At 44.9% G+C, this 230,686-nt stretch carries 213 protein-coding genes, 12 tRNA genes, 4 pseudogenes and 1 other annotated feature (1 of these 230 cut by a window edge); of the genes and pseudogenes, 127 read left to right on the plus strand and 102 right to left on the minus strand.

The window, feature by feature from the left end:
* Window positions 1-89 (minus strand): annotated as a pseudogene (locus tag FTT73_RS00005) (transposase); the annotation flags it as partial.
* Window positions 90-123: 34 nt separating this feature from the next.
* Between FTT73_RS00005 and FTT73_RS00010 the strand changes: the two are divergent.
* From FTT73_RS00010 to FTT73_RS00020, 3 genes and pseudogenes are all read left to right on the plus strand, one after another.
* Window positions 124-636: pseudogene (locus tag FTT73_RS00010) on the plus strand (pirin family protein); the annotation flags it as partial.
* 414 nt (window positions 637-1,050) lie between these two features.
* Window positions 1,051-2,358 (plus strand): FAD-dependent oxidoreductase, encoded by a 1,308-nt coding sequence (locus FTT73_RS00015; RefSeq protein ID WP_100329486.1) that lies wholly within the window; start codon window positions 1,051-1,053, stop codon window positions 2,356-2,358.
* A gap of 3 nt (window positions 2,359-2,361) precedes the next feature.
* Window positions 2,362-3,210, plus strand: coding sequence for a cyclopropane-fatty-acyl-phospholipid synthase family protein (locus FTT73_RS00020; RefSeq protein ID WP_005173172.1), 849 nt, complete (start codon window positions 2,362-2,364; stop codon window positions 3,208-3,210).
* Window positions 3,211-3,286: 76 nt separating this feature from the next.
* Here the strand turns inward: FTT73_RS00020 and FTT73_RS00025 are convergent.
* The 3 genes from FTT73_RS00025 to FTT73_RS00035 all read right to left on the minus strand — a co-directional run bounded on the left by FTT73_RS00025 (window position 3,287) and on the right by FTT73_RS00035 (window position 4,250).
* Window positions 3,287-3,362 (minus strand) — tRNA-Thr (locus FTT73_RS00025).
* Window positions 3,363-3,565: 203 nt separating this feature from the next.
* The gene (locus tag FTT73_RS00030; protein ID WP_005095157.1) at window positions 3,566-3,793 is read right to left on the minus strand and encodes a hypothetical protein; all 228 of its coding nucleotides are present in this window, start codon (window positions 3,791-3,793) and stop codon (window positions 3,566-3,568) included.
* A 366-nt stretch (window positions 3,794-4,159) separates the two neighbouring features.
* Window positions 4,160-4,250, minus strand: a tRNA-Ser gene (locus FTT73_RS00035).
* Between the two features lie 121 nt (window positions 4,251-4,371).
* Between FTT73_RS00035 and FTT73_RS00040 the strand changes: the two genes are divergently transcribed.
* Window positions 4,372-6,252, plus strand: a complete 1,881-nt coding sequence (locus FTT73_RS00040) for a potassium transporter Kup (protein ID WP_180041128.1) — start codon at window positions 4,372-4,374, stop codon at window positions 6,250-6,252.
* A gap of 79 nt (window positions 6,253-6,331) precedes the next feature.
* Here the strand turns inward: FTT73_RS00040 and FTT73_RS00045 are convergent, their stop codons facing one another.
* Window positions 6,332-6,907: a hypothetical protein gene (locus tag FTT73_RS00045; protein WP_100329483.1), complete on the minus strand. Its 576-nt coding sequence runs from the start codon at window positions 6,905-6,907 to the stop codon at window positions 6,332-6,334.
* A gap of 265 nt (window positions 6,908-7,172) precedes the next feature.
* On the opposite strand from FTT73_RS00045, the gene FTT73_RS00050 reads away from it, so the two are divergent.
* Window positions 7,173-8,255: a DNA/RNA non-specific endonuclease gene (locus tag FTT73_RS00050; protein ID WP_100534509.1), complete on the plus strand. Its 1,083-nt coding sequence runs from the start codon at window positions 7,173-7,175 to the stop codon at window positions 8,253-8,255.
* Between the two features lie 77 nt (window positions 8,256-8,332).
* Window positions 8,333-8,578, plus strand: coding sequence for a hypothetical protein (locus tag FTT73_RS00055; RefSeq protein WP_005095167.1), 246 nt, complete (start codon window positions 8,333-8,335; stop codon window positions 8,576-8,578).
* A 101-nt stretch (window positions 8,579-8,679) separates the two neighbouring features.
* Here FTT73_RS00055 and FTT73_RS00060 read toward each other — a convergent pair whose 3' ends face one another.
* Window positions 8,680-9,699 carry an AraC family transcriptional regulator gene (locus tag FTT73_RS00060; protein ID WP_180190832.1) on the minus strand — a complete coding sequence of 340 codons (1,020 nt, stop codon included), beginning with the start codon at window positions 9,697-9,699 and terminating at the stop codon, window positions 8,680-8,682.
* A 110-nt stretch (window positions 9,700-9,809) separates the two neighbouring features.
* Between FTT73_RS00060 and FTT73_RS00065 the strand changes: the two genes are divergently transcribed.
* Window positions 9,810-10,454 carry a hypothetical protein gene (locus tag FTT73_RS00065; RefSeq protein ID WP_074383899.1) on the plus strand — a complete coding sequence of 215 codons (645 nt, stop codon included), beginning with the start codon at window positions 9,810-9,812 and terminating at the stop codon, window positions 10,452-10,454.
* 597 nt (window positions 10,455-11,051) lie between these two features.
* On the opposite strand, the gene hisF is transcribed toward FTT73_RS00065, so the two are convergent.
* Window positions 11,052-11,810 carry an imidazole glycerol phosphate synthase subunit HisF gene (gene hisF / locus FTT73_RS00070; protein WP_005095173.1) on the minus strand — a complete coding sequence of 253 codons (759 nt, stop codon included), beginning with the start codon at window positions 11,808-11,810 and terminating at the stop codon, window positions 11,052-11,054.
* Window positions 11,811-11,923: 113 nt separating this feature from the next.
* Between hisF and FTT73_RS00075 the strand changes: the two genes are divergently transcribed.
* The 3 genes from FTT73_RS00075 to FTT73_RS00085 are packed head-to-tail and all read left to right on the plus strand — an operon-like array spanning window position 11,924 to window position 13,950.
* Window positions 11,924-12,871, plus strand: coding sequence for a homoserine kinase (locus FTT73_RS00075; protein ID WP_180076130.1), 948 nt, complete (start codon window positions 11,924-11,926; stop codon window positions 12,869-12,871).
* Window positions 12,872-12,907: 36 nt separating this feature from the next.
* Window positions 12,908-13,534 carry a DUF1294 domain-containing protein gene (locus FTT73_RS00080; protein WP_005095177.1) on the plus strand — a complete coding sequence of 209 codons (627 nt, stop codon included), beginning with the start codon at window positions 12,908-12,910 and terminating at the stop codon, window positions 13,532-13,534.
* A 20-nt stretch (window positions 13,535-13,554) separates the two neighbouring features.
* Window positions 13,555-13,950: a hypothetical protein gene (locus FTT73_RS00085; protein WP_180190833.1), complete on the plus strand. Its 396-nt coding sequence runs from the start codon at window positions 13,555-13,557 to the stop codon at window positions 13,948-13,950.
* A 355-nt stretch (window positions 13,951-14,305) separates the two neighbouring features.
* Here FTT73_RS00085 and FTT73_RS00090 read toward each other — a convergent pair whose 3' ends face one another.
* Window positions 14,306-14,665, minus strand: a complete 360-nt coding sequence (locus tag FTT73_RS00090; protein WP_005095181.1) for a helix-turn-helix domain-containing protein — start codon at window positions 14,663-14,665, stop codon at window positions 14,306-14,308.
* Window positions 14,666-14,761: 96 nt separating this feature from the next.
* Here FTT73_RS00090 and FTT73_RS00095 point away from each other — a divergent pair, with 96 nt between their 5' ends.
* Both FTT73_RS00095 and FTT73_RS00100 read left to right on the plus strand, forming a co-directional pair.
* Window positions 14,762-16,093, plus strand: coding sequence for an APC family permease (locus FTT73_RS00095; RefSeq protein WP_180190834.1), 1,332 nt, complete (start codon window positions 14,762-14,764; stop codon window positions 16,091-16,093).
* 40 nt (window positions 16,094-16,133) lie between these two features.
* On the plus strand, window positions 16,134-17,540 hold the full coding sequence (locus FTT73_RS00100; protein ID WP_180190835.1) for an FAD-binding oxidoreductase: 1,407 nt from the start codon (window positions 16,134-16,136) through the stop codon (window positions 17,538-17,540).
* A 68-nt stretch (window positions 17,541-17,608) separates the two neighbouring features.
* Here FTT73_RS00100 and FTT73_RS00105 read toward each other — a convergent pair whose 3' ends face one another.
* The 7 genes from FTT73_RS00105 to hisB form a co-directional block, all read right to left on the minus strand.
* Window positions 17,609-18,526, minus strand: coding sequence for a DMT family transporter (locus tag FTT73_RS00105; protein ID WP_180190836.1), 918 nt, complete (start codon window positions 18,524-18,526; stop codon window positions 17,609-17,611).
* A gap of 65 nt (window positions 18,527-18,591) precedes the next feature.
* On the minus strand, window positions 18,592-19,326 hold the full coding sequence (gene hisA, locus FTT73_RS00110; protein WP_005095189.1) for a 1-(5-phosphoribosyl)-5-[(5-phosphoribosylamino)methylideneamino]imidazole-4-carboxamide isomerase: 735 nt from the start codon (window positions 19,324-19,326) through the stop codon (window positions 18,592-18,594).
* 145 nt (window positions 19,327-19,471) lie between these two features.
* On the minus strand, window positions 19,472-19,636 hold the full coding sequence (locus tag FTT73_RS00115; RefSeq protein ID WP_171063336.1) for a hypothetical protein: 165 nt from the start codon (window positions 19,634-19,636) through the stop codon (window positions 19,472-19,474).
* Window positions 19,637-19,644: 8 nt separating this feature from the next.
* On the minus strand, window positions 19,645-20,304 hold the full coding sequence (locus tag FTT73_RS00120; RefSeq protein WP_005095191.1) for a 3'-5' exonuclease: 660 nt from the start codon (window positions 20,302-20,304) through the stop codon (window positions 19,645-19,647).
* Between the two features lie 103 nt (window positions 20,305-20,407).
* Window positions 20,408-20,941 (minus strand): DUF805 domain-containing protein, encoded by a 534-nt coding sequence (locus tag FTT73_RS00125; RefSeq protein ID WP_005173134.1) that lies wholly within the window; start codon window positions 20,939-20,941, stop codon window positions 20,408-20,410.
* Between the two features lie 160 nt (window positions 20,942-21,101).
* Entirely contained in the window at window positions 21,102-21,719 is a 618-nt protein-coding gene (gene hisH, locus FTT73_RS00130; RefSeq protein ID WP_005095195.1) for an imidazole glycerol phosphate synthase subunit HisH, read from the minus strand.
* Window positions 21,719-22,312, minus strand: a complete 594-nt coding sequence (gene hisB / locus FTT73_RS00135; RefSeq protein WP_005095198.1) for an imidazoleglycerol-phosphate dehydratase HisB — start codon at window positions 22,310-22,312, stop codon at window positions 21,719-21,721. Before hisB ends, hisH begins: the two co-directional genes overlap by 1 nt.
* Before the next feature lie 96 nt (window positions 22,313-22,408).
* Here hisB and FTT73_RS00140 point away from each other — a divergent pair, with 96 nt between their 5' ends.
* The 7 genes from FTT73_RS00140 (at window position 22,409) to tehB (ending at window position 26,425) form a co-directional block, all read left to right on the plus strand.
* A complete protein-coding gene (locus tag FTT73_RS00140) occupies window positions 22,409-22,786 on the plus strand; it encodes a GNAT family N-acetyltransferase (protein ID WP_005095200.1) in 378 nt (125 codons plus the stop codon).
* Window positions 22,787-22,987: 201 nt separating this feature from the next.
* Window positions 22,988-23,063 (plus strand) — tRNA-Phe (locus tag FTT73_RS00145).
* 136 nt (window positions 23,064-23,199) lie between these two features.
* Window positions 23,200-23,275, plus strand: a tRNA-Phe gene (locus FTT73_RS00150).
* A 235-nt stretch (window positions 23,276-23,510) separates the two neighbouring features.
* Entirely contained in the window at window positions 23,511-24,014 is a 504-nt protein-coding gene (locus FTT73_RS00155; protein ID WP_005095202.1) for a hypothetical protein, read from the plus strand.
* A gap of 198 nt (window positions 24,015-24,212) precedes the next feature.
* Window positions 24,213-24,962, plus strand: coding sequence for a hypothetical protein (locus tag FTT73_RS00160; RefSeq protein WP_180190837.1), 750 nt, complete (start codon window positions 24,213-24,215; stop codon window positions 24,960-24,962).
* Window positions 24,963-25,072: 110 nt separating this feature from the next.
* On the plus strand, window positions 25,073-25,345 hold the full coding sequence (locus FTT73_RS00165) for a hypothetical protein (protein ID WP_005095207.1): 273 nt from the start codon (window positions 25,073-25,075) through the stop codon (window positions 25,343-25,345).
* Between the two features lie 213 nt (window positions 25,346-25,558).
* Window positions 25,559-26,425, plus strand: a complete 867-nt coding sequence (tehB, locus tag FTT73_RS00170) for an SAM-dependent methyltransferase TehB (protein ID WP_180190838.1) — start codon at window positions 25,559-25,561, stop codon at window positions 26,423-26,425.
* 94 nt (window positions 26,426-26,519) lie between these two features.
* Here tehB and FTT73_RS00175 read toward each other — a convergent pair whose 3' ends face one another.
* Entirely contained in the window at window positions 26,520-26,900 is a 381-nt protein-coding gene (locus FTT73_RS00175) for a hypothetical protein (RefSeq protein WP_180190839.1), read from the minus strand.
* Window positions 26,901-27,077: 177 nt separating this feature from the next.
* Here FTT73_RS00175 and FTT73_RS00180 point away from each other — a divergent pair, with 177 nt between their 5' ends.
* Together FTT73_RS00180 and FTT73_RS00185 are read left to right on the plus strand one after the other, a co-directional pair.
* Complete coding sequence (locus FTT73_RS00180) at window positions 27,078-27,542, plus strand: hypothetical protein (protein WP_180038649.1); 465 nt, start codon at window positions 27,078-27,080, stop codon at window positions 27,540-27,542.
* Window positions 27,533-27,841 (plus strand): hypothetical protein, encoded by a 309-nt coding sequence (locus FTT73_RS00185; protein WP_180038648.1) that lies wholly within the window; start codon window positions 27,533-27,535, stop codon window positions 27,839-27,841. Before FTT73_RS00180 ends, FTT73_RS00185 begins: the two co-directional genes overlap by 10 nt.
* A 41-nt stretch (window positions 27,842-27,882) precedes the next feature.
* Here FTT73_RS00185 and FTT73_RS00190 read toward each other — a convergent pair whose 3' ends face one another.
* From FTT73_RS00190 to fadB, 3 genes are all read right to left on the minus strand, one after another.
* Entirely contained in the window at window positions 27,883-28,764 is an 882-nt protein-coding gene (locus FTT73_RS00190) for a viperin family antiviral radical SAM protein (protein ID WP_180190840.1), read from the minus strand.
* Window positions 28,765-28,900: 136 nt separating this feature from the next.
* Window positions 28,901-30,073 carry an acetyl-CoA C-acyltransferase FadA gene (gene fadA / locus FTT73_RS00195; RefSeq protein WP_005095215.1) on the minus strand — a complete coding sequence of 391 codons (1,173 nt, stop codon included), beginning with the start codon at window positions 30,071-30,073 and terminating at the stop codon, window positions 28,901-28,903.
* 12 nt (window positions 30,074-30,085) lie between these two features.
* Window positions 30,086-32,236 (minus strand): fatty acid oxidation complex subunit alpha FadB, encoded by a 2,151-nt coding sequence (gene fadB / locus FTT73_RS00200; protein ID WP_180190841.1) that lies wholly within the window; start codon window positions 32,234-32,236, stop codon window positions 30,086-30,088.
* Window positions 32,237-32,819: 583 nt separating this feature from the next.
* Here fadB and FTT73_RS00205 point away from each other — a divergent pair.
* On the plus strand, window positions 32,820-33,248 hold the full coding sequence (locus FTT73_RS00205; protein WP_180190842.1) for a PH domain-containing protein: 429 nt from the start codon (window positions 32,820-32,822) through the stop codon (window positions 33,246-33,248).
* Between the two features lies 1 nt (window position 33,249).
* On the opposite strand, the gene FTT73_RS00210 is transcribed toward FTT73_RS00205, so the two are convergent.
* The gene (locus tag FTT73_RS00210; protein WP_180190843.1) at window positions 33,250-34,311 is read right to left on the minus strand and encodes an AAA family ATPase; all 1,062 of its coding nucleotides are present in this window, start codon (window positions 34,309-34,311) and stop codon (window positions 33,250-33,252) included.
* Window positions 34,312-34,535: 224 nt separating this feature from the next.
* Between FTT73_RS00210 and uvrC the strand changes: the two genes are divergently transcribed.
* From uvrC to pgsA, 3 genes are all read left to right on the plus strand, one after another.
* The gene (gene uvrC, locus FTT73_RS00215; protein WP_005173083.1) at window positions 34,536-36,335 is read left to right on the plus strand and encodes an excinuclease ABC subunit UvrC; all 1,800 of its coding nucleotides are present in this window, start codon (window positions 34,536-34,538) and stop codon (window positions 36,333-36,335) included.
* A 115-nt stretch (window positions 36,336-36,450) separates the two neighbouring features.
* Entirely contained in the window at window positions 36,451-37,245 is a 795-nt protein-coding gene (locus FTT73_RS00220; protein WP_005095227.1) for a thioesterase family protein, read from the plus strand.
* A 107-nt stretch (window positions 37,246-37,352) separates the two neighbouring features.
* The gene (gene pgsA / locus FTT73_RS00225; protein ID WP_005095228.1) at window positions 37,353-37,940 is read left to right on the plus strand and encodes a CDP-diacylglycerol--glycerol-3-phosphate 3-phosphatidyltransferase; all 588 of its coding nucleotides are present in this window, start codon (window positions 37,353-37,355) and stop codon (window positions 37,938-37,940) included.
* A gap of 783 nt (window positions 37,941-38,723) precedes the next feature.
* On the opposite strand, the gene FTT73_RS00230 is transcribed toward pgsA, so the two are convergent.
* Complete coding sequence (locus FTT73_RS00230; protein ID WP_005095230.1) at window positions 38,724-38,993, minus strand: oxidative damage protection protein; 270 nt, start codon at window positions 38,991-38,993, stop codon at window positions 38,724-38,726.
* A gap of 29 nt (window positions 38,994-39,022) precedes the next feature.
* The gene (gene argH / locus FTT73_RS00235; protein ID WP_171294103.1) at window positions 39,023-40,453 is read right to left on the minus strand and encodes an argininosuccinate lyase; all 1,431 of its coding nucleotides are present in this window, start codon (window positions 40,451-40,453) and stop codon (window positions 39,023-39,025) included.
* On the opposite strand from argH, the gene FTT73_RS00240 reads away from it, so the two are divergent.
* The 26 genes from FTT73_RS00240 to rplL all read left to right on the plus strand — a co-directional run bounded on the left by FTT73_RS00240 (window position 40,444) and on the right by rplL (window position 59,818).
* On the plus strand, window positions 40,444-41,598 hold the full coding sequence (locus FTT73_RS00240; protein ID WP_159138353.1) for a sensor histidine kinase: 1,155 nt from the start codon (window positions 40,444-40,446) through the stop codon (window positions 41,596-41,598). The two genes, argH and FTT73_RS00240, sit on opposite strands and share 10 nt — an antisense overlap.
* A 69-nt stretch (window positions 41,599-41,667) precedes the next feature.
* Window positions 41,668-42,408 carry a LytTR family DNA-binding domain-containing protein gene (locus FTT73_RS00245; RefSeq protein WP_005095238.1) on the plus strand — a complete coding sequence of 247 codons (741 nt, stop codon included), beginning with the start codon at window positions 41,668-41,670 and terminating at the stop codon, window positions 42,406-42,408.
* Between the two features lie 107 nt (window positions 42,409-42,515).
* Window positions 42,516-43,439 carry a hydroxymethylbilane synthase gene (gene hemC, locus FTT73_RS00250; protein WP_180190844.1) on the plus strand — a complete coding sequence of 308 codons (924 nt, stop codon included), beginning with the start codon at window positions 42,516-42,518 and terminating at the stop codon, window positions 43,437-43,439.
* Entirely contained in the window at window positions 43,439-44,218 is a 780-nt protein-coding gene (locus FTT73_RS00255) for a uroporphyrinogen-III synthase (RefSeq protein WP_180050161.1), read from the plus strand. Before hemC ends, FTT73_RS00255 begins: the two co-directional genes overlap by 1 nt.
* The gene (locus FTT73_RS00260; protein ID WP_100329461.1) at window positions 44,215-45,051 is read left to right on the plus strand and encodes a hypothetical protein; all 837 of its coding nucleotides are present in this window, start codon (window positions 44,215-44,217) and stop codon (window positions 45,049-45,051) included. Before FTT73_RS00255 ends, FTT73_RS00260 begins: the two co-directional genes overlap by 4 nt.
* Before the next feature lie 6 nt (window positions 45,052-45,057).
* Window positions 45,058-46,251 (plus strand): heme biosynthesis protein HemY, encoded by a 1,194-nt coding sequence (locus FTT73_RS00265; RefSeq protein WP_180074967.1) that lies wholly within the window; start codon window positions 45,058-45,060, stop codon window positions 46,249-46,251.
* Window positions 46,252-46,259: 8 nt separating this feature from the next.
* A complete protein-coding gene (locus FTT73_RS00270; RefSeq protein ID WP_180190845.1) occupies window positions 46,260-46,688 on the plus strand; it encodes a thioesterase family protein in 429 nt (142 codons plus the stop codon).
* A gap of 142 nt (window positions 46,689-46,830) precedes the next feature.
* Entirely contained in the window at window positions 46,831-47,157 is a 327-nt protein-coding gene (locus FTT73_RS00275) for an H-NS family nucleoid-associated regulatory protein (protein ID WP_167381258.1), read from the plus strand.
* A gap of 181 nt (window positions 47,158-47,338) precedes the next feature.
* Window positions 47,339-48,082 (plus strand): type II secretion system protein N, encoded by a 744-nt coding sequence (gene gspN / locus FTT73_RS00280; RefSeq protein WP_180001408.1) that lies wholly within the window; start codon window positions 47,339-47,341, stop codon window positions 48,080-48,082.
* Window positions 48,082-48,945 carry a type II secretion system protein N gene (locus FTT73_RS00285; protein ID WP_180190846.1) on the plus strand — a complete coding sequence of 288 codons (864 nt, stop codon included), beginning with the start codon at window positions 48,082-48,084 and terminating at the stop codon, window positions 48,943-48,945. Before gspN ends, FTT73_RS00285 begins: the two co-directional genes overlap by 1 nt.
* Window positions 48,946-48,983: 38 nt before the next feature.
* Window positions 48,984-51,236, plus strand: a complete 2,253-nt coding sequence (gene gspD / locus FTT73_RS00290) for a type II secretion system secretin GspD (protein WP_180071880.1) — start codon at window positions 48,984-48,986, stop codon at window positions 51,234-51,236.
* Window positions 51,237-51,298: 62 nt separating this feature from the next.
* On the plus strand, window positions 51,299-51,958 hold the full coding sequence (locus FTT73_RS00295) for an FHA domain-containing protein (protein ID WP_005095259.1): 660 nt from the start codon (window positions 51,299-51,301) through the stop codon (window positions 51,956-51,958).
* Window positions 51,959-52,036: 78 nt separating this feature from the next.
* Window positions 52,037-52,705 carry a phosphoglycolate phosphatase gene (gene gph, locus FTT73_RS00300; RefSeq protein ID WP_005095262.1) on the plus strand — a complete coding sequence of 223 codons (669 nt, stop codon included), beginning with the start codon at window positions 52,037-52,039 and terminating at the stop codon, window positions 52,703-52,705.
* 108 nt (window positions 52,706-52,813) lie between these two features.
* Complete coding sequence (gene trpE / locus FTT73_RS00305) at window positions 52,814-54,307, plus strand: anthranilate synthase component I (RefSeq protein ID WP_180190847.1); 1,494 nt, start codon at window positions 52,814-52,816, stop codon at window positions 54,305-54,307.
* A 98-nt stretch (window positions 54,308-54,405) separates the two neighbouring features.
* A tRNA-Thr gene (locus FTT73_RS00310) sits at window positions 54,406-54,481 on the plus strand.
* A 54-nt stretch (window positions 54,482-54,535) separates the two neighbouring features.
* Window positions 54,536-54,619 (plus strand) — tRNA-Tyr (locus tag FTT73_RS00315).
* Window positions 54,620-54,657: 38 nt separating this feature from the next.
* A tRNA-Gly gene (locus FTT73_RS00320) sits at window positions 54,658-54,733 on the plus strand.
* Between the two features lie 17 nt (window positions 54,734-54,750).
* Window positions 54,751-54,825: transfer RNA gene (locus tag FTT73_RS00325), tRNA-Thr, on the plus strand.
* Window positions 54,826-54,975: 150 nt separating this feature from the next.
* A complete protein-coding gene (gene tuf, locus FTT73_RS00330; protein ID WP_005095265.1) occupies window positions 54,976-56,166 on the plus strand; it encodes an elongation factor Tu in 1,191 nt (396 codons plus the stop codon).
* Window positions 56,167-56,218: 52 nt separating this feature from the next.
* Window positions 56,219-56,294: transfer RNA gene (locus FTT73_RS00335), tRNA-Trp, on the plus strand.
* Between the two features lie 74 nt (window positions 56,295-56,368).
* On the plus strand, window positions 56,369-56,809 hold the full coding sequence (gene secE / locus FTT73_RS00340; protein WP_005095267.1) for a preprotein translocase subunit SecE: 441 nt from the start codon (window positions 56,369-56,371) through the stop codon (window positions 56,807-56,809).
* 7 nt (window positions 56,810-56,816) lie between these two features.
* Window positions 56,817-57,350: a transcription termination/antitermination protein NusG gene (gene nusG / locus FTT73_RS00345; RefSeq protein ID WP_004278615.1), complete on the plus strand. Its 534-nt coding sequence runs from the start codon at window positions 56,817-56,819 to the stop codon at window positions 57,348-57,350.
* Between the two features lie 119 nt (window positions 57,351-57,469).
* Window positions 57,470-57,898 (plus strand): 50S ribosomal protein L11, encoded by a 429-nt coding sequence (gene rplK / locus FTT73_RS00350; RefSeq protein ID WP_004278614.1) that lies wholly within the window; start codon window positions 57,470-57,472, stop codon window positions 57,896-57,898.
* 3 nt (window positions 57,899-57,901) lie between these two features.
* A complete protein-coding gene (gene rplA, locus FTT73_RS00355) occupies window positions 57,902-58,597 on the plus strand; it encodes a 50S ribosomal protein L1 (protein ID WP_005095271.1) in 696 nt (231 codons plus the stop codon).
* Window positions 58,598-58,897: 300 nt separating this feature from the next.
* Window positions 58,898-59,404: a 50S ribosomal protein L10 gene (gene rplJ / locus FTT73_RS00360; protein WP_005095272.1), complete on the plus strand. Its 507-nt coding sequence runs from the start codon at window positions 58,898-58,900 to the stop codon at window positions 59,402-59,404.
* 48 nt (window positions 59,405-59,452) lie between these two features.
* The gene (rplL, locus tag FTT73_RS00365; protein ID WP_005095274.1) at window positions 59,453-59,818 is read left to right on the plus strand and encodes a 50S ribosomal protein L7/L12; all 366 of its coding nucleotides are present in this window, start codon (window positions 59,453-59,455) and stop codon (window positions 59,816-59,818) included.
* Between the two features lie 63 nt (window positions 59,819-59,881).
* Here rplL and FTT73_RS00370 read toward each other — a convergent pair whose 3' ends face one another.
* On the minus strand, window positions 59,882-60,133 hold the full coding sequence (locus FTT73_RS00370; protein WP_034608820.1) for a hypothetical protein: 252 nt from the start codon (window positions 60,131-60,133) through the stop codon (window positions 59,882-59,884).
* Between FTT73_RS00370 and rpoB the strand changes: the two genes are divergently transcribed.
* The 3 genes from rpoB (at window position 60,127) to FTT73_RS00385 (ending at window position 69,161) form a co-directional block, all read left to right on the plus strand.
* The gene (gene rpoB / locus FTT73_RS00375; protein WP_005095277.1) at window positions 60,127-64,215 is read left to right on the plus strand and encodes a DNA-directed RNA polymerase subunit beta; all 4,089 of its coding nucleotides are present in this window, start codon (window positions 60,127-60,129) and stop codon (window positions 64,213-64,215) included. The genes FTT73_RS00370 and rpoB overlap by 7 nt on opposite strands.
* Before the next feature lie 177 nt (window positions 64,216-64,392).
* Complete coding sequence (rpoC, locus tag FTT73_RS00380; protein ID WP_005173031.1) at window positions 64,393-68,583, plus strand: DNA-directed RNA polymerase subunit beta'; 4,191 nt, start codon at window positions 64,393-64,395, stop codon at window positions 68,581-68,583.
* A 212-nt stretch (window positions 68,584-68,795) separates the two neighbouring features.
* Entirely contained in the window at window positions 68,796-69,161 is a 366-nt protein-coding gene (locus FTT73_RS00385; RefSeq protein ID WP_005095281.1) for a hypothetical protein, read from the plus strand.
* Window positions 69,162-69,218: 57 nt separating this feature from the next.
* On the opposite strand, the gene FTT73_RS00390 is transcribed toward FTT73_RS00385, so the two are convergent.
* Window positions 69,219-69,713: a DUF4442 domain-containing protein gene (locus FTT73_RS00390; RefSeq protein WP_212749479.1), complete on the minus strand. Its 495-nt coding sequence runs from the start codon at window positions 69,711-69,713 to the stop codon at window positions 69,219-69,221.
* A 117-nt stretch (window positions 69,714-69,830) separates the two neighbouring features.
* Here FTT73_RS00390 and FTT73_RS00395 point away from each other — a divergent pair, with 117 nt between their 5' ends.
* From FTT73_RS00395 to htpG, 5 genes are all read left to right on the plus strand, one after another.
* A complete protein-coding gene (locus FTT73_RS00395; RefSeq protein ID WP_100355509.1) occupies window positions 69,831-70,706 on the plus strand; it encodes an alpha/beta fold hydrolase in 876 nt (291 codons plus the stop codon).
* 100 nt (window positions 70,707-70,806) lie between these two features.
* A complete protein-coding gene (locus tag FTT73_RS00400) occupies window positions 70,807-72,171 on the plus strand; it encodes a Na+/H+ antiporter family protein (protein WP_005173021.1) in 1,365 nt (454 codons plus the stop codon).
* 331 nt (window positions 72,172-72,502) lie between these two features.
* Window positions 72,503-73,108: an OmpW family protein gene (locus tag FTT73_RS00405; protein ID WP_180190848.1), complete on the plus strand. Its 606-nt coding sequence runs from the start codon at window positions 72,503-72,505 to the stop codon at window positions 73,106-73,108.
* Between the two features lie 182 nt (window positions 73,109-73,290).
* Window positions 73,291-73,635 (plus strand): lysozyme inhibitor LprI family protein, encoded by a 345-nt coding sequence (locus FTT73_RS00410; protein ID WP_005095291.1) that lies wholly within the window; start codon window positions 73,291-73,293, stop codon window positions 73,633-73,635.
* Between the two features lie 158 nt (window positions 73,636-73,793).
* Window positions 73,794-75,713 carry a molecular chaperone HtpG gene (htpG, locus tag FTT73_RS00415; protein ID WP_180190849.1) on the plus strand — a complete coding sequence of 640 codons (1,920 nt, stop codon included), beginning with the start codon at window positions 73,794-73,796 and terminating at the stop codon, window positions 75,711-75,713.
* Between the two features lie 428 nt (window positions 75,714-76,141).
* On the opposite strand, the gene FTT73_RS00420 is transcribed toward htpG, so the two are convergent.
* From FTT73_RS00420 to FTT73_RS00435, 4 genes and pseudogenes are all read right to left on the minus strand, one after another.
* On the minus strand, window positions 76,142-77,263 hold the full coding sequence (locus FTT73_RS00420) for a hypothetical protein (RefSeq protein WP_005095296.1): 1,122 nt from the start codon (window positions 77,261-77,263) through the stop codon (window positions 76,142-76,144).
* Between the two features lie 92 nt (window positions 77,264-77,355).
* Window positions 77,356-78,750 (minus strand): annotated as a pseudogene (locus FTT73_RS00425) (hypothetical protein).
* Between the two features lie 9 nt (window positions 78,751-78,759).
* The gene (locus FTT73_RS00430; protein ID WP_005095300.1) at window positions 78,760-78,939 is read right to left on the minus strand and encodes a hypothetical protein; all 180 of its coding nucleotides are present in this window, start codon (window positions 78,937-78,939) and stop codon (window positions 78,760-78,762) included.
* 266 nt (window positions 78,940-79,205) lie between these two features.
* Window positions 79,206-79,373, minus strand: coding sequence for a hypothetical protein (locus tag FTT73_RS00435; protein WP_171063334.1), 168 nt, complete (start codon window positions 79,371-79,373; stop codon window positions 79,206-79,208).
* 400 nt (window positions 79,374-79,773) lie between these two features.
* Here FTT73_RS00435 and FTT73_RS00440 point away from each other — a divergent pair, with 400 nt between their 5' ends.
* Window positions 79,774-79,974: a dodecin family protein gene (locus FTT73_RS00440; RefSeq protein WP_005095303.1), complete on the plus strand. Its 201-nt coding sequence runs from the start codon at window positions 79,774-79,776 to the stop codon at window positions 79,972-79,974.
* Between the two features lie 109 nt (window positions 79,975-80,083).
* Here the strand turns inward: FTT73_RS00440 and FTT73_RS00445 are convergent, their stop codons facing one another.
* From FTT73_RS00445 to ompR, 4 genes are all read right to left on the minus strand, one after another.
* Window positions 80,084-80,734 carry a DsbA family oxidoreductase gene (locus FTT73_RS00445; protein ID WP_159138679.1) on the minus strand — a complete coding sequence of 217 codons (651 nt, stop codon included), beginning with the start codon at window positions 80,732-80,734 and terminating at the stop codon, window positions 80,084-80,086.
* A 229-nt stretch (window positions 80,735-80,963) separates the two neighbouring features.
* Window positions 80,964-82,481, minus strand: a complete 1,518-nt coding sequence (locus tag FTT73_RS00450) for an acetyl-CoA hydrolase/transferase family protein (RefSeq protein ID WP_005095307.1) — start codon at window positions 82,479-82,481, stop codon at window positions 80,964-80,966.
* Window positions 82,482-82,686: 205 nt separating this feature from the next.
* Window positions 82,687-84,147, minus strand: coding sequence for an ATP-binding protein (locus tag FTT73_RS00455; protein WP_180190850.1), 1,461 nt, complete (start codon window positions 84,145-84,147; stop codon window positions 82,687-82,689).
* 259 nt (window positions 84,148-84,406) lie between these two features.
* Window positions 84,407-85,171, minus strand: coding sequence for a two-component system response regulator OmpR (gene ompR / locus FTT73_RS00460; protein WP_004278590.1), 765 nt, complete (start codon window positions 85,169-85,171; stop codon window positions 84,407-84,409).
* Between the two features lie 336 nt (window positions 85,172-85,507).
* Between ompR and FTT73_RS00465 the strand changes: the two genes are divergently transcribed.
* The gene (locus FTT73_RS00465) at window positions 85,508-87,862 is read left to right on the plus strand and encodes a Tex family protein (RefSeq protein WP_180190851.1); all 2,355 of its coding nucleotides are present in this window, start codon (window positions 85,508-85,510) and stop codon (window positions 87,860-87,862) included.
* Between the two features lie 54 nt (window positions 87,863-87,916).
* On the opposite strand, the gene FTT73_RS00470 is transcribed toward FTT73_RS00465, so the two are convergent.
* The 7 genes from FTT73_RS00470 to FTT73_RS00500 all read right to left on the minus strand — a co-directional run bounded on the left by FTT73_RS00470 (window position 87,917) and on the right by FTT73_RS00500 (window position 94,077).
* On the minus strand, window positions 87,917-88,234 hold the full coding sequence (locus FTT73_RS00470; protein ID WP_180190852.1) for a hypothetical protein: 318 nt from the start codon (window positions 88,232-88,234) through the stop codon (window positions 87,917-87,919).
* Window positions 88,235-88,294: 60 nt separating this feature from the next.
* A complete protein-coding gene (locus tag FTT73_RS00475; protein WP_180082911.1) occupies window positions 88,295-89,374 on the minus strand; it encodes a patatin-like phospholipase family protein in 1,080 nt (359 codons plus the stop codon).
* A 90-nt stretch (window positions 89,375-89,464) separates the two neighbouring features.
* The gene (locus FTT73_RS00480; RefSeq protein ID WP_100355500.1) at window positions 89,465-89,887 is read right to left on the minus strand and encodes a hypothetical protein; all 423 of its coding nucleotides are present in this window, start codon (window positions 89,885-89,887) and stop codon (window positions 89,465-89,467) included.
* Window positions 89,888-89,959: 72 nt separating this feature from the next.
* Window positions 89,960-91,579 (minus strand): AarF/ABC1/UbiB kinase family protein, encoded by a 1,620-nt coding sequence (locus FTT73_RS00485; RefSeq protein WP_005095319.1) that lies wholly within the window; start codon window positions 91,577-91,579, stop codon window positions 89,960-89,962.
* A gap of 12 nt (window positions 91,580-91,591) precedes the next feature.
* Complete coding sequence (locus FTT73_RS00490; protein ID WP_005095321.1) at window positions 91,592-92,269, minus strand: SCP2 domain-containing protein; 678 nt, start codon at window positions 92,267-92,269, stop codon at window positions 91,592-91,594.
* A gap of 12 nt (window positions 92,270-92,281) precedes the next feature.
* Window positions 92,282-93,226: a bifunctional demethylmenaquinone methyltransferase/2-methoxy-6-polyprenyl-1,4-benzoquinol methylase UbiE gene (gene ubiE, locus FTT73_RS00495; protein ID WP_005095322.1), complete on the minus strand. Its 945-nt coding sequence runs from the start codon at window positions 93,224-93,226 to the stop codon at window positions 92,282-92,284.
* Window positions 93,227-93,372: 146 nt separating this feature from the next.
* Window positions 93,373-94,077: a hypothetical protein gene (locus FTT73_RS00500; RefSeq protein WP_100329316.1), complete on the minus strand. Its 705-nt coding sequence runs from the start codon at window positions 94,075-94,077 to the stop codon at window positions 93,373-93,375.
* 205 nt (window positions 94,078-94,282) lie between these two features.
* Here FTT73_RS00500 and FTT73_RS00505 point away from each other — a divergent pair, with 205 nt between their 5' ends.
* Window positions 94,283-95,701 (plus strand): phosphate--AMP phosphotransferase, encoded by a 1,419-nt coding sequence (locus FTT73_RS00505; RefSeq protein WP_180190907.1) that lies wholly within the window; start codon window positions 94,283-94,285, stop codon window positions 95,699-95,701.
* 53 nt (window positions 95,702-95,754) lie between these two features.
* Here the strand turns inward: FTT73_RS00505 and FTT73_RS00510 are convergent, their stop codons facing one another.
* Entirely contained in the window at window positions 95,755-96,255 is a 501-nt protein-coding gene (locus FTT73_RS00510) for a hypothetical protein (protein WP_005095328.1), read from the minus strand.
* A gap of 179 nt (window positions 96,256-96,434) precedes the next feature.
* On the opposite strand from FTT73_RS00510, the gene FTT73_RS00515 reads away from it, so the two are divergent.
* The 5 genes from FTT73_RS00515 (at window position 96,435) to pnp (ending at window position 109,633) form a co-directional block, all read left to right on the plus strand.
* Window positions 96,435-100,139 (plus strand): exodeoxyribonuclease V subunit gamma, encoded by a 3,705-nt coding sequence (locus FTT73_RS00515; RefSeq protein WP_180190853.1) that lies wholly within the window; start codon window positions 96,435-96,437, stop codon window positions 100,137-100,139.
* A gap of 4 nt (window positions 100,140-100,143) precedes the next feature.
* Window positions 100,144-104,265 (plus strand): UvrD-helicase domain-containing protein, encoded by a 4,122-nt coding sequence (locus FTT73_RS00520; RefSeq protein ID WP_180190854.1) that lies wholly within the window; start codon window positions 100,144-100,146, stop codon window positions 104,263-104,265.
* Between the two features lie 71 nt (window positions 104,266-104,336).
* The gene (recD, locus tag FTT73_RS00525; protein ID WP_100329313.1) at window positions 104,337-106,118 is read left to right on the plus strand and encodes an exodeoxyribonuclease V subunit alpha; all 1,782 of its coding nucleotides are present in this window, start codon (window positions 104,337-104,339) and stop codon (window positions 106,116-106,118) included.
* Window positions 106,119-107,016: 898 nt separating this feature from the next.
* Window positions 107,017-107,286 (plus strand): 30S ribosomal protein S15, encoded by a 270-nt coding sequence (rpsO, locus tag FTT73_RS00530; protein WP_004637724.1) that lies wholly within the window; start codon window positions 107,017-107,019, stop codon window positions 107,284-107,286.
* 259 nt (window positions 107,287-107,545) lie between these two features.
* Complete coding sequence (pnp, locus tag FTT73_RS00535) at window positions 107,546-109,633, plus strand: polyribonucleotide nucleotidyltransferase (RefSeq protein ID WP_171063368.1); 2,088 nt, start codon at window positions 107,546-107,548, stop codon at window positions 109,631-109,633.
* 211 nt (window positions 109,634-109,844) lie between these two features.
* On the opposite strand, the gene FTT73_RS00540 is transcribed toward pnp, so the two are convergent.
* The 6 genes from FTT73_RS00540 to FTT73_RS00565 all read right to left on the minus strand — a co-directional run bounded on the left by FTT73_RS00540 (window position 109,845) and on the right by FTT73_RS00565 (window position 116,852).
* Window positions 109,845-110,108, minus strand: a complete 264-nt coding sequence (locus tag FTT73_RS00540) for a YdcH family protein (RefSeq protein WP_005095339.1) — start codon at window positions 110,106-110,108, stop codon at window positions 109,845-109,847.
* Window positions 110,109-110,196: 88 nt separating this feature from the next.
* Window positions 110,197-110,529, minus strand: coding sequence for a chaperone modulator CbpM (locus tag FTT73_RS00545; protein WP_074383946.1), 333 nt, complete (start codon window positions 110,527-110,529; stop codon window positions 110,197-110,199).
* Between the two features lie 459 nt (window positions 110,530-110,988).
* The gene (locus FTT73_RS00550; protein WP_005095344.1) at window positions 110,989-111,450 is read right to left on the minus strand and encodes a DUF2147 domain-containing protein; all 462 of its coding nucleotides are present in this window, start codon (window positions 111,448-111,450) and stop codon (window positions 110,989-110,991) included.
* A gap of 323 nt (window positions 111,451-111,773) precedes the next feature.
* Window positions 111,774-112,649 carry an Hsp33 family molecular chaperone HslO gene (locus FTT73_RS00555; RefSeq protein ID WP_005095347.1) on the minus strand — a complete coding sequence of 292 codons (876 nt, stop codon included), beginning with the start codon at window positions 112,647-112,649 and terminating at the stop codon, window positions 111,774-111,776.
* Window positions 112,650-112,699: 50 nt separating this feature from the next.
* Window positions 112,700-114,553 (minus strand): cation:proton antiporter, encoded by a 1,854-nt coding sequence (locus FTT73_RS00560; RefSeq protein ID WP_180190855.1) that lies wholly within the window; start codon window positions 114,551-114,553, stop codon window positions 112,700-112,702.
* A 76-nt stretch (window positions 114,554-114,629) separates the two neighbouring features.
* A complete protein-coding gene (locus FTT73_RS00565) occupies window positions 114,630-116,852 on the minus strand; it encodes a primosomal protein N' (RefSeq protein WP_074383948.1) in 2,223 nt (740 codons plus the stop codon).
* 150 nt (window positions 116,853-117,002) lie between these two features.
* On the opposite strand from FTT73_RS00565, the gene gspF reads away from it, so the two are divergent.
* The 3 genes from gspF (at window position 117,003) to FTT73_RS00580 (ending at window position 119,342) form a co-directional block, all read left to right on the plus strand.
* Window positions 117,003-118,208, plus strand: coding sequence for a type II secretion system inner membrane protein GspF (gspF, locus tag FTT73_RS00570; RefSeq protein WP_005172955.1), 1,206 nt, complete (start codon window positions 117,003-117,005; stop codon window positions 118,206-118,208).
* A gap of 79 nt (window positions 118,209-118,287) precedes the next feature.
* A complete protein-coding gene (gene gspG / locus FTT73_RS00575; RefSeq protein WP_180190856.1) occupies window positions 118,288-118,722 on the plus strand; it encodes a type II secretion system major pseudopilin GspG in 435 nt (144 codons plus the stop codon).
* A 284-nt stretch (window positions 118,723-119,006) separates the two neighbouring features.
* Complete coding sequence (locus FTT73_RS00580) at window positions 119,007-119,342, plus strand: hypothetical protein (RefSeq protein WP_005095358.1); 336 nt, start codon at window positions 119,007-119,009, stop codon at window positions 119,340-119,342.
* 153 nt (window positions 119,343-119,495) lie between these two features.
* Here FTT73_RS00580 and lnt read toward each other — a convergent pair whose 3' ends face one another.
* Both lnt and FTT73_RS00590 read right to left on the minus strand, forming a co-directional pair.
* Window positions 119,496-121,055: an apolipoprotein N-acyltransferase gene (gene lnt, locus FTT73_RS00585; protein ID WP_180190857.1), complete on the minus strand. Its 1,560-nt coding sequence runs from the start codon at window positions 121,053-121,055 to the stop codon at window positions 119,496-119,498.
* Complete coding sequence (locus FTT73_RS00590; RefSeq protein WP_005095361.1) at window positions 121,052-121,891, minus strand: HlyC/CorC family transporter; 840 nt, start codon at window positions 121,889-121,891, stop codon at window positions 121,052-121,054. Before FTT73_RS00590 ends, lnt begins: the two co-directional genes overlap by 4 nt.
* A 202-nt stretch (window positions 121,892-122,093) precedes the next feature.
* Between FTT73_RS00590 and tusA the strand changes: the two genes are divergently transcribed.
* Window positions 122,094-122,354, plus strand: coding sequence for a sulfurtransferase TusA (gene tusA / locus FTT73_RS00595; protein WP_005095362.1), 261 nt, complete (start codon window positions 122,094-122,096; stop codon window positions 122,352-122,354).
* A gap of 246 nt (window positions 122,355-122,600) precedes the next feature.
* On the opposite strand, the gene FTT73_RS00600 is transcribed toward tusA, so the two are convergent.
* A complete protein-coding gene (locus tag FTT73_RS00600) occupies window positions 122,601-124,313 on the minus strand; it encodes an electron transfer flavoprotein-ubiquinone oxidoreductase (RefSeq protein WP_005095364.1) in 1,713 nt (570 codons plus the stop codon).
* Between the two features lie 186 nt (window positions 124,314-124,499).
* Between FTT73_RS00600 and FTT73_RS00605 the strand changes: the two genes are divergently transcribed.
* The 5 genes from FTT73_RS00605 to FTT73_RS00625 all read left to right on the plus strand — a co-directional run bounded on the left by FTT73_RS00605 (window position 124,500) and on the right by FTT73_RS00625 (window position 128,925).
* Window positions 124,500-125,111 carry a DUF1285 domain-containing protein gene (locus tag FTT73_RS00605; RefSeq protein ID WP_005095365.1) on the plus strand — a complete coding sequence of 204 codons (612 nt, stop codon included), beginning with the start codon at window positions 124,500-124,502 and terminating at the stop codon, window positions 125,109-125,111.
* A gap of 48 nt (window positions 125,112-125,159) precedes the next feature.
* Window positions 125,160-126,032: a glutamate racemase gene (murI, locus tag FTT73_RS00610; RefSeq protein ID WP_159516188.1), complete on the plus strand. Its 873-nt coding sequence runs from the start codon at window positions 125,160-125,162 to the stop codon at window positions 126,030-126,032.
* Between the two features lie 118 nt (window positions 126,033-126,150).
* Window positions 126,151-127,179 (plus strand): DUF4062 domain-containing protein, encoded by a 1,029-nt coding sequence (locus FTT73_RS00615; protein ID WP_005095369.1) that lies wholly within the window; start codon window positions 126,151-126,153, stop codon window positions 127,177-127,179.
* Between the two features lie 65 nt (window positions 127,180-127,244).
* A complete protein-coding gene (gene hemH, locus FTT73_RS00620) occupies window positions 127,245-128,258 on the plus strand; it encodes a ferrochelatase (RefSeq protein ID WP_180185885.1) in 1,014 nt (337 codons plus the stop codon).
* Between the two features lie 22 nt (window positions 128,259-128,280).
* Entirely contained in the window at window positions 128,281-128,925 is a 645-nt protein-coding gene (locus FTT73_RS00625; protein WP_005172933.1) for an MBL fold metallo-hydrolase, read from the plus strand.
* A 38-nt stretch (window positions 128,926-128,963) separates the two neighbouring features.
* Here the strand turns inward: FTT73_RS00625 and FTT73_RS00630 are convergent, their stop codons facing one another.
* Both FTT73_RS00630 and FTT73_RS00635 read right to left on the minus strand, forming a co-directional pair.
* Window positions 128,964-129,146 (minus strand): hypothetical protein, encoded by a 183-nt coding sequence (locus tag FTT73_RS00630; protein ID WP_005095373.1) that lies wholly within the window; start codon window positions 129,144-129,146, stop codon window positions 128,964-128,966.
* A 174-nt stretch (window positions 129,147-129,320) separates the two neighbouring features.
* Window positions 129,321-129,494: a DNA gyrase inhibitor YacG gene (locus FTT73_RS00635; protein WP_005095374.1), complete on the minus strand. Its 174-nt coding sequence runs from the start codon at window positions 129,492-129,494 to the stop codon at window positions 129,321-129,323.
* An 85-nt stretch (window positions 129,495-129,579) separates the two neighbouring features.
* On the opposite strand from FTT73_RS00635, the gene FTT73_RS00640 reads away from it, so the two are divergent.
* Complete coding sequence (locus tag FTT73_RS00640; RefSeq protein WP_171255765.1) at window positions 129,580-130,224, plus strand: SAM-dependent methyltransferase; 645 nt, start codon at window positions 129,580-129,582, stop codon at window positions 130,222-130,224.
* A gap of 4 nt (window positions 130,225-130,228) precedes the next feature.
* Window positions 130,229-131,428 carry a TIGR03862 family flavoprotein gene (locus FTT73_RS00645; protein WP_005095377.1) on the plus strand — a complete coding sequence of 400 codons (1,200 nt, stop codon included), beginning with the start codon at window positions 130,229-130,231 and terminating at the stop codon, window positions 131,426-131,428.
* A 157-nt stretch (window positions 131,429-131,585) separates the two neighbouring features.
* On the opposite strand, the gene FTT73_RS00650 is transcribed toward FTT73_RS00645, so the two are convergent.
* Both FTT73_RS00650 and FTT73_RS00655 read right to left on the minus strand, forming a co-directional pair.
* A complete protein-coding gene (locus tag FTT73_RS00650) occupies window positions 131,586-132,167 on the minus strand; it encodes a hypothetical protein (protein ID WP_005095379.1) in 582 nt (193 codons plus the stop codon).
* Between the two features lie 15 nt (window positions 132,168-132,182).
* A complete protein-coding gene (locus FTT73_RS00655) occupies window positions 132,183-132,959 on the minus strand; it encodes a class I SAM-dependent methyltransferase (protein ID WP_100355485.1) in 777 nt (258 codons plus the stop codon).
* Between the two features lie 113 nt (window positions 132,960-133,072).
* Here FTT73_RS00655 and FTT73_RS00660 point away from each other — a divergent pair, with 113 nt between their 5' ends.
* The 3 genes from FTT73_RS00660 (at window position 133,073) to FTT73_RS00670 (ending at window position 135,711) form a co-directional block, all read left to right on the plus strand.
* Window positions 133,073-134,344: a hypothetical protein gene (locus tag FTT73_RS00660; protein ID WP_180085897.1), complete on the plus strand. Its 1,272-nt coding sequence runs from the start codon at window positions 133,073-133,075 to the stop codon at window positions 134,342-134,344.
* A gap of 126 nt (window positions 134,345-134,470) precedes the next feature.
* Complete coding sequence (locus tag FTT73_RS00665; RefSeq protein WP_005172920.1) at window positions 134,471-134,668, plus strand: hypothetical protein; 198 nt, start codon at window positions 134,471-134,473, stop codon at window positions 134,666-134,668.
* 89 nt (window positions 134,669-134,757) lie between these two features.
* Window positions 134,758-135,711, plus strand: coding sequence for a 2-hydroxyacid dehydrogenase (locus FTT73_RS00670; RefSeq protein WP_180190858.1), 954 nt, complete (start codon window positions 134,758-134,760; stop codon window positions 135,709-135,711).
* Window positions 135,712-135,780: 69 nt separating this feature from the next.
* Here FTT73_RS00670 and FTT73_RS00675 read toward each other — a convergent pair whose 3' ends face one another.
* The 3 genes from FTT73_RS00675 to FTT73_RS00685 all read right to left on the minus strand — a co-directional run bounded on the left by FTT73_RS00675 (window position 135,781) and on the right by FTT73_RS00685 (window position 137,782).
* Window positions 135,781-136,275 (minus strand): hypothetical protein, encoded by a 495-nt coding sequence (locus tag FTT73_RS00675; protein ID WP_159516195.1) that lies wholly within the window; start codon window positions 136,273-136,275, stop codon window positions 135,781-135,783.
* 226 nt (window positions 136,276-136,501) lie between these two features.
* Window positions 136,502-136,891: a hypothetical protein gene (locus tag FTT73_RS00680; RefSeq protein ID WP_005095392.1), complete on the minus strand. Its 390-nt coding sequence runs from the start codon at window positions 136,889-136,891 to the stop codon at window positions 136,502-136,504.
* 66 nt (window positions 136,892-136,957) lie between these two features.
* Window positions 136,958-137,782 carry an ATP-dependent endonuclease gene (locus FTT73_RS00685; RefSeq protein ID WP_180190859.1) on the minus strand — a complete coding sequence of 275 codons (825 nt, stop codon included), beginning with the start codon at window positions 137,780-137,782 and terminating at the stop codon, window positions 136,958-136,960.
* 82 nt (window positions 137,783-137,864) lie between these two features.
* On the opposite strand from FTT73_RS00685, the gene FTT73_RS00690 reads away from it, so the two are divergent.
* Window positions 137,865-139,084, plus strand: a protein-coding gene (locus tag FTT73_RS00690; protein WP_180190860.1) for an IS3 family transposase whose coding sequence is annotated in 2 segments (ribosomal slippage) — window positions 137,865-138,141 and window positions 138,141-139,084 — 1,221 coding nt in all. Because the reading frame shifts where the segments join, the coding sequence is not laid out codon by codon here.
* Window positions 138,140-138,256: a sequence feature (AL1L pseudoknot), on the plus strand. (Overlaps the previous gene by 117 nt.)
* A 1-nt stretch (window position 139,085) precedes the next feature.
* Here FTT73_RS00690 and FTT73_RS00695 read toward each other — a convergent pair.
* The 4 genes from FTT73_RS00695 to glyQ form a co-directional block, all read right to left on the minus strand.
* Window positions 139,086-139,589 carry an AAA family ATPase gene (locus FTT73_RS00695; RefSeq protein WP_373686425.1) on the minus strand — a complete coding sequence of 168 codons (504 nt, stop codon included), beginning with the start codon at window positions 139,587-139,589 and terminating at the stop codon, window positions 139,086-139,088.
* A 159-nt stretch (window positions 139,590-139,748) separates the two neighbouring features.
* The gene (locus FTT73_RS00700; RefSeq protein WP_180190861.1) at window positions 139,749-140,045 is read right to left on the minus strand and encodes an AAA family ATPase; all 297 of its coding nucleotides are present in this window, start codon (window positions 140,043-140,045) and stop codon (window positions 139,749-139,751) included.
* A 93-nt stretch (window positions 140,046-140,138) separates the two neighbouring features.
* A complete protein-coding gene (gene glyS / locus FTT73_RS00705) occupies window positions 140,139-142,208 on the minus strand; it encodes a glycine--tRNA ligase subunit beta (RefSeq protein ID WP_180190862.1) in 2,070 nt (689 codons plus the stop codon).
* The gene (gene glyQ / locus FTT73_RS00710) at window positions 142,208-143,191 is read right to left on the minus strand and encodes a glycine--tRNA ligase subunit alpha (protein ID WP_005095400.1); all 984 of its coding nucleotides are present in this window, start codon (window positions 143,189-143,191) and stop codon (window positions 142,208-142,210) included. The genes glyS and glyQ overlap by 1 nt, the downstream gene beginning before the upstream one ends.
* Before the next feature lie 313 nt (window positions 143,192-143,504).
* On the opposite strand from glyQ, the gene FTT73_RS00715 reads away from it, so the two are divergent.
* Complete coding sequence (locus FTT73_RS00715; RefSeq protein ID WP_005172908.1) at window positions 143,505-144,347, plus strand: transglutaminase family protein; 843 nt, start codon at window positions 143,505-143,507, stop codon at window positions 144,345-144,347.
* A 232-nt stretch (window positions 144,348-144,579) separates the two neighbouring features.
* On the plus strand, window positions 144,580-145,698 hold the full coding sequence (locus tag FTT73_RS00720) for an HPP family protein (protein WP_005095404.1): 1,119 nt from the start codon (window positions 144,580-144,582) through the stop codon (window positions 145,696-145,698).
* Between the two features lie 122 nt (window positions 145,699-145,820).
* Here FTT73_RS00720 and FTT73_RS00725 read toward each other — a convergent pair whose 3' ends face one another.
* From FTT73_RS00725 to FTT73_RS00735, 3 genes are all read right to left on the minus strand, one after another.
* Complete coding sequence (locus FTT73_RS00725; RefSeq protein WP_005172903.1) at window positions 145,821-147,233, minus strand: DASS family sodium-coupled anion symporter; 1,413 nt, start codon at window positions 147,231-147,233, stop codon at window positions 145,821-145,823.
* A gap of 84 nt (window positions 147,234-147,317) precedes the next feature.
* Window positions 147,318-148,103, minus strand: coding sequence for a sulfite exporter TauE/SafE family protein (locus FTT73_RS00730; RefSeq protein WP_180190863.1), 786 nt, complete (start codon window positions 148,101-148,103; stop codon window positions 147,318-147,320).
* 216 nt (window positions 148,104-148,319) lie between these two features.
* On the minus strand, window positions 148,320-148,595 hold the full coding sequence (locus FTT73_RS00735; RefSeq protein ID WP_005095409.1) for a PspC domain-containing protein: 276 nt from the start codon (window positions 148,593-148,595) through the stop codon (window positions 148,320-148,322).
* Between the two features lie 243 nt (window positions 148,596-148,838).
* Between FTT73_RS00735 and FTT73_RS00740 the strand changes: the two genes are divergently transcribed.
* Entirely contained in the window at window positions 148,839-149,531 is a 693-nt protein-coding gene (locus FTT73_RS00740) for a hypothetical protein (protein ID WP_005172899.1), read from the plus strand.
* A gap of 191 nt (window positions 149,532-149,722) precedes the next feature.
* Here FTT73_RS00740 and FTT73_RS00745 read toward each other — a convergent pair.
* The 5 genes from FTT73_RS00745 to FTT73_RS00765 all read right to left on the minus strand — a co-directional run bounded on the left by FTT73_RS00745 (window position 149,723) and on the right by FTT73_RS00765 (window position 155,710).
* A tRNA-Lys gene (locus FTT73_RS00745) sits at window positions 149,723-149,798 on the minus strand.
* A 58-nt stretch (window positions 149,799-149,856) separates the two neighbouring features.
* Window positions 149,857-149,932 (minus strand) — tRNA-Lys (locus tag FTT73_RS00750).
* A gap of 20 nt (window positions 149,933-149,952) precedes the next feature.
* Window positions 149,953-150,028, minus strand: a tRNA-Lys gene (locus tag FTT73_RS00755).
* Window positions 150,029-150,224: 196 nt separating this feature from the next.
* A complete protein-coding gene (locus FTT73_RS00760) occupies window positions 150,225-152,066 on the minus strand; it encodes a long-chain-acyl-CoA synthetase (protein ID WP_100357567.1) in 1,842 nt (613 codons plus the stop codon).
* A gap of 173 nt (window positions 152,067-152,239) precedes the next feature.
* The gene (locus FTT73_RS00765) at window positions 152,240-155,710 is read right to left on the minus strand and encodes an Rne/Rng family ribonuclease (protein WP_180190864.1); all 3,471 of its coding nucleotides are present in this window, start codon (window positions 155,708-155,710) and stop codon (window positions 152,240-152,242) included.
* 766 nt (window positions 155,711-156,476) lie between these two features.
* On the opposite strand from FTT73_RS00765, the gene FTT73_RS00770 reads away from it, so the two are divergent.
* From FTT73_RS00770 to FTT73_RS00800, 7 genes are all read left to right on the plus strand, one after another.
* A complete protein-coding gene (locus tag FTT73_RS00770) occupies window positions 156,477-157,433 on the plus strand; it encodes an RluA family pseudouridine synthase (protein ID WP_005095416.1) in 957 nt (318 codons plus the stop codon).
* 167 nt (window positions 157,434-157,600) lie between these two features.
* Complete coding sequence (locus FTT73_RS00775) at window positions 157,601-158,269, plus strand: HAD-IA family hydrolase (RefSeq protein WP_180190865.1); 669 nt, start codon at window positions 157,601-157,603, stop codon at window positions 158,267-158,269.
* Window positions 158,270-158,675: 406 nt separating this feature from the next.
* Entirely contained in the window at window positions 158,676-159,473 is a 798-nt protein-coding gene (locus tag FTT73_RS00780) for a 2-keto-4-pentenoate hydratase (RefSeq protein ID WP_005095421.1), read from the plus strand.
* Between the two features lie 24 nt (window positions 159,474-159,497).
* Window positions 159,498-160,391, plus strand: a complete 894-nt coding sequence (locus FTT73_RS00785; RefSeq protein WP_004278526.1) for an acetaldehyde dehydrogenase (acetylating) — start codon at window positions 159,498-159,500, stop codon at window positions 160,389-160,391.
* An 11-nt stretch (window positions 160,392-160,402) separates the two neighbouring features.
* Window positions 160,403-161,422 (plus strand): 4-hydroxy-2-oxovalerate aldolase, encoded by a 1,020-nt coding sequence (gene dmpG, locus FTT73_RS00790; protein ID WP_004278525.1) that lies wholly within the window; start codon window positions 160,403-160,405, stop codon window positions 161,420-161,422.
* Window positions 161,423-161,851: 429 nt separating this feature from the next.
* Window positions 161,852-163,168, plus strand: a complete 1,317-nt coding sequence (locus FTT73_RS00795; RefSeq protein ID WP_180190909.1) for an OprD family outer membrane porin — start codon at window positions 161,852-161,854, stop codon at window positions 163,166-163,168.
* Between the two features lie 282 nt (window positions 163,169-163,450).
* Window positions 163,451-164,311, plus strand: a complete 861-nt coding sequence (locus FTT73_RS00800) for an alpha/beta fold hydrolase (protein ID WP_180190866.1) — start codon at window positions 163,451-163,453, stop codon at window positions 164,309-164,311.
* Between the two features lie 379 nt (window positions 164,312-164,690).
* On the opposite strand, the gene hcaR is transcribed toward FTT73_RS00800, so the two are convergent.
* Window positions 164,691-165,599 carry a DNA-binding transcriptional regulator HcaR gene (hcaR, locus tag FTT73_RS00805; protein ID WP_180190867.1) on the minus strand — a complete coding sequence of 303 codons (909 nt, stop codon included), beginning with the start codon at window positions 165,597-165,599 and terminating at the stop codon, window positions 164,691-164,693.
* 280 nt (window positions 165,600-165,879) lie between these two features.
* Here hcaR and hcaE point away from each other — a divergent pair, with 280 nt between their 5' ends.
* From hcaE to FTT73_RS00845, 8 genes are all read left to right on the plus strand, one after another.
* Window positions 165,880-167,247: a 3-phenylpropionate/cinnamic acid dioxygenase subunit alpha gene (gene hcaE, locus FTT73_RS00810; RefSeq protein WP_005095430.1), complete on the plus strand. Its 1,368-nt coding sequence runs from the start codon at window positions 165,880-165,882 to the stop codon at window positions 167,245-167,247.
* The gene (gene hcaF, locus FTT73_RS00815) at window positions 167,244-167,762 is read left to right on the plus strand and encodes a 3-phenylpropionate/cinnamic acid dioxygenase subunit beta (protein WP_005095432.1); all 519 of its coding nucleotides are present in this window, start codon (window positions 167,244-167,246) and stop codon (window positions 167,760-167,762) included. The genes hcaE and hcaF overlap by 4 nt, the downstream gene beginning before the upstream one ends.
* Window positions 167,762-168,088, plus strand: a complete 327-nt coding sequence (gene hcaC / locus FTT73_RS00820) for a 3-phenylpropionate/cinnamic acid dioxygenase ferredoxin subunit (RefSeq protein ID WP_005095433.1) — start codon at window positions 167,762-167,764, stop codon at window positions 168,086-168,088. The genes hcaF and hcaC overlap by 1 nt, the downstream gene beginning before the upstream one ends.
* 2 nt (window positions 168,089-168,090) lie before the next feature.
* Window positions 168,091-168,906 (plus strand): 3-phenylpropionate-dihydrodiol/cinnamic acid-dihydrodiol dehydrogenase, encoded by an 816-nt coding sequence (gene hcaB, locus FTT73_RS00825; protein WP_005095434.1) that lies wholly within the window; start codon window positions 168,091-168,093, stop codon window positions 168,904-168,906.
* A 113-nt stretch (window positions 168,907-169,019) separates the two neighbouring features.
* Window positions 169,020-169,985, plus strand: a complete 966-nt coding sequence (locus FTT73_RS00830) for a 3-carboxyethylcatechol 2,3-dioxygenase (RefSeq protein ID WP_100357564.1) — start codon at window positions 169,020-169,022, stop codon at window positions 169,983-169,985.
* 5 nt (window positions 169,986-169,990) lie between these two features.
* Complete coding sequence (gene hcaD / locus FTT73_RS00835) at window positions 169,991-171,217, plus strand: 3-phenylpropionate/cinnamic acid dioxygenase ferredoxin--NAD(+) reductase subunit (protein ID WP_180190868.1); 1,227 nt, start codon at window positions 169,991-169,993, stop codon at window positions 171,215-171,217.
* Window positions 171,218-171,514: 297 nt separating this feature from the next.
* Entirely contained in the window at window positions 171,515-172,423 is a 909-nt protein-coding gene (locus FTT73_RS00840; protein ID WP_100329289.1) for a DMT family transporter, read from the plus strand.
* A 501-nt stretch (window positions 172,424-172,924) separates the two neighbouring features.
* Window positions 172,925-173,980, plus strand: coding sequence for an MBL fold metallo-hydrolase (locus FTT73_RS00845; RefSeq protein WP_074383975.1), 1,056 nt, complete (start codon window positions 172,925-172,927; stop codon window positions 173,978-173,980).
* Window positions 173,981-174,034: 54 nt separating this feature from the next.
* Here the strand turns inward: FTT73_RS00845 and FTT73_RS16490 are convergent.
* The 3 genes and pseudogenes from FTT73_RS16490 to FTT73_RS00860 all read right to left on the minus strand — a co-directional run.
* Window positions 174,035-174,235: pseudogene (locus FTT73_RS16490) on the minus strand (DoxX-like family protein); the annotation flags it as partial.
* A complete protein-coding gene (locus FTT73_RS00855; protein WP_180071900.1) occupies window positions 174,225-174,668 on the minus strand; it encodes a thiol-disulfide oxidoreductase DCC family protein in 444 nt (147 codons plus the stop codon). The gene FTT73_RS00855 and the pseudogene FTT73_RS16490, both read right to left, overlap by 11 nt.
* A 96-nt stretch (window positions 174,669-174,764) precedes the next feature.
* Entirely contained in the window at window positions 174,765-176,285 is a 1,521-nt protein-coding gene (locus tag FTT73_RS00860; protein WP_180096729.1) for a catalase, read from the minus strand.
* Between the two features lie 642 nt (window positions 176,286-176,927).
* Here FTT73_RS00860 and FTT73_RS00865 point away from each other — a divergent pair.
* Window positions 176,928-177,107 (plus strand): hypothetical protein, encoded by a 180-nt coding sequence (locus FTT73_RS00865; protein WP_005095450.1) that lies wholly within the window; start codon window positions 176,928-176,930, stop codon window positions 177,105-177,107.
* On the opposite strand, the gene FTT73_RS00870 is transcribed toward FTT73_RS00865, so the two are convergent.
* From FTT73_RS00870 to FTT73_RS00880, 3 genes are all read right to left on the minus strand, one after another.
* Complete coding sequence (locus FTT73_RS00870) at window positions 177,104-177,592, minus strand: hypothetical protein (protein WP_180190869.1); 489 nt, start codon at window positions 177,590-177,592, stop codon at window positions 177,104-177,106. The two genes, FTT73_RS00865 and FTT73_RS00870, sit on opposite strands and share 4 nt — an antisense overlap.
* A 41-nt stretch (window positions 177,593-177,633) precedes the next feature.
* The gene (gene ptsP / locus FTT73_RS00875) at window positions 177,634-179,931 is read right to left on the minus strand and encodes a phosphoenolpyruvate--protein phosphotransferase (RefSeq protein WP_180190870.1); all 2,298 of its coding nucleotides are present in this window, start codon (window positions 179,929-179,931) and stop codon (window positions 177,634-177,636) included.
* 88 nt (window positions 179,932-180,019) lie between these two features.
* Window positions 180,020-180,502, minus strand: a complete 483-nt coding sequence (locus FTT73_RS00880) for an RNA pyrophosphohydrolase (protein ID WP_005095455.1) — start codon at window positions 180,500-180,502, stop codon at window positions 180,020-180,022.
* A gap of 182 nt (window positions 180,503-180,684) precedes the next feature.
* On the opposite strand from FTT73_RS00880, the gene FTT73_RS00885 reads away from it, so the two are divergent.
* Both FTT73_RS00885 and FTT73_RS00890 read left to right on the plus strand, forming a co-directional pair.
* Window positions 180,685-181,335 carry an HAD family phosphatase gene (locus FTT73_RS00885; RefSeq protein WP_005095456.1) on the plus strand — a complete coding sequence of 217 codons (651 nt, stop codon included), beginning with the start codon at window positions 180,685-180,687 and terminating at the stop codon, window positions 181,333-181,335.
* Window positions 181,336-181,504: 169 nt separating this feature from the next.
* Entirely contained in the window at window positions 181,505-181,753 is a 249-nt protein-coding gene (locus FTT73_RS00890) for a DUF2789 family protein (RefSeq protein WP_005095458.1), read from the plus strand.
* Between the two features lie 43 nt (window positions 181,754-181,796).
* Here FTT73_RS00890 and ovoA read toward each other — a convergent pair whose 3' ends face one another.
* The 3 genes from ovoA to FTT73_RS00905 form a co-directional block, all read right to left on the minus strand.
* Window positions 181,797-183,971 (minus strand): 5-histidylcysteine sulfoxide synthase, encoded by a 2,175-nt coding sequence (gene ovoA, locus FTT73_RS00895; protein WP_180071902.1) that lies wholly within the window; start codon window positions 183,969-183,971, stop codon window positions 181,797-181,799.
* A 149-nt stretch (window positions 183,972-184,120) separates the two neighbouring features.
* Complete coding sequence (locus FTT73_RS00900; protein ID WP_005095462.1) at window positions 184,121-184,996, minus strand: LysR family transcriptional regulator; 876 nt, start codon at window positions 184,994-184,996, stop codon at window positions 184,121-184,123.
* A gap of 195 nt (window positions 184,997-185,191) precedes the next feature.
* Window positions 185,192-185,428 (minus strand): DUF2061 domain-containing protein, encoded by a 237-nt coding sequence (locus FTT73_RS00905; RefSeq protein ID WP_005172852.1) that lies wholly within the window; start codon window positions 185,426-185,428, stop codon window positions 185,192-185,194.
* Between the two features lie 261 nt (window positions 185,429-185,689).
* Between FTT73_RS00905 and leuC the strand changes: the two genes are divergently transcribed.
* The 4 genes from leuC to leuB all read left to right on the plus strand — a co-directional run bounded on the left by leuC (window position 185,690) and on the right by leuB (window position 189,652).
* Complete coding sequence (gene leuC, locus FTT73_RS00910) at window positions 185,690-187,123, plus strand: 3-isopropylmalate dehydratase large subunit (protein WP_005095467.1); 1,434 nt, start codon at window positions 185,690-185,692, stop codon at window positions 187,121-187,123.
* A gap of 105 nt (window positions 187,124-187,228) precedes the next feature.
* Window positions 187,229-187,879, plus strand: coding sequence for a 3-isopropylmalate dehydratase small subunit (leuD, locus tag FTT73_RS00915; protein ID WP_100329281.1), 651 nt, complete (start codon window positions 187,229-187,231; stop codon window positions 187,877-187,879).
* 87 nt (window positions 187,880-187,966) lie between these two features.
* The gene (locus FTT73_RS00920; RefSeq protein ID WP_005095471.1) at window positions 187,967-188,530 is read left to right on the plus strand and encodes a hypothetical protein; all 564 of its coding nucleotides are present in this window, start codon (window positions 187,967-187,969) and stop codon (window positions 188,528-188,530) included.
* Window positions 188,531-188,572: 42 nt separating this feature from the next.
* A complete protein-coding gene (gene leuB / locus FTT73_RS00925) occupies window positions 188,573-189,652 on the plus strand; it encodes a 3-isopropylmalate dehydrogenase (protein ID WP_100329280.1) in 1,080 nt (359 codons plus the stop codon).
* Between the two features lie 83 nt (window positions 189,653-189,735).
* On the opposite strand, the gene FTT73_RS00930 is transcribed toward leuB, so the two are convergent.
* From FTT73_RS00930 to infA, 3 genes are all read right to left on the minus strand, one after another.
* The gene (locus tag FTT73_RS00930) at window positions 189,736-190,140 is read right to left on the minus strand and encodes a hypothetical protein (RefSeq protein WP_100329334.1); all 405 of its coding nucleotides are present in this window, start codon (window positions 190,138-190,140) and stop codon (window positions 189,736-189,738) included.
* Window positions 190,141-190,286: 146 nt separating this feature from the next.
* Window positions 190,287-190,667 (minus strand): hypothetical protein, encoded by a 381-nt coding sequence (locus FTT73_RS00935; protein ID WP_180190871.1) that lies wholly within the window; start codon window positions 190,665-190,667, stop codon window positions 190,287-190,289.
* 133 nt (window positions 190,668-190,800) lie between these two features.
* Window positions 190,801-191,022, minus strand: a complete 222-nt coding sequence (gene infA / locus FTT73_RS00940; protein ID WP_001284370.1) for a translation initiation factor IF-1 — start codon at window positions 191,020-191,022, stop codon at window positions 190,801-190,803.
* A gap of 231 nt (window positions 191,023-191,253) precedes the next feature.
* On the opposite strand from infA, the gene FTT73_RS00945 reads away from it, so the two are divergent.
* Complete coding sequence (locus FTT73_RS00945; protein ID WP_180185873.1) at window positions 191,254-192,261, plus strand: AraC family transcriptional regulator; 1,008 nt, start codon at window positions 191,254-191,256, stop codon at window positions 192,259-192,261.
* Window positions 192,262-192,351: 90 nt separating this feature from the next.
* Here FTT73_RS00945 and truA read toward each other — a convergent pair whose 3' ends face one another.
* From truA to asd, 5 genes are all read right to left on the minus strand, one after another.
* Complete coding sequence (gene truA, locus FTT73_RS00950) at window positions 192,352-193,149, minus strand: tRNA pseudouridine(38-40) synthase TruA (RefSeq protein WP_005095479.1); 798 nt, start codon at window positions 193,147-193,149, stop codon at window positions 192,352-192,354.
* Window positions 193,150-193,164: 15 nt separating this feature from the next.
* A complete protein-coding gene (locus FTT73_RS00955) occupies window positions 193,165-194,133 on the minus strand; it encodes an asparaginase (RefSeq protein WP_180190872.1) in 969 nt (322 codons plus the stop codon).
* Window positions 194,134-194,180: 47 nt separating this feature from the next.
* Window positions 194,181-195,491 carry a fimbrial protein FimV gene (locus FTT73_RS00960; protein ID WP_180190873.1) on the minus strand — a complete coding sequence of 437 codons (1,311 nt, stop codon included), beginning with the start codon at window positions 195,489-195,491 and terminating at the stop codon, window positions 194,181-194,183.
* Window positions 195,492-195,558: 67 nt separating this feature from the next.
* Window positions 195,559-197,166 carry a hypothetical protein gene (locus FTT73_RS00965; protein ID WP_180190874.1) on the minus strand — a complete coding sequence of 536 codons (1,608 nt, stop codon included), beginning with the start codon at window positions 197,164-197,166 and terminating at the stop codon, window positions 195,559-195,561.
* A gap of 123 nt (window positions 197,167-197,289) precedes the next feature.
* The gene (gene asd / locus FTT73_RS00970) at window positions 197,290-198,408 is read right to left on the minus strand and encodes an aspartate-semialdehyde dehydrogenase (RefSeq protein ID WP_100329275.1); all 1,119 of its coding nucleotides are present in this window, start codon (window positions 198,406-198,408) and stop codon (window positions 197,290-197,292) included.
* Window positions 198,409-198,596: 188 nt separating this feature from the next.
* On the opposite strand from asd, the gene FTT73_RS00975 reads away from it, so the two are divergent.
* The gene (locus tag FTT73_RS00975) at window positions 198,597-199,727 is read left to right on the plus strand and encodes an endonuclease/exonuclease/phosphatase family protein (RefSeq protein WP_005095492.1); all 1,131 of its coding nucleotides are present in this window, start codon (window positions 198,597-198,599) and stop codon (window positions 199,725-199,727) included.
* 376 nt (window positions 199,728-200,103) lie between these two features.
* On the plus strand, window positions 200,104-200,424 hold the full coding sequence (locus tag FTT73_RS00980; protein ID WP_225553195.1) for a GNAT family N-acetyltransferase: 321 nt from the start codon (window positions 200,104-200,106) through the stop codon (window positions 200,422-200,424).
* Between the two features lie 55 nt (window positions 200,425-200,479).
* On the opposite strand, the gene FTT73_RS00985 is transcribed toward FTT73_RS00980, so the two are convergent.
* Together FTT73_RS00985 and FTT73_RS00990 are read right to left on the minus strand one after the other, a co-directional pair.
* Entirely contained in the window at window positions 200,480-201,415 is a 936-nt protein-coding gene (locus FTT73_RS00985; RefSeq protein ID WP_005095497.1) for a hypothetical protein, read from the minus strand.
* 109 nt (window positions 201,416-201,524) lie between these two features.
* Complete coding sequence (locus FTT73_RS00990; RefSeq protein ID WP_005095500.1) at window positions 201,525-203,423, minus strand: ATP-binding cassette domain-containing protein; 1,899 nt, start codon at window positions 203,421-203,423, stop codon at window positions 201,525-201,527.
* A gap of 33 nt (window positions 203,424-203,456) precedes the next feature.
* On the opposite strand from FTT73_RS00990, the gene FTT73_RS00995 reads away from it, so the two are divergent.
* From FTT73_RS00995 to FTT73_RS01040, 10 genes are all read left to right on the plus strand, one after another.
* The gene (locus FTT73_RS00995; protein ID WP_005095502.1) at window positions 203,457-203,702 is read left to right on the plus strand and encodes a SlyX family protein; all 246 of its coding nucleotides are present in this window, start codon (window positions 203,457-203,459) and stop codon (window positions 203,700-203,702) included.
* 273 nt (window positions 203,703-203,975) lie between these two features.
* A complete protein-coding gene (locus tag FTT73_RS01000; RefSeq protein WP_005172818.1) occupies window positions 203,976-204,974 on the plus strand; it encodes a hypothetical protein in 999 nt (332 codons plus the stop codon).
* A gap of 70 nt (window positions 204,975-205,044) precedes the next feature.
* Window positions 205,045-205,494 carry an ammonium transporter gene (locus tag FTT73_RS01005; protein ID WP_005095506.1) on the plus strand — a complete coding sequence of 150 codons (450 nt, stop codon included), beginning with the start codon at window positions 205,045-205,047 and terminating at the stop codon, window positions 205,492-205,494.
* 30 nt (window positions 205,495-205,524) lie between these two features.
* Window positions 205,525-208,167 (plus strand): type I DNA topoisomerase, encoded by a 2,643-nt coding sequence (gene topA / locus FTT73_RS01010; protein ID WP_180049845.1) that lies wholly within the window; start codon window positions 205,525-205,527, stop codon window positions 208,165-208,167.
* 96 nt (window positions 208,168-208,263) lie between these two features.
* Window positions 208,264-209,019 carry a hypothetical protein gene (locus FTT73_RS01015; RefSeq protein WP_005172813.1) on the plus strand — a complete coding sequence of 252 codons (756 nt, stop codon included), beginning with the start codon at window positions 208,264-208,266 and terminating at the stop codon, window positions 209,017-209,019.
* A 64-nt stretch (window positions 209,020-209,083) separates the two neighbouring features.
* Window positions 209,084-210,229 carry a glycerate kinase gene (locus FTT73_RS01020; RefSeq protein ID WP_180190875.1) on the plus strand — a complete coding sequence of 382 codons (1,146 nt, stop codon included), beginning with the start codon at window positions 209,084-209,086 and terminating at the stop codon, window positions 210,227-210,229.
* A gap of 276 nt (window positions 210,230-210,505) precedes the next feature.
* The gene (locus FTT73_RS01025; protein ID WP_180190876.1) at window positions 210,506-212,494 is read left to right on the plus strand and encodes an ATP-dependent helicase; all 1,989 of its coding nucleotides are present in this window, start codon (window positions 210,506-210,508) and stop codon (window positions 212,492-212,494) included.
* 83 nt (window positions 212,495-212,577) lie between these two features.
* Entirely contained in the window at window positions 212,578-212,829 is a 252-nt protein-coding gene (locus FTT73_RS01030; protein ID WP_005095517.1) for an RNA-binding protein, read from the plus strand.
* Between the two features lie 204 nt (window positions 212,830-213,033).
* Window positions 213,034-213,537, plus strand: coding sequence for a DUF6586 family protein (locus tag FTT73_RS01035; protein ID WP_005172799.1), 504 nt, complete (start codon window positions 213,034-213,036; stop codon window positions 213,535-213,537).
* Window positions 213,538-213,642: 105 nt separating this feature from the next.
* Window positions 213,643-213,921, plus strand: a complete 279-nt coding sequence (locus tag FTT73_RS01040) for a hypothetical protein (protein ID WP_004278462.1) — start codon at window positions 213,643-213,645, stop codon at window positions 213,919-213,921.
* Between the two features lie 222 nt (window positions 213,922-214,143).
* Here the strand turns inward: FTT73_RS01040 and FTT73_RS01045 are convergent, their stop codons facing one another.
* The 4 genes from FTT73_RS01045 to FTT73_RS01060 form a co-directional block, all read right to left on the minus strand.
* Complete coding sequence (locus FTT73_RS01045; RefSeq protein ID WP_005172795.1) at window positions 214,144-215,859, minus strand: cation:proton antiporter; 1,716 nt, start codon at window positions 215,857-215,859, stop codon at window positions 214,144-214,146.
* 135 nt (window positions 215,860-215,994) lie between these two features.
* Window positions 215,995-216,150: a 50S ribosomal protein L33 gene (gene rpmG / locus FTT73_RS01050; protein WP_001205031.1), complete on the minus strand. Its 156-nt coding sequence runs from the start codon at window positions 216,148-216,150 to the stop codon at window positions 215,995-215,997.
* Window positions 216,151-216,162: 12 nt separating this feature from the next.
* Window positions 216,163-216,399, minus strand: coding sequence for a 50S ribosomal protein L28 (gene rpmB, locus FTT73_RS01055; RefSeq protein WP_000048256.1), 237 nt, complete (start codon window positions 216,397-216,399; stop codon window positions 216,163-216,165).
* A gap of 165 nt (window positions 216,400-216,564) precedes the next feature.
* Window positions 216,565-218,013, minus strand: coding sequence for a coniferyl aldehyde dehydrogenase (locus FTT73_RS01060; protein ID WP_005172791.1), 1,449 nt, complete (start codon window positions 218,011-218,013; stop codon window positions 216,565-216,567).
* Window positions 218,014-218,128: 115 nt separating this feature from the next.
* On the opposite strand from FTT73_RS01060, the gene FTT73_RS01065 reads away from it, so the two are divergent.
* From FTT73_RS01065 to FTT73_RS01085, 5 genes are all read left to right on the plus strand, one after another.
* Complete coding sequence (locus tag FTT73_RS01065) at window positions 218,129-218,860, plus strand: TetR/AcrR family transcriptional regulator (protein ID WP_034608773.1); 732 nt, start codon at window positions 218,129-218,131, stop codon at window positions 218,858-218,860.
* A 47-nt stretch (window positions 218,861-218,907) separates the two neighbouring features.
* Window positions 218,908-219,774, plus strand: coding sequence for a formyltetrahydrofolate deformylase (purU, locus tag FTT73_RS01070; RefSeq protein WP_005095527.1), 867 nt, complete (start codon window positions 218,908-218,910; stop codon window positions 219,772-219,774).
* A gap of 192 nt (window positions 219,775-219,966) precedes the next feature.
* Window positions 219,967-220,737, plus strand: a complete 771-nt coding sequence (locus tag FTT73_RS01075) for an energy transducer TonB (RefSeq protein WP_180190877.1) — start codon at window positions 219,967-219,969, stop codon at window positions 220,735-220,737.
* Window positions 220,738-220,762: 25 nt separating this feature from the next.
* Window positions 220,763-221,386, plus strand: a complete 624-nt coding sequence (locus FTT73_RS01080; protein WP_180190878.1) for a MotA/TolQ/ExbB proton channel family protein — start codon at window positions 220,763-220,765, stop codon at window positions 221,384-221,386.
* Window positions 221,386-221,790, plus strand: a complete 405-nt coding sequence (locus tag FTT73_RS01085; protein ID WP_005172785.1) for a biopolymer transporter ExbD — start codon at window positions 221,386-221,388, stop codon at window positions 221,788-221,790. Before FTT73_RS01080 ends, FTT73_RS01085 begins: the two co-directional genes overlap by 1 nt.
* Before the next feature lie 64 nt (window positions 221,791-221,854).
* Here the strand turns inward: FTT73_RS01085 and msrA are convergent, their stop codons facing one another.
* The 6 genes from msrA to FTT73_RS01115 form a co-directional block, all read right to left on the minus strand.
* Window positions 221,855-222,379: a peptide-methionine (S)-S-oxide reductase MsrA gene (gene msrA, locus FTT73_RS01090; RefSeq protein ID WP_005095533.1), complete on the minus strand. Its 525-nt coding sequence runs from the start codon at window positions 222,377-222,379 to the stop codon at window positions 221,855-221,857.
* Window positions 222,380-222,482: 103 nt separating this feature from the next.
* Complete coding sequence (locus FTT73_RS01095) at window positions 222,483-222,944, minus strand: META domain-containing protein (RefSeq protein WP_100534637.1); 462 nt, start codon at window positions 222,942-222,944, stop codon at window positions 222,483-222,485.
* Window positions 222,945-223,046: 102 nt separating this feature from the next.
* Complete coding sequence (locus FTT73_RS01100) at window positions 223,047-224,096, minus strand: DUF4105 domain-containing protein (RefSeq protein ID WP_180190879.1); 1,050 nt, start codon at window positions 224,094-224,096, stop codon at window positions 223,047-223,049.
* 23 nt (window positions 224,097-224,119) lie between these two features.
* Complete coding sequence (locus FTT73_RS01105) at window positions 224,120-224,632, minus strand: dihydrofolate reductase (protein WP_005172777.1); 513 nt, start codon at window positions 224,630-224,632, stop codon at window positions 224,120-224,122.
* Between the two features lie 97 nt (window positions 224,633-224,729).
* The gene (gene thyA, locus FTT73_RS01110; protein ID WP_180101285.1) at window positions 224,730-225,572 is read right to left on the minus strand and encodes a thymidylate synthase; all 843 of its coding nucleotides are present in this window, start codon (window positions 225,570-225,572) and stop codon (window positions 224,730-224,732) included.
* 181 nt (window positions 225,573-225,753) lie between these two features.
* The gene (locus FTT73_RS01115; protein ID WP_180049860.1) at window positions 225,754-226,245 is read right to left on the minus strand and encodes a lipocalin family protein; all 492 of its coding nucleotides are present in this window, start codon (window positions 226,243-226,245) and stop codon (window positions 225,754-225,756) included.
* A 401-nt stretch (window positions 226,246-226,646) separates the two neighbouring features.
* On the opposite strand from FTT73_RS01115, the gene FTT73_RS01120 reads away from it, so the two are divergent.
* A complete protein-coding gene (locus FTT73_RS01120; protein WP_005103142.1) occupies window positions 226,647-227,162 on the plus strand; it encodes a hypothetical protein in 516 nt (171 codons plus the stop codon).
* Window positions 227,163-227,180: 18 nt separating this feature from the next.
* Here the strand turns inward: FTT73_RS01120 and FTT73_RS01125 are convergent, their stop codons facing one another.
* From FTT73_RS01125 to lgt, 3 genes are all read right to left on the minus strand, one after another.
* Window positions 227,181-227,567 carry a hypothetical protein gene (locus FTT73_RS01125; protein ID WP_180190880.1) on the minus strand — a complete coding sequence of 129 codons (387 nt, stop codon included), beginning with the start codon at window positions 227,565-227,567 and terminating at the stop codon, window positions 227,181-227,183.
* The gene (locus FTT73_RS01130) at window positions 227,560-227,952 is read right to left on the minus strand and encodes a hypothetical protein (protein WP_004729514.1); all 393 of its coding nucleotides are present in this window, start codon (window positions 227,950-227,952) and stop codon (window positions 227,560-227,562) included. The genes FTT73_RS01125 and FTT73_RS01130 overlap by 8 nt, the downstream gene beginning before the upstream one ends.
* A gap of 92 nt (window positions 227,953-228,044) precedes the next feature.
* On the minus strand, window positions 228,045-228,854 hold the full coding sequence (gene lgt / locus FTT73_RS01135; RefSeq protein WP_180190881.1) for a prolipoprotein diacylglyceryl transferase: 810 nt from the start codon (window positions 228,852-228,854) through the stop codon (window positions 228,045-228,047).
* Window positions 228,855-228,947: 93 nt separating this feature from the next.
* Here lgt and FTT73_RS01140 point away from each other — a divergent pair, with 93 nt between their 5' ends.
* A complete protein-coding gene (locus FTT73_RS01140; RefSeq protein WP_180190882.1) occupies window positions 228,948-229,730 on the plus strand; it encodes an NRDE family protein in 783 nt (260 codons plus the stop codon).
* Between the two features lie 75 nt (window positions 229,731-229,805).
* Here FTT73_RS01140 and FTT73_RS01145 read toward each other — a convergent pair whose 3' ends face one another.
* A protein-coding gene (locus tag FTT73_RS01145; RefSeq protein WP_180190883.1) for a PhoX family phosphatase crosses the window boundary here: on the minus strand, window positions 229,806-230,686 show its 3' end. It continues 1,450 nt past the right edge of the window; 881 of the gene's 2,331 nt are visible here — the last part of the coding sequence; its start codon lies off the right edge, out of view; the stop codon is at window positions 229,806-229,808.

Raw genomic sequence — 230,686 nt, forward strand, 5'->3', positions numbered from 1 at the left:
ATTTCGAAGTGCTGAGCAACCGCTCGGATAGATTGACCTTCTTCAAGCTTGGCTAATATTTTCTTTCTAAAATGTATTGGATAACTCATATCAGTATTGTATTGGTTTTTTGGCGTGTGGACTATACAGCTCTGGGTCAATCTGCCGGCCAAAGACAAGATGACCACACCACGTTATCAGGCGATCACTGCGGCAGCTATTCCGCGGATTGAAATGGATGAAGAGGCGGGGCATATTCGGGTGATTGCAGGTGAGTTTGCTGGTCATCAAGGTCCTGCTCATACTTTTAGTCCGATCAATGTCTGGGATGGTGAACTGAAAGCGGAATATGAAACCACATTACATATCCCTGCCGGGCATAATGCACTGTTAGTCGTGCTGAAGGGTGAGCTGGTGGTCAATGCGAGCCAGAAAGTCCTGGACAGCTCAATTATAATGTTTGCCCGTGATGGAGATCCGGCGATTCAGTTGCAAGCCTATCAGGATACCCAGTTTGTGTTACTGACAGGCGAGCCACTCAATGAGCCCATTCAAGGTTATGGCCCGTTTGTAATGAACAGCAAGGAAGAAATTATGCAGGCATTTCAAGAGTTTAATCAGGGTAAATTTGGTGAAATTGCGGTGCAGGCTGAATAGTACACCGAGCGGTTAAACAAAGAAGCCTCTGCTTTCGCAGAGGCTTTTATTTTATAAGGCGCTGTAGTTTCTTGTCGTTTTAAATAATTTACGCATAAACTCATCTTGGTGGAATCTGATGGGTTTATGGTTTTATTATGCTGTGAATCATAGGTTTTTCAAGGGCGTTTGTCAACCAAAGGTTATAAAAATGGTTAATTAAGATGTTTGTTTTTAAAGTGGTTTTTCTGGTTATATGGAAAAAATATGAATAAAATCCTGAGTTTGGTGAATTTTGTAACCTGTTCAAAAAAATAGTGAAAAGCAGATTTTATCCCGTCCAATTGCCTTTACGAAAAACATATATTCTGGAAGATTTTAATAACCTGTTTGATTGGCGCATGGTACATAATTTCTGTAGTTTTTCAATGACGGATGATCAGTTTGGATATCGCAGTAATTGGTAGTGGCATGGCCGGACTGGCAACAGCCAGAATTCTCCAGGATGCAGGACATCACATCACGATTTTTGAAGCACTTCCAGGTCGTGGCATGGACAGTCATAGCCTTGAATTTGAAGGGGGGCTGATTGATGCACCTTTACGTGTGATGAATCCTTATCTGTGGAAAAACACCCTGAGTCTGGCCACGCATCTGGGCATTAAAACTTATCCGGTGCGTACCTATATGGCCTGCAGCTGGTTATTTGAAGATAAAACTGAAACCTGGCTGACCACATCGCGTAGCCGTATCGGCAATATTCCAATTATCAATAACCGTAAAGGCTTGCAGCAGTACGGCTGGCGTCTGGTCAAGGGCCTGTTGCAGCTCAAAGTGGCATTAACCAAATTTTTTAAGTCGAAAAATCAGGACATCAGCCTGGCAGAATTTATCAATCGCAATGAGATTGAAGAAGTGTTCTGGCATGGCGCCGTAATGCCGGTACTGTATACCATTTGTACCTGCAATCCGAAAACCATTGGTGAATGGCCGGCGAAACCTTTATTGATTTTCCTGCGTCAATTGACTGATGGCGATGCCTTACTACGCCTGCAAGGCGGAACACCGGCGCTGGTCGACAAACTGGTTGAAGGTATTCATATTGAAGATGGTTCAGCGATTACACTGGTTCAAGAGCAGGGCGATCAGGTCAAAGTTGAAAATGCGGCCGGTTATTCAAAACTGTTTGACCGGGTCATTGTCGCGACGCCAACCACTAAAATTGAGCAATTCCTGGATCCAACCCAGTTTGCCAGCGAAATTGAATTATTGAAAAAATTCAAATTTGAACAGGGTGAACTGGTGATTCATACCGACTCCAGCGTGATGCCGCCAAAACGTAAAGACTGGGCCGTGCTGAGCTATATGATGGATCGTAAGTTTACCCGTCAGCAATTTACAGTGTGGCTCAACTCGATTGAACCTTCTCTGGTCGGCAAGTCGGCAGTGTTTCAGACCTGGCGTCCGGTGACCGAGATTGACCCGAAAAAGGTGATTACCTCGGTCATGCTGACGCGTGCGGTGGTCGATGCCAATACCGTGGCGCTGAACAAGGAATTACAGCAGCGTCATCTGGAAGCCAATCGCAAAGTCTTTTTCTGCGGTTCATGGTCATGTGACGGTTTGCCCATTCTAGAATCGGCTGTGACCTCAGCGATGAAGATTGCGGAAATTTTCGGTGCGCCTTTACCGTTTCAGGGTTTAAAACCTGTGGTCGAGGTTGCTCCGCAACTGGGTTATTAATTGATGCAATGGCTTCAGGCACTGCGTCAGCGCTTTCCTCAGCATAAATATGCAATTCATGCAGCGGCGCTGGGGGATCAGGCGCAATTGCCTTGGAGTAATTTGGGCTATTGGCAGGCAGGACAGCAGGATTATGTTGCTGCCTGTCGCACGCTGGCCGATCAGCTCGCGCAGTGTGTCAATTTGAATTCAAAAGATAAATTACTGGATCTGGGCTGTGGTCAGGGTGCAAGTTTATTGCACTGGCAACAGCACTACCGAGTGCAATATCTAGCCGGTGTCGAATTACAAGCGGCTTGCGTGGCCACTATTCAGCAACATCTGCCAGAACTGAATGCCATCTATCAGGCCTCGTTTCTGCGTTTAAACGAATTACAATTTTCCCAGCGTTTTAATGTGGTGCTGTGTCTGGATGCAGCTTATCACAGTCCGGTTCCGTTACTTTTGCAACAAATCAGCAGTGTTTTAAAGCCAAATGCACGAATTGGTTTTCATCATCTGGTGTTATCGGAACGTTGGCAAAATTTGAATTCATTTCAAAAGCGTAAATATCAGCTGTTACTGAAATCTGCCGATATAAATTTAAAAGAATTAATGTCTGTTGGTGCACTGTATGCGTGTCTAGATCGTTTTGAATTTAAAAATATTCAGATTCAGGATCTATCCGAGCCGGTATTTTCTGGCTTTGCGGATTATGTACAAAAAACTTTGAATTCAAAACAAGCCGGTCATCATATTCAAGGCTCAGGCTTGGATCATTTTAAAATTCAAATGACAGCAAAGCTATGTCAAAAATTATATCAGGAAGGGATCGTGAGATATGTGCAGGTAACGGCACAATCGAAGGACTAGAAACAGTCAAGAATACTTAGCTTAAAACATAAGGCTCAGAAACATCAAAGCCTCACTAAAAAGCGAGGCTAGGATATGGTGCCGGCACACGGATTCGAACTGTGGACCTACTGATTACAAGTCAGTTGCTCTACCAACTGAGCTATGCCGGCATGGTGGAGTGCATTTTACAGAAATTCATTCGCTACGCAAGCCAAAAAATAACCGTTCAAGCTATTTTGGTACGATTTACCGTTTTTCCGGTTCATTCTATCTAAACTGTCTTTTATCGAAAGATCAAGAAAACGCCCATATAGGCAGATATGGGCGAGGGTGAATGTACAGGGTTTAGTATGGGTCAATCGCTTAAAAGGGATTATCGCTTTTTTAGGATCTGGTCTAATTCTTGTGCACATTCCTCTAAAGTAAAGGCCATATCAAACTGCATTTGAGGTTTGAGTTCTTGAGCGAGGCTTCTCCACTGTTCGATGAGTCTCAGAGCTTTTTGAATTTTATGTTTATTGATGTCTTTGGCAATGGTTGGGGTATAACCGCCACGTTTTGCATTTTTGATCTGTTTTGCATAGTTTGCGCTGTTATTCATGTTCGCTCTCCGAATAGCAGTGTATCTATTTAGCTTTAAGTTTAAATGGCTCGATCAATCCTGTATTTCTTTCTATTTTATGGTTTTTATTCTCCTCTCAGCACCTCTGTAGGCACCATAACATAGCTTTGATGACAATAGAATTAAGCTATTTTTATGCCAGTTTTTAAATTGAACCTAGAAAAGCACGGAAGCTTAAGAAAAATTTAAATATGGTGGAATAATCGTCTTAGAACAGCCATATTCCTTAGGTCATAGTAACTTTAATCATGGTGGTGATGGATTGTTTAATGATTCTAAGCAGATGCGAATTTGAATTTCAGGCAATAAAAAAACCCGAATCATGTGATTCGGGTTTTTAAATTCTGGCGGTGAGAGAGGGATTCGAACCCTCGAAACGCTATAAACGTTTACACACTTTCCAGGCGTGCTCCTTCAGCCACTCGGACACCTCACCATAGGCCGAGGATAATAGCGAAAAAAACCAGCTGTGCCAAGCTGAAACAATTGATTTGCAGAAAAACTTTTAATGTGGTGCTATGATTCGCAAAAATGCTTGTTAAAAACGAAGACAATATATGCAAAGCACTGCACAAAAAGCAGCTCTCCCGGTGATTACACTGGCTGCGCTTGGGGTCGTTTTCGGAGATATTGGCACCAGTCCACTCTATGCACTGCGCCAATGCTTCCTCACCGCACATCTCGCCATTAGCGAGGCCTCTGTACTCGGTATCCTGTCGCTGATTTTCTGGTGCATGATGCTCACCATCAGCTTTAAATATGTCACGGTCATCATGCGTGCCGATAACAACGGCGAAGGCGGAATCATGTCATTATTGGCATTAAATCTGCGTACCACACGAATTGCTGATCAAAAGAAAATTTTCCTGATTGCCTTGGGTTTTATTGGTGCATCGCTATTCTTTGGTGACGGTATTATTACTCCGGCAATTTCTGTGCTGTCTGCCATTGAAGGCTTGAGTATTGCGACACCTATTTTCAATCAATGGCTGGTACCGCTATCGATTGGAATTCTGGCGGGGCTGTTTATGGTGCAGCGCCACGGTACAGCCACCATGGGGAAATTTTTCGGGCCTTTAACCATGCTCTGGTTCCTGTCCATTGGCGGTTTTGGTTTGTGGAGCATTATCCAGACCCCGTCTGTCCTCTGGATGGTGAATCCGTACTGGGCATATCACTTTGTGGTTGATCAGCCCTACGTGGCTTTCCTGACCATGGGCGCGGTGATTCTGACCATGACCGGGGGGGAAGCAATTTATGCCGATATGGGGCATTTCGGTCGTCTGCCAATTCGTCTGGCTTGGTTTATTATTGTCTTGCCCTGTTTATTGCTGAATTATGCCGGACAGGGCGCATTGTTGTTGCGCAGTCCAGAAGCGCTGGCCAATCCTTTCTATATGCTGCTGCCAGAATGGGCTTTATTCCCGATGATTGGACTGGCCACGGCTGCAGCGGTCATTGCCTCGCAGGCGGTGATTACCGGGGTATTTTCGATGGTCAATCAGGCCATTCAACTGCGTTATTTGCCGCGTCTATCGGTCAAGCATACCTCGGCAGTCGAACGTGGCCAGATTTATCTGCCCTTTATTAACTGGCTGCTGTTTATTTCGGTCTTGATCCTGATTTTACTGTTTGAAAATAGTGCCAATCTGGCCAGTGCTTATGGTGTTGCAGTGACCATGACCATGCTCTGCGGTACTATTCTGATCTCGATTCTGGCTTATGGTTTATGGCGTTGGCCGGTCTGGAAAGTGGCATTGTTTGCTGTGCCATTTTTGGCTCTGGATTTGGTCTTTGTAGCCTCAACTTCTTTAAAAATCACCTCGGGTGGCTGGGTGCCGATTCTGATTGGTGCCGTGCTGTTTACCATTTTGATGACCTGGAAAGATGGACGCGCTTTGGTTTTGAAGCGTCTGGAACAGGATGCCTTGCCGATTGATCTGTTTATTAAAAGTATCTCAATGGGGGAAGGTACCAAATATGTGCCAGGTGAGGCCATTTTCCTGACGGGTACACCAAATATTGTCCCGCATGCCATGCTGCATAATATCAAGCACAACAAAGTCTTGCATGAACGTAATATTATGCTCACGGTCATTACTCGTGATGTTCCCTTTGTAGCTAAGCAAGATCGGGTTGAACTGGAACAATTGAGTGAGCATTTTTATCGGGTATTTATCTATTATGGTTTTAAGGATCAGCCCAATATTCCGCTAGCTTTACAACAGGCTTATCGAAAATGGGATTTTGAATATGATCTGATGCAGATCAGTTTCTTTATTTCACGTGAACGGATTATGCATACTGTGGGTGAGGGTATGGCACCGTGGCGGGAAAAGCTGTTTATTTCCATGCAGCGCAATACCAGTCCGGTCAGTGATTTCTATCAGATTCCACCCAACCGTGTGGTCGAGCTGGGCACCCAGATTCAGATGTAAATAAAATTAAAAAGCATAAAAAACCAGAGGCACACTCTGGTTTTTTTATGGGAGACACACTAAATAAGTGAGCTTTGGATTATTGCTCAAGTTCTACGGCAGCCGGCACTTCAGGTGCAGCATTCAAAGACTGTTCCATCAGCACTGGTTCTGCATCGGCTTGAGCTGCAATTTCAGTTTGTGCATTCATATTGGCTTCAACTACAGCGGCTTGCTGTTGCTCTTCAAGCACAGGCTGTTGTTCTGGCGCAGCCATAGATGTGGTTGCTTCGACTTCGGTACTGTTGGCCGGTTCAGCCAGATTGGCCGGCATGTCTGATTGATTCATACCCGGTTCTGCCACAGGAGGTTGTGGCGAAACCATGTCTGAATTACCTGGTGCCTGCATCATCGCTGGATCATTTGGCATCGCTGGCTGCGTATTTGGCATTGGTTGCTGTGGCGCAGCTGTACGCGGATCGACAAGGCGGATTTGACCAGAGTTGACTAGAGTTTCTAGAGAGCCTTCCTGACCATTTACCGTGGTACTAATTTTAGCTTTAGACAAGCTTTCAAGTGTTTCACCCGGTTGAACCGGTGGCTCGGCAAATGCGCCTGCGCTGATTACACTTGTGAATAATCCTAAACCTAATATTTTAGAGAGTTTGGAATTCATGATTGACACCACTGCTAATAATTGTACGAATTGGGATAGGCGCTTAGCTTTACATACTCATCCGGCAGCTCCAATCAAAGCTACTCAAAGACTGCGAAACCTCATTTAAAATGAAATAAAAAATAGACAGTTTGTTACAGCTTTCGTGGCTTTTAAGCCATTATTGTTTATTTGTTAAGCGAATGGCAGGGTCAAGATATACTTCATATACACAGCTTGTTAAGCTCGGGAAAAATCGGTATTGATCTAAAAAGTACGTGTAATAATGGCCAAGAAGCAGCGTAAATCCAAGAACTCTCTTTTTCAGTTTTTAAGTAAAAATAGTACTAAAGTCATTCTGGGTGTGGTGGCTTCGAGTAGTTTTGCCATCGCCTTTGGTCAGGAAAAAATCAGTCAATGGGTGTCTCTGCCATCTTCATCCGATTCCGCCTGTCTGACACAGTTTTATCGTGATGTTCCGCCGTATCTGATGAAAGACAGCCTGAAAAAAGACAGTTATTCACTGTGCTTTAATGGCTTTAACGTCGGTTATTCCGGTGTTTCGAAAACCCCACTTTGGGTGGCTGAAGCACTCACACCGGCACGCTTAAGCCAGAAAATTCCGCGTCAAGATAATTTTCATGAAGAGACCCAGGTTAAACCTGCGCATCGGGCGACGTTGGCGGATTATCGTGGTTCCGGTTATGATCGCGGGCATATGGCGCCAAATGCGGATATGCCCAATAAGGCTGCACAGTCAGACAGTTTCTCACTGGCCAATATGGTGCCGCAAGCACCGAAAAACAATCAGCAGGTCTGGCGTGAACTGGAAGAAGCGACCCGTGCCATTGTAACCAAACAGAAGCAGGATGTTTATGTAGTTACCGGGCCGGTATTTGCGGCGAAAAAACTAAAAACCATTGGTAATGGCGTGATTGTACCGACGGCGGTGTATAAGGCAGTTTACCTGCCGAAAACCGGTGCGATTGGTGCTTATTATGCGCCGAATGATAATTCGCTCAAAGTGCGTATTGTTAGTGTCTGTTATCTGGAAGAACAGCTCGGAATTAACCTGTTTCCACAATTGACCGAAGAGCAGAAGCGCAATACCTATCGTTTGCCATTGACGGCCAGGGCGGTCAAAGCCAATCAGAAAATCGAATATTCTAACTGGGATGCAGAAAGCCAGTGTGCGGAAGATGTCTCTAAAGAAAACTTGCAGGCACTGCAACGTGAGTTTAAATCTTCAGGTTCAAATACCTCGACGTCCTCAGCGACTGGTGGTGCAATCGATAACGACACCCAAAATACGATTGTAAAACAGCTGATAGATGCGCTATTGCAATATATTTTGCAGTTATTGAAATAAACTTGCTGAAAAAAGTGGGATTCGAGTAGCATCGATCTCACCCATTATTGAAAATAACAAAGACAGGTGGAGAGGATATGTTTAAAGCATTTGAAAATGGCAGTGAATCCCATGCCATTCATGATCTGACCTTGGAAAATGATCTGGATTGTGTCAGCCTGTATGGAAACTTGCAGATCACCAAGGATCAGGAAGGTCTTAAGGCTGCCAAGGTTTTGCAGGCTTTTGTAAATGATGTGGTGCAGCAACTGGAAAATACTGTAGATCTGCCAGAAAAGCTGCAGCGGGATGATCTGGACGAAATTGAAAATCCATTTTTATAAGATTTTTTCATTTGTTTGAGAATGTTCCATCTGGAACCAGACACAAAGCCCAATATTCCTATTGGGCTTTTTACTGTTTTTAGTCTCAGCATTGCAGCGTCTCAAGCTGTCTGAGCCAAAGATTCTAAGCGCCATTGTTGTGGCGTCAGCTGGGTCCATTGCTTAAAGGCCCGCTGAAATGCACTCTGCTCGGAGTAACCAAGCAGCATGGAAATTTCCTGTAAGCTTAAATGCGGATCTTTTAAATATTGCATTGCCATCATAGAGCGGATTTCCTGCATGCATTGCTGATAGGTTTTACCCTGCTTTTGCAAATGTCGTTGTAACTGACGGACAGAGAATTTTATTTGCTGGGCAATATGTTCAATCTGGAACTGGTTTTTTTGCAGGCCCACCAGAATCGCCTGCTGTAACTGCTGGTCAACTTGGGTGGAATTGGGGAATTTTTCCAGTAAAGCTTCAGCTTGTTGTTTCAGAAGCTTTTGTAGGGTCTGATCACCCTGTTTTAAAGGCGTAGACAGCTCGCTGACCGGCATCAGGACTTGAGTCTTGGCTTGACCGAAACGAACCTTGCAGCGGAAATACTGTTCATACAATGCTATATTTTTGGGTGTTGGATGCTGAAAATGCACTTCATGCAGATGCAGATGCAGATGATTATTATCCAGAATATTCGATTTAATAAATTCGATCATGAGTGCAATCGCGATTTCATCGGTCAGTTGCGTACTCATCTTAAAAGGAACCTCACCCCAGGCAATCGAAAGATGATCTCCTTGCCCCTGGATTTGTAGCGGGCTACCATCATAGATCAGGCGATGGTAGTCATGATAGCGCATGAAGGCTTCACCCAGCGTGTCACTGGAAAGTGCCAGATAACCGATAATCCCGAGATGTTTAGTCTCGACCAGTTGCGCAATTTCCAGGCCCAAAGCCGGGCGCTGCAGCTGTTGATCAAGTGTCGTCAGCAGATCACGCCACAGAGTAAAATCAAAGCGTTCCAGATTTTGAATGGCCAATAATTTCTCAGGGACTTCGAGCTGTTTCAGCTGATAATAGTCCAAAAGTAAATGTCCTAAACCACCGTATATCGAGCCTACGTAGTTTTTTAGAACCAGCATTTTTTAATTCTTTTATTTTGTCGTATTTTGTCAATCATATTGAATATTTTGGTCAATATCTAGTCTTTTACTTAGCCTATATTGAAAAATAGACCAAGAGGTAAAAGATCATGTGGAAAGGTTTTCTGGCAGGACTCGTCGTTGCCAATGGATTTGAATGGTTTGCGCATAAATATGTGTTACATGGAATTCACCGCCAAGGACAGAGCCGCTATAGTCCGGTTCCAGAAAGCATGTGTTCGCATTGGGAACATCACCGCATTGTGCGTAAAACGGAATTTTCCGATTTCGGTTATGTAGAAGGACTGAACAACTGGCGTACCCGCAATGAAATTGCTTCTCTTGCCGTGGTTGCTACAGTCTTTGGATTGACGTTTTATCCTTTTTCCAAAGGGATGACGCTGGCCGTATTATATAGTGCAGGCAATTATTATTATCGGCATCGTCGTGCCCATCTGGAGCCAGAATGGGCCAAAAAAAAGCTGCCTTGGCATTATGATCATCACATGAATAGTAATCAGGATGCCAACTGGTGTGTGACCAAACCCTGGTTCGACTATCTGCTGGGTACCCGGGTGATTTCCTCCGCAGATTTACAGGAGCAGAACCCTTTAGGTATGGTATTGCCTGCACCGATCTCGAAAAAACTGAACTATTGGGCAGACCGTTATTTTCCAGCCAAGTGGGCAGAAACTCCGGCTAAAATTGCTAAAAATCCTGCGACCAATCACTTAAATAGGCCATTAAATCGCTAAAACCCGGTTCTTGTCGTGATTTGTCAATAAAATGCAGATTTATTGTCAATATTGTCCTTTTTATTTGGCCTATATTCACGGTTGTTGGTGAGTGAAGCCACATACTGATATGTTTTAGGTGTAATGAGTTATTTTGAATACCAAGCGCTGTAGTCTAATCTTGGTTTTTACAGGGAGTCGCGAGACTCCTTTTTTTTATTTAATTTTTACTTTTGAATATCGGTCAAAATAGAGCGATCTTGTTCATCCTCATACTGGGGTGAATATTGAAAGAAAATAACGTCCTTTATATTTAAGCTGCTCAGCACTGGAAAGCTTCGTGCTGTCCGGCGGCTATTGATCAATAACAATCCCTAAACATCATTTTGAACATACAAGTCCTTTTCTATTAACTCTTTTTTGTCGTGTTTGCTGTTCTACTTTAATCCACAGAACGATGGATATACTTTTTCAAAGCAGTCATCATTAGAGCAAACCCGGATGTACCACAGATGATGAGAATATTTTCCAAATGATTTATTGCCTAGGCTTATCCTGTAGAAATAAAAAAGAGCATCGTTGTGATGCTCTTTTTTTAAATAGGAATTCGTTTTTGAATTAAAGGCGCATTTCAATGCCTTGCGCTGCCATATAGGCTTTGGCTTCAGGAATGGTATGTTGACCAAAATGGAAAATTGACGCTGCCAGTACCGCATCAGCACCGCCATGAATAATCCCGTCTGCCAGATGTTGTAAATTTCCTACACCGCCAGAGGCAATAGTCGGTACAGTGACGCGGTCATTGATAGCACGCATCAGGGCGATGTCATAACCGGCTTTGGTGCCGTCGGCATCCATTGAGGTAATCAGGAGTTCACCTGCGCCGTAATTGGCCATTTGTTCTGCCCATTCCAAGGCATCAATGCCGGTCGGTTTGCGGCCGCCGTGGGTGAAAATTTCCCATTTATCTTCGCCGGTTTTTTTGGCATCAATGGCGACCACGATACATTGTGCGCCAAAACGTTGTGATGCTTCTTGGACAAATTCCGGATTAAATACTGCTGCCGAGTTGATGCTGACTTTATCTGCACCAGCATTGAGTAGCAAACGGATATCTTCGACTTTACGCACACCGCCACCGACCGTCAGGGGGACGAAAACCGATTCAGCCATACGTTCTACAGTACGGTAAGTGGTGTCGCGTCCATGATGTGTAGCGGTAATATCAAGGAAAGTAATTTCATCGGCACCTTGTTCGTTATAACGACGTGCGACCTCAACTGGGTCACCTGCATCACGAATATCAAGGAATTGAACACCCTTGACCACACGACCATTATCAACGTCGAGGCAAGGAATAATACGTTTAGCTAGCATAAATTTTTCCAATTATTACAGCCGATTATGAAACTCACCCACGCAAGCGCTACACCTTGGCAGATGGAAACGGTATTCTAGCAAAATTATGTAAGTTTTTTCGCAGGTTTTCTATGTCGGTTTATACCACTTTGACTTTAAAGGAAGTTCAGGATTTTGCAGCGCCCTACGGTTTAAAGGCGGTTGATCTGATTCCGATTCAAGGCGGTATTCAAAATACCAACTATTTTTTGGTCTGCGAAGACGCACACTATGTGCTAACGGTGTTTGAGGATATGGATGAACAGGCGGCAGGGGAACTTGTGCCTGTATTACAACATTTGGGCAAAGCAGGCTTGGCCGTTCCGGTGCCTTTATCGCATTCAGGCAAGGCTATTCACAGTATTAAAGATAAACCGGCACAGATTGCACCGCGCCTGTTGGGTGAGCATCCCATGCCATCGACCGTGGCACAAGTTGAAGCGATTGCTATCGCTCAGGCAAAAATGCATGTGGCATTGCAGGACTTCAAATTAGAACGTAATTTCGTGCGTGATCATGCGTATTGGCTGGCAGTGTCCCAAGAAATCAAACCAAGTTTAAGTCCGGCCGATAAAGTGTTGCTCGGCAAGCTTTTAGGCCTGTATGACGCTTTAACAGCAGTCTATCCAGATCGTCCACGTGGCTTTATTCATTCCGATCTGTTCCGGGACAATACCTTATTTGAGGGTGATCAACTCAACGGTATTCTGGATTTTTATGAACTAAACAAAGATGAATTTTTATTTGATATCGCGATTACTTTAAATGACTTTTGCACCAACTATCCGGATGTCACTTTAAACGAAGAAAAAGCCATTGTCTTTTTAAATGCCTATGAAAGCGTCCGCCCCTTAACAGCAGATGAAAAATCATGTTTAGAGTTGTACTTGGCCATGGCCGCAGGTCGCTTCTGGATGATGCGGTTACAGGTGGCACAGCGTAACGCGGCCTTGGGTCGTACTGGCGAAGATATTTTGCAAAAAAATCCAGTCGAGATGCGTAATATGTTGATTGAGCGATTAAAATTCGTTACAGCTTAAATATTTAAAATTTATAAAGACAAAAGGACAGGGGATATGCGCGATCAGGGGCGTTTAGTGGAGTGGTTTGATGACAAGGGTTATGGCTTTATTCAGCCCAATGATTCGGCCAAAGATCGCGTATTTCTGCATATCAAGGACTTTGCCAAGCAAGGTCCGCGTCCGATTGTCGGCTGTGCCTTAGAGTACACGGTCATTTTAGATGAGCGCGGACGATACAAAGCACAGCAGGTCATGTATCTGAAAGCATCGCAAACCAAAACGTCTCAGGCTAAATTCAAACCCTCCAAGCAACAGCAGTCACAGAAATTACAACCGATGCAGATTGCCTGTGTGGTTTATATTCTGTTGCTGACCGCATTGACTTTGGGCGGTCTGCTCAGCGGACTGGTCTTGTTGCTGATCAGTTTGATGAATGCATTGAGTTACTGGTTGTATGCGCAGGACAAGGAAGCGGCGCAATCGGGTAAGCAACGTATTCCGGAAAATACCCTGCATCTGGTGGCTTTTTTAGGTGGTTGGCCAGCAGCCTGGTTAGCCCAGCAAAAACTGCGACATAAAACACAAAAACAACCGTTCCGACAGATATATTTTTGTACTATAGCCTTTAACATCATTTTGATTATATGGCTAATTTCCCCATTTAACAGTTTAAATATTTAGGGGAAAGATCAGGAGGGGACGTGAACTATTCCATTGATAAAGACCCAAATCGCACACTGACTTTTGCACTGTACATTCTATATATTTTGGCCATTTTTAGTGCTGGCCTTTTGGCTGTCGTGGCGTTGATCATTAACTATGTCAAACGTCGCGATGTGCGTGGTTCAATTTTTGAAAGCCACTTCACCTGGCAGATCCGCAGTTTCTGGTGGTATCTGGTCTGGAATATCATTGCCTTTATTCCATTTTTGTTTCTGTTCTTTACTGGCGAAGATCCGAACCTGTTTGCAGGCGTGGCATTTGGTGCATCCGCTTTCTGTTTGTTGGTGGTCTTTCTGGCCTGGATCTGGATTGTGTATCGGGCGATTCGTGGCATCATGCGCTTGAATGACAATCGACCGATGTATAAATCCTAAATTTTATTGTAGAAAAAGCAGCCAAAGTGCTGCTTTTTTATGCCTCATGCAATAGAACGGATTCCATCTGTCTGCATAGGCTGAAAAAATTACCAACTCGCACCACTTTTATTCAAGCTTGCTCCATTTTAGGGAGCAATTCTTATCATCATTGAACATAATGACGAACATTGCTAAATATTTTTAATTTTATAAATTTACATTTTTAATATTTAGACTTTACTTTTTTGTTTTATAAATTTACTTTTTTAATAAATATAGTTTACGTTTTTAATAAAATAAACTTACATTAATGTACATTTATTTTTTTAAATTTAATGGGTCGAATTATTTTATTGTCGGGCTCATTTTTAATTTAAGAATAAAAGCGACCACGACGGCGACGCATGCCTAAAACATGAATAGCACGCACCAGAACCGCATAAGAAACTGCATAACCAAAGCGCTGTTCAAATATTGGAACCAAATCACTAATATTTTGAAATTTTAAAGATCTTACAAACACTTGAAATTCATTCCAATCTTTAATATGGCCCGGTGCGCCGCGGTTTTTTACAGGTTTCTGGACCAAGTCGCCAGTTTCTTCTTCAAGGCGGATCCATGCATCCAGAGTCACCCGAGAGATGCCAAATTCTTTACAGACAGCCACCTTGTAATCGGTCTTTTTATACATCTGAATGGCTGCAATTCGAGTTTCTAAATTGTACTTTGGCATTTTCCATCCTCACTCAATTTATTTATATTTTTATTATATGGCATAGTCATTGCAATTGAACAAATAACGAAAATAAATAATGTTCAGGTGACATCAATGGAAAAAGCACAAGTTGCTTTCAAAAAAATGTCTTTGTGGCAGGTCGTGATCATTGGTGTGGCATATATGACCCCGATGGTTGTTTTTGATACCTTTGGGATTGTTTCCGGCATCACTGCGGGACGTGTTCCACTCGCGTATATCCTTGCCTTAGGTGCCATGCTGTTAACGGCATTCAGCTATGCGCGCTTTAGTCGCCAGACAGAAAAACCGGGCTCGGCGTATACTTATACGGCGGAATCTTGCGGGCCGAAAGCCGGTTTCTTTGTTGGCTGGTGTGCCTTAATGGATTATATATTGCTGCCGCTCGTGAATGCTTTACTGGCCGGGATCTATTTGGAAGCCCTGATTCCAGGCGTGCCATATTGGGTGTGGGTCTGTATCTTTACCGGTTTGGTGACCCTGATTAACTGTTTCCGCATTAATATCTTGGCGAACTTAAGCCTGATTTTTGTGGTGGCTCCCTTGATTTTAATGCTGCTGTTTATCTATCTGGTGATCAAGGGTATAGGTACGGAGCAAGGTTATCATTATGTCCTGACCATGACGCCATTATTGAACGGTGATAGCAGTATATTGCCGTTAATTGCCGGGGCATCAATTTTATGTTTCTCGTTTCTGGGCTTTGATGCCGTGACGACGATGTCACACGAAACTAAAGACCCGAAAAAAAATATTCCACGTGCTGTAATGCTGACCACGTTGACAGGCGGGGTGATTTTCTTCTCGGCATCGTGGTTTATCCAGTTGTATTTCCCCAGCAATGTCCGCTTTAACAACCCCGATGAAGCATTGCCTGAAATTGTGATGTATGTCGGTGGGGCACTATTTCAGGCGGTGTTCCTCTGCGCGCAAATCATGAATACCTTTGCTTCAGGTTTGGCGACTCATGCCAGTGCCTCGCGTTTAATCCATATCATGGGACGTGACGGAATTTTCCATAAAGGCACATTCGGTCAAGTGCATAACAAGTTGGGTACACCACTTTATGCCGTGCTGTTCATTGGCTTAACTTCACTCCTCGCCATCAGCCTTGATCTTGCGACAGTGGTGAGTATGGTGAGTTTTGGTGCCCTGATTGCCTTTACTGCAGTGAATTTCTCGGTATTTGTAAAATTCTTTGTTCAGGACAAACAGCGTCAAGGCTTAAAAAATGTCTTCCTTAACTTGGTTTTGCCCCTGCTTTCGGTGGGCGTGATGTTGGGTTTATGGATCAACCTGGAAATGTCAGCTTTGATCTGTGGCTGTATTTGGCTCGCAGTAGGCGTGCTGCTCTATATGTATAAGCGTCTGCGTAAACAGAATATTGTGATTAGTAGTGCTTACTAAAATCGAATCAATTGTATTGAAGTAATAGTGAGAAGATGAAATGAATAAACCAAAATTTATTGAAGATGTCGAATTTAAAGCCAGTATTAATACACAGAGTGGCAAAGAGTGGAACTGGATTAATCCCAAACATGGCAATTTTGAACATCCTGCCAATTACTATGAAAGCTCACTCGAAACTGGGCATGCGTTTCCAGGTTTAAATGCCGATCTTGAATGTGATGTGGTGGTGATTGGTGGTGGGCTACTTGGAGCATCGACAGCACTCCATCTGTCTGAACATGGCATAGATACCATTTTGGTAGAAAAAAATCGCATTGGTGGCGCTGCTTCAGGACGTAATGGTGGACAGCTCACACCGGGGCTAGCGCGTTGGGAAGCGTCAGAAATGATTGAGCATTTCAGCTATGCAGATGCAAAAAAACTCTGGCACTTTAGCTCTACTGAAGCGATGTCTTTAATCGATGACATTGCAGCAAAATACCAACTTGAGCTACAGCGTAAACGTGGACATATTACCGCAGCAGTGCATGAAGGGCACTTGGTTGGTTTAACTCGAGGGGCAGATGCACGTAAATTTTTAGGTGAAGACCACACCAAAATTGTCGGTGAGCATGAGCTGAAACAGCATATTGCTTCAGAGAATTATTGTGGTGGTCTAATTGACTCGCTGGGGGGACATATCCATCCACTCGCACTGAACCGTGGACTGGTTTATGGCTTCTGCCAAAACGGTGGACAGGTGTTTGAACAAACTGAAGTGGTGTCAGTAGAAGAGCGTGAAGATGGGATTTATGTCACGACCATAAGTGGCGTAATAAAAGCGCGTAAGAGTGTGGTCATGGGCGTACATCATGCTTCGTTTAAACTGCTGCAAAAGAACAATCGAACCACAATTCCATTTTATACTTACGTATGTACCACAGCGCCTTTAGAAGTAAATTTAAAAGAGCTATTGCCAACCGATGCGCCTGTCTACGACACCCAGTTCCAGATTGATTATTACCGGGGTGTGTCTCAAAACCGAATTTTATTTGGTGGTGAAGGGACAGGTTCGTGTTGGAGTCCTGAAAAAACCCATCAGTATTTGTTAGGTCGAATTCAGCATGTATTCCCACAATTAAAACAGGTTGAGCTGGATTTTGTCTGGAGTGGAACCACGGATCTGACCATGAATGGTGCAGCCGACAGCCGTAAATTTGGCCATAAATTCCCGATTTATGCCGTGCAAGGCTGGAGTGGGCATGGTGTGGCGCAAACGGTGCGTATCGGTAAAGCAATTGCAGATGATTTCTGTGGCAAGGCAGATGATTTCAATATGCTGACCACTATTCAGCATCAGGATATGTTGTTTGGTCGCACACTTGCCCCTGTGGTGATTCCAATTGCCAAAACTGCCTATGGACTGGGAGCATTGGTGAATCCGGGCAAGATGGTATCTTTCTAAAATTAAATACAAATATAAAAAATTCCCCTTTCTTAAAAGGGGAATTTAGGGGGATTAAAAAGAGGAAATTAAGTGATTTGTTCTTTTACTTTCCGCTTTAAAAACTTCGGTTTCCATTCACTGGCAATTACGCCCAGTACCACCATCAATCCGCCCAACAGTGCCAGTGCAGGTAGGCGTTCTCCTGCAAGTCGGCCAAAAAGCGCTGCCCATACCGGTTCACCGGCATAGATAATTACTGCCTGTGATGCATCTACCCTACGTTGTGCCCAGTTCATGACCAGTTGAATCATCGCACTGGCAATGCCTAAACCGACTAAAATGCCTGCCAGATGCCAGTGAAATTCAGGTAGCTGAGATTCACCTAAAACAGGTGCAATCATAAAGCAGAACAAGGACGCAAAAATCAGTTGCAGTACTGTGACCCGGCGTATATTCACCTGCTCAGCAAAATAACTGATCAAAATAATCTCCAGGGCAATGGCAATGGAGCCAAGTAAAGTCAAAGTTTGTCCAAAACTGAGCTGAATTGCTGCAAAGCCATTACCAGTCAAAAACAGCAGCCCGATAAAGGCAAACAATGCCCCGATCCAGGTCATCACCTGAGGTTTTTGACCAAACAGCAGCCAGAGCAGGATCGGAACCAGTGGAACATACAAGGCGGTTAAAAAAGCCGACTCACTGCTGCTGATGGTCTGCAAGCCCACAGTTTGGGTGCCGTAGCCGATGGCGATCATGACGCCAATCACCACACCAGCAAACACCTCTTTCAGGTTCATGCCTTTTAGCGACTTCAGTGAAATCAGGGTGATGGCAAGCGCTGCCGCAGCGAAACGCAGGCCGACAAACATAATCGGACTACTAAAATTTAGCCCGTATTGCACAGTAATAAAACTGCCGCCCCAGATAATGGTGATCAGGATCAGGGCGAGTTGCGGCGCTTTTACCATCCAGCCGGAGTGATTTTTGGAAATAAGTGTAGACATGCCAGGAGATCAGAAAATTAAAAAATAAAAAAGAGGTCCGAAGACCTCTTTTACAGCAGGCTTAATTATAGCGCCTGTTGCTCATCTAGCAATAACTGTGCTTCACGCAAGCTTAATGTACCTTCGTAAATCGCACGGCCGGTAATTGCGCCCAAAATACCCGGTTGGTCTTTCAGATTACGCACATCATCCAGATTGGTTACACCACCAGAGGCAATCACAGGCAAACCTGAGTATTGCGCCAGATTCACGGTTTGCTCAATATTCACACCCTGCATCATGCCATCACGCGCGATATCCGTATAGACAATGCTCGACACGCCAGCATCAGCAAAACGTTTCGCCAGGTCAGTAGCCTTGACATCAGTCACATTGGCCCAGCCATCTGTTGCCACCATGCCATTCATGGCATCAATACCCACAATAATGTGGCCAGCAAATTTTTGACATGCTTCTTCAACAAATTCAGGATCCTGAACTGCTTTGGTGCCAATAATCACAAAAGAAACACCGGCTTGCAGATAATGCTCGATGGTTTCCAGAGAACGGATACCGCCACCAATCTGGATCGGCAAATCAGGCTGAGATCGGACAATGGCTTCAACCACTGGCTTATGGATTGGTGTACCTGCGAAAGCACCGTTTAAATCTACTAAATGCAAGCGGCGAGCGCCTTCATTTACCCAATGCTGTGCTGTTGCGACCGGATCGTCTGAAAATACGGTATCGTCTTCCATACGACCTTGCTTTAAACGGACACATTTGCCATCTTTCAGGTCAATTGCAGGGATGATCAGCATGCTTTCGCTCCTTGCTTAATCTTTAGAATGAATTTGAGTGTATTCATCTTAGCAAATAAAGTCGAAATTTCTAACTCTTAAACGGTATGAATAAAGAAAACCTGTGCGTAGACAGGTAGCAGTGAGGTCATTTATTTTAATGGCATTAATGATTCATCTCTTGAATGGAGATCAGGTTTTCCATAACGGGTCGTGTACTGAGCTGGTCGATGATCGAAGCGGTAAGATCTGTTAAAGTCACAACCACCTCATCGATCGTGCTCATCACGGCTTTCATGCGTACATCAAGTTGCCAGAACCAATACGCCACTTAAACGCTTAAGCCGTCGATGAAGGACGGATTCTCAATTTCAATGAAGTATTGGGAATCTCTCTGGGTAATAAATCCCGACGTAGTAATTCTTCAAATACCAGCACGGGCGCGTAGGCATCTGCGGCTGCATAATCAATCTGTGCCGGGCTGAGCTTCTTGCTGGCCCAGTTCGAAGTACTAATCCGTTTCGATTTGGGGAAATTCAGTTGAAACAACAACGCCATGGCATTTTTTAATCCGACCGGATTATTTAAACCAAAAGCTTTAAAACATTTGGATAGTTCAATCACACTATTCAGTTCAATGCCTTTTTTACGGAACAGGTGCGCATCATTTTTCAGGCCAAAACCGACCTTGATCTGATCACGACTGGCAAAGATCGGTTTAAGAAAATCCCAGATCGCCGGACTCATTTGAAATAAATAGGCTTTGTCTAAAGTCGCCAGCTGAATCAAATGTGGCCCAGTGGAGACTTCACCGACTTTAAAGGTGGGCTTGGATTCAGAATCGAAACCCAGGACTGCATGGCTTTTTAGTTCCTGTTCAAGAGCATGACATTGTTCCAGGCTATTAATCACCTGAATCTGTTGCATCGGAAGATTTTGAAATACAGGAAAGGTCTGAATTTGTTCCTTGCTTGGTAAAGTGTCCAGCAGCTGTTGCATAGGCTTCAATCATGAAATGAATGCGTTCAGCTTAATCACTTTTCCAGCTCTAGGCAAAAATAAAGCCCATAAAGAATAGGCTTTATGCAAAATTTAACCAGGCTTAATCAGTGTGATAGCTACTCTGTTCCATCTGCGCCTGTTGAGCACGCGTCACATAGTCTTGATAAGCAGGGATTGCAATCGCGGCTAAAATACCGATTGGAAAAATAAGTACATAAATCAATCCCAACACCTTTTCCCAAGCTTTGGTGGTACGTCGCGGGCCGTATTGATTGCTTCTGTCATCACCTTTGGCAAAAATCAGATAAAGGATAAAAATCAGATTGAGTAGCGGAACCAAGATCAGCAGCGATAACCATCCAGTATGATTGCGGTCATGTAGACGGCGAATAGTAAAAACAAAACTAAAATAAAGCATGACCAAGTAAGCGAGTCCGATGAGAACAGTTGCAACCATGGATGAGCCTGCCAAGGCAGAGCTATCCATAAATAGGCCAGGTGAAAAAGCTGCAATGATCCCAATGATGATCAGGAGCGAAAAGGTCATTAGCATGTTCCAGCCGAGATAAGACAAGCGGCCAAAACGACCATTTGGGCTTAAAGCTGATTCATTGCTTGGATAGTGTGGATTCATTATTGTATTTCCCCTGAGTTTAATTATTTTTAAATATAATGAGTTACTTCAACATCATAACAATTTTAGTGACTAAAAAATAGTCAGAATCACTAGCAGTGAACTAATCTAAATGAATAAAAAAGCTCGCAATCTGCGAGCTTTTTAGGCGAAAGGAAAATCAGATTTTCCAGTCCACAAAGTTTTTCAATAACTGCAAACCGGCGGTATGGCTCTTTTCCGGATGGAACTGGGTCGCGAACAGGTTTTCTTTATGAATTGCAGTACAGAACTCAATGCCATAGGTACAAGTAGCTGCCACCAAGTCTGAATCTTGTGGTTCTACATAGTAACTATGCACAAAGTAAAAACGCGCGTCCTGTTCAATATTGTTCCACATCGGATGGTCTGGATTGGCCTGATGTACCTGATTCCAGCCCATATGTGGCACTTTTAGACCGGCCATTTCCGGGAAATGCTTGACCGCACCTTTGAAAATATCCAGTGCATTTGTGCCACCATTCTCTTCAGAATGCTGCATCAAGGCCTGCATCCCGACACAGATTGCCAGTACCGGTTTGTTGAAGACTGCGTTACGCACCACTTCATCGATACCTGCTTCATGCATGCCTTGCATACAGTCACGCATGGCGCCCACACCCGGAAAGACAATTTTGTCTGCTTGCGCAATCAGTTTAGGATCATTGGTCACATCAACCGTGGCGCCGACATGTTCGAGTGCTTTTGCTGCAGAGTGCAAATTTCCCATGCCATAATCAAGAAGGGCAATACGGGTCATTACAGCGTTCCTTTGGTTGAAGCGACCGTGTTCGCAGCACGCGGATCCACTTCACAGGCCATACGCAGCGCACGCGCAAAAGCTTTAAATACGCTTTCGATCTGGTGATGGCTGTTTTTGCCTTTCAGGTTGTCGATATGCACGGTCATCAATGAATGATTGACAAAGCCCTGGAAGAATTCAGAGAATAAATCCACATCAAAACGGCCGATCATGGCACGGGTAAATGGAATATCCATAAACAGGCCTGGACGACCAGACAGATCCACCACAACACGGCTTAAAGATTCATCGAGTGGTGCATAAAAGTGACCGTAGCGTTTCAGGCCTTTTTTATCGCCCAGCGCTTGTGCAAAAGCCTGACCCAAGGTAATACCACAGTCTTCTACGGTATGATGGTCATCAATTTCCAGATCGCCTTCACAATGAATATCAATATCAAACAAACCATGACGCTTGATTTGATCAATCATATGGTCTAAAAATGGAATACCCGTGTTTAAGGTGCCTTGACCAGTACCGTCGAGATTCAAACGAACTCGAATTTTGGTTTCGTTGGTATTTCTTACCACTTCACTGATACGATCTGTCATAGACACGTTCCTCAAATACGTCAAAATGATTGATGTAGAAAATATTTTCGCCGTGACGACGTCACCGCATATTAGATTGCTCAGGAGGGTTTATCAATGCCTATTACCGTACATGCCTATACTTCTTTAGAAAATGATGAAGTGCGCAGCCAGCTTGAGCGACTGTATGACACTAGCCCTGAATTTAGCGATGGGGCAGATGCCATGGAACAACTAGAGCAAAACCTTACACAGTATACCTCAGTTTATAGTGCAGAATTTAATACCAAGATTATCGGGGCAATCTGGTGCACCGGACAGGGAGAAAGCCGGATTCTGGAAAATATCGTGGTGCATCCGGCCAACCGCGGGCGTGGCGTTGCAGAAAGGCTGGTCAGTGAAGTCTGCCGCATGGAAGAAGAAAAAGGGGTCAAGAATTTTGTGCCGGGGTGTGGTGCCATCCATCGTTGTCTGGCCAATCTGGAAAAAATCTAAAAATAGATCAAGCAGTCGCAGCCTTCGGGCTGCTTTTTTGTAAATAAGACCGCAGATTTGTTTTATTGGTGAAGTCTTTGGTAAAAACTGTTTAATTTATGACTCAAATTGATGCGAGTTGATGGAAAAGTAAACATTTGATGAAAATTATTCTCTGCGCTCTTGACGATTTAAAGCTGAAACTGTTTAATACGCGACATCGGCGTGATAGCTCAGTAGGTAGAGCAACGGATTGAAAATCCGTGTGTCCCCAGTTCGATCCTGGGTCTCGCCACCATATTTTAAAACATTTTAAAGTTTTCAATCCCTGATCCCATCAGGGATTTTTTTTAGACCAAAATTCAGTCATTCAATTATTTTTTTTATAATTTTGATTGACTAATGCAGCCAGATACGGCTTAATACACCGCATCGGCGTGATAGCTCAGTAGGTAGAGCAACGGATTGAAAATCCGTGTGTCCCCAGTTCGATCCTGGGTCTCGCCACCATATTCAAAAAATCCTCAAACCATGTTTGGGGATTTTTTTTGCCTGTAATGTTTGCCTACAACAAAATCAGATCAGAATTAAATCTATATTTTCTTATTATTCCTGCCGTATTTTTTTCTATTTTTTTATCCTGTTTATTCATGATTGACCGTTTATCAAACTTAACAATAGGCGCTTGTATTACTTGTAAGCTTTCAATCTGAAGCTTTCCTATTGTCCAAATGAGGGCTAAATCATGAATCTCCTAAAGCCGAGCATACTGGGCCTGATCACGGCCTGTGCTGCCTTTACACTGCCGATATTCAGCCATGCTGCACCTGCCACTGTGTCTGATCCGGTGGTATTGCCGACACTCACTGTCATGGCCGAACCGGAACTGCGCGCCGTGACTGAAAAAATGATGCCTTATCAGGAACAGAACAGCCAACTTAAGGCCCTGCAAATGCGTCTGATGAAAATCGAACGTGATATTCAGGCCTATAGCGTAGATGGCGACATTGCTGCGAATATTGATGTAATGCGGTCGCCGGTCGCCCCCGATCTGGATAGTCTGCCTGTGGTATTTCGTGAATATGTACTGGCAATAGCACAGGGCTTACAGTCTTCAGACCCAAGAAATGGTGTGTATGTCTTGCTGCAACCCTTTGGTATTAACAGGGATGCCACCAACGTGCAAATCGTACGTGAACAATTTGACCCAAATCGACTCAGCCTGAGCTTGCCATTTGATTCCAGATAATCGTTGTTGACAGCCTGAAGGCTTGGGTCTGCAGGATCAGCCAGCAGAAGATTTCGGATTAAATTACTTTCCGGGCACGATGATTCTTGCCTGAGCATGCCATATGAGCGGTCAAACCAAATCTCTTGAATTGTGTCTAAAAAATAAGCATAGTGTGTATTATCAATAAGATCTGACCGACAGAGCTGGAGCGTGTACATGCCGCGTGTTTTTATGATATTAGCCGCTGTTACGCTGGCAATTTTTATTGGACTGTTTTATCAAAATTCTGTCCAGCAAAAACATCAGGCCGAGTTGCTCGAGTATGAAACCGTGCTGGAAGAAAAAACCCAGAGCATTGTAAGGCAAGCACAGGACTGGTCTAAACCGATTCAGCTTGAGCTTGAGGATGATCGTCTGGATGGGGACTATGCCATCATGGCCGAATTTATGCTGGGTCAACTACGGGACAGTGCCGAGGAGCGCAATCAGTATCTACGCGACCTGAAAGCGGCCAACTGGCAGAATTTTCTGGATATTGACCGTCTGGCCAAGGATCAGGCACAAGACTATAAAGAAACCGAAGCCATGCTCAAGCAAGTGCATCAAATTGTGAACAGCTATCAGCAGCAAATTCAGCAGCGTGATGCCGAGCTGATTAATAAGGCACAGCAACTGGATATTAAAAACCGTTATCGCCAGCAGCTGACCGCGAACCTGCAAGCTGATCAACAGCAAAGTAATGCCCATGCGATCTTTGTGATTGAGAAACAAAGTCTGGCCAAGGCAGATGCCTTATTTGCCGTATTGAAAAAGCATAAATGGCAAAAGAAAAATAAAACTTTTATGTTTTATGAAGATAAAGCCGTGAAAGAGTTTAATGCGCTGTATAAAGAAATATTAAACCTGAATAAACAGATGCAACAGATTGCGACAGCAAACCAGAAAGCGGTTGAAAACAAGTTATAACCCTGTAGGCGATCACAGGATTGCCACATGACTGTCATCTGCTGTTCAAACTTAGTGCTTAAATTGAATGTGTCGCACAGATCACGACATAACATTTAAGCAGGTGAGTCATGCAAACAATTCAGGTTTTTGCTGATATTCAGCAGGTGTACGGTGAGTTTGTCGCAAATAAAATATGTCCAAAACTACAAAGTCTGAATAATGAGGGCAGGAGCCGATTTTTCTTGAATCAATATTTCAAGCTGATAGAGGACTGGCACTATACCGAACAGATTGTCATCCAGTTTAATCAGCAATATTTCAGTCTGGATCTGGAAGGCGCGCCGGATTTTATGGATCAGGAAAATTATATGCGCTGGCTACAATCAGAACTACTGCATTAATCCAGTCACCCTATTCATTCTCTGGCTAAACCCAAGCTGTCGATCGAGGCAGCTTTTTTATTTTCCAGATTTGGTCTGCATCTTGCTGCTGTATTGGCACAGCGTAAATAAGCGCTGATTCCAATTCCGGCCTGAACCAGCTATGCTGAAATGAATAAAACCGTCGCTATAAGCATGACAGGCGGCGCATGCATGAGATGGAGGGCGATATTGATGCAAGAACTGATTTGTTATAAGGAACTTCCGGTCTGGACAGAAAAGAGTATTCCTCAGGGCTTCAAGAATCAGCACAATACCAAAGCAGGGACTTGGGCCAAACTGACGTTACTTAAAGGTGAGTTGCATTTTGCCATGCTGGAAGCATCCGGTGCGGTGCAATCTGAACATGTGTTTACACCAGCGCAGCAACCGCCATTTATTGAACCTGAGGCTTGGCACAAGATTGTTTCTGCCAGCGAGGATGTCGAATGCCAGCTGCGTTTTTATTGCCAGCCTGAAGATTACTTCATCAAAAAATATCAGTTGAATCCTACCCATTCTGAAGTACTGGCTGCCATGCCCTATTTAAAGGGTGGCCGTGCGCTGGATGTCGGTTGCGGTACAGGACGTAATGCGCTGTATTTAAGTCAGAATGGTTTTAATGTCGATGCTTGGGATGTCAATGAAAACAGTTTGCAGACCTTAAGACAGATTGTGCAGACGGAGCACATTGACCACTTGCAGATCCAGCGCCGCGATCTCAACACAGATACCAGTATTACAGGCCAGTATGACTTCATTTGCTGCACCGTGGTGATGATGTTCCTTGAGGCGAAAACCATTGCACCCTTGATTGCGCAGATGCAGCAGGCCACCGTGCCGGGTGGTTATAATCTGATTGTCTGTGCGATGGATACGCCAGAGATTCCGGTACAGCCCGATTTTCCATTTAGCTTTAAGCCGGGCGAGTTACGGGCTTATTATGAGGACTGGAAGATTGTGAAATACAATGAAAATATTGGTGAGCTGCATCGGGTGGATGCGCAGGGCCAGCGGATTAAGCAGCACTTTGCCACCATGCTGGCGCAGAAGGTTGAATAAAAGATTAAGGATTTTTTAAATTCTTGAGCTTAAATAAGACTAACTAAAACAAAAAAGATGTCAGGATGACATCTTTTTTTATGCTTAAAAAATCTTAAGCTGCTTTTTTAAACCAAGAGAACCAGCCTTTTTTCTCAGCTTTTACTTCTGCTTTTTCAGCAGCCGCGTCTTTGGTTTCTACTGCTTCAGTTTGCGCAGCTTCAACGTGTTGTTCTGCTGTAGCTTGAGCCATTTCTACTTGAGTCGTCGCTTCTGTTTTTACTGCTTCAGCTTTAGTTTCAGCCGCTTGTTGATTTGCAACAACAGTCGCTTGAGTCGCTTCAACTTTCGCTTGTACAGGTGCAGCAGTTTCTTTAGCAACAGTTTGGGTTGTTTTGGTTACAATAGTTGCTGGCGCAACTTGAGCTTCAGTTGCCATTGCAGATGCAGAAGTCGCTACGATTGCAGTCGCGATCATTGTTTTAAGCATGTTCATATAAACCCTTTTAAGGAAATAGGAAAAAAGAGGCTTGATCATACATTTATAAAATTTAAGTGCTTCATAAATAGGATTTTATTGGTTGATTTTTCAACTAAAATTACAAAGGGATAACATTTTGATTCTTAAATAACTATAATTATAAAAAAAACATAGAATTACTAGAGGGTTGGTTTGAGCGAGTTAGAAACAAATGGCTATTTGATATGTAGCAAATGTAATTCAACAAATAGGGTCGTTGAAATAGGCCGTCAAGGTGTTTATAAATGCGGTACTTGTAGAAATGATTTATTGGTTATTAATAGAGAAAAAAAGGGCTCTAAAGTAATTCCCCTTTTAGTTGCTTCGATTTTTATTGGAGTGTTAGGAGGATTTGGTATTGATCAAATACAGGAAAAACTTAAACCATCTGAAATTACCTACTCTGAGTTGAGTACAAGTTGGGAAGATTGGCAAATTGAAGCTTTTGACAGAAATTGTAAAGCCAATTACTCACAATTAGAGAAAAACTGGTCTTCTGAAAAGATTGCTAAAATATGTACATGCCTTGTGACATATATTGTTGAAAGGACGGATTATCCTAAATGGGGAAGGTTACGTGACGCTATTGTGAATGAGAGCAATAAAGAATGTCGTTAAAACAAAATCAACAGAATGAACATATATTAAGATTTTTAGATTTATTAGACATGTGCTATGAGGGAAAATTAAAGATGTTTAGCGATGAATTTTCTAATGGGGATAATTCTTTTTATGAAAAATTAAAAAAAGAAGTACAACGTGCAAAAGCTGGTGCAATTTCATTAAATAAAGAGGATGTCTTTAAAAAATATAACTTTTTTTTAGAGTATAAGCTTTGGGAAAAGAATAATACTAATAGGGAAATGAAAATTTTTGATTTAAAGGTAACTAAATTTATTAGAAATAGACATGAGTAAGTAAGAGATTTAAAAAAATCTCTTACTTTTATTACTTGGCTTTATTGAGAAATAGAAGAAATTAAATTGGATCTCTTAGCAAATTTATGAATATTGAATTTAATTTGCTTTATTGCAGCCTCTCCTCCTATTTGTAAAATATTGTGGCTGTAATCGTAACCATGAGATAGTTCATTATTTTGAAAAAAGCGACCTAGAGGGTCAATCATTAAGTAAGATTGAGTCATTTCATCATTATTTTCTGAAAAAATAATTTTTTTAAACTTGCTGTGTCTATTTATAAACTCATAGAAGTCTTCATTGTTGATGGAGTTTTCTTTGGTTAATATTGGGAGCATTTTAAAAATTTTCCATTTAGTTGGGGAGGCGTTTTTGATAAATAAATTAAAGTCTTCTAACTTATTTAATTCATTAATAACAGTGTTTATTTTAATTTCTATATTTGGGTTTATTACTCTTATTAGTTGGATGTTCTTTAGAAGTTCATTGATATTCATTGGAGTGTTTTTTACAACTCTTCCTATTTCTTTGTTGGTATTTGAATTGAGTGAGTCAATGCTAAATCCAATAGATGAAAATTCATTTCCAATCATTTCTATTAATTCACCATCTAATAAACTACCATTGGTAATAGCTGATAATTCAAAATGATATTTTTTTGCTTCTTTAATTATTTCTAGAATTTTTTTCTTATAAAGAAAAGTTTCTCCACCAACTAAGTTAAGGCGTATTCCAGTAAAGTTAGTTCCTTTATTTTGATTTACAATCATTGGTAGTAGCGATATTTCTTTAACTAATTGTATGATTTTTTCATTATTATGAATAATTTCTTTATTCTCATTTTTTTGCCATTTTGCAAAACAATAAAAACATTTGTAGTTACATGCTTCAGTAATGTGCCAATTAACAACTAAATTTGTCATTTTTCTCTCAGAGTTAAGTGTAGTCAGGTGATTCCTTTAATTAATACTAGTATTTAGTCGGCGCATTTTCGGGGACAAACAAGGGACAAAAAACCCCGCACTAAGCGGGGTTTATTTTTATTTCAGTATTTAAGAATTAAACACGTTCGATAATGGTCGCAATACCTTGACCCAAACCAATACACATGGTCGCAAGACCAATTTGCGTATCTTGCTGTTCCATCACGTTAAGCAGAGACGTGGTAATACGCGCACCAGAACAACCGAGTGGGTGACCCAACGCAATCGCACCACCGTTATGGTTCACGATGTCTTGCTTGTCATAAATGCCTAAGCCCTTAAGAACAGACAGACCTTGTGCAGCAAAGGCTTCGTTCAATTCAAAAGTTTGAATATCAGAAATCGCAAGGCCAGCACGTTTCAAGGCTTTTTGCGTTGCCGGAACCGGGCCGTAACCCATGATCGCAGCATCACAACCTGCAACTGCCATAGAGCGGATCACGGCACGTGGCTTAAGACCTAAGGCTTGTGCACGCTCATAAGACATGAGCAACATTGCAGAAGCACCATCAGACAAGGCTGAAGAGGTTGCCGCAGTCACTGTACCGCCTTTCGGATCGAACACTGGACGTAAAGCACGGAATGATTCGATGTTGGCATCCGGACGGATCACTTCATCGATATCACATAGAACTTTATAACCATCAGCGTTGTGACCTTCAATGCCCACAATCTCGTTCTGGAACAGACCATTTTCAGTCGCAGCCCAGGCACGACGATGTGATTCCACACCAAAGGCATCCTGTTCCTCACGGCTAATGCCATTCATGCGACCCAGCATTTCCGCAGTCAAGCCCATCATGTTGGACGCTTTGGCATAATGCTTAGACGCTTCCGGGTTCAGGTCGATACCGTGCATCATGCCAACGTGACCCATGTGCTCGACACCACCAATGATGAAGATATCACCCTGATTGGTGGCAATTTGCGCAGCCGCAGTATGAATCGCCTGCATAGACGAACCACACAAACGGTTCACGGTTTGACCAGCCACAGTTTTCGGCAAGTCTGCCAGTAATGCGATATTACGGGCAATGTTCATCCCTTGTTCCAGAGTCTGGTTGACACAGCCCCAGATCACGTCTTCAACTTCATTCGGGTCGAATTCGTTACGTACCATCAGGGCACGGACAAGTTCAGCAGACAGGCTGTCCGCACGTACATTGCGGAACATACCGTTTTTGGTTTTACCCATTGCTGAACGTACGCCATCGACGATGACAACGTCACGTGGATTTAAAGTAGCCATTCACGTTGCTCCTTAACCGTAGAATTTTTTGTTGTTAGCAGCCATTTCACGCAACATTTCTGGCGCTTCATAAGCTTTACCAAGGTGCGCATACTTATTGCAAAGCGCAACATACTCAGCTACACCGGTTTGATCGATGTAACGGCATGGACCACCACGGAATGGAGGGAAACCGACACCCATGATCATTGCCATATCTGCTTCAGAAGCAGTCGCGACAATGTTGTCTTCCAGGCAACGAACCGTTTCGTTACAGAAAGCCAGCATCATACGGTCAATGATTTCCTGAGCGTCAAATTCACGTTTTTCCACAGTTGCAACAGAGGCCACAAGCTCATATGCAGTTGGATCAACCACTTTGGCTTTTTTGCCTTTACGGTCAAGTTCATACTTGTAGAAACCCACGTCGTTCTTTTGACCCAGACGTTTGTTCTCATACATGGTTTGAATCGAACCTTTGAAGTCCGGTTTCATACGATCCGGGAAGCCTTCAGCCATCACTTCTGCACCATGCACGCCAGTATCAATACCGACAACGTCCATCAGGTAAGCAGGGCCCATCGGCCAGCCGAATTTTTCCATCACTTTATCGATTTGCTGGAAATCAGCACCATCTTTAAGCAATAGGTCAAATGCACCGAAGTAAGGGAACAATACGCGGTTGACCAGGAAGCCCGGGCAGTCATTCACCACGATTGGTGTTTTACCCATTTTCTGAGCAAGTACCACAGTCGTTGCAATGGCTTCGTCAGAGGTCTTCGCGCCACGGATCACTTCAACCAAAGGCATCATATGTACCGGGTTAAAGAAGTGCATCCCCACGAAGTTCTCAGGACGTTGCAGGGTTTCAGCCAGACGCGTGATCGAAATCGTAGACGTATTTGAAGCAATGATGGTGTTCTCACGTACTGATTTTTCAGTATCAGCAAGTACAGCAGCTTTGATTTTAGGGTTTTCAGTTACCGCTTCAATCACGATATCCACTTCTTTAAACTCTTCCAGGCTTAAAGTCGGACGGATACGTGCAAGCGTTTCACCCATTTTCGCTGGTGTCATTTTTTTGCGTTCAACCTGTTTGGTCAACAGTTTGTTCGCTTCAGACATACCCAATGCAAGCTGTGGATTACCAATATCTTTCATGATGATTGGTGTGCCTTTGCTCGCCGCCTGATAAGCAATACCACCACCCATGATCCCAGCGCCAAGTACCGCCGCCTGGTTCACCGGATGCGCACCTTTTTCGTAGCGCTTCGAGGTTTTTTTCACGATCTGGTCGTTCAGGAACAAACCGATCAATGCACCTGCTTGTGGCGTAACTGCAGCTTTGGCAAAGCCTTCAGCTTCAACTTTTAACGCGTCATCACGATGCAAGCTTGCACCGGCCTGTAATGAATCAAGCAGTAATTTTGGCGCCGGATATTGAGCCGGATTGGCCTTGGCCAGAACCATGCCTTTCGATGAATTAAACGCCATCATCTGTTCGATCGGGCTGAGTTTAACCGGATCCAGTTTTTCCTGACGCTTGGTTCTCCAGTCTAAACGGCCATGAATCGCCTGTTTGACCAGATCAAGTGCAGCATCTTTAAGTTTGTCAGCAGCAACCACCGCATCTACAGCACCGTCTTTTAGTGCAGCAGCAGGCTTTTTCGGGTTGGCCATGGCCATCCATTCTACAGCATTGTCGATACCGATCAGACGGCTTAAACGCACTGTACCACCGAAGCCCGGGAAAATGCCCAGCTTGATTTCAGGCAGACCGACTTGCGCCTGTTCTGACATGACACGGTAGTCACACACCAGACACATTTCAAAACCACCACCCAGTGCCATACCATTAATGGCCGCCACTTTAGGAATGTCGAGATCTTCGAAGCTGTTGAAAATTTCATGTACCGGCATCGCCCAGTCAACAATCGCTTGTTCACCCTGAGCAAAGTTATCGCCGAATTCTGTGATATCGGCACCGACAATAAATGTAGATTTGCCTGAAGTGACAATAAGACCTTGAATATCGGCATGGGAGACGGCTTCAATAGCAGCCTTGAAATCTTCAATCGTTGCACGGTTGAATTTGTTAACGGACTCACCTTGTAAGTCAAAGCGGAATTCTGCAATCCCGTCCTCTAGCATTTGGACGGTAATGGCATTGCCAGCGTGGATCATGCCCTGATCTCCTTTATTTTGGAGGACTTCTAAGTTGATGTTGTGAAGCAAATGCGCATATCCCGCGCACTTTTAGACTTCGCTAATCTTACGATAACTATATCCAAAAAGAACATAACAAGTTGTATCAAGCCGTGACGCAAGGGTCATCAATTTTTGCCGAATCGATTCCATCTGCGCTGTATTTTTGTTGCCGTTTTTGACCACAGCCTGAACTAAAGATTCTGTTTCAATTCATTATTTTTTATCGATTAGCCTGATTGATATGGAGCAGGGTGGACAATATTCAAGGGCAGGCTTTGCTGCTATTTGGTCAATTCAGTCAATTATCGGCCTGTGGAACAAGGGAAATCAGGGCTGAATCTCACTCAGTACAGGGCGTGCAGGCATGTATAGATATTTTCGGATCAGCCGCAATAAAACTGTAGTTGATTGTTTTAGTCGAGGGTTTTCTGAGGATTTCAGCCCCAACATGCCTATGTTGATGCTAGGCCTGAAATAAGCGTGCTTCTGTTGGATATGACCTCTGTCATCTGGCACAGAATTGTTTATGATGATCAGGCACATAGATATGGGGATCTCGATGCAGGTATTTCGTTCCAAAAAAGACTGGTGGCTGGTCGCTTTTCTGATCTGTATGAGTGGCCTGTTACTGCAACTGCTGCTGACCATGCAGGCCAAAGGCACCCTGCAGCAATATCCACTGCACACCGCTATCTACATTCTGACCATTATTATTCTGTGGTGGCCGCTGTGGAGTACGCGCTATATGGTGGAAAATGGAGTGCTGAGCATTAAAAGCCTGTGGTTGAGCTGGCAGATTCCGTTGAGCGCCATCCAGTCCATTCAGCCGACAGATCATTCCATTATTGCACCGGCCTTGTCCTTAAAGCGTCTGCGGATTGACTATAGGGAAGACGGCGTGCAGAAATTTGTATTGGTTTCACCTAAAGATCCGACCACTTTTAGACAAGCGATTCAAGCAAATAAACCGGATATTGAGTCTGCATGATTTAAGCTTTTGCTTGCTCAGGCAGAACCACAAATTGTCCATCGACACAGTCCAGATGCAGACTGAACTGCTCGGGCTGGCTTAAAAAATACAGCGCCAGAACCGGTTCCAGTTCGGTACGCAGCTTGCGGCCCAAATGCCGGGCGCCGTAACGAATATCATGCCCTTGATAAAAATAGGCTTTGGCTGCATCCGATAAATGTACTTGTCGGTTTTGATGTTGCAGGCGTTTATTGAGTTTTTCCAGTTCAATTTCGACCAGACGCGGCAGGGCATCATGCTGTACCGCCTGATAATGCAGGCTGCGGTCAATCCGGTTCAGAAACTCAGGATCGAATTTACGCTGCATGACTTTTTCAATAATGCGCTGGGTGGGTACACGTTTCAGGCACAGCGCCTGCATTTGCTGTGGCAGGTAGCTGAGTTTCTCCAGATATTGCTGTGCGGCCTGTGCGCCGACATTACTGGTCATAAAGATCATGCAGTTACGAAAATCAATAGTTTTGGTTCCGGCTGTCAGGGTCAATCTTCCAGTATCCAGCACGTTCATCAAGCCGCGAATCACCTCGTTACTGGCTTTTTCCAGCTCATCAAACAGCATGATGCCGGGCCGGGTATGACTGCCGGCAATCGCCGTTTCATCAAACAGGCTATGCCCTTCTTTAGAACCGACATAACCCGGCGGTGCACCGGTGAGTGCTGCGGCATAATGTTCCTGTGCCAGGGTATTCATGTCAATCCGGCAGAAAGCATCCGGACGACCATAAATCGCTTCGGCAATCAGACGCACGGTTTCAGTTTTACCCACGCCGGTTGGGCCGAGCATCAAGGTGACCGAGAGTGGACGCTCCGGACTGGAGAAATCGGCCTTGACCACATGCAGCATTTTTTCAATTTCATTCAGTGCGGCATCCTGTCCAATCATCCGTTCACGCAGCAATTGCATCACGTGATTCGGCTCGAAATGAAAACGCGGTTTGCCAATCCGGCGATCACGCTCAGAGGGGTGATGGGTGGAGCTGGATGGTTGAACAATATGGATGCCCGATTGCTGCATGGTCATGCGAATCATCTCAAAACTAGACCCTTCGAGCATAGCAAAGTTAAAGGTTGAAATTTAGAGCTTTTAGCAATCAGATCATGCGGAGAAAGCTATAGATTGCAAAGATGGCTGAGCTATAGTTTTAAATTGGGTGTCAAGTTGAGGGGAATTTTGTGTTTTCGCTTGAAAATAACCGAATAATCATCACATATATCTGCAGATTGCATGTAAAAAATAGGCTTTAGGTGAACGAAAACGCACGTCCTCATATCGAGAAAATTTTGGCCAATATGACCAGCCTGCCCGGGGTCTACCGGATGTATGGCAAAGACGGCGAACTGTTGTATGTGGGGAAAGCCAAAAATCTAAAAAACCGGGTCTCCAGCTATTTTGTCAAAACGCTGGATCATCCCAAAACCCAGGCCTTGGTGGCGCGGATTTATGATATTCAGACCTTGGTGGTGCGCTCTGAAACCGAAGCCTTGTTGCTGGAACAGAACCTGATCAAGCTGCATCATCCGCCGTATAACATCATGCTGCGCGATGATAAATCTTATGTCTATATCTTTGTTTCCGCAGATAAACCTTATCCACGACTGGCCAGTGGGCGCGGCAAGGGCAAGCATCAGGTCGGCAAGTTTTTTGGGCCTTATCCGAGTGCCTATACCGCCCGGGATACCTTGGTGGTGCTGCAAAAACTGTTTAATGTGCGTTCCTGTGAAAACAGCTTTTTTGCCAACCGAACCCGTCCCTGTCTGCAATACCAGATCAAGCGCTGTTCTGCGCCCTGTGTCGGATTTATCTCTCCGGAAGACTACAAAGCAGATGTGGATAACTCGATTCGCTTTTTGCAGGGCGATACCAAGGAGCTGAATCAGGAACTGATCGCAAAAATGGAAGCGGCAGCCGAAGCTCTGGAATTTGAAAAAGCCGTGTTCTATCGCGATCGGATGGCACTGTTAAGAGATGTGCAGTCACAGCAGGCGATTTATAAGCTCAAAGGCGAAGCCGATATTTTGTCGATTGCTTATCAGGCCGGGGTGACCTGTGTGCAGATCATGCATGTGCGCAACGGTAAAATGCTCGGCGGAAAAAGCTATTTCCCGGATATGCTCAGTGATGATCTAGGGCAGATGCTTGCCGATTTTATTGCCAATTTCTATTTTCAGGTGGCGGATGAAATTCCGGCCGAGCTGATTGTCAATGTCGAAGTGGCCGATCGCAAGGAACTGGAAGCTGCCTTGTCGCAGCATTTTGACAAGAAAATCCAGATCAAGTCCAAGGTACGAGAAACCCGCGCGGAATGGCTGGAACTGGCACAAATGAATGTACAGCATGCGATTCAGGGCAAGCTGGCCAATCATTTTGAGCTGAATGACCGTTTCCATCAGCTGGAACAGGTGGTCGGCCGCCCGGTGGACCGGATCGAATGTTTTGATATTTCGCATACCATGGGTGAAGACACTATCGCGTCTTGTGTGGTATTTGATAGTGGTGGGGTACGTAAACGTGATTATCGTCAGTTTTCCATCCATGACATTCAGGCGGGCGATGACTATGCCGCCATGCGTCAGGCTTTGACCCGTCGTTATAAAAAAGCCATGCTGCCAGATTTACTCCTGATTGATGGCGGCAAGGGGCAACTGCATATGGCGATGGAAGTGATGCAGGAACTGGGGCTGGAGGCCTTTATGGTCGGTGTGTCCAAAGGCGAGGGGCGTAAACCCGGTCTGGAAACCCTGCACTTTACCGATGGTCGCAAGATTCAGTTGCCAGAAGATCATAAGGCACTCCATTTGATTCAGCAGGTGCGGGATGAAGCGCATCGCTTTGCGATTACCAAGCACCGCGCCAAACGCGATAAAAAACGCGGTTCATCGGTACTAGAAGTCATTCCGGGCCTTGGGCCAAAACGCCGTCGTGACCTGTTGACCCATTTTGGCGGGATTCAGGGCGTACTGAAAGCCTCAGAAAGAGATCTGCAACTGGTGCCGGGATTGGGTTCAGTCATGGCACGGATGATCTATAAAGTGCTGCATGAATAATTATCAAGCCCAATGCAAGGGCAAAAGAGCACATTGACGCACGGGTCATTGATCATTCACAGCAGAGCAAGCTTGACTCAATATACTGAGGATCAAGACTCACTGAGGGATCAACATGTCTTTGCAGGCGCTTTATGCACAAATTTCCGAACAGGAATGGGTGGAATTTCCATCAGGATGGTTACAGGGGCGCACCCTGTATGGTGGTCTGGCTGCAGCAATGATGATGCAAAAAGCGGTTATTCAGATCAATGATCCGGCCAAACATCTGCTCAGTTGCAGCGTCACCTTTGTTGGGCCGATCCAACAGGCGAAAGTGCGACTAAGTGCTGAAATTTTGCGGGAAGGTAAGTCGGTCACCACCATCGAAGTGCGTCTATGGCAAGACGAGGTAGTACAAAGTATTCTGATTGCCAGTTTTGGTATCTCGCGTGACTCGGAAATTCAGGTGCAGCAAGAAGAACAGGCACCTGACTATGCTGCACCAGAGCAGCTGTTGCAGATTCCTGCTGGTTATGGCCTGCCAGAATGTTATGACCATTTTGAAATCGCCTGGGCGGACGTCAATCTGCCTTGTAGTGCCAGCTCACGTCCGGACTTTGGCGGCTGGTGCCGTTTTCATCCTGAAAAGCATAGCAATCGTGAATTCCTGATCGCTGACCTGATGGCAATTTTCGACATCTGGCCACCTGGTGTACTGCCGATGTTTAAAAGTATGGCACCCGCGAGTAGTCTGACCTGGAGCGTGACCTATGTGCATCCGCTTCAGCATCAACTGCATGATTGGTTTAAATATAAAGTATTTACGGATCATGCTGCGGATGGTTATGCAACCGAGCATGCCTATCTATGGGATGCAGAAAATCGCCTGATTGCGATGGCAAGACAAACAGTGACGGTGTTTGCCTAGTGACACTGACAGCCAATTCGTATAAAGTGAAGCCTATTAATGATGGATCAAACCTCTAAAAAAGTGTGCATTTTCATCGTACATGAGGGGAACAATTGGCGGTGTCTATGACTACAGGTCGTATCCTGAATATTCCAAATATCTTGACCTTGGCGCGTATCGCTCTTATTCCGGTATTTTTATTGGTGGCTTACTGGCCGCCTGCAATGGGCTTTGAAGCCAACCATTCCGACATGACACGGCATATTATTTTGACCACGATTTTTGTAGTGGCTGCAGTGACGGACTGGTTTGATGGCTATCTGGCTCGAACTTTAAACCAGACCTCTGCTTTTGGCCGTTTTCTCGATCCGGTCGCAGATAAATTGATGGTCGCAGCTGCGCTGATTGTATTGGTGCAATGGCAACCTTCAATGTCGATGGCTTTTGCTGCGATTGTGATTATTTCACGTGAAATTACTGTTTCAGCATTACGTGAATGGATGGCAGAACTGGGTGCACGAACCAATGTTGCAGTATCAACCGTGGGTAAGTACAAAACGGCTTTTCAGATGATTGCGATTACCGTGTTTTTGCTGAACTGGCCACCACTGGAAATGCTGGCCTATGCCTTGTTGTACACAGCAGTCATCCTGACTTTATGGTCGATGTTTATTTATCTGAAAGCGGCTTGGCCCTATTTGAAACAGCCTTAAGCAAAATTAAAAAAATAAGCTCCTTGAAAGGGGCTTTTTTTATACTCCGAAATTATCAAAATTTGATAAATCACAGGCAAAAAAATACCCAGCCTTTGGGGGAAGAACTGGGATGAAATCGGGGTATTTGTTGCTTATTGTTATAGTTATTCAAAGATATCTCATCTTCTTAGAGCTCATTATAGAGAGACCATTTTACAAAATCATATGACTTCTTGTAGCAGATTGTTGTGTTTTGTGATCGGTCTGTATGTAGGATTTACAATCTATAATTTTGATACAAATATGAATGTTTTTCAGCAGGATAGTGGCTGACTATTGGCGGGGGATAGGCTAGGTAAAAATGCTTTTTAATCCTTCAGCTTTTGTCTAAAAAGTACAGAATACCGGCCGCCGCCCAATCAAAACCCTGAATTCAAGACATCAATAACTTAGCTTGCTGCTGTTGCTCTGTTCTTGAAATTCGAAAGCGCTATTGGAAAGAAAGATTTATAATTTCAGAAATGAAAAAGAGCCTCAAAAAAGAGACTCTTTTAGATTAAAGCCTACGCGCAGTATAGCTGCTTGTCTTGCGTTCGGGTGGAGCAGTATTAGAGATACTAAAAAGGAGCCTTTTCAGACCCCTTTATCACATTCGAAACTACGCGCTTCGCTTGTCTTGAGTAATGTTTAGAGCAGCGTATAAAAAAAGAATCTCCAATAATGGAGATTCTTTTAGATTAAAGCCTACGTGCAGCATAGCTGCTTGTCTTGCGTTCGGGTGGAGCAGCGCTCCACTAATCCTCACTCAGGCTTTAGCCCTTCAGCTTTTTCCAAAGTTTCGTCATTGCTAAAGAACTTTTCACGTTGTTCTTCTAGAAACTTTTTCGCGTCCGGTTCAAATACGTTTAAACGCTTTTCATTAATCAGCGTAGTCTGGTGTTTGAGCCATTCCTGCCAAGCCTGTTTAGACACATGGTCAAACAGTTCCTGACCCTTGGGACCTGGGAAGGGTGCAAAGTCCAGGCCTTCCATTTCTTGTTGATACTTACGGCAAAATACTTGTCGAGACATATCAATACTCCGAATTTAAGCTAAAAAAGTTAAGCGTAAAGATTTTCTAAGCGAGTATAAGCACGGGCAATAGCAGCTTCGACTTGCGCAGGTGCAGTTCCACCAATATGGTTACGTGCATTCACAGATGCTTCAAGTGTTAACGCTTTTTCAAATACATCGGCCTGAATCAGGTCAGAGAACTGTTGAAGTTGCTCAAGTGTCAGCTCAGACAAATCTTTCGACTCTGCAACACCCAGTGCTACAGCTTTGCCGACAATTTCGTGCGCATCACGGAATGCCACGCCATTTTTCACCAGGTAATCTGCCAGATCAGTCGCAGTAGAGAAACCACGTAGCGCTGCTTCGCGCATTTCAGCAATGTTTGGAACCAGTGCAGGAATCATGTCGGCAAATGCCATCAATGAACCACGTACCGTATCGATCGCATCAAACAAGGGTTCTTTGTCTTCCTGATTGTCTTTGTTGTACGCCAGCGGCTGGCCTTTCATCAGGGTCAGCAGGCTCATCAGGTCGCCATAGACACGGCCGGTTTTACCACGTACCAGTTCAGGCACATCCGGGTTTTTCTTCTGTGGCATGATTGAAGAGCCTGTACAGAAACGATCTGGAATATTCACGAATTTGAACTGCGCTGAAGTCCATAGAATCAGTTCTTCAGACATACGAGACAAGTGCATCATAATTAACGATGCAGCGGCATTAAATTCAATTGCAAAGTCACGATCCGATACTGCGTCTAAAGAGTTTTCAGCAACGGCTTCAAAACCTAACAGCTCAGCGGTGTAAGCACGCTCAATCGGGTAGGTGGTTCCTGCAAGTGCAGCAGAACCCAGTGGCATACGGTTGACACGTTTACGGCAATCAATCAGACGCTCAGAGTCGCGTACCAGCATTTCAAACCAGGCCATTAAGTGATGACCAAAAGTCACCGGCTGAGCGGTTTGTAAATGGGTGAAGCCCGGCATGATGGTATCGGTATTTTTAGCCGCCAAGCTTAAAATACCTTTTTGTAATTTTTCGAGTAATTTTAAAATCGCATCAATTTCATCACGTACATAAAGACGAATGTCAGTTGCGACCTGATCATTACGGCTACGGCCAGTGTGTAATTTTTTGCCTGTGATGCCAATACGCTGAGTCAGGCGCGACTCAATGTTCATGTGCACATCTTCTAGGTCAATGCGCCATTCGAACTTACCTGCTTCAATATCGGCTTGAATGGCAGTCAGACCTTCGATGATGTCATCGCGTTCCTGTGCCGTCAGTACGCCTACTTTGGCCAGCATGGTTGCATGGGCAATCGAGCCTGCAATATCCTGTTTATAAAAACGTTGGTCAAATTGAACAGATGCTGTAAATTCAGCAACAAAAGCATCAGTCGCTTCAGAGAAACGACCACCCCACATACCCGAAGTCTGGGCTTGTGATGGATTAGAGGAATTAGAAGATGTGGTCATGTCGGCTCAATCAGATTAAAAGCAGTAGAACGAAAAAGAGTATAACAAATTCAAAGCCTATTGCCGAAGTCACATCTGCTCAATCTTTCGCATCGATAAACAGGCAAACACAAAGTTCCTATTTTTTTAGCCAGATTGGCAATCTTCGCTATTTGCTGGAACTGTTTGTCGGCGGCAATATTCTGGCCATGATTCTAGCGCTCGCAGAAGCACAGTCGTGGCAAGCTTTAAATGCGATGCATCTGCTGCAATATATGCTGTATATCAACTGGGTACTGTTATGTTTTGCAGCACTGGTGGAATTATTCCATCAGGCCTTTCAGCATATGGGGATTAAGCTGGCGCTCATTTCCGGTTTTTTGCTACTACAAGCCATTGTGGTGCTGACCACCATCAGTCTGAATGTTGTGATACATTTTGGAATGAATTTTAATTTTCAGGGCTTAAACCTGGCAATTGCCCTGGATCAGGTCGGGTTGCATCTCAGTTTGGGTGTTTTGCTCGGTATGTTTTGTTTTCGCTATCTGTATTTGCGTGAACAATGGGAACAGCAGCAGCATAGTGAACTGAATGCCCGGATTCAGGCCATGCAAGCGCGGATTCAACCGCATTTTCTGTTCAATAGTATGAACAGTGTGATTAGCCTGATCAGCATCGATCCGGATAAAGCCGAACAGATGCTGCTGAATCTGTCCCGCTTATTTCGTGCCAGTTTTCAGGAATTGAAACTGGTCAGTCTGCAAGAGGAAATTGATCTGTGCCAGCGCTATCTGGAGATTGAGCAGATCCGTTTGGGTGAACGCCTGCAAATCGAATGGAAGTTAGAAAACAAAGACTTATACTCACAAGTACAAATCCCATTATTAACTTTACAACCCTTGTTAGAAAATAGTATTTTCCATGGAGTTGAAAAAATTCTCACAAAGAGTACGATAAGCATATTGGTTGAAATATTGCAAAATCAAATTAATATCATCATTACTAACCCTTATACGCAGGATAATAAAACTTTAAAAAAGGGGCATGGTATTGCAATAGAAAATGTCAGACAGCGTCTGCAAGCTTATTACGGACCCAGTATGACCTTTCAAACCTTTGCCGGCGAAGGGATGTTTACGACGGTAGTGCGATATCAATATAAATAAAAATAAATCAAAGAAATCGCAGTTAGCTTTATCATGTATTTGATCATGTTAACTGGGTAAGGAGGAGCAATGGACATCCTGATTTGTGATGATGAGCCTTTGGCTGTCGAGCGATTATCACGTTTGGTCTCTCAGCTGGGGCATGATGTGGTGGCGACTGCAAGTCATGGTCGTCAAGCGATTGATCTGGCTCACCAATACGAACCCGATGTCATACTATTAGATATTCAAATGCCTGAAATGAATGGCCTTGCTTGTGCGCAGTATTTGCGTCAGCTGGACCCGATGCCGGCAATTATCTTTTGTACGGCCTATGACCAACATGCGCTGGATGCATTTAAATCAAATGCCGAAGGCTACTTGCTTAAACCCGTGATGCAACAGGAATTGGCACAGGTTTTGGAGCACTTAACTAAACTTACCCAAGCTCAGATGAGCCAACTAAAACAAAAAGAAAATATGGACGAAATCAATATCAGCCGCCAGCAGATTGCGGCAAAGACCTATCGTGGTGTCGAATTGGTGCCAGTTGAAAATATCTATTATTTTCTGGCGGATCAGAAATATGTCACTGTACGTCATAAAAACGGCAGTGTACTGATTGATGAAACCTTAAAGGAGCTAGAGCAGGAGTTTGGGAACCAGTTTATCCGGATTCACCGTAATGCCTTGATCTCGGTGAATTATCTGGATGGTCTGGAAGTGGTCAGTTCAGGTCAGTATCAGGTGCGTTGTCGTGAGCTGGACGACCGTTTAGCGGTCAGTCGGCGACATTTGCCATTTTTAAGGGATCGGATTCAAAAGCTATAGCAGGAATCAATGAGAGCATTCAGTTGAAACTTGTATAAATTCACTTGCATTTTAAAGTGAGCAGGTTAAGTTTAGACTATTGTTCTCATTTACTGTTATTGAAATTTATGAAGACCCTAAAAATTGCAACTCGACAAAGTCCACTTGCGCTTTGGCAAGCGGAACATATCCGTGCGCGCCTACAAGATTTGCACGCTGGTTTGCAGGTCGAGTTAGTCACTTTTGTTACACAGGGCGATAAAATCCTAGATACGCCGCTGGCCAAAATTGGTGGTAAAGGTCTATTTGTAAAAGAATTAGAAGCTGCTTTACTCGATGGCCGTGCCGATCTGGCCGTACATTCCATGAAGGATGTACCGATGGCATTGCCGGAAGGGCTGAGCCTTGCGGTGATCTGTGAGCGTGAAGATCCACTGGATGCCTTTGTCTCGAATACCTATGCCAGCTTTGATGAATTGCCACAGGGTGCCAAAGTGGGCACTTCCAGTTTGCGCCGTAAAACCCAGATTTTAAAACAGCGCCCTGATCTCGAAATCATTGATTTGCGCGGGAATGTCGGTACACGTTTGTCCAAGCTGGATGCCAGTCAGTATGATGCGATTATTCTGGCCAGTGCCGGTTTGAAACGTTTAGGTCTGGCAGAACGTATTCGTCATACTCTGACTCCTGAAATCAGTCTACCGGCCGTAGGTCAAGGTGCACTGGGGCTGGAATGCCGTACCCATGATCAGGCGGTACTGGACTTGATTCAGCCATTATTACATGCAGAAACGGATGCCTGCGTGCGTGCTGAGCGTGCCTTTAATGCCTATCTGGAAGGCGGATGTCAGGTGCCGATTGCCGGCTATGCCACGCTCCAGAATGATGTGATTTCAATCGAAGGTCGCGTTGGCAGTGTTGATGGAACGGTTTTGCTGCGTGCACAGCACACTGGAAAAATTGCAGAAGCTGAACAGTTAGGGGTGGAATTGGCCAAAAATTTACTCGATCAAGGTGCAGGCGAGTTGCTGAAAGCACTTTATTCAAACTGATGTTACTGATTAATACCCGTCCGAGTGAGCGTGCTGCGGGTTTGACTCAGCAGTTACAGGCAGCGCAGATTTCTGTACTAGAATTGCCTTTGCTGGAATTGCATGCACAGCCTTATTCCGACGAGCTGTTACGCTTGTATCGCCAGCTGGATCAGGCCAAAATCATTGTGGTGGTCAGTCCGACTGCCGCCCAGATTGGCATGCAATATTTGCAGCAGGCGGAAATTATCTTATCGCGCTTGGCAGATGTGCAATGGGTGGCGGTGGGTAAAGCCACTGAGCAGGCGCTGGCTGGTTATGGTATTCAAAGTCATGTGCCTGAACTTGAAACTTCGGAAGGCATGTTGCAATTACCCGTGTTAAGGCAACTGCCTGCTGGCTCAGCTGTGGCCTTCTGGCGCGGAGAAGGCGGCCGTCAATTTATGATGGATCATCTGCGCGCAAATAATATCAAAATTTTGAATTTTATTTTATATCGGCGGCAATGCCCCGCAAGCACAGCAATGATTTTGGCAGAAAACCTGGCATTGCTTGAGACGCAGCAGCGCTTTGCCGTGCTAATCAGCAGTGAAGCAAGCTGGTTAAACTGGCTGACATTAATGCAGGATAATTCGGATTTAATGCATCAGGCCCGTTATTTGGTTTTGGGGCCGCGTTTGGCCACTCTTCTTGGGGAATATCAACAACAGCATCAGGCAGGGTTTGAATTTGTGCAAATTGATGATTTAGAGGCGAATACGATCTTGCAAAAAATGAGACTGATACTAGGGAACGCATGAAGAAACTATTTATTGTATTTTTCATTTTGAGTGTGGTGTGGCTCATCAAACTCAGCTATGACCTTTATGTTCTCAATGCAGCGCAGACTGGACTTCATCAAGGTGTTAAACAGTTGCAGCAGCAAAATGCCAATCTCAATGATCAGTTTGTGGCATTAAAACGCCAGTTTACCGCCCAGCAGCAAAATGCAGGCACTCCCTCAGCTCAGGCAGCAGCTGCAGTGCTAACTGCTGACATGCAGAATGATATTGCTCTCGTACAACAGCAGCTGGATCTGATTGAATTTGCACTGCAACAGCAACAATATGCCACCGCCATTGAAAAACTAAACCACCTGCAGAATGAGTTGGATGAGTATGTTTTGGCGCCTGCCTTGGTCAGTAGTCTGCAGCAAGTAATTGCGAAAGATCAGGACATGCTGAAAAAATTCGTCAATAGTCGCTTGGTGCAGCAAAATAAATTAAAAGAAGTATTGATGCAGATGGATGCTGAAATTGAAAAAGAAATTCAGGCTCCGCATCTTCAAAGTTTGGAAACTCAACGCTCTTTCTGGCAGCGCTGGATTCAGATCGAAGCTGCAGAGCAGCCGAGTACCGTATTAATGCAACGGCATCTGGTATTGAAAGAAGCTCAGTTGCGCTTGCTCATTGCACAAAATACGTTGCAGCAAGATCAATCTGTCGCCTTTCAGCAAGCGTTGAATGCGGTGATTGATGTCTTGGAACAATTGCCGGATGCACGTAGTCAGCACTGGATTCAGCAGTTGCATCAAATCAAGGCCACACCGGTCACTCCGACGCCTTTATTAAATACACGCACCTTAGTTGGCTAATTGCTTATGAAACAGATTTTGCTGGCCTATTTATTTATCTGCCTACTGGGTATAGCGGGGCTGAGCATCCTGAGTTATGGGCATGGGGCCGGCTATGTCTATTTATATTGGCGTGAGTGGCAGTTACAAACCACATTGTGGTTTTTGGCAGCCTCACTGGTCACGTTCAGTTTTCTGATCCATTGCCTCTGGTACGCGATCAAACAGTATCGCAGCCGTGAACAGCGTAAAAATGAAACCGTATTTAGTTTTGCCCATTTACATCCTTATGAACAACTGGCTGTGATCTGGTTATTAAATGCGGCTCAGGATCAACGGGATTTTATTCAGCAGTCTTTTAGCAAGTCGGGCTTACTCAAACATATTATTGATGCACGATTATCTTGGGGGCAACAGCAATATACAGATGCCTTGACTGCTTTAAATCAGTCTAACCCGATGGCATTTGAGTTGGCAGAATTGCAGCGAATTGAAATTTATTTATCGCAACAGCACGGTGAGCAAGCACTGACCCATTTAGAATTTTTAAATCAGCATGAATTATCACCATGGTTAATACAGGTGAAACCAGCCTATGAGCAGCGACTCACCACATTATGGGGCGTATTTGCCATACAGTTTCCCTGGTTATATTTACGCTCGACTAAATATGGACATTTAGAACAAGAAGTAAAAAAAATATGGCTTGAACAATTATTATTGGCCTATGATCAAGCCACACAAGATGATTTAATTTATTTACAACAGCGTTATTTAGATTTAAAAAAGCAAGTATTTGATCGTGACTATACAGTCAAGTTATTATGGTTGAAATTATTATTCAGAATACCAGAAATGAGTGCCGAACATGAAACAATGGCAATTCATTTATTAGAGCAACAATTTAATCAGGACGTATTTTATTTGTGGTTTCAACAGCAATTGTTACGGCAGAACCCGGATTATGATCATATTGCACAGCAGATTTCGCATTGGGAAACCAAGTATCCGGCATTACCGATTTTGAGTTTTGCAAAATGGCATGTGTTACAGGCCACCGGTTATACAGAGGAAGCCCAGCATTTGCTTGACTTATATCCTGATGATATTCGTATGAGTTATTTGAGAATTAAAGCGGCCTTACAAGACCGTGAAGACTTGCTCCAGCAGTTAAATGCAGTATTTGAATCCAATGTAAACTTTATCGAAATTAAAATTTGAGAATCATCATGTCAGAATTACAAAAATATCCAGTGGTTTATGCACAGAGCGTGGCATGGGGAGACATGGATGCATTGGGCCATGTGAATAATGCCATGTATTATCGTTACATAGAAAATGCACGTCTGGCTTATCTGAATGCATTGGATTTACTGAATGAATCGGTCTCTACGGTGGTCTCTTCAAATCAGTGCCGTTATTTAAAACCGGTGGTTTTTCCAGATCATTTAAAAATTGCAGCACGTATTGAAGAGATTCGAAATAGTGCATTCCGCATGCATTATTTATTATGGAGTGAAAAACAGAAAAGTATAGTAGCAACTTCTGAAGCGGTTATTATTTGTATTGATCAAAAAACCCTGCAGAAAACTCAAATTCCAGAACATACCCGAAAGAAAATCGAAGCACTTGAATTAACAGCCGGACATGAAATCTAAAAAATGAATTGATTATTTAATTTTGTCATTATTTCTAAACTTTATTGTTATTGATTTAAATATTTATATTGAATGTTTTATTTAATATAAATATGATGGGGTATTATTTAACAAAATAAATAATATTATTTAATCGGAGAGCATTATGCCAGATATTACTCATTTATCAGTAGAAGAGTTAAAGCGTTTACAAGCCGAAGCAGAATCACTGATTGCTTCAAAAAAAGACCAAGAGATCGAAGATGCTTATCAGCAAATCTTGGCCGTTGCTGACAAAGTAGGTATGACGGTTGAACAGTTACTTGAATTTGGCGCGTCTAAACGCAAGAAATCATCACGTAAATCAGTGGAGCCACGTTATCGTAGCAAAAGCAACCCAGATGATACCTGGACGGGTCGTGGCAAGCAGCCGCGCTGGTTGGTGGCAGAGCTGGACAAAGGTGCCAAGCTTGAAGATTTCTTGATCTAAGCCTCGATTTGATCTCGTCATTAGGCTGTCATACAGACAGTCTAAGATTGCTGAACCAAGCATGATTGCTTGGTTTTTTTATATCTATGAATTGGCGTTGGGAAAAAAGTGTGCATAATGTGTCTGTATAAGGAAAACATTATAAATGGGGATTTAGACTTGAGATATTGGTCGTGGTGGGATGAGCAATAAACCTAAAACTTTAAAATGGTTCATCCTTGCTCTTGTGGCGTTTTTTATCTTTGTGATCCTGCAAGTGCCAGCTGCCTGGTTGATTTCAAAATTTTATAAAAATAATCAGGCCTTGCACAATGTAAACGGGAATATCTGGCAGGGCAGTGCTGACTGGAAAAAAGGTAATTTGCGGGGCAGCCTGAACTGGAAAGTACGGCCATTGGACTTGCTGTTGCTGCGAGTTGGGGCAGATGTTGAATTGCATAGCGGCAATACTCAGCTTTCAGGGATCATGGGCTATGGGCTGAATAAAGCCTTGATCGTCAAAAATCTTGAGGGTCAGCTCGCGCCGGAAACCTTAAAAAAAGTGGCAGACTGGCAATGGCCAGCGACTGCTATTCAGTTTAAAGAGCTGGATTTTAAATATAAACAGGAACAAGGCTTCAGTCAGGTGACTGGGCAAATGCAATGGGCGGGTGGTGAGCTGATTTATAGCTTTGCCCAGCGTCAGGAACGTATGAATGTACCGGCCATGACCGGACAACTGGCAGATGAGAGCGGACAGCTCTTACTCGACGTTCGGGATAACCGAGAGCAACGTATGCTGAATATCAAGCTTGATCCCAGTCTGATGCTCGATATCCAGCTTACCCAGCGCTTTTTAATGAATGCACCCTCCTATGAAGGTAAAGCTGGCCTGGATACTTATGTGATTAGTACCCGCCAACCCCTAATGGGAGGCTTGAACTAATGGCCATTTCTCTTGGCGATCTAAAAAATATCGATCTGAAACAGGCCAATCGTGTTGCGCCTGTCGTGTTGCTGTTGTTGATTCTATATTTATGCTGGAAACTGGCGGCCATGTTCTGGTTGCTGATTGCGCCACCTCAAGCTATGCAGCTGGATCGGGTAGAACTGGGTTCACAACAGGCGCAAATCCCCAATATCAGTGCATTTTCGCTGTTTCAGGAAAGTGGACAAACAGCAGCAGGAGCAGAAGCTGCCAATATTCTTTTGCAAGGCGTGGTGGTTGCCAGTCCAAGCTCTAACTCTTCTGCGGTGCTGAAAGTCAATGATCAGGTGGATCGTTATCGCGTTGGAGAAATGCTGGGCAACAGTGGTTTTGAGCTGGCTGAGGTCTATTGGGATAGGGTCATTCTGCGCAGAGCAACCGGTGCCACTCAGGAAGTGTTATTCAAGGGTCTGGAAAATGGCTTGAATCAGCCGATCGTGCCGGCAACCCCAGCATCTAATACGATGTCTGCTCCATCTTCGATTATGAATAGCGCAGCTGAAGCACAAAATCTGCCTTCAGCGCAAAATGAAATCGGTCGGGCAATCCAGCAGATGCAGGAAAACAAGGATCAGTATTTACAGAATATGGGGGTCAGTGCGTCGGATGGAGGCTTTGAAATCACTTCCCGGACACCAGCTGCACTGCGTAATCGACTCGGTTTAAGACCGGGAGACCGGATTTTATCTTTAAACGGTCAGACGCTATCGCAGGGGCAAACCGAGGCGCAATTACTGGAACAGGCTCGACGTGAAGGTCAGGTCAAACTCGAAATAAAACGTGGTGATCAGACGATGACCATACAACAAGATTTGAAGTGATGTGTCATCACGCATAGGGTTAGGAAACACAAAAGTTTATGGCTTTATTTAATAATAATCGATCAGCATGGGCATGCTGTGTGGCCGCCCCGCTCGTAGCAATGATCAGTACGGCGGGTTATGCGCAAACCTGGAAAATCAACCTGCGGGATGCTGACCTCACCGCATTCATTAATGAAGTGGCTGACATTACCGGCAAGAACTTCGCAGTCGATCCGCGGGTGCGTGGTAATGTTACCGTTATTTCCAATAAAGCACTGAATAAAAATGAAGTCTATGACCTGTTTTTAGGTGTGCTCAATGTCAATGGTGTGGTGGCGATTCCTTCAGGCAATACCATCAAGCTGGTACCGGACAGCAATGTCAAAAGCTCGGGCATTCCCTATGATGCCAGAAGCCGTGCCAGTGGTGACCAGATCGTGACTCGGGTATTGTGGCTGGAAAATACCAATCCGAATGATCTGATTCCAGCACTGCGCCCTTTGATGCCGCAATTTGCCCATCTGGCAGCAGTGCCGGGCACCAATGCGCTGATCGTGTCGGATCGGGCCAATAATATTTATCAGCTGGAAACCATCATTCGTAATCTGGATGGCACCGGTCAAAATGATATGGAAGCGGTCAGTCTGCAATCGAGTCAGGCCGAGGAAATGATCGAGCTGATCGAGTCCATGACAGCCACGGGTGCAGCCAAAGATGTGCGTGGTTCGCGGGTACGTGTCATCGCAGATACCCGCACCAACCGGATTATCATTAAAGGTGATCCGACAACGCGTAAGCGGCTGCGTCAAATGATTGAAACTTTGGATGTGCCGGCGGCAGACCGTCTGGGCGGCTTGAAAGTCTTTCGTTTGAAATATGCCAGTGCCAAGAATCTGGCAGAGATCTTGCAGGGACTGGTGACAGGGCAGGCGGTGAACAGTAGTTCAAATTCCACTGGTACGTCTTCGGGTTCATCTTCCCTGAGTTCGAATAACAGTTTAAGCAATAACAACAGTAGCAACACCAGCGGAAATAATACTTCCTCCGCTATTCAGTTGAATACCGGCATGAACGCCGAGCAGGGTGGAATTAGCAGCTTTAGCGCAAACGGGGTGAGTATTATTGCCGATGCCACGCAAAACTCTTTGGTGGTTAAGGCCGATCCACAATTGATGCGGGAAATCGAATCAGCAATTAATCAGCTGGATATTCGCCGTCAACAGGTACTGATTGAAGCTGCCATTATCGAAGTAGAAGGTACAGATGCCGATCAGCTTGGGGTGCAATGGGCCTTGGGAGATATCAGTAGCGGTATCGGGCTGATTAACTTTGATAATTTTGGTACCAGCCTAAAAAATGTGGCAGCCGGTTATCTCACCGGCGGTGGTGCAGGTGCTGCAAGTACCGTGGGAGCTGGGACTTCGTTGGTGCTTGGTGATTATCGTGAAGGCAGTGATGGTTCACGCCGTCTGTATGGTGCGCTGATTCAGGCCTTAAAAGAAAGCACCAAGTCCAATCTGTTGTCTACGCCATCCATTGTGACCATGGACAACGAAGAAGCCTATATTGTGGTCGGTGAAAACGTACCCTTTGTGACAGGTTCGGTTTCAACTGGCGCTGCTGGGGTGGCCAATCCCTATACCACGATTGAACGTAAAGATGTCGGGGTCACTTTAAAAGTGGTGCCGCATATTGGTGAAGATGGTACGGTGCGTCTGGAAGTGGAGCAGGAAGTATCGGCTGTTAATCGGGATCGTGGACAAGCGCAGGATCTGGTAACCAGCAAGCGTGCGATTAAAACTTCGATTCTGGCCGAAAATGGGCAAACCATTGTGCTGGGTGGTCTGATTTCGGATAACACCAGTTATGGCCGTCAGGCAGTTCCGGGTCTGGGCGCAATCCCTGGTCTTGGGCGTTTATTCCGTTCTGAAGGTAAATCTAATCAGAAACGTAATCTGCTGATCTTCATCCATCCAACGATTGTGGGTGATAAAAATGAGGTCAGTAAACTGACCCAGCAACGTTATAGCCAACTGTATAGTCTGCAACTGGCCCTGGATGCTGATGGTAATTTTGCCAAGCTGCCGGAACAGGTCGGTGATGTCTATCAACAGCGTATTCCGGTTTCGAAAACACCTTTACAAAATTCGTCTTATCAAACTGTGCCGACGGCTCCAGTGCCGACTCAGCCAGCTGCTGTGGTAGTCACGCCTGTCGCGATTGAGCCTGTGTTGCAGTCACAACCCGGACAACACGTCGAAAAGCGTAAAAATACCGTGACCACCACAACACTTAGACCGAAAAGCTAAGTGATGTAGCATGAACAAACAGCATGTTATGATAATGTCAAAGAGAAAAGAGAAGTAAATTCATGACTTGGAAAATACACGCGATTACAGGTGACTTGACAGGGCAAGAGATTAGCATTGACCGTGATATGCTGGTGGGACGTCATCAGGCCGCAGACATTGTGTTGCAGGCCGCAGAGATCTCGCGCAAACATGCTGCTTTCTTGCTCAAAGATGATGCGCTCTGGGTACAGGACTTAGGATCATCGAATGGCACTTTCGTCAATGATGTGCAGATTGCACAGGAAACGTTATTAAAACAGGATGATATCGTTCAGTTTGCCAGCCTGAAATTTTCCGTGTTGGCGCCTGTGGCTGCGGTAGAAGTTCCAGCAGAAATAGAAGCCACGGCAGAAAAAGTCGTGGCACAGGTTGAAGTGACTGAACCAACGCCAGCACAACAAATGAATGAGCAGGGTATACCGGAACTGACACAGCGAGATGCCTCAGTCCAGCTGACCCGAGATGGCATGCCAACCCATGTCGGGATTCCAAAACCAGCGCCGATTCCTGAAGGCGTCGATCTTGCTGCAGTGAAACCAGAACCTACGCCAATGCCGGTTGAGCAGCCTGTGTCACGGGTAGAGCAGGAAAAAGAAACCCAGAAAAATGTGTCTGTTGGTTTGATTTCAGTGATTGTATTGATTATTTTGGCAATTATGGCTTGGGTAATGTTTAAATAAGCCGATGATTGGTTACAATCAAGGCATGCACAGCGCATGCCTTTTTTGTGGCTGCGAATAATATAAAAGAGGGTCGGGATGTCTATTGCACAATTAGAACAGCGTGAACTGATCTTGTTTGATCTGGATGGTACTTTGGTTGATTCGGCGCATGACCTGTATCGTGCCATGAATATGAGCCTGAATGTGTTGCAATTGCCTTTGGTCACGGAAGAGCAGGTTCGTACCTGGGTGGGCAAGGGCACCTCGATATTTTGTGAAAGTGTATTGCTACATCTGGTTGGTGAAGTCACACCCGCACAGCATCAGGAGCTGCTGAATACTTTTCTGGATATTTATAATGTCGATCCTTGTGTCGACACCGTTCCATTTCCCGGGATTCTGAAATTTCTCGACTGGGCCAAAGCGCAGGGCAAAACCCTGATCTGCGTCACCAATAAGCCGGAGCTTCCTGCTTGTGCTATTTTAGAGACATTGGATATGGCACATTATTTTGCCGAGACCATTGGTGGCGACCGTTTTAGCGAGCGTAAACCGCATCCGCGTCAATTATTGCACTGTGTCGAACAGTATGGTGTAAGTAAAGAACAGGTATTATTGATCGGGGATTCTTCCAATGATGTGGAGGCTGCACGTCGCGCCGGGATTGATTGTATTGTGGTGAGCTACGGCTATAATCACGGTGAAAATATAGCAGACTGTCATCCTCAAGAAATTGTAGATGATCTACGTGAATTGCTTGCTTAATTAGGGTGTTAGGAAAATAAAATGAATAGTGATCAGGTTTTTCGATGGCGTCGCTCAGTTCAAGTCTATTTATACACTGAGTAAACCCAATTTAAAGAGAAAAACCGCATGACCACACAAGCACAATTCCAGCAACTTGCTGCACAAGGCTATAACCTGATTCCAGTGTACCGTCAGCGTCTGGCTGATACGGATACCCCACTTTCTATTTTCGCGCGTCTTAAGCAGCATCAGCAGGCTTATCTGTTTGAATCTGTCGAAGGTGGAGAAAACTGGGCACGCTATTCGATTATTGGGCTGGGCGAATCTACGGTATTTTCCTGTAATGCCGGTGAACTGACGGTACAGCATGCGGACGGCTCGATTGAAAAGCAGCACTGTGCAGATCCTTTTCACTATATTCGTGACTTTCAGGCTCAGTTTAAAGTGCCGACCCAACAGGACTTACCTGCATTGCCAAGCTTCACTGGCGGTCTGGTGGGCTACTTTGGTTATGATGCCGTGCGTTATATTGAACCCAAACTCAAAAATGTGCCTGAAGCAGATCCGGTTGGCTTGCCTGATATCTGGATGATGTTGTCTAAAACTGTCATTGTCTTTGACAATTTAAAAGATACCTTATTTCTGATTGTGCATGTCGATGCAGCTGACCCGATTGCTTATGAAAAAGCACATGAACAATTAAATGAATTAGAAAATATTCTGGCAACACCGATTAGCCTGAAAGCTGAAAAACATAGTCCACCACATTTTGAATCTCTAACCGGACATGACAACTTTATTGCCTCGGTTGAAAAGGTCAAAGAATATATTCGTGCCGGCGATGTGATGCAGGTGGTGCCAGGGCATCGCATGGTGTCAGATTTCGATGGTGATCCTTTGCAGGTCTATCGTGCGCTACGTCATCTGAATCCTTCGCCGTATCTGTTTCTGGTACAAGGGCAAACCTTGGAAAACAATACACCGTTCCATATTGTCGGTTCTTCACCAGAAATTTTATCGCGTTTGGAAAATGGCATTGCCACAGTGCGTCCTTTAGCAGGCACACGACCACGTGGCAAAACCAAGGAAGAAGATCTGGCCCTTGAGCAAGACTTGCTCTCTGATGAAAAAGAAATTGCCGAACATGTCATGCTGATTGACTTGGGGCGCAATGACGTCGGACGCATTGCAAAAATTGGTAAAGTTCAAGTGACTGATCAAATGGTGATCGAACGTTATTCGCATGTCATGCATATTGTCTCGAATGTACAGGGTGAAGTGCGTGACGATGTCGATGCCTTGGATGTTTTCAAGGCAACTTTCCCTGCCGGTACGCTTTCAGGTGCACCAAAAATTCGTGCCATGGAAATTATTGACGAAGTTGAGCCGGTAAAACGCGGAATTTTTGGTGGCGCTGTCGGTTATTTAGGCTGGCATGGTGAAATGGACATGTCGATTGCGATTCGTACCTGTGTGATCCGTGAAAATAAGGTCTATGTTCAGGCCGGAGCAGGGCTGGTTGCCGACTCAAATCCCGAATCTGAATGGAATGAAACCCAAATAAAAGCTCGCGCAGTGATCAAAGCGGTTGAATTATCATCAAATGGTTTGATTTTATGAGTTTTTGGGGTTTTTTTTGAAAAAAACACTTGCATGGTTTGTGAGTTTTGCTAAACTGCACACCGTTCCGATACGAAACGTACGAAACACTAAGAAACGCCGGCATAGCTCAGTTGGTAGAGCAACTGACTTGTAATCAGTAGGTCCACAGTTCGAATCCGTGTGCCGGCACCATCTTAGAGGGTTTCAAGGGTTGAGTAAAGAACAGCACTGATGTAAGTGTAAAATGGTGAGGTTCCCGAGCGGTCAAAGGGGGCGGACTGTAACTCCGCTACGAAAGTTTCGAAGGTTCGAATCCTTCCCTCACCACCAATTTTAATACTTCAATAAGTGGTTTGTACCAACATCGTGCGGGAGTAGCTCAGTTGGTAGAGCGGTAGCCTTCCAAGCTGCATGTCGCGAGTTCGACCCTCGTCTCCCGCTCCATTGAAGTGCTAATATTTGCTCTTATAGCTCAGTGGTAGAGCACTCCCTTGGTAAGGGAGAGGTCTCGAGTTCAAATCTCGATAAGAGCTCCAGATTACAGTTTAGCAATTTTTATTGCACAATATTCCAGAAGCAGGCTATTTAGTCTGCTTTTCAAGTATTTGGTATTTGGTTTTTTAAAACGACATGTCGGAACTGGGTTTTACTCAGAATTGTGTTCGACGTAAACGAGGAGTATTAACATGGCTAAGGCTAAGTTTGAACGTAATAAGCCACACGTTAACGTGGGCACAATTGGTCACGTCGACCATGGTAAAACAACTTTAACAGCTGCGATTGCAACTGTATGTGCGAAAAAATTCGGTGGCGAAGCGCGTGATTACGCTGCAATCGACTCTGCACCAGAAGAAAAAGCACGTGGTATTACAATTAATACTTCACACGTAGAATACGATTCTCCAACTCGTCACTACGCTCACGTAGACTGCCCGGGCCACGCCGATTATGTTAAAAACATGATTACTGGTGCTGCTCAGATGGACGGCGCGATCCTTGTATGTGCTGCGACTGATGGTCCTATGCCACAGACTCGTGAACACATCCTGCTTTCTCGTCAGGTAGGTGTACCTTACATCGTTGTATTCTTGAACAAATGCGACCTTGTAGACGACGAAGAGCTTCTTGAGCTGGTTGAAATGGAAGTTCGTGAACTTCTTTCTACTTATGACTTCCCGGGCGATGACACTCCAGTGATCCGCGGTTCTGCACTTGCTGCACTTAACGGTGAAGCTGGTCAGTATGGCGAAGACGCTGTTGTTGCACTGGTTGAAGCACTTGACTCTTACATTCCAGAGCCAGAACGTGCTATCGACCTTCCATTCCTTATGCCAATTGAAGACGTATTCTCGATCTCTGGTCGTGGTACAGTAGTAACTGGCCGTGTAGAGACTGGTATCGTTAAAGTAGGCGAATCAGTTGAAATCGTTGGTATCCGTGATACTCAAGTAACTACAGTTACTGGCGTTGAAATGTTCCGTAAATTGCTTGACGAAGGTCGTGCAGGCGAGAACTGTGGTGTTCTTCTACGTGGTACTAAGCGTGAAGACGTACAACGTGGTCAAGTATTGACTAAACCAGGTGCGATCAAGCCACACACTAAATTCGATGCGGAAGTATACGTACTTTCTAAAGAAGAAGGTGGTCGTCACACTCCATTCCTTAACGGTTACCGTCCACAGTTCTACTTCCGTACTACGGACGTAACTGGTGCGATCGCGCTTAAAGAAGGCGTTGAAATGGTTATGCCTGGTGACAACGTTGAGATGTCAGTAGAGCTAATCCACCCAATCGCAATGGACCCAGGTCTACGTTTTGCGATCCGTGAAGGCGGTCGTACAGTGGGTGCTGGTGTAGTTGCTAAAGTAACTGCATAATCATAGAATAAGATAAACGGGTTGGGGTTTCGGCTCCAACTTGTTATTTTGCAGGTCAGTAGTTCAATTGGTAGAGCGTCGGTCTCCAAAACCGAATGTTGGGGGTTCGAGTCCCTCCTGACCTGCCAAGTTTTGAAAAAGACGCTTGATGTCGGCAAAATTGGTCATATAATAAGTCGCGAAACCTACGACGAGTACAAAAATGTCGAATGAAAAATCACGCGACGCATTAGGCGAAGCGGCAATTCCTCAAAGAAATAATCCTGCAGTAGATGTAAGTTCTGGTTCTCCATTAGACATGGTTCTATGGGTTATCGCCTTGATTTTATTGGTTGGTGCAATGATGGTAAACCAATATTTACCAGCATACTGGGCCCCTGCGAATGATATTTGGGTGCGTGTTGGGGTGATTTTGGCTTGTATCGTTGCAGCATTCGGTTTATTATACGCCACCCATCAAGGCAAAGGCTTTATTCGTCTGCTGAAAGATGCACGAATCGAGCTCCGTCGAGTGACCTGGCCTACCAAGCAAGAGACTGTGTCCACATCTTGGCAAGTTCTTGTTGTAGTCGTAATTACCTCCATTGTTTTATGGTGTTTCGATTATATTTTAGGCTGGTTAATCAAGTTTATTATCGGGTAAGAGAGCTATGAAACGTTGGTACATTATTCATGCCTATTCAGGTTATGAAAAACAAGTAATGCGTTCGCTTAATGATCGAATCCAGCGTAGCGCTGTTGCCGATAGCTTTGGTGAAGTCCTGGTTCCTACCGAAGAAGTGGTAGAAATGAAGGATGGCAAGAAACGTAAATCAGAGCGCAAGTTCTTTCCTGGCTATGTTCTAGTCGAAATGGAAATGAACGATGATACTTGGCACATTGTTAAAGAATGTCCGAAAGTTTTAGGCTTTATTGGTGGTACGGCGGAAAAACCGGCGCCAATTACGCAAAAAGAAGCCGATGCGATTCTTGCGCGTGTACGCAATACTGGTGAAGCACCTCGTCCTAAGACGATGTTTGAACCAGGCGAAGAATTACTCGTAGTTGACGGTCCATTCACAGACTTTAAAGGTGTGGTGGAAGAAGTTCAGTACGAAAAGTCACGTTTAACGCTGACCATTAATGTATTTAACCGTCCAACTCAAGTTGAACTGGAATTTCGTCAAGTCGAAAAATCAGTTTAATTGGTTTGGGTTGAAAACGCCTGATTTGCGTGCAAATCAGGCATTGTTGTTGTAACGGTATCGTTACTTGAAATCATTGGGGAGCCTTCACCGGCGTTTGCACCCAGAGGTAATTTGAAATGGCTAAGAAGATTGACGGCTATATCAAGCTGCAAGTTCCAGCTGGTAAAGCGAATCCATCTCCACCGATTGGTCCTGCACTAGGTCAACGTGGTGTGAACATCATGGCATTCTGTAAAGAATTCAATGCTGCGACACAAAAAGTTGAAGCTGGTCTACCAATTCCAGTCGTGATCACTGTGTACAACGACAAGTCGTTCACATTCATCATGAAAACTCCACCTGCTGCTGTTCTTCTTAAGAAAGCTGCTGGTATCCAGAAGGGTTCAGCTGTACCTAACAAAACTAAAGTTGGTAAGTTGACTCGTGCTCAAATCGAAGAAATCGCGACTACTAAAGAACCAGATTTGACTGGTGCTGATTTAGACGCACGTGTACGTACCATTGCTGGTTCTGCGCGTTCTATGGGCTTGGAAGTGGAGCTTTAAGACATGGCTAAATTAACTAAACGTCAAAAAGCGATCGTAGCTGCTGTAGAAGCGCACAAAGTTTACACACTAGAAGAAGCTGTTGCAGTTTTGGAGAGCCTTCCAGCTCCTAAATTCAAAGAATCTTTGGATATCGCGGTAAACCTAGGTGTTGATCCTCGTAAATCTGACCAAGTTGTTCGTGGCGCGACTACACTTCCTGCAGGTACGGGTAAAACTGTACGTGTAGCTGTATTCGCTCAAGGCGCTGCTGCTGAAGCTGCTAAAGCTGAAGGCGCAGACGTTGTTGGTTTCGATGATCTTGCTGAAAGCATCCAAGCGGGTAACCTTGACTTTGACGTTGTAATTGCTGCTCCAGATGCAATGCGCGTTGTAGGTAAACTTGGTACGATCCTTGGTCCACGTGGCTTAATGCCAAACCCTAAAGTGGGTACGGTAACTCCTGACGTAGCAACTGCAGTTAAAAATGCAAAAGCTGGTCAAGCACGTTACCGCGTAGACAAAGCGGGTATTATCCACGCTGCGATCGGTCAAGTAGGTTTCACTGCTGAAGCTGTTCGTTCAAACGTTGAAGCACTTGTTGCTGACTTGAAACGTTTGAAACCTGCGACTTCTAAAGGCGTATACATTCAAAAGATCACTTTGAGCTCAACTATGGGTCCTGGTTTGATCGTTGATGTAGCAAACGTTTCTAAATAAGTCTCGACTTATACAGAATTTTAAAGCCCTGAGTAAGTTTTAAAGCACTGCTTTAAAACTTACGCAAGAAACGCTCCGTCGTATTTTGCAAACTTAGGCAAACTTTGAATTGATAAATGAAAATTTATCAGCGTCAAAGACCGCGGGCGAGGGGAGTTTTATGCTTCGCTCTTAATCGTCCAGCCTGCGTAGACGCGGTGGTGTGATTTGTTCATCCTCCGCGTGTTAGTCCAGTGATGGATTAACGAATTGGGAGTGTACTTCGCGTAAGTACATAAATCACCGTTAGGAGGTTTTACAATGGCTCTTCTTATCGAAGGCAAAAAACAGATCGTAGCTGAAGTAACTGAAGTTGCTTCTACTGCATTTGCCGCTGTTGTTGCTGACTATCAAGGTTTAACTGTTGAGCAATTAACTGCTCTTCGCGTTGAAGCTCGTAAACTAGGTGTTCACACACGTATCGTGCGTAACACTTTGGCTAAACGCGCTCTTCAAGATACTCAATTTAATATCTTGAACGACAACCTTGTTGGCCCAACAATCTTAGCTTTCTCGACTTCTGAAGACGACATGGGTGCTGCTGCACGTTTGTTCGAAGAATTCGCTAAAACTAATAAAGCATTTGAACTTAAAGCTGCTGCATTTGATGGCAAACTTTATCAAGGCGAAGAAGTTAGCGTTATCGCGAATCTTCCGAACCAAGAAAAAGCGCTTACTATGCTTGCAAACGTTCTTCAAGCTCCTATTTCGAAATTGGGCCGCTTACTTACAGCGCTTCAAGAGAAAAACGAGTCAGAAGCTGCTTAAGCTCAAACTTACACACACATCATTCAATACCCATTTGGAGTTAATCTCATGGCTTTAACAAACGAAGAAATCCTAAACGCAGTTGCTGAAAAAACTGTTCTTGAACTTGTTGAACTTATTTCTGCTTTCGAAGAGAAATTCAACGTTTCTGCTGCTGCTGTAGCTGTTGCTGCTGGTCCTGCTGCTGCTGCTGCTGAAGAGCAATCTGAATTCAATGTTGAATTGACTTCTTTTGGCGCAAACAAAGTTGCTGTAATTAAAGCAGTTCGTGAAGCAACTGGCCTTGGCTTGAAAGAAGCTAAAGACATGGTTGAAAGCGCTCCTACAGTTCTTAAAGAAGGCGTTTCTAAAGAAGAAGGCGAAGAACTTAAGAAGAAACTTGAAGAAGCTGGTGCTACAGTTACTCTTAAGTAATAGCTTAAGGGAGCCGGTTTTTTTATAATCAGCTCCAAAAATTGGCTGATGGCTCTTGGGTCATCAGCCTTTTTGCGTTACAATAATCGGCTCGATTTTTGTTTGCATGATATAAAAATCATACAAATTAAAAATAAACATAATGAACAAACGTTTACCAATATTTTTCAGTAAAAAAATATTGATAAGCGTTTTAATACCACTAAAAATTGCAGCATTTGTAAAGAGTGGTGGCCATATCGGCCAGCGTAATTCCTTCTGAGCCCGTTCTGCAGGCGGGCTTGGTTTACACTTTCCGAGGACTCCAGATGGCATACTCATATACCGAAAAGAAACGGATCCGTAAGAATTTTGGTAAATTGCCTAGCGTTATGGATGCTCCGTACCTGCTCGCGATTCAAGTCGACTCGTACAGAACGTTCTTACAAGATGGCAAATCACCAAAAAACCGCGAAGATATCGGTCTCCAAGCCGCATTTCGTTCAGTTTTTCCTATAGAAAGTTATTCTGGCAATGCTGCTTTAGAATTTGTTGAGTATAGTCTTGGTAAGCCTGAGTTTGATGTACGCGAATGTATTCTTCGTGGCTCAACTTATGCAGCACCAATGCGTGTAAAAATTCGTTTGATCCTGAAAGATCGTGAAACGAAGTCAATTAAAGACGTACGTGAACAAGAAGTCTATATGGGCGAAATGCCATTGATGACGGATAACGGTACCTTTGTAATTAATGGTACCGAGCGTGTAATCGTATCTCAATTACACCGTTCACCAGGCGTATTCTTTGACCACGATAAAGGTAAGACTCACTCAAGTGGTAAAGTCCTTTATTCAGCGCGTATCATTCCTTACCGTGGTTCATGGTTAGATTTTGAATTCGATGCCAAAGACCTGGTCTATGTACGTATTGACCGTCGTCGTAAATTACTTGCGACTGTGGTGCTGCGTGCGCTGGGTTATAGCAACGAAAACATTCTCAACATGTTCTACGAGAAAGTCCCTGTGTATCTTGACATGGGTAGCTATCAAATTGACTTGGTGCCGGAACGTCTGCGCGGCGAAATGGCACAATTTGACATCTTGGATAAAGATGGCAAGGCAATCGTTGAACAAGGTAAACGTATTAACGCGCGTCATGTACGTCAAATGGAAGCTTCAGGTCTTGAAAAACTTGCAGTGCCTGATGAGTATTTGTATGAGCGTATCACGGCTGAAGACATCGCATTAAAAGATGGCGACGTGATTGCTGCAAATACCGTATTGAGCCATGAAGTCATGGTGAAAATTGCAGAAGGCGGCGTGAAGCAGTTTAATGTTCTGTTCACCAATGATATCGACCGTGGTTCATTCGTTGCAGATTCTCTACGTGCAGATACTACGACCACTCGTGAAGAAGCATTGGTCGAAATCTACAAAGTCATGCGTCCGGGCGAGCCACCAACCAAAGAAGCAGCTGAGAACCTGTTCAATAACCTGTTCTTCTCTTCTGAGCGTTATGACTTGTCTCCAGTCGGTCGTATGAAGTTCAACCGTCGTTTGGGTCGTCCTTACGAAGTGGGTACAGACCAGAAGTCGCGTGAAGTTGAAGGTATTCTCTCGAACGAAGATATCACTGATGTATTGAAAACATTAGTTGAAATCCGTAACGGTAAAGGTGAAGTCGACGATATCGATCACTTGGGTAACCGTCGTGTTCGTTCTGTGGGCGAAATGACAGAAAACCAATTCCGTGTCGGTCTGGTTCGTGTAGAACGTGCTGTTAAAGAACGTTTATCTCAAGCTGAAACAGACAACCTGTCTCCGCAAGATCTAATCAATGCGAAGCCTGTTGCTGCTGCAATCAAAGAATTCTTTGGTTCAAGCCAGTTGTCTCAGTTCATGGATCAAAACAACCCGTTGTCTGAAATCACGCACAAGCGTCGTGTATCAGCACTTGGTCCCGGTGGTTTGACGCGTGAACGTGCGGGCTTTGAAGTACGTGACGTACATCAAACGCATTACGGTCGTGTATGTCCAATTGAAACGCCGGAAGGTCCAAACATTGGTTTGATCAACTCGCTTTCTGTATATGCTAAAGCGAACAACTTCGGTTTCTTGGAAACGCCTTACCGTAAAGTAGTTGATGGCCGTGTAACCATGGACATTGAATACCTGTCTGCGATTGAAGAAGTGGGTACTGTGATTGCACAGGCCGATTCTGCAGTAGATGCTGATGGTAATTTATTAGAAGAAGTTGTATCTGTACGTCACCAAGGTGACTTTGTACGCATGCCGCCGGAAAAAGTAACGCATATGGATGTATCTGCTCAGCAGGTTGTATCTGTGGCTGCGTCACTGATTCCGTTCCTTGAACACGATGATGCTAACCGTGCATTGATGGGTTCAAACATGCAACGTCAGGCTGTTCCTACGTTAATCGCTGACAAACCACTCGTAGGTACGGGTATGGAAGCGAACGTAGCACATGACTCTGGTGTGTGTGTGATCGCTCAGCGTGGTGGTCGTATCGAGTTTGTTGATGCATCTCGTGTAGTCATTCGTGTGAACGAAGAAGAGATGATCGCAGGTGAGGCAGGTGTAGATATCTATAACCTGATCAAATACACCCGTTCAAACCAAAACACCTGTATCAACCAGAAAGTTCTGGTGAACCTGGGTGATAAAGTGGGTCGTGGTGACGTATTAGCTGATGGTCCATCGACTGATGGCGGTGAGCTAGCGCTTGGTCAAAACATGCGCGTCGCATTCATGACCTGGAACGGTTACAACTACGAAGACTCGATCTTACTTTCAGAGCGTGTACTTCAAGAAGACCGTTTAACCTCGATTCATATCCAGGAATTGTCATGTGTCGCACGTGATACTAAGCTTGGTGCTGAAGAAATCACGGCCGATATCCCGAATGTGGGTGAAGCAGCGCTTTCTAAACTTGATGAATCAGGTATTGTTTACATCGGTGCTGAAGTAACAGCAGGTGATATTCTTGTTGGTAAAGTGACGCCTAAAGGTGAAACGCAGCTAACGCCGGAAGAAAAATTGCTTCGTGCAATCTTCGGTGAAAAAGCAGCTGACGTTAAAGATTCATCTTTACGCGTTCCATCTGGTACCAAAGGTACTGTGATTGATGTTCAAGTGTTTACACGTGATGGTCTTGAAAAAGACGAACGTGCTCAAGCAATTGAAAAAGCTCAGCTTGATGCTTACCGTAAAGACTTGAAAGAAGAGTTCAAGATCTTTGAAGAAGCAGCACGTGAACGTGTAATTCGTTTGTTGAACGGTCAAGAGTCGAATGGTGGCGGTACCACTAAACGTGGCGACAAACTGTCTGAAGACGTGTTGTCTGGTTTAGAGCTTGTTGATCTTCTTGAAATTCAACCGGTTGATGAAGCAATCGCTGAACGTCTAACGCAAATTCAAGTGTTCTTGAAAGAGAAGAGCTTCGAAATTGACGAGAAATTTGCTGAGAAAAAACGCAAACTTTCTACAGGCGATGAGCTGACCACTGGCGTATTGAAAGTAGTTAAAGTTTATCTTGCGGTAAAACGTCGCATCCAGCCGGGTGATAAGATGGCCGGTCGTCACGGTAACAAGGGTGTTGTATCAAACATCTTGCCGGTAGAAGACATGCCACACGATGCCAATGGTGTACCTGTTGATATCGTACTGAACCCGCTGGGCGTACCATCGCGTATGAACGTGGGTCAGATTCTTGAAACTCACTTAGGTATGGCTGCCAAAGGTCTTGGCGATCAAATCGACAAGATGATGAAAGAACAGCGTACTGTACTTGAGCTTCGTGATTTCCTGGACAAGATTTATAACAAAGTTGGTGGCGAGCAAGAAGATCTTGACAGCTTGACTGATGAAGAAATCTTGAAACTTTCTGGTAACTTGCGTGCTGGTGTGCCTTTGGCAACACCTGTATTCGATGGTGCTGAAGAAGGTCAGATCAAAGAATTGTTACAACTTGCAGGTCTATCAAGTACTGGTCAGACAGTATTATATGATGGTCGTACTGGTGAGCGTTTCGACCGTCCAGTAACTGTAGGTTATATGTACATGCTGAAACTGAACCACTTGGTTGATGACAAGATGCATGCGCGTTCAACTGGTTCTTATTCTCTAGTCACGCAACAGCCGCTGGGTGGTAAAGCACAATTCGGTGGTCAGCGTTTCGGTGAGATGGAAGTCTGGGCACTAGAAGCTTACGGTGCAGCATATACGCTACAAGAAATGCTGACTGTGAAATCGGATGACGTTGAAGGCCGTACCCGTATCTACAAGAATATTGTAGATGGTAACCATTATATGGACCCGGGTATGCCTGAATCGTTCAACGTATTGACCAAAGAGATCCGTTCTTTAGGTATCAACATTGAACTGAAAAATGGTGACTAATTAGTTCCATTGAATCTCCCTTGCGAAGCAGTGCTTCTCACCTCTTTAAAAAAGAGGGGGAAGTCCCTCTTTATAAAGGGGGATTTAGGGGGATTCTTGGGATTCCCAATTCAGTTAAAAACAATATTTGTGACCCAGTCGAGAAGTGAAAATCTCCTCGACACACGGAGAAAAAAATTGAAAGACTTGCTCGATATCATGCGCAAAAAGACGGATTCAGACGGTCATGCTCCTGTAGAGTTTGACCGCATCCGTATTGGTCTTGCGTCACCAGAAATGATTAAGTCATGGTCTCACGGTGAAGTTAAAAAGCCAGAAACCATTAACTATCGTACGTTCAAACCTGAACGTGATGGTTTATTCTGTGCCAAAATCTTTGGTCCAGTAAAAGATTACGAATGCTTGTGTGGTAAATACAAGCGTATGAAATACAAAGGCGTCATTTGTGAAAAATGTGGCGTTGAAGTAACAACTGCGAAAGTTCGTCGTGAACGTATGGGTCACATCGAGCTAGCTTCTCCAGTTGCACACATCTGGTTCTTGAAATCATTGCCGAGCCGTATCGGTCTATTATTAGACATGACGCTACGTGATATCGAACGCGTATTGTATTTCGAATCTTATGTGGTTACCGATCCTGGTATGACACCATTTGAGAAATACCAGCTTCTGAACGATGAAGAATACTTCAATGCGTTGGAAGAACACGGTGATGAATTCACAGCGAAAATGGGTGCTGAAGCGGTTCAAGACTTGTTGAAAGACATCGATCTTGAAGCTGAAATTGCGCGTCTTCGTGAAGAAATTCCTGTGACAACTTCAGAAACCAAGCTGAAAAAAGCCTCTAAGCGTTTGAAGTTGATGGAAGCATTCAACGATTCGAACAACAAGCCAGAATGGATGGTGTTGACTGTACTTCCAGTTCTGCCACCAGACCTTCGTCCGTTGGTACCACTTGAAGGTGGTCGTTTCGCGACTTCTGACTTGAACGATCTTTACCGTCGTGTGATTAACCGTAACAACCGTTTGAAGCGTCTTCTTGACCTTGCAGCGCCAGACATCATCGTACGTAACGAAAAACGTATGTTGCAAGAGTCTGTCGATGCATTGTTAGACAACGGTCGTCGTGGTCGTGCAATTACCGGTTCAAACAAGCGTCCGCTTAAATCTTTGGCAGATATGATCAAAGGTAAGCAAGGTCGTTTCCGTCAGAACTTATTGGGTAAACGTGTCGATTACTCAGGTCGTTCGGTCATTACCGTTGGTCCAAACCTGCGTTTGCACCAATGTGGTCTTCCGAAGAAAATGGCACTTGAACTGTTCAAGCCATTCATTTTCGCGAAACTACAAGCATCTGGTCAAGCAACCACCATTAAAGCTGCGAAGAAAATGGTTGAGCGCGAGACGCCAGAAGTTTGGGACGTTCTTGCTCACGTGATCCGTCAACATCCAGTGATGTTGAACCGTGCGCCAACACTTCACCGTCTAGGTCTTCAAGCATTTGAACCGATCCTGATTGAAGGTAAGGCGATCCGTCTACACCCGCTCGTGTGTGCTGCGTTTAACGCCGACTTCGATGGTGACCAAATGGCGGTACACGTACCATTAACACTTGAAGCGCAGTTAGAAGCGCGTGCGTTAATGATGTCGACCAACAACATCTTGTCTCCAGCGAACGGTGAGCCAATCATCGTGCCGTCTCAGGACGTTGTCTTGGGCTTGTATTACATCACGCGTGATGCAATCAATGCCAAAGGTGAGGGCATGGTGTTCGCGGATACTCACGAAGTAAACCGTGCACTGGCAACAGGTCAGGTTGATCTACACGCTCGCGTTAAAGCACGTGTACACCAGACTGTCATCGATGAAGATGGCAACCGTGAACATCAAACCATTATTGTAGATACCACACCTGGTCGCTGCCTACTTTGGGAAGTTGTGCCTGAAGGTATGGATTTCCAGCAAATTAACGTTGAGATGACCAAGAAAAACATTTCTAAGTTAATTAACTCTTGCTACCGTAAATTGGGTCTGAAAGATACTGTTATCTTCGCTGACCAATTGATGTACCTAGGCTTCCGTCAGGCGACGCGTTCAGGTGTATCTGTCGGTATGGAAGACATGGTTATTCCACCGCAAAAACAAGTCATTATTGGTAAAGCGGAAGCTGAAGTTCGTGAAATCGAACAACAGTTCGAACAAGGTTTCGTAACTGCCGGCGAACGTTATAACAAAGTGGTCGATATTTGGGCGCGTACCAATGACCAGGTTGCTAAAGCGATGATGGACAACTTGTCTTTCACGACTGTTAAAAACAAACAGGGTGAAGACGAGAAGCAAAAATCATTCAACTCGATCTACATGATGTCTGACTCGGGTGCCCGTGGTTCGGCAGCTCAGATTCGTCAGTTGGCGGGTATGCGTGGTTTGATGGCGAAGCCGGATGGCTCGATCATTGAAACGCCTATTAAAGCGAACTTCCGTGAAGGTTTGACTGTACTACAGTACTTCATCTCGACACACGGTGCGCGTAAAGGTTTGGCCGATACAGCACTGAAAACTGCGAACTCTGGTTACTTGACGCGTCGTCTGGTAGACGTTGCGCAAGACTTGGTGATTACCGAGCCAGATTGTGGCACCTTCGACGGTCTAGTAATGACACCATTCATTCAAGGTGGCGATGTCATCGAGAACTTGGGTGCACGAGTATTGGGTCGTGTAGTTGCTGAAGATGTGAAACGTGTCGGTACAGACGAAGTTCTGCTTCCACGTAATACTTTAATTGACGAGAAACTGGCAACGTTTATCGAAAGCCAAGGTGTCGACGAAATTAAAGTACGTTCGGTTGTAAACTGTGCGTCTACTTTCGGTGTATGTGCGAAATGTTACGGCCGTGACTTGGCGCGTGGTCATCAGGTGAACCCGGGTGAGTCTGTTGGTGTCATGGCAGCTCAATCGATTGGTGAACCAGGTACACAGTTAACTATGCGTACCTTCCACGTGGGTGGTGCTGCAAGCCGAACGTCTGCTGCAAACAGCGTACAAGTTCGTAACCAGGGTACAGTGCGTTTCCACAACGTGAAAACAGTACAACATGCCAAAGGTCACTTGGTATCGACTTCACGTTCAGGTGAGATCGGTATTGCGGATGATTTAGGTCGTGAGCGCGAGCGCTATAAACTGCCTTACGGTGCATCTATCTTGCTAAAAGATGGCGAAGCTGTAGAAGCAGGCGGTATCGTGGCGACTTGGGATCCGCATACACATCCATTGGTAACAGAAGTTGCAGGTAAAGTGCGTTTCAGCCAGATCGCTGATGGCGTGACCGTGACTTCGAAAACTGATGATGCAACAGGTATGTCAACCATCGAAATCTTGCCAGTGACTTCACGTCCTGCGTCAGGTAAAGATTTGCGTCCTGCTGTAGTGTTAGACACAGTTGAAGGCACTGAACAGTTCTACTTCTTGCCACAAAACACCATTCTTTCTGTCCGTGATGGCGAAACGATTGGTGTCGGTGACGTTATTGGTCGTGTACCACAAGAATCTTCACGTACCCGTGATATTACCGGTGGTCTACCGCGTGTAGCTGACTTGTTCGAAGCACGTAAGCCGAAAGAGCATGCAATCCTTGCAGAAGTATCGGGTGTTGTGAGCTTCGGTAAAGAAACCAAAGGTAAGAACCGTCTGGTGATTACACCGGATGATGGCTCTGAGATTTACGAAGAGCTGATTCCGAAATGGCGTACCATTAACGTGTTCGAAGGCGAACATGTGAACCGTGGTGAAACCATTTCTGACGGCCCACAGAACCCGCATGACATTTTACGTCTGAAAGGTGAAGTGGCGCTGACCAACTACATCGTGAACGAAGTTCAGGACGTATACCGTCTGCAAGGTGTAAAAATCAACGACAAGCACATTGAAGTCATCGTACGTCAAATGCTGCGTAAAGTGGATATCACTGATGGTGGCGATACCAGCTTCATCAAAGGCGAACAAGTGGATTACATCCGTGTTGTACAAGAAAACCAAGCAGTTCTTGCACAAAACAAGTTCCCTGCGAAGTTTGAACGTCTGTTGATGGGTATTACCAAAGCGTCGCTTTCGACTGACTCGTTCATCTCTGCTGCATCGTTCCAGGAAACCACACGTGTGTTAACTGAAGCGGCTGTAACAGGTAAAGAAGATGACTTACGCGGTCTGAAAGAAAACGTGGTTGTAGGTCGTCTGATCCCAGCGGGTACAGGTTTGGCTTACCATCTCGAGCGTCGTCGTCAAGAAGCAGAAGCTGCAGAATTTGAACTGCACAATGACTTCTCTGATGTTGATCAAGCTTTAAGTCAGGCATTTAACGAAGAATTCTAATTCAAGTTAAAGCTAAAAAAGAGACGCCTTCGGGCGTCTTTTTTTGTCTTAAATACATAAAAATTAAAAGCTAATTAAAGGCTAAACAGTGGAATAATCCATTGATACTTACAAAACTCAGCAGGAATACCGAGAGAAGTAACACGCTCCATGTTTTAGTTTTATAAAATGAAGATAAGCTAAATTAAAGTATGAAAAGGAAGGCCAAAGTCATGAAAAAATTAATGGGTGTGATGGCAGTTGCAACTCTCTCCACCTTTATGCTGGCAGGTTGTGAAAGTATGTCTGCCAATGAGCAGCGTATCGGTGCTGCCGCCTTAGGTGGTGCAGTCGGTGGTGGTGTAGGTAATAGTGTCGGGGGTGGTCTTGGTTCTGCAGTCGGTGGTGGTGCAGGCGCAGCCGTGGGAAGTAAGTCCCAAGGTGGCTCAAACCGTAATGCGACCTATAGTGGTGTCGGCGGTGCTGTAGGCTCAGCTGTAGGTAAAAGCATATTCGGTGGGAATGCTGGTGCTGCGATTGGTGGTGCAATCGGTGGTGGCGCAGGTGCTGCGATCGAACAGGATAACCGCCGTCGTTAAGTCTGCACTGACTTTAAATCGATTCAGATCTAAAAGCGCCCATGTGGCGCTTTTACCTTATTCAGTTTTTTGAATTTTTCCTTTGCTTTGTTTGCGCCGGATATAAACCGTTTTTTGTACTTCGGCAATTCGAACGCCAGCCTCATCATAGATATTGAGCTGGTAATGGCGATATACCGGTGCATAGTCAGCAGCCAGGTCAATAATAGTACTGACTTCTTCAGCAGAGATGCGCACATCAGCAAAGACGGTGCCGCGACCCGGTGCTAAAAACTGGATACTCGCGCCCTTATCCCAGACGATATATTTCGGCCCTAAATGATGCATCAGTAAGAGCATATAAAATGGATCGACCATTGAATATAAGCTGCCACCAAAATGGACGCCGACAATATTCTGGTTTTTACGGGTCAGTGGCATTTTGACCCGAATGTGATAATGATTAAAATCAATTTTATCAATTTCGATGCCTGCACCACGATAGGGGGCATAGCGGTTCAGAATAAATTTTGAAACCAAAGGCAGTTTTTGAATTTTCTGGAATAGGCTCATGCTGACATTCTTTTTTCTTGTGTAGTTATGCATACTAGAGCAACAAAAATGCGCTGGCATTGATAAATTATTCCGATTTATAAACTATGCGGTCAATAACAACAACAGGATCAAAACATGGAAATGCAATGGGTCGATACCACGGATCAGCAGCGTCTTTGCGTTAAAACTTACGGACAGCCCACACGGCCGGCATTGGTACTGGTTCATGGCTACCCCGATCATCAAGCGGTTTGGGAGCCAGTCATTGCTTATTTGAGTCAGGATTATTTTGTTGTGAGCTACGATGTGCGCGGCGCAGGTGAGTCCAGTATTCCTCAAAAAATCTCGGATTACCGCTTGGCACGCTTAAGTCAGGATCTGGAAGAGGTAGTGAGCAAGGTATTGCCGAATCGTGGTTTTCATCTGGCAGCGCATGACTGGGGTTCAATTCAGTCTTGGGAATCTGTCACAGATTTAAGATTCAAAGGCCGAATTCTGTCTTATAGCACGCTGTCTGGCCCTTGTCTGGATCATGCTGCTTTCTGGATGCGCGAGCAGTTCAATCAAGACAAAGCAAAATTTTTAAAGCAAATGAGCAAGTCCTGGTATATCGCGGTATTTCAGTTGCCTTTACTAGCCCCCTTGGCCTGGAATTTTTTTAATCCGCAGCGCTGGGCCAAGATTGTCCGGCAATTAGAAAGACGGGACGATCTGCCGCTGAACCCGAAGATCGTCAAAGATGGCAAGTATGGGGTAAACCTGTATCGGGCCAATTTTTTACCGCGTTTGGCCCGACCACGGCAGCGCTTTGCCATCTGTCCGGTACAAGCGATTGTACTGAAATATGACCAGTTTGTCGGGCCTGATCTGGTCGATGAGATGGCAAAATGGGTCGATAATTTCTCTAAAGTGGAACTGGACGCCAATCACTGGGCAATTCTGAGCCAGCCAGAACAAGTGGCTCAATTAATTGATCACTTTATTCAGCGTCAATCTGCTGAAGTCGTTTAATCAGCCTCAGCACTGAACATGACTGCTGAAAGGAAAAGTGGCGGAATTTTTATCCGAATTTTCTGATAAAATAGCCGCTTTCTCTCTATTCCGATTCATTATGTTCGCAATTCTTGCTGCTATTGGAGTCATGTTCGGACTCTCATTGGCACGTGTACCTGTGGTTTTTGCCCTGGTCATTGGTGCTGTTACGGGTGGTTTACTGGCAGGTCTTGGCCTTCAGGGAACCTTGGACGCGTTTAACAATGGCTTGGGCGGCGGTGCCAAAATTGCCTTGGCTTACGGTATTTTAGGTGCATTTGCTTTGGCGTTGGCACGTTCAGGTTTGCCGGATTTGTTGGCGTATAAAATGATCAACACCTTAAAAGGTGAGGCTGATTTTAAAGCACAAAACCGGGTGAAATATCTGATCTTTTTTACAGTAGCCATTGCTGCGGTATTTTCCCAGAACGTGATTCCGGTACATATCGCCTTTATTCCAGTCCTGATTCCACCATTATTGACTGTATTTAACCATTTAAAGCTCGACCGTCGTTTGATTGCCTGTTTGCTGACCTTTGGTCTGGTAGGCACCTATATGCTGATTCCGGTCGGTTTTGGTGCCATCTTCCTGAATGACATTCTGGGTCATAACATCAATACTTTTGGTAAGCCATATGGATTTGAAATTAGCTATGACCAGATTCCATCTGCGATGGCAATTCCAGTATTCGGTATGTTTGTGGGCTTATTGGTGGCGATCTTTATTAGCTATCGCAAACCACGTCAATATCAAGATATTCATGTCCAGGAACAGCAAAGTATTTCCGCTGAATTGGGTGTGGCTGAGCAGGTTAAACCGCAGATTGCCAAATTTACCATCTGGATGGCCGGCCTTGCAGTTATTGCCACATTGGCGGTACAGCTTTATTCAGACTCGATGATTCTGGCCGGTCTGGTCGGTGTCGCAATCCTGAGTTGTGCCGGGATCTTTAAATGGAAAGAAGCGGATGATGTGATCATTACCGGTATGCGCATGATGGCGCTAGTTGGCTTTATCATGATTGCGGCACAAGGCTTTGCCGCGGTGATTGAAGCGACTAATCAGGTACCAACCTTGGTTGAAGCATCAGTAAACTGGATTGGTAATAGTCAGGCACTGGCCGCATTTCTGATGCTGTTGATTGGTTTGCTGATCACATTGGGCATTGGTTCGTCTTTCTCGACCATTCCCATTCTGGCGATTATTTATGTTCCGCTGTGTATCCAGTTTGGTTTTAGTCCGGCTGCGACCATTGCCATTATCGGGACTGCGGCGGCTTTAGGCGATGCCGGCTCTCCAGCGTCAGATTCAACTCTAGGCCCAACTTCGGGTTTAAATATGGATGGTCAGCATGACCATATGAAGGACAGTGTGGTTCCAACCTTCATTCACTTTAATATTCCGTTGATGATTTTTGGCTGGATTGCAGCCATGGTTTTGTAAGTCAATTTCAATCTGCTCTGATATCTATTGGAGCAGATTTATCTGAATTTAAAATAAATAATAAGATGTATTTAAAATATATGTTTAAATAAAAATTAATATAAACCTGATTATTTTAGTCTGAATAAATTCATGTTTATCTGATTAATATACCTGGTATTTAAAACCAACCAATCTAGTCAATTTAAAATAAATTACTTTTTAAATCAGTATGTTAAATAATAATTAAAAATTAGTTTTATAATCCTTATTGCATATTATTTTTCCTCGTGTTTATTATTAATTAAGATTTATTTTCTTAATAATTATTCTTCCTGTGGGGTATTTTAAAATGTTAAAGCAAGTTGCTCTAATTGCATTAATGGGTCTTTCTGCATCGGCGATGGCAGGTCAATGGCAAGTGAAAGTCGGTGGTTCTGTATTGGCGCCACAAAATGATGATAACGGTATTATTGCAGGCGGTAAGGCAATTGTAAGTAATGAGGTGGGCTTTACTCCTTCAGTAGAATATTTTTTTGATAACTCTCCTATTTCTGTAGAGCTTTTATTGGCGACGCCTTTTAAACATGATGTAAGCATTGAAGGTGTAGGGGAGAACGTAGCAAGTTTCAAACATTTACCACCTACAGTGACCGCTAAATACAACTTTAAAAATTCAACCCGCTTTACTCCTTATGTCGGTATTGGTGCAACCGTAGTGGTTCCTTGGGATGAAGAAATTGCAACTGAAGGTGCTAAATTGGAGGCGGATGTCGCCTATGGTGTAGCCGGTCAGATCGGTTTCAACTTTCAGCCAGCCGATGCCAAAAACTGGGGTGTATATGCAGATGTGCGTTATGCTCAGGTTGAAACAGACTTAGAGCTCAATGGTACGAACATTGGTGAGCTGAAAGTTAATCCTTGGGTATATACAGTCGGCTATAGCTATAAATTCTAAGCTTTCATATTTCTGGATTGATTTTCCAAAGGCCTCATCTTGTATGAGGCTTTTTTTTCAAAATAACAACGATTTATAACCTATTGAAATTGAGCAGATTGGCAATGTTCAAATATATTAAAACGAATAAAGTAAATATTAATTGAATACGACTTAATAATTGAATAATAAGGAAGATCAGCATGAGATTTTTAATGAAGAGTATTGTGATCTTCTGCGGCCTATTGGTCGCACCTGCCTATGCCGCAAGTTTTGATTGTCAGAAAGCTGAAACCGTGACCGAAAAAGCTATTTGTGAACATCGTCTGCTTAATGATGCTGATGTGAAAATGAGTACCAGCTATCATATCTTACGGCGTATGGTTCCGATGGGCACGCGTTCAGTGATTCAGCGCGATCAGGTCAAATGGTTGCAGTTTCGCGACCAGTGTCTGGAATCGGTCTCTTGCCTGAACCAAGTCTATAATATGCGTCAACAGCAACTGGACTTGCAGTTTCAGCGCATTTATAAGCTTGGGCCTTATTAAGTCTGACAGTCGGTCTGGCAAAGATTAAAACCCTGCCAGATCAAGTGCTCAAAAATATCTTGTGAAAAAATATACCACTGACTATTGAAAATTGAGGAACTCACTCCATTCATATAGGCAACAGTATTGACCTGTATTTAAAATAAAAGGAGTGATTAATGAGTGAGTCTAACGCACAAAAACATAGTTTCCAGGCTGAAGTGGCTCAGTTACTACATCTCGTGACCCATTCGCTTTATTCAAACCCTGAAATTTTTCTGCGCGAACTGATTTCGAATGCCTCGGATGCTTGTGACAAATTGCGTTTTGAAGGGATCAATCATCCCGAATTTTATGAAAATGATCCGGATTTACGTGTTCGTGTCAGCCTTGATGCAGAGAATAAGACCATTACCATTTCAGATAACGGAATTGGTCTAAGCGAACAGGAAGCCATTGATAATTTAGGCACCATTGCCAAATCGGGCACCAAAGACTTTATGTCTAAACTGACCGGTGACCAGAAGGCCGATGCCCAGCTGATTGGCCAGTTTGGGGTCGGTTTCTATTCAGGTTTTATTGTGGCAGACAAGATCACGGTAGAATCACGTCGTGCCGGTGCAGATGCATCTGAAGGTGTACGCTGGATTAGTGGTGGTACTGGTGAATTTGAAGTTGAACAAATTCAAAAAGCAGGTCGTGGTACCGATATTATTCTGCATCTGCGTGACGATGCGCTGGACTATTTGCAAAGCCATAAGGTTAAGCAAATTATTAATAAATACTCAGACCACATCAGCCTGCCAATCCAGATGCAAAAAGAAGTCTGGCAGGAGGAAGAAGCGGCTGAAGGTGAAACACCGAAAGGTGGCCAGTATGTCAAGACTGATGAGTGGGAAGCGATTAACTCGGCCAGCGCACTCTGGACACGGAGCAAGTCTGAAATTACTGAAGAACAATATGTCGAGTTCTACAAAAACTTAAGCCATGATTTCACGGCGCCATTGGCCTGGGCGCATAACCGGGTGGAAGGCAGTACTGAATATACCCAGTTATTGTATATTCCAAGCAAAGCCCCACATGACATTTTCACCCGCGAATCCAAAGCTGGTATCAAGCTGTATGTGAAACGCGTCTTTATTATGGATGATGCGGATAATCTGATTCCGAATTACCTGCGTTTTGTACAAGGCGTGGTAGACAGTGCGGATTTACCACTGAACGTCAGCCGTGAGTTGCTGCAAGAAAGCCGCGATGTGAAAACCATTCGTGACGGGAATGCCCGCCGTATCCTGACCATTCTGGATAATCTGGCCAAATCTGAAGATGAAAAAGACCAGCAGAACTTCAAGACTTTCTATCAGGAATTTGCTTCAGTATTGAAAGAAGGTTTGGGTGAAGATTTTAGTAACCGTGAACGCATCCTGAAGCTGCTGCGTTATGCAACGTCGAATAATGATGAGGTTAGCACTTCATTGGCTGACTATAAAGCACGTATGCAAGAGGGCCAGAAAGCCATCTATTATGTGACTGCAGACAGCCTGAATGCTGCAAAGAATTCACCGCAGTTAGAACTGTTCAAGAAAAAAGGCATTGAAGTTCTGCTCATGACCGAACGCGTAGATGAATGGGCGATGAACTTTGTGAATGAGTTCGATGGCACGCCGTTGCAAAACGTGTCTAAGGGTGCAGTTGATTTGGGCGATCTTCAGGATGCTGAAGAGAAAAAAGCACTTGAAGAAGCCGCAGCCCAGTTTAAACCGGTGGTCGAGAAGCTGACTGATTCACTCAAAGACAAGACCAAAGAAGTGCGCGTGACTACGCGTCTGGTCGATTCACCGGCCTGTCTGGTGACTGGAGAAGGGGAACTATCTCCACAATTAATCCGTATGCTGAAAGATGCAGGTCAGCCTGTACCGGATATGAAGCCGATTCTGGAAATCAACCCGGAACATCCTTTGGTGAAAAAACTGGATGGCTCAGCGCAGTTTGACGATCTGGCCAATGTGATCTTTGATCAGGCGGTGATTGCAGAAGGTGGATTACCAGAAAATCCTGCTGAGTATGTGAAGCGTATCAATAGCTTGTTGCTTGCTTAACACATGATGCTCTAAGCTAAAAAATCCCTCTACGGAGTAATGCCAGTCAGTTAAGGAATTGACTGGCATTTTCTTTTTCAAATTCATGATTATATCTGATAGATAGAAAAGTCATCCGCAACTGTTTGAGGCATGAGGTGTATTGCACCACAAGATTTAAAAATGATTGTTTCTGCGACAAATTTACTAATCGATGGTGGCTGACGAGTTTTGCGGTGAGGAGTGTTGCTCCGTAAGATGCCTTCCTTGCGAAGCTTCGCTTCTCATTTGGGCGAAACCAAAGTAACAAATTATTTTTAAGTATTTGATTTATAAATTTAAGACTCCGTCGTGAACGACTAAAAAGTTAAAGAGTCTATTTCTAAACTCCTTAACTGATCAGCATTACCTCTACGGAGGGATTTTTTAGCTTTGCACCGCGCTTGAGTTTAAAACAATGCCTCTAAACGCACCAAAGCACCAACATAGTGATCACGATCTTCGCGATGATCATTCAGATAGTTGAGGTCGGTCTGGACAAAAAACCATTCACGTAAAAAAGGCTGTCTCCAGGACACATACGGTCCCCAGCGATTCAGACGCAGATCCTTGTCATTTAGATAACCGCCAGTATAAATACCATAGCTAAAACGGTTGTCCTGAAAAAACTGATGTTGCCTAAAGGTATAGTTGTCCCAGGTCAGATCGTCATCTTGATCATCTGCATAGGTCAGACTGAGCTGATTGGAAAAAAATGCCTGATTGGGACGGGCATGGATCAGTTCCAGATTGGTACGCAAATAGTTTTCACTTTGAATCCCGTAGCGATAAATCTGTTCGGCATGAAAAAAGTAGTCATTTTCCAGTGTCCAATCTTTACTGGCTTTGACGCGCAGGTAAATATCATCTCCGGAGCGTAAACCCAGATCCAGATCGGTTTCAAAAGGAATCCGGTCTGACCATTCCGACCAGCGTAAGGCGAATGAGCTGTTATCCTGGCGTGCGCGCTTGGTATCGAGACGCTTATCTCCAGATGTTGCCGGATTTTCATTGGTAATCGCGACATTACTGTCTAATTCATTGTCCAGACTGTCATCACCGAAGACCAGACTCAGCTTTTGTTCTAAGGTGGGAAGTTTGATTCTGCCACGGATACGGGGCTTAATCTCATAGCCCTCATATTCATCCCAGCGATTATCCAAAATGACACGCAGTGTGGCGGCAGCCGGCTGATCCGGATCAGTTTCACCAAACCAGTTATCAATTTTATGCGCAGTACGATCTGCCCATTCTCGGATGCTTTTCTGTTTCTGATCGGCCCATGAATGATTTTCCGTTTCTAGCGTTGGCGGGACGATGGCGGTATTCGACTGCTCTGGAAGAATGGTTGGTGTTGCATCAATCAAACGCGGAATTTGATCCAGCAGTCCTGAACGTGCCGGCTCAACACTCTCCGAGTTTTTTTCCTGGTCTGAAGAAGCATCTTTTACTGAATTTGCCCAAGACATGCTACTGCTGATTCCCATGCCAAGAGAGAGCAGGAAGATCTGAGTAATTCGATTTATTTGCATGAGATATTTATTACTCTTGTATTCTTTTATTCAGCTGTAGTTTTCTTAAATATAGCGATAAAAAGCAAGTTAAAGCTACAAAATAACAGCAATTATTCAATGATTTGAGTCTGAATTGCCTGATAAAGCTCCATGACCTGAATGGGTTGCGACATCATTAAAATAATCGTGTGAATTTTTTGCCAGTTTAGCTGTTGATCACGTTGCAGCAAGATAGATGGATAGGCCAGTTCATCCTCTGCGAGAGACAGGCGTTTTTCACCATGAATCACGCGTATTCGCTGATGTTCTTGCAATAAGAGTATCGGTGTAGAGAAATCCGCAAGGGCTTCCTCAAATGAGATAAATTTTTGTTTCTGAATCGAATCTGCCGGAATATAAGGATAATAATCGGGTTGTGTCCAGACTATTTCTGCTTGTTGCAAATAGGCTTTTGACAACAGATGCAATTGCGTGAAACCTGTACTTAATTGAGGCCACGACAGCGATTTAATCGCAGCAGCCTGATACTGATGCTGACTCAACCAATGCTCAATACAATAGTGCGCCTGTAATTGACTTGATGCACCCAAAAGCATCAGATATTTAATAAACTGGCCTTGCAGATTCAGCTGCTCCACCAAATAAACTTGGCGTGCCTGCCAGTGATCTTCTGCGGCATAATACAGCACAATATCCAGATAGGCTGGATGCCCGACATCAGGTTCCAATTCTAAAGCACAAAGCCGCTGGAGATTGGTATCTTCCGGAGTCAAAGGCTGAACCTGCGCAATCACGTCTCCCAGTTGAATCTCAGCGGGAAAATCGATCACTTCTGGGACAATAATTTTTTCCTGCACAATCGCAGTTTCAGTGGGTAATGGATGATCTAGATACTCAGACGTGGCCTGTATCTGAATGTGTGGTTCATCTGAATGATTTAAGCTTAATGAGTTGATTTTTGCTTTTTGTCGGCCACGATGATATCGAGTCGTGGCCGCCGCTTTTAAGCTGGCTTCTGCTTCATTCAGGGATAAGGCCGGTACAGTCAATGGAGGAGCCGCTTGCAGACCGGTTGTCAATTGTTGCTGTGACAGCCAGATAGAACATTGTTGTAACTCATTCCATTCACTGTTTAGTGCAGGATGCTTCGGTGCCGGAATTAGCCAGACCTGCCAGCCACGCTCAGGATGATGTAGAATTGCCCAGCCTATATCTGGCTGGGTATACAGTGCCTTTTCCAGAGCTGGAATTTCAGTGAAATAACCACAAAAACTTAGATGATAGGGGGTACTGGCGGAAAATTGATAGGCAGCAAGTTCAGGCTGGGTCTGGGCTTTAAACGCTAAAATCTGATTTTTAAAAATAGGTTCATCACAAAGATTAAAGATATCACGAATTCTTTTTTTGAAACGGGCCACGTCGTACAGAGGTAGAGCCTAATGCTCCAGTTGCTGGATCAATTCATGTAATTCCTTGACTAAGTGTGCTTTTTTTAAAGCGTTCATTTTATATCTCTAGATATGTTTTAGCGCTTTATCCAAAGTTTGGGCCAGCACCATATTCAGCGCCAACTCGATTAATTTGTATTCAGCAGAATGAGGATCTGTATGGCGTTCTGCCATTTCAATCAGAAAATCAATAGAAATGGACTGAGGTGAAATTTTGCCCTGCACCAATGCCTGAAGTCTGTTCATAACAATGCTTTTGTATTATCAGTATTTTTATATTGCTACAATTATATGCGTAGATCACATGAAATAGTGATTTATTTTAACTGTTTTATATTTATAAACTAGTAAATTTAATGACAAAAAAGCGATCAATATCAATGGAAAATAACAAAATATGAAATGATCGATAATTTTTAAAATACAGATTTTCTTCAGAGAGCAGCTAAATTAAATCGATATAAAAAACAGGCTGAATCAATCAGCCTGTTTGCATAAAAACTTGTTGGGTATTAAGCAGTTTTTTCAGTTGCCGGCGTTGCAGTTTCTGTATTTACAGTTTCAGCAGGTGCTTTGCTTGCCGGAAAGTCTGGCAGATAAACCACTTGTGCCATTTGCGCTGATGCTTGAACAGAAAAAGCCATAACAGTTGCTGCGAAAGCAAATTTAAGAGCATTCATGGGACGACCTTTAATATCAGGGTGTTCAACAACTTGAACAGAGGGGAGAGTATTTAAACTTGATTCGGGTGAAATCATAGCAAATAAGGCTGAATAGAAAATGATAGATTCGGCAAAAGCAGCACCTAAAAATTAGAAAAATTATTCTACAAAACAATATATTAGTGTATTTGCTCTAGTCTGGGTTTCGGCTGTTTACGGGGCTTTTATGGTTGTTAGTCACAATGGAAATTTGAATATCATGAACTGCCAAAATAAGGTCAACAGATTTTCATCTGCTCAGATGAAAGCTTTGTTCAATCCATGTAAGTTTTTGCTGTCGCTTGTTTACGCGCTGCTGCAATCCTGTGGGAATGAACTAAGATGGATTTTCATTCATGTTTACAATGAGAGTTTCATTATGGCAATTGCAAAAGTGGTGGAAGTTAATTCAAGCAGTACGAAAAGCTTTGAAGATGCGATTCAAACCGGTATTCAAAAAGTCACAGAAACCATCAAAAATGTACAAGGTGCCTGGATCAATGAACAGAAGGTGGTCATCAAAGAAAATAAAATCACGGAATATCGTGTAAATTTAAAAATTAGTTTTCTGGTCGACTAAGTCAATGAGTGTAAATGACAGGCAAAAAACATCCCCATCTGAAATGGGGATGTTTTTATAAATTTTCTGAGTTCGATTGCCTAGGCGTATTGCAACTCTCTGTTGAGTATTATTCAGCCGGATTTTCTGCTACAGTCTCCAGCGCTTTCTCAAAAACCTGCAAGAATACGTCTTTAGGCTGCGCGCCTGCCAAGGCCACACGTTGATCAAAAACAAAGAAAGGTACACCAGTCACTTTGAGCTGATCCTGTGCCACTTCCTGATCAAATTTGACAAAATCAGAAAATTCATCAGAGTCCAGTAAGTCATCGACCTCGACCGGATTCAGGCCAATACGTGCTGCGACATCTTCCAGTGTTTCACGCTCTCCAATGGCCAAGCCTTGCGTCATATAGCTATAGAAGAAAGCTTCCTGTGCATCAGTACCCAAACCTTTGCTTTGCGCCAGATGAATAATACGATGCGCATTGAAAGTATTGCCTGAGTTGGCACCTTCCCAGTTAAATTCAATGCCTTCAGCTTTGGCCATCTCGGCAATATTACGCTGCATTTCTTCGACTTCAGCTACGCTACGACCATATTTTTGTGCCAGACGCTCAGAATTGGACACTTCCTGGCGCATTGGTGCTTCAGGGTCGAGCTGGTAACTGTGCCAATGCACTTCAAGCTCAATGCCTGCTTCTTGTGCAGCTGCTTCTAAACGTTTTTTACCAATATAGCAGAAGGGGCAAACCACATCTGACCAGATATCTACGCGCATGTCATGTCTCTAATTTACTCTTGTGTTTAAGTATGAGGGTGAAGAATCAGAATTTAAAGTCCTTGAGCCTCAGAAGGGGATTTCTACAGCATATTGGCAGCATGAAGATTGGACGAGAATATGAATGATAGCCTGATGATTTTGTCCAGAGAGTCTGCTTATGGCTATTCAAGAAAGATAAAAATCCCATAAAAAAACGCCCCGTAGGGCGTTTTTCGAATGCAGTCAATTATGCAGTTTTTACTGCAGCTTCAACAGCCAGCATGTGACCATTTTCTTCGAAGTTTGAATGCCAAGACAGCGCTTCACGAAGCAGATGAGGCGTATGGCCGCCTTTTGCAGAAGCACGGTCAAAGTAATCATTCAGGGCATCACGATACATTGGGTGTGCACAGTGATCAATCACTGCACGGGCACGCTCACGTGGCGCTAAACCACGAAGATCTGCCAGACCTTGTTCAGTTACTAGAATGTCTACATCGTGTTCTGCATGGTCGATATGTGAAGCAAACGGCACTACAGAAGAGATGTCGCCACCTTTCGCAATAGATTTGGTCACGAAGATCGCCAGGTGCGCATTACGTGCGAAGTCACCTGAACCACCAATACCGTTCATCATTTTGGTACCGCAGACATGAGTCGAGTTCACGTTACCGTAAATATCAAACTCAAGTGCCGTGTTGATACCGATAATACCTAAACGACGTACCAGTTCAGGATGGTTCGAAATTTCCTGTGGACGTAATACCAGTTTGTCTTTGTATTGTTCCAGGTTGTTAAATACTTTCTCGCCATATTTAGCAGACAGGGTAATCGAAGAACCTGAAGCAAACTTCATTTTGCCTGCATCAATCAATTCAAAGGTACAGTCTTGTAGTACTTCTGAGTACATGATCAAGTCTTCGAAGTTCGAATCTTTCAGACCGGTCAATACTGCGTTGGCAATTGAGCCAATACCCGCCTGTAATGGACCTAAGTTTTTCGGTAGACGCTCTTCAGCCACTTCTTTTTCAAAGAAAGCGATCAAATGATTGGCGATGCTTTGCGTCTCATCATCTGGTGCAGTCACTGTAGATGGTGAGTCGTGCAAGTCATTGTTGAATACGATACCGACAATTTTTGCTGGATCAATATTGATCGCATGTGTCCCGATACGCTCATCCACTTGAGTCAAAGGAATCGCTTGACGCGTTGGACGGTATGACGGGATATAGATATCGTGTAAGCCTTCAAATGCCGGGCTTAAGTTGGTATTGATTTCTACAATTACTTTTTCAGCAAAGATTGCAAAGCTTGCAGAGTTACCTACAGATGTGGTTGGAATGATGCCGCCATCTTCAGTGATTGCAACCGCTTCAATGATCGCAACATCTGGTTTTTTCAGCTGTTGGTTACGCATTTGTTCAACAGTTTCAGACAAATGCTGGTCGATGAACATCACTTCGCCGTTGTTGATCGCCTTACGTAAAGTGTTGTCGACCTGGAACGGTAAACGACGTGCCAGTACGCCAGCTTCAGTCAGTTGTTTGTCTAGATCGTTTCCTAGTGATGCACCAGTAATTAACGTGATCTTTAATGGATTTGCTTTTGCTTGTTGAACTAAAGCTAAAGGAACCGCCTTCGCTTCACCCGCGCGAGTAAAGCCACTCATACCCACAGTCATGCCATCTTTGATGAATTCAGCCGCTTGTTCTGGACTGATGACTTTGTTGTGTAGGGAGGCTAAACGGATACGATCTAAAGACATTTTAACTCTCATTAATTCTTAAACTATGAGACGGATTGTACCGCTCAAAAAATGTATTGTGCATAGGTGTTAGGCTAAGGTCTAATTTTTTAGCTAAATGTAGGTATAATAAAAAATGATGATTTTTAAGTGATTGAATTAATGAAATATAAAATGAATTGTATAGAAAAACTACAAAATCATTTGCTCACTGACTGATCGTTTCTTAAAAGCGATCAGTCAGTGTTTGGCGGATTTTATCAAGTGTGGTGGCTGGGGGAGGCATCTCTGGGTTAAGCTGATTCAAGGGGAGTGAGATGATGGCTTCAAGTCCGCCTTCAGGGCGATTATGAATGCGTAATTGACCTTGGTGAATATCAACAATCCGTTTCACAATGGCCAGTCCCAAGCCACTGCCTTGGACGGTTCGTGCTGAATTTCCCCGTACAAAAGGCTGCATCAGCGCTTCAATCTGGTCTTCCGGAATGCCTTCGCCATGATCTGCAACACAAATTAACAGCTGGTTTTCCTCGACATGTGCAGAGATTTCAATCGGTTCTGAACCATAGCGTTTCGAGTTATTGATCAGGTTGCCAATCAGTCTTTTTAGCGACATGCTGCGCGCCTGAATCAACGGTATTTCTTGCGGACTGAAACGGATGTCGAGCGGTTTAAACTGCTTGACCAGTTCCTGAAGCAATACATTGACATTGGTGTCCTGTGGTTCTTCATCGGAACCATCACGCATATAGGAAATGAACTGATCCAGAATCGCGTCCATATCTTCCACATCATAAATCAGACCTTCTTTGAGAAAGTCTTCATCGGGCATCATTTCGGCACTGAGACGAATCCGCGTTAAAGGCGTGCGCAAGTCATGTGAAATGCCGGCCAGCATGATGCGGCGTTCCCGCTCGGTCTGGTCCAAGGTATAAATCATCTGGTTAAAGGCATGATTGACCTGACGGATTTCCAGTGGGCCATGATTGGTGTCCAGATAGGGTGCTGAACCGATGCGGCTATAACTGTTGGCGGCATTCTGCAAGCGGCGTAAAGGACGGTTCAGCTGACGCACCAGGGTCAGGATAATAATACCGACAATAATCGGCGTGCCCAGTAACCAGCCCAGAATCAGCTCATTACTGTAATTGGCATAGGTCTTTAAAGGCTCTTGCACCCAGTGACCATTCATTTCAGGGGTCTGAATCCAGATGCGCGGGCTTGGTTTAAACTGGAAATAGACTGTGGCTTCTTCAATACGTAGTTCTTTGGCCAGCTTGGTTTCGATCTGCCGGGTAAAAAATTCTGCAATCACTTTTTCCCGGACAGTGGGATACTCTGCCGGATTGGTCACATATTCAATACCAACGCGGTTTTTTAACCAGGTATCAATATCGACTTCCTGCTGTTTATGATACAGGCGTAGATCGGGATTATTGAGAATTTCCAGTTCCATGGCCAGATAGCGCGCATGTTGCTGGATTTCAGGTAAAAATAAGGTACGCCAGAAGAACCACAAAGACATGAACAGGCTGAAACAGACCACAAAGACCACCAGAACTGTGGTACGCATGGCGGCAGAACGTGGTTTGATCTTATCAAGAAAGCGTTCCCCACGGGTGCGTTTTTTTTCTGAGTAGGTAACAAAATCGGTAAATTTTTGTGGGTCGATGGGGTCGAGTTTCACACTGCGTCCTTTTGCTCAAAAGGGGAGGCTTCCCCCGTAGTTGGATACACGTTAAGGTCATCCGCAACTGTTTGAGGCAAGACTTAAGATGATCAATGATGTTTCTGCGAGAGAATTGCTTGAATGACGGAGGTTGTCGAGTTTTGCGGATGACAATGGTTTTGCTTACTTTTGTCGAAACAAAAGTAAGGCGAACCGCAGGTTAAACCCTATAAATGAGCTTAAACCATCAGACTCCGTCATGAATCAAGGTATTAATTTACTCCGCACCATCTGGAACAAACACATAACCCACACCCCAAACGGTCTGGATATAACGCGCACGCGCCGGATTTTCTTCAACCAGACGGCGTAAACGTGACACCTGAACATCAATCGAACGTTCCATGGCACCCCATTCACGACCACGTGCCAGATTCATCAGCTTGTCACGGGTGAGCGGTTCGCGTGGATGCTGAACCAGAGCTTTCAATACCGCAAACTCACCTGTGGTTAAAGTCACGACTTGACCTTCACGGGTCAATGTACGGGTTGATAAATCCAGTGACCAGGGGCCAAATGAGACCACTTCCATTTGCTGGCTCGGTGCGCCCGGTACTTCACGCACTTGACGACGCAATACCGCACGAATACGCGCCAGCAATTCATTCGGATTAAACGGTTTAGGCAGGTAATCGTCCGCACCGGCTTCAAGCCCTGCAATACGGTCAGAATCGCTGCCGCGCGCGGTCAGCATAATAATGGGCGTATCGATATTGGATTGGCGTAAACGACGACAGATACTTAAACCGTCTTCAACCGGAAGCATAAAGTCGAGCACGATCAGAGAAAACAGTTCCCGCTGTAAAAGTCGATCCATCTGCGTGGCATCGTGTGCAGTTTTCACCACAAAGCCTTTATCTTCGAGGAAACGTTGCAATAGGGTACGCAGACGAACATCATCATCAACAACCAAGATGCGTTCGACTCGGTCTGTTTCGGTATGTACGGCATCGGCTTTTTCAGCAGGTACAACTAAACTCATGAGATGCTCCTTTATTCTTTATTGTCGTCATAAACAAAAAATGAAATATGCTTTGAGTATACGATTCATTGATATTAATTGACTATGCTCTAAAGCACCAAATATTGCAGTTAAAATCAAGACATAGATACCAAATATATACATCTAAATGGACAAAAAATATGATTTGGAGCAACATAAAAAGCAAAGTTCATGCAAACTATATTCAGAAAAGCTGAAAACTGTCGCACTTCATAATATAAAGTTGAGACAAATTAATAAAAACAATGGTGGATTTTATAGGCCCGGTCTTTATAATCATGCCATTTAGTACTTATCCTTGTGGGATCAAACACGATGACTGACTTAGTTCAGCAGTTGGCAAAAGAACTTGCCGTACGTCCAAACCAAGTTGAAGCTGCCATCAAGCTTATTGATGAAGGTGCCAGTGTTCCTTTTATTGCACGTTACCGTAAAGAAGTAACGCAAGGCTTAGACGATACGCAACTACGTCAACTCGATACGCGTCTATCATACTTGCGTGATTTGTATGAGCGCCGTGACAAGGTGATTGAATCACTCAAAGAACAAGATAAATTGTCTGATGATTTGTTGGCGCGTGTGAATGCAGCTGAAACCAAAAATGCATTAGAAGAAATTTACGCACCGTACCGCCCAAAACGTACCAGTAAATCATTTAAGGCCAAGGAAGCCGGTTTAGGCCCAATCGCCGAGAAAATTTTTGCTGAAGCGGTAGATCCAAGCGACGCATTGGCCGGTTTTAGCCATGACGATTATCCAGATACTGAAAGCCAGCTTGATGCGATCCAGCATATCCTGATTGATGACTGGGCACAAAATATCGCGCTGACCACTGAACTGAAAGCCACTTTTGCCAAAACTGCAGTGCTGAAAAGTTTGGTTGCTTCTGAAGAAAAGAAAGAAGTCGGTAAAAAATTCCGTGATTATTTCGATTTCTCTGAAAACCTGAACAAAGTGCCTTCACATCGTTTATTGGCGATGCTGCGTGGCCGTCAAGAAAACGTCCTGGGCCTGAAAGTGGATGGCGAAGATGCTGCACCATTGGCACGCATTGAGACTGAATACAATTTAGACACGATTCAGCCGCAAGCACGTCAGGACTTCTTGAAGCAAACTGCAAAACTGTTCTGGCTTGGCAAAGTGCGTCCAAGCATTGAACATTCATTGCTGACTGAAAAACGTCTGGCTGCTGAAACAGAAGCCATGAACGTATTTGCTGAAAACTTGCGTCATTTACTGCTTTCTGCTCCTGCAGGCGCGCGCACCACTCTGGGCGTTGACCCGGGTATCCGTACCGGTGTGAAACTGGCTGTGGTGAATGCATCGGGTGATGTGCTGGCACACAGCACGATTTATCCATTTGCACCCAAAGATGATAAAGCAGGTTCATTGGCTGAACTGGCACGTTTATGCCGCGAGTTCAATGTTGACCTGATTGCAGTGGGTAATGGGACGGCAGGCCGTGAAACTGAAGCTTTAGTGGCTGAAATGATGGCGGCGAATAGCGATCTTAAACTGACCCGTGTATCTGTGTCTGAAGCAGGTGCCTCGGTATATTCAGCATCAGAACTGGCATCACAAGAACTGCCAGAGCTGGATGTGTCGATTCGTGGTGCAGTGTCAATTGCACGCCGTTTACAGGATCCATTGGCTGAACTGGTAAAAATCGATCCGAAATCGATTGGTGTGGGTCAGTATCAACATGATGTGAACCAGACTGGTCTGGCGAAAACCCTTGAAGCAGTGGTAGAGGACTGTGTGAACTCGGTGGGTGTCGATGTCAACACGGCATCTGCGGCGATTTTGGGTTATATCGCAGGTCTGAATAAATCGATTGCACAGCAAATTGTGGAATTCCGTAAGGAAAATGGCCGTTTTGATAATCGCCAGTCCTTGAAGAAAGTGCCACGTTTAGGCGAGCGTACTTTTGAGCAGGCAGCAGGCTTCTTGCGTATTCAAGATGGTTCTGAGCCATTAGATGCATCTGCAGTGCATCCAGAATCTTATGCACTTGTATTTAAAATTGTTGAAGCGAAAGCGACGACAGTGAAAGATATCATTGGCAATACTGAAATCATTCGTCAGGTCAATGCTGAAGAATTTGCAGATGAGAAGTTCGGTCTGCCAACTATCAAAGATGTTTTAAGCGAACTGGAAAAACCGGGTCGTGACCCGCGTCCAGAATTCCGTACGGCGAAGTTCCGTGATGACATTACTGAAGTTGCGCAATTGTCTGAAGGCATGCAGCTTGAAGGTGTGGTGACCAATGTCACTAACTTCGGTGCATTTGTCGATGTCGGTGTGCATCAAGACGGTTTGGTACATATTTCTGAACTTGCCAATGAATTTGTCGCGGATCCGCATAAAGTGGTGAAACCGGGTCAAATCGTACAAGTCCGTGTTTTGAATGTGGATGCTGAACGTAACCGCGTGAATCTGTCGATGCGTCCTGAAGGTTCTGAAACTCCGGCGAAAGCACCACGTCAGCCACGTCGTGAAAACAATGAGCCACGTGGTGAACGTAAGTCTCACGGTAAACGTCCACAGCAAGCACGTCCGCAAGGTGAGCGTCCTCAGGGCAAGAAACCTCAAGTGGCTAAACCCCAAGAGCAAAAAATTGGTGGTTTAGGCGCATTGTTATTACAAGCAGGGATTAAAGGTTCAAAGTAATCTTTAATTGCTAAAAGAAAACCTCCCAATCGGGAGGTTTTTTATATGTGATTTTTATGAATTGATCATCGGCACAATCCAGCTGGTAATAATCAGCAAAATACCCAGATGCCCCATTTTTCGTGTCACATACACCAGTTTCGACGGTGGCTGTTCCAGTCGTTTGGCATATTCTTCCATGGTAATGCCTGCTTTGGTTTTACTGCTAAATAAAAACACGCCCAAGTCAATACAGATCAGAATCGTACCAATATCAGCGACCAGCTCCATCAGGACAAAATCTTGGTTATACAGCGAGATGCTCACGCTATAAGTCAGATAGACGGCAAAGGCCAGACACAGGTATTGCAGGACCACTAAAAACTTCTGCATAAATCTCAACAGTTCACAAAATGAAAGCAATTATACAAATAATCGGGCACTCTCGGTCAATTACAAGCTTTTCATGACCTCAGCAAAATTCTGCTTCTCGACCAGCTCCAGAAACTCATCGCCTAAACGCTGACTTTCAGCAATACAGGCTTTCCATAATTTGATACGTTCTGCCTGATCTAGGCCCTTCAGGGTAAAATCCTTACGATCCGGTAAGCGGCCTAAAGGCAAACTTTGCAGATAGTCCTGCGATGGAGAAAGCAACAAGGTGCGTGCCTGATTTTCCGGATTTGAGGTGCGTTTAAATAACTTGTCAAACCAGCCGGGAGTAATGCTGTCAGTAAAATGTGGATAGAGCACAATGCCTTTACTCTGAAAGGGCAGGTCAATGTGATAGTCAATCAGACCACCATCGCGGTAATAACCCTGCGGTGCATCCGGAATATTGTTCACCGCTGCCATTACCCCGGGAATCGACGCCGAGGCCATCAGCCAGGACAATACACTCTGCTCGGTCAGGGCATGATAATGTGTAGTAAATCCATCTTCCGCGATTTGAAATTGTTCCCCCATATTCGGCTGGCTAATCACACGCTGCATAAAATGACGGCTGTGTTTACGTGCGACAGCAGTCGTTCCGACAATTCCGGCTACAGAAGCCAGCAAAGGCAGCGCTTTGTCACTCTGGAAAATGTGCTTGGCTTTAATTGAAATCACAGCGAGATGATAATCCGGATGATTGACCAGATCATTTTCCTTGCCTTGTACCAGATCGAGTAGCATGCCGCGGCAAACTTCGCTGACCTCCTGGCGGGTCATTTTTTTATGGAAATAAAGGTTGGTATACAGCTCAGCTAAACGCTCGGTTCCCTGTTGAGCCCCATGTGCAGCCATACTGGCAAAACGCCAGCTACCAATCGAGGAACCAACAAGAGTACGCCGTTGTGGGGCACGTGGGAAAAACTCGCCAAAAATCGCCTGATCCAGACCCTGAATCCCGATTCCTTTTGGGCCACCTGCAGCACCGGGGATAATATCGACCTGTTCAGGTTGTAATCCTTGTTGCAAAATCAGCTCACGTGCCAGATGGCCAGCACGAATCGTCAGCGCAGGCGCCCGTTTTTGTAAAATCTGTACCATGATTCAATCCATACCAGCCAAGTGTGTGCTTATTTTAATCGATGCGTCTTTAGACCCAATGGCAAGATATGTCCTAAGGTGACTTGAGAGTCATGGCATCGGGTTGATGTAAGTGTGCATGAGTTCTTTATTGCGTAAATTTAAAAAAGGTAGATTAAATGAAATAATCAAAAGCGTGGTTATAGGATAGCTTGGCCAGTAAAAAGCATGAATTAGAAACAAACTACCTGCAATACCTATCCATATTTTTAAAGCTAGTATTAGCTGTGTTTGTCGTAGACAGAATAGAAATAACAACGGAAGCAGGTTAAAGCTGACAATGAGCCAGAAATAGTCACTATGAATCAGGAGGTAGAATGTGGTATTGGCAGCAGAGGACCATGCCAGCCAATGGGCTGTTTGGTTGATATAGAAAAAAATATCTATCCATGTTGGGAAGCTGTAAAGTAGTGCAGTGAGAAAGGTTTTTTGTCTATTCTGGCGATACAGTGCCCATAAAAAACTATATTTCATTTGGATATTCTTGTTTTATTTTTTCAATAATTTAAGCATAAAAAAGCCTGACGAATCAGGCTATTTAAAAAATTATTTCGCAATTCGCCAGACGGCAAGAACACTCGCTAGCACAATCAGAAGCACCGACACAAACCATGGTGAAATAATCGCAATCGACAGCAGAATGGCCATGATACTGCCAAACATCCAGCTACGTTTTTGCTGAAGTTCCATTTGCAGGCGCATGCTTTGCAGTTCATTGAGCTGTTTGGCATGCCAGGCTGACTGGTTTTTCAGACCGTTCAGGCTATCAATCATCAAGGTTGGTAGATCCTGTGCCCCTAATAGCAAATCCGGAATTTTTTGTCCCAGTTCTTTCAGGTTTTTCTGCGGATTCATTTGTGCCTTGATCCAGTCCGTCAGGATCGGTTTGGCCAGACTCCAGATATCCAGTTCAGGATACAGGTCAGTGCCTAAGCCTTCGACATGGACTAAGGTTTTGAGTAGCAGCATCAGTTGCGGTGGAATTTCCAGATGGAAACGACGGGCAATGTCCATCACTTCAATCAAAATACCGGCGAAATCCAATTCATGCATTGGTTTAGAGACCATCGGCCCGACACTGCGGCGCATTTCCCGTGCCAAAGCATCCTGATCGGTGCCTGGTGGAATCCAGCCAGCCTGATGTACCACCTGAATCAGTTGCATGAAGTCGCTGTTCATGACCGCCAGCAGCATGCGTGCTACGGTCATCTGGTCATGCTTAGACAGCTCGCCCATAATCGCGCAGTCCAGCGCAATAAAGCGCGGATTGCTCGGATTGATGGTTTCGACAAAGACATTGCCCGGATGCATGTCGGCATGGAAAAAGTTATCGCGAAAGACCTGGGTAAAGAAAATAGTCAGGCCTTTACGTGCCAGATCAGCACGATCCATGCCGAGTCGGTCAAAGGTCGCGATATCTGAAATCGGCACTCCGGTAATGCGCTCGGCCACCAGCACATCTTTGCTGTCCATATACACTTCCGGCACATACATCATGCTGGAGCCGGTAAAGTGATGGCGCATACGACGGGTATTGTCCGCTTCCAGGGTCAGGTCCAGTTCATTCAAAATGATCTGACGATAATCCTGAATAATTTCAGATAAATGTAAGGCACGTGCTGCTTCGAGACGTTTTTCCAAAAAGTCCCCCAGCCATTGCAGAATTTCAAAATCCTGCAAAATCTGCTGGCGAATATTCGGACGGGTCACCTTGACCACCACTTCACGACCATCGTGCAGGGCAGCGGTATGAACCTGTGCAATCGAGGCAGCAGCCAGAGGCTGGGTGTCAAAACGGGCAAACAGGGTATTCACATCGGCTTTCAGTGATTCCTGGATGCGCATCTTGGCCACGTCATTGTCAAAGGGCTTGACCTGATCTTGCAGCAAAACCAGTTGCTGTAAAAGTTCAGGTGCAATCAGGTCGCGACGTGTAGAGAGTAACTGACCCATTTTAATGGCCAGCGGACCCATTTCTTCTAAAGCCAGTTTCAGCTTGAGTGGATTCTTACGTTCACGACTGGACCAGGCGGCCGGATGCATACGGATCAAAGACAGAATATGCCGGGCCTTTTCTGGTAATTCTTCCGCAGGAAACAACGTGTCGAGTCGATAGTGCGCGGCGATGCGCCAAAGTTCGAGTAAACGTGAAACATGCGGAATCATAAAGCAGCGTACCTAGTCTTGAGTAGAATTGTTTGAGGTATCGATCTGGGCCTGAAGCTGCTGGATTTTCGCTTCAACCCGATCTAAATTTTGATTCAGGATACGGGTGTCCTGATTCAGGTCATCCATTTGCCAGCGTGGGGCAAACAGACCACTGTCTTCTTTTAAGGCATCTTCGGCAAAGAATAGCTGACTTTGCAGGGTACGTTTCAGCTGTTTGGGTAATAGCTGAAATTTACCAATTTCATGTGCCAGTGCCGGGCCAATCCAGGGACTTAAGTGCGCCGCCAGATCCAGCTCTGCCTGTTGCATGATGCGCTGGATTTCCTGCAATAACTTGTAGTCACCTTGCAGTGGAATATTGCCGACTTCATCGGACAGCAGCAGCTTGAGTAATTCCACCACATTGCTGACCTGCAAGGTTGCAGTCGCTTCGGTGACTGTAGATGAGCCAGCATCAAATGGACGCTGTTCAAAGATTGAAGATGCTTCACTATGACCAGTCGCGGTCGGCTCCAGACGAAGCTTGTCTTTATCAAAAAACACATCGACCGAAAGCTGCGGCGAAGCAATCACCACCCGCAGCATTTTACCAGACAAAGCATTTAGCTGGATGCGGGTAATCGCATCCAGATCAATCACATGGTGAATCACGCGTTCAACAGCACCGAGTGCCAGAATTGACCACATAGGGAGTGAACCTTAAAGTTTAAAACCGCGGTGAACTGCAACAATCCCGCCAGTCAGGTTGTGATAGTCACAATTCTGGAAGCCGGCATTTTCCATCATGCCTTTTAAGGTGCGCTGGTCTGGATGCATACGAATCGATTCAGCCAGATATTTATAGCTTTCAGAATCATTGGCAATGATTTTACCCATGATTGGCAAGGCTGTGAATGAGTACAGATCGTAAAGCTTAGAGAATGGCTCAAACACCGGTTTAGAGAATTCCAGTACCAGTAAACGACCACCTGGCTTGAGTACGCGATACATCGATGCAAGTGCGGCATCTTTATCAGTCACGTTACGCAGACCGAAAGAAATCGTCAAAAGATCAAAACTGTTGTCTGCAAATGGTTCTAAGGTTTCAGCATTGGCCAGTACGAAATCGACATTAGTACAGCCGGCATCGATCAGACGGTCACGACCGACATTCAGCATCGATTCGTTAATATCAGACAGCACCACATGACCGGTCGGGCCCACTTCACGGCTAAACACTTTGGCCAGGTCACCGGTACCGCCGGCAATATCCAGCACCTGCTGGCCACGGCGTACACCGGACATATTGATTGCAAAACGTTTCCACAGACGGTGAATCCCGAAAGACATCAGGTCATTCATGATGTCGTATTTGCTGGCCACCGAATGGAACACTTCAGCCACTTTCTGGGCCTTTTCTTCGCTGTTTACGGTTTGATAACCAAAATGTGTGGTTGAACCCACGTTGCCGGTATTGGCACCGCGTGGCAGGTTATATTTCGGCACCGAGCCTGTGACTGGCGTATCAGTCAGGCGTTGTTCGAGGGATTGTTGCTGACCTTGCGGCGTACCTTGTGGAAGAGGTTCAGTTAAGAATGGGCTCACTTTGTCTGTCTGTTGTGCCGACTCAGGGGTAGGGGTAGGCGTTGTATTTTCATTCGACATTGGAGTCACTCCTAACATATCAATCGGGTTAATCTTGCATTGTCTGCATCATGACAGATTCTAAAGGCTTATTCAGCAATCATGATGCAATTGTTATGAATAATATACAGAAAAATGTGCGCTTGGCAGAAATACTGCACTACTATTTATTGAAATGGCAACGCATCGCCAGAATGCACTTTCTCAATAATCTGGCGTTCGGTTGCGGTAAATTCACGGACAAATTTTTCTGCCGATTTCAGCGGCTTCATGGCCAGGAAACCATCCTGCATAAACGCATACATCACTTGAAAGTTATATTTATTGGCCGCGCCTTTACACATCTTGAAGGCCGCATAGACCACAAAAGAGCGCATGTATTTATCCAGACTCATACCGAGCTGATCCAGCAAGGCCAGTTGTTTTAACCGTGCCTGACCCTGATCCAGTTTGAGATAGGTCAGGCGCATCATCTCATCGGTCAGTGTTTCATGCGGATGATAATCCTGTAATAACTGAATCGCGACCTGCTCATCCAGCTGTACCGCCAGAATCGCCAGTTCTACACCCAATGTCCCGGTTTTGATGGCATTTTCAGGAATCACTTTTTCTGCTTTATGGGCATATTTCATCAGCCGGGCAATCTGTGCTGCCAGTGCATCAAATTCGGCACCACCATAGAGACGGTTCAGGAAATATTCGGCCATCAACTGATTGGGTTTTTCCGCAAAATGCGCGCGATGAGTTCGCTGCATGCGAACTTTCTGCCAGGCCTGTACATCCTGTAAACGGCTCAGAATGTCCGGTTGGGTATGATAGCTCAGCTGATAATAATGCGCTAACAGATCATCGAGAACGGCAAGTTTGGACATGAGATTTCAATTATAGTTTGAGAATGCAAGAATCTTAGAGGCTGCCGGGCAATCCTGCTATGACAAATTGAACAGAGATCGGGCATTTGTCTGTCAATCTGTTGTTTAAATAGCCAATTTAATCGTGTGAAAAACGTTGCCAGAGCTATTTTTGCGCCAAAACTCATCGTTATACTGCAAACAGAATAAAACATCAGGGTTGAAGATACGCATGGAACAACCACAATTTCAGTTAATGGATGAAGATCAGTTATCGGTCGAGCTGATTGATGCTCAATATGATTTAAAAAAAACACGCGGCCAGAAAAATGCCAAAAGCCTGTTGATTCTGGTCAACGGGATTGAGCTGGCCGGTAAGGGTGAAGCGGTCAAGCAACTGCGTGAATGGGTCGATCCGCGCTATTTGCGCGTGAAAGCAGATGCACCGCAAGTGGCCGGACCGAAACAGACTTTGTGGCAGCCTTATGCGCGCTTTATTCCGGCCGAAGGACAGATCATGGTCTTGTTTGGCAACTGGTACAGCGACCTGCTGAGCAGGGCTATGCAAGCTTCAGATCCGATCACTAATGCACAGTTCAATCATTATCTGCAAGAGATGCAAGCCTTTGAACAGGACCTGAAAAATAATCATGTCGATGTGGTCAAGGTCTGGTTTGACCTGTCCTGGAAAGCCCTGCAAAAACGGCTGGATGCCATGGATCCGAGTGAAGCGCACTGGCATCAGCTGCATGGTCTGGACTGGCGCAACAGAAAACAGTACGACACCTTGCAGCGCTTGCGTCAGCATTTTACCGAAGACTGGTTCATTATTGAGGGTGAAGATGAACAGCAGCGTGACCAGCAATTTGCCCAGCATATTCTGGGTGCTCTCAAGCATTGCCCCAATCATCCGGCCAGAGCCAGTGGACGATGGAAACAGGCCAAGATTCCCGAACTGTTAAAACATCCTGCCGAAACTCGAGCCAAGGCAGAGGATTACAAGCCGGAGCTGAAAAAATTAACGGCTAAGGTAGCCAAGGCGATGCGGTCCGATCCGCGGAATGTGGTGATTCTGTTTGAGGGCATGGATGCGGCTGGAAAGGGCGGTGCGATCAAGCGCATTGTGAAAAAACTGGATCCGCGTGAATATGAAATTCATACCATTGCCGCACCAGAAAAATATGAGCTGAGCCGTCCCTATTTATGGCGCTTCTGGACCAAACTGCAAAGCGATGATGATATCTGTATTTTTGATCGTTCCTGGTATGGGCGGGTACTGGTAGAGCGGATAGAAGGTTTTGCCAGTGCCGCAGAATGGCAACGTGCGTATGCGGAAATTAACCGTTTTGAGCAAAGTCTGGTCAAGCATCAAACCGTGGTGATCAAGCTGTGGCTGGCCATTTCCAAAGATGAACAGGCTGCACGTTTCAAGGCACGCGAAGATACACCGCATAAGCGTTTTAAAATTACTGAGGATGACTGGCGTAACCGGGAACGTTGGGATGATTATCTGAAAGCAGCAGCCGACATGTTTGAACGTAGCTCGACCGATTATGCACCTTGGCATATCATTGCGACCGATGATAAAAATACCGCACGGGTCGAGGTATTAAAGGCCATTTTAAAACAGCTTCAGGCAGAATAATCTGCCTGAAGTAGCACGGGCTCAGCTGTTTAGAATATTGAGCTCAAATGTGCTTAACCTTGAGCGACCTGTTTTTGCTGGATATTTTTAGCCGCACGGTAGCATTCCTCGACATGGGCTTCGGCAATTTTTTTCATGACAAAATAGCCCAGACTGGCGGCAATCAATTGACCACCCAGGGGAATGAATTTTGTCACTTGCTTTGTGATCACTTTCGCTGCAACATTGTTCAAAGATTTTTTGACAGCAGTTCGCGCGACCACCAGACCAGAAAATTCTACGCCGCGTTTACGCAGCTCATTCCAGTGCACCTGACGGGTTTTGGGATCATAGACACTGATCTGATCAGGCGCCAGTCCGAAGCGGGCATTGATCTCGGGAATCAATTGCGACAAGATGCCGATGTCAATGACGACATCCATAAACGGCACTGGAATAATGGCGGCACCCGCAGAATAGTAGGCACGTTTTTTGGTGAGTTCCAGGCACTCGGCACGAATTTGTTCCAAATCTAAGCTTGGATCGATACGTTCAGGAATTTTATCTAATTTCATGGGCACTACCTAACTAAGCTCTATGTTGTTTTTTTCTATGCAAGCATCATTAAGATACTTTTTTCAAAGAAATTTTTCGACTGAAGTGTGGTTTTAAAGTGTCATACAGCGCTAGAGATGTATAGTAACTAATCTTTATCATTTTGTAGTAAAACTAGTTCAGCAGTTCAGGGGAAACGATGGCAATCCATGTTATTCAGAGTCAACGCATTGATGTGCTTTTGGATAGTATGCTGCGTATTGTCAATCAAACTGCCCGGCATCCGTTTGAAGTGTTACAGCCCCGGCATTTTATTGTGCCGTCTCCGGCCGTAGAAAGCTGGTTGACTCAAAAAATTGCCGAGAAGAAAGGCATCAGTGCCAATAGCCAGTTCCATCACCGGATTCGTGCGTTTCAGTGGACGTCTTATCAGTGGGTGCTGAATGCGCCTAAAGAAGTCGAACAGGTTCGAGAAGCCAATATTCCGCGTATTATCATCAAATGGCGCGTGTTTCAGGCACTGCGCAAATGTATTCTGCCAGAACAGATTCCCTTAGACGTCGATCATCCGCTGTATTCAATTGTAAAGCGGATTTACGACAGTGCCGACCGGCTGGAGCAGGGCACGGAAAAACAGTTGAAAAAACAGAGCATGCTGTACTGGGTGGCCGAGCAGGTATCGCGCCTGTTCAGCCATTATATGGATTATCGCGGTTATTGTGCACGTAACTGTCCACCGCAAAGCTGCAGCTGCCCGACCAACTGGCTAGAGGCCTGGGGACAGGATATTGCGCTGGATATCGAGCAGATGATCTATAGTCCCAAAGATGAAAATGGCCATGAAATACAGGTGGCCGATTTCGTCAAAATTCAGGCGCGTGAGCTGGAAGCCTGGCAACGCTGGTTGTGGCAGCATGTATTTCAGGAGGATTATGCCAAAATTCTGGAGATTGAGCGCCTGTATTGGGAACGGCTGGAAAATGCAGAAACCCGCGCCCAGGCTCTGAAACGCTTGCCGGCACAGATAGTGGTATTTAGCCTGCTGGAACTGCCACCGAACCAGCTGGATTTTTTACGCCGTCTGGGGCAATACATTGATATTTATATTTTTCATTTTAACCCCTCGCAGGAATACTGGGCCGATAGTGTCGATCCAGACTGGAAAGCCAGATTTGATTTACAGCGCGAAGAGCGCTTTATTCAGCGCTTTGAAAAAACTCGCCAACGTAAACCGAATGATGCTGAACTGAAAGAATTTCGAATCAAGCAGCTTAATTTTAATGCCGAAGATCGTGAATCGCGGCATCCGCTGTTGACCCGATTTGGCAAGCAGGCGCGGGATCATTTCTCTTTACTCTCCAAACTGTCTTCAGGGGAAGAAGGTCTCTGGGCCGATGTTTTTGTCGATGACTATCAGGACAAGCTGCTGGCAAAAATCCAGTCAGATATTTTATATTTACTCGAACCTGAACAGCATCAATATGCTTTAAATCCGGCCGATGATTCGGTGCAGATTCATGTCTGTCATTCCTCGTTGCGTCAGCTGGAAGTACTCAAAGAACAGCTGATTCACTGGCTGGCACAAGGCACGGAACAGCAGCCACGGCAACCGAGCGACATTCTGGTGCTGAGTCCGAATCTGAAAGAACTGGAACCGGCGATTCGCAGTGTCTTTGCCCCGCCACCACGTGAACGTGAGATCGGCAGCCAACGGTTGCAAAAAGATAACCTGTATTTACCGATCCAGATTGCCGGGGTGTCGCGTCTGGATGTTAGCAATGCCTGGCGCGCGGTACTGGGCCGGATCCAGTGGGTACGTCGCCGTTTCAGTATTGAGGACTTTGCCGACTGGCTTAGCCTGAATGCCACCCAGCAACGTTATGCTCTGGACTATAGTCAGGTAGAACGGATGTTGCAGTTGCTGACGGAGGCTGGTTTTAAGCGCGGTCTGGATCAACAGCATTTACAGCAAAGCCTGAGCGCAGGCGATGATGATTACCGTTTTAGTTTTAAATTCGCGCTAGACCGTCTGGCTTTGGGCTTGGCCATTCCTGAACATACAATGTTTGAGGATACCTTGAGTTATGCCAAGGTTCTGACCAGTGATTTCCCACTGATTTCGACCCTGATCCAGATTTATCAGGATCTGGTGCAGCGCCGTGACTGGCTGACTTTGCATGAGACCGGACAGCGCACACCGGTGAAAACCTGGCTGGAATATTTGCGGGCTGACCTGAATGAATTTCGTGATGCCGGGGTGGAATCGCTCAAAACTGTTGCCGAGATTATCGACAAGCAGATGCGGATGCTGACCCTGGCCGATTATCATGAGCAGGATGATTCACATGCCAGTCAGGAGCTGGTGGCACTGAGTTTGCCTTTGCCTTATGTGCTGGAAGAAATTCAGAATACGCTAGAAATGCAGCTGGATCAGGCCGAACCAACCGGACAGATCACTTTTAGCCAGATTGGCCAGATCCGGCCACTCCCTTATCAGCTGGTGGTGATGCTGAATCTGGATAGCGGTAAGTTTCCGAGCCGGAATCAACAGGTGCCGTTTGATCTGATGCGCAGCCTGAAGCCGCAACTCGGCGATCGTTCGCGTCTGGATGATGAGCAGGGCGCTTTTCTGGATGCCTTGCTATTGGCGCAGGATAGTTTATGGCTGTTTTATAATGGCTTTGATCTGGACGATGGCGAGGCCCGCGATCCATCCACTGCCTTGCAGGAACTGATTCAGCATATTGCATTCATCTGTCAGTCGGAACAGCCGGATGCCGAAGTCGATCCTGTGGTGGAAATCAATGGTCTGTCGGTCGCCCAACATATCCAGCAGCTTTATCATGTACATCCCTTGCAGCCTTTTGATCCGGCCGGATTTGCAGGTGCGCAAACACCGCGTTATCGGGATCAGTGGTTTGCGGTGGCAGAATATATCCGAAGTGCCGAAGGCAAGCGCAGCAGCTGGATCAATGCGCATTATCCGGCAGTTGAACAAAAAGAACTGCGGGTGCTGAAAGGGGATGAGTGGATTCGGGACATGATTTTCCCGGCACGTTTATTTCTGAAAAGTGTCGGAATTTCCACAATTCGCTATGCAGATTTGCCGAGTTCCCGTGAGCCCTTGTTATTAAACAAGCTGGAACAATATCAGGTGCGGGATTTTCTATTACAACAAGATCAGCAGATTGAGCCGAGCTTGATGCTAGACCGTTTGCCAGTAGGCAAAACCCAGCAAGCCACCTGGCTCAGCAGTCAGCAGGAACAGCAGTTGTTGCAAGAACGTTTGCTACAGCTCGGCAAAGAACTGACGCCGTTGACCCAGCAATCCCTGCAATTTAGTCCTGAACTGATCATTCATATTAACGTGCCTCAGGTTTCATACAGCAGTTACTGGTTAAGTCTGCAATCCTCTTCGGCCTCGGAAAAACGCCGTGCCCAGATCTGGCTGGAATATCTGTTATGGCTGGCTTATCTGAATGATGATGCACGCTCGCCGGAACTGGAACGTATTGTGATTTTCAGTAATAAGACCCTGAAATTTTCCGGCTTGAGTTCAACTAAAGCGCGAGAATATTTACAGTTCTGGTTCAAAGCCTGGGAAATTGGTCAACAGCAGCCGCTGGTGTTGCCAGCGGAATTGTTGATGAAAAAAGAGTGGCAGTGGGCCGAAAATGAACAGGGCAAAATGACCATTGTGGAAATGCCGGAACTGCTAAAAGCCTGGAATAATAGCTATGAAAGTGCCAAGCCTTTGGCTTCGGATGAATCCAGCCTGTTGCATCAGGACTGGCAGTTTATTTTGCAGGATCAGGACCCGGATCTGGCCTTGCAGCGCTGCTGTCATGATTTCGCCCATGCTCTGTATGCGCCGATTCACCAACATCTGGAATGGGTGAAATAGCAATATGACCGTGTTAAAGCAGCAGATGCAAAAAGCCATTTCTACCAATCCGATTCAGGACATGACGTTCCGGGGCTTACACTGGATTGAGGCCTCGGCAGGCACCGGCAAGACCTATACTTTATCTAGTTTGATGGTGCGGATTTTTCTGGATCAGTATTATCCGCATCAGGTGATTGCAACCACCTTCACCCGCAAGGCAACGGCCGAACTGAAAAACCGGGTACGGCTGCGGGTCGAAGAAACTTTGGCCTATATCCAGCGTCATCAGCAGCTCAATTCTGTGGAAATTGCAGCGAAGATTCAGAGCGAAACTGATCCTTTATTTCAGCAGGTATTGAAAGATTATGGCACACGGATGGACTATGCCCGTCGCCGCTTGCGTCTGGTACTGAACCAGCTGGATGAACTGTTTGTCGGGACGCTGGACAGCTTTAGCCAGAAACTGTTACGTGAATTTTCTTTTGAAAGTGGCAAGATTGAACGTGCTGAACTGACCGAAGATCAGGATTTATATATCCAGCAACTGATTCATGATGTGCTGCGTGACTGGATTCAGCAGCAGCCACAATATATGGTCAATCATTTGTATGTGCAGAATCTGCTGAAACCGGTCGAGCATTATACCGGGCTGGTTCGGGATGCCCTGAATTTTAGCAAGCAGCAATTCCAGAAGGTCGAGCCGGCTGAATGTGATTTAGGTAAATTAGAAGCCTGTATTACCCAATTATTGAATATTCATGAGCATGATCTCGAAGTCATGCGGCGCTATTGTCAGGAAAGTCCAAAGTATTTTCACAAGAGTTTTTTGACCAAGTTAACCGACGTTTGTGAAAACTTTATGACCTGGAGCGCAGCCCTAAAAACTCAGGGTGGCATGAGTTTCTTTGATGCGGAATTGCAACCGATTTTACTGAATCTGTGCCATTTACGCCGTAAAAAAACTGATTTCCAGCCGACCATTCAGGTTTTTAACAAGAGCTGTCCGGAAGCGGAGCAGCAGCTGATTTTGCAACACAGCCTGATCGTGGCAATTGATGTACTGTGTGAGGTCAAACAGGATCTGGATGAGCAGTTGAAGCAGCTCACGACCTATTTGGAATTTCATATTATTCAAAGTGTGCAGACTCGTTTGCCACAAACCCTGCAACAGCAGGGTGAAACGACTTTTTCCCAGCAAATCCGCACACTGGCGGAAGCACTGCAAGGACAACAAGGCCAGCGCTTTGCCCAGTTTGTACAGGCACGTTATCCGCTGATTCTGGTGGATGAATTTCAGGACACCAATCAGGATCAGGATGACCTGCTGGCCAAGATCTGGCGGGGTGCCAGCCGGGTGCAGTCCGGCTGCATGATTATGGTCGGCGATCCGAAACAGGCGATTTATGGTTTCCGTGGCGGCGACATGCTGACCTATAACAAGGCACATGCTGACGTGCGGCAAAAGCAGGGCCGCGAATATACCCTGATGCAGAACCATCGTTCGGTCAAAGCGCTGGTCGAAGTGGTCGATGCTTTATTTCAACGCCAGATGGATTTTGGTGAACAGGTGCAGTACACCCTGATTCAGGCCGGGAGTCGGCCGCATCCGGATCTCATCGATAGCGCTGTCTGCAATCCGCAGCCCTTACGCTGGATTCAGTTGGGTGAGTCGGATGTAGAAGCCGATCAGGTGGCCTGGAAAATCCGTGCACTCCTCAATCAGTCTGCTCAACAGCAGTTATATTTTCAGCAGCAGAACAGTATTCAAAGCCTGAAAGCCGATGATATTGCAGTGCTGGGGTTTGGACATTTTGCCCTTGAGCAGGTCAAGCAGCGCCTACAGCGTATGGGTATTCCTTGTTATAAAGAGTCCAAACAAAGTGTTTTTGCCAGTGCTATTGCGCAGGATGTCGCGGCCGTCTTGACTGCAATCATGGATCCTTTTAATGAATCCAAGGTCAAACGTGCCTTACTGACCCGCCTGCTGGGTTTCAACCTGAAAAAACTGATTGAGTTACAGGCGCAGAGTGAAGGGCTCAGTCGCTATATTGCCGATCTGGATGCAATTCGGGAAATGTGGTTCGAAAAAGGTTTTCTCACGGCATGGAATTATGCCTTAAACCTGTTTCAGGTCTGGACTCATCTGGTGGCCAGTCAAAGTCTGGATAATGAACGGGTGGTGGTGAATTTGCGTCATCTGACCGAAATTCTGAGCCAGCAAAGCGAATATTATCAGGGTGCCCAAAAACTCTATCACTGGTATTTGCGTCAGTTACAGTCCCCTTCAGGCAAAGACAGTGAAAAAGAACGCAAGCTGTCTGGTGATCATGGGGTACAGCTGATGACCATCCATGCCTCTAAAGGGCTGGAATTTAAAGTGGTATTTTTATTGGGCGCAGATGCTGCTTTTGATGTAAATAAAGGCAACTTGAACTTTTCATTAAGTGGCACACTGTCTGAAAGTATTTTAGAACAATCCCGGGTGATTGCAGTCAATCATAAGCATTTGCACGAGCAGGCGATTTTACAGAATGCAGCGCGTAATGCAGCGGAAAATCACCGGCTTTGGTATGTGGCGCTGACCCGTGCCAGTCATCGGGTGTATGCCATGTTGCAAGACCACGCTTCACAATCCGATTCGGGCTTGGCGTTCTGGCGTGGCCAGGGCGATGCCATCTTCGAACATGCTTTATCTCTGGTCGAGCAGCCGCTGTCTCAGGAACCGGCACGTCTGGTCGAGCAGTCACACCATCATAAGATCGACATGCTGGCGCAACCTTTGCCAGAGCGACAGTTCTATCCACGCACCAAAACCAGTTTTACCGCATTGTCGCAACACCAGTCACATGCGCCAGTTTTGCAGGATGATCTGGTCAATGCACAGGAACACCCGGATAGTGCAGCGGATGAAATCAATCTGAATGCTTTAGCAGATCAGCCGGCTGTCACACCGTTGGACTGGATCAAGCTGAATTTCCCCAAAGGTACGGTGGCCGGGACTTTCTTGCACAGTATTTTTGAACATGTCAATTTTCAGGATAGCAGTTACTGGAATCTGGAAATTCGCCGTCGTTTTAAAAATACTGCACCGCAAATCTGGCAAGAACTGAAAGAAAAATTTGAACAGGCCTTCCAGTTGCGTACTGTGCTGGAGCAGACCTTTGCGCCGCATTATCAGGCCGCAGCGGTGAATCTGCGTAGCCTGTTTCAAGCCGCAGCGCAGGCAAATTTCAAAGCAGATGAGTTGCAACAGAGTATGCAACGCGTTTTGTCCAGCCTGAACTATAAATTGCTGAGCGGCATTCGCCTGCATGATCAGAGCGAAGCTTATCGTCAACAATGGCGACAGTTATTTCAATCGGCACAGCAAGACCGATCAGCCTTGATGCTCTTTTTAAGCCAGTTTGAGCGTTATTTCACCGAGCTGGATGATGACAGCTTTATCCTGTTTTTTGAACAGGAAATGGCCCAGATTGCACACCTTGCAAGTCCTGAACAGCTCAATGTCGAAAGCATCTTCCAGACTGCTTTAGATGGATTGCTTGATGAAATTAGGGAAGATATTTTACTCAATCTGATGCATGACTGGGTGCATGACATTCTGGTCACTCCGATTCAGGCAGATTTTGTTTTGGCACAACTGGGTGATCAACAGTATCTGTCAGAATTCCCGTTCTATCTGTCACTGACCGATGCGCCTTTGCAGATCCGACAAATTCATCAGCTCTTTGTTGAACATGACATTGTCATGAGCGATTTTAATGAAGCCAAATCGGCACGTTATCTGACCGGTTCCATCGATCTGGTGTATTTTGATGGCCAGCGTTACCATATTGCCGATTATAAAAGTAACTTTCTCGGCCCAGATCAACAGCATTATACAACTGAGGCGATTCAGCAGAATATGAGCCAGTCCAGTTACTGGTTGCAGGCAGCCTTGTATCTGGTGGCCCTGCATCGTTATCTGAACGCAAATATGCAGGCGTATTCAATGCAGCAGCATCTGGGCGGCGCAAGCTATTTATATTTACGCGGTATGCACGGGCAGATGGAACAAGGTGTATATCACTGGCAACCAGACATCGAATTCGTTGAAAAACTGGATCAGATTTTGGGCTATTTTGAGCAGAAAAAAACAGCATAATTTTGCTGCCTGATAAAATATATAGAGATTAAACAGAAAATTATCCTGTGGATAACTTTGAGGATAACTGTGTGGAAAATGAGCAGAATCACGTGTCGCAACAAAACGCCAGTTTGATGGCCTGGATTGACTATTTATGTCAGCCTCCATTTAGCTCGGCTACATTTGATCCGGCAGCAAAATTACTGATTCAGCAATTGCTTGAGGCGATGCAGGCCGGCGATAGCTGCATTGAAGCGCTTCCTCAACAAATGGCATTATTGCATAATCTGGTGCGTGATCATGCTCAGCAAGGCACGGGTATTGCCCCCTTGGTGTTTGAAGATCAGCATTTATATCTGTACCGCTACTGGCAGCTGGAACAGGCAGTGGCAACGCATATAGCACGAATCAAGACCCAGTCTATTGCAGCCCTGGAGTTAACAGCACGTGACCGCAGTCTGCTCTCAGATCCACAGCAGCAAAAAGCCCTGCAAATGGTGGCAGAGCAAGCCTTCAGTATTATTACTGGCGGGCCGGGAACCGGTAAAACTTATACGCTGGCGCATATTATTGCAGTTTTATATGATGCGCTGCCGAATATCCGGATTGCCATGGCCGCGCCGACCGGAAAGGCTGCACAGCGGATGAAAGAAGCGCTGCAAAAAGCCTTACAGACTGAAGTTTTGCAGCAGTTTGAAATAGCTGCACTACAACAGTTACAACCCGTGACCCTGCATCGTTTATTGGGATTGGGCACGCGCGGACAGCCACGTTTTCATGCCAAACAGCCTTTGCCCTATGACGTAATTGTGGTCGATGAAGCCTCGATGCTGGATTTAAGTCTGTCACAGATGTTGCTGGCTGCTGTACCATCTCAGGCACGTCTGATTTTACTTGGCGATGCAGACCAGTTGGCTTCTGTGGATGTCGGTACCGTTCTGGCAGATCTGCAACAGGTTGCGACTTTGCAGGATAATCGGGTCAACTTAATTACCACACGACGTTTTAAAGCAGGGGCCAAGATTGGGGCAATGGCTGATTTTATTCAGCAGCAGCATGAAGCTGCCAGTGTCCTGCAAAAATTTGAGCAGCAGATTGTCACTGCCAGTGAATTACAAGCCATCGCCTTGGATCAGGTTGAGATTGACCAGATCCAGTTGCAATATTTAGCGCCTAGTGCTGAACAGACGGCCACTACATTGAATCAATATTATGACCAGTTGATGTATGGTTATCAGGCCTATACACAGGTTGTCAAAAATAAGCAAGGCTTAGATAATTTCGAGCAATATGTACAACAGGTGGTGAGATCATTTGATGATTACCGTATTTTAACTGCGATTCGTTCTGGTGATCTGGGCTTATTCAAAATCAATCTACAGATTGAACAACGCTTTTTAGCAGCTCAAGGTCAACTGAAGCAGGGTGACTGGTATGTCGGGCGGCCGGTCATGATGACCTATAACGATTATCAACTGGGTTTATCCAATGGTGATATTGGCATCTGTTTTTTACGTGAGCAGTCTGGTCAGTGCCAGTTTGAAGTCTATTTTCCGAGTCTGGAAAAATGGGTCTTAGCCACCCGTTTGCCAAAGAGTATAGAAACCGCTTTTGCACTGACCATTCACAAATCTCAAGGTTCAGAATTTGCACATACCGCAGTGGTGCTGGATCAATATGCGCAAAATCTATTAAGTAAAGAGTTGATTTATACTGCAATTACCCGTGCTAAAAAAGTGGTCAGTTTATTGGTAGATTGTGACGCTTTTACACAAGCCTTATGCGTACGAACCACACGTAAAAGTGGTTTAAGTCAAAAAATACTTGAACAATCTACTAGTTTATTGGCAAAAAATAATCAGATCTTGTAGGTAAAAGCTTACACGGATTCAAGAAATTGCCGCATAGAGCTTTTAATCAGTTTTTGAGAAGATTGGTCATACAAAATAACTCAACACGGAAAGTTGAGCATAATCGTATAATTATAAAAAGAATGTCAGTAGACAGCGAACTTACAGTGAGGTAAGTAAAAAGAGGAAACTTACAGCCGCTAAGCCTTGTAGTTTTGGGAGAGACTACAAGGCTTTTTTATATTTAATTAATTTATATTTCAAAATACTAGATATTTACCTTAATTCTAAAGTTGGATATTGTTGTGGAATGGCTGGATTTAAGCGAATTAGGTTAAATAAAGTGGTATTAATGTAATATTATGCAACTTTTAGGCTAGTTATTGTACGAAATAGCTTACAGCAAGATACGCTAAATGCCTCTACTTGTCTTTGTAGAATATGGCAAAATCTACCACACAAGGAAGGTGATTTTTCAACAGGATGTTTGAAAATAATAACAAGCGTAAAACGCTATAAAAAACACAATAAATAATAATGATAAGAGAAAGAACTACAGCGCCAAAAAGCCCGACTAAACTCGGGCTTTTTTTTATCTATTTTTTATTCAGACAGACGACGGTACATTAAAACAATAGAAAAAGCGTTCTAATTGCTTAGGTCGATTTCTCTATTTAAGTGGTCTAGACGATCTCGCTTAAAACAGTACAGATCTTGAATAACTCAGGATCAATGGACAACAGCTTCGCTTTAAATAAATCACCGATTGAAAACATTTAAAAGTGCTGATCTATTTTTGCAATTTGGCGCATTTTCCCTTAAAATATACAACTTGCTGTAGTGATGCACGGCAGTCAAAGTTTTGAATTCTCATTACATTGATTTTTATCAAAATATATAAGCATCTCGGAGAAATCGAATGGCTTTAACTAACGCAGATCGCGCAGAGATCATTGCTAAATTCGCACGCGCTGAAAACGACACTGGTTCACCAGAAGTTCAAGTAGCTCTTTTGACTGCTCAAATCAATGACTTACAAGGTCACTTCAAAGAGCACAAACACGACCACCATAGCCGTCGCGGTCTAATCCGTATGGTTAACCAACGTCGTAAGCTGCTTGACTACCTAAATGGTAAAGACCACGGTCGTTATGTAGCATTGATCGGTGCTTTAGGTTTACGTCGTTAATTCGATTTAAACTTTATTTTCGGGTTATTGCATGCTTTGTGCTTTATTGCTGAAAACTAAAGTCGGTTTAGCTTTTGGCTAGGCCAGTGGAAGGGGCGAATGTTTCGCTCCTTCTTTGTGTTTAAAAATAGTATTTAATCTGGTGAGGTCGGCTTCTAAGCTTTGTCATTTGTTCGTCTATATGGTCGTGAATGCCAAACCTTAGGGGTCTCCACTAGAATAATTGTTCACAAGAACTAGGAAAAAATAAAACATGTCGATGTTTAATATTATTCGTAAAGAATTCCAATTCGGTCAACACAACGTGATTCTTGAAACAGGTCGCGTTGCACGTCAAGCAAACACTGTTGTGATCACCATGGGCGGCGTACAGGTTCTTGTTGCTGTTGTAGCGCAACCTAAAGCAAAAGCCGGTCAAGACTTCTTCCCATTGACTGTTAACTACCAAGAAAAGCAATATGCTGCAGGTCGTATCCCGGGTGGTTATGGTAAGCGTGAAGGCCGTCAGTCTGAAGCTGAAACTTTAATTTCACGTCTGATCGACCGTCCAATTCGTCCATTGTTCCCAGAAGGTTACTTCAACGAAATTCAAGTGACTGCGACAGTAATTTCATCTGACAAAACCATGGATGCTGACATTGCTGCAATGCTGGGTACTTCTGCTGCATTGTCGATTGCGGGTACGCCTTTCCGTGGTCCAATCGGCGGCGCGCGCGTTGGTTTGATCAACGGTGAATACATCCTGAACCCGAACCACGAACAGTTAAAAGAGTCTGATCTTGATCTGGTTGTTGCAGGTACTGAAGCTGCAGTATTGATGGTTGAATCTGAAGCGAAAGAACTTTCAGAAGACCAAATGCTGGGCGCTGTATTGTTCGGTCATGACGAAATGCAAATCGCGATTCAAGCGATTAAAGAATTTGCTGCAGCAGCTGGCGCAGTTGAGTCAACTTGGGTTGCTCCAAGCAAAAATGAAGCGCTTCTTGGTCAATTAAAAGATGCATTTGAAGCGAAAATCTCTGAAGCCTACACAATTGCTGTGAAACAAGATCGTTATGCAGCACTTGATGCACTTCACGCAGAAGCGGTTGCTCAGTTCGTTCCTGAAGAAGATGAAACAGGTATTGCTGACGAAGTAAACGAACTCTTTGAAGATCTTAAATACCGCACGGTTCGTGACAACATCTTGTCTGGTAAGCCACGTATTGATGGTCGTGATACCAAAACTGTTCGTGCAATCGATGTACAAGTGGGCGTGTTAGGCCGTGCACACGGTTCTGCATTGTTCACACGTGGTGAAACTCAGGCATTGGTTACAACAACTTTGGGTAATACCCGTGATGCGTTGATGGTTGATACCCTTGCAGGTACTAAAACTGACAACTTCATGCTTCACTACAACTTCCCTGCATACTCTGTAGGCGAAACGGGTCGTGAATCTGGTCCTAAGCGTCGTGAAATCGGTCACGGTCGTCTAGCACGTCGTGGTGTTCAAGCAGTTCTTCCTGCAGCTGACCGCTTCCCGTACGTGATCCGTATCGTATCTGACATCACAGAATCGAACGGTTCATCTTCAATGGCTTCTGTATGTGGTGCTTCTCTATCACTTATGGATGCAGGTGTTCCACTTAAAGCACCAGTTGCGGGTATCGCAATGGGTCTAGTGAAAGAAGGCGAGCGTTTCGCAGTTCTTTCTGACATCCTGGGTGATGAAGATCATCTGGGCGACATGGACTTTAAAGTCGCAGGTTCTGCAAACGGTATTACTGCACTGCAAATGGACATCAAGATCGAAGGGATTACTGAAGAGATCATGGAGTCTGCATTGAACCAGGCTTATGCCGGTCGTATGCACATTCTTAATGAGATGAACCAAGTAATTTCACGCGCTCGTCCTGAAATTTCGATGCATGCACCAACCTTCCAAGTGATCAACATCAACCCGGACAAAATCCGTGATGTAATCGGTAAAGGCGGCGCGACGATTCGTGCGATTACTGAAGAAACGAAAGCTGCAATCGATATCGAAGATAACGGTACAGTTCGCGTATTCGGTGAAACTAAAGCGGCAGCAGCTGCTGCAGTTGCGAAGATTCAAGCATTAACTGCTGAGATCGAACCAGGTACAATTTACGTGGGTAAAGTGATTCGTATCGTTGAATTCGGTGCGTTCGTGAATATTCTTCCGGGTACTGATGGTTTACTTCATATCTCTCAAATCTCGAACGAACGCATTGCGAACGTTGCAGATGTATTGAAAGAAGGTCAAGAAGTGAAGGTACAGGTTGCAGACGTTGACAACCGTGGCCGTATCAAATTGACCATGAAAGACATCGAACAAGTTTAATCTACTGAATATTCCCATGAGTTAGCTCATGGGAATGAAATATCAAAAGCCCTGAGCTTGATCAAAGTGCTTACTTTGGCTGTTCAGGGCTTTTTTTATGCTTCGGAAAATCTCCGCACATCTGGCCAAAATGTTTGAATCGGCCCACAGGCTGTCAACGATTGTCGCACGATGGTATTGAACGATCTGAGTCTGTATTAAGCAGTTGATCTTAGGTCAGGGGATCGGCTTCAGAACTTTTTAACAGACGATAAATTTCATCTTTCAATTTTAGCTTTTTACGCTTGATCGCTTCAATATCATTGTTGATATGATTGACCGGGTCGAGTTCAAGCTGACTAATTTTCCTGTCCAGCTCATTATGTTCCTCAAATAATTTGGCAAAGTATGGATTTTCCTCGCGAAGTTGCACAATCAAGTCGCGGTATTCGGGAAACATGTATTTCATTTTTTTATTACAATCTTTGGTTTTCATAGCGCTTTTTATACTCTAATCATCAAATTAAAAATAAATATGCCCTGATCTGCAGCGAAAGATACAGATAGACAGAGCATCAAAGGACTTACTTAAAATGCAAATGTTTGACCTCGCGGCGTAACTCCTGCACTTCATCGATGAGGTCCAGCATCATCGCGACTGCGGTAAATGACGCATCAAAATCGCGTTGCAGGCGATAGGCGCGTTGTGCACGTGAAATATCCTCACCGAGGAAAGTGCTGGCTGGCGTGATAGGAGAACGATCGGGCAGAATTCCATGTTCAATCAATTGCATGACCCATTCCGGGCTTTGTCCGCATGCTTCTGCGAAGTGGATGAGGTCAAATGAGTGATCGTCCATAATTTCTGACGGGGTATAGTCCTGTGAAAAGCTTTCTTGGTACTGAATTGTAGTCATGGCTCTACTCCTTAAACAGCCAAGTGTGCAAAATTGAGAGAATGAAAAGGTGCTGAAGTAAAACGCTTTCTATTCTTCGGATATGCAGACTCAGAGTGATGACTCAAATGATCACGAGAAAAAAATCGGTATGTTCCGGTATTCAATGCCTCAGGAACGCGCGAATAAGAGAAGGTGAAAGTGAACGCTGTTTTTATAGTTTTATGTTTTATTGACCGAGTGTGTTCAAACACTTTCCTGTGTTGAATATACGCTGCCCTATGAGGACGGCAAAGCAGACCTGATGACAGAATTGAACAAGGCTGAAGATTGATCATCATAAATGGATAAAAAATAACCGTCTTCGATCCATTATTATGACTTTAGCCGCGCCAAAACAGTTTTTATTTGTACTTTATTGTTTCAAATCATGACAAAGAAAAAGCCCCTGATACAGAGGCTTTGAAAATCTTTCTGAAATTAATGTTTTATCCAGGTTACACTGCGGCCAATTACTGAGACACCGACATAACCACGCAAGGTTAGACGTTTGCCATTGGCGCTTAGGCGTGCTTTGCCTTTGTAAATTTTGCCACTGATCGGATCAAGCACTTTGCCGTCATGGTATTCACGTGGCTTTTTCGGATCTGCTTTAAAATCCCAGATAAACGGCAGGCCTATAAACGGTTTGTCTTTGAGCTGACCTGGACATTTATGACAGATGCCCATTTTCTCTGCGCCAGGCAAGCTACGTGTTGCGACAATTATTCCTTCATAGCTACCATCCGCTTTCTTACGAACTTCTACATCCGCACGAGAATAGCCTGATTGATCATCAATGGTTTTCCATTTACCCACTAACGGATCTTCATAGGCAAAGGCCAAGCTAGAAACCGCAGCCAAACTTATCCCCATCACTAGAGTGTTCAATAATTTTTTCATAACATACCTGTTAAATTTGATACTGTATTCATTTTAGAATTATTACTCTAATTTATTTTAAAAGCATAATTAAATCAATACTATAAAATGTGATTGTATTCTCATAATTTTTTTAAAACGATGATTATTTGGTCTTTGTTAATGTGAATAGTCTTATAATTTAAATGGGATTTTGAGGTGGGGTTTATCTGAGGATCTGATTCAGTGAATAGGCAGGTTTTCTACTGGAGGTAAATATGCTCTGTTGAGCTTCGTCATGTAAATTTTAAAACATAAAAAAGCACTCCTGAGGAATGCTTTTTTAAACTCATGCTTAGCACCGTTTAGCTTAGATGTTCACCACATAGACCTAAGGCCTCTTCGGCTGTAAAGGTATATTGGCTATTACAGAACTGACAATCCATTTTGATCGGATTCTGGAATTCCAGTGTTTCACGTATTGATTCTACGCCAATCTGTTGTAAGGCCACTGCACAGCGCTCTTTAGAGCAGGTACAGCCAAATTTCAAGGCTTCAGTTTCTGGTAAGCGCACCTCTTCCTCATTATATAAACGGTAAAGAATGTCAGTGGCTTGCAGGCCGATTAGTTCTTCAGTTTTCAAGGTTTCAGTGAGCATGGTCAGACGCGGCCATAAATCTTCATCAACACGGCGCTGTTCTTCTTCACTATTCCGTGGCAATAGCTGAATCAGTAAACCACCGGCGCGCTGATGGTCGCTTGCCAGTACAATGCGCGTTGGAATCTGTGCAGACAGGTCATAATACTGCATGAGGCAGCCAGCCAGATTTTCTTTGTCCAGCGGCACAATACCTTGATAACGCTCACCAAATTCTGGTTCGATATTGATAAACAGCACTGGAGAAACCAGTGACTTTAAGATGGTGCTGCTGTCTTCACCCACCAGAAAGTGCGGATCTTCTTCATAGTCCGCCAAAGCGCGAACTTCACCCAGGTGGTTGCATTCAGCCATTGCCCATTTAAATGTGCCCGATGCCTGAATTTGCAGGCTGATACGCCCTTTAATCTTCAAGGTGCTGGCAAGCAGTGCAGTCGCAGTGAGCATTTCACCCAACAGAATCTTGACCGCAGGTGCATAGTCACGTTGCGCTAAAATGGTTTGTAAAGCTTCTTCAAGATGCACCACTTCACCACGAACAGGGCTATCTTCAATAAAAAAGCGTTGGCGTAAATCAGACATAAAATTCTCCATAACCCTGCTTTAATGGTGTCATTATTGTAAAACACAAGTTATGACAGATCATCTCTTAACGCATCAATTCCTGCGCCGTTTGTATCCTGTTGCGGCTGTGTATCTGTTTTTTGAACTTTGTTGCGTTGATCCTGCGCAAACAGATGTTCGAGTTCTGCCAAGCTACTGCGGTGATGTTCATAACTTGCGTGTTGATCCGAATCCAGATGGTATTGACTGTTGAGTAATTTTTCATCATGTGCGCGGAAGTATTCAACCTGTTGCCGACTTTCTTCCGGAGCAGTATTCAACTGGCTTAACAAAGCCTCACTCATTTCCAGTGCTGAAAAGTAGTTTTCACGCCAGATTTTCTCTACACCTAAATCCTGTAACAGATGCACATGATGACGATCACGTGCGCGTACCCATAAACAAGTTTCAGGATAATTCAGCCGGATATACCGCACGATCAGCATCGAATCTTCAATATCATCAATGGCAATAATCACTTGCTGGGCCATCGCAATTCCTGCATGTGCCAAAGTTTCTGGCTCTGTCGCATCGGCCTGATAGAAAGGAATTTGATACTGCGCAAGCAGTTCAGTGGCTGGCACATTGCTGTCCATGACACTAAATGCATGCTGTTGTTGCAGTAAAATCCGGGCAATAATTTGTCCAAAGCGGCCAAATCCAATCAGCAAAATAGGGGGGCTGGCTTGAGGACTGGAATCGGTTTCAAAGGTCGCAGCCAGATGATTGTTTTGATCCAGACTCGGTAAAACCTGACTGTGTAATAACCAGTAAAATGCCGGGCTAAGTAATAATGAGAAACTCACCATCCAGAGCAAGGGAGACAGCAGATTGGCTGCGATGATCTGGTCGGATACCGCAATCACCAGCGCCAGCAAGGCAAACTCGCCACCTTGTGCCAGGCTGGCTGCCAGCAAGCTACTGTTGCGCCAGCTATTTTGATGATAACGCGCCAATACCAAACTGATTGCAAACTTGACCAAGATCAAAGTGAAAGTGCCACCGAGAATGATCCAGAGGAAATTCAACAGATCAGATAGCTGTAATGACATGCCCAGACTGATAAAGGCTAGGCCCATCAATAAGCCCTGAAAAGGCCGAATGGTGCTTTCTACCGCGGGCTGGAAATCTGAATCTGCCAGTAAAATCCCGGCAAATAAAGCGCCAAGAAACAGATTCAGTCCAAGCGTATTCATCAAGAGCAGCAGTGCCAAAGTTACCGCAATCGCCACAATGGCATGCAGTTCGTGACTGCCACTTTTTGCAATCCAGCGATATAGTGGCTGCATCAGATAGCGATTACACAGGAACAAGCCGGTAAAAGTGGTGATCATTGCGGCAAAATAAGCCACTCCGTGTTCGGTCGAGGGAATTCCGCTAAATAAAGGAATGGCGGCAATCACAGGAATGGCCAGCAGGGCATGCAGCAGCAGGATTGAATAGGTCTGTTGACCATAGCTGGTGGCAAACTGTTCCTGATTGTGGAGTTGTTGAATCACCAAGGTCATGGCTGACAGACTGCCAGCAAGTCCAATCACAATACTGGCAAGCAGGCTTTGTTGTAGAAAAATCCAGGCCAGCAGGCTAAAAATCAAGGTACTCATTAGTACCTGCAAAGCAGCCGTCATCCACAGAGATTGACTGATCTGGGCGATGCGTTGTGGTCTGAGTTGCAGCCCGATCCAGAACAGCAGTGCCAGCAGGCTGACGTTCATGAAACTGTTCATCAGGTCTGGAGTCTGAATCAGATGCACAACACCCGGACTTAAGATCAGTCCTGTTAACAGATAGCCCAGTACGCTTGGTAGTCTGAGCCTTTTACTCAGTGGCACTATTAACAGTGCGACCACCAAAACCAGTGTTATTTGTAACAGTATCGACATTTTCCTGTCCTAAATTTTATGCTTGATCCAGACGTTGATGCGTATGTCCCGGACATGGACTCAGATGCAATTTCTCTTAGCTGAGTTCTTGCGGGTCAATGTCCAGCGTCAGCTTCATGCTTGAAGGTTTGTCCTGCAGCATATTCTGCCACCAGCTGCGCACATAGTAATGCAAACGTGGACGATCTGCTGACAAGAGCACCATATGCGACTGATAGCGCCCAGCCTTACGTTCCATCGGCGCAGGAATTGGCCCCCAGATGTCCAGCGCCAGATCAGGATATTGCCTGAGGAATGCCGCATGTTTCTGTAAGAATTCGGTGTTTTGTGCCTGATCCTTGGATTCGCAGCGAATCAGGATGGCATAACGATAGGGCGGCATCTGGGCAATTTGCCGTTCCTTTAAGGTCTGCTGGGCAAACACACGATAATTTTCATTGACCAAGGTATTCAGCAGGGCATGATCCGGTCTGAGTGTCTGCAAATAGACATCGCCTTTGTGTTCACCACGTCCGGCCCGGCCTGAGACCTGAACGATCAGTTGTGCGGTACGTTCGGTGGCACGGAAATCCACACTGAGCAGACCGGAATCAATATCCAGAATCGCCACCAGCGTCACATAAGGAAAATGATGCCCTTTGGCCAGCATCTGGGTGCCGAGCAGAATCGCGGGTTCACTTTTTTGAATCTTGTCATAGATTTTTTGCCAGCTACCCACCCGGCTGGTGGAATCGCGATCGACCCGAATCACTTCATGATCTGGAAAAAGTTCATTCAGATGTTCTTCGACCTTGCCAGTGCCCATACCCAGTGTGACCAGTTCCTGATGCTGACACTGCGGACAGTGCTCTGGCATTCGGTGAATGGTGCCACAGTGATGGCAATGCAGATGCTGATAAGGCTGGCGATGCACAGTAAAATTGGCATCGCAGTGCGGACATTGTGCCTGCCAGCCACAACTGCCACAAAGCAGGACGGGGGCATAGCCACGGCGGTTTAAAAAGATCAGTACCTGTTCTTTTTTCTCCAGACGCTTTTTGATGTCCTGAATCAGTTGCAGACTGATGCCATGCTTTTTCTGTGCCACCTTTAAATCCAGAATATGGATTTTCGGCATTAAGGCTGTGCCGGCACGTTGATTCAGCTCCAGCACCTGCATTTTGCCATGTTCAACCAGCGCATAACTGTCGATACTTGGTGTCGCTGATCCCAGCAGCACTGGACATTGCTGTAAATGGCCGCGGTACAGCGCCACATCGCGGGCATGATAGCGGAAACCTTCCTGCTGCTTAAAAGACAAATCATGTTCTTCATCCAGAATGATCAGACCCAAATTCGGTATGGGGGTATAGATGGCGGAACGTGTGCCGAGGATGATTGAAGCTTTGCCAGTCTCTGCTGCCTGCCAGGCTTGCAGACGTTTTGTATCGTTTAGGCCTGAATGCAATAGCGCGATATGACACTGAAAACGCGACTGGAAACGGCTAATCGTTTGCGGGGTCAGACCAATTTCCGGCACCAGCACCAAAACCTGCTTGCCCTGTTTCAGCACCTGTTGCATGATTTGTAGATAGACTTCGGTTTTACCACTGCCGGTCAGACCATCCAGTAAAAAAGCCTGATATTGATTGCGATACTTTAATACCTGATCAATGGCATGTTTCTGTTCAGGATTAGCGGTTAGCGGCATTTGCGCCAATTGCATCGGCTGTGGACTGAAATCTTGTGGCTCCAGCACACAGGTACAAATCTCTTTTTTCTCCAGTGCTTTTAAGGTCGCAGTTTCAATTCCGGCCAAATTCAATACATTTTCAGTGGTGCCAACCGGATGCAGTTTTAAAATCCGGTAGGCTTCCTGCTGCTTTTCCGAACGGCGTATTTTAGCTTCAGCATCAGGGTTCAGAAGTTTCCAGGTGCGGGCCAGCAGGTTATAAGGCTTACCTTGGCGTAACAGCGTTGGCAGGGCACTGTGCACCACTTCACCCATCGGAAACTGATAATACTGTGCCGACCATGTCAACAAACTTAAAACTTTAGGGTCTATGATGGCACGTTCATCCAGCAATTCAGTGACGGGCTTGAGTTTAAAACGTGGGTCGACAGGAGTATCTGCGGAGAGCTTTTCGATAATCACCCCAACCAGATTCTGTCGTCCAAAAGATACCAATACGCGTGCGCCGACCTGGGCCTGCTCAAATTGTTCTGCATTCATACTGTAATCAAAACAATCGAATACATGCACAGGTACAGCAACGCGTACGCGACAAAGTGGACTAGAATCGGTATGAGAATTTTGCATGTCTGGTGCTGGATATCCTGAAGAAATTTCGTCGTGCTTAAAGTTCGATTATGGTAGAGTGAGCAGATAATTTATATCAAAGAATATGAATGATTTCGGTGGTCTGACGCAACAGCGTTAAGCAAAATTTTGGAAAATTAGAGCATTACAATGCCTGCATATCAGTTTATTGCGCTTGATGCTTCAGGAAAGCAGCAAAAAGGCGTGCTGGAGGGGGATTCTGCACGTCAGATCCGGCAACAGTTAAGGGATAAAGCACTTATTCCGGTCTCTGTTGATCCTGTCGAAAAAAAAGATCAGCATCGTCGTCGAAAATGGTTTGAAAAAAGCATTACCGCTTATGATCTGGCCCTCATGACCCGGCAATTATCTGTCCTGGTCGCCGCCGCGATTCCATTGGAAGAAGCCATCCGCGCCGTTGGCAAGCAAAGCGAAAAAGTCCATGTGCAAAACCTGCTGATGTCGGTGCGCTCCAAGGTGCTGGAAGGGCATAGTCTGGCGCAGGGCTTGCAGCAATCCGGACGTTTTCCTGAACTGTATATTGCCACAATTGCTGCCGGTGAACGTTCCGGGCATCTGGACCTGATTCTGGATCAGTTAGCCGACTATACCGAAAACCGGTTTGCCATGCAGAAAAAAATCCAAGGTGCGATGGTCTATCCGATTATCCTGATGCTGATGTCTTTTGCCATCGTGATGGGGCTGATGACTTATGTGGTGCCAGATATCGTCAAGACTTTTGATCAAAGCAAAGATGCCTTACCGTGGATTACGGTCGCCTTGATGAAAGCCAGTGATTTTATTCGTATTGCGTGGCCATTTCTCTTGGTTGGCGGTTTCTTGGGCATCTCCCTGCTGATACGATTCTTAAGAACCACAGCCGGGCATTATGCCTTCGACCGTTTAACCCTGAAACTGCCTTTATTTGGAAAATTATCACGCGGGATTAATGCCGCACGTTTTGCCAGTACCTTATCCATTTTGACCCAGTCAGGCGTACCTCTGGTCGATGCCCTACGGATTGGCGCTGCAGTCAGTAATAACTGGGTGATTCGTGATGCGGTCAATCTGGCAGCGGAAAAAGTCACCGAAGGCGGCAACCTGGCAACCCAGCTGGAGCGCAGTGGTTATTTTCCACCGATGATGGTACAAATGATTAAAAGTGGCGAAGCCTCGGGCGAACTGGATCGCATGCTGGAGCGTGCATCACAGATGCAGGATCGGGAAGTCACCACGCTGATTTCGACTTTACTGGCCTTATTGGAACCTTTAATGCTGGTGCTAATGGCCAGTATCGTTTTGGTCATTGTGATTGCGGTGATGCTGCCAATCGTCAATATGAATAATATGATTTAAACAGAATCAAGTTAAAATTCTCGTGGTATTAAAATTAAATTGAATGTTGTGAATGATGCAAATGAATGAGAGAGATTGAATGAAAAGGAATCAATTAAATAAACAGACGGGCTTTACCTTAATCGAAGTGATGGTGGTGATTGTGATTCTCGGTGTGCTTGCTGCACTGATTGTACCGAACGTGATGGGACGCGGTGAAAAGGCCAAAGTGGATACCACTGTGATCAAGTTACAGAGTATTGCTGGTTCACTGGACCAATATAAGCTGGACAATGGCAAATATCCAAGCATGCAGGAAGGTGGTCTGGATGCACTGGTGAATCAGCCAGCGACTGCGAAAAACTGGTTGCCGGGCGGCTATGTCAAGGGCGGCTATCCTAAAGACAGTTGGGATAATGATCTGCAATATGTGGTTCCAGGTAGCGAGGGTCGTAGCTTCGATTTGTACTCATTTGGTGCAGATGGTCAATCGGGTGGTGAAGGCACCGATGCTGATATTTATTATCAGCCTTGATTGAGAATCAATATAAACTCTCAATAGATGGAATATATCACTTCACTTAATAGATGTTTTCAATACTAAGTGAAGTGATAATAACGCTTAATTATAAATTATAATCTAAGTTTTTGATATTTATTGTAATTAATTAATAATTTGTATATGCGAGTTATAATAAGAATTATTCCCATATTTATCTATTACAATTATCGTAAAATATGAATAAATATAGACTTTCTATTTACTCAAAAAGGCTCATAATGATCTGAACGGCACTTGACGAGCCAACGGAGAAGAATATGAAAGCATTAATCTTAGGGGATGAAATAAACCAATTTCATTGGTCGATGCTGAAATCTGTTCTTTTGGTTTTAAGCATGTTACCGATTAGTCAGGGCATTCTGCATTTATGGCAGACTACCGAGGGTAGCAGCCAGATTATGGTAGGTTTTTTTGCCATCAGTTTGATGAGTTCATTATTTGCATTGTGCTTCTGGTCGGCATTGAAAGCCTCGGTATTGCAATTAAAACAACGGCAGATGTCTGTATTCGAAAATATGATGGTGCAAACTTACCGCTATCTTCCAATGTTATCCCTCGCCAGTATGATTTCTTATCTAGCAGTTCAGTTCTAAAATTTGAAATATAAAAAACCGAGGCATTGACCTCGGTTTTTTATTGCCTTGAGTGTCCGTCCCTTTCGTAAAGGGAGCTTAGGAGAGATTGATAAGATGTTATATCTAGTAATCCCCCTCAATCCTCTTTTGTAAAAGAGGAACTTGAAGAAACTATCTTCTCGACTTAAAACTGACATCCACTTTACGGGGACGGAAGCGCCATCCCACCAGCAAAAGTAAAACTGAAAAGATCATCACCGGCCAATCACTGAGTTTCATATACAACGTTTCACCTTGCATGGCTGGAAGTTCACCCCGCAGTACCGCTTCCTGATCCATCGGGGCTTTTTTCACAATATGGCCATTGTGGTCAATAAAGGCGGTCACGCCGGTATTGGTGGCACGGATAAACCAGCGGCCATTTTCCTTGGCGCGCATTTGCACCATTTGTAGATGCTGCAAAGGTCCTGCCGTGCCGGTAAACCAGGCATCGTTCGAGACCGTAACTAAAAAGTCACTTTGACTGGCATTGCGGCGTGTCAAGTTTGGATAAGCAACCTCATAACAAATTGCGGAACCTAAAGGATGGTTTTTCACATTCAAGGGCTTTTGATTGTCCGCCCCACGGGTAAAACCGCTCATAGAGGGATCATTCTGTAGACCTGGCAATACCCAGCTTAACCAGCCTGACAGCGGAATATATTCACCAAAGGGCACCAGGCGCTGCTTTTTATACAAACCCTCCGACTCATCACCCGTGGCCATAATGCTGTTGTAATATTTCGGATAACCCGCAGCTTGTGATTCTGGTAAGTCCCAATACGGAATGCCGGTGACCCAAGCCGTACCGGATTTTTCAGCCTGTACTTTCATCGCTTCGAGAAAAGCTTCAATATCGGTCTGGAACATCGGAATCGAGGACTCTGGCCAGACAATCAGGTCACGGCCCCATTCGGTCTTGCTCAGATTGGCATAAATCAATAAAGTTTTTACCTGATATTCAGTCAGCCATTTCAGATCTTGCGGAATATTGCCCTGAATCAGAGAAACCGTAACCGGCTTTTCATTCTTTGGTTGCACAAAACTCAATTGAGCCGCGCCCCAGGCACCGAATAGTAAAATTGCAGCAGGAACCGCCCAGAACAGACGTCGGTTCAGAATTTCGACCAGTGCACAGGCCAGAATAATCACGACAAAAGATACTCCAAACACCCCAAACAGAGGTGCATAGGCATCTAGGTAGCGTTCGGTAAAGGCATAGCCGGCAAACAACCACGGGAAACCGGTAAAGACCCAGGTTTTAGACCATTCAAACAGAACCCAAAGCGGGGCAAAGGTCAAAGGGGTTTCCGGGAAAAAGCGGCGATAGACAAAGGTTTGAACGGCGCTAAACAGGCCCATCACCAGTGCCATGATCAAGATCATTACAACACTGAGAAATGCACTGGTATCGCCATAGACATGAATGGAGGTATACAGCCAGAATGCGCCCACAAACCATAGGCCAATTCCATAGGCCCAGCCAATTCCAAAGGCCTGTTTGGCACTACGTCCACGCAGGCAGGCATAGAGCAGTGCCGGAGACAGGATGGCCAGCCACCAGTAATGATAGGGAGCCAATGCCAAACTGAAGATAGCACCTGCAAATAAGGCAATTAAAACAGGATAGATCAGCGGCAACGGTTTTTGCTGTTGATCAGAACTCAACAGCTTGTCGAAATACGCTCTCATTGGCGCACGGCTCGAATTAGGTGAATAGAGCGTGAATCTGCTTCAAGAATGGTAAATTGCCAGTTTTCCAGTTCAATGGTCTGACCTTCAAGATCGTTCACCAGACCAATTTCCTGTAATAACAAGCCGCCCATGGTTTCCACTTCATCGTCAGAAAAATTCGCATCCAGCATATTATTGAAATGCTCAATCGGGGTCAGAGCTTGTACTATCCAGGTATTGGCGGTGTTTGGATCGTTATCCGGAACAATGAACTGTGCCTCTTCATCGGCATTGTCATGTTCATCTTCAATTTCACCAACAATTTCTTCCAGAATATCTTCCAGCGTGACCAGACCCGAGGTGGTGCCGTATTCATCAATCACCACGGCAATATGGGTCTGGGTATTTTTCAGCATCCGCAGCACCTGATCGGAACGGGCGCTCTCTGGCACAAATAAGGGTTGACGCATCAGTGCGCGAATATCGACTTTGGAGGTTGGTTCGGTCAGAAAAGGCAATAAATCCTTGGCCAATAGAATGCCGACCACATTATCGGTTTGATCGGAGGAAAAGACCGGAAAACGCGAATGCGCAGATTCGACCAACACATGCAGGATATCCAGCAGTTGGTCATCTTCCTGTAAGCTGATCATCGACGTGCGAGGCGTCATGACTTCGCGAATTTTGGTTGCCGGAAGGTCAAGTACACCTTCAAGCATGGCAACAGTATCGGGTTCTAAAAATCGACGTGAATCTTGTACTAATTTTAGCAGTTCGTCGCGAGTTTCGGGTGCAGTTCCCAGCCATTTACGTAAGCCGCGCATACCCCACGACGGGCCTGATTCCTCGTGCATGATTTTTCCTGAAGACTCTTAATATCTAAAAAAACGTGGTTTTATCATACCGCAGAAAATACGCTTGTCTATTGTAAATATGATGTGCAGGCATGATCGTATCAGTCAGGGCTGCGTTTAGTCGTGTGTACTTTGGCAAAGCCGCAATGCCCGAGCGGGATTATGCTAAAATATTTTCAGTCTTCCACTCTTGAGTCTATCGATGTCCCCAACTGAAATTATCCCAAGCCTGCAATTAAATACCCGAGGTTTACGCTGTCCTGAGCCAGTCATGATGTTGCATCAGGCCATTCGTAAATCTAAAGCCGGTGATGTAGTTGAGGTGTTTGCTACCGATAATTCAACCTCTTGGGATATTCCAAAATTTTGCATGCACTTGGGACATGAATTGCTGTTGCAGGAAGAGTGTCTGGATGAAAATGGTAATAAAGAATTTCATTATCTGGTGAAAAAGGGCAGCTAAATTGGCCGAAATTTTTTTGAAATTTATGATCTGATAAGAGTTCTTATTCGATCTTAAAAATAATATTATCGTCATTCTCCAGAAAATAAACCCGCTCGAAAGCGGGTTTATTTTGTTCTCATGAGAGCTTAAATATTCGGATATGAGAACTTGCGGAATATATTCCTCATTCGCAAGATTACCCTAACATTACATGTTAGGGTAATCTTGCGCAAGGACTAGCCGAATTACATATTCGGATACTAATTACATGTTAGGGTAATTAGGACCACCGCCACCTTCTGGTGTTACCCAGGTGATGTTCTGAGACGGATCTTTAATGTCACAGGTCTTGCAGTGCACACAGTTGGCTGCATTGATCTGGAAACGTTTTGAACCATCATTATTTTCCATGATTTCATAGACACCCGCCGGGCAGTAACGCTGCGCCGGTTCATCCCATTTAGGCAGGTTTACTTCAACCGGAATAGAGGCATCGGTCAGCTTTAAATGCGCAGGCTGGTTTTCTTCATGCACGGTATTCGATACAAATACAGAAGATAAACGGTCAAAAGTCAGCTTGCCATCCGGTTTTGGATAGTTTGGCTTGAAGCTTTCAGCGGCTTGGGTTTTCAGTGCGGCATGGTCTTGCACCAGATCATGCAGGGTAAATGGTACTTTGAACACGTTCTGGTCGATAAAGTTAAATGCACCACCCATCCATTGACCGAACTTGTGCATCGCCGGGCCAAAGTTACGTGAATTGTATAACTCTTCTTTGAGCCAGCTGTTGTTGAACTTGTCGGTATACGCGGTGAGTTCCTTAACAAAGAAATCGTCACCCTCAACCACACGTGCAATCGCCAGATCACCGCCTTTTTCCACACCAGCCGCAATCGCTTCAAATACCGCTTCACCGCAGAGCATGCCGGATTTCATTGCGGTATGTGAGCCTTTGATTTTGGCAAAGTTCAGGAAGCCGGCATCATCACCAATGAGTGAGCCACCCGGGAAAGTGAACTTCGGTAACGAGTTAAAGCCACCTTTGGTCACGGCACGGGCGCCATAAGAAATACGCTTGCCGCCTTCTAAATACTGCTTGATTAAAGGATGGGTTTTCCAGCGCTGCATTTCCATGAATGGATACATATGCGGGTTGGTGTAGGACAGATCCACGATCATGCCCAAAGTCACTTGATTGTTTTCAGCATGATACAGCCACCAGCCGCCTGAAGAACCGGTTTCATTCAATGGCCAGCCGGCGCCGTGCATCACCAGACCCGGTTTGTGCTTGGCAGGATCAATCTCCCAGAGTTCTTTAATGCCGATCCCGTAATGCTGTGGATCTGCATCTTTGGCCAGATTGAATTGTTCAATCAGACGTTTACCGAGGTGACCACGACAGCCTTCAGCAAAAATCGTATATTTGGCATGCAGTTCATAACCCGGAGTAAAGTTATGCGTCGGTTCGCCATCTTTACCAATGCCCATGTCACCGGTCTGGATGCCTTTTACCGTACCATCTGCATGATACAGAATGTCTGAGGCGGCAAAGCCCGGGAAGATTGAAACTTCCAGTTCTTCTGCTTTTTGGCCTAACCAGCGCACCACATTGCCGAGCGAGATGACGTAGTTGCCATCATTGTGCATGGTTTTTGGCACCATCCAGTGTGGTGCTTCTTGTGATTTTTCATCTGAAAGCAGGAAGAAGGTTTTATCTTCAGTCACCGGCACATTGAGCGGCGCACCTTGTTCTTTCCAGTCCGGGAACAATTCATTGATGGCACGCGGTTCTAGCACAGCACCAGACAGAATATGTGCGCCAACTTCGGAGCCTTTTTCTACGACACAAACGGACAAATCATTTAAGTTGTTTTCAATTGCAAGTTGACGGATTTTGATCGCAGCAGATAGACCCGCAGGGCCTGCGCCGACGATGACGACGTCAAACTCCATCGATTCACGTTCGATGTGTTCCATGTAGGACTCCTCATATTACTATTCGGTGGCAACCATAATCGGATGATTGGGTGCTGCCATAAGTGTTCTTGGTTCCTAGACACAAAAATACTGGTGTCTTTGATAATCTGGGCTAGTATAGTTTTAAACCGAGTTTTAGCCAATTGGCTGAAACATATTATTTTTCCGTCATTAAGGTCTTCTTTTATGGATAAGCCAGTACCCAGCAAACATCTGACGAAAAAAGTAACTTCTCCTGATGATAAAAATTTAATGGATATCGCGCAATACTTAAAAGATGCACAGGGCGGTCACAAAAGGTCAATTCCCCCTTTGGAGCAATGGCAGCCAAAGCATTGTGGCACAATGGATCTGAAGGTTTTGGCCAATGGAGAATGGTGGCACGAAGGTCAATTGATCAAACGCCAAGCCATGATTGACCTGTTTGCAACCGTCCTTTGGAAAGAGCAGGGAAAATTCTACCTAAAAACACCGGTAGAAATGATTGAAATTGAAGTGGAAGATGAACCTTTATTGGTCAATCAGGTCGATCAGGTCGAGATTAATGGACTGAGTTATTTACAACTGGGCACCACAACCCAAGACCTGATTATTGTGGATGCTGAACATCCGATCTTTATGCGTGAATATAAAGATGAGTTGCGACCTTATGTGCATGTACGTTTTGGAATCAATGCCCTGATCCAGCGTGCCGCATTTTTGCATCTGGTCGAGATGGGAGAGCTTGATGAAAATCCGGCAGGTGAAGCCGTTTTAAGTTTGAAAAGTGGCGATTTAGACTTGCATTTGAGCACCTGAGGTTTAAGCTTGGTCGCTAGAGTTTTTGACACCGCAATTCAGACCGTTATGAGCGCCATTCAACCCATTTCTCCGCTATTAGACCCGATGCCCAACGCAACAGCAGATGCGCCGATTGGTATTTTTGACTCGGGCGTAGGCGGCTTGTCAGTGGCTCTGGAAATTGCCCGCCATCTGCCGAATGAACGCTTTGTCTATTATGCCGATACTGCACATGTGCCTTATGGCCCGAGAGATGATCAGGAAATCCGTAGCCTGACTGCTCAGGCGATTGAATGGCTGTATCGTCAGGGCTGTAAAGTGGCAGTCGTGGCTTGTAATACGGCCTCTGCCTTTAGTCTGGATTATTTGCGTGACTATTATGGCGAGAACTTTCCAATTATCGGTTTGGTGCCAGCACTTAAACCTGCAGTCTTGAATACCCAGTCGAAAACAGTTGCGGTCTTGGCAACACCGGCCACTTTTCGCGGGCAACTGATTAAAGATGTGATCTCCCGTTTTGCCGAACCGGCTCAGGTTAAAGTCCTGCCTGTGACCAGTCTGGAACTGGTACCTTTTGTTGAGGCTGGAGAGCAGATGAGTGAAGCCTGTCTGCAAACATTAATAGAGATTTTACAACCAGTTGTGGATCAAGGCGCTGATTATTTAGTACTGGGATGTACGCATTACCCCTTCCTAAAAGCGTCAATTCAGTATATTTTTGGTCAAAAGCTGACATTAATTGACTCAGGATTCGCAGTTGCGAGACAAACGGCCCGAATTTTAATTAAAAATGAGTTATTATTTGAGCATGAGCGTAAAGAAAGCGTGAAAATTGAATTGGTGGTGAGTGGGCAGAATGCTGAACAGCTCCGGCCGGTTTTGCAGCACCTGATTCCTGCCGGTTTAAAATGGCAGATCAGTAATATGAGTGCAGTTTAAAACTCATTTTTATAATTTTAAAAGAACGATATTTTTTCATTTTGGGGTGGTCATATTGTGTCAAAATGCATGAATTCATGCATTTTTTATGCAAATGTACAGGAGAAGAGGATAGCCCATGCTGGATAAACGATACCAAGTGTTCATCTCAACCTCTGGGGCAGAAATGCAGCCGGAACGTATCATTTTGTCTCAAACATTAGTGGGTATGGGGTTCTTCTCTTGGGGACTGGAACAGCGTACGCCGCTGAATACTGCTTTTTCACGCCGCCAGATTGATGATTGTGACTATGTAGTGATTTTGCTAGGCAGTCAGTATGGGGAACAGTCTGTCTCGGGTGTCGGTTATATGCACCTCGAATACATCTATGCAGTGACCAAGCAAAAACCGATTATTGTGTTTATGCATGACGATCCGGCATCACGTGAAAGCTCATTACATGATACCAAGCCGGAATTACGGGAAAAGTTTAAGGAATTCCGTCAATTATTGCAGCAGGAAGTAGACCAGGTCTTTACTTATCGCAGCTTGCGCGATCTGGAAATGGCAGTACGTTTTAATATGCCGCAAATGCTGGAGCGTTATCCGGTGACCGGATGGGTGCGTCCGCAAAATACCCAGGCGCTGCATGACGAGATTGATCAGCTTAAGGCTAAAGTGAGCCAACTGGAGCGTGATGGTGGAACGGCGGAAATAGATCCGTTCCTGAGCCTGCCTAAAGTATCCATGCATGAAGTTTTTTCTTTTGAATACCGGATGCAGGCTTATCAGGATGGAAACTTTAAGGAAATTAAAGTTCAGAAGAAGCTGACTTGGGCGCAATTATTGGCCCTGCTGGGCTCTACCTTTGTGAACCCGACACCGGAAGAGTTTTTCTCCAAGCGGATGAATGAATATTTAAATGAAAACGGTCTGGAAGATGCACGGGCAGAAATGCCACGTGCACATGCCGTGGCTCGTGCCCAGATGAATATTCGTGCCTTGCATAGCTTGAAAATTCAGATGCGCCAGAATGACTGGATTGTGCCATCAGGTCGGGATGACCGCCAGCGCATGCTCTGGCAGATTACGCCGAAAGCTCAAAAATTACTGGACAGCAGTTTGCTGGATTTAGATCGTACTTTTCAATCTAAGTCAGTGTATTAATCCATATAGAGAATCAATCAAAAACTGTTAAAGTACAGGGGTTGATACCATGACGGATAAACTGAATGTCTTCTCCTGCTAAAGCTAAAGTGACGATTATATTGGCCAACTTGGGTACGCCAGATGCGCCCACGATTCCAGCAGTACGCCGTTTCCTGAAGCAGTTTTTGTCTGATCAGCGGGTGATTGAAATTCCGAAACCCATTTGGCAAATAATCCTGCGTTTATTCATTTTGCCATTTCGGCCTAAGCGGGTTTCACAGGCCTATGCACAGGTCTGGGGAGAGGATTCACCGATGCGTGAAATCCTGTTGCAGCAGGTCAATACAGTCAAAACCCATTTGACCCAGCTCTATCCGCAGTTTGAGTTGAATGTGGTGCCAGCAATGACTTATGGCAATCCGAATATTCAGCAGGTTTTGGCCAGAGTGTCTGAACAGCCGCAGGACCATGTGATCTTATTTCCACTATTTCCCCAATATTCTGCTACTTCGACTGCACCTCTCTATGATGCCCTAGCAAAATGGGTAGTGAAGCAACGCAATTTGCCTGGTTTGAGCATCATTCGTGATTATTATCAACATCCTTTATTTATTCAGGCTCTGGCGCAAAGCGTGCGTGACTATCAGGCAGTGCATGGTCAGCCGGAAAAACTGTTAATGTCTTTTCATGGTATTCCGCAGCCTTATGCCGACAAAGGCGATCCTTATGCCGATCGTTGTCGTATTACCGGACAATTGGTTGCACAGGCGTTAGGGCTGAGTGCAGAGCAATATGCGATTAGCTTTCAGTCACGTTTTGGCAAACAGGAATGGATTAAGCCCTATACCGATGTTGTGCTGGAAGACTGGGCCAAACAGGGGGTGAAATCCGTGCAGGTGATGAGTCCGGCATTCTCGGCTGACTGTCTGGAAACGCTTGAGGAACTGGCCATAGAAAATGCCGAAACTTTTAAATCTCTGGGGGGAGGCAGTTATCGTTATATTCCTGCTTTAAATAGCCGTGAAGATCATTTGCGATTGCTGAACAGTTTGCTACAGGCTAATCTGGAGGCATTGACACAAACGCTTGCTCATTAATTTTTCCGAGGTTTTTTGCCCTATGTTACAAGTCAAAATTGTTCCGGTTACTGCCTTTCAGCAAAACTGTTCGATCATTTGGGATACGGACACGAAAGAAGCCATTTTGATTGATGCAGGGGGCGAAGCTGAAAAACTCAAAGCTGAGGTCGAAGCTCTGGGCTTAACCGTGAAAGCTTTATGGCTGACCCATGGACATCTGGATCATGCAGGTGCAGTAGGCGCCTTGAAAAAGGCCTGGAATGTACCAGTAATTGGGCCACATAAGGAAGATGCTTTCTGGCTGGACATGATTCAGGAGGTTTCAGCGCGTTATGGTTTTCCTATTCCAGAAAAAGTTGAAGTGACACAATGGCTAGAAGGGGGGGAAATACTGAAGCTCGGTAATGAAGAATTTGAAGTGCGTTTCGCGCCAGGGCATACCCCGGGCCATGTGATGTTTTATAATAGCAATCATGCCCTGTTATGGACGGGCGATGTGCTGTTTAAAGGCTCGATTGGCCGTACGGATTTCCCGCGTGGCGATCATCAGCAGCTCTTGGATTCAATTCAGCGTGAATGTTTTAGCCTGCCGGATGAAACCCAGTTTATTTCAGGACATGGACCGATCAGCACCATTGGTTTTGAAAAGCAGCATAATCCCTTTATTGCAGGCAAAGCGGGTTAAATATCGACGTGAATCAAAGACCAAGTATCCTTGGTCTTTTATTTTGAAAATGGATCACTGCTAAATTGACGAGTTTGCATGTGAATTAGCCATGCCATAAAAGCAAAAAGCACACCCAGTACAATAAACAAGCTATCTTGTTGGAAAATACCGACTCCCAGAGAGAGAAGTGCCAGTAGACCCACCCCAACTAATATGACTTTTAAAATAATATAGCTCATATTATTGCTCTAAAAATAATATGAAGATTTAAAGTAGAACAATAATGCTAAGGCACGATGAATGGTGTTAATTCGTGTTGGCTTTTCAGGGTGATTTTATAAACTTTATGTGATTTTTGGCTAATTTTCTACATAGTCTTCAGTTCAGAAATATTTTTTTACTGCACAGAACTTCTAATCCTCAGAAGTGTCCGCCTGCGGTGCATCTTGAGTGGGCAAGCTATATTCTTCATTGGCCCATGCACCCAGGTCAATCATCTTGCAGCGTTCTGAACAGAAAGGACGGAAATCATTCTCTTCCCAAGTCGTCAGTTTGCCACAGCGCGGACAGTTTAAAGTAGTGGGCATGAGATCAACTCCAAAGAAAAATAAAGCTTCGATTAGGCAAATATAGCCGCACTTGGTAGACTTATGCGGTTTTTATTAGTTTGATCTGATTATGCCGATTCGTCAATTTCAAGCACAGCGTATGCATGCACCCCGTGATTTTCAAAGCATCAGTCCTGAAGCGGTCTGCATCGAAGTCGGGGCGGGTAAAGGCAAACATGCTTTGTTATTTACCAAGACCCACCCCGATACTCAACTGATTGCGATTGAACGTACCCGCGAAAAATTCCTGGCCATGCAAAAACAGCACGGGATTGAAGGTCAGGCCAATTTACAGACCGTTCATGCCGATGCTTTGCCGTGGATCGTGCATGCATTGTATCCAGAGCAGGTAGAACAATTCTTTATTTTGTATCCAAATCCTGAACCGCATAATCCGGCGCAGCGCTGGGTCAATATGCCATTTTTTGAGTTTTTACTTTCCCGTTTAAAGACGGGTGGAACCATTACACTGGCCAGTAATATTCCTGCCTATATCGAAGAAGCAGAACAGCAGGCAGAACAACTGTGGAAATTACCTTTTATTAAAGAAGTTATTGCCCAGGATTCAGCACGCACCCATTTTGAAATTAAATATCTGGAACGTGGAGAATTGTGTCAGCAACTTATTATTACTAAACCTGAAGCTTATGTGACACGGTTTGATGATTTCCAGCCTTTGCAAGGGCAGAATGCTAGCGTCGCGGAATAATCAGATGAGCAAACGTATTGCCATTGTTGGCGCTGGTCCTGCCGGGTTAATGGCCGCAGAAGTCCTTAGTCAGTTTGATTATGAGCTGCACGTCTATGAGCAAAAACCGTCTGCTGCACGTAAATTTTTGATGGCAGGCAAAACCGGCCTGAATATCTCTCATGCAGAACCGGTTGAGCAATTTGTGCAGCGTTATGATCAGGTGGACTGGTTGTCGCCATGGGTCAAACAGTGGGATGCTGTCTGGATTCAAAACTGGATGCAGGAACTAGGCATTGAGCCTTATATTGGTTCATCCGGCCGGGTATTTCCTACAGAGATGAAAGCTGCTCCCTTGCTGCGTGCCTGGCTCAAGCGCTTGGCCAGTCATGGCATCCAGTTTCATTACCGGCATAAAGTCAGCCGACTGCATCAGCAACAGCTTGAGCTGCACGATCTAAAAAATAATGAACTTCGCACTGAGAAATTTGATGCAATTATTTTGGCCTGTGGCGCAATATCCTGGTCAGAACTGGGCAGTGACGGCGCATGGCAAGCCTGGTTAAAACCCGATGAAATTGAAGTTTTTCAGGCCAGTAATGCCGGGGTGGAATATCCGTGGTCCACATTTATGCAACCTATCTTTGGTCAGCCTTTAAAGCGTGTAGAAGCCTGGGTCGGGCAAGGTGAAAAAACCACGGGTGACATTGTGATCAGTCATTATGGGCTTGAAAGTGGTTTGATTTATAAGCAGGGAAGAGGTTTACGCGAACAGCTAAAACAAGGTCAGCAAGTGCAACTGAGTCTGGATTTATTTCCTGACAAAAGTGTGGGGCAATTGGCGAAAAAATTACAGCCGACTAAGAAGCAGTCTTTAAGCAATGTTTGGCGTAAAGCCGGATTGGATGGTGCCAAAGCGGCTTTAGTGCGTGAACTGGTGGCCAAGACTTGGTGGCAAGATGCTGCTGAATTAGCCAAGCAGATAAAACATTTGACCATTCCACTTACAGGCTTTCGTCCGATTGAAGAAGCGATTAGCTGTGCAGGTGGCGTCAAGCGTGAAGTGCTGTCGGAACAGCTGCAACTTAAATCCAATCCGTATGTATTTCTTTGTGGGGAAATGCTGGACTGGGATGCACCGACTGGAGGTTATCTGCTGACAGCCTGTTTTGCTACAGGCCGGGCGGCAGGTCAAGGGGTGCATCAGTTCCTAAAGGCCAGCTAAGTCATTTTATGCTGAGGGAGAAAAAGCCCTTATTCTGAAATGCAGACCAAGCCTGGACAGTATCATGCTTATTCAAGGTGCCTGTATGCACCCATTGAGCTTAGATATTCGCTGTGTATTTTAGTCAAGCTGGGTGCAAGCAATGAGCTCCATGGAATTAACTGGCTGGGCGGGCAGGTGCTGTGTTGGCATTCAGATCCGGATATTGCGAACGCCAGCGTTCTAGTTGCTCTTGCGCATGCAGATATTTCCCTAAACCTTTGACACTTTCACTGGCCTCATTCACTGTTTTGGTTTGAGTCTCAGGACTATTTACCAATTTGTCCTGATGTTGCCAATATTGATACATCATGCCCTGAATATAACGGCCCTGTTCGGTTTTCAGTTCTAAATCCTTCAGCATATTCAGGGCTGACTGTACATGATCGCGCTGGCGTTGCTGAATAAACTCCGGACTCAAGCTATCTTCATCACGCATGCTGTTTAATTCTTTTTCCAGCTCCGCACTCATTTCCTGAAAACGTTGCTCATAATCGGTCAGTACTGCAATATCATGTGGATCCTCAGTGGTTTTGGGAAAGTCTTTCAGCGGCTCGGTTTTCAGTTCCTGCATCACCTGATCTGAAGCCGTGCTGTCTGCAGCCGGTTCGGTACTTTCCGATGTTTTCTGGTCACATGCCATGAGCAGCATGACTGCTGCAAACAGGGCAGTGCGTGTCATTCCTGATATTTTATGCATGATTGACTCCTGTTTTTAATTAGTTTTTTTAAATACGTATATATGGGTAATATAAGGAAAATCAATCATTTCCTCTATACCTTTGGCTGTATAGTCCCAGATAATCTGTTCAAACTGTTGTTTGAGCTGTGCTTGCCGGGATGCCGGCATGGCTGCAATAAAGCTGGTCGAGAGTAGCCGTTTTGATACCACCTGCTCCACACTGCCATGGTGTTGCCGGGTCATGCTGGTTTCTGCATACGGCTGAAACAGGGTTTGTTGTTCAAACACCTTGCGCCACGCTCCACTATGATAACGCGGGGTATCACCTTCTAATGGGGCGATACAATCTGCCAGTGCCTGAACCCAGTCTACCCGGGTATCCCGCTGATTCCAGACCAGAACCAGATAAGCATCGGGTTTTAGGACTCGGTTGAGTTCCTGTAAGGTCTCTGCATTCGCAAACCAGTGAAATGACTGTGCACAAAATACCGCATTCAGGCTATGATCAGGCAAGGGGAGTTGATGGCTCAGGCCTTCAACAGCCTCAATGTCCGGATGGGCCAGTTTTAATTGTGCCAGCATTTCCGCAACCGGATCGACAGCGATGATGTTTTTACTGAGCGGGCGTAAATAAGGAATAAACTTGCCGGTCCCACTGCCCAAATCCAAAAGACGCGCATCGACAGGCAAAGTCAAAGTATCGGCCAGCCACTGACTGATCTCTGCCGGATAATCGGGACGCACTTGCTGATACAGCTCGGCAGATGCACTAAAACCCCGTTTTGCTGCCGGATGTAATGATTGTGTCATATTTTGCGCTTTTTAATCTTTTTGATCGATATAAAATAGCATATTCACTTTTTTGACAGCATTCATTGATTGAATTGTTGTGGAAGGGTTCGATTTACCAGCACGGGAAAGTTATGGACAAGCAGATTGTTTTTGAAGATGAGCATATACGCGCGATTTTTATGCCGGGGTCATCTTCAGAATTGATTTTTTCATTTGGCGATTTGATTACCCGTGCCAAGGGCCTCAACATCAATGCAGAAAAGTCGCTACAGAAATTTGAATTCAATGTTCTGGGTATTATGCCCAAGCACAAATCCTGGTTCCCGCAAGGTTCCATGTGGAACATGTTAGAGGCAGTGGCTGAACTGATTGCGCCGTTTCAGCAGCGGGTTGCCTATGGCGGCTCGATGGGTGGCTATGCCGCGATCAAGTATTCCCGCGCCTTAGGCGTGCAGCGCGTGGTGGCGATGGTGCCGCAATATTCGATCAATCCGGATGATGTACACGATGCCCGCTACAATATGTTCTATCAACCAGAGCTGAATGCAGGAATGCGGGTTGAAGCCGAAGATATCGATAGCACGTGCGAATATATTATTGTTTATGATCCGTATTGTGCCGAAGACCGTGCGCATTATCTGAAATTACAGGCCCTGATTCCGCAGCATCATGTGCTGCATTTGCCATTTACCGGACATGATGCCATTGCCGTTCTGGCCAGTTCCGAATTGCTGTATGACTTTTTGGTACATGATTACGAACCGAGTTATTTTTACCAGAAAATGCGTCGGGTCAAGAAAAACAGCAAGTTCTATTATCGCAAAGTCATTGAAAATGTTTTGCCACGCCATCGTATGGCCTTGGGGCGTATCCTGAAAAATAATGATCTGCAACTGGATAATCAGTTTTTTGATGCCAGCCAGAAACAGGTGATCTTAAGAGAATTATTGCGAAATAAACAGGTCGATCAGCATGACCTGCTCAAGCTCGGCATTCATGTCAATTTGCCGCAGGAAAATCGTCAGTTGCTTCTGGATCAATATGGACATGGTCTGGTATTTAATGTCATCAGTCATAAAATCGAAAGTTATGCAGAAGGCGCGATTGCCCTGAACCATAAATTCCTGATTCCGATTTATGCCAAAGGCAATGGCCTATTGAGCATCAGCTTGAATGATGAGCGTTATCTGGTGGTGATGAATGACCGGCATGTCATGAAACTGATCAAGGAGCAGGATGAACTCAGTCTGGGCATGCACCCGATTCTCATGAAACGTTATAGCGATTATTATATGTTCAGCTATAAGCACTTGAATTTAAGTACCAATGAGTATGGCGCTGCGGCCTTTATCGATGAAAGTGACAAAAATACGCAGTTTGTGACGCACAATGAGATAAACTAGCTTTATTTTTTAATAAAAAACAATTACTTGACATGTGATTGGCTAGGCATAATATAGAGATAGGCGGTACAAATAATATCCACCCGTACTGCTCCCGATAGTTGAAACGAACCAGGGGGTCTCTATATGATGCAATCTGCCCAGATGATACAAGTCTGTTTCATGGTCGGTTTAGCGCTGCCCAATCTGGCACATGCAGAAAGTGTACATCCAGCCGTGATTATGATGAGTGCATCGATTATTTTCATGATCATTCTGGCGGTGTATGTGATCTATAAAATCCGGCGTTCATTGCGCAATCATCTCGATAAACCGCTAGATTAAGATTGGCAGAGCGGAAACTGCTTGAAAAGCCTCAATGACTTGTTTTAAATGATAAAGATCAATGGTTCAACAGGATTGAGGGAACAGCCATGAAAGCCGTTTATTTAGACTATGCTTCTCTAGACCAACAGGATTTGGACTTTCAGGCACTGCATGCAGCCTTTGATCCGCTTGTGTTGTATCCAACGACTTCGGCTGCCGAGATTGCTTCCCGTGTGGCCGAGGTTGAAGTCATTATTAGCAATAAAGTGCTGATTGATGCTGCGACCATTCAGCACTGTCCTGAACTGAAACTGATCCTGATTTCTGCGACCGGCAGCAATAATGTCGATCTGGCAGCAGCCAAAACACACGGCATTGTGGTCTGTAACTGTCAGGCCTATGGAACGTCTGCGGTTGCACAACATACCTTAATGTTAATGCTCAATCTGGCCACTTCATTTCTGTCTTATCAACGTGCGTTACAACAAGGCCAGTGGCAAAAAGCCAGCCAGTTTTGTTTGCTGGATGCGCCAATTGTCGAGCTGTCCGGAAAAACACTGGGCATTGTCGGTTATGGTGAACTGGGCCATGCGGTGGCGAAACTGGCTGAAGCTTTTGGCATGAAAGTTCTCATTGCTGCGCTGCCAAACCGTCCAGCAGATGCATCCCGTGTAGCATTTGCCGAGTTGCTTGCTCAAGTTGATTTTCTCAGTTTGCATTGTCCACTCACTGAAGACACCCGACATTTGATCAGTCATGCTGAACTCGAAGCCATGAAGCCAAGCGCATTTTTAATTAACTGTGCGCGTGGCGGAATTGTCGATGAAGCAGCCTTGGCGCAGGCGCTGCGTGAAGGTCAGATTGCCGGTGCAGCGACTGATGTTTTAACGGTTGAGCCACCCAAAGAAGGCAATATCTTACTTGATGCAACAATTCCAAACCTGATTGTGACGCCGCATAATGCATGGGGCAGTGTTGATGCACGGCAGCGCATTGTGAATCAGATGGTCGAAAATGTTGAGGCTTTTAAAAATGGCCAGCCAATTCGACAGGTGAATTGATTTTAATCCTTCTCTTGAAGTGAATATTTTTTGCTGAAAGATAAATAAAAAGCCCATGACGGGCTTTTCTTATAAATCAGTCACTGCATAACTGGTGGCAGTGCCGGAACCGGATTGAGGCTGCATCTGCGGTGTTGTGGTTTGCTGAGGCGCAGAGGATTCACTCAAAGGCTGTTGCACAATCGGTGCTGCTTGTTGAGGGTTGGCGCGCCACACTTCTTTGGTTTTCTGGATTTTCTGATTGGTTTGTTGGGCTGCTTGCGTAGCTCCCTGATCGACTTTTTGTGCGGTTTCTGAAGCCGCTGCCTTGGTATTTCCCCAAGCACGATCTACACCTGGTTTGACTTTGGCAATGCCTTTTTCAGTCACTTCACCGACTTTTTCTGCGGTATTGATGACGCCTTCCTGAGCTTTATAGGCAAAGACATGCAAAAGATTTGGATTGGTGCCATATGGCGCAATAGGTTTGCTGGTTTGTGCTTCTGATTCGGTTGCAGCTTGTGTCAATACCGGAATGCAGATTAAAAATGCAGTGCCGAGAATAATAGATTTTTTCATCATCATAATGTGATCGACCTCGAAGTAGTCAAATAGCGATCTTTTGTTTGATTTTGAGTGTAGCGGATAATTTCACGAAAACAATGAAGATCTGATGGATTCGCGAGCACTTCCAAGAAGTACAATTTAGCTTTTTTGTAATGAAAGACGGCGCGGTGAGATATGAAACCGGTTTTTATTTATTTTAGATAAAGAATTGCCCCATTTTCTGAATAAAAACAGGGCAGGATGCTTAGTCACATTGAGTTAATGCATCTTTGGCAAAGTGATGGCGGAGTGAAATAAAGTTTTTTTGTACATTTTTGGCATGTAGATCAAACTTTTGTGCAGTGCTGGTGCCGTCGCGCTGGAAAGTTGCTGAACCTGCATCCATCAGGGTAAGGCCTTTAAATGACCATTGTTCAACGACACGGTTATTGCCAAGATCACCGGTAAATTCAATCACGCATTTGTCGAGGAACTTGGTCAGTTTTGCCTTGTTGTTGGTAGTTTCTGGAGATACTTCGAGGTTTTGTACTTCCTGTAAGACGCCAACTTCAAGCTGCGGGATTTTTGGTGCAGATGTACAAGCTGTAACTGCGATACTCGCAAGACCCGTCAAAATAAGAGCTTTAAATTTCATATGATTCTTTCTTGTTGAGTGTTGTTAGGTTGAGTATAGGGAATCTAAATGAAAAATCCTATTATTTTAGTTTATCCATTCAATAGATTCTCTTAAGTGTTCATAGTCTGCAACTAGTTCTGAAATTGAGCATTCTGGATTAATTAAAGCAGAATTGAATTGCTGCCATTCCTGTTCTTTTTTAGAGTTAAATCCATAGATCGATTCAATATCACCTTTTTTCCAAATATAGATTCTTTTCTCTTTAAGTGCATTATGAACATCTTGTATTAACTGAGCAGCATGAGGTAATGAAGCAATAAAAGTATACTTTTTTGCTTTTATTGTAGATAAAGCCTGTAAGTTAGCAGTCTGTTCTACGGATAATTCTAGGTTAGGATGTTCTCTATTTTCAAAAATAAATTTTCTAAATTTATCAAAACATTCTTGGCTTGATTCATCTATTAAATTCCACTGTGCACAATTACCTACAAAATCTAAATCTGCAATAATTCGAGTTGGAATGCCAAGGGCTTCAATTACTCTTTGCATAAGTATTAGATTTTGTTTTCCTTGTACTGCCACTAAAGCAAGTTTTCTTAAATGAAATGGACTAGCATTTATCTTAGAGTAAATGCTAGGTAGTACACGTAATTCAGTTTTACCTTCTACGAGTAAAACTTCATCACAAAAGAAAATCTGTGAAGCATTGTTTAATTTGAATGTTTCATCCAATTGAGAATAGTGCTGTTCATATAGTTCGGAGATAATTGTTGAAATAGGTTGTCTAGCTTGAGTTCCTAATTCACTAGTCTTGAAAATTTGAACAGCATTCATAGCATGTTGTGCTGATAGAAGGCTTGCAGAGTGAGTAGAGAATACTACTTGGAAGCCTGCTTGAGCCAAAGTCATGAATGCATCACGAACTAATTCTATTGTAGTAGTGAACCGTACCGGGTTTGTCGGAGAGTCAATATTCTGAGAGACTATCCCGATGACAAAATTAAAATATACCCCTGAAATCAGAGAAAGAGCGGTTCAATTATTGATTGAATCTGAAAAAGATTATCCTTCTACTTGGGCTGCAATCACAGCAATTGCGCCTAAGATCGGTTGTACTCCTGAAACACTTCGTGCCTGGCATCAAAAGCATTTAGATCAGCAAAATCCTATTAAAGTACAACAGATATCTGATCAAGAAAAAATGAAGCAAATGGAACGTGAAATTAAAGAATTAAAGCGTGCCAATGAAATTCTACGTAAAGCAGCCGCTTTTTTCGCCCAGGCGGAGCTCGACCGCCCATACAAATAATGGTGGATTTTATCCATAACAATAAAGATCGATATGGTGTTGATGCGATTTGTAGGTTTTTACCGATCGCAGCTTCAACCTATTACCGAACTTTAGATCTCGCTGACAATCCAGAACATCGAGCGAAACGAGATCTACATGATGAGCATCATGCTGAACAAATTAAACGAATTTGGAAGGAAAGTTCAGGTCGATATGGTGTACGTAAAGTCTGGCAAAAATTAAAACGTGAGGGTTATGTTATTGCACGTTGTACAGTTGCTCGATTGATGCAAAAGCTAGGTATACAAGGTGTTTGGCGTGGTAAGAATAAACAAACCACCCGTAACCGAGATGACCAAAAACGGGCAGATGATTTAGTGAAACGTAATTTTAATGCTGATCATCCAAACCAACTATGGGTGGGTGACTTTACCTATATTCAAACTCATTCAGGCTGGGTATATACCGCATTTGTTATTGATGTGTTCTCACGAGCAATTGTTGGATGGAAAGTATCTACACGGATGAATACAGATATGGTGCTCGATGCATTGGAGCAAGCATTGCACGATCGAGGCATGCCAAAGAATGTGATTCATCATTCCGATAGAGGTGTTCAATATCTTTCTATTCGCTATACCAATCGTTTAGAAGCTGCAAATTTACGAGCATCAGTCGGTACAACTGGTGATTCATACGATAATGCTCTGGCTGAAACGGTGAATGGCTTATACAAAACAGAGGTGATTGAATATTTAAAAGCAGATTGGCAAGGTTTAGCAGATGTACAACTTGCGACACTAAACTGGGTAGATTGGTTCAATAAAAAGCGTGTACACAGTGCACTGGGTTATGTATCGCCTTTTGAGTTTGAAGCAATGTACTATGATAAGATTAACCCGTTAGGTCAGGTGGCCTAACTTAAATAAAAAAGTCTCCGACAAACCCGGTACGGTTCATAGGGTGTAGATATAACTCCGGTTCGTCTATACAAAAGATCGTATTTGATCTTCTTAAATTGGGGTTCTCTTGTTGAATAGATGCAAGATAGCGAATGAGAGCCATTTGTATAGATCGTTGAGTTCCATGACCAAAATTTGAAAAATCTCTTTCAGTATCCTCATTTTCAAATACTTTTAATGTGCCATTTTTAAAAATATCTTCAATTGTAGGTGTTGGAAAATGAAGTTTAACGCTGATATCTGGGAAAAAATTATTAAGAATTTGATTGATGCCTGAATCTACAGTTGATAAATCAGTAATTCGATTCGGGCTATCAAAAGCTAATAGTTCTGATACTCTAGATAAACTATTGGTGAAATCTTCATGATAATTTTGCTGTATTGTTTCTGAAATCAAACTTAAAAGTTTAGCAATAGCTGTTCCGCTTTTATTCTTTGTAGAATCCTCATTGGCATCTGTCATAGCACCGATATGAATGAAGGTTGGGAATAATTTTATAATCGCTTGATCAATACCTGCAGGATTTAAATTCCAAGTATTTCCATCAAATAGCTTGATTAAAATTTTCTGCCGACCTTGTGTATCGAGTTGAGAAATACGTTGAATTCTTAAATTTTGATTTTAGATATATGGTCTTAATCTTTCAGCATGGTCGTCATCAAGAAGCTGCAAATTATCTTCTGTTAAATTGGTTAGTAAGGCTGAGACTATAATTGGTTGAGTTGCATCATTCGCATTATTAGAGTAATTAAAGGAACGAGCATTAGTAGCTTCCAATAAAAATTTAATAGCTAAAATAATATTGGATTTCCCAGCATTATTGTAACCAATTAAAGCTGAAAAATTATTCAAAATAATCTTAGTATTTTTACATGATCTAAAATTCTTTATTTCTAGTTCTTTAATTATTACGCTCATTGTTTTCCCCATTAATTTTTTATTATTTAAATAGAATTAAAAAACCCCACTAACTTATAGCGGGGTTTTGTTTAAACTTCAAGCAATTAAGGCTTAGTGCTGCAACACCGAAATATCAGCCACTTTTGTGAACAAGTCACGAAGTTGAGCAAGCATCAACAAACGGTTTGACTTAAGCGCAGCATCATCAGCCATCACCATTACACCGTCAAAGAACGCATCGACTGGCGCACGAAGTGCAGCTAAAGCAGACAAGGCAGCAGTGTAGTCTTTGGCAGCAAATAACGGCTCAACTTGAGGCGTGATTTTTGCAAGTTCAGCGAACAATGCTTTTTCAGCATCTTCAACCAGGTTTGCTTCAACAATTTCACCTTCAGGTGCAGCTTCTTTTGCAAGAATATTGGCAACACGCTTGTTGGCAGCAGCAAGGGCAGCAGCTTCAGGCAAGGCACGGAAGTGATTTACTGCATTTACACGCTTGTCAAAATCAAGAGGGGATTTTGGTGAAAGTGCTTGAACAGCTTGAATCACATCAACTGCAACGCCTTGATCTTCGTATTTGGCACGGTAACGACCTTCAAGGAATGCAACAGCATCGTTTAAAGTCTTCTCGTGATCTTTCAATACATCGCCATAGGCAGCAAGTGCAAGTTTGATCAGATCTTCAATGGATACATCAAGCTCGTTTTCAGTCACAAGACGCAAGATGCCAATTGCAGAACGACGTAGTGCAAATGGGTCTTTAGAACCTGTAGGTGCTTGACCAATACCGAAAATACCTGTGAGCGTGTCTAAACGGTCGGCAAGGGCAATGGTTGTACCTGTTTTAGTTTTCGGTAAAACGTCACCCGCGAATTTAGGTAAATACTGCTCACCTAAAGACTCAGCAACTTCATCATTTTCGCCTTCAAGACGTGCGTAGTATGTCCCAGCGATCCCTTGAAGTTCAGGGAACTCACCCACAAGTTCAGAGGTTAAGTCACATTTTGCAAGAAGCGCTGCTTTTTCAGCGTCTTGAGCATTTGCACCCGTAATAGGCGCTAAAGCAACAGCCAATTTTGCAATACGTTCAGACTTGTTCCAAAGCGTGCCCAATTCTGCTTGGAACACCATGTTCGCCAATTTCTCTTTACGAGAAGCAAGCGGTTGTTTTTGGTCTTGCAGGAAGAAGAATTCAGCATCCGACAAACGTGGACGAACCACTTTCTCGTTACCTTCAATAATTTGTGTCGGGTCTTTCGACTCAATGTTCGACACTGTAATGAAGTACGGTTGCAGTTTATTGTCAGCATTCACTAAACAGAAGTACTTTTGGTTGTCCTGCATGGTGGTAATTAATGCTTCTTGCGGAACAGCAAGGAAGCGTTCTTCAAAGCTGGCACGAAGCGCAACAGGCCATTCAACCAATGCTGTTACTTCGTCACGAAGGTCACTTGGTACAATTGCAATGGCATTGACTTCATCAGCCAACGCTTTCACTTGTTGGTCGATAATGGCTTGACGTTCTTCAAAAGAAGCTACAACGTGCGCTGCTTTTAATTTTGCTAAGTATTCGTCAGCATGCGTTAAAGTAATCGCTTCAGGTGCGTGGAAACGATGACCATAAGTCACGTTAGCTGCTTTGTGATCCTGAATGGTTGCATCAACAATATCGTTGTCTTTCAGCAATACCACCCATTTTACCGGACGTACAAATTCAGTACGGCTCGCCGCAGAACGCATGCGTTTTGCAATTGGCAGGTTGTCCAAGGCATTTTGTAAAATTTGCGGGAGTAAAGCGTCTAGGCTTTGACCTTTCACGTCTTTCAAGTAGCACACTTTTTCAACTTTACCGGCTTGGAAAGTCGATACTTGATCAACCGTGATGCCTTGACCACGCATAAAGCCTTCAAGCGCTTTAGTCGGGTTGCCTTCCGCATCAAAGGCTGCTTGCTTTGCAGGGCCGTCGAAACGTTTTTGCGTGTCAGCTTGCGCGCCGTCAACATTTTTAATTTTTAATGCCAAACGACGTGGTGCTGCATAGGCTTCGATAGAATCAAAAGCAAGACCAGCATCTTTTAAGCCTTTTACGGTTTCTGCTCGCAATGCATCACGTAATTTTTTTAAGCTTTTCGGTGGAAGTTCTTCACAGCCTAATTCGAACAAAACGGTATGTTTAGACATTATTTGCTCTCCTTAGATTCAACTTTTGCTTCCGCTTCAACTTGTGCTTTTAACTGCGCTAACACTTCATCACGAAGCTCAGGTTCAGCCATCGGGAAGCCCAATTTCGCACGCGCTGCCACATAGCTGTTTGCAATGGCACGTGCCAAAGTACGCACACGTAAAATATAACGTTGACGTTCAGTCACCGAAATCGCACCACGTGCATCTAATAAGTTAAAGCAGTGTGAGGCTTTAATCACTTGCTCATAAGCAGGCAATGGCAGTTCAGCTTCGATTAAACGTGTTGCTTCAGCTTCGTAGAAATCGAACAACTCAAACATTTTTTCAACGTTTGCATATTCAAAGTTATAAGTTGACTGCTCAACTTCATTTTGATGGAACACATCGCCATAAGTAACCGTACCGAACTGACCTTTGGTCCAAACTAAATCGTAAACCGAGTCTACACCTTGCAAGTACATGGCAAGACGCTCAAGACCGTAGGTGATTTCGCCTGTCACTGGGTAGCATTCAACACCGCCCACTTGCTGGAAATAAGTAAACTGCGTCACTTCCATACCGTTGAGCCAGACTTCCCAGCCTAGACCCCAAGCGCCGAGGGTTGGCGATTCCCAGTTGTCTTCGACAAAACGAATATCGTGTACCAGTGGATCGATCCCAATCGCTTTAAGCGAGTCAAGGTAGAGCTGTTGGATGTTGTCCGGGTTTGGCTTCAGTACCACCTGGAATTGGTAATAATGTTGCAGACGGTTCGGGTTTTCGCCATAACGGCCATCTTTCGGACGACGTGACGGCTGAACGTAGGCTGCGTTCCAGGTTTCAGGCCCTAAAGCACGAAGGAAAGTCGCTGTATGGAATGTTCCTGCGCCCATTTCCATGTCGTAAGGCTGTAAAATTACACAGCCTTGCTCCGCCCAGTAAGTTTGTAAGGCAAGAATTAAGCCTTGGAAGGTATCAATATGCGATATGGCGCGACTCATGGTCATCCACTTAAAATTAGAGAAAAATTGTGCTCAATTATAAGGACTTTGCAGGGGAGTGGCAAAGGGTTAATGTGTGGAACCTTTTTTGAAAAAATCCAGAATACCTTTAAACAAGAAGAGTCATCTATGCATCTGTCGTGATTTCAGCTTTACTGGCCGATTGAGGCTAACTTAAAAATCAAGAATAAATCAGATATATGGCATCCGATTAACCGGAGCATTATAAAGCTCAACTGATCTTATACGATTAGCATCCTAAAATTGGTTTAATATTCACACAATATAATAATGCTTAAAAATAAGGAAATTCATGACCACTTATCAAATTCAATGTCATTTAAAATATAAGGTTGTCCAGACCACAGAATTTGTTTTTCTGATTCAGGCGGCACATCATTCCGATCAAACTATTCTTGAACAACAACTGACATTTAATATGCCTGTCGTATGGCGTGAATTCCAGGATTTAAATCATCAAAATCGTTATATACGTCTGCATGTCCAACCTTGTGATGTCTTTGAAGTGCATTATAACGCGACAGTTGAACGTCATCCGGTGATCAATGCAGATGCGCAGCATAATCTGAATGAAGTGCTGATTCCGGATTTGCCTGATGCGGTGCTGCCTTATTTGCTGGCCAGCCGTTACTGTAATTCGGATTTATTTGCAGAAATGGCCAATCGGTCCTTTGGCTGGATGACGCCGGGTTATGCGCGGGTCAAAGCGATTGAACAATGGATTTATAACAATATATTTTATGTTTCTGGCAGCACGGATCAGTTTAGTACTGCAACAGATGTGCTCATCCATCGGGCGGGCGTCTGTCGTGACTTTGCTCATTTAGGTATTGCGCTGTGTCGTGCTTTAGGCATTCCAGCACGCATGGTGGTCGGTTATGTCGAAATCGAAAAGTTTTTACCCGATTTTCACGCCATTTTTGAAGCTTATTTAGAGGGTGGGTGGGTACTGTTTGATCCGACCCGTTTGGCGCCTGTAGAAAATTTAATTCGGATTGGCACTGGCATCGATGCCGGAGATGTGGCATTTTCGACCTTCTATGGTGAGGTCGAGCTGATTAAAATCGAGCCGATTATTCGCTCTGAATCAGATGAAAATCCGCTATCAAAGCCCACTGAAATTACTGCAAAATAACATGATTTTAAACAGTTTTATCAGCTTCATTGTAAGTCACGATGTTGTTGGAATATGCATGAAGTATAAAGCCTCAGCCCTTCAAAACCATTTTGATGATGAGCAATCATGCCGACATTTTTTTCTAAAAAGTAGGCATACCTGCAGCATTAAAAGATATAAAACAAATATACCTTTAAGGCTGCTTGGTTCTATAATGCGGAAAATCGATAAAAAGTAAATCAGGTAGACTGTGTTTCACTCAAATCTAGACTGGCTCAATACCTTAAAACCAAACTTCAAAGTCCTTCCGCTCAAAGACCGTCTGTTATGCGGCATCGGTGCCCTGATCGGCTTGGCCGTATCCTCATTGCTGAGTTTGTGGATTCTGGGTGATTTTAAGGCCTGGTATATTGCACCGATGGGAGCGTCTTCGGTGTTGCTGTTTGCAGTGCCGGCCAGTCCTCTGGCACAGCCCTGGAATATTATGGTGGGGAATACCATTGCGGCTGTGGTCGGCGTAACCTGCGCATTATTCATGGCCAATCCGACTGAAGCTTTTAGTGTCGCCGTCGCTCTGTCGATTATGCTGATGATGACCACAGATTCCTTGCATCCCCCGAGTGGTGCGGTCGCGATTACTGCGGTCTTGGGCGGAAATGCGGTACATGATCTGGGCTATGCCTTTGTGTTTTATCCGGTGCTCTTAAATTCACTGCTGCTGATGATCATCGCCATTGTATTTAACCGCATGATTGGCAAGAGCTATCCGCAGCAGGCGCAACTGAATACCCGTTCTAAAGATCCAACCCCGACCCAGAAAGTTACCATTCAGCCGCAGGATATTCAGGACGTGCTAGACCAGCAAACAGAATTGCTGGATATCAGTGAATATGACCTGCAAAAGATTATTCTGGAAGCACAGGATATTGCCAATGCGCGGGCGGTGCATGAATTTACTTGTCAGGATATTATGACCAAAGATGTGGTCACGCTGCATGAAAATGACAATATTCATCATGCGCTGGACAAGTTTAAACAGATGAACCTGATGAGCCTGCCCGTGGTCAATGCAGAAGAAAAACTGGTCGGCACTTTGGCCATGTATGACGTGGTGGAATGGTTTAAGCGTGCTTCGGATATTCGCAGCAGTTGGGAAGATCAGGTCAGGCATATTATGAGCTTAAAAGTCGTCACGGTGCAGCCGACCCAGCCGATTCAGGATCTGGTGCCTTATTTTGTTGAACGTTCTTTTAATTATATTCCGGTGGTCAGTCAACAACAGCTGGTGGGAATTATCAGTCGTGCCGATATCATTGCTGCACTGAATCAGGAACTCAATCAACTTAAGATCAAAAGCAGAACTGAATAAGATGATTTTAGAGAAATTATCTGAGTTTAATGCATCTGCTTTGAGCAAGGATTTTGCTTAAAAAGCAGCGATACTTGCCAATAAAAAAGCACGCCAAAACGTGCTTTTTTATTGGACTTGGTTTAGAGGAAGAACCAGTAAATAAACAGTGAAATAATAAAGATACACATAATATTCAGTACAAAACCGACTTTCATCATTTCGCTTTGCTGGATATGACCGGTTCCAAAAACAATCGCATTGGGCGGGGTAGCTACCGGCAGCATAAAGGCACATGAGGCACCAATACCAATGACAATCACCAGAATTTCTTTGGGCATGCCCATCTGATCCGCAATTGCGGCAAATACTGGTACCAGCAGGGCAGCCGAAGCGGTATTACTGGTAAATTCAGTCAGGAAGATAATAAAAGTGGCGACTACAAAAATAATCATCAGCGGGGAGGCATCACCAAAGGCATTGGCCAGAGTTTGCCCCAGTACCAGCGAACTGCCTGAATCCTTCAGAATGGCACTCAAGGTCAGACCACCACCAAATAGGTACAAGACCCCCCAGTCGGTATTTTCTGCAATCTGTTTCCAGCTTGCGGTACCTAGAATTACCACCATACAGGCAGCCGAAATTGCAATCCAGGTATCCGGCTGAGAAATACCAAAAATTTCGGTGAATTTTTTACTGAAAATCCAGGCAATTGCAGTACAGAGAAAGAGGATCATGGTGGCTATACGGGTGCCGGTCCAGGGAATATCTTCGGTCACAAATTGTACTTTGTGATTTAGTTTTGGACGTAGTACCAGATATAAACTGACTAGCATGGCGGGGAGAATAATGAACATCATCGGCAAGCCGATTTTCATCCAGTCGGCAAAATCATAGCCGAGTGCCTTGGCGGCAATGGCATTCGGAGGGGAACCGACCATGGTGCCCAGCCCGCCAATACTGGCCGAATAGGCAATGCCGAGCAGGATAAAGACAAAAGTTTTACGATCCTTGCTGACATCCAGATGTGAAAGCAAGCCTAAGGCCAAAGGCAGCATCATGGCAGCAGTGGCCGTATTGGAAATCCACATGGATAGCAGCGCCGTCACCACAAAAATCGCCAGTACAGAAATACCCAAATGCCCACCAGACATGGAGATAATCCACATGGCAATTTTCCGGTCCAGCTTCTGGATATGCAATGCCGTTGCCAGCGCAAAACCACCAAAAAACAGGAAAATGACCGGATCGGCAAAAGTGGCCAAAGCGGCTTGTGTGGTGATGGGAACCAGTCCCCCGTCAGAGGCCATTGGCATGGCGAGTAACACCGCCATCACTGGAACTAAAAGTGCGGTAATGGTGATATGAATCGCTTCAGTCAGCCAGAGAATACCGATAAAAGCCAGCAGAGCCAGACCCTTATTGGCATTCTGGTCATAGGGCAGATAAAGATAGAGGCTATAGGCCACAATAGCTGCAACAACAATAAGGATCCAGCCTTTGAGCAGCCCTTTAGGCATCGCATTGGTTGGGGTGGCTAGATTGGTCTGAGTCATGTGCACTCCTTGCAAGTTTTTATTTAAGTCATATTTTTAGATGGATTTTAAATATTTGATTGTTTGGTGTGTTTGAAAAACATCCTACTTGAAAATGCTGTAGTTCGACTGTTGTATTAATGCAGCACTTTGCCAAAGTGCATAGAGGCCAAGAAGTAAAAGCAGGCCAAGTACCATACGTTTAAAATGCTGCTGAGATAAACGGTGGCGTATTTTTCCTCCAATCCAGACACCAGCAAGTGCAAATAAGCTTATCCCGATCAGAATATGCTGTTGGGGGACTTCAAATGCAATCAGAAGGGGAAAGAGCCAAACCAGCTGAATCAGTTTACTGGCAATAAAATTGAGATTGCTGATAATGACGATGTCGGTTTTAGACAGCTGGCAGCTCATCAGATACATCATCAGAAAAGGTGCCATGGCATTGGTGGCGCCTCCAATGATGCCGGCCAGCAAACCAAAATACAGCATACTGGAAACATGAGAACTGACTTGCAGCGGCCGTGTTCTTAGCTGGTCGAGTACATAGAACACCATCACCAGACCCAGCAATAATTTTAGAATCCCTTCATTCAACCAGAATAATAACTGAACTCCGAGCATGCTTCCCAGCAGGCTACTCAGGATTAAGGGCCAATAACGTTTGAGATAATAGCCCATACTGCTGAACAGGCCATGCTGTGGATCGGCATTGAGCATAATCAGGTTAAGCAGCAGGCAGGGCAGAATCACAAGCGTCACTGCCATACTCAGCGGATATTCACTGGACAGAACGGCTGTACTCATCATGGGAAAGCCGAATCCGCTTAAACCATGCAGCAGGGCTGCTACGGCACAGAGCCAGAGCATCATCCATTCTGCCTGAGTCATCTGACATCCATTTCAAACATTGGAATATTGAATTTATCGCTAATTGAGCTAAAAGATAAAGTAAAAAGCTGTCATACAGCATAGAAATAACAAAAATATAGGCAAAAAAAAGCCACGATAATCTAGGGGAATTATCGTGGCATCAAAATCTCACCCCATTAGACTGGGTGAAGGAGGAAGCACTTCAATACATCTTGCTATAAATTAGGATGCAGATTAATAGCGTTTATCCTGATTGACGGTGCGCACAGGATTTTGATAGCCCTGAACTTGCTGAACCTTGTCCTGTTCAATGCTGTACTGCTTTTTTGGCATGATTAACCACAGAACCAGATAGACCAGAATACCCGGAAATGCAGCACTCATGACCGAAATCACCACAAAGATAAGGCGTAATAAATTTGCGTTCCAACCAAAACGTTCAGCAATACCACCCATCACACCTGCAATCATGTTTGAGCGGTTAGAGCGATATAAACCAACATTGGCCATTAAAATCTCCTGATTAAAAATAGGGTTGAATCCTAAAACAGATCCATACTTCAAAAATGGAGTTGGATCAAAATTTTTAAAGTGCTGATTGCAAATAAATTCGTTAAGTAATGTTAATAAAGATTAAATCCAGCTCTAAGAGCCACTAACATAGTGAAAATTCTATTGAACTCTTGTGTAAAGTTCATTGGCTTGCAATGTGCTCTGTACGTGCTGTGTTTCCTAATTTAGGTATGCTTTAAAATGAAATTGGATGTATCAAGTTGTACATTAAGCAGTTTTTTTAAATTCGGCCTAATGTTGGGGGGGATGGGCATACTACAGGCTTGTGATCGCCATCAAGTCAAGCCTGAGCAGGAGCTTCAGGCAGAATCAGGACAGGAGGGGGTGAAAATTTCCGCTGCGAATGCACAGCCTGATGTCGTGCCGGTGAGTGCAAAATCTTTAACTCAGGTAGCAGGGCAAGCTACCCTTCGGGCAGAAACCGAGTCAAATCTAGCCGTCGTACCAGATTATGCCAAAGATTTTATCGGCCGCTATTATACCGAGATTGACTGTGATGGTAACTTTGCGCCCTGCAATGAGGGTAAGGCAGAATTTATTTTGACCTTAATGCCGGATGGTACGGTGCATCGCAGCATTTTGCAGTATGGCAAAGTGTTTATTGATAATGCCAAAAGTAGCACTGCCAGCAATATCACCTATCGCAAAGACCGTTGGTTTATCAATCCGGAGCGTACCGAGGTGGTGGTGAGTCGTAAAGAAGGGGCGAGCTTTTATTATACGATTAAGGATTCGAACCATCTGGTGATGAATCTGGACAAAATCTATAGTGAAAAGGAAAGAATCAATCGTGAATTATTTGATCGCGGCTATCCTGCACCCTCTAAAGCTTATGAGCTGGTAAAAGACACCACATTTGATATTAGAAAATAATGCGATAAGAAACGGCGCTGCTCTTTTTTTTAGAATTAGATTAAAGAAAACTATTTATAACTGTTTAAAAATCAAAACAAGTTTTGAAGACAAATCAGCCTAAAATCCAAGCGTGAACATATAATAGCAGCTGATAGAAAGCAAATCAAAATAGTGTAAGGGATGTTTCAGAAAACATTCTAAGCAAAGAATGGTGGGCCGTCCGCGACTCGAACGCGGGACCAATGGATTAAAAGTCCACTGCTCTACCAACTGAGCTAACGGCCCATTCTGGGTAATCAAAATGAATTTGATTGAGATTTCTAAAACTGATGTTTTAGAATGATGGTGGGCCGTCCGCGACTCGAACGCGGGACCAATGGATTAAAAGTCCACTGCTCTACCAACTGAGCTAACGGCCCATCAAGGGATATCAAAGAAATGGTGGGCCGTCCGCGACTCGAACGCGGGACCAATGGATTAAAAGTCCACTGCTCTACCAACTGAGCTAACGGCCCTGAACCGGCATTCAAACTAGGTTTTGAATGTATAGTGCAAGTCAAGCTAAATAGCTTAAAGCACCACTTTGTTTGATGGAGCGTATTGTAGCAAGATCTCATTTCAGCGCAAGCAAAAAATAACAAAGTTGCCCATGTTTGATTATAAATAGAACAATTGTGCTTTATCTAAACAAAAAATAGGCAACTTCAGTACTTAGAAGCGATATTGGTAGGCCTGAATGTTGGCAAAAATCTCTGCTGTGAGCTCAGAATAGGCCGTTGCACCTGGTAATAGAACCAACAGGCGTTCATCGGTTTTATTCGGATCGAATGCTTGCTCTTTCAATCTGTTTTTCTGGTATTTAAAGGTGCCTGTCGTTTCGACTTGCTGCTGGATACGTAAAAACACCGGAACGGCATAAGCAGGCAAGCATTGCTTAAAGATGCTGACCATCTGTTGCAGGTCTTCTTGATCCAGTTGCATATCTGGTTTTAAGGTCAGCGCTGCCATCCCGGCACGACCATTGGTATTTGGAATTTCAACGCCATAGACCACGGCTTCAACAATTTTGTCATACTCGGTGAGCATATTTTCGACTTCGGTGGTCGAGACATTTTCACCTTTCCAGCGGAAAGTATCACCTAAGCGGTCGACAAACTGGGCATGACGAAAGCCGATATTACGTACCAGATCGCCCGTATTGAAATAAGCATCACCTTTGCCAAATACATCCTGCATGATCACGGACTTGTTTTTTTCCGAGTCGGTATAACCATCAAAGGGTGAGCGGCGGGTAATTTTACCAATCAGTAAACCTGTTTCACCTTTTTTCACCCGTTTGCAGTGACCCTTGTTATCCCGAACCGGTTCATTTTTATCTTTATCAAAGGCAATAATGGCATAGGGTGTCGGGGAGAAACCGACGGTATTATCAAAATTGAAAATATTGCTAAAACCGACATTGCCTTCACTAGACGCATACAATTCCAGCACTTCCTGAATCCCAAAACGGGATTTGAACTTGTCCCAGATATTCGGGCGCATGCCATTTCCAATCATTCGGGTGACCCGATGGTCTTTTTCCAGTTCAGAGGGAGGGGCATCCATCAGATAGCGGCACAACTCACCGACATAGCCAATTGCAGATGCATCAAATTTCTTTACATCTTTCCAGAAGGAGGAGGTCGAGAATTTACGTCGAATCGCAAGCGTTCCTGCACCTGCAATCACACCACACCAGCACACCACCATGCCTGTGGCATGATAAAGCGGCAGGGTGCAGTACATCACATCATTTTTCTTCAGGTTTAGCACATGGCCATAGGTGCCATAAGCCAGCGTCCAGCGCCCGTTGGTAAAGATGACTGCCTTAGGCAGGCCGGTGGTGCCCGACGTATAAATGTAGAACAGCCCATCTTTGCCTTGCACCGAATGGGTGGTCGGTGGATTGAATTTCGGGGAGAGATCGATTTTTTCAGCCAGATTGATAAAGCCCGCAGGCGCCTGACCTGGATCGGCTTGAGTATTTTGATCGGCAAACCAATGCAGGCGATCACTGCTAATATTGAGGTCATCACGAATCTCGTTGACCGCGTTCCGGCACTCTTCACCGACAATCACCGCAATTGGTTTGACCAGGTTGATACTGTGGGTCAGCACCTTACCCACCTGCGAGGTATTGACCAGTGCCGTGGTGACACCGAGTTTGGCCAGACCGAGCACGCTGGCAATCAGTTCAGGGCGGTTCTCGACCATCAGCGCCACGACATCACCTTTTTTGGCACCCAAGGAAAGATAAAAATGTGCAATCTGGTTGGCCCAGGCATTAAGAGCGGTATAACTATAGCTTTGATCTTCGAAACGCAAAGCGATACCTTCCGGATTACGCTGTGAAGCTTTTTCAAAAGCCAGACCCAGACCGGCCGGTGTATTCGGAGTACGTAAATAAGCCTGTCTTAGCCCAGTCAGCAAATTAGGCACTTTGATTAAGAAGGCCGGGATTTTGGCAGCGACATCTGCAATACCAATAAGATCGTGCGGTTTCATTTGGGTCATGAGAATCCTATTTGTTTTTCGTATCCGATAGGTTTAATTTATATACAGTAGACAAGCTATCCATCTTTTAACGTTAAAAAGCTAGTGCAATCTACCTATTTTGACCAAATCTAGCAAAAAAAACCTAGTCATCGAAATGACTAGGTTTTTTTATGTGACTGCAATTGGGCAAATTATGACTCAGTTGCAGTATTGGCTTTTTTCGGTGGACGGCCACGTGGACGACGCGGGCGAGCAGCTTGCTTCTCGGCTTTTTCCGCTTCGCTGGCTTCAGCTTCCTCTACGGTCGCTTCTGCCACATCTTTGCTTTTTGCCACAGGCGCTTCTGTTTCAGCTGGAGCCGCTTCTTCGACCTGAACTTCAGCTGGTGCAACTTCAGTGGTCACTTCTACTGGTGCTGCGGTTTCAGTTGCTGGTTCCGTCGGCTGAGTATTTTCCGTCGTTTCAACCACTGCTTCCGATGCTACAGGTGCTTCAGTTACAGCTGCTTCAACAGGTTCAGCTGGTGCTTCTACTGCTACAGGTTCTGGCACAGTTTCAACCGCCGGCGCGGCTTCTACTTTTGCCTGCTGTTTGGCTTGTTGCAAAGCCTGTTCCGCAGCCTGTTTGGCCAAACGGCGACGCTCACGTGGATCGTTGGCAACACGCTTGTCTGAGACCGGTTTTGGTGGGTTCAGGTCCAGGACTGGAGCAGGCTCTGCTTCAACCTTGGCTACCGTTACTTCAACATCACGGGTGACCGGTTTTTTCTCTGCAGCAGCAGGTGCTGCGGCAGCCACCAGACTCGCGTTGTACTCTTTCGTGAACTTTTCTAAAGCACGGTTGAAGGTTGGTAATAAACCAAACTGTTCAATCAGCACTGAGCAGTCTTCACCATAGACATGACGAATCAGGCTACCAATGGTGAACTGGCCCAAAGTTGGCACTTGTGACGGTGTTAACTGCTGAGCTGCAGGTTGTTGCGACTGTGCTGCACGCTGCTGGCGACGACGCTGACGCGGATCGTTGCTGGCCCGTGTTTTTTCAGACGTTGCTTCAGTCGCTACAATTTCTTCCACAGGAGCTGTCAAGGTGGCTTCAACCACATTTTCAGCTGCAGCCGCTTCAACTGGCGCATCTACCGGTGCAGTGACTTCAACTGCTGGCGTTGCAACTGTAGCATTGTCATTCAATGCCACGATTTCGCTTTTTGCCTGGTCAATATTTACGACCATTGCTGTTGGCATCACATCCGTACGGGGTGCATCGACCAATTCAACACGAAGCTGCTTGTCATTGACGGCCGGCGCTTCAACAACTGCAGGAGCTGCCTGAGGCGCTTGTTCGTTCAGAACACTTGGATCGCGGTGGCGATTTGGGCGTTCCGGACGTTGCTGGTTGCGGCGGTCACGGCGCGGCATTGCCTGTTGTGGCTGTTGTTCATTGTTCTGAACATCATTTTGCTGCGCTGGCTCGTTGTGATGCTGACGGCGAGAATGACGCTTGTTTTCACGTGCTTCATGGCGTTGTTCTTGACGAGACACCTGAACCACTTCTTCATGCACTTGATGTTGCTGAGGTGCAGGAGCTTCAGACTGAACCTGCTCGCGCGGTTCTTTGTGCTTCGGGTTCGGGTTGCGCGGTTTCTTGTTGTGACGTGGTGCCCTTTCTTCACGCTCTGCCGGTTTTTCTGCCGCATCACGTTCCTGTTTTTGTGCAACAGTCGATGGTGCCAGGTAAGCATTATTGTTGCTTGATACAGCAGCAGGTTGTGCTACGTGCTGTGGTGCTGGCTGTGCAACCGGTGCAGCCACCTGACCGAACTGGCCACGACTTACCGCACCGCCATTGATCATTTGTTCAATCGCTGCTGCAGCATTATTGGCAGTACGTGATGGATCAACAGTCGCTGCCTGTTTTTGTACAAACAGGTTTTCTAACCATGCACATGGGCTGCTTGAAGCTACTGGAGCTACTGCCTGTACAGGTGTTTGCTGTGCCACTTGCGGTTGAGCCGGCTGGTTTTGTGGATTGCGGCGTTTATTGTTATTACGGCCGTTGTTTTGTTGCGGCTGTGAAGGCGCTGGTGCTGCGTGTTGCGCATGCTGCTCTTCTTCTAGATGCCATTCAGAAGACTCATAGCCCAATTCTTTTTCACTTGAACGGGTCGCTTCGGTACGTTCATAGCTGGTTGGGGCAAAGCCTTCGGCATTATAGGTAATTTCATAATGCGGTGTTTCTAGATGCGGATGCGGCAATACTGTCACACGTACATTCGAGGTTTGTTCCAGATATACCAGGGTATGACGCTTTTCATTCAACATGAATGCAGCAATTTCGACCGGAACTTCGACCTGAACTTCACCTTGACGCTCACGCAGTGCAATCTCTTCCACTTTACGCATGATTGAAAGTGAAAGTGAACGCAAGTCACGTACCATGCCGGTACCATGACAGCGTGGGCAGACATAGCCAGTCGCTTCTTCAAGAGAAGGACGTAGACGCTGACGGCTCATTTCCATCAGGCCAAAACGTGACAATTGACCGAATTGAATACGGGCACGGTCACTCTGGGTCGCTTCACGAAGTTTCGCTTCCACCATACGCTGGTTGCGATCTTTGGTCATGTCGATAAAGTCGATCACCACCAGGCCGCCGATATCGCGTAAACGGAGTTGACGCGCAATTTCTTCTGCAGCTTCAATATTGGTGTTCAGCGCAGTATCTTCAACATCGCTACCGCGGGTCGATTTTGCTGAGTTGATGTCAATCGACACCAAAGCTTCAGTTTGATCGATGACGATCGAACCGCCAGAAGGGAGTTTTACTTCACGTTCATAGGCAGTCTGAATCTGGCTTTCAATCGCGAAATGAGCAAATAAAGGCTCATTTAAGGTATAGGTTTTCAGTTTGTCGAGTTGACGTGGCATCACTGCTTTTACGAAGTTATAAGCTTCATTATAGGCTTGCTCAGAGTCAATTAGAATTTCCGCAACATCATCACGCAGGTAGTCACGAATGGCACGTGTCACCACACCCGCTTCCTGATGCACCAACATTGGAGATGGGCCAGAACTTGCTGTTTTCTGGATTTGTGCCCAAAGGTCAAGCAGATGTTGCAGATCAAGTTGCAGCTCTTCTTGTGAACGGCCGATGCCGGCAGTACGCACAATCACGCTCATGCCACGTGGTACGTTAAGCGTCGCCAGCATTTCTTTCAGTTCTTCACGCACAGCACCAGAAATTTGACGGCTGATACCACCACCTTTCGGGTTGTTTGGCATTAAAACCAGGTAACGGCCAGCAAGTGAAATAAACGTAGACAGGGCAGCGCCTTTATTGCCACGCTCTTCTTTTTCCACCTGAACCAAAAGCTCGGTACCTTCCGTAATCAGTTCACGGATATTTGAGGTCTGGCGAGGGTCGGCTTTGTAATATGAGTTTGCAATTTCACGCATCGACAGGAAGCCTTGACGACCTGCACCATATTCGACGAATACAGCTTCTAAAGAAGGCTCAACGCGAGTCACGTGACCTTTATAGATATTGGATTTTTTTTGTTCACGGGTACGATTCTCTAAATCAAAATCGTAAAGACGCTGACCAGTGACAAGTGCAACGCGAATTTCTTCGGCATGTGTTGCATTAATCAACATACGTTTCATGGGTGTAACACCTTATAGTGATACACAGCAAAAAATCGCTATACACGTAGCGAACATCACACATCACGGATCAATGGCTCAAATCTGCAATGAATTTCATTGTGGTCTGAGTCTTTTCTTACCGGCTTCTACTTGTATAGATAGGCTTCGGTTTTGATTCACGTATTGATGATGGCAATACGGCTTCAATCTTTAAACGGATTAAAGTCACCTGAACGCTTCACTGGCGGACGAGCGGTGCATTGGATGTATGTAACTTTCACTGTCACATTGCTCGAAGATCATCCCTTCTTTATAGAAAGTGTCTTGATACGGAATTGTCGTCGTATCTTTACAAACTGTGCAGATCCAATGCATCGACGCTGTAGCCTGAAGTCGTCTTCAGGGTGCGACTAATCTGATGTGTATCAGTTTACGTTTAAAAACCAACGAAAGTTGGCGACATATTTTTTAAGACAAACTGATTTATGTACCTGAGGTACAATTAAACGCAACAGTTTGCTTTGTTTGCCGATATAATAAGCCTTCGGCGTCGGCATAATTCTTTGGGGACCTTCCCGTATCATGTGAGTCTTTAATTGAACAATCAAGTTCAGAAAAATCTGAAATGATTCAACTTTTACCCACAAACGATGGTTTCCGTGCGCTGACTATATCAAACCTTGCATCATCTGCCTATGGGCTAAGCTTATGTTTCTTGTGTAAAGCATAACCTAAGTGATCAGTTTTTAATCAATTTTAGTATTTTTTGGGTCATAGTAACTGTATGAATTCTACGCAACAATGGCAAAACGTCACTTGGTTTGAAGTGGATGAACATCAAGATGGACAACGCATCGATAATTTCCTGTTTAGTCGTTTGAAAGGTGTGCCAAAAAGCCGTATCTATCGCCTGATTCGTGAAGGCCAGGTGCGCGTCAATAAAAAACGCATCAAGGCGGAAACCAAACTGGCGATTGCTGATCAGATTCGTGTTGCACCGATCCGTTATGAGCAAAAAGATGAATCTGCTGCGCCCATTTCTGACAAGGTTGCCAATGGTTTGTTGGCCCGCGTGATCTATGAAGATGAAGGTCTGATGGTGGTGAATAAACCTTCGGGCATCGCGGTACATGGCGGTAGTGGTGTCGCATATGGTCTGATCGAAGGCTTACGTGCAGCGACTGGGAAAAAATATCTGGAACTGATTCATCGTATTGACCGTGACACGTCTGGTCTGGTGATGATCTCGAAAAAACGTAGCGTACTGAAAAGCTTACAGGACATGCTGCGTGAACATAAAATTAAAAAAACCTATGCTGCTGTGGTCAAAGGTAACGTAGCACTTGACCGTCAGTTGATTGATGCGCCTTTACATCGCTATGAGCTGGCCAATGGCGAGCGTCGTGTCTGTGTATCGCCGAAAGAAGGTAAAGAGTCGAAGACGCAGTGGAATGTGCAGGAACGCTTTATGCATGCCACACTGGTCTATGCCTCTCCACTTTCGGGTCGTACCCATCAGATTCGTGTACATGGTTTGAGTATTGGGCATCCGCTAGTAGGCGATGAAAAATATGGTCATGAAACTGGTTATAACGGGCCGAAACCGCGCCGCTTGTGTCTGCATGCCATGCGTCTGGAGATTCCGGGTTATGCCATGATTGAAGCACCTTTGCCGGAAGATATGCAGAGTCTGGTGGCGCAGTTAAGAGCACAGAAAGCGGATAAGCCGACGGCTCAGTAAAGACTTATTTTTTTCTTTTAATAAATTCAATCCACCCTAACCCTCTTTCTTAAAGAGGGGCTAGGGGAGATTTTAGGCATTAAACCTCTCTCTACCCTCTTCTACAAGGAGAGGGCTAGAGAGAGGTGGTAAAGCTACCTAACCTTGAATCAAATTTAGGAAACCTTATGAACACACCTGTAAAACTGGTCATTTTTGATTGGGATGGCACGTTATTTGATTCGGTCAGTCAAATCGTGGCGAGTTTGCAGTTTGCAGCACAACAGTTTCAGCAGCCTTTAAGCGATGAAGACGCGAAAAGCATTATTGGCTTAGGTTTGCCTGAAGTGGCACAGCGTTTATTTCCGAATGTGCCTGAATTGCATGCCAATATTTTACAAAGTTATTCCGAACACTATGTGGCAAACTCTTCCGGAGATTCCTGGTTTGAAGGGGTGGCGCATATGCTTGCGGATTTGCAGCAACACGGCGTGAAATTGGCTGTGGCGACGGGTAAAAGCCGTAAAGGTCTGGATCGTGTCTTGAAGCAGACCAACAGTGAGCAGCTGTTTGTGACCACGCGTGCTGCCAGTGAAACTCGTTCCAAACCAAATCCACTCATGTTAGAAGAAATACTGGCAGAAACAGGTGTGCAGGCCAAACATGCGCTTATGGTCGGTGACACTTCTTATGATCTGGAAATGGCACAAAATATGGCCATGCCAAGTGTCGGTGTCAGCTATGGCGTGCATGAACCTGAGCTTTTGGCGCAATTTAATCCGATCTGTATCGTAGATGATGTGACCGCTTTACATGCGGCATTGTTGGCTAAAGTCCAATGGAAACAAGCGATTTAATCTATTATCTTGGTTACAGTAAAAAATGGTATTTCCCCGGTTTAAAACTGCCGGGGAGCGCCACAGATTTAAGCGTTTGCTCTTATCTTTTAGTCTAAAGTCGCAATTATGTTGATTTTATTCGGTCAGATTAGCGGAGTTTTTCTGCTAAATGATGATGCATTTTAAATACTAAGATTTTGTTTTGTCTTGGTTTTTATGGATTTTCTTTATAGATAATAGCTATAGCAAAAAATAAAATAACTATTGGCATAAAAGCCGTATTTTTCCCATTCTAAAACTGTTTATTCCTATGCTCGCTCTGAGAAAGGTAATCCTGACGGATTATCGGCCTGATCATGTCCATATTTTCTGTCCATCTTAGATCTCAGCATAAGCCTAATTTTTGCAGTTTAAGGAAACATTGATGTCGAATTCTGCTGTTGTTGAATCAGTTGCACAAGCCCTTCGTAGCGCTGAATTATCACAAACTGCGATCGCGCCGATTCGCCCAGAACTGGGTGGTGAAAGTGCTGACGTAGATATTGCCTATGCCGTTCAAGAAGTGAATACCGAGCGCGCTTTGTCTGAAGGTCGCCGTCTGGTAGGCCGTAAAATTGGTTTAACCTCTAAAGTGGTTCAAGCGCAACTCGGCGTAGATCAGCCTGACTTCGGCATGTTGTTTGCTGACATGGCCTATGGCGATGGTGAAGTAATTCCTGCAGGTCTGCTGATTCAACCTAAGGTTGAAGCGGAAATCGCATTGGTAATTAACCAGGATTTGACCAAAGAAAAACATACCTATGCAGACATTATCAGCGCGACTGAGTATGCCCTGCCTGCAGTTGAAGTGGTCGATAGCCGGATCGAAAACTGGAAAATCAGTTTAATTGATACAGTTGCAGATAACGCATCTTCCGCAGCATTCGTTTTAGGTTCTCAACCTGTAAAACTTGAAAACCTTGATCTGGTGAACTGCAAAATGGTCATGACCCGTGGTGACGAAGTTGTGTCTCAAGGTGTGGGTAAAGCATGTCTGGCCAATCCACTCAATGCTGCAGTTTGGCTGGCAGATGAAATGGTACGCCGTGGTCGTCCATTACTTGCAGGCGACATTATCTTAACAGGTGCCTTAGGGCCTATGGTTGTGGCTCAACCAGGCGATGAATTCAAAGTTGAAATTGAAGGCTTCGGTTCTGTTACAGCTGCATTTGCTGCTGAATAATCGAGATTCCAAGAGAGTACATTCATGAAAAAGATTAAATGTGCAATGATCGGTCCAGGTAATATTGGTACGGATTTGCTTTACAAGTTACAACGCAGCGAATGGTTAGAGCCAGTGTGGATGGTGGGGATTGACCCGACCTCTGAAGGTCTGGCACGTGCTGCAAAAATGGGTTTAAAAACCACCGCTGAAGGTGTGGATGGTCTTCTGCCTCACGTGATTGCAGATGATATTAAAATTGCATTCGATGCAACGTCTGCTTATGTACATGCTGAAAACAGCCGCAAGCTCAATGAACTTGGCGTACTGATGATTGACTTAACGCCTGCTGCGATCGGTCCATTCTGTGTACCACCGGTCAACCTTGAAGCATTGCTTGCGGGTGGCGAAGTACCAAACGTAAACATGGTCACCTGTGGCGGTCAGGCAACGATTCCAATGGTAGCTGCAGTTTCTCGCGTTCAGCCGGTTGAATATGGTGAGATCATCGCAACGGTATCGACTAAATCAGTAGGTCCAGGTACACGTAAAAACATTGATGAATTTACCCGTACCACTGCCGGTGCCATTGAGAAAGTGGGCGGCGCGAAACAGGGTAAAGCGATTATCATCATCAACCCGGCTGAGCCACCACTGATGATGCGTGACACGGTTCACTGTCTGGTAGAAGGTGAACCGGATCAAGCAGCGATCACTGAATCTGTACACGCAATGATTAAAGAAGTTCAAAAATATGTACCGGGTTACAAGCTTGTCAATGGTCCAGTTTTTGATGGCAACCGCGTGTCAATTTACTTAGAAGTTGAAGGGCTTGGTGATTTCCTGCCGAAATATGCGGGTAACCTTGACATCATGACTGCTGCTGCAGCACGTACTGCAGAGATGTTTGCAGAACACGTATTCAATAAAGACGCTTAAGGAGCAACCACATGTCTAAGATTATTGTTCATGATATGACTTTGCGTGATGGTATGCACCCACAGCGCCATCAAACCACTGTTGAGCAAATGATTGCGATTTCAACAGCACTTGATGATGCAGGCGTACCTTTAATTGAAGTCACGCACGGTGACGGCCTTGGCGGTTCATCCGTCAACTACGGTTTTGCTGCTGCGACTGACGAAGAATATTTAACAGCTGTTGTACCACGTATGAAGAATGCAAAAATTTCTGCATTACTTCTACCTGGTATCGGTACGGTTGACCATTTAAAAATGGCGCATGAAATTGGTGTTTCTACTATTCGTGTTGCAACGCACTGTACAGAAGCGGATTGCTCAGAACAGCACATCACTGCTGCGCGTAAGTTAGACATGGACACAGTGGGCTTCCTAATGCTTGCTCACATGGCGACTCCTGAAAAACTGCTTGAAGAAGCAAACAAGATGGTGTCTTACGGTGCAAACTGTATCTATGTCACTGACTCAGCAGGCTATATGCTTCCTCAAGATGTCATCGATCGTGTTGGTCATTTACGTCAACACTTGGACCCAAGCATTGAGCTCGGTTTCCACGGTCACCATAACTTGGGTATGGGTGTATCGAATACGGTTGCTGCGGTACAAGCCGGTGCAGTACGTGTTGACTTGGCATCTGCAGGTTTGGGTGCGGGTGCGGGTAATACACCACTTGAGTTGTTCATTGCGGTTGCAAACCGTATGGGCATGGACACTGGCGTTGACTTGTTCAAAGTACAAGACGTTGCTGAAGATCTGGTCATTCCAATGATGCACAACCCGATCCGCGCGGATCGTGATGCAGCAACTTTGGGTTATGCGGGTGTGTATTCTTCATTCCTGTTGTTTGCTAAACGCGCTGAAGCAAAATATGGCGTTTCTGCACGTGAAATCCTGATGGAGCTTGGTCGTCGTGGTACGGTCGGTGGTCAGGAAGACATGATTGAAGATTTAGCATTAACCATGTCTAAAGCGCGTGAGTTACAAGCTTAACTTTTAATCGCTCAGTATTAAAATAAGTTTGATAAAAAAGCATCCAAATTGGGTGCTTTTTTATTTTAAATGAGATTGATTAATATATTAAAACTCTGGGGTGAGATGTTTTAGTTATAATGTTGTAGAGCGATTATTTTGGCTTTATATTTTCCTTAAACATAAAAACGATAAATAAAAAATGGCTGCTGAAAGATTTTAAAAAATTTACTCTTATTAATAGAAGAAACAAAAGTTTGAATTAAATATCTGGTCAATTTTTTATTTTAATTAATCGTTTTAAAATCTAAGCGATTGGTTGCTTGAGGAGAAGTCTGAAATATCGGCCGATGAAAGCAGAAAATCTTAATACTGTGGTCGGATTTTTTATTTAAATCGACTTGCGCATGATGGCGACATAGATTTTATCTGTTGAATGGGGAACTCATGATGCGTCGTCAAAACTTATGGATAGCAATGTTTGCTGCGATAGCAACTTTAGGAACAACTGCAGCGAATGCAGATTTTATTGACGACAGTAATGTGCAATTAAAATTTAAAAATTTCTATTTAGACCGTGAGTATTCTCATGAAACTGGTCGTGCAGTAACGCCAGGATATGGCAACTGGACGCAAGCAGTTACCTTAGATGCCAAGTCGGGTTACCATGATATTGGTGCTGGCATTCAAGTTGGTGCTGATCTATTAGCGCAATATGCGGTTGGTCTAAAGTCAGAAGGTCATGTGGATGATATTCATATGCCGTATGATGGTAAAAAAGTTGCAAAAGACAATGCAAAATTGGGTGCAACTTTAAAGGTTAAGGTCTCTAAAACAGAATTAAAAGTAGGTGACTTACTTCCAGTTTCTCCTGTTGTGGTTGCTGATCCATCACGTCAATTGTTAACCACATATAGCGGTGCATGGTTAGAATCTAAAGACATTAAAAATGCCAAACTGACCTTGGCATATATTGATGGCATCAACGCACGTTATGACAACCAATACCAAGATTTAACGCTATTCCCTAAGAATAATTTTGCAGAAGCAGAAGCTTTAGGTAAAACCACTGATGATGGGATGTATATTGCAGGTGTTGATTATCAGTTCACGCCTAAAATTGGTGGTAGCTATTGGTATGCCGATGTGACCAACATTTATCAACAGCATTATGTTGCGACCAATTTGAAAACCAATTTAACTGAAAAAACTAAACTTGATGCGCATGTTCGTTATTTTGATAACAGCGAATCAGGCGATAAATTATATGGCAACATCGACAGTCAAGCGGTGTCGGCAGGTGCGAAGATCAATCATGGTATGCATACGGTACAATTAGGCTACCAAGCGATGTTTGGCGAGCATGGTGATGGTGCTGCAACAATGTTTCCAACATTGGGTGGTTGGGTGCCACAGCCTTATTTAGACAACTGGTCAGTGGCGAGCTTTATTCGTAAAGATGAACGTTCTTGGAGCTTAGGTTATACCTATAACTTTAAAGATGCGGGTGTGCCAGGTTTGACTGCAACTGTGCGTCACTTCCGTGGCGACAACATTGATGGTACTTACCACAAATTAACCAGCAACTCAGGTGTGGCGTTAAAAGAAGGTAAAGAGAACGAAAATAATGTCATCGTGAACTATGTTGTACCTGAGGGCAAGTTTAAAGGTTTGGGCGTGAACTATATGTTTATCGACACCAACTATAACTTCGGTAATGACCTTCAAGAACACCGTATCGCAACCACGTATACCTATAAGTTTTAAAAGTGAATCCAGAGGGTGGATAGAGCAGTTGCTTTCAACTGCTCTCTTTTTTACTAAGGAAGAAACACAGAAAAAATGTAAGGGATTGTTTTTATTTTATATATAAATATCAATAACTTAAATAATATATATTTTATAGTATGCAATCGTAATTTTATATCAGTTGAAGGTGTTAGAGCGGTTAATATAAGAGGGTATAAAAGACATTTTTATTGAGTCAACTTGACGTCGACTTCTCCATGTAGATGGACACGCAAGCGAAAGACTGTACGAGGAATCAACATGAGCACTGTTCAAATCCCTGAATACAAAACAGATTCATTCTTTGGCTTAGAAGACAAATGGATTGAAACTGCTGAAGGTGAGTTAACTCACTACCACGAAATTGGTGAAGGTACACCAATTCTATTTCTTCACGGTTCAGGTACAGGCGTATCTGCTGCGGCAAACTGGTGGTTAAACCTGCCTGCAATTGGTGAGCAAGCACGTTGTATCGCAATTGATACCATTGGTTATGGTCAAACAGTGGTTGCACCAAACACTGAATATGGTATTCGTGCTTGGGTAGACCACGCGATCCGTACTTTAGATGCTTTGGGTATCGAAAAAACCTGGTTAGTGGGTAACTCTTTAGGTGGCTGGTTGGCATTCCAGTTGGCACTGGATTATCCAGAGCGCGTTTTGGGTATCGTGTCTATGGGGACAGGCGGTGCGAAACAAACTGCTGCACTCAAAGCGCATGCAAACCCGGTGTTGACTGAAGAAGGCATCAAGAAAACCTTGTCAATGTTTGTGGTAAATAAAGACTTGATCACGGATGAACTGGTTAAAGTTCGCTTTGCTTCTGCTGCAAATGACTATGCATCAAATCGTTTGATGGATGTAGTTGGCGCACGTGACCGTGACCGTTTCGAATTCCCGCTTGATTTCGAAAAAATGAAAGATATTACTGTGCCAGTGTTACTGATTCATGGTACGCAAGATGTGGTCATTCCAGTATCACGTACTTGGGACATCCTGAATGTGGTTCCAAATGCTGATGCGCATATCTTCAGCCAATGTGGGCACTGGTCTCAAGTTGAGAAAGCAGACGAATTCAATACTGTGATCAAAAACTATCTTGCTGTTCACGGCGTAAAATAATTTTACCGTGTTTTAAAAAGGGATGACTTCGGTCATCCTTTTTTTGTGGGCAAAATATTGAACAGAATGTACTTAAGTGCATATGATTCTCATTTGTACAGGTTGATGTAAAAATCTAATTATTTTTAGCAAGTTATTAAATTTAAGCCGAGAAAAAACTGACTTAACTTTTATTAGACTTAAGTTGTAAATGAAGGGGGGGTAGGGTGAAAAACAGGCAATATTAGCCCAGATCAGGCGACCAATTAAGGAGCTACAGATTGATCCTTTATCAAAAAATAGAATTTAAAATAAATTTTTTAGCAAAAAATGATAAAACAAAAAAGCACATGCCACTCAAAAGTTGAATGGCATATGCTTGATCGGAGATGGAGCGGGATTAGTCCTGTTCTTCGCGGTTAATATCTAGATAAAACACCCGGGTTAATAGCTCAAGAAATTTGCTGACCGCATAGGATTTGTTGTTTTTGTGGTAACTGACATACAGATCCAGATATGGCAGTTCCACGTCCAGCGGACGAATCACGGTATTATCCATGGTTAGTGGTGCAATATAGCCAGGCAAAATGGTACAGCCTAGGCCCATTCCGATCGAGTTGATATTAAATAAAATATTATCGGCCTTTTGCACGATATTGAGTTCAATGCCGTTGGCTTTGGCAAAGTCCAGAATAGCCTGGTTCAGGGTCAAGGACTGCTCTGCTGATGGAATAATAAAATCAATACCATTCAATGCTTTAACAGGAATTCTTTCGTATTTTGCTAAGGGGTGATCTTTAGGCAGGAGAAAAATCAGCGGTTCACGAATCACGAACTGGCTTTCAATTTCATCACTATTGAAATTATGACGGGTAAATGTCAGATCTAGATCACCTTTTTTTAACAAACGCATCTGCTCATTGTTGTTCAGGCTCAGCAGTTCAATTTTTAAATCTGGGTTCTGTACACGTAGATTTGGCAAGATATAGGGGAAGATTTTCATCTCGGCTACCGGTACAAAACCGATACGGAGCATTTGCTGTTTGGCCTGTGACACCTGACGTGCCATGGCAACGGCTTTGTCCGCCTGTGCAAGGGTGAGACGGGCCTGTTCCAGGAATACGGCGCCTTCTTCGGTCAGCTCCACTTTACGTTTGGTTCGGTTGAGTAGCTTGACGCCGACATCTTCTTCCAGGTCTTTGATTTGCTGGCTAAGTGAGGGTTGAGCCGTATAAAGTTTAAGTGCTGCCTTACTAAAGTTCAGTTCTTCAGCAACGGTGATAAAGTAGCGAAGGTGTCGTAATTCCATGTCATCAGCCCGAAGAGTAATCCAAAAAATGTCTTACTATAATTTCATAGAAGTATAATCTATAAACAACTATGTCGTGAAGGTTATTTTGATATTTAGAAAGTAAATACTCTTGAGATATTTATTAATGTTTTAATATCAGAACAAGCACGTGGAATAATTGCTTAAAGCTATTAATTGAAACAAAAAAAATATTTCCCCAAAATCAATCCAAAATCCATTATCCATTCGAATTGAGTCTATTTACTTTGTGCCTTGATGGGTCACAGGAGAGCTTTTCATGAGTGGAAAAATTGATGTGCGTGAAATCGACGCTTTAGTCGATGCACAAAATGGGCGTATCACTCCATCTATCTATACAGATCCAGATATTTACGAATTAGAACTTGAACGCGTTTTTGGCCGTACTTGGTTGTTCCTTTGTCATGAAAGCCAGATTCCAAAGGCGGGTGACTTCTTCAATACCTATATGGGTGAAGATCCGATCATCGTGGCACGTCAAAAAGATGGCTCAATCAAAGCATTCTTAAACCAGTGCCGTCACCGCTCTATGCGTGTGAGTTTCGCAGACTGTGGTAATACCCGTGCATTCACTTGCCCATACCACGGCTGGTCTTATGGCATTGACGGTTCTTTAAAAGACATTCCGCTTGAAGAACGTGCTTACCCACAAGGTGCATGTAAAGAGCAATGGGGCTTGGTCGAAGTGAATCGTGTCAAGTCTTACAAAGGCCTGGTATTCGCTTGTTGGGATGAAACCACACCTGATCTTGAAGAATACATGGGCGATATCGCTTGGTATCTAGATGGTGTACTTGACCGTCGTCCAGGTGGTACAGAAATCATCGGTGGTGTACACAAATGGGAAATCGAGTGTAACTGGAAATTTGCAGCGGAACAGTTTGCATCTGACCAGTATCATGCCTTGTTCTCTCATGCATCTGCGATCCAAGTCCTTGGCGCAAAACCAGATGATGAAGCATCGAAAAAACTTGGTGCTGCACAAACGGCTCGTCCAGTTTGGGAAACGGCTAAAGATGCACTTCAGTACGGTTCACGTGGTCACGGTTCAGGTTTCTTCTTTACAGAGAAACCAGATGCAAACGTATGGGTCGACGGTGAAGTAGCCAACTACTTCCGCGAAACTTATGAAGAAGTGAAAGAGCGTTTAGGTGAAGTCCGTGCCCTGCGTCTTGCAGGTCATAACACCATGTTCCCGACCTTGTCTTGGTTGAACGGTACGGCAACGCTTCGTGTATGGCACCCACGTGGTCCAAACAAAACTGAAGTATGGGCATTCTGTATTGCGGATGCTGAAGCATCGCAAGAAGTCAAAGAAGCATTTGAACGTTCTGCAACGCGTGCTTTCGGTCCTGCTGGTTTCCTAGAGCAAGATGACTCTGAAAACTGGATCGAAATCCAAAAAGTTTTACGTGGTTATAAAGCGCGTCAAAACAAACTCATTATGGAAATGGGTAAAGGCAACGAGAAAATCCGTGAAGATGGTATTCCGGGGATCACCAACTATATTTTCTCTGAAACTGCAGCACGTGGCATGTACCGCCGCTGGGCAGATTTATTGATCCATGAAAAATGGGAAGACGTTGAAGCAGCAGCTGACGCATACGAGAAGGAGCTTATGAAATGAGTCAAGTGAGTTTAGAACTTCATCATCAAATCAGTCAGTTCCTGTATCGCGAAGCAAAATTGCTGGACGACTGGAAATTCCGCGATTGGTTGGATACCTTGGCTGAAGATATTTCTTATACGCTACGTACCACACCAAACGCGCAAACCCGTGACCGTCGCCGTTCAGTTGAGCCACCGACGACTTGGGTATTCAACGATACCAAAGACCTTTTAGAGCGTCGTGTCGCACGTCTTGAAACCGGTATGGCTTGGGCTGAAGAGCCTCCATCACGTACCACTCACATGGTGAGCAACGTGATCGTAGAGCCAGCTGAAGTTGAAGGCGAATACGACGTATATGTAACCTATTTGCTATATCGTACGCAAAAAGAGAAAGACATTGTCATTTACTGCGGTAAACGCCATGACAAGATCCGTAAAGTTGAAGGCGGCCTCGGCTTCCAGATCTTCAACCGTAAGATCATGCTGGATCAAGCGACCTATAGCTCACATAACCTGAGTGTATTCTTCTAATGAATAAGATTTTTGTTTGCCAAGTTGACGAATTAGACGAAGGCGAAGCGCTAAAAGTAGATTGCGGCGTGAATGGTATTGATGCATTGGCAGTATTCAATAACGGTGGTGAGTTCTTCGCAATGAACGACCGCTGTTCACACGGCAATGCGTCTATGTCTGAAGGTTATCTGGAAGACGACGGTACAGTGGAATGTCCACTTCATGCTGCACGTTTCTGTTTGAAAACAGGTGAGGCACTTTGCTTGCCAGCAACTGATCCAATTCAAACATTCCCGGTAGTGGTTGAAGACGGCGCATTATATGTAGAGATGGCAGGAGAGTAATCATGGGTTGGCTACAAGGCGAAGTTGCACTTATTACCGGTGGTGGTTCAGGCTTAGGCTGGGCGCTAGTGGAACGTTTCCTGGAAGAAGGTGCACAAGTTGCCGTTCTTCAACGTTCAAAAGCAAAAGTGGAGGCATTAAACGAACACTTTGGCGGTAAAGTTCTTGCGATTGAAGGCGATGTAGCCAGCTATGCAGACAACGTTCGTGCAGTGAATGCCACTGTAGAGCGTTTCGGCAAACTCGACTGTTTCGTTGGTAATGCCGGGATCTGGGATCATTATGCCGATATCGTCAATACCTCTGGTGAGCAGCTGGAAAAAGCCTTTGACGAGATTATGGGGATTAATACCAAATCGCTCATTCTCGGCGCGAAGGCTGCACTGGATGCATTGATCGCTTCTGAAGGTTCTATCATATTTACTTTGTCTAATTCGGCACTGTACTCCGCTGGCGGAGGCCCTGTATATACTGCATCTAAGCATGCAGGGGTGGGTATTATGAAAGAATTGGCCTATGAGCTTGCGCCTAAAGTACGAGTGAATGCGGTTGCACCGTCAGGTATGAATGTGAATATCAAAGGCGCAGCGTCGCTCGGTCAGGAAAATGTTGGCCTGCTCGATGCACGTGATCCTGAGAAAATTGCACGTGGTATGCCACTGAATTTCTTGCCTGAACCGGAAGATATGACAGGTTCATACGTACTCTTGGCATCTCGTCAAAATAACCGTCCTTTGACTGGCGTTCTGATCAATGCAGAATGCGGTCTGGGAATTCGTGGCTTACGTCAGCCCCGTGCCGGTTTCTTTGACGAATAAAAATCTGCTTTTAAAAATCTCCCCTTCCCCCTCTTTATAAAAGAGGGAAAAGAATCTCCCTCCTTTTAAAGGAAGGATGGGGAGGATTTAAGTCTTCCTTTTTGGAGTCTCTCATGGCCGTTAAACTTATTTGTGCATCGCACAGTCCGTTAATGGAATTTGCTTCACCACAGGAAAAGCGTAAAGAACAAGCTGTTCGAGATGCTTTTGAAAAACTCTCTGCTGAAGTAAAAGCTTACGACCCAACCCTGATTATCACCTTTGGTCCTGACCATTTTAATGGTTTCTTCTATGACCTGATGCCAAGTTTCTGTGTCGGTATTCGTGCCAAAGCTGCGGGTGACTGGGATTATGGTAAAGACAATGATCACATCGATGTACCTGAAGACAAAGCATTAGGCTTGGTTCGACGTGTACTCGATGAAGGTGTAGACGTTGCATATTCTTACCGTATGCAGGCGGATCATGGGGTGACTCAGCCATTACACTTCCTGTGTGACGGCAAACTCGATCGTTATCCAACGATTCCAATTTTTATTAATGGCGCTGCAGCACCGATGCCAACCACCAAGCGTACCATTGCTTTGGGCCGTGCTGTAGGTCAGTTTATTAAATCTTTAAACCTTGAAAATGAGCGTGTCCTTGTTTTAGGTACAGGTGGTCTGTCGCATGATCCACCCACACCGCAAATGGGTTCGGTTCCACCACAAGTAGAAGAATTCCTGATTGCAGGTCGTAATCCAACGCCTGAAGCACGTGAAGCACGTCAGGGCAAAGTCATTGCAGTCGGTCAGAAACTGGCAGCAGGCGATACTTCGGTTGCAGTTCCTTTAAATGCTGAATGGGATCGTGCACTGCTTGAAACCTTCAAGAACGCTGATTTTGCGACCTTAGAAGCCATGACAGAAGATGAAATTCGTCGTGACGGCGGTCGTGGTGGTCAGGAAGTCCGTTCCTGGATGGCCGCATTTGCAGCCTTAAGCGAAATGGGCGAATACGACATGACAACACACTGCTATGAAGATATCAGTGAATGGATTGCGGGCTTCGGCATCGTATCTGCAGAGTTAAAAGGTTAATTGACATGAGCAACATCGAAACCATCGTAATTGTAGGGGCTGGCCAGGCAGGTGCAAGCGCGATTTTAGAACTTCGTGGCAACAAGTACGCAGGTAAAATCATTCTGATTGGTGATGAAACGCATCTTCCTTATGAGCGTCCGCCACTGTCGAAAGATGTGATTCTAAAACCTGAGGACACCAAGATTGAAATTCTGTCAGCAGAAAAACTGGCTGATCTTGGCGTGACCACCATTCGTGGCAATGGCGTGACTCAAATCAACGCGACCGCGAAAACGGTTGAACTTCAAAATGGTGATGTTGTTGCTTATGACAAATTGCTTCTCGCAACAGGCGGTGCCGCGCGCCGTCTGCCAAACTTCGATGCGTTAGGCAAACATGTTTATACCTTGCGTAACCTTGAAGACTCACAGGCATTGGTTCCTGTATTGCAAGCAGGTCAACGTATTCTGCTGATCGGTGGCGGTGTGATCGGTCTTGAACTGGCATCCTCTGCGCGTTACAAAGACTGTCAGGTGACTGTGCTTGAGCAGGGACCAATGGTAATGGGGCGTTGTTCACCGCGTATTTTAAGTGAATTTCTGCTTGAACAACACCGTCTGGCAGGCGTAGATGTTCGCTTAAATACTCAAGTTGCAGCTTGCCGTTTAGATGGTGAAGAAATTGTGGTGAATTTAGCTGATGGCGAAGAGTTACGTGCTGATGCTGTGGTTTATGGAATCGGAATTGTGCCAAACGCACAGCTTGCCATTGCAGCCGGTTTAGATGCTGATCTTGCGATCAAGGTCAATGAAAATTGCCAGACTTCAAATGCCCATATTTATGCAGCAGGCGATGTCGCGACACAACTTCGTGAAGACGGCGAATTCCGCCGTGTCGAGACTTGGGAAAATGCCAATCTTCAGGCAGGCATTTTTGCGCGTCATGTCATGGGTGTCGAACATCCAAAAGCCAATCCGGCCTGGTTCTGGACCGATCAGCTCAATATCAACTTCCAGTTTGTCGGTGATATGGCAGCGACCCAATGGCTGGTTCGTGGCGACATGGATGCAGCCAAAGGCGCAGACAATTCATTTGTGATGTATGGTGTGACAGATGGTCAAATCGTTGCCGGTATTACCGTCAATGCGGCCAAAGAAATGCGTCATCTGAAAAAAATGATCAGCAAGAATACGGCTTTTGAAGCTGAAAAACATTTGGATCTGGCACAAGACTTACGCAAAATTGCTTAAGTTGTATTGAGATATCTTGGAACAGATCTATGTTTTGCATAGGTCTGTTTTTTTATGTTTATCGAATACTCTCTATATGATCACTACCTCAAGTTTCAGTTTTGGTTTGTATTACTTTGCGTAGGTAATGCCTCACTTTTGAGAGGTCAAAAGTGACAAAAATCTTTTTCTAAACTGAGGATATGTCCATATATCCCAGTTTAGCGGCGGCATCCATGCCGCAATCAGTATTGTCGATTGTGGATTTGAACGAGAAGTTAGTTCAATTCTTTCTGATTAACTTTAATTGAGTCTTTTATGAATTCAAATTCATCTCCCATGCTGGTGACGGCAAGTATTTACGTTTTACTTGTGCTGATTTGGGCCGCAACGCCTTTGGCGATTGTCTGGAGTGTGGCCGAGATTCACCCGATGTGGGTACTGATCATTCGCTATTTTGGCGCATCGATTATTGCGCTATTCCTGCTAAAAATCATGCGTGATCCCTTGCCTTTTGACGGCACTTCAATGAAAAGCTATCTGGCCGGCAGTCTGAATTTAATCGGTGCACAGCTGTTTATTTATCTGGCAGCCAATTATCTGACCTCAGGTCTGATGGCCCTGATTTTTGGTTTTTCGCCGCTGATTGCCGGTCTGATCGGGCATGTGATCTTAAAAACTCATCAGTTAGTGTGGCTGCAATGGTCAGGTATGGCTGTTGCCATTGCAGGGCTGAGTTTTGTATTTTTAGATTCGGCAGACAGCAAGGTGAATCCTTGGGGTGTGGTGCTGATGCTGATCAGTATGGTGTCCTATATCAGTTCAATCTTCTGGGTCAAACAGATCAACGCACCTTTAAGCCCAATGTCACAAGCGACAGGTTCATTGCTGCTATCAGCAGCCGGTTCACTGCTCTTGATTCCATTTATCTGGCAGCATATGCCGACCCAGTTGCCTGGCATACAGGCGCTGATCGGGTTTGTATTTACTATGATCATGTCCTCGATTGTGGCGATGCTGTGTTATTTCTGGCTGATTCGGCGTTTAAATGCTTCAACAGTATCTTTGAGTAATGTCATGACGCCAGTCATCGCACTGGTACTTGGTGCGACTCTGAATCATGAAATCATCAGCAGTCATGCCTTTGCAGGAATTGCCGTGGTGATGTTCGGCATCATTATGTACTTTTGGAAAGAGTGGCGTGAGCAATACTTTTCCAAGCACTAAATCTGTAGCAAATCAAAAGGGCGAAAGCCCTTTTTTATGCTTTAAATCTTTTAGAGGAATGAAGTCTATGGCTACATCCGTTCACAAGAGTTTAAGCAAGTCTATTTAGCAGATTGGCCAAATGTTAAAAATAGTATATGTCATCGTATGCACTCTTAATCGTTGCATAACTCAGGCGTGCACGATCAAATCAGCACACATTATGAGGATAAAATTTTGGCTGGAATCAGCAGAGTAGGGCTTGGTATGATTTTGTATTTTTTAAAAAACTGTATGCATCATGTTTTTCTCGACAGTACCCATAGTCCGGCCAGCCAGCAGGCTATCAGAGCGCTATTTTTTTGCTAAAATAACAAAAACATACATGATTGTCTGTGATGGATTTCATACTATACTCAAGTGCGCCTGTTTTTAGTTTGTATGCTCATTAAAAGATGCATCGCCTGACCATTTCAAGCGGTTGCTGTCTTGCATATAGCGAATAATAAATAGTGGATGTTTATGCAAGATCTTCTCAAAACTAAAAAATTTCAGTTAACCACGGAGTCCAGCTGGAAACATCTCTGGTCTAAGCCGGTATTTGAGTATCTGCATTCAGATCATTTCAATGGACAACAGTTTCGTAATCTCGAGCATCCTGCTCGGGCGCACAGTCGTTTTGACTTATATAAATGGCTCATTACCCGAAAATCCAAAAACTGGAATATCAATCTCGATGCAGAACGTGCCGAGTTTTTTGCGCGACCGCGTGCATTGCCACAGCAGCGTCCCGATGCGCCTTTAGATGACTGGCAAATCTGGTTTATTGGTCACGCCACTGTGCTCATTCAAATCGGGCCTTATAATTTCCTGACCGATCCGGTCTGGGCTGAATATGCCAGTCCTTCTGCATCCACTGGCCCGCAGCGGGTCATTCCTGCCGGTATTGCGCTAGATGAACTGCCACATATTGATGCTGTGCTGCTCAGCCATAACCACTATGATCATATGGATCTGGCCACACTGGAATGGTTGCATAGCACATTTGAAATGCCAATTTATACCGGACTGGGCAATGCCTGGTATTTGCCAAAGCACTATACCGTGCATGAGATGGACTGGTGGGAAAATGCATTTTTTGAAGAAATCCGCATTGTCTATACGCCGGCACAGCATGCCTCGGGGCGCGGTATGCGTGATCAGAATTGTGCTTTGTGGGGTGGCTTTTCCTTATTGCATGGTCAGGAACATTGTTTCTTTGCCGGAGATAGTGGTTATGCCTCGCATTTTAAAGAGGTTCGCAAGCGTCTGGGTGCGCCCCGAATTGCCTTGCTGCCCATCGGTGCCTATGAGCCGCGTGCACTGATGCGTGCGATTCATATGAATCCGGAAGATGCATTTCATGCACATCAGGACTTGCAGGCCAAATGCTCACTGGCGATTCATTACCGTACTTTCCAGCTTACTGATGAAGATCGGGATGCGCCAGAGCATGAATTGCATGAAATTATCAAACATTCTTCCAAGCTGATTAATCCGTTTTACTGCGTACATGAAGGCAAACGGATTATTGTCTAATGGCTTCACGCTGTTCTTGCTTGATGAGTTGAATGGCAAGCACAGAAAGCATCAGCCAAACAGCATTTCACCTATGCCAGAAAATCCAACCAAGACTTTGGCCAGTACCCGCTCAAAGCCCAGATTTTGCCAGATTGTGATTTCAGCAGGGGACTGAAACAGTATTTTTGGAATCAGTCCTTGATAGAATCAGCGCATTGCCAAGCTTAGCTGAATGGTGCGAAGCGCTTGGGTGAAAACGGGCTCAGAATTCACGAATAGCATTTTCCAGAAAATGGTGTTTATTTTCGCTAGATGGAATCAGGCAATAATCAGTTTTACCAAATAGCTGATAGCGCTTTAAAGCAATCCCACGATACAGAAAGTCGCGGATAAAACGCGGCATTAAATAGCCTGTACTCATTAAATTCAACGGAAAACCGAGATGCTGCATGACTTTTAACAGGGCAGTGGATTCGGTATAAAGTGTGCCAGCTTGGATGACGAGCATCGTGCTGTAATGTGCAGTGGACATCTGGTAATGCTCGAGCAGGGCAACACCTAAAGGGGATTGGGCAGAGACCAGTTTAAACTGTATCTTGTTATCGTATTGAATCAAAAATCGTGCCCAGCCATTACAGATCACACAAACAGCATCAAATAAAATGATGTCGTGTTGTTGAATGATGTCTTCAATATCTTTGCTCATCGTTATATTTTTTCTAGTGACGTATTATTTGTATACTGCTTGATATCACACTAAAAAACCACCCGAGGGTGGTTTTTTATATATCGCTAAGGCAGCTTAAAGCAAGCTGGCTAAGCCTTTGGCTGGATCGGTTTCACGAGCAGCCTGTGCATCTGCCACTGTCATGCCGAGTGCTTGTGCTACGCCTTCGCCATAGGCCGGATCGCAACTATAACAATTGCGGATGTGACGGTATTTAATGAAATCTAGTGCATCACCCATCGCGCCAGCCGTGTTATTAAACAAGGCCTGCTTTTGTTCATCATTCATCAGGTTGAACAGGGCACGTGGCTGGCTGAAGTAATCGTTATCATCTTCACGGAAATCCCAGAAATCGGCAGCACCGGTGATTTTTAGTGGTGGCTCTCTGAATTCCGGTTGCTCCTGCCATTGGCTGAAACTGTTCGGCTCATAATGTGGCAAGGAACCGTAGTTGCCATCCATACGACCCTGACCATCACGACGGTTAGAATTGACCGGACAGCGTGCAGCATTGACCGGAACCTGTGAGTGATTCACGCCGACACGGTAACGCGCGGCATCGGCATAGTTAAATAAACGTGCTTGTAACATCCGGTCCGGCGAGTAGCTAATCCCCGGAACAAGGTTACTTGGTGCAAAGGCGGCTTGTTCAACATCCTGGAAGTAGTTTTCTGGGTTGCGGTTCAGTTCAAATTCACCCACTTCAATCAGTGGATATTCACCCTTCGGCCAGACTTTGGTCAGGTCAAATGGATGATATGGTACTTGTTCTGCCTCAAGTTCTGGCATGATTTGTACGAACAGGGTCCATTTCGGGAAGTCCCCACGTTCAATCGCATTGTACAGGTCAGTCTGGCTGCTTTCGCGGTCACGACCAACCAGTTCTGCTGCCTCGGCATCGGTCAGGTTTTGAATGCCTTGTTGCGTGCGGAAATGGAATTTCACCCAGAAACGTTCATTGTTGGCATTGATGAAGCTGTAGGTATGGCTACCAAAACCATGCATGTGACGATAACCGACTGGAATACCACGATCTGACATCACAATGGTGACTTGGTGCAATGCTTCCGGCAGCAATGTCCAGAAATCCCAGTTATTGGTCGCATTACGCAAGTTGGTGCGTGGGTCGCGTTTTACTGCTTTATTCAGGTCAGGGAACTGGCGAGGGTCGCGGAAGAAGAATACTGGTGTGTTGTTACCAACCAAATCCCAGTTACCTTCTTCGGTATAGAATTTCAGGGCAAAACCACGAATATCACGTTCTGCATCGGCAGCACCACGTTCACCGGCAACGGTAGAGAAACGCGCAAACATTTCAGTTTTTTTGCCCACTTCAGAGAAGATTTTAGCGCGGGTATATTGGCTAATGTCATGGGTCACGGTAAATGTACCAAAAGCACCTGAACCTTTGGCATGCATACGGCGCTCAGGAATCACTTCGCGAACAAAGTTAGCCAGTTTTTCATTCAGCCATAAATCCTGAGCAAGTAATGGACCACGTGCACCTGCGGTCATACTGTTCTGGTTGTCGACCACAGGCGCACCCGCTTCAGTGGTCAGGTGGGTAACAGGGCATTTTTTAAAATCTTGGCTCATTTTTCCTCTCCAAGTTTTGAATATCTTGTAGCGTTTATCCAGTATTTATAAAATATTGAGTTATCTGCGAAGGGCATCAGGTTTTACTCTATTTTCAATATCTTGATATAAATACTGTTAGCGCACAAAGTGGAATTCACAGGATATAATTGAGTGATGTCACTCAAAAAATATTTTTAAAGTTAATAAAGTCTAAAATATTTAAAATTAAATGGTTACTTTTTAAAAGTAGCCGGTTTTCTACTCTTTGACAATATCAAATTCTCTATATTTTGGATAACTCAAATAATGAATCGGATTAAACGAAAATAACAATCTTTAAGTCCCTTATATGTTTTTATCAAAGGATCAAACTAATAGATGAATCGTGCTGTTTAAAATAAATCTTATAACTGATTTATTTTAAATGCTTTTTTTGATTAGGTTTTGTCTGTGTGAAAAACATCATAAAGTGCTGAATGTAATCAGCATGTTTTCCGGCTATAGTGCTCATTTTTGTATACAGAATATCCTGCTTAAATGGTCTTTATTTTTAAAAAAAGCATTGGCAAATATGCTTGAAAATTGTCCAAAATGGCGTATCATTATTTTCCCACTCGCGTGGAAACTCACTAAAATCTAGTTAAAAGGCGAAAGTACAACATGGCCAAGAAGAAAACAGTCGAGCATGTGGTGATCCATAATTTTGTGGCAAAACACATGCATGAAGTCAACAAAAGTCAGGTTTTTGTAGACCGAAAGAAAAATGCAAAACGTGGCTACAACAAGCACAGACAAGGGCGATATTCTATGGAAGATCGCCCTTTTTTAATGGCAGCTTAAGATCTGTAAGGTGGTTGAGGATGACGCGTTGGCTGTTTGGGGTTGGTTCCAAGTGGAGAGAGCGGGGCAACGGGGCGGTTGCTATGATTTTGTGTATTTTGAGTGGAGCGCCGCGATGAATTTGTTGGCTCATCTCGTATAAAATCATTAAATAATTTATTCAGTCTTCCCTGATTTGGCTGTCCATAATGTGCAGGGTGAGGTTCAGTTCTGGCCTGCTGAAAACTGGCAAATTGATCTTTTTGCTGACGATAGAGTTTGGCCGCTATCACAGAGGGATCATTTCGGCCTAAACGCCGTCGCTGGGATGCTGAAATTTCGATGCCCAATAGAGGGGACATTTTAGGCCGATCGGCATAGCCGCTGGCAGGACGTGTATAAGATGAACCGGAATAATCCGCATTTTTCCGGGCCCGCAAGGCAGGTGCAATAATAACAATATAGAACACCGCAATGAGCATGAACAGGATAACCAGAAATTCCATAACCACCTCTACACTCGTCGAGGGACTGGAAAAGTCCCGGATTAGGCACTCACCATACGCGTGGCTGATTTCACCATATCACCCAAACCATGGGTTCTGAAATAATATTCCAGCCAGCTTTTTACCATCAGTGGATTGTCCATTTTTAACACATGCTGTAGCAATTCCTGTGCATCACTCATCGGCACGTGACAAATGGTTTTACGTACCTTCAGGATATTACTCGAACTCATTGACAGGGTATTAAAGCCCATGGCCATGAGCAAAACCGCAGACAGCGGATCACCTGCCATTTCACCGCAGATACTGACCGGTTTTTCATTACGATGACAGTCCTGCACCAGACGGGTCAGGGCACGCAGTACGGCAGGATGTAAATGTGAATAGACATTGGCAACCCGCGGATTATTGCGATCGACTGCCAAAAGATATTGAGTCAAATCGTTAGAGCCAACCGAGAAGAAATCGACCAGTTCGGAAAACTCATCAATCTGATGCAGCACACTCGGCACTTCTACCATGATGCCAAGTTTTGGCTTGTTCACTTTGACCTGCTCTTCTTCCTGAATCGCCGCATGATCACGTTCCAGTAAATAGAGTGCTTCTTCAACCTCACTGACACTGGTCACCATCGGCAACAGAATATGCAGGTTATTCAGTCCGATACTGGCTTTAAGCATGGCGCGAATTTGTGAAGAAAAAATTTCCGGATGATCCAGGGTAAAACGAATGCCACGCCAGCCCAGTGCCGAATTTTCTTCTTCAATTGAAAAATACGGCAGGTCTTTGTCTGCCCCAATGTCCAGGGTACGCATCACTACCGGTTTATTGGCAAAATGAGTGAGTTGCTGGCGATAAATCGCGCGCTGTTCTTCTTCGCCCGGGAAGCGGTCGCGTAGCATAAATGGAATTTCAGAACGGTATAAACCAACGCCTTTGGCACCACGTTGCACGCCACGGACCACATCGATCATCAGGCCGGTGTTGACGTACAGTTTTACCGCTACCCCATCCGGGGTAATCGCATCTTTGGTTTCGTACTGACGCAGATCTTTGGCGATCTGTTCTTCTTCTTTTTGAATTTCTTTATAGCGACTGCGCAAACGCCGTGGCGGATTGATGAAGACCCGGCCTTGATGCGCATCAACGATCATTTCTACATCATCCAGGGTATTAATTGGCAGTTCAGTCACACCGACCACAGTCGGAATGCCGAGGGCACGTGCCACAATTACCATATGCGAGTTCATGGCACCTTCAGTGGTGACAATCGCAGCAATTTTATCCACTGGCAGTTCAACCAGAGCTGCAGTGGAAATCTCTTCCCCTATCAGAATACTCTCATCGGTCAGCTCACGATGACTGGCATCAGCTTCCTGTAAACGCGCCAGAATACGGCGGCCCAAGTCTTTTAAGTCTGCCACCCGTTCACGTAAATAATCATCCTGCATCTGGGCAAACTGTGCCACATGACTATCAATCACGATGCGCACTGCACCCTGTGCCCAATGGCCTTCGCGAATGAGCGTCTTGATTTCTGCCGGCAGGGCATTTTCATCCAGCATCCGCAAGAATACGCTAAAGAGCGCGCGTTCTTCGGCCATCAGCGCATCCTGCATCTTGTCATCGAGCGACTGGATTTCTTCACGGACTGAGTTGAGGGCGCTGTCTAATAATTGTAGTTCTTCGCTGATGTCATCGGCTTCACGATCGGGAACAGCGGCCAGATCTGCTGGCGGGTAGAGAATCACGGCCCGGCCCAGGGCAATCCCGCCTGAACCGGACACCCCCTGAAAGGTTTTATAGGCAGGCAGGTTATTTGGCTTGCGGAAGACATCAATATTGCCCACCGCATGGGCATGGGCAATCACGCCAGAGAGCTGCGCGCACAGTGTGACCAGAAATGATTCGGCGGCTTCAGAGAAATCCTGAGATTCTTTATTCTGAACCACCAGCACACCCATGACCTTACGGCGGTACATCACCGGGACGCCCAGAAAAGAGTTATACAGCTCTTCACCGGTTTCAGGCAGGAACAGGAAGCGTTCATGTTTGGGTGCATTGTCCAGATTGACAATTTCTTCACGCTGGCCGACCAGACCCACCAAACCTTCGCCAGTCTGTAACGATACGTGACCTACGGACTCAGCCTTCAGGCCCTTGGAAGCCATCAGCAGATAACGCTGGTTACGTTCATCCAGAAGGTAAATAGAGCAGACATCGACATGCATGGCGTCTGCGACATGCTTGACCATGATATCGAGGGATTCATGCAAACTGGCAGATGCATTGATCTCTTGAACAATACGTCTCAACGTGTCCAGTTGCATATTCGACATAAGGTCTGCTCCGTCTATTCAGAATTTCAGTGATACGTTTATTTATAACAATAGCCGACCAAAAAATCTGCATGATTTATGCGATTTTTTAAGGTTTTTGCTGGGGCAGCTGCTGACACAACTCCACCAGAGCTTTGCGATAAACATCACGTTTGAAATTCACGACTTGACCTAATGGATACCAGTAACTGACCCATTGCCATTGATCAAATTCCGGCGGATCAGACAGATTCAACTGAATATGCTGAACGGGGGCCGTGAGTTTGAGTAAAAACCACTTTTGTTTTTGACCGATGCACACCGGATCGGAGTCCGGTCGTATGTATCGATGCGGCAAACGATAGCGCAACCAGCCTTTGGTTTGCGCGATGATCTGGACGTGTTCGGGCAATAAGCCAACTTCTTCTCTCAGCTCACGATAGAGTGCCTGCTCAGGGGTTTCTCCATATTGGATACCTCCTTGTGGAAATTGCCATGCATTATGACCAATGCGTTTTGCCCATAAAACTTGTCCAGCATCGTTTGCCAAAATGATCCCGACATTTGGTCGGAAACCCTCAGAGTCGATCATTTGGCTACCTAAAAATTGTTTAATTTATACCTTTGCCATCGGGGAGCGTTATTTCTTTATCCAACTCGAAAAAAGCAAAGTTTAAAAATGTTAAAATTGCTATGATCTTAACGAATTTCTATCGACTAGCGGAGATAGATTTACAATTTTTTTCTTAAATTTCAGTTTTTACGAGTATTTTCATGAAATTGGCGCTATTTGATCTCGATCACACCTTGTTAAACACGGATTCGGATCATTCTTGGGGAGAGTTTCTGGTCAGCGAGGGCCTGGTCGATCCGGTGCAGCATCGTGCCATGAATGACAAGTTCTATGACGACTATAAAAAAGGTCAGTTAGACCCCTATGCCTATAATGAATTTGTGTTCCAGTTTCTGACCCAACATGAGCATGCTTATTTAACCGAGTTGCACCAGCTGTTTATGCAAAAGGTGATTCGCCCGCAAATGCGTCCAGAAGGTTTTAAGGCCATTCAACGGCATAAAGACGCCGGTCATGCTCTGGTCGGAATTACCGCGACTTCGGATTTTATTACTGCACCAATTTTTCGTGAATTCGGCATTACTGAAATTATTGCCACCAATGCTGAAGTACTCGATGGCAAATATACCGGAAAAGTGATCAATACCGCGTGTTATCAACAAGGCAAGCTGGTGCGTCTGGAACAGTGGCTGCAAGGTCGCGATGTGACCGAGTCTTGGGCCTATTCAGATTCGATTAATGACCGTTTCTTGCTGGAATATGCCGATCATGCCATTGCGGTGAATCCGGATGACCGCCTTGAAGTTTTAGCCAAAGCGCAGGGCTGGAACATACAGGACTGGTCGATTTAACTGATTGCCTTTTATCCATCTGATTGATCCAGCACAACTTCGGTTGTGCTTTTTTATCTGCCCGAATTCAATGTAAGTGTTAATGTTTTTTCACAGTCCGCTTGCCTCGGACATGTTATGCTCAAAAAACAGGACATGAAAATAATGGAAAAGTTTGAGGTGTAATGCTATGACTCACGTTCGACCGCGTATGACACATCTGTTTCAGCAGCTTGGCTTGGATGCCACTCAGGAAGGCATTGAAAAGTTTATTCACGAACATCAACTGCATAAAGATCTGACTTTACTCGATGCACCGTACTGGTCAGAAGCACAACGTCAGTTTCTAACCGAAAAAATTGCATCTGATGGTTCATGGGCCATTGTGGTGGATCAACTCAATGAATCCCTGCATGAAAACTCAACCAGTGAAGGATGAAATAAAAGCCAATCGAATGATTGGCTTTTTTAGCTTGAAGGCTTTAGTGAGTGCGTCGCCAGATGCTGACTTGCGACAAGCTATGTTGATATTTTCTGGCGGTTTCACGAATAACAAAAGGCACATCCTGAGGCTGGGTCACCAGCTCAAAATGAGCCTTTAATATTTCCGAGATACCCTCCAGTGTAGTGACCTCTCTGTCTGCCTGCTTGAAGCCGCCCAGCCATTCATCACGTGCAGTATGTTCTTCCAGCCAGGTATAAGGCGAACTAAGCAGTAAAATTCCACCCATATTTATCCGTTGATGGATCTGCGTCAAAAAGTCTTTGGGATGATGCAGCCGGTCAATCAGATTGGCCGCCAGAATAAAATCATAGCCACTAAAATGTGCTTTCAGATTACAGGCATCGGCCTGAAAAAATTCCACTTTAGAGGCAAGCCGATCCAAAGCGAAATCCTCAAGCGAGCAGATTTTCTCTTCGCTTAATTCACCTTCTACGGGGAGCTGATAACGGATTCGGTGACCTTGGGCCAGAAAGACGGCTTGCTGAATAAAGCGTGCAGAAAAATCCAGACCGGTGACCTGATCAAAATAGTGTGTCAGTTCAAAGCTGGCGCGGCCAGTAGCACAGCCAATATCCAGAGCACTTTTACATGCAGTTTCCCGGAAATACGGCTGTGCCAGCTGCACCAATGTTTTGGCAAAATTGGCGATGCCAAAGTATTCGGCGCCGTACTGAAACTCCAGATATTGAGACACCAACTGGTCACTTTCATACTGTGAAGGAAACTGTTGCAAGGCTTGATCAGAGGCGACATAGCGGAAGCCAGCGTGTTGAAAGAAATGCCGTCTAAAAGCATAACGTGCGCTGTGCAGGGCTTCATTGCCTGCTGAAATCCAGGAGCCACCTTTAATAATATTATGCCGTCCATCAAAGGTCGGGGTGCTAAAATCATCATAAAGAGGATGCACCTGAAAGCCCTGAAACGGATAGATTGGCGTTTCAGTCCATTGCCAGACATTGCCCTGAATATCATAGAAATCGCCCTGCCGAAAATGATCGACCGGGCAGGAACTGGTGCCATATTTCAATTCGATATTGGCCTGTTCAGGACTGGGTAAATCTGGATCCAGGTCTGAAACCGCATACAGGCGATACCATTCATCCTCAGTCGGTAAACGAATGGTTTTTTCAAGCTGTTGCGATTTCCACTGACAAAAGGCTTTGGCTTCATGATAATTTACGTCTACCGGCCAATCCCAGGGCATGGGGACTTCTTCCAGCATCAGGCGCAATGACCAGCCGAGTTCAGTCTTGCGCCAAAAACACGGATGAGTCGCTTGTGAAAATTGTAGCCAGCCTAAGCCTTCTTCACTCCAGTAGTGTCCGGTCTGGTAGCCATCTGCTTCGACAAAGGCCAGAAACTCCTGATTCGACACCAGATATTTTGCAGCTTCAAAGGCTGCAACTTCGGCTTCATGCTGGCCGTATTCATTGTCCCAGCCATAAAAAGGATGGTTAAAATCTTTCTGTAGATGTACCTGGCCTTCAGGCACAGCAATCAAACTATTTTCCGGGGCAATGCCGGTAATGATATTGGCACGCCACTGCGGATGCTGGTGTACATGTTCTAAAGCATGCTGACGAATCAGCACCGATGACGTTTCCAGATGAATCCGTTCATGTTCGATGCCCATAATCAGCGTCCACCACGGATTGTGCCAGTTTAAGGGCAGATTCAGCGGGGCATGCTCAACAATGTTCAGAATCAGCGCGCGTACCTGATGTCGATAATCCCGGACTGCCTGCACAGTCGGCCAGTCATAATGCACTTCATCCAGATCATCCCAACTCATTTCATCAACCCCGATCGCAAAAATACTTTCAAAATGCGGATTCAGACGTTCAGTAATGAGTTTGCTCAGCAGCAGTTTATTGACAAAAAAAGTCGCGGTATGACCAAAATAAAAAATCAGCGGATGACGCAAATTAATTGGCTTGATAAAAAAAGCATCTTCATGCTTGAGGCATTCAAATAACTGCTCATAGGTATCAAAGGTATTCAGGAAGTAATCACGTAGGCTGTGTCGCGCTGTCTGTTCGTCGGCAAAATCAAGCGCAGGTGTAGGCAACAACATCGGTTTGGCCGAAAGCCATAGGCTGCTGGCATTTGTTTTATCTTGAGAGAGGGGTTTTAGGGGAGAATCGAGCTGCATCCGTCAGGCTCCATCGAATAATTTTAAGTATTCCTCTGCATCGCAAAAGAATAGATTTATCTTAAAAATACGCGAAAGAAATCCCCAGATGGGTGTATTTAGGTAACAAAATGCTGCACTGTTTTGAATGCAGCATTTTTAGAAATGAATTAAAGAGGCAGGGAACTACTTTGCATAAGTTGAACCAGAGCTTGCGCCGCTTTGGACTGAGTACGACCCGGATGCCAGACCATGCCTAGCCGGCGGTTCATTTCCAGATTGATATCCAGCTGATGCAGATCGTGATTGACCAGAGTTTTTGGCAGCACAGACCAGCCGAGACCAATGGATACCAGCATGCGGATTGATTCCAGCGGATTATTGCTCATGCTGACTTTTGGTTTAATGCCCTGTTTTTCAAACTCGGCCAAAGTAATCTGTGAGGTATAGGTTTGTGAAGACGGTAGCAGGCTCGGGTAATTCAGCAAATCTTCCAGGCACAGATTTTTTTGCTGGGCCAGTGGATGAAAGGGTGCAACTACAAAGACCAGAGGATCATTCCAGATAGTGACATAATTCAGACGTGCATCGCCCCGTGGCGGCAAGGTTAAAAATGCCAGTTCCAGATCGCCGGCAATGACTTGTTCGTGCGCCTGCTCGGAATCGACAAAATGTACATCCAGCCTTACATCCGGATATTCTTGTACATAGCGGCGCAAATGACTTGGAAGATGATGCAGGCCAATATGATGGCTGGTGCCGATTTTCAATTTTCCCTGTACCTGACCCTGTTCATGGCTCAAGGTATAATGAATATCACCGAGTTCATTCAGCCAGTTTTTCACTTTAGGCAATAGCGAATGCGCGGCATGGGTGGCTTGTACACCACGTCCGGCGGATTCAAACAGTTTGACCCCAAAATATTCTTCCAGACTGTGAATACGTTTGGTGACGGCAGGCTGGGTAATAAAAAGCTGATCTGCGGCCAGAGAAATCGAACCAGTTTCCATGACTTTTACGAAGGCTTCAAAAGCTGCGAGATTCATCTTAATCACCTATAAAGAATTTTTATGTGTAATTATATTATTGTTATTTTTTAAGAATAAATCAAAGCATAATTCGCTTGTTTGTATTGCATTGCTGCATTACTAAACATTTTCAAAGCCTTGGGATTTAAATAGCGTCAAAAAAAGACCCTCTTGGATGAGATGGTCTTTGGTCAGGAACATCGACAGAAAAGATCAGGCGGTGATGTCCTCATTCTGCTGTTCGATATTGCGCTCCCAAATTTTTTCGTGGAAGAAGAACGCAACTGCCTGTACTGTGGGTTCCAATAAACTTAAGGCAATTGCCATGGCCAAACTGCCAGTCACCAAATAACCGACAATCATCGCCACCGTGATGTGCATAATGTAATAGCTGAAGGTCTTTTTAAACATACGCTGATTATTGTCTACAAAACGTTGGATATGTGCCATGTCGAAGTTCCTCAAAATATAAATCTCTGTCTATGCAGGAATAATAATAATTCTCATTTTATTTGTAAAAACGAATATTTTTAATAAATTGATCGGAAAAGTAGATTTATAGGAATGCAGCGAAAGCATGATTTTATTCAGCTTTTGAAAGATTCCAAAAAGTTTTTTAACTAATAAAAATGATAAATTAGATTTATGTGACAGCAGCGATATAATCAAAATCAGAGCAAGAATTTACCCAGTCCAGTGGAGTACATCGACATGGCAGGCGCAACCCAAACAGCAAAAACATTATATGATAAATTGTGGGATGACCATTTAGTAACACAACGTGATGATGGTTCTGCCTTACTGTACATCGACCGTCACTTATTACATGAAGTAACGTCGCCACAGGCATTTGAAGGTTTACAACTCGCCGGGCGCAAGCCATGGCGTTTAAGCGCAAACATTGCTACACCAGATCATAACGTACCCACCTCGAAAAAAGAGCGTGAACAGGGTGTTGCCGGCATTGAAGATGAAACTTCGCGCATTCAGGTACAAACCTTGGACGACAACTGCAAGACCTTTAATATTGTTGAATTTGATATTAATGATATCCGTCAGGGGATTGCGCATGTGGTTGGGCCTGAGCAAGGTTTAACCTTGCCGGGTATGACCGTGGTCTGTGGTGACTCACATACTGCGACCCATGGTGCTTTCGGTTGTTTGGCGCATGGTATCGGTACTTCAGAAGTTGAACATGTATTGGCGACCCAATGCCTGGTTCAAAAGAAGATGAAAAACATGTTGGTACGCGTTGACGGTCAGTTGGGTCAGGGCGTGACACCGAAAGATGTGGTCTTGGCGATTATTGGCAAGATTGGTACAGCAGGGGGTACTGGTCACGCGATTGAATTTGGCGGTCAGGTGTTCCGTGACATGTCGATCGAAGGTCGTATGACCGTTTGTAATATGGCAATCGAAGCCGGTGCACGCGTAGGTATGGTCGCCGTCGATGACAAAACCATCGAATATGTTAAAGGCCGTCCTTATGCACCGACTGCAGAACAGTGGGATCAGGCCGTAGCGTATTGGAATACCTTACATTCGGATGAAGATGCACACTTTGATACAGTTGTGGTCTTGCAAGGCGAAGAGATCGAGCCGCAAGTGTCTTGGGGAACCTCTCCTGAAATGGTGATTCCAGTGTCTCAGGCAGTACCGACTTTGCAACAAGCCAAAGACGAGGTACAACGCAATGACTGGAACCGTGCTTATCAATATATGGGTTTAAATGCCGGTCAGGCCTTGGCTGAAATTCAATTAGACCGTGTCTTTATTGGCTCATGCACCAACTCGCGTATTGAAGATATTCGTGCTGCGGCTGAAGTGATCAAAGGTCGTAAAGTTGCGGCAAGCATCAAGCAGGCGATGGTGGTTCCAGGTTCGGGTCTGGTCAAGGCCCAGGCAGAAGCTGAAGGCCTGGATAAAGTGTTTGTAGAAGCCGGCTTTGAATGGCGTGAACCAGGTTGTTCAATGTGTCTGGCAATGAATGCTGACAAGTTACAACCGGGCGAGCATTGTGCATCGACGTCTAACCGTAACTTTGAAGGTCGTCAGGGCAATGGCGGTCGTACGCATCTGGTCAGCCCTGCAATGGCAGCCGCCGCGGCAATTGCCGGTCACTTTGTTGACGTGCGTAGTTTCTAAAAATCCCCCTCAGTCCCCCTTTTAGAAAAGGAGGAAGTTCCCCTCTTTAATAAAGAGGGGGTTAGGGGAGATTTAAAGTGATGACATTCTTTAGGAATAAAGACAATGAAAAAATATACCGTTGAACAAGGTATCGTTGCACCATTAGACCGGGCCAATGTCGATACCGATTTAATTATTCCAAAACAGTTTTTGAAATCAATCAAACGTAGTGGTTTTGGTGCGAATTTATTTGATGAATTGCGTTATCTGGATGAAGGCTATTTGGGTCAAGACAACTCAAAACGACCTTTAAACAAGGATTTTGCATTAAACCAACCTCGTTATCAAGGCGCGAGCATTTTGATTTCACGCGCCAACTTTGGTTGTGGTTCTAGTCGTGAACATGCGCCATGGGCATTGGAAGAATACGGTTTCCGTACCGTGATTGCACCAAGCTATGCCGACATTTTCTATAACAACAGCTTTAAGAATGGCATGTTGCCTGTGATTTTGTCTGAAGAGATTGTTGATCAGTTATTCAAAGAATGCTTTGCAACTGAAGGTTATCAACTCACCATCGATTTGAACGCACAAGAAGTACGCACACCAAATGGTGAAAGCTTTCAATTTGAAGTCGATCCATTTCGTAAGCATTGCCTGTTAAATGGTCTGGATGATATTGGTTTAACTTTACAAGCTGCGGATGACATTCGTGCTTATGAGGAAAAAACCAAACAATCACGTCCATGGGTATTTGCCGAAATTCAGGGCTAAATCAGCGAAAATTGTCATAGCATGACTGCGATGCCCTTGCTAATATCGGAAGATTATTGGGTTTTTTGATTGGGTAAGACAGACATTATGGCGAATTATTGGAAACAGTGGCTTGCTTTAAGTACGGTGTCGGTACTGATGACTGCATGTCAAAGCATCGATACCATGAAGCTCAAACATGCCAAAGAAAATGCCGAAAGCAAAAACAATGCGTTGATTTACTGTAAAGGAACATCGGATTGCCAGTTCGAGCGCTTAAACCAGACCATCATTGTCAATAACGACAATGGCCGCCTCAGTAATGAGGCGCGAAAGCAAAAACTGGTACGTTTGCAGGCTAAGAATTTGAATCAGGCCAATCCGATTTACTTGTCAGTACCCGCAGGACAGCATGAATTAGTCGTCCGTTTTTATCCAATCAGTAAGGATAAAGCGGAAATTTTACATGTGTTTCATCGCTTTCAGGCCAACAAAACTTATACCTTGAAAATGTTCCGCGACCGTAGTGCGCGTAGCAGCAGTTTATTAAATGCCTCTGCACCTGATCCGCTTTGCGTGGATTTATTGCAAGAGCAAAAAACCATTCGTCGTTTTTGCAAACCTTATAATGTGGTCAACGGCATTGCAGAGTTTGTAGAAAAGAAAATTTAACCTTTGTCAGGTCTGAATCTGACGCTTTAAACGGAAAATCTCATGTCTAAACAAATTTTGATTTTAGCTGGTGATGGCATCGGTCCTGAAATTGTCAAAGCGGCAGAGCAGGTACTGGATCGTGTAAATGAAAAATTTAATCTCGATTTGACATGGGAACAGGGTTTACTCGGTGGTGCGGCAATTGATGCCCACGGTTCACCATATCCTGAAGTGACCTCAGAACAGGCCAAAAAAGCCGATGCAATTTTATTGGGCGCCGTCGGCGGGCCAAAATGGGATACGATCGAGCGCTCAATCCGTCCGGAACGCGGTTTATTAAAATTACGTAGCGAACTGAACCTGTTTGCCAACTTGCGCCCAGCGATTCTCTATCCACAATTGGCTGATGCTTCAAGCCTGAAACCTGAAATCGTGGCAGGTCTGGATATCCTGATCGTGCGTGAATTGACGGGCGGTATTTATTTCGGTCAGCCACGTGGGATCCGTGAACTGGAAAACGGCGAGAAGCAAGGTTATAACACGGATGTGTATTCAGAATCTGAAATCAAACGCATTGCCAAAGTTGCCTTTGAAATGGCGAAGCTGCGCGGTGCCAAGGTCTGTTCAGTGGATAAAGCCAACGTACTTGAAGTCACTGAGTTGTGGAAACAAACCGTTACTGCGTTGAAAGAAGAACAGTATCCAGAAATTAACTTGTCACATATGTATGTCGACAATGCTGCGATGCAACTGGTGCGCGCGCCAAAACAGTTTGACGTGATTGTCACCTCTAACCTGTTCGGTGATATCTTGTCTGACGAAGCAGCGATGCTTACAGGTTCAATCGGCATGTTGCCATCAGCCTCGCTAGATGAAAATGCTAAAGGCATGTATGAGCCTTGTCATGGTTCAGCCCCTGATATTGCGGGTCAAAACCTGGCGAACCCATTGGCCACAATTTTGTCTGTTGCGATGATGCTACGCTACACTTTCCGTGAAGAAGCTGCAGCCAAAGCGATTGAAGATGCCGTAGGCAATGTTTTGGATCAAGGCTTGCGTACAGCAGATATTATGTCTGAAGGCATGCACAAAGTCGGTACAGTTGAAATGGGTCAGGCAGTGGTTGCTGCATTGAACTAAGTCCGTTTTGATTAAAAAAATGATTAAAAAACGCAGCTTTGGGCTGCGTTTTTTTATGTCAGATTTCTCGTATCTAGCTCAGGTTAACAGGTTCGACCTGTAGTACGAACTGCGGTTGCAATATTATCTTTGAGTAAGAAGGTGATCTTACATTGCAGATTGACGTCATAGCCACCTGAAGGACTCACAGGAACCGGAATAGGTACAGCACCGCCTGCTGCCGGAAACTGTGCTACAGGCAAAGGAATTGCAACAGGGCGCTGTACCACATAGCTTAATTGCTGGGCACTGAGTTCAGGCCCACTGAACTGCTGATAACCTAAACGTTTTAGATCTAGAGTTTGATCGATCAGCTGGCTGCTTTGTCCAACAAACTGCTGCAAATAGGCTTCGCGGTCAGATTGGCCCATATTGGGGGAATGTGCACAGCCCGCTATTAAAACACTGGCCAAAATACCGAGCGATAGTTGGAGATAGGAAAATCGCATCATTTCACTCCTGCACAGGAACGACTCATCAATAGTGTAGACAGGAAGTGTGATTGGTATTGTTGTAATTTGACACGCGGTACAGATGGGGGCGAGAGCTAGCTCAACATCAATCCATCAAAGAAATTGGACTACAGGATGACAGCTTAACAAGCCCTGCCGCTATAGCGAACGGATTGGATAATTTCATCTTTCAGCTCAAACCGGATTTGGTATTTCATCTCGATGTTATAACCGCCATTTGAGGGCGTAGGCATTGGTACACCGATCGAAATACTCTGACTAATATTCGGTGTACCCATCGGAATATTCATGTCCCGAAAAATAGTGTAGCTGAGAAACTCTGCTGTCTGAATCGGTTGCTGGGCGGTTTTAAATCCCATTGCACTCAGATCAAGCTGGCTGCGAACCTGTGCTGCATTTTGACCGACATAGTGTTGTAGTGACTGATTTAGGTGATGTTTGCCGCCTGTGGCACAGGCGACGAGGATTAAGCTGCACAGCAGGACCAAGCACTTCATATTCATGGTTTTTAGACATGTTATTTTAATTAAATGAATAGTCGTGAGTTTACAGTTCAGTGTCAAATTATTTTATTTTTCAATAAAAAATTAAAGCAATAAAAAAGCCACTAAAAGTGGCTTTTGCTTGCGCTAAAACTTAGCGTGCACGATAGGTGATACGACCTTTGGTCAAATCATAAGGTGTCATTTCAACCTTCACACTGTCGCCAGTTAAAATACGGATATAGTGTTTACGCATTTTACCAGAGATGTGGGCAATCACTTCGTGACCGTTCTCTAAACGTACACGGAACATAGTATTAGGAAGCGTCTCGGTGACAACGCCTTCGAACTCGATGAGTTCCTCTTTATTGGCCATAGCCTACCTGAATGAATAAATTGGAAAGGCGCAAATTATAGTCAATTTTTTTGCAAAATACAAGGTGAAACGGGCGTTAGACTGATCATCTGTCAGTAAAATAAGCGAACGATCAGGATAAACTTTTTAACTAAAAAAATGTCGGTTTCTGTTGTCAGTTTGGTCAATCGCAGTTAATCTAAAATTAATCTTTTTAAGTATAAATGAAGTACATACAAGGAAGGCTTTTGAGTGAGTCAGCTAACGGATGCATCAGTCGTATTGCGTTTGGGCTATCAGGCGATTCGTCGTGCGGGTTTGCCGACAGAAGAACTTTTGACCAAAGCAGGAGTTGCTTTAAATCAGGTCGAGGCCAATGACCGTACGCCGCTGAGTGCCCAGTATGCCTTTTGGGTGGCAGCTGAAGAAGTCAGTAAGGACCCGGATATTGGTTTGCATCTGGGCGAACATTTACCACTGTATCGTGGTCAGGTGATTGAACACCTGTTTGTTTCATCTGAAAATTTTGGTGAGGGACTGAAACGTGCCTTGGCCTATCAACGACTGATCAGCGATGCCTTTGCTGCCAAGTTGGTGATTGAAGATGGTCGCTGCTATTTAACCAATGGCGAGCAGCCTTTTGCTGAAAGTCTGGTCAATCGTCATTTTACCGAGTGTGCCATGTCGGGTGTACTGCGTTTCTTCAAATTTATTACCGAAGGACGTTTTGAACCGATTTATATCGATTTTAATTTTTCCAAAGGTGCTCCTGACGAGGAATATTTCCGGGTTTATGAGTGTCCGGTCAGCTTAGGTCAAAAAGAAACCCGACTTTATTTCGACCCAAGTATTCTAGAGTTTCCACTGTGGCAGGCTGAACCAGAGCTTTTACAATTACATGAGCAGCTGGCAATTGAAAAACTGCAGGAACTGGCGCGTTATGATCTGGTCGGTGAAGTTCGTCGAGCGATTGGCTCTACTTTGGAAAGTGGCGAAACCACACTGGAAACTGTAGCTGCACAGCTAAACATCACGCCACGTCGCTTAAGAACACAACTGAGTGAAGCACATACCAGCTTTCAACAGATTCTGTCGGATTATCGTTGTCGTCTGGCCAAGCGTTTGCTGGCGAGTACCACTGAAAGTGTTGAAAGAATTGTCTATCTGACCGGATTCTCGGAACCAAGTACGTTTTATCGTGCCTTTAAACGCTGGACCAATGAAACGCCAGTGGAATATCGGAAACGCAAGCAGCGTTAAAAATCCCTCCTAACCTCCCTTTAAAAAGGGAGGAATTCCCCTCCTTTCAGAAGGAGTTAGGGGAGGTAAATATTCTAAAAAATTTAAAAATTATTCCGGCAGATTCAGCCAATGCGGCCCCAACGGTAATTTAGGCAATTCAAACTGCTCCGGATAGTCGGCATGAATAAAATATAAACCATCGGCAGGCGCAGTCACGCCAGCAGCTTTGCGGTCTTCGGCCGCGAAAATACTATCAATATGATCGGCAGCATACATGCCCTGACCAATTTCCAGTAGGCAGCCCATGATATTACGCACCATATGATGCAGAAAGCCATCGGCCTGAATATCCAGTACCAGATATTGACCATGCTGAATCAGACGGCAGTGGCTGACATGGCGCACCGGTTGATTGGATTGGCAGGCTGCAGCACGGAAGCTTTCAAAATTATGTGTACCTTCAAACTTTTTCGCAGCCAGCATCATCTGTTCAATATCGAGTGGAGCATAGACATGGGTGACCTGTTTATGCAGCAAGGCAGGTCGCACAGGATGATTATAGACCACATAGCGGTAACGGCGTGCCTGAGCCTTAAAGCGGGCATGGAAGCTGTGATCCATCTCTTTGATCCACTGAATCGAGATATCTTTGGGCAACTGGCTATTGCAACCCATCAGCCAGCCACGTTCAGAACGAATGGCATCGCTATCAAAATGTGCCACCATATTGGTCGCATGTACCCCCGCATCGGTACGTCCGGCACCATGTAGGCTAATCGGTTGATCGGCAACCCGGCTCAGTACCTTTTCAATGGTTTCCTGCACACTTGCAACACCCGGCTGTTGAGTCTGCCATCCCCGATAATGCATCCCACAAAACTCAATTCCCACCGCAAAACGCTGCATAATGACCTCAAAACCTTATTGATCGTACCAATGACGATGCCATTGCTCTACAGTGTCGTATTGTAAATACATTTTCAGTGCTTTTGCATACAGATCCGCATGGCCATAACTTTCATTCAGCAGAATTTTGCAGTGATTGACCCATTCTGCAATGGCATAGCGCTGATCTGTCGCGCCAAAAGGCACCTGGGTGGTCAGTACAGAGAGACAGCCTTGGTCATAGAGTTGATCAATGAGTGCGATCAGGGCCTCATTGACAGCGAGATTACCCGTGCCAAAACCTTGCAGAAATAAAAAATGCGGTGGTCTGGCTAATAAGCTGTGCAGGTTGTTCAGTTGCTGGGCCAGATCAATCGGTTGCATCATGATACTCATGCAGTTAAATCCAGCGGCTTTCCTAATATCTTCAGCTTTGACTTGATAACACTGCTGACTGGCCTGGATTGTAATATTGGCCTCAAGACCTGAGAAGGCATTTAACTCGGTGGTATGCTGTTTGAGTGCCGTCTGGGCATGTATCAGTTGACGATGAAAAGCCAGATAGACCCCTGCGGTACACATGCTGACAGAATCTAGGGCGAATCTCAGATTATCCAGCGCATCACTAAATTCGCGCTGCTCATTGCCCTGAGCATTCAGCAGCGGATATTGACTACCAGTCAGTACCACATGTGCCGAGTTGCCGAGAAAATGTGCCAGGACTGCACTGGCATAACTCAGCGTATCTGTACCGTGAATAATCACAAAATATTGGATCTTTCGAGATTGCAGTTCTTGAATAAACTGCACCAATTGCAGCCAGTCCGCGGCTGTACAGGCACTACTGTCTTTAATGGCTGGTGCGCGGTGGCATTCAACGAAATATTGGTCTGCAAGTATCTGTTCGAGCTTGGGAATAAATAAATCCGCAGACATCGGGGCAAGTGGATCGCCGACACAGCCGAATGTGCCACCCATATAAATTAATGCAATATTTTTCATCATAAAAAAAGCAGCCAACCCTTGACTGCTTTAGTGTAAATCGAAATGCATCAAGATGCGATTTGATTCAGTAATTGCTCTGCGCGTTGCTGTTGCTCGGCCGTATATTCAGCTTCTCGCTCTGCAATGATCTCACGTGCGGCAACATAGGCACCGAGCTGAATATATTGCTGCGCAAGATCCAGATTCAGACTGGCCTCATTGATGTCCAGTAATTCCGGGAAAGATTGTACCAGTGGATCATGCTGGTCTGTGGCTGTTTGAACTGATGTAGCAGGAATGTCGAAAGTAACACCTGTTGCAGCAGGTTTAGTTTCTGCATGATCTAATTTAAAGTCTAGGCCTGATGAAAGGTCTGTCTGTGTCGCAGATTCACTCACAGGTGCAGCAGCAGAAAGACTAGACAGATCAAACTCAATTGCTGGTTCTGAGGTTTTTTCGGCGACAGGCGCTGGAGTTCCTATAGAAAATGAGAAATCCAGAGGCTTGATCTCTTCAGATACAGCAGGCGCTGTTTCTACTGGAGCAGCCTGCTGCAATTCCAGTTTAAAATCTAAAACAGGTGCAGTTTCTGTTGCTGCCGTAGGTGTAGTTTGCACAACAGCAGATGAAGTATCTTGAAATTCAAAATCTACAGCAGGTACCGGAGTTTCTTCAGATTTTGGCGCTATGACCGGCGTAGTTGTCGGTTCAAAATTAAATTCAAGTGGCTGAATATCCGCAACAGGCTCAATTGCTGGAGCTGGCTTGCTTGGTTGAAACTCTTGTTGCAACTGTTCAAATTCCTGCTCATTTGAAGGAGCGGGAGCGACCAGATCAGCAAAGGCATCGGAAGATGCCGAGGTTTCCTGTACAGATGAAGTTTTAAGCTGTGCACTTGGGAAATCAATCGTATCTTGAACAGCAGATAAAGATTGATCAAATTCACGCTGTTTGGCTTCAGCTTGCGCCAGAATCTCATCTAAATTTAAAGAACGGATATGGTTGAGCAGTTGTGAAATCGCAAACTCATCTTTCTGTAAGATATGAATATCTAACAACAGCAGATAGAGCTCATGCTGGGAATTGTCGCGATTCAATGCCTGGTTAATCTGAGCTTCGGCCGCAAAAAAATTACGTTCCTGAATCAGGCCTTCAATTTTTTTACGCGTTTCTGCGGATAATGGCGTTGCTGATTTTTTTGCGACCCCGACTGGCTCAACTACTTTGGTTTTTTGTGGGGCAGTTTTTGAAGCAGAGCCAGGTTTTTTCGCTTTTACAGTTTTAGTTTTTGCTTTATCTGATTCTTGAGCATCTTGTCGTTTTTTGACGACAATTAATACGATGATCAATATCACTAATGGAATCACATAAATCAGCATGTTTTACCCCTTGAGGATAGAGTGTATTCAATGTTCACTCATCCCAATAAATCGTCATGTGTAACTTTTAATTAACTGGCTTCTTATCTGCTTGTTGGGCTTTAAGCTGTTGTTGCAGCTGGGCCAGACGCGCATTTAATAATTGAATTCTGTGATCCTTCTGATTGAGTGCCAATTCTAATTCGGTTACGTTTCTCTGTAATTTAACGGTTTTTTCTCGGGCTGTCATAACTTTTAATGACAATTCCTTCGATGTTTGATTGTGTTCTGTGTTCTGGTTTGCAGAAAGCTGTCCGGAATCGTGCTGGTTCTCAGCAACCAGACTCATTTCAGCCTGATTCAGACGGTATTTAGTTTTGGTAGCAGGCTGAGAAGGTGCCTGTGTCTGCTTGGCGGCGGTGACTTTGATCGGAGCAGTTACAGTACTCATCATAGCTAAATTCAGTGCTGCACCTTTACGTAAACGATTGGCATTTCCTCCGATAAAGGCATGTTCATTGTTTTGCTTGATTTGCTGCATCACTTCATTAACCGGACGTTGCTGTTCTGCTGCAATTCGTGATGCGATTCCCCACAGCGACTCATTGGACTGAACCATATAAGTCGGTTGAGCTTGGGCTGAGGCACTCTTGGCTGGTGTAACTTTTGTTGTAATTGGAGCTGGGGTCTGTACAGGAGGAGTTGAGCCAGCCGATTTTCTGGCCTGTTCCTCGGCAAATTTCTTGACCAATGGATCGCTGGAAGCGCTTTGATGTTCAGAACCAGTCTCAGCCGGTTTTTGCATAGATACTTTATTTTGCTCTGGAGAAATATGATCTGCTGATAACTTGCTCGCTGGCGTATTTGCAGATACAGACTGTGCCGGCGTTGGTTTTACTGTAGCAACAGGCGGGGAGGGAATCGGCTGCGAAGTATGATGTGTTGAATCTGAAGTGGCCGATGCTGGAGTTTTAACAGCGGCTTGAGTATTGCTGGCAGCGACAGGGTCACTTTTAGGCACAGCAGCGACAGATTGTACCTGAGGAGCCGGAATTGATGTCGATATAGCCGGTGCAAGTGCCACTTTGGGAATTGAACTGCTAGACAAGGTCGGCGGACTAACATGTTGCACAGCCAGCGGCTTTTCTAAAACCGGTTGCTTATTTGAAGTGGCTGGAGAGCTGTTGTAATGGGTAGTCACTGGCAGGTTTAAAGCAATATCTTTTTCACTGACCATGACAACTGGCGCAAGTGGGCGTTCATTCTGTTTTAGACTGGCTTTTAATAAATCGGTTTTCGCTTGCAAAGGCGTGCGGATATGTTGCAAACGTGCAGCATTGCCTTCCTTAATTTTGACAATGATATTCAGTTCCCGATCGGTTATTGGTCGAGACGATGTAATGGTAATGACTCCGGTGCCATTACTACTACGCCGGGTGAAAAAGTTCAGATGACCAGGCGGTTGATGTGATGCACCCATCGAGATTAAATCTTCAGGCGAAGCCAGACTCACCTCAATCGGTAAATTCATATCAGATTGTCGAAAGGTCATTTCAGCATAGAGTAACTCTCCAGGCGCAGACTGGATCTGAACCGGATCTACGTTAATCGCATAAATATTCTGTGAAGCAACAATGGCTAAAATGGCAAGCTTTAATTTTTTATATACAGTCATCTTAATTGTGAGCTCAGTCATTATCGCATAGCGAAAATTATAGATTAACGGGATGTTTCTTTTTTGTAAAATACTTACGCAATAGTTACATAAAAAAGCCGATCAATAAAGATCGGCTTTTTGTTTTATATCCATCTCGGGATATTAAACGTTTTTATAATCAATCAGGATGCGCAGCATACGGCGTAATGGTTCAGCAGCGCCCCAAAGCAATTGGTCACCGACAGTGAATGCACCCAAGTATTCTTTACCCATGTTGAGCTTGCGCAGACGCCCCACTGGAACCGATAACGTACCTGTCACTGCAACTGGAGTCAGGTCAGTCATCGAGGCTTCACGGGTATTCGGAACCACTTTAGACCAGTCATTGGCACGTGCAATGATGTCTTCGATTTCATCCAGAGGCACGTCTTTACGCAGTTTTAGCGTCAATGCCTGAGAGTGGCAACGCATGGCACCAATACGCACACAGTGACCATCAATCGGCACGATCTGCTGGTTGCCCAGAATCTTGTTGGTTTCAACCTGGCCTTTCCACTCTTCTTTCGACTGGCCGCTTTCCAGTTGCTTGTCGATATAAGGAATCAGTGAACCGGCCAAAGGCACACCGAAGTTGCTGGATGGGAAGCCTTCACCGCGTTGTAATTCAGCAATTCTCGAATCGATATCCAGAATTGGAGAGCGTGGATCATCGAGTAATTCTTTGGTGTTATTGTATAAATAACCCATACCGCTGATCAGTTCACGCATGTTTTGCGCACCCGCACCAGACGCTGCCTGATAGGTCATAGACGTTGCCCATTCCACCAGATTGTTCTGGAACAGACCACCTAGACCCATCAACATCAAGGAAACCGTACAGTTACCGCCAACAAAAGTTTTGGTGCCTTTTACCAAACCGTCTTTGATCACATGCATATTGACCGGATCAAGTACGATGATGGCTTCATCATCCATACGTAAGGTCGATGCTGCATCAATCCAGTAACCATTCCAGCCTTCAGCTTTCAGTTTCGGGAAAACCTCAGAGGTATAGTCGCCACCTTGACAGGTAATAATGACATCCATCTGCTTCAGACTGTTAATATCTGATGCATCCATAAGTGCTGGGGCAGTCTTACCACCAAATGCTGGCGCTTCACCGCCTGCATTACTGGTAGAGAAATAAAATGGCTCAAAATGAGCAAAATCATTCTCTTCAACCATACGTTGCATTAGGACGGAACCGACCATCCCGCGCCAACCGACCAGACCTACTCTCATGTCACTTTGCCTCGGTGCGTTAAAAATTCTAAAGGGATTCGAGTGTATCAAAAAGGGACTCAACTGCAAGTGCTACACAATCAAAACATCAATATTCTTGAGCGAAATATCTGCTTTATGATACATACAAAATTGATAACGTCATTTTTCTTTCAGAAAAAATAATAACTTAATTAAGAGCACGCTTTATGATATGGGTTATCCAAATTGTGGCAATCATTGTCATTTGGTTAAGTTTCTGGTCACTGATCCCACGCGATGAATGGTGGATTCGAGGTGCGGATTTTCCACGCTTACAAATTCTGGTCTTGGGCTTTATTGCCTTTGTGCTGTTTTTGGTGGTGGAGCATCCCTGGACTGTCTTGAATCAGCTGATTTTTGTGGCCCTGATTGCGGCTTTGGCTTATCAGCTAAAAATGGTATTGCCCTATACCTTTATCTGGAAAAAACAGGTCAAGCAGGTCAAACAGGATCAACTGGATCCGCAGCGGCAAATCTCCCTGATTGTTTCGAACGTACTGACCACCAATACTCAATATCATCGACTGATTGAACAGATCCAGACCCATCAGCCAGACTTGGTGTTAACGCTGGAAACGGATCAAACCTGGCAAAATGAACTGTCGGTGATTGAAGCAGATTATCCTTATCGTGTGCCTGTGCCTTTGGATAACCTGTATGGCATGCACCTGTATAGTAAACTGGAACTTCGCAATACCCAGGTCAAGTTTATTTTAAGCGACGAGATTCCGTCCATTCATACCACAGTGATTTTAGGCTCGGGACAGCCGGTGCAGCTGCACTGTCTGCACCCGAAACCACCGAGCCCAACTGAAGCCAAGGATTCTACTTTACGTGATGCGGAATTGTTAATTGTCGGGGATCAGATCAAAGATTTAGATGAAAGTTGCATCGTCATGGGGGATCTGAATGATGTGGCCTGGTCTCGTACTACGCGGCTGTTTCAGCGCATTAGCGGACTGCTGGATCCACGCGTCGGACGTCATTATGTAAACACCTTTCATGCAGATTATCCTTTTTTTCGCTGGTCGCTCGATCACGTATTTCACAGTACCGATTTTGCTCTGGTCCATATGGAGCGTCTGCCCCATATCGGTTCTGATCATTTTCCGGTCTTTCTGGTTTTACAAACCGGTCGGGTCTTTGAGCATATTCAGGAAGAATTGGAGCAAACCGATGAAGATGAGCAGGAAGCACAAGAGGCCATAGAAGAGGGGATTCAAAAAGCAGAGAAAGAGGAAAAAATGGTGACCGATGAAATTGCCATGGCTTATAAAGATGGCGGCAAAATCTCTTAACTTTTTAAGAGAAAAGTGTAAGAGATTGCTTACATCAGTTTGCGCTTCTTGCGGATGGGCAATCATGAGCAATCCAGGTATTCTAGGTTTATCAGCACAGGGAGTCGAGAAAGGATATTCTCATAAGGAAGACGAAGCTGAATGAAAACATCATGGATATGATGCTGAAAGGGAAATCACAAAAAATAGAACTAATTATAATAGATGAAAGCACAACCTCATTAACCCGGGTTTTACAGGATGTAGAACTCGGGTTAAATTATTTTTAGAGTGAATTTTTTAAATACTTAATTGATTATTAAAGATAATTTTAGATTTAAAACTATATTTTTACAGTGCAGAATGGAAAATGTTATTGCCAGTGATGACTCAGTGAATGGATCAGAAATACTCCAGCTCTATCGTACCAATCCATGGTCTGGTCACTGCACGTATAAATGGTCAGCTGGACGGACTGGCGAATGCGATTTCAGATGGCTCTCTGGGGGTGTATTTCCCGCATTTATTGGTTGGTCTAGACTGGCAACGACAAGGCATTGGTCGGCGGATCATGCAAAGTATGCTGCAATATTATTCAGGATTTCATCAGCAGATTTTAGTGGCCGATCAGCAGACAATAGGAATTTTATCAGGCTTTAGGCTTCACGCGTGCGGGACTAACGGAAGCTATGTAGATCTATCAAGGTACAGATCATGAACAGGATTTTAAACTGTAGGAGCTGTAGCGATTTAAAGTCCGCGATCAAACAGATTTAGTAAATTTCCTTATAACCTTCAGGGCGAGTTTTAAAACGGCGGTGGAACCACATATATTGGGTCGGTGCGATGCGTAGCTGCTGTTCAATTATCAGATTCACGCGAGTAGCATCCTCAACTTCATTCTCACTAGGGAAATTCTCCAGTGCCGGTTCAATCAGTACATGGTAGCGTGGATTTTTGATATCGCCATGACGATAGAAATATAAAGGAATCGCAGCAGCTTTGGTCATTTTCAGTAAACGACGGTGCGCGGTGACGGTTGCCGCCGGTACACCAAAGAAAGGTGCCATCACCCCTTGTTTTAAACCATAATCCTGATCCGGACTGTACCAGATTGCATGGCCTTTTTTCAGATTACGTACCAGACCGCGCATATCATCATGATCAATTTGATGGGCATAAATCGTGGCGCGACAACGGTAAATCAGCATGTCCAAAAGTGGATTATTCTGTGGGCGATACACCACATCCGGTTCAAAATATTGTGCACACAGATATCCACCAGCATCCAGTAAGGTCGAATGCGTGCCTAGTAACAGCATACCCCGGCCTTCGGCTTGAGCATTCTGAATATGTTCCAGTCCTTCAATACTGACGCGATCCTGAAACCATTTCGGACTGTACCAGGCATTTAAGGTTTCAAAAACCCCCAGCATTTGATCGATAAAAACCTGACGCGCATTGTCCTGTATTTGCTCGGCAGACCATTCAGGAAAACAGACTTCCAGATTGCGCAGTGTGGTGTCGCGACGTGAGGGCAGATACTTAAAAGACAGATGGCCCAGCAGATAGGCCAGACGATACTGAATGGCCCATGGTAAAATCGCCAAAATCATCAGGAAAATAATACCCAGCCAATTGCCCCAGTATCGAGGTAACAGGAATGACCATTGAAATTCGCCGGGTTGATATGCAGGCTGGGTACTCATAGAACAATATAGGGCTAAAAGATTAAGTGCAGTCTAACAGAGAAGATTCTTGAAATAAAAAAAAGCATCTGTACGAATACAGATGCTTGAGCAAATACTCGTGGAATATTTAGCCGTTGCTAAGGTTATCCAGCTCTTCCCAACGTTCTAATTTTTCCAGTAACAGTTCATCAATTTCTGATAAACGCTGAGACAGTTGCATGGCTTTATCGGAATCACTGACAAATAAAGAGCCATCAGCCAGTTGTGTATTGATCTCGGCTTGCTCTTTTTCCAGCGCTTCCATTTCAGCCGGAAGTTGCTCGAGCGCGCGTTGATCTTTGTAGCTGAGTTTGACTTTTTTGGCAGCAACGGGTGCGGCTTCAGCTTTGGCCATGGCTTTTTTCACGGCACTTTTTTGATCGACCACGGTTTGATCCGGACGCTGTTCAAGATAATCCTGATAACCACCGACATATTCGTCGATATTGCCTTTACCATCAAAGACCCAGGTCGATGTCACCACGTTATCCATAAAGGCACGGTCATGCGAGATCAATAACAAGGTGCCTTTGTAGCCACCGAGCATTTCTTCCAGTAACTCTAGGGTCACCATATCCAGATCGTTGGTTGGCTCATCCATCACAATCAGGTTCGATGGTTTCAGCAACAGTTTCGCCAATAAGATACGGTTGCGTTCACCACCAGACAACGCTTTGACTGGAGTACGTGCACGTTCTGGCGAGAACAGGAAGTCCTGTAAATAGCTATAGATATGACGACGGTTACCATTCACATCCACGTGGTCAGAGCCTTCAGAAACGTTATCTTTGACTGATTTTTCCAGATCCAGTGCATTACGTAACTGGTCAAAATAGGCCACTTCAAGCTGCGTACCGGTCTTCACCGTACCGCCATGTTCTAGCTCGCCCAGAATGGCTTTAATGAGTGTAGTTTTACCGACACCGTTATCACCGACCAGACCGATACGGTCACCGCGTAAAACCAGTGCCGAGAAGTTGTTAATGATCGGTGCATTGTCACCGAATTTCACACTCAGGTTCTCAATTTCAAACACCAGTTTGCCTGAACGGTTGGCATCCTGAGTCGCCATCGCCACTTTACCTTGTTGCGAACGGCGCGCTTTGGATTCTTCACGCAGTGCTTTTAGAGCGCGAACACGACCTTCGTTACGGGTACGGCGTGCTTTGATGCCCTGACGGATCCAGACTTCTTCTTCCGCCAGCTTTTTATCAAACAGCGCATTCTGCTTTTCTTCAGCTTCCATTTGCATGGCTTTGAGTTCTAAGTAACGTGAATAGTTACCTTCATAACTGCGCAATTGACCACGATCCAGTTCCACAATACGGGTGGCGATGCTATCGACAAAGGCACGGTCATGCGAAATGAATAACAGAGTTAAATTGTTTTGATCGAGCAGGAATTTTTCCAGCCACTCGATACTTTCAACATCTAAATGGTTGGTCGGTTCATCCAGTAATAAGACATCTGGCTGAGTCAGCAAGGCACGTGCCAATAGGACACGACGCTTACGACCACCCGACAAATCGGCAAGATCTGCATCTGGGTCCAGACCCATTTTGCTTAAAATCGAATTGACCTTGGTTTCCAGCGCCCAGCCATCGAGCTGGTCCATTTTGTGTTGCAGATTGCCCATGCGGTCACAAGCGTCCATATCGCCCAGTACACAGGCTTCACTGGCTGCATGGTAGGCACGCAAAACTTCCGACGCTTCACCGGCACCGTCAGCCACGATATCCGCCACTCGGCCTGAGTCCATCGGTACATCTTGCGCCAGCATCGAAATCGTGATGCCATTTTGTAATGAAACTTCGCCGCTATCCGGCAGTAAACTTCCTTCAATCAGCTTAAGTAAGGTAGACTTACCCTCACCATTACGGCCAATCAAACACACTCGTTCGCCGCGCTCCAAGTTAAAATTCGCGCCGTTGAGCAGGGCGGGTCCACCAAACGCAAGTTGGACATCCCTAAGGGTAATATAGGCCATAATGTTTCCTGAAATCCCCAATGAGGACTTTAAATGACTAAACAACAAAATCTAAATGATCAGGCGTCATTTTCCGCACCCATTGAAGATTTGCAAGTGCGAATTGCATTTTTAGACGATTTAGTTGAACAGTTGAATGATCAGGTGGCTAAACAGACTCTGGAAATTGCCGATCTGAAAAAGCAAATGAGCCTGTTATATCAACGTGTTGAGTCCTCAGACCGCTCTGAAGGAATTGCGGATTTTGATCCAGTTGCTGATCGTCCGCCACATTATTAATTTGCAAGCAATCATTTAATAAAACCCTTATATTTGATAAGGGTTTTTTATTGCAGCTGCTATTTCACCGATGATTCGATTCATTTAATCAGCTCTCAGCCTGGAATCTAGCGATTTCTGACCTGCTTGCAGCAAGATCAAATATGTAATCTTCCACTCGGTTGGAATCTGGTAAATCCGCTGCAACCCGAATATTCACCATGAAATTATTTGACCTTTCACTCACTTCCTACTCTAATACTGGCTTTCAGGTACATTTCAGAAGCTTGTCCCATGCATCCAAAAGTTGTTCTACTCGACCTCGAAAATAATTTTCCGACGGCCAAGTTACTGCGTGAAATTGTGACGCATTATTCCAGCCTGTATCTGTTTAATTGTGCCGGAACATTTGAATTTTCATTAGAAGATTTAACCGAGCTGGCCGGCTGGATTGCGAGTGGACAGATCATCATTCTGGATACACCTGAATCGCCCCAGAAAGAATATGAATATGCGGTCATTGTCGGTCAGCTGATGGCGCTGTTGGAGCCGGAAACCGAAGTCGAGTTGATCTCGGCGATGGACAGCAGCGAGATGTTGCAGCAGATGCTGCAAGCCTCTGATATTAAATGTAGCCTGATTCAGATTCAGCCCGATGAAGTCTCTATTCCAGCAGAGCATGTTAAAAATTACCTGCCTAGTCTGGAGGCGATCCGCAACAAACCGGCCTTGCAACTGGTGAAAAAGTACTGTGATGCTCTAGGGAAAATGAGTGGTAAGCCAAATACCTTGGAAACCTTAAAAAATTCAGTTGCCAATATTCTGCACGTCATGCCCGTGAAGGCCCAGCATGTGGTCGGCATGCTGATTAACCTGAAAATTGTCAAACGCTATGATGAGCAGATCAGCTTCCGTAAAAAAGTCCTGAAACAGTGGCTACAGCTCAATCTGGATGAACAAGATCCGCTTGAAAATCCAAAACTGGATCAGGTCATGTCCCGGCTCAAAGTTGATGATGCTCCAGTTGAAGCATTGCAAACTCCAATTCAGTCAGCCCAGCAAGACCTGTTTAAAAACTTTAACCGGATTGATCCAGTGCAACTGGAAGTCGCACGTAAACTGCGCGAACTTCAGGGCGACAAACCCAAGGATATTTATGAATTACGTGATTTGCTAGAGCAGCTCTTTCCTCAATCGGATATCCGTCTGCTGCTGAAAGAGCTAATTGAGAAGGGTTATATTTACTGGAATGGTCACGAAGTTTTATATAGTCATGAAATGTTCTTGAATTAATTTTATCGTGCAAACTTGCGTTTTATATTGTGCTTATGCAACTCTAATAATAGAACATAAAGGTTGAACTATGGAAAACACTGGAATTTGGGTAGCGGTGATCATCATCATTTTTGTCATGGGGTCAATTTTTGGCTTACGTGTCAGCCCAAGAGAAAAAGCGCTTGGCATCATGCGTGACAAAGCCCGCAAAATGGGTCTGCATCCACGTTTGGTGGTTGCACCCGACTGGACCAAAATTCCAAAGGCCACTGAAAGTCGTGCCAGTATGGTTGCGTACTACAGCGTACTCATGCCAGATGCGCGTTTACCCTTGATGCGTGCCCGTGTTGTCGATAATAAACTCGAAATTGTGCAGGGTGATGAGAAATTTAAAGATTTTCCCATTGCATTAAAAGGCATTTATGCTATTGATATGCAGGCCAACTGTGTCGGATTGTATTGGGATGAACATGCTGATTTAAGAGCAGCCCAACTCGACGATATCAAAGCACTATTACACGCTTTGGCTGAACTTTAATTTAGAAATAAACAGGATTAACGGTTAATTATGGCGAACGCTCCTCGGTCCACATCAAAAAGCAGCACAGCAAAGTCTCCCGACGCTGGAAGTAAGCGTGCCTTAGTGATTGTGGAGTCGCCTGCAAAAGCGAAAACAATCAATAAGTACCTTGGTCCAAACTACATCGTAAAATCATCAGTCGGTCATGTCCGTGACTTGCCAACAGGCGGCTCTGCCAAATCGACAGAGAAAAAGCCGGCGACACGCACCAAACTGACAGATGAGCAGAAAGCTGAAAAATCACAGAATGCGTTGATTAACCGCATGGGTGTCGATCCGGAACATGACTGGAAAGCCAAATACGAAGTGCTTCCTGGCAAAGAACATGTGGTTGCCGAACTGAAAAAACTGGCAGCGCAAGTCGATGAAGTCTATCTGGCAACGGATATGGACAGGGAAGGGGAAGCGATTGCCTGGCATTTAAAAGAAGTGATTGGCGGCGATGAGTCACGTTATCAACGTGTGGTCTTCAACGAAATTACCAAAAATGCCATTCAGGAAGCCTTTAAGCATCCTTCACGTCTGGACACCAATAAAGTCAATGCCCAGCAGGCACGCCGTTTTCTGGACCGCGTGGTCGGCTTCATGATTTCACCACTCTTGTGGGAAAAGATTGCCCGTGGCCTGTCAGCCGGCCGTGTACAGTCGGTTGCGGTGAAACTGGTGGTTGAACGCGAACGTGAAATTCGGGCCTTTATTCCTGAAGAATACTGGCAAGTGTTTGCTGATACCAAATCGAAAAAAGATGACATCCGTCTGGAAGCAGTCAAGCAAAATGGCAAGACTTTAAAGCTTCGTAATAAAGACGAAACGGATGCACTGTTAAACCTGATTAAAGATGCGGATTATACCGTTTCTGCCCGTGAAGATAAGCCAACCAAAGTCAATCCAAGCGCGCCCTATATCACATCGACGCTGCAACAGGCGGCCAGTACCCGTCTCGGTTTTTCTGTGAAGAAAACCATGATGCTGGCACAGCGCCTGTATGAAGCCGGTTTCATTACCTATATGCGTACCGACTCGACCTTCCTGAGTGATGATGCGGTAAGCATGGTCCGTGGCCATATCGAATCAGAATTTGGTGAGAAGTACCTGCCGGCCAAACCCAACCGCTATGGCAATAAAGCCGGCGCGCAAGAAGCGCATGAGGCAATCCGTCCATCTACTGTGAGTCTCAAAGGTGACAGTCTGGTCGGTGTGGAGCGTGATGCACAGCGTCTCTATGACTTAATCTGGCGCCAGTTTGTGGCCTGTCAGATGACACCGGCTGAATACCTGTCTTCAACCATTTTAGTCAATGCCAATGGCGTAGAACTGAAAGCCAAAGGCCGGACGCTGGTCTTTGATGGTTTTACCCGGGTGCGTGGTGCCAACAAAGCGGATGACGATATTCTATTACCGGCAGTGAAAGTCGGTGAAGTGCTGAAACTTCAGAAGCTTGATCCATCTCAACATTTCACCAAGCCACCAGCTCGTTTTACTGAAGCCTCACTGGTCAAAGAACTCGAGAAAAAAGGCATTGGCCGTCCATCGACCTATGCTGCAATTATCTCGACCATTCAGGATCGTGGTTATGTGAAGCTCGATAACCGTCGTCTCTTTGCCGAGAAGATGGGTGAGATCGTCACCGACCGTCTGGATGAAAACTTCAATAACCTGATGAACTACGCCTTTACCGCAGATCTTGAAGGTCAGCTGGATAAGGTGGCAGATGGTGAACGTAATTGGAAAGAGCTGTTAGACAGCTTCTACGGCGATTTCAAGCAGCGTTTGACTACGGCACAAGGTGAGAACGGTATGCGCCGTAATCAGCCAGTGGAAGTGGATGCGGTACATTGTAAAGAATGTGAGCGCCCAATGCAGATTCGTACCGGAACCACAGGCGTTTTCCTGGGCTGTTCTGGTTATAACCTGCCACCGAAAGAACGTTGCAAGGGAACCTTGAACCTGACCCCAGTCGAGTCTTTGGCTGCACTGTCTGATGATGATGCGGCCGAAACCGCTGACCTGATGTCGAAGAAACGTTGTCCGGTGTGTGAAACGGCAATGGACAGCTATGTGATTGATGGCGGTCGTAAACTGCATGTTTGTGGCAATAACCCGGACTGTGATGGTTATGAACTCGAAGAAGGAGAGTTCAAGATCAAAGGTTATGATGGCCCAACCATTCCATGCGACAAATGTGATGGCGAAATGCAGCTTAAAACGGGTCGTTTTGGTCCATACTTCGCCTGCAACAGTTGTGACAATACCCGTAAAGTATTAAAGAGTGGTCAGCCGGCACCTCCGCGTGTCGATCCGATCAAGATGGAACATTTGCGCTCGACCAAGCACGATGACTTCTTTGTGCTGCGTGATGGTGCGGCCGGTTTATTTTTGGCTGCCAGCAAGTTCCCGAAAGTGCGTGAAACACGGGCACCGAAAGTTGCCGAGATTCGCTCTGTGGCTGAACAGCTGGATCCGAAATATCAGTTTATCTTGCAAGCGCCTGATGCAGATCCGGAAGGTAACCCGACTTTGGTGAAATTCAGTCGCAAGAACCAATCGCAATATATTGGCTCTGAAAATGCGGAAGGCAAGCAAACCAAATGGTCTCTGGTTTACCAGAATGGAAAATGGGTTGAAGCCTAAATAAAGTTTAAACTTAAAAAAATGCTGACGAAAGTCGGCATTTTTTATTTATGATGTGTCGATATTTTAAAAAAATAAATAAGGTTGCTTGGGGATATGTGGAAAAAGATTCGGATTCTGATTTTATTAAGTATTTTATTGATCGTTGCAGTCAATGCCTATCGTGATCAAAATCAGAACTGGTCAAAGCCGGTCATGGTTCTGTTGCATCCGATTAATGCAGATGGATTACCGACCACACAGCAATACATCCAGCAACTGTCAGTTCAGGATCTAGAAACGGCAAGAGACTTTCTACAAAAATCAGCACAGCAATATCGGAATCAACCCACTTATTTTTATTTTAATTTGGGTCGTGAGCTTAAAGTTTTACCGCCTAAAGTCCCTGAGCAGGCCTCAATTTTCGATACTGTTGTATGGAGTTTAAAGTTTCGATTTTATGCCTGGAAACAGCAACAAAGTTCGGACCCTTCTGCCAGTCTGACCCTGTTTTTAAATTATTATGATCCGGCACAAACCCGGCAATTAAAGCATTCAACTGCCTTGCAAAAAGGCCGTATTGGTTCGGTCAACCTGTTTGCCTCTCAAAAGCAGTCTGAACAAAATAAAATTGTTTTGGTACATGAGTTACTGCATGCCTTTGGTGCCAGTGATAAATATGATCTGGCCACAGGTCAGCCGATTTATCCAATAGGTTATGCATTTCCAGATCAGCAACCTGTGTTCCCACAAGCCAAGGCAGAACTGATGGCAGGACATATCCCGCTGTCCGAAACCACGAGTAAAATGCCGGGATCTCTGGATCAGACCCTGATTAATGAGATCACAGCAATTGAGTTGGGCTGGAAATAAACACTTGTAGATTCTCTTGGATTTATCCAGAATCTAGACTTTATTGATAGATAAAAATAACCATATGCCGCTTACTTTTGTTCTTGCTCCAGATTCCTTTAAACAAAGTATGAGTGCTGAACAAGCCTGTCAGGCCATGCAGCGTGGCATTCAAAACGTGTTGCCTGATGCTTTGTGTATTCATGTTCCTATGGCAGATGGAGGGGAAGGCACTGTCGATACACTGATCTCAAGTTCAAAAGGACAGCGCATTCCCTGTGAAGTGACAGGGCCATTGCCTGATCAGCGCATCCAGACGTATTTTGGCGTAATTGATGCAGGAAAAACCGCAATCATTGAAATGGCCAAAGCCAATGGCATAGATCTGCTGGAAGCTGCAAGGCGTAATCCTCTGCTGACCTCAACCTGTGGCACAGGAGAAATGATCAAGTCTGCGCTCGATTTAGAGGCCAGTAAAATCATCATTGGCTTGGGTGGCAGTGTGACGAACGATGCCGGTGCGGGAATGGCACAGGCTTTAGGCGCTCGGTTTTTAGATGCCCAAGGATTAGAAATACAGGCTTGCGGTGGAAACCTAGATCAAATCATAGCAATTGATTTATCCGAACTGGATTCACGGCTGGCGGATATTGAAATTATCATTGCATCGGATGTGAATAATCCGCTGTGTGGACCCAATGGTGCTTCAGCGATCTTTGGCCCACAAAAAGGTGCGACACCGGAAATGGTCAAGCAACTGGATCAAAACCTCAGTCATTTTGCCGATCTGGTTGCTCGGCACATTGGACGTGATCATCGTCATGTTGCAGGTGCGGGTGCGGCAGGTGGACTCGGTTTTGGCTTAATGGCATTTACAGCTGCTTCTATTCGATCAGGTGTGGAACTCATCATTCAGCAGACAGATTTAGCCAATAAAATAGCTCAAGCCGATTATGTTCTGACCGGTGAAGGCAAGCTTGATCATCAAACTAAATTAGGCAAAACCCCATTTGGCGTGGCACAAGTAGCGCAAAAATTCAATAAACCGGTGCTTGCATTTGCTGGACTGGTGGGTGATGGGATTGAGTCACTATATGAGTCTGGATTTAGTCAGATTATCAGGATTAATCCACCAGATTGTAGCCGGGAAGAAGCCTTAAAAAATGCGGAAGTGAATCTGGAAAAAGCAGTGTCCAAAACAATTAAAAATATTGAGGAACAGCGTATTTAGTTTTCTTTTACAAGATCGTCATTGCTGCACAAGCTTTACGTAATGGCAGATAATAATGCATAAGCAGATCTTGCTTTTCATGGATGAGAAGCACTGCTTCGCAAGGTAACTGAGGGTATGTCCCTATATCTCAATCCAGCAGACGGCATCCATGCTGTCGACCCTATAGCAAACAAATCAAGAGATAAAATTTGCTGCTGTTTCAGGGCGGATGAAAAGCCATAATTATAAGAGCGATCTGCTAAACTACAGCCATCCACAAAACGATGAGTGAAAATGAGTTTAGCCAACCTGATTGATGAATTAAATCCCCAACAAAAGCAAGCAGCGACCACAGAAGCAAAACACAGTTTGGTGCTGGCCGGGGCAGGTTGTGGCAAAACCAAAACCATCGTGGCACGCGCAGCTTACTTGATTGAGCAGGGTGTGCCTGCCAACCAGATTCAGATTCTGACTTTTACCCGCCGTGCAGCCAGTGAAATTGTGGCGCGTGTCGAACTGGCACTTGGTGAAGAAGCCAAGGGACTGCGAGCCTCGACCTTTCATACCTTTTGTATGTATCTGCTGCGCCGTATTCCGAAAGCTTTTGGTCTGGAACAGTTTTCGATTATTGATCGTGATGATCAGCTGATGATGTTCCGCCTGATTCGCGGTCGTGATGACAAGAAAAATCCCAATCATTTGCCTAAGCCTCAGGAATTATGTGATTTGTATTCCTTTGCACGGAATACCCGGCAAAAACTCAGTCTGGCATTAGAAAAACAGATGCCGGAATATCTGGCCCTCAAAGATCAGATTGCCGAGATTATGAAAGAATATGAAGCACGTAAGCAGGCACGCAGCTTTCTGGATTATGACGATATTCTGGCGGTAGTGGCGACAGCTTTGGCACAGTCCGAAGGTCTGGTCGACTATGTCGCTTCCATATGCCGGCATATGCTGGTCGATGAAATGCAGGATACCAATCCATTGCAATGGGCTTTGTTGGAGCCACTCAAAGACCGGATCAGCCTGTTTTGTGTGGGTGATGATGCACAGTCGATTTATGGCTTCCGTGGTGCAGACTTTGAAAATATTCACCATTTCAAAGAACGTGTGCCAGATGTGCAGATTTTTAAATTAGAAAAAAACTATCGCTCGACCCAGGAAATTCTGGATTTGTCCAACTGGCTGCTCGATCAGTCTGAAATCAAATATGACAAACGTCTGGAAGCGTATCGCGGAGAAGGTGTTAAGCCGCGTATGCATATCTTCCCGAATGAGTTTGATGAAGCCAAATGGATTGCGATTGATATTAAAGAACGTCATTATCTGCAAGGCAGTAAGTGGGGCGAGCATATGGTGCTGGTTCGTTCCAGCTTTGCCGCACGGCATATTGAAGCGGCCTGTATTGCAGCCAATGTGCCGTATCGCTTTATTGGTGGCATGAAGCTGCTGGAAACGGCGCATGTGAAAGATTTGCTCAGCATGCTGCGCGTGGTCGCCAATCCGCTGGATGATATTGCATGGATGCGTTTCTTAACCCTATGGAATGGCGTTGGTGATGTCGGTGCCAGCAAGCTGTCACAGCAGCTATTGGCTGAACCTGAAATCGATCAGATTGCAAAGAAATTAGAACAGTTTGGCAAGATTCCGCTAGAAACCATTCTGATCATGCAGCAGATGAGTGTGCTCAAAGGCGAAGTGCAAGCCTGTGTCGGTCTTGCGATTCAGGCGATTGAATCTCAATTGGCAGAAAACTACAAAAAGGACTGGTCGCGTCGTCAGAGTGATTTTGAACTGGTCAAACAACTGGCTTCAAAGCATTCACAGCTGAGTGAATTTTTAGAGGAATATGTGCTCGATCCAGTGTCGATTTCGGAAATTGAACGCCAGTCCGATCATGATGTGGTGACCCTAATTACCATTCATTCAGCAAAAGGCACCGAACAGAATGTCTGTTATGTGGCCAATGTCACGCCGGGAAATTATCCGCATGCGCGCGCCCAAGGCGACTTTGATGATGTTGAAGAAGAACGTCGTGTGCTGTATGTGGCGCTGACCCGGGCCAAAAATGAATTGATTCTGACCAAACAAAATCTGAATCACTGGGCGCGGGAAACGGTCGATGCGCAGGGACGTAAAGTCGAAAGTTATTTCTTGAATGATCTCACCCGGCATTTATGCACCACGGAAACCCATTACAAAACCCGGCAGCAGACCGTGAAAAGTGCCTTAATTGAACGTCAATCGATTAATTTAGATTTTGGCATTGATCTCGATTAAACTATAGCAAAGTTGTTGCATACAAAAAGTAGAGTAGGCGCGTGCTTTTTGATATTTTTTGCCTATCTTCTTAAGGTTATCAGATGAAAATTTTAGTTCGTAATTTAGAACGTACGGTCACAGAAGCCGAGTTGCTGAAGTTGTTCCAGGAATATGGCACAGTGAATACTTGTACTTTGGTGCTCGATGCGGCAACCGGGAAATCAAAAGGTTTTGCCTTTGTAGAAATGCCGCATGCACGTGAAGCCATCAAAGCCATTAAAGGCCTGAATACTTTGCGCTTGCACGGACATGGAATCCGGGTAAAACAAGCAGAAGATAAGCCCGAGGCTTAAACTGGAAAAGGAGCACTTGATATGCTCCTTTTTTATGGCTGAAATTTAACCTTGTTGTGCTCATGGTTGTACTCGTGCAGGCAGTTAGATTTTCTGGATTTCAGTACTGGATGGATTCAGTTTAAACATGTTTTGATTGCGAAATGAAAGCGAACCTTTTACTTTATAAAAGCCAAAATTTGTTTAAAACCTTAGGAAATATCAATGACCCGTGTTGCTCGCTATCATGCGGACCGTACCAATCAAAAACTGTATTTTGCCCGTCTTGCCTGCCAGCAGGCAGAGCAAACCCAGCATGTGCAACAGGCTCAGGCACAACGTGAGGCGACTGTATTTCATTTACATGGCGCTTTATTGGCATTTTTGCAGGAACTGGTGCGTTACTATCGCCTGAATGATGCCAATCCGACGCTGAAATCGATCGAAGAACTAATGGCAGCCAAAGGCCAGATTTCACCCGAAGTAGCCGTATTACAACACTTATCCAAGAGCGGTTTCATTGCTGAACTGAAACGTGCCTATCGTCTGTGCCAGTATGCGCCTGAACCGAGTACACCGGAACCCGAAGACGAAACCTCCTCAAATCTCATCATTAAAGTCACACAGTCTCCACAAGCATGGTTACCTGATCCTGCTATATTAAGAGAATGGCATCGTGACTTAACACAACTCATCGATGGTTTTCGCAATGAGATGATTGAATTTTAATCGGATCGACCGTACTTGAAATTAGAATTTTTAACCCTATATCAATTACTCTAATGATGCAAAGTGCACCCGGCTCTTTGCCACCATGTTGAACATGGAGGATATATGTCTATAGAACAGTTGAAAGACTTATTTGGTAATCAAGACGCGATTTTAGAACTCGTTCAACTTGAAGGTGGTGCCTTGGCTTTACGCAATGCAGGTTCGCATAAACAGCCTTTGGTCATGATTCAGTTTAATGACGAGGTGAAGGCTCTACTCGGAGAGCAGACGCCTGTGATTGCGCAGCAGATGATTCAGGCGGCCCTGTATGGCTTGCTGGAACAGCAGGTCAATGAATGGCAGGCTGAAGTGGTAGATGAAGAGCCGAAGTATATGAGTTAAGATTAACAATGTATTCAAAAGCACACTATCGGTGTGCTTTTTGATTTTAAAGGGTTGGGGTGAGTTAGATTTTAGGTACGAGCTCAAGGTGAATTTCAAGAAATGAAAACCTCGTTTTTTTGATTTTACTCCTGATGATTTGAAGTCAGCTTATTACAAAAAATCTTGTGATTATGCATAAAAAAAGTTGCCACATTGGGCAACTTTTTTTATGCAGAGAGATTAATGAGAAGGGGGATGCTGATGCGCAATTTCGATCTGGTTTAAAATATGATTACTCATATTCTTCGCCATTTCTTCTTTGGCATAATACACCGCGCCGATATTATCACGACGGATCGCTTCAGCTTCTTCCTTGCTTTCGGCACAGACCAGTACCTGAATTTTCGGATTCAAGGTCTTGGCAATATCTACAATTTTATGAATATCGATGATATCCATAGGGGAAATGACCAGTAAGCGCGCATGTTGAATATGCGCCTGGATCAAAACACCGGCTTCAGTCGCAGCGCCTGAAACCGCGGCAATACCTTTTTCACGCAGATTTTCGACAATATCGCGGTTTTCTTCTGCAATAACCACCTTGATATTTTCTTCCATTAATGAGCGGGTAATACGACGACCCACTTCACCATGACCAATCAGCACCACCTGATCACGCAAGTAATCCTGTGAAACTTCATCGGGTAACATTGCCAATGGATCACCACTGCGTTCCAGTAAGCGTGCCAGGGTCGAGCGTTCCCGAATCCATTTTTGTACCGGTTCAATCGCGGAGAAGATAAAGGAATTAAGAGTGATCGAGATCAATGCACCCGCCAGAATCAGGTTTTGACCTTCTAGTGAAAGCAGATTCAGTGACACCCCAAGTGCTGCCAAAATAAATGAAAATTCACCAATCTGTGCCAGCGAAGCGCCAACAGTCAGCGCGGTATTGATTGGATAGCGGAAGAACAATACCAGTGCCATTGCTGCAAGAGTTTTACCAATCAGAATAATGCCGACGACTGTCAGCACATGGAGTGGCTGTTCCAGTAAAATACGCGGATCAAACAGCATGCCGACAGAAACAAAGAATAAGATTGAGAAGATTTCACGCAGCGGCAAGGTTTCTTGTTCCGCGCGATGACTGAAATCTGACTCTTTCACCACCATCCCGGCAAAGAAAGCCCCCAGCGCCATAGATACCCCAAAAACCTTATAGGCCCCAAAGGCAATCGAGATGGCCGCAGCGACCACAGTCAGGGTAAACAGCTCACGAGAACCCAGACGTGCCACGACTTGGATGATCATCGGCACCAGACGTTTACCAATAATCAGCATAAAGGCAATAAAGCCTGCGACTTTCAGCAGGGTAATGCCTAAAGTGGCCCAGATATTTTCATCGCTCGCACCTTCAAGTGCTTGTCCGCCTAGAAGTAAGGCAGTGGCCGGCAATAATACCAAGGCCAAGACCATGACCAGATCTTCGACTAAAAGCCAACCGACGGCAATCCGGCCATTAATTGAATCGAGCAGACCACGATCACCGAGTGCTTTGAGTAGAACCACCGTACTGGCACAGGATAGGCTTAAACCGAATACGAGCGCAGAGCCAAAGCTCCAGCCCCATAACATCGAGACTCCCACTCCGAGCAGAGTGGCGACTGCAATTTGCAAAATTGCACCGGGCAATGCAATCCGCCGCACCTGCATCAGATCACTTAGCGAGAAATGCATCCCGACCCCGAACATCAGGAACATGACACCTAATTCTGCCAGCTGGTTGGCCAGATGAATATCGCCGACCACACCGGGTGTATTGGGACTAATCAGAATGCCGGCCACCAGATAGCCGATAAGTGGAGGGAGGCGCAGACGTGCAGCGATATAGCCAAAAACCAGGGCTAAGCCAAAACCAACAGCCAATAATATAATGAGTTCTACGTCATGTGGCACTAAATACTCCTTTAGTTAGGTTTGCTGGGAAATAAGCACAAAAAGTGCCAAAACATGTAGAAAGTTTATCAAGTGGGGTAAAAAAAATGCAAAAAAAAACGACCTGAAAGGGTCGTTTTTTTTAAAAAGCCAAAATTATTTGATTTTAGCTTCTTTGAAGATTACGTGTTGACGGATTTTTGGATCAAATTTTTTGATTTCCATTTTTTCCGGCATAGTACGTTTGTTCTTAGTCGTGGTATAGAAATAACCTGTACCAGCTGAAGAAACTAAGCGAATTTTATCACGCATGGTTCAGACTCCTTAGATCTTTTGACCTTGAGCACGTAGGTCAGCAACAACCTTTTCAATGCCCAATTTGTCGATAATACGCATACCTTTAGTGGTTAAACGAAGACGTACAAAACGTTTTTCGCTTTCTAACCAGAAACGGTGGTGGTGCAGGTTCGGCTCGAACCGGCGTTTAGTTTTGTTGTTGGCGTGTGAGACGTTGTTACCAACGACTGGACGCTTGCCGGTAACTTGGCAAACCTTAGACATGGTGTAACTCCATTGATTTAGCCAACAGCAAATCTGTATGGCCAGTCAAAAATAAACGGATTGAAATCATTCAAGGGGCGTTTTATATCAAAAATGCGCTTAAAAGACAAGCGATTTTCGTCAAAACGCAGCACGAGCTATATCGATAGCTCATGCCTTGATCATTTAACGGAGAAGTGTCTTCGAAATCAGCTTGTGAATCGGTTTATTGAACGGCGGCAGAATGTATTTCAAGCTATACAGCTTGGGATTCGACATTACCGAGCGTTCATGCGACAAACTGAAGAAGCCTTCTGGACCGTGATATTTCCCCATACCTGATGCACCGACACCCCCAAATGGTAGATCGTCTTGTGCAACATGGGTTAATACCGTATTTTGCCCGAAATGCCCTGAATGGGTACGCTGTGCGACATAATCGGCACGCGCTTGATCAAAGTCGAAGTAGTATAAAGCAAGTGGGCGTGGACGGCTATTAATAAAGTCGATAACTTCATCAATTTGATCATATTCCATGATTGGCAGCAGTGGACCAAAGATTTCATGCTGCATGATCTGCATGCTTGGTGTGACATTGGTCACAATGGTGGGGGCAATTTTACGCAGATCAGCGGAATTTTCATGGCGCGGATTGATTTCAATAACATGAGCACCCTGTTCACGTGCATCATCCAGATAGCCTTGCAGACGGTTGTACTGTTTGTCATTCACAATCGAGGTGTAATCCTGATTATGGGTGATATCCGGATACATACTTTCTACGCAGGCTTTAAAATGATCAATAAATTCTGCCGTCTTGCCACGAGGCAGGAACATATAGTCCGGTGCGACACAGGTTTGACCGGCATTCCAGAGTTTGCCCACCGCAATCCGCTGCGCGACATCACGCAGATCAATCGATGGATGCACCAGCACTGGTGACTTGCCCCCGAGTTCCAGAATCACCGGAACCAGATTTTCTGCTGCGGCTGCCATCACGGTTTTACCCACAGCAGTCGAGCCGGTAAAAATCATTTTGTCGAAGGCTAGACGACAGAAAGCATCTGAGATCACACCGCCACCATTGACCACTGCGACCAGTTCTTTCGGAAAGGCTTCTGCCAAGGCTTTTTCAAGCACTTCACCAAACGCAGCCGATGCGCTAGAAATCTTGATCATGGCGTGGTTGCCGGCAGCCAATGCACAAATGAGTGGGCCAATGGACAGCAACAATGGATAGTTCCACGGTGCAATAATCCCAATCACGCCCAAAGGCTGATATTGCACCCAAGCTTTGGCCGGTTGATGAATAATGCCGACATGACGCTTGGAGGGTTTCATCCATCGGGTCAAGTTTTTGCTATAATATTTGATATGTTCCAGACAGGTGAGCAGTTCACCAATTTTGGTTTCCCCAATCGAGCGGTTACCATAATCCTGATTAATTGCCTCTGCAAATTGATCTTGATACTTAACTAAGATACGCTTAAGTCGAGCTAAACGATCGATGCGTTCCTTTGCCGTCGGCAAAGGATAGTTTAAGTAAGCATGTTTTTGTTGTGCCAAAAGCTCATTTAAGTATTGGCCATCAAAAAAATGTGGTGTCATTGATATTGTTTTTGTGTGACTGTTCATGCCGCACTACCATTATTCAAAAATCGATTAATTAATTTTTAGAGCAAATACTCTAATTAGTCAAGTGACTTTGTGTGTTAGCCTGCTAATGCACGAACTGAATGGTTATTTTAGGATGTCCCAAACCAAAACCTTAAAAACTAAAGAGCGTATCTTGCAGCTCAGTTTGCAGCTGTTCAATGAACGTGGCGAACGCTCTGTGACCACCAATCATATTGCGGCTGAACTCGGGATGAGCCCTGGTAACCTGTATTATCATTTCCGTAATAAGAATGAAATTATTAAAGAACTGATGGAGGAGTACCAGCAGCAAACTCTGGAAATGCTGGCGCTGCCGGATGATCGTGCTCTGGATGCCAATGACAAGATTCATTATTTTCAGGTACTGAGCAGTCAGCTGTGGGCTTATCGTTTCCTGCATCGCGATGTCTATCATCTGGTCGAAAATAACGAAGATTTCCGCAAGATGTATCCACGCTTTGCCGGCGAGGTGATGCAGCAAGGTCAGAAAATCTATAAGGCTTTTGTGAATGCTGGCTTGATGGACATGACCGATTCAGAAATTGAAGCACTGATCATTAACCTGTGGATTGTACTGACCAACTGGACCAACTTCCTATATATGTCAGGTCATCTGACCGATTCCAATACGCTGGAAGAAAAATGGGTCTGGCAGGCACTCCGTCAAATGGTGTTCCTGGAAGGGGCCTATTTACGCGGTGAAAGCCGTCAAACTTATGAAGGTTTGCTAAATAGCCTAGGTTCTTCGGAACTTTTTGCCAGCCTGTCATCTGCAAAAAACACAGAAGTCGAGTCGCCTATTCAGAATATCTCGGAAACGCGCTAGAATACTCGGCTTATTTTAAATTTAACTGATTAGTGACTTAAACCAACATGAATATGACGACTGCTAACACCGCACGTTTATTGATTACTTGTGAAGACAAGCCGGGCATCGTGCAGGCTGTTTCGAGCTTCTTGTATCATCAAGGTGCCAATATTACTGCGCTTGACCAATATGCGACAGCAGCGCAGGGCGGCCGTTACTTCATGCGCGTTGAATTTGAACTGGATCATCTGCAAAGCCGTAAAGAAAGCATTACCCAGACTTTTGCGGTAAATGTCGCAGAGCGTTATGGCATGCAATGGCGTCTGGCTCTGGTCAGCGATGTGAAGAAAGTCGGTATTTTGGTGTCTAAGGTCGATCATGCCTTGCTTGAGCTGTTATGGCGTCATGCCCGTGGTGGTTTGCCATGTGAAATTACCAAGGTGGTATCGAATCACGAGACTTTACGCGAAGCGGTTGAAAACTTTGGGATTCCATTTGAAGTGGTGCCGGTGACCAAAGACAACAAGCCTGAAGCCTATGCAGAAATTGACCAGTTAATGCAGGGCAATGACCTGTTGGTATTGGCGCGCTATATGCAGATTCTAGATGAAGAATTTGTAAGCAAGTGGGAAATGAAAGTGATCAATATTCACCATTCATTCCTGCCCGCATTTGTCGGTGCAAATCCGTATAAACAGGCGCATGAAAAAGGTGTCAAGCTGATCGGTGCGACTGCACACTATGTCACTGCCGATCTGGATCAGGGCCCGATCATCGAGCAGGACGTAGAACGTGTCAATCATGACTTTACCGTTGAACAGTTGCGTGAACTCGGTCAGGACGTAGAACGTAATGTACTGGCACGTGCAGTGAAATGGCATCTGGAAGACCGTATTATTGTCGATGGCAATAAAACTGTGGTGTTCCAATAAAACTTGCATCCCTATTTAAAAAGGCATACTTTTAGTGTGCCTTTTTTGTTTTGATGCAAAAAAAGTCAGTGAAAGGCATGATTAGTAGTTGCAAATGAAAACACTTCTCATTTATTATTGGCGTACTTTAATTGTGCTAACCGATGAGCTTGATTGTTTGTTTCACATCATCTCCTCAAGGTAATAGATTTAATGAGTCAAGTTGCTGCTCCCATGACACCTACACCGCCCAACAAGATGAAAAAGAAAGTCATCTCGATTCTGGCGGCCGTGTTCGTCGGACATGTGGGCCTATTGTGGGCAGTGAGCCAGATGGACGCACCGGAGCTCAAGCCTGTAGAGAAAGAGCCGCTTAAAGTGCGCTTTGTAAAATTGCAGGAAGCACCCAAACCTTTACCGCCAAAGCCGAAGGTCGAGCCACAAAAAGAGCCACCTAAGCCTAAAGAAGTCAAAATTGTCGATAAACCGCTGCCACCACCACCGAAAAAAGTAGAAAAAATCGAGCAGGTGAAAAAGGCTGAAGCGCCAAAAGTAGTCAAAGCACCACCAGTTGAAGCAAAACCAACCCCAAGTCCGGTCGTGCCGACAGTGGTCACTGAAACTAAAGTTAAACCGGCACCTGCTCCAGTCGCGCCACCTGCGCCTGTGGCACCGCCAGCACCTGCTGCGCCGCCATCCCCGAAAAGTGTATCGATTGGTGGGGGCGTGTCCTGGCAGCGTTCACCAAAAGTCTCGCTCTCTGCAGGTGAATTAAAATCAGCCTGTTCACTGGTAGTAGATGTTTCAGCGAATGAGCAGGGTAAAGTGGTTTCTGCAACTGCACGGAATTCAAGTTGTAGCCCGGCAGTAACGCGCAAAGTAGAAGCAGCGGTACGTCGTGCACAACTCACCAAATATGTTGAAAATGGTGTGGCTTATCCAACCCGTGTGGAACAGCCTTTCGATTTTCAAATTACCAAATAACGGCTAACCCATTAGGAGTTCGAATATGAACTTTTCAGTTTATTGGCAACACGCTGATGCAGTCAGTAAAACGCTGTATTTCGTGTTATTGGCAATGTCGATTGCGACATGGACCATTTTTGTGCTGCGTTTGATGGGCACTCGCCAACTGAAACAGATTGCCTATGCGCAGTTATCTCAAGCATTAGAACAACTGAAAACCAAACTGGCTCCTTTGGGCTTTGAACAGCGTAAGGCAGTGGCAGAACAGGCGCTGTTACGCCAGATTTCAGCAGAAAAAGCCAATGCCGAAAAAGGTGTATCAGTTCTGGGTACCATCGCATCGATCTCTCCATTTGTCGGTTTGTTCGGTACGGTATGGGGCATCTTCCATGCGCTGGTTGCTGTTGGTAAAAGTGGTCAGGCTGGTCTGGCACAAGTGGCAACCCCAGTCGGTGAAGCCTTGATTATGACTGGCTTAGGTCTGGCAGTCGCGATTCCTGCGGTACTGGCTTATAACATCTGTGTACGTGCCAATCGTGGCTTGGCACACGAGTTACAGGATCAGGCACATGGTCTGTTGATTGATACCATGCTGCAACAGGAATCTGCTACAAAAAAGTCTGATGAAAAAGTAACACAACAGAGTTTAGTGGGAGGTCAAGCTTAATGGCTTTTCAACTGGGTGAAGACAACGATGTAGGTATGAATGAGATGAACCTCATTCCCCTCATCGACATTATGTTGGTATTGATGATCATCTTCTTGGTGACAGCGACCGTTGCGAACCCATCAATTCCATTAACCTTGCCACAAACCACTGCGGAGATTATTGATCTGCCGCCTGAAAATGTCACAATCAGCATCAATGCGGAAGGTGAGATTGCCTGGAATGGCAATGTCCTGACCCTAGACGAATTGCAGACCCGTTTTAATGAAGCAGGTCAGACCGAACGTCAGCCGACGATTGTGCTGAAAGCAGATAAAGAATCCCGTTATGACACGGTAGCTCAAGTCATGTCGCGTGCGAGTGGAGCCGGACTCAGCGATATTGCCTTTGCAACCGATAACTAAGATTCAGCTAACAAAAAAAGCGACTGATTTCAGTCGCTTTTTTTATCCCCATTTTTTATGCAAATTAATGGGTTTTTAACAAAGTCATAAATTTACTGCGTAATTTATTCAGTTTTGGCGGAATGGCAAAATTGCAGTAACCTTGGTTTGGGTTTTTCGCAAAGAAATTTTGGTGATATTCCTCAGCAGGATAGAAGGTCGGCATCGGGCTGAGTTCAGTCACAATATTCAGGCCTTCATTTTTTAAAGCATCCATGGCTGCTTCTGCCTGAGTTTTTTGTTCAGCATTCAGATAATAAATCACGGAACGATATTGGGTGCCGACGTCATTGCCCTGACGGTTCAAAGTGGTTGGATCATGCGTCGCAAAAAACACCTCAAGGAGCTGGGCATAGCTGATCTGGTTTTCGTCGAAATCAACCAGAATAACTTCAGCATGGCCGGTTTCACCGCCGCACACGGCCTCATAATTTGGCTCAGGGGTATGACCGCCGGCATAGCCACTCAGGACTTGCTGAACGCCCTGAATTTGTAAAAATACCGCTTCGGTACACCAAAAGCATCCACCACCAAAAAGTGCTTGTTGCATGGCTGATTCCTCATTCGATTGAACTGGGCTGATGGTTAAATCCTGGCCCATCAGTATGAAAGATAAAAAAAGCCCGCCAATACAGGCTTTTTGTAGGGAAGTCTTAACGTGGCTGAACTGCACTTTCCAGCTGAATTAACACATTACCATGACGATCCAATAGTTTTAGGGTTTTACCAAATACCTGATAATGCGTCACCTTGGCTAAAGCTTCATTAAATTTCTGATCAAGCTGATCATTATGCATACAGGCCATGCGTGTTGTTGCCATCTGGCTTAAATTCAAAGTATCTTTGCCCGCCGTATAGCTGCCCATGATCCGGTTACAACCATCTGAACCGGAAACACGCTGGGTGCTGGTATCAAATTGCAGACTTGGAAGATGAGATGCAGTAGCTGCGGTCTTGATTTCAGTATTGCCAATCTGTGTGGCAATCCAGGTACGATTTTGCAAAAGTTGTAAATGATTCGTGGTTTGTGTGGTGGCGGTATTCGGCACGGTCTCGCAGCCCATTACAGCCAATACCGAGCCTAATAGGGCAATTGCAGTTAATTTTTTTAGCATGAAAGATACTCTGATTATTGACTAGCTATTTGTATATAAACAAAAAAATGACTCAGGTTCCAGTTGATTTTGTATCTTTATTTACAGTGATAAAAACGCCAGTTAATGTGTCTGAGGTGCAGGCAGGCCTTGACGAAGTCGCTGCGAATATTCCTGGCTGGACAGATCGGCGCTCTGTTTGACTCGTGGATTCACATGCGCCCGTTGGTACCAGGTGTGCATATCCCAGGATTGATCCAGCACTTTCAGATCATAGAGATAATTCGGTAAATAGCCGGACGCTAACAGTCGATAATCTGAAGGCAATTGTTGTTGCGATACTGCCTGAACCATATCAAAGACCAGAGTGGTGCAATTACTGGTCAGGGTGTTATACCACTTGGGTTCTCTGGCCAATTCATCGGCCTGGGCCAGATATTCTTTGAATAAGGCTTTGGCCTGAGCTTGGGGCATATTCACCGGAAAGAAATACACCTGCTCCCCGCGAATATTACTACGCGTATACACAATATCTTTTTCGTCCGATGCCACCAGACTCAATTCATATTTACGGAAAAACCCACCAATTGCAGAAAACTCTTCATGTTTTTCCTTGCGGATTTCAATCGAGAAGGTGAGAGGTTTTTGATTGGCAAAATCGAAGCTGACCAGCGTGTGGGCAATTTTCGGACCCATCCAGTAGGAGGTAATGATATTCACCCCGCTAATCTGGTTCAGGTCAAAACTGCGGCTTTCCCAACGTTCGATATAACGACCATCAGCTTGCCAGTCAAAGTTCCGGATATTGTGCAGGGTGACCTGATCGCCTTGTTGTTCATAGTGCAACAACTGAGCCACTTCAGGATTCCACTCCCGATCCTGACGCGCTTGCAGACTAAAATAGCCCAGCAAACAGAATAAAAAGACCAGAAGATATAGAATGCTATCGACTTTACGCGAAATCAGATGCCGGGTGAAATAAATTCCAAGCACAAGCAGAGCAAAGGTCAGCCACAGTCCAATCAGGATCAAGCTGCCGATTTCGCCAAGGGGGTGCTGAACCCAGAGCATCAGGCTGAGCCACAGACTCGACAGCATGACGAACAAGGTAAATAAGCTGCCCAGCAGCCACAGACTCCAATGCCTGGAAATATCTTTGCGTCCCTGCATCATCACTTTTTTATAAGAAATAAGCTTTATTTTCTGTAGGTTGCGAACTCAAAAGCAATGCCGGTTTTGTCGTCGATATGTTGCTCGGTCGCGACTTTTTTAAATTTTGCCGGAATTTCAGGATAATAGGCATGACCTTTTACATCCAGGTCAACATGGGTCAGTTCCAGACGGTCGGCAATGTCCATGGTCTGTTTAAAGATTTCACCGCCACCAATAATGAAAATAGACGTCGGTTTTTCTGAGTTTTGCACATCAGTAACTGCCTGAATAAGCGCATCTTCAATGTTATGAGCAACTTTAGTGCCTTGAAAAGACCAGTCAGGATCACGGCTAATGACCCAGTTCACGCGTTTAGGGAGCGCACGTCCCATCGATTCAAGGGTCTTGCGGCCCATGACAATCACACCGCCCTGAGTGATTTCTTTAAAATGCTTGAGATCGGCTGAGATATGCCAAGGCAGGTCATTGTCCTTACCAATACAGCGCTGCTGATCCATTGCAACGACATGAACGACTTCTAAATCCTGAAATGCCATACCTACACTCAAAAACAAATAAAAATTTGCTCCTATTAAAATGCAAAATCCCACTTTAAGCAAAGTGGGATTTTGATTTTCTTTGGTTTGGGAACATTTACACTGCAACGGGTGCCTTAATCCCCGGATGTGATTCATAACCAATAATTTCAATATCTTCAAATTTGAAGTCGAACAGGTCTTTGATCTCAGGATTCAATTTAAGGTGGCACAGGCCCAAGGGCTCACGGCTGAGTTGTAATTGCGCTTGCTCGAAGTGATTGCTATATAAATGTGTATCGCCACCGGTCCAGACAAAATCACCGACCTCCAGCTCACAGACTTGCGCGATCATATGTGTCAACAGGGCATAGCTGGCGATATTAAATGGAACACCGAGAAAAACATCGGCGCTACGCTGATACAGCTGACAAGACAATTTGCCATTGTGGACAAAGAACTGGAACAAGGTATGGCAAGGCGGTAATGCCACTTGGCCTGCTTCATTCGGGTTCCAGCCAGATACAATCAGACGGCGCGAATTTGGATTGGTTTTAATTTCATTAATCAACCATTTGATCTGGTCAAAACCATCCTGATTATAGCTATTATCTGCATTTTTGCTGGCACCAAAATTACGCCACTGGTGACCGTAAACTGGCCCCAGTTCACCTTCAGGGCGGCCAAAACGCGCGGTCTGTTCGGCGGTTGCCCACTCATCCCAAATCGAAACTTTATGCTCTTTTAAATATTGAACGTTGGTATCGCCTTTTAAAAACCATAATAATTCAATCACGATAGAACGGAAATGAACTTTTTTGGTGGTGAGTAAAGGGAAACCTTGGGAAAGATCAAAGCGCATCTGATGACCAAATACCGAACGTGTCCCTGTACCGGTACGGTCGCCTTTATCACCGCCGTTGTCGAGAATGTGTTGTAAAAGGTCAAGATATTGGCGCATAGGTCTCTCTATTTAAATCTGTTGAAAATCGCCGTTTTAACAGCAGTATAGATTATTTCCAAAATAATTTGCTGTTGAAAGGGAGAATTTAAATTGCGCATATCATAGCATTTTTTGATGAGCTTTCATCGCTCAAACCAGAATAAAAAAGACCTCCTGATAGAGGTCTTTGTACAGTAAATTAAGCCGTTTTATGGCCAGTATGCACGGTGTGAATCAGATCAGACAAGTCATAACCTAAGGACTCTGCATAGCTTAAATATTCACGTTGAGTGGCTTCATCTAAAGTTGTCCCGCGATGTAGCAGCCATAAGTATTCTTTACCAGGTTCGCCCACAAGGGCCGTCTGATAATCCGGATCGATTTTTAATACCCAGTAATCGCCCTTGGTAAACGGGATCCAACGCAGGCCTTCGGGTAAAAAGCTGACTTCAAGCTTGGCATGTTCTGCATCAACGATGCTGGCTTCAGCAATGGCTTCATCGAGCTTGCCATCGCCATCCAGACAGCGGTTCTGCACCCGAACTTTACCATTTTCATTCAAGCTATATACCGCAGAAATATCAGTGCTGTCTTCGGGCTGGTGTTTCATTGGCAAACGTGCAATTTCATACCAGGTACCTAAATATTGTTCTAAATTAAAATTTGAAACAGTGGCTAAATCCTGAGTCATTTTTTCTTCTCCGTTTAGTTCAATATTTAAAAATGCCGAATTAGTGTAATACAGGGTGCAAAGCTCAAAATGATGTAATCATGTAGTGAAATGTTGTCTGAAAATGGCCGAGCTACAGCTTAAAGTCACACGTTTGAGTAGAAAAAAAATAAGGACTCATTTTGTGTATTTCAGGCTGAAAAGACTTTGCAAGGCGTCGGAGTTGGCTTTGCTTTACATTTTTTTTGCAAAGATGATGGGTTTTGTAACTGTATTAGAAAGAACGGCTTAATTTGAATGCCGCAAAAATAGACAAATTTATTTACATTTTTAATGTGAAAGATAACATTTAAACGACTAGTATTCTCGGCTTGTTAACAATATGAAAGCCTAAATTACAGGCGAGGAGCGGTTGGTAAGGCATGATCTATGATCATCAAGTAAACATGAGCGAAGTATATGCTCCTGTCCAAGCGAATATCATTGTGCGTTCCCAATCGGAGCAAAGACCTAAAAAGTCATCCCACAAAGCCACTGTCCGTAATGCTTCAGGCGTAAGCAATGGCCATCGTATCAATATCGAGAAATTTACCAGTTATCTGCAAGGCATTACCCGAAATACCAGTACACAGAAATGTGCGCGCAGTATTCGTGTCGGTCTGCAATCCTCTGGTGCGAAAATTGTGAACCATCCAGTCGCAGCGGCAGATTGGGGAAGTACCCTGATGCAGCTGGGCTATAAGAAAATTAATGCTTCTTTTGATCGGCCGAAAAAAGGCGATATCTATATTATTGACCGTACTCAGGGACATAAATATGGACATATCGCGGCTTATTCAGGTAGTGCCTGGGTATCGGATTTCAAACAGCGAGATCATGCGGTTTATCGCAATAAAAACGTGACTTATAGTTACTATCGTCTGGAAACTTACTTCTAAGAAAATACTGCGAAGTGATCAGTCCTCAAAACGCTTCGCACGGCTTTCATAGATTGAAACGATAAATAATCCAATCGCGGCAAAGCCAAGACATTGCAGACTCCAGGCAAATTTGCCCCATTGTTGGTGCTGTTCAGGCAAATAGCCAAACAGGGTAATTAAGGCAATGATGGGAATCACCCGGCTCAAGGCGCTAAAGCCATTTGCATAGGGATTGGATTTCGAAATTTTCAGGCGGAAATGGTGCAGTAAATGCACGACAATCCCAATCGCTAAACTCACCCCAACAAATACCGGATCTAACTGGGCCACAGTCGATGCTGCATAAATCAAAATACAGGTCACGATGATGACCATCAGCTTGTTTTGACGGCTACAACGTTCGGAATACCAGAACTCAAGCATGGGGTGAACCCGCATCTGATTTGTTCTGATTGAGCAGCGACAATGGTGAAAACAGGCAAATCGCCAGTGCCATAAAGGCAATACCTTGTGCACCCGGAATCAGGATTTCGCCCTGTTGCATGTTCATAAAAACTAAAGCAATCAATAAGGCAATTGGAATCCAGGTCAGTAATCTATACAGCAAACCGGTCGGGTTTTTGTTGGCAAAGTGGATTTTGCAGTAACGGCAGATCAGAAAAACAATGCCGGTACCGACAAACATCAAAATTGAATCTAAGGGCAGTGGTTCCATCCAGTACAAGCCTGCAGCTGTTGCTGCAATCACAATAAAGATCAACAGTTTTTTGAGAACAGATACCTGCGGATTAAACCAGAACTCAAGCATAATGATGAAAGAATAGAAGAGATATACGGCACTTTAGCATATTTTCGGCATAAAAAAGCGAGGCCGGTGCCTCGCTAAATGTTGCGATTTAATCAGTTTTTTTTCTGTGGGCCCCAGTCATAAATTTTCTTCTGGTAGGCATACCACATCATCCACAAACCAATCAGGATCATTGGCAGACTCAGGAATTGTCCTTTGCTCATCCAGCCAATAAACAGCTGACCATTGTCCGGTTCACGGAAGAATTCAACCACAAAACGTGCCAGACCATAGCCAATCAGGAACAGCGCAGATACGGCCATACGCGGACGCGGCTTGGAGCTGAACCACCATAGTACAATAAATAGAATTAAACCTTCACACAGCGCCTGATACAGTTGTGAGGGATGACGTACCAGTTGCAGCGGATCGGTCGGGAAGATCATGCCCCAGGCAAAGTTTGGATCGCTGACCTGACGGCCATACAGTTCGCCGCCAATAAAGTTACCAATCCGGCCAAACATCAGACCTGTGGGTACGCAAGGCGCGACAAAATCCAGGGTCTGGAACCAAGTCATCTTGTATTTCCGGCACCACCACAGCATGGCCAGAATAACCCCGAGGAAACCACCGTGGAAGCTCATACCACCGGTCCAGATCTGGAATAACCATAAAGGATCTGCGAGGAACTGAGAAAAACCATAGAACAAGACATAACCGACACGGCCACCGATGATGACACCAAGCGCACCGAAGAAAATCAGGTCAGAGACCATATCTGGCGTCCAGCCGCGTTGTTTGGCTCGAAACGTTGCCAATCCCCAGGCAAATAAAAATGCCAGTAAGTACATCAGTCCATACCAGTGGACTTGCAGGGGCCCGAGCGAAATCGCGACGGGATCAATATTGGGATAGGTGAGCATTCCTGTTCCTTGTGATTCTGTTTTGCACAGATTTTAGCTGAAAGCAAAGAAAAATGTTGTACATTCAATGTGTAAAGATCGAGAGCGTAAATTATGTGTATCGTGGCACTGGCTTGGCGGGTTGTAGATGAGACCCCATTATGTCTGATTTCAAATCGGGATGAATTCTATCAGCGGCCTACACAGGCATTGCATGAATGGGAAGATAGTCCGATTATTGCCGGGCAGGATTTGCAGTCGGGCGGCACCTGGATGGGTATCACGGCCTCAGGTCGCTGGGCAGTGATTACCAATTTTCGCAACGGGCAAGATCGGACAGATTATCCGACTTCACGTGGTCATATCATCCAGGATTTTTTAAATTCGGACTTAACGCCGATTCGTTTCGCACAAGATCTGGAACAACGGCAGTGTGACTATGCCGGTTTTAACCTGTTCGTTGGAGACCAGCAGCAGGCGGTGTATATGAGCAATCGCGGTGAAGCGCCGCAAGTGCTGGCGCAAGGTGTCTATGTAGTCTCCAACGGCCTGATGAGCGAAGACTGGTACAAGACCCGGCATTTGCGTAAACGCTTTACCCAGGAATTTTTACCCATGCTGCAACAACCAGCCATGCCAGAAACTGATCTGTGTCATGCGGTTTGGGATATTCTGGAAGATGAACGTAAAGTGATTCCTGAACTACTACCCGAAACAGGGATTTCGATTGAAATGGAACATCTGCTGTCTTCGACATTTATTCAAAGCCCAGCCTATGGCACGCGCTGTTCCAATTTTTTGAGAATGCAGCCTCAACAATGGCACTGGATTGAAAAGTCACAACAAGGTGCAACCGCAGGTCATACCATTGAGAAAATCATTGCTCTGCAAAAATAATGGAATAAAAAAATGCCGACAGATGTCGGCATTTTAAAAAATTATCTAAATTTTTGAAGTTAGACAAAAAATTACTTAGCTAGCAATGGTGCCTCCATCATTACGCGTAATCACAACAGTTGCTGAACGTGGACGTGCTGTCTTGTTCGAACGATCTGTTTGGCTGGCAGGCCAGTTACTGGTTGGAGCATCAAATTTTTTAGAATCTTCACCCGGATGTTGTACGTTGATGAAAATTGCTTTGTAGTCCGGTGTCATGGTGACACCAGTGATTTCACACTCTACTGGACCGGTCAGGAAGCGACGTAGATTTTCATCGGTCACTTTGGCACCAGCAATTGTTGCTTGACCATTAGAGGTTGTTACTACACCACCATCACCAACTTGTCCAGGTAATGCTGCCAGCATCATACAGTTGGTTACATCTGTATAAGCGCCGTCATCAGTCTGAATCCAGAGTACACCGCGAGGGTCAAACCACATACCATCTGGTGAAGACAGATCATTATTATCATTTAAGCCAGACAGGTTGATATTGGCATCCATCGATGCTTCAGCACCGAACAAGTAGATATCCCATTCAAAGCTTTCTGATGCGGTATTTTCCTCTTTAAAGCGAATAATATGGCCATTCACATTACCTTTACCGCCTTCAGGATCTGAGTAATTACGTGGGTTGGCAGCATCAACAGGTTGTGCCGAGTTATTGCCACGGTTACTGTTATTGGTCAGGGTAACGTAGACCTCACCATTCTCTGGGTTAACAGCTACCCATTCAGGGCGGTCCATCTTCGTTGCACCAACGGCATCGCCTGCTAAACGTGCAAAAGTTAATACATCTGCATCAGAGCTAAATGGATATACTGCATTTTGTGCAGTTAAACCGTTTTTACCATGAGCAAGTTCAATCCATTGACCAGTTCCATTTGCATTGAACTTGGCCACATAGAACTTAC

This window comes from Acinetobacter sp. YH01006 (assembly GCF_013420445.1).
GTDB classification, from domain to species: Bacteria; Pseudomonadota; Gammaproteobacteria; order Pseudomonadales; family Moraxellaceae; genus Acinetobacter; species Acinetobacter pseudolwoffii.

Bases quoted from the DNA above. Each gene is read 5' to 3' on its own strand.
- FTT73_RS00015 (WP_100329486.1), top strand. From the start codon at position 1,051: ATGATCAGTTTGGATATCGCAGTAATTGGTAGTGGCATGGCCGGACTG.
- FTT73_RS00020 (WP_005173172.1), top strand. From the start codon at position 2,362: ATGCAATGGCTTCAGGCACTGCGTCAGCGCTTTCCTCAGCATAAATAT.
- FTT73_RS00030 (WP_005095157.1), bottom strand. From the start codon at position 3,793: ATGAATAACAGCGCAAACTATGCAAAACAGATCAAAAATGCAAAACGT.
- FTT73_RS00040 (WP_180041128.1), top strand. From the start codon at position 4,372: ATGCAAAGCACTGCACAAAAAGCAGCTCTCCCGGTGATTACACTGGCT.
- FTT73_RS00045 (WP_100329483.1), bottom strand. From the start codon at position 6,907: ATGAATTCCAAACTCTCTAAAATATTAGGTTTAGGATTATTCACAAGT.
- FTT73_RS00050 (WP_100534509.1), top strand. From the start codon at position 7,173: ATGGCCAAGAAGCAGCGTAAATCCAAGAACTCTCTTTTTCAGTTTTTA.
- FTT73_RS00055 (WP_005095167.1), top strand. From the start codon at position 8,333: ATGTTTAAAGCATTTGAAAATGGCAGTGAATCCCATGCCATTCATGAT.
- FTT73_RS00060 (WP_180190832.1), bottom strand. From the start codon at position 9,699: ATGCTGGTTCTAAAAAACTACGTAGGCTCGATATACGGTGGTTTAGGA.
- FTT73_RS00065 (WP_074383899.1), top strand. From the start codon at position 9,810: ATGTGGAAAGGTTTTCTGGCAGGACTCGTCGTTGCCAATGGATTTGAA.
- hisF (WP_005095173.1), bottom strand. From the start codon at position 11,810: ATGCTAGCTAAACGTATTATTCCTTGCCTCGACGTTGATAATGGTCGT.
- FTT73_RS00075 (WP_180076130.1), top strand. From the start codon at position 11,924: ATGTCGGTTTATACCACTTTGACTTTAAAGGAAGTTCAGGATTTTGCA.
- FTT73_RS00080 (WP_005095177.1), top strand. From the start codon at position 12,908: ATGCGCGATCAGGGGCGTTTAGTGGAGTGGTTTGATGACAAGGGTTAT.
- FTT73_RS00090 (WP_005095181.1), bottom strand. From the start codon at position 14,665: ATGCCAAAGTACAATTTAGAAACTCGAATTGCAGCCATTCAGATGTAT.
- FTT73_RS00095 (WP_180190834.1), top strand. From the start codon at position 14,762: ATGGAAAAAGCACAAGTTGCTTTCAAAAAAATGTCTTTGTGGCAGGTC.
- FTT73_RS00100 (WP_180190835.1), top strand. From the start codon at position 16,134: ATGAATAAACCAAAATTTATTGAAGATGTCGAATTTAAAGCCAGTATT.
- FTT73_RS00105 (WP_180190836.1), bottom strand. From the start codon at position 18,526: ATGTCTACACTTATTTCCAAAAATCACTCCGGCTGGATGGTAAAAGCG.
- hisA (WP_005095189.1), bottom strand. From the start codon at position 19,326: ATGCTGATCATCCCTGCAATTGACCTGAAAGATGGCAAATGTGTCCGT.
- FTT73_RS00120 (WP_005095191.1), bottom strand. From the start codon at position 20,304: ATGCAACAGCTGCTGGACACTTTACCAAGCAAGGAACAAATTCAGACC.
- FTT73_RS00125 (WP_005173134.1), bottom strand. From the start codon at position 20,941: ATGAATCCACACTATCCAAGCAATGAATCAGCTTTAAGCCCAAATGGT.
- hisH (WP_005095195.1), bottom strand. From the start codon at position 21,719: ATGACCCGTATTGCCCTTCTTGATTATGGCATGGGAAATTTGCACTCT.
- hisB (WP_005095198.1), bottom strand. From the start codon at position 22,312: ATGACAGATCGTATCAGTGAAGTGGTAAGAAATACCAACGAAACCAAA.
- FTT73_RS00140 (WP_005095200.1), top strand. From the start codon at position 22,409: ATGCCTATTACCGTACATGCCTATACTTCTTTAGAAAATGATGAAGTG.
- FTT73_RS00155 (WP_005095202.1), top strand. From the start codon at position 23,511: ATGAATCTCCTAAAGCCGAGCATACTGGGCCTGATCACGGCCTGTGCT.
- FTT73_RS00160 (WP_180190837.1), top strand. From the start codon at position 24,213: ATGCCGCGTGTTTTTATGATATTAGCCGCTGTTACGCTGGCAATTTTT.
- FTT73_RS00165 (WP_005095207.1), top strand. From the start codon at position 25,073: ATGCAAACAATTCAGGTTTTTGCTGATATTCAGCAGGTGTACGGTGAG.
- tehB (WP_180190838.1), top strand. From the start codon at position 25,559: ATGCAAGAACTGATTTGTTATAAGGAACTTCCGGTCTGGACAGAAAAG.
- FTT73_RS00175 (WP_180190839.1), bottom strand. From the start codon at position 26,900: ATGAACATGCTTAAAACAATGATCGCGACTGCAATCGTAGCGACTTCT.
- FTT73_RS00185 (WP_180038648.1), top strand. From the start codon at position 27,533: ATGTCGTTAAAACAAAATCAACAGAATGAACATATATTAAGATTTTTA.
- FTT73_RS00190 (WP_180190840.1), bottom strand. From the start codon at position 28,764: ATGACAAATTTAGTTGTTAATTGGCACATTACTGAAGCATGTAACTAC.
- fadA (WP_005095215.1), bottom strand. From the start codon at position 30,073: ATGGCTACTTTAAATCCACGTGACGTTGTCATCGTCGATGGCGTACGT.
- fadB (WP_180190841.1), bottom strand. From the start codon at position 32,236: ATGATCCACGCTGGCAATGCCATTACCGTCCAAATGCTAGAGGACGGG.
- FTT73_RS00205 (WP_180190842.1), top strand. From the start codon at position 32,820: ATGCAGGTATTTCGTTCCAAAAAAGACTGGTGGCTGGTCGCTTTTCTG.
- FTT73_RS00210 (WP_180190843.1), bottom strand. From the start codon at position 34,311: ATGACCATGCAGCAATCGGGCATCCATATTGTTCAACCATCCAGCTCC.
- FTT73_RS00220 (WP_005095227.1), top strand. From the start codon at position 36,451: ATGTCTTTGCAGGCGCTTTATGCACAAATTTCCGAACAGGAATGGGTG.
- pgsA (WP_005095228.1), top strand. From the start codon at position 37,353: ATGACTACAGGTCGTATCCTGAATATTCCAAATATCTTGACCTTGGCG.
- FTT73_RS00230 (WP_005095230.1), bottom strand. From the start codon at position 38,993: ATGTCTCGACAAGTATTTTGCCGTAAGTATCAACAAGAAATGGAAGGC.
- FTT73_RS00240 (WP_159138353.1), top strand. From the start codon at position 40,444: ATGTGGTCATGTCGGCTCAATCAGATTAAAAGCAGTAGAACGAAAAAG.
- argH (WP_171294103.1), bottom strand. From the start codon at position 40,453: ATGACCACATCTTCTAATTCCTCTAATCCATCACAAGCCCAGACTTCG.
- FTT73_RS00245 (WP_005095238.1), top strand. From the start codon at position 41,668: ATGGACATCCTGATTTGTGATGATGAGCCTTTGGCTGTCGAGCGATTA.
- hemC (WP_180190844.1), top strand. From the start codon at position 42,516: ATGAAGACCCTAAAAATTGCAACTCGACAAAGTCCACTTGCGCTTTGG.
- FTT73_RS00255 (WP_180050161.1), top strand. From the start codon at position 43,439: ATGTTACTGATTAATACCCGTCCGAGTGAGCGTGCTGCGGGTTTGACT.
- FTT73_RS00260 (WP_100329461.1), top strand. From the start codon at position 44,215: ATGAAGAAACTATTTATTGTATTTTTCATTTTGAGTGTGGTGTGGCTC.
- FTT73_RS00265 (WP_180074967.1), top strand. From the start codon at position 45,058: ATGAAACAGATTTTGCTGGCCTATTTATTTATCTGCCTACTGGGTATA.
- FTT73_RS00270 (WP_180190845.1), top strand. From the start codon at position 46,260: ATGTCAGAATTACAAAAATATCCAGTGGTTTATGCACAGAGCGTGGCA.
- gspN (WP_180001408.1), top strand. From the start codon at position 47,339: ATGAGCAATAAACCTAAAACTTTAAAATGGTTCATCCTTGCTCTTGTG.
- FTT73_RS00285 (WP_180190846.1), top strand. From the start codon at position 48,082: ATGGCCATTTCTCTTGGCGATCTAAAAAATATCGATCTGAAACAGGCC.
- gspD (WP_180071880.1), top strand. From the start codon at position 48,984: ATGGCTTTATTTAATAATAATCGATCAGCATGGGCATGCTGTGTGGCC.
- FTT73_RS00295 (WP_005095259.1), top strand. From the start codon at position 51,299: ATGACTTGGAAAATACACGCGATTACAGGTGACTTGACAGGGCAAGAG.
- gph (WP_005095262.1), top strand. From the start codon at position 52,037: ATGTCTATTGCACAATTAGAACAGCGTGAACTGATCTTGTTTGATCTG.
- trpE (WP_180190847.1), top strand. From the start codon at position 52,814: ATGACCACACAAGCACAATTCCAGCAACTTGCTGCACAAGGCTATAAC.
- tuf (WP_005095265.1), top strand. From the start codon at position 54,976: ATGGCTAAGGCTAAGTTTGAACGTAATAAGCCACACGTTAACGTGGGC.
- secE (WP_005095267.1), top strand. From the start codon at position 56,369: ATGTCGAATGAAAAATCACGCGACGCATTAGGCGAAGCGGCAATTCCT.
- nusG (WP_004278615.1), top strand. From the start codon at position 56,817: ATGAAACGTTGGTACATTATTCATGCCTATTCAGGTTATGAAAAACAA.
- rplK (WP_004278614.1), top strand. From the start codon at position 57,470: ATGGCTAAGAAGATTGACGGCTATATCAAGCTGCAAGTTCCAGCTGGT.
- rplA (WP_005095271.1), top strand. From the start codon at position 57,902: ATGGCTAAATTAACTAAACGTCAAAAAGCGATCGTAGCTGCTGTAGAA.
- rplJ (WP_005095272.1), top strand. From the start codon at position 58,898: ATGGCTCTTCTTATCGAAGGCAAAAAACAGATCGTAGCTGAAGTAACT.
- rplL (WP_005095274.1), top strand. From the start codon at position 59,453: ATGGCTTTAACAAACGAAGAAATCCTAAACGCAGTTGCTGAAAAAACT.
- rpoB (WP_005095277.1), top strand. From the start codon at position 60,127: ATGGCATACTCATATACCGAAAAGAAACGGATCCGTAAGAATTTTGGT.
- FTT73_RS00370 (WP_034608820.1), bottom strand. From the start codon at position 60,133: ATGCCATCTGGAGTCCTCGGAAAGTGTAAACCAAGCCCGCCTGCAGAA.
- FTT73_RS00385 (WP_005095281.1), top strand. From the start codon at position 68,796: ATGAAAAAATTAATGGGTGTGATGGCAGTTGCAACTCTCTCCACCTTT.
- FTT73_RS00390 (WP_212749479.1), bottom strand. From the start codon at position 69,713: ATGAGCCTATTCCAGAAAATTCAAAAACTGCCTTTGGTTTCAAAATTT.
- FTT73_RS00395 (WP_100355509.1), top strand. From the start codon at position 69,831: ATGGAAATGCAATGGGTCGATACCACGGATCAGCAGCGTCTTTGCGTT.
- FTT73_RS00400 (WP_005173021.1), top strand. From the start codon at position 70,807: ATGTTCGCAATTCTTGCTGCTATTGGAGTCATGTTCGGACTCTCATTG.
- FTT73_RS00405 (WP_180190848.1), top strand. From the start codon at position 72,503: ATGTTAAAGCAAGTTGCTCTAATTGCATTAATGGGTCTTTCTGCATCG.
- FTT73_RS00410 (WP_005095291.1), top strand. From the start codon at position 73,291: ATGAGATTTTTAATGAAGAGTATTGTGATCTTCTGCGGCCTATTGGTC.
- htpG (WP_180190849.1), top strand. From the start codon at position 73,794: ATGAGTGAGTCTAACGCACAAAAACATAGTTTCCAGGCTGAAGTGGCT.
- FTT73_RS00420 (WP_005095296.1), bottom strand. From the start codon at position 77,263: ATGCAAATAAATCGAATTACTCAGATCTTCCTGCTCTCTCTTGGCATG.
- FTT73_RS00430 (WP_005095300.1), bottom strand. From the start codon at position 78,939: ATGAACAGACTTCAGGCATTGGTGCAGGGCAAAATTTCACCTCAGTCC.
- FTT73_RS00435 (WP_171063334.1), bottom strand. From the start codon at position 79,373: ATGAATGCTCTTAAATTTGCTTTCGCAGCAACTGTTATGGCTTTTTCT.
- FTT73_RS00440 (WP_005095303.1), top strand. From the start codon at position 79,774: ATGGCAATTGCAAAAGTGGTGGAAGTTAATTCAAGCAGTACGAAAAGC.
- FTT73_RS00445 (WP_159138679.1), bottom strand. From the start codon at position 80,734: ATGCGCGTAGATATCTGGTCAGATGTGGTTTGCCCCTTCTGCTATATT.
- FTT73_RS00450 (WP_005095307.1), bottom strand. From the start codon at position 82,481: ATGTCTTTAGATCGTATCCGTTTAGCCTCCCTACACAACAAAGTCATC.
- ompR (WP_004278590.1), bottom strand. From the start codon at position 85,171: ATGAGTTTAGTTGTACCTGCTGAAAAAGCCGATGCCGTACATACCGAA.
- FTT73_RS00465 (WP_180190851.1), top strand. From the start codon at position 85,508: ATGACTGACTTAGTTCAGCAGTTGGCAAAAGAACTTGCCGTACGTCCA.
- FTT73_RS00470 (WP_180190852.1), bottom strand. From the start codon at position 88,234: ATGCAGAAGTTTTTAGTGGTCCTGCAATACCTGTGTCTGGCCTTTGCC.
- FTT73_RS00475 (WP_180082911.1), bottom strand. From the start codon at position 89,374: ATGGTACAGATTTTACAAAAACGGGCGCCTGCGCTGACGATTCGTGCT.
- FTT73_RS00480 (WP_100355500.1), bottom strand. From the start codon at position 89,887: ATGAAATATAGTTTTTTATGGGCACTGTATCGCCAGAATAGACAAAAA.
- FTT73_RS00485 (WP_005095319.1), bottom strand. From the start codon at position 91,579: ATGATTCCGCATGTTTCACGTTTACTCGAACTTTGGCGCATCGCCGCG.
- FTT73_RS00490 (WP_005095321.1), bottom strand. From the start codon at position 92,269: ATGTGGTCAATTCTGGCACTCGGTGCTGTTGAACGCGTGATTCACCAT.
- ubiE (WP_005095322.1), bottom strand. From the start codon at position 93,226: ATGTCGAATGAAAATACAACGCCTACCCCTACCCCTGAGTCGGCACAA.
- FTT73_RS00500 (WP_100329316.1), bottom strand. From the start codon at position 94,077: ATGTCCAAACTTGCCGTTCTCGATGATCTGTTAGCGCATTATTATCAG.
- FTT73_RS00510 (WP_005095328.1), bottom strand. From the start codon at position 96,255: ATGAAATTAGATAAAATTCCTGAACGTATCGATCCAAGCTTAGATTTG.
- FTT73_RS00515 (WP_180190853.1), top strand. From the start codon at position 96,435: ATGGCAATCCATGTTATTCAGAGTCAACGCATTGATGTGCTTTTGGAT.
- FTT73_RS00520 (WP_180190854.1), top strand. From the start codon at position 100,144: ATGACCGTGTTAAAGCAGCAGATGCAAAAAGCCATTTCTACCAATCCG.
- rpsO (WP_004637724.1), top strand. From the start codon at position 107,017: ATGGCTTTAACTAACGCAGATCGCGCAGAGATCATTGCTAAATTCGCA.
- pnp (WP_171063368.1), top strand. From the start codon at position 107,546: ATGTTTAATATTATTCGTAAAGAATTCCAATTCGGTCAACACAACGTG.
- FTT73_RS00540 (WP_005095339.1), bottom strand. From the start codon at position 110,108: ATGAAAACCAAAGATTGTAATAAAAAAATGAAATACATGTTTCCCGAA.
- FTT73_RS00545 (WP_074383946.1), bottom strand. From the start codon at position 110,529: ATGACTACAATTCAGTACCAAGAAAGCTTTTCACAGGACTATACCCCG.
- FTT73_RS00550 (WP_005095344.1), bottom strand. From the start codon at position 111,450: ATGAAAAAATTATTGAACACTCTAGTGATGGGGATAAGTTTGGCTGCG.
- FTT73_RS00555 (WP_005095347.1), bottom strand. From the start codon at position 112,649: ATGTCTGATTTACGCCAACGCTTTTTTATTGAAGATAGCCCTGTTCGT.
- FTT73_RS00560 (WP_180190855.1), bottom strand. From the start codon at position 114,553: ATGTCGATACTGTTACAAATAACACTGGTTTTGGTGGTCGCACTGTTA.
- FTT73_RS00565 (WP_074383948.1), bottom strand. From the start codon at position 116,852: ATGCAAAATTCTCATACCGATTCTAGTCCACTTTGTCGCGTACGCGTT.
- gspF (WP_005172955.1), top strand. From the start codon at position 117,003: ATGCCTGCATATCAGTTTATTGCGCTTGATGCTTCAGGAAAGCAGCAA.
- gspG (WP_180190856.1), top strand. From the start codon at position 118,288: ATGAAAAGGAATCAATTAAATAAACAGACGGGCTTTACCTTAATCGAA.
- FTT73_RS00580 (WP_005095358.1), top strand. From the start codon at position 119,007: ATGAAAGCATTAATCTTAGGGGATGAAATAAACCAATTTCATTGGTCG.
- lnt (WP_180190857.1), bottom strand. From the start codon at position 121,055: ATGAGAGCGTATTTCGACAAGCTGTTGAGTTCTGATCAACAGCAAAAA.
- FTT73_RS00590 (WP_005095361.1), bottom strand. From the start codon at position 121,891: ATGCACGAGGAATCAGGCCCGTCGTGGGGTATGCGCGGCTTACGTAAA.
- tusA (WP_005095362.1), top strand. From the start codon at position 122,094: ATGTCCCCAACTGAAATTATCCCAAGCCTGCAATTAAATACCCGAGGT.
- FTT73_RS00600 (WP_005095364.1), bottom strand. From the start codon at position 124,313: ATGGAACACATCGAACGTGAATCGATGGAGTTTGACGTCGTCATCGTC.
- FTT73_RS00605 (WP_005095365.1), top strand. From the start codon at position 124,500: ATGGATAAGCCAGTACCCAGCAAACATCTGACGAAAAAAGTAACTTCT.
- murI (WP_159516188.1), top strand. From the start codon at position 125,160: ATGAGCGCCATTCAACCCATTTCTCCGCTATTAGACCCGATGCCCAAC.
- FTT73_RS00615 (WP_005095369.1), top strand. From the start codon at position 126,151: ATGCTGGATAAACGATACCAAGTGTTCATCTCAACCTCTGGGGCAGAA.
- hemH (WP_180185885.1), top strand. From the start codon at position 127,245: ATGTCTTCTCCTGCTAAAGCTAAAGTGACGATTATATTGGCCAACTTG.
- FTT73_RS00625 (WP_005172933.1), top strand. From the start codon at position 128,281: ATGTTACAAGTCAAAATTGTTCCGGTTACTGCCTTTCAGCAAAACTGT.
- FTT73_RS00630 (WP_005095373.1), bottom strand. From the start codon at position 129,146: ATGAGCTATATTATTTTAAAAGTCATATTAGTTGGGGTGGGTCTACTG.
- FTT73_RS00635 (WP_005095374.1), bottom strand. From the start codon at position 129,494: ATGCCCACTACTTTAAACTGTCCGCGCTGTGGCAAACTGACGACTTGG.
- FTT73_RS00645 (WP_005095377.1), top strand. From the start codon at position 130,229: ATGAGCAAACGTATTGCCATTGTTGGCGCTGGTCCTGCCGGGTTAATG.
- FTT73_RS00650 (WP_005095379.1), bottom strand. From the start codon at position 132,167: ATGCATAAAATATCAGGAATGACACGCACTGCCCTGTTTGCAGCAGTC.
- FTT73_RS00655 (WP_100355485.1), bottom strand. From the start codon at position 132,959: ATGACACAATCATTACATCCGGCAGCAAAACGGGGTTTTAGTGCATCT.
- FTT73_RS00660 (WP_180085897.1), top strand. From the start codon at position 133,073: ATGGACAAGCAGATTGTTTTTGAAGATGAGCATATACGCGCGATTTTT.
- FTT73_RS00665 (WP_005172920.1), top strand. From the start codon at position 134,471: ATGATGCAATCTGCCCAGATGATACAAGTCTGTTTCATGGTCGGTTTA.
- FTT73_RS00670 (WP_180190858.1), top strand. From the start codon at position 134,758: ATGAAAGCCGTTTATTTAGACTATGCTTCTCTAGACCAACAGGATTTG.
- FTT73_RS00675 (WP_159516195.1), bottom strand. From the start codon at position 136,275: ATGATGATGAAAAAATCTATTATTCTCGGCACTGCATTTTTAATCTGC.
- FTT73_RS00680 (WP_005095392.1), bottom strand. From the start codon at position 136,891: ATGAAATTTAAAGCTCTTATTTTGACGGGTCTTGCGAGTATCGCAGTT.
- FTT73_RS00685 (WP_180190859.1), bottom strand. From the start codon at position 137,782: ATGACTTTGGCTCAAGCAGGCTTCCAAGTAGTATTCTCTACTCACTCT.
- FTT73_RS00695 (WP_373686425.1), bottom strand. From the start codon at position 139,589: ATGACAGATGCCAATGAGGATTCTACAAAGAATAAAAGCGGAACAGCT.
- FTT73_RS00700 (WP_180190861.1), bottom strand. From the start codon at position 140,045: ATGAGCGTAATAATTAAAGAACTAGAAATAAAGAATTTTAGATCATGT.
- glyS (WP_180190862.1), bottom strand. From the start codon at position 142,208: ATGTCTAAACATACCGTTTTGTTCGAATTAGGCTGTGAAGAACTTCCA.
- glyQ (WP_005095400.1), bottom strand. From the start codon at position 143,191: ATGAGTCGCGCCATATCGCATATTGATACCTTCCAAGGCTTAATTCTT.
- FTT73_RS00715 (WP_005172908.1), top strand. From the start codon at position 143,505: ATGACCACTTATCAAATTCAATGTCATTTAAAATATAAGGTTGTCCAG.
- FTT73_RS00725 (WP_005172903.1), bottom strand. From the start codon at position 147,233: ATGACTCAGACCAATCTAGCCACCCCAACCAATGCGATGCCTAAAGGG.
- FTT73_RS00730 (WP_180190863.1), bottom strand. From the start codon at position 148,103: ATGACTCAGGCAGAATGGATGATGCTCTGGCTCTGTGCCGTAGCAGCC.
- FTT73_RS00735 (WP_005095409.1), bottom strand. From the start codon at position 148,595: ATGGCCAATGTTGGTTTATATCGCTCTAACCGCTCAAACATGATTGCA.
- FTT73_RS00740 (WP_005172899.1), top strand. From the start codon at position 148,839: ATGAAATTGGATGTATCAAGTTGTACATTAAGCAGTTTTTTTAAATTC.
- FTT73_RS00760 (WP_100357567.1), bottom strand. From the start codon at position 152,066: ATGACCCAAATGAAACCGCACGATCTTATTGGTATTGCAGATGTCGCT.
- FTT73_RS00765 (WP_180190864.1), bottom strand. From the start codon at position 155,710: ATGAAACGTATGTTGATTAATGCAACACATGCCGAAGAAATTCGCGTT.
- FTT73_RS00770 (WP_005095416.1), top strand. From the start codon at position 156,477: ATGAATTCTACGCAACAATGGCAAAACGTCACTTGGTTTGAAGTGGAT.
- FTT73_RS00775 (WP_180190865.1), top strand. From the start codon at position 157,601: ATGAACACACCTGTAAAACTGGTCATTTTTGATTGGGATGGCACGTTA.
- FTT73_RS00780 (WP_005095421.1), top strand. From the start codon at position 158,676: ATGTCGAATTCTGCTGTTGTTGAATCAGTTGCACAAGCCCTTCGTAGC.
- FTT73_RS00785 (WP_004278526.1), top strand. From the start codon at position 159,498: ATGAAAAAGATTAAATGTGCAATGATCGGTCCAGGTAATATTGGTACG.
- dmpG (WP_004278525.1), top strand. From the start codon at position 160,403: ATGTCTAAGATTATTGTTCATGATATGACTTTGCGTGATGGTATGCAC.
- FTT73_RS00795 (WP_180190909.1), top strand. From the start codon at position 161,852: ATGCGTCGTCAAAACTTATGGATAGCAATGTTTGCTGCGATAGCAACT.
- FTT73_RS00800 (WP_180190866.1), top strand. From the start codon at position 163,451: ATGAGCACTGTTCAAATCCCTGAATACAAAACAGATTCATTCTTTGGC.
- hcaR (WP_180190867.1), bottom strand. From the start codon at position 165,599: ATGGAATTACGACACCTTCGCTACTTTATCACCGTTGCTGAAGAACTG.
- hcaE (WP_005095430.1), top strand. From the start codon at position 165,880: ATGAGTGGAAAAATTGATGTGCGTGAAATCGACGCTTTAGTCGATGCA.
- hcaF (WP_005095432.1), top strand. From the start codon at position 167,244: ATGAGTCAAGTGAGTTTAGAACTTCATCATCAAATCAGTCAGTTCCTG.
- hcaC (WP_005095433.1), top strand. From the start codon at position 167,762: ATGAATAAGATTTTTGTTTGCCAAGTTGACGAATTAGACGAAGGCGAA.
- hcaB (WP_005095434.1), top strand. From the start codon at position 168,091: ATGGGTTGGCTACAAGGCGAAGTTGCACTTATTACCGGTGGTGGTTCA.
- FTT73_RS00830 (WP_100357564.1), top strand. From the start codon at position 169,020: ATGGCCGTTAAACTTATTTGTGCATCGCACAGTCCGTTAATGGAATTT.
- hcaD (WP_180190868.1), top strand. From the start codon at position 169,991: ATGAGCAACATCGAAACCATCGTAATTGTAGGGGCTGGCCAGGCAGGT.
- FTT73_RS00840 (WP_100329289.1), top strand. From the start codon at position 171,515: ATGAATTCAAATTCATCTCCCATGCTGGTGACGGCAAGTATTTACGTT.
- FTT73_RS00845 (WP_074383975.1), top strand. From the start codon at position 172,925: ATGCAAGATCTTCTCAAAACTAAAAAATTTCAGTTAACCACGGAGTCC.
- FTT73_RS00855 (WP_180071900.1), bottom strand. From the start codon at position 174,668: ATGAGCAAAGATATTGAAGACATCATTCAACAACACGACATCATTTTA.
- FTT73_RS00860 (WP_180096729.1), bottom strand. From the start codon at position 176,285: ATGAGCCAAGATTTTAAAAAATGCCCTGTTACCCACCTGACCACTGAA.
- FTT73_RS00865 (WP_005095450.1), top strand. From the start codon at position 176,928: ATGGCCAAGAAGAAAACAGTCGAGCATGTGGTGATCCATAATTTTGTG.
- FTT73_RS00870 (WP_180190869.1), bottom strand. From the start codon at position 177,592: ATGGAATTTCTGGTTATCCTGTTCATGCTCATTGCGGTGTTCTATATT.
- ptsP (WP_180190870.1), bottom strand. From the start codon at position 179,931: ATGTCGAATATGCAACTGGACACGTTGAGACGTATTGTTCAAGAGATC.
- FTT73_RS00880 (WP_005095455.1), bottom strand. From the start codon at position 180,502: ATGATCGACTCTGAGGGTTTCCGACCAAATGTCGGGATCATTTTGGCA.
- FTT73_RS00885 (WP_005095456.1), top strand. From the start codon at position 180,685: ATGAAATTGGCGCTATTTGATCTCGATCACACCTTGTTAAACACGGAT.
- FTT73_RS00890 (WP_005095458.1), top strand. From the start codon at position 181,505: ATGACTCACGTTCGACCGCGTATGACACATCTGTTTCAGCAGCTTGGC.
- ovoA (WP_180071902.1), bottom strand. From the start codon at position 183,971: ATGCAGCTCGATTCTCCCCTAAAACCCCTCTCTCAAGATAAAACAAAT.
- FTT73_RS00900 (WP_005095462.1), bottom strand. From the start codon at position 184,996: ATGAATCTCGCAGCTTTTGAAGCCTTCGTAAAAGTCATGGAAACTGGT.
- FTT73_RS00905 (WP_005172852.1), bottom strand. From the start codon at position 185,428: ATGGCACATATCCAACGTTTTGTAGACAATAATCAGCGTATGTTTAAA.
- leuC (WP_005095467.1), top strand. From the start codon at position 185,690: ATGGCAGGCGCAACCCAAACAGCAAAAACATTATATGATAAATTGTGG.
- leuD (WP_100329281.1), top strand. From the start codon at position 187,229: ATGAAAAAATATACCGTTGAACAAGGTATCGTTGCACCATTAGACCGG.
- FTT73_RS00920 (WP_005095471.1), top strand. From the start codon at position 187,967: ATGGCGAATTATTGGAAACAGTGGCTTGCTTTAAGTACGGTGTCGGTA.
- leuB (WP_100329280.1), top strand. From the start codon at position 188,573: ATGTCTAAACAAATTTTGATTTTAGCTGGTGATGGCATCGGTCCTGAA.
- FTT73_RS00930 (WP_100329334.1), bottom strand. From the start codon at position 190,140: ATGCGATTTTCCTATCTCCAACTATCGCTCGGTATTTTGGCCAGTGTT.
- FTT73_RS00935 (WP_180190871.1), bottom strand. From the start codon at position 190,667: ATGAATATGAAGTGCTTGGTCCTGCTGTGCAGCTTAATCCTCGTCGCC.
- infA (WP_001284370.1), bottom strand. From the start codon at position 191,022: ATGGCCAATAAAGAGGAACTCATCGAGTTCGAAGGCGTTGTCACCGAG.
- truA (WP_005095479.1), bottom strand. From the start codon at position 193,149: ATGCAGCGTTTTGCGGTGGGAATTGAGTTTTGTGGGATGCATTATCGG.
- FTT73_RS00955 (WP_180190872.1), bottom strand. From the start codon at position 194,133: ATGATGAAAAATATTGCATTAATTTATATGGGTGGCACATTCGGCTGT.
- FTT73_RS00960 (WP_180190873.1), bottom strand. From the start codon at position 195,491: ATGCTGATTTATGTGATTCCATTAGTGATATTGATCATCGTATTAATT.
- FTT73_RS00965 (WP_180190874.1), bottom strand. From the start codon at position 197,166: ATGACTGAGCTCACAATTAAGATGACTGTATATAAAAAATTAAAGCTT.
- asd (WP_100329275.1), bottom strand. From the start codon at position 198,408: ATGAGAGTAGGTCTGGTCGGTTGGCGCGGGATGGTCGGTTCCGTCCTA.
- FTT73_RS00975 (WP_005095492.1), top strand. From the start codon at position 198,597: ATGATATGGGTTATCCAAATTGTGGCAATCATTGTCATTTGGTTAAGT.
- FTT73_RS00980 (WP_225553195.1), top strand. From the start codon at position 200,104: ATGGATCAGAAATACTCCAGCTCTATCGTACCAATCCATGGTCTGGTC.
- FTT73_RS00985 (WP_005095497.1), bottom strand. From the start codon at position 201,415: ATGAGTACCCAGCCTGCATATCAACCCGGCGAATTTCAATGGTCATTC.
- FTT73_RS00990 (WP_005095500.1), bottom strand. From the start codon at position 203,423: ATGGCCTATATTACCCTTAGGGATGTCCAACTTGCGTTTGGTGGACCC.
- FTT73_RS00995 (WP_005095502.1), top strand. From the start codon at position 203,457: ATGACTAAACAACAAAATCTAAATGATCAGGCGTCATTTTCCGCACCC.
- FTT73_RS01000 (WP_005172818.1), top strand. From the start codon at position 203,976: ATGCATCCAAAAGTTGTTCTACTCGACCTCGAAAATAATTTTCCGACG.
- FTT73_RS01005 (WP_005095506.1), top strand. From the start codon at position 205,045: ATGGAAAACACTGGAATTTGGGTAGCGGTGATCATCATCATTTTTGTC.
- topA (WP_180049845.1), top strand. From the start codon at position 205,525: ATGGCGAACGCTCCTCGGTCCACATCAAAAAGCAGCACAGCAAAGTCT.
- FTT73_RS01015 (WP_005172813.1), top strand. From the start codon at position 208,264: ATGTGGAAAAAGATTCGGATTCTGATTTTATTAAGTATTTTATTGATC.
- FTT73_RS01020 (WP_180190875.1), top strand. From the start codon at position 209,084: ATGCCGCTTACTTTTGTTCTTGCTCCAGATTCCTTTAAACAAAGTATG.
- FTT73_RS01025 (WP_180190876.1), top strand. From the start codon at position 210,506: ATGAGTTTAGCCAACCTGATTGATGAATTAAATCCCCAACAAAAGCAA.
- FTT73_RS01030 (WP_005095517.1), top strand. From the start codon at position 212,578: ATGAAAATTTTAGTTCGTAATTTAGAACGTACGGTCACAGAAGCCGAG.
- FTT73_RS01035 (WP_005172799.1), top strand. From the start codon at position 213,034: ATGACCCGTGTTGCTCGCTATCATGCGGACCGTACCAATCAAAAACTG.
- FTT73_RS01040 (WP_004278462.1), top strand. From the start codon at position 213,643: ATGTCTATAGAACAGTTGAAAGACTTATTTGGTAATCAAGACGCGATT.
- rpmG (WP_001205031.1), bottom strand. From the start codon at position 216,150: ATGCGTGATAAAATTCGCTTAGTTTCTTCAGCTGGTACAGGTTATTTC.
- rpmB (WP_000048256.1), bottom strand. From the start codon at position 216,399: ATGTCTAAGGTTTGCCAAGTTACCGGCAAGCGTCCAGTCGTTGGTAAC.
- FTT73_RS01060 (WP_005172791.1), bottom strand. From the start codon at position 218,013: ATGAACAGTCACACAAAAACAATATCAATGACACCACATTTTTTTGAT.
- FTT73_RS01065 (WP_034608773.1), top strand. From the start codon at position 218,129: ATGTCCCAAACCAAAACCTTAAAAACTAAAGAGCGTATCTTGCAGCTC.
- purU (WP_005095527.1), top strand. From the start codon at position 218,908: ATGAATATGACGACTGCTAACACCGCACGTTTATTGATTACTTGTGAA.
- FTT73_RS01075 (WP_180190877.1), top strand. From the start codon at position 219,967: ATGAGTCAAGTTGCTGCTCCCATGACACCTACACCGCCCAACAAGATG.
- FTT73_RS01080 (WP_180190878.1), top strand. From the start codon at position 220,763: ATGAACTTTTCAGTTTATTGGCAACACGCTGATGCAGTCAGTAAAACG.
- FTT73_RS01085 (WP_005172785.1), top strand. From the start codon at position 221,386: ATGGCTTTTCAACTGGGTGAAGACAACGATGTAGGTATGAATGAGATG.
- msrA (WP_005095533.1), bottom strand. From the start codon at position 222,379: ATGCAACAAGCACTTTTTGGTGGTGGATGCTTTTGGTGTACCGAAGCG.
- FTT73_RS01095 (WP_100534637.1), bottom strand. From the start codon at position 222,944: ATGCTAAAAAAATTAACTGCAATTGCCCTATTAGGCTCGGTATTGGCT.
- FTT73_RS01100 (WP_180190879.1), bottom strand. From the start codon at position 224,096: ATGATGCAGGGACGCAAAGATATTTCCAGGCATTGGAGTCTGTGGCTG.
- FTT73_RS01105 (WP_005172777.1), bottom strand. From the start codon at position 224,632: ATGGCATTTCAGGATTTAGAAGTCGTTCATGTCGTTGCAATGGATCAG.
- thyA (WP_180101285.1), bottom strand. From the start codon at position 225,572: ATGCGCCAATATCTTGACCTTTTACAACACATTCTCGACAACGGCGGT.
- FTT73_RS01115 (WP_180049860.1), bottom strand. From the start codon at position 226,245: ATGACTCAGGATTTAGCCACTGTTTCAAATTTTAATTTAGAACAATAT.
- FTT73_RS01120 (WP_005103142.1), top strand. From the start codon at position 226,647: ATGATCTATGATCATCAAGTAAACATGAGCGAAGTATATGCTCCTGTC.
- FTT73_RS01125 (WP_180190880.1), bottom strand. From the start codon at position 227,567: ATGCTTGAGTTCTGGTATTCCGAACGTTGTAGCCGTCAAAACAAGCTG.
- FTT73_RS01130 (WP_004729514.1), bottom strand. From the start codon at position 227,952: ATGCTTGAGTTCTGGTTTAATCCGCAGGTATCTGTTCTCAAAAAACTG.
- lgt (WP_180190881.1), bottom strand. From the start codon at position 228,854: ATGCTCACCTATCCCAATATTGATCCCGTCGCGATTTCGCTCGGGCCC.
- FTT73_RS01140 (WP_180190882.1), top strand. From the start codon at position 228,948: ATGTGTATCGTGGCACTGGCTTGGCGGGTTGTAGATGAGACCCCATTA.